Source organism: Variovorax sp. GW821-FHT09B05 (assembly GCF_059418265.1).
The window spans coordinates 221,943-448,673 of sequence record NZ_JBWKPN010000006.1 but is presented as its reverse complement, the minus strand read 5'-3'; the positions used below and the strand labels follow the sequence as shown (position 1 = coordinate 448,673).

The window sequence follows — 226,731 nt, the reverse complement described above, 5'->3', positions numbered from 1 at the left end:
CGCCGCTTCGTGATGAATTTCACGAGTCTGACACCGGAAACGCCATTCCCGAAGATGGGCACCCGCCTGACACGGGAATCCCCCGATGGGGATTCCCGCAGGTCGGTCGCCGGCTCAGCGCTTGGCGAGCTGCTGCCAGGTGTCGATCACACTGTCGGGATTGAGCGAGATCGACTCGATGCCCTGATCCGCCAGCCACAGCGCGAAGTCGGGATGGTCCGACGGGCCCTGGCCGCAGATGCCGACGTACTTGCCCTTGTCCTTGCAGGCCTTGATGGCGCGGCTCAGCATGGCTTTCACGGCCGGGTCGCGCTCGTCGAAGTCGGCCGCCAGCAGCTCGAGGCCCGAGTCGCGGTCCAGGCCCAGCGTGAGCTGGGTCAGGTCGTTCGAGCCGATCGAGAAGCCGTCGAAGTACTCGAGGAACTCGTCGGCCAGGATGGCGTTGCTCGGCACCTCGCACATCATGATCAGCTTGAGATCGTTGTCGCCGCGCTTCAGGCCGTACTTGGCCAGCAGGCCGGTCACGCGCTCGGCCTGGCCCAGCGTGCGCACGAAGGGCACCATGATCTGCACGTTGGTCAGGCCCATGTCGTTGCGCACGCGCTTGAGTGCCTCGCATTCCATGGCGAAGGCCTGGCCGAAGTCCTCGCTGAGGTAGCGCGCCGCGCCGCGGAAGCCCAGCATCGGGTTCTCTTCCTCGGGCTCGTAGCGGCTGCCGCCGATCAGCTTGCGGTACTCGTTCGACTTGAAGTCCGACAGGCGCACGATCACCTTCTTGGGCCAGAAGGCAGCGGCGATGGTGGCGATGCCCTCGGCCACCTTGTCGACGTAGAAGGCGCGCGGCGAGGCATGGCCGCGGGCCACCGACTCGACGGCCTTCTTGAGGTCGTTGTCGACGTTCGGATAGTCGAGGATCGCCTTCGGGTGCACGCCGATGTTGTTGTTGATGATGAACTCGAGCCGCGCGAGGCCCACGCCGTGGTTGGGCAGTTGCGCGAAGTCGAAGGCCAGCTGCGGGTTGCCGACGTTCATCATCAGCTGGATGTCGATCTCGGGCATCACGCCGCGCTGCACCTCGGTGACCTCGGTCTCGAGCAGGCCGTCGTAGATGTAGCCGGTGTCGCCCTCGGCGCAGCTCACGGTGACCAGGGTGCCGTCCTTCAGCAGGTCGGTGGCGTCGCCGCAGCCGACCACGGCCGGAATGCCCAGTTCGCGCGCGATGATGGCCGCGTGGCAGGTGCGCCCGCCGCGGTTGGTGACGATGGCCGCGGCGCGCTTCATCACCGGCTCCCAGTTCGGGTCGGTCATGTCGGTGACCAGCACGTCGCCGGCCTGCACCTTGTCCATCTCGCTGATGCTGTGGACCAGCCGCACCGGGCCGGTGCCGATCTTCTGGCCGATCGCGCGGCCCTCGGCCAGCACGGCGCCGCGGCCCAGCAGCTTGAAGCGCTGCTCGGCCTTGCCCTGCTGCTGGCTCTTCACCGTCTCGGGACGCGCCTGCAGGATGTAGATCTGGCCGTCGGTGCCGTCCTTGCCCCACTCGATGTCCATCGGGCGGCCGTAGTGCTGCTCGATCACCAGCGCGTACTTCGCGAGCTGCTCGACCTCGTCGTCGGTCAGCGAATAGCGGTTGCGCTGCTCGGCCTTCACGTCGGTGGTCTTGACCAGCTTGCCGGAGGCCTTCTTCTCCTCGGGCGTGGCGAATTCCATCTGGATCAGCTTGGAGCCCAGGTTGCGGCGGATCACCGCGCGCTTGCCGGCGTTGAGCGTGGGCTTGTGGACGTAGAACTCGTCGGGATTCACGGCGCCCTGCACCACGGTCTCGCCCAGGCCGTAGCTCGAGGTGATGAACACCACGTCCTCGAAGCCCGACTCGGTGTCGATGGTGAACATCACGCCGGCCGCGCCGAGGTCGGAGCGCACCATGCGCTGCACGCCGGCCGACAGCGCCACCACGTCGTGGGCGAAGCCCTTGTGCACGCGGTAGCTGATGGCGCGGTCGTTGTAGAGGGAGGCGAACACCTCCTTCATCTTGTGCAGCACGTCCTCGATGCCGACGACGTTCAGGAAGGTTTCCTGCTGGCCGGCGAAGGAGGCGTCGGGCAGGTCTTCGGCGGTGGCCGAGGAACGCACGGCGAACGAGGCCTGCGGATTGCCGGCGCTCAGGGCGGCGAAGGCGTCGCGGATGGCCTTCTCGAGGTCGGCCGGGAACGGCTGGGCCTCGACCATGGCGCGGATCTCGGCGCCGGCGGTGGCCAGCGCGCGCACGTCCTCGGTGTCGAGCGCGGCCAGGCGCTTGCTGATCTTGTCGGCCAGGCCGTCGTGGGCCAGGAACTGGCGGAAGCCATGGGCGGTGGTCGCGAAGCCCGTGGGCACGCGCACGCCCTGGGGCAGCTGCGAGATCATCTCGCCGAGGCTGGCGTTCTTGCCGCCAACCGCCTCGACGTCGGTCATTCTCAGGTTTTCAAACGGTACGACCAGGGCGGTCGCGTCGAAAAGTGCAGACATGGGAAAGCTCCAGAAGTTGAAACCTGCTGCATTCCATGCGGACGGCGCGGCACGATCGTTGTCGTTGCTTTGGGTGCGGACGCGGTGGGCATGGAAGGAAAGATACGGTGGGGGCCGAGGGGCGGAATCCCGATAATGGGGCGGATTGTAGGCGCGCCGGGGCCGCGCGCGTCGCAGGACAACACCGCCAGACCATGCACACACGAACTGTCTTCTTCGTTTCCGACGGCACGGGCATCACGGCCGAGACTTTCGGCAACGCCGTGCTCGCCCAGTTCGAGATGAAACCGCGCCACGTGCGGCTGCCCTTCACCGACACGGTCGACAAGGCCCACCAGGCGGTGCGGCAGATCAACCACACGGCCGAGCTCGAGGGCGTGCGCCCGATCGTCTTCACCACGCTGGCCAACATGGACGTGCTGGAAGTGATCGAAACCGGCTGCAAGGGCATGCTGCTGGACATGTTCGGCACCTTCGTGCGCCCGCTCGAGATCGAGCTGGCGATGAAGTCCAACCACCGCATCGGCCGCTTCAGCGACGTCAGCAAGAGCAAGGAATACAACGACCGCATCGCCGCGATCGACTTCAGCCTGCAGCACGACGACGGCCAGAGCAACCGCGACCTGCAGGGCGCCGACGTCATCCTGGTGGGCGTGAGCCGCAGCGGCAAGACGCCCACCTCGCTCTACCTGGCGATGCAGCATGGCCTGAAGGCGGCCAACTACCCGCTGATTCCGGAAGACTTCGACCGCCGCCAGCTGCCGCCGGCGCTCATGCCGCACCGCAAGAAGATCTTCGGCCTGACCATCCAGCCCGAGCGGCTCAGCGAGATCCGCAACGAGCGCCGGCCGAATTCGCGCTACGCCAGCATCGAGAACTGCCGCCACGAGGTCAGCGAGGCCGAGGCCATGATGCGGCGCGCCGGCATCCGCTGGCTCTCGACCACCACCAAGTCGATCGAGGAGATCGCGACCACGATCCTGCAGGAGCTGCGGCCGGAGCGGCTGACCTACTGACCGGCTGACCGCCCGTCCGCGGTCCTAGCCGAACAGGTACTGCACCTTCCCGTCCGCGCCGACCACGCTCTGGCACGGCATGCGCCAGACCGCTTCGATCAGCGCGGGCGCCAGCACTTCGCCGGTCGGCCCCTGGCACAACCCGCCTGGGGTATCGGGCACGCCCAGCACCACCACCTCGTCGGCATAGCGCCGTGCCAGATTCAGGTCGTGCAGCACCACCACCACGCCGACGCCCTGCCCGGCCCAGCCGCGCAGCAGCCGCATCGCGGCGTGCTGGTGGGCCAGGTCGAGCGCGGCCGTCGGCTCGTCGAGCAGCAGCCAGCGCGCGGCCCCGTCGGCGCGCGGATGCCACAGCTGCGCCAGCACCCGCGCCATGTGCACGCGCGCCTTCTCGCCGCCCGACAGCGTGTTGAGGATGCGCGGCGCGAGCGCCGACACGTCGGTCAGCGCCATCGCCGCGGCGACGATCGAGTCCTCGTCGGGCGCGGGCGCCAGCCGGTGCGGATAGCGGCCCAGCGCGACCACGTCGCGCGCGCTGAAGTCGAAGGCCACCGCGCTTTCCTGCGGCATCAGCGCGCGCCGCAGCGCGAGCGCCGGCATGCCGTGGGCGCGCAGCGGCCGGTCGTCGAGCAGCACCCGGCCCGCCGTCGGCTCGCGCTGTCCCGACAGCACCGACAGCAGGGTCGACTTGCCCGCGCCATTGGGGCCGAGGATCGCCGTCACGCGGCCGGGCGCCAGTCGCACCGAGGCCCGCGAGAGCAGCGCCTTGGCGCCGATGCTTACCTCGGCATCCTCGCAACGCAGCCCCGGGTTCAGGTCCGGCGCCTTCATATGCGCCCCCGGAAGTGCCGCAGCATCAGCAGGAACATCGGCACGCCGATGAAGGCCGTGAGCACGCCCAGCGGCAGCTCGGCCGGCGCCATCGCGGTGCGCGCCACCGTGTCGGCCACCAGCACCAGCGCCGCGCCCAGCAGCGCCGAGGCCGGCAGCACCACCCGGTGGTCGGGTCCGGCCACCATGCGCACCCAGTGCGGCGCGATCAGGCCGATGAAGCCGATGATCCCGGTGGTGGCCGTCACGGCGCCCACCGCCACCGCCGTGACGACGATGGCGCGCCGCTTGATGCGCTCCACGTCCACGCCCAGCAGCGCCGCCTGCGATTCGCCGAGCGCGATCGCGTTGAGCGGCGCGGCCAGCGAGGCGGCCGCCACGCAGGACAGCAGCACCGCCACGCCGACCAGGATCACCGCGCTCCAGCGCGCGCCACCCAGGCTGCCGAGCAGCCAGAACTGCAGGCTGCGCAGTTGCTCGTCGGTGGCCATCACGCTGAGAAAGCCGAGGCCCGCGCCCGCCAGCGCATTGACCGCGATGCCCGCGAGCAGCATCAGCGCCATGCGCGTGCCGCCCTCGCTGCGCGACAGCGCGTAGATCAGCAGGGTGACCGAGAGGCCGCCGCCGAAGGCCATCACCACCAGCGTCCAGCTGCCGAGCGTGCGCGGCAGCACCGGCATGAACCAGGCGCCCAGCACGATGGTCACGCCGGCCGCCAGCGCGGCGCCGCTGCTGATGCCCACCAGGCCGGGATCGGCCAGCGGGTTGCGGAACAGGCCCTGCATCAGCGTGCCCGCCATGCCAAGGCCCGCGCCGGCCGCCACGCCGAGCACCAGGCGCGGCAGGCGGATGTTGACGAACACCAGGTATTCGGGCGACTTCTCGGCCCCGGCGCCCTGCCCCAGCGAGGCCAGCACGTTCCACAGTTGCGGCAGGCTGATCGCGTAGGCGCCCGACACCGCGCCGAGCGCCAGCGCGAAGGCGAGGAGCAGCGCGCAGCCGGCCAGCACGGCCCGCGGCGGGAAGCGCTGGCTCATGCCACCGCGGCCAAGAACTTCGGATGCAGCTCGGCGATCGCCGCCGGCATGCGCGGGCCGAAGCCCAGCAGCAGCAAGGCGTCGAGCGTGACCAGCGAGCGCTTCCTGAACGCGGGCGTGAGCGCCAGTTCGGGCCGCTGCCAGAAGCGCTCGATGCCGCCATGGGCCTCGATGCTCTGGTCGCTGGTCATGACGATGTCGGGCGCGGCCGTGGCCATGGCCTCGGCCGTCATCGGCCGGTAGCCCTCGAAGCCGCCGAGCGCATTGACGCCGCCCGCATAGCCGATCACCGCGTGCGCCGCGGTCTTCTCGCCCGACACCTGCGGGCTCGCGCTGTGCGAGAGCACGAACAGCACGCGCGGCTTGCGCCCCTGGGCGGCCGCCACGCGCTGCTGCACCTGCGCCCATTCGGCATCGAGCTTCACCTGCAGCGCGCGCGCCTGCGCCTCGCGGGCCGCGGCGCGTCCCACCACCTGGATCTTGCGCTGCACCTCGCCCCAGCTGTGGTCGGCCTGCACGATCTCGACCTTGACGCCGGCCGAGCGCACCTGGTCGAGCACCACCGGCGGGCCCGACTCGTTGGTGGCGATCACGGCATCGGGCTTGAGCGACAGCAGCCCCTCGGCCGAGAGCTGCCGCATGTAGCCGACCTTGGGCGTGCCGCGCGCCGCGGCCGGATAGAGGCTGGTGGTGTCGGTGCCGACGAGCTGGCCCTCGGCGCCGAGCAGGTACACCACCTCGGTGATGGCGCCGCTCACGGTGATGAGCCGCGGCAGTTTCTTCGCCTCGGGCGACTGGGCGAACAGGGGCAGCGCGGCGGCGCCGAGCGAGGCCGCGGCGGCGAGGCGCAGTGCGTCGCGGCGGCGGACGAGGAAGGGGGAGATGCGTTCTTCGGTCATGGAGAAAAAACGTGGGGCAAGGAGAAAAACGTCCGCGCGATCAGGCGGCCGGTGTCGCCGCGGGCAACCGCGCGAGCCCGCGCACCAGCTTGCGCCAGTCCTCGCGCTCGGGCACGCCGGGCTTGCGCGCGCCGAAGAACATCGCCATCAGCTCGCCCTCGCCGTCGAAGGCCTCGACCGAGGTCACGTGGCCGTCGCTGGTGGGCTTCTCGACGATCCACACGCTCGCGATGCGGTCCTCGCGCAGGTGCAGGTTGAAGCCCGGGTCGAGCACGTTGAGCCAGCGCATCGGCGCGGCGTCGCCACGCGCCGGCATCTCCATCGGCTCGACGCGCACCACCGGCCCGGTGTGGATCTGGATGCAGCCGGGGCTGCCGACGAAGACCATGATCGGCGTGCCGCTGAAGGCCGCTTCCTGCAGCAGGTCGCCCACCGCATGCAGCGCGGCGCGCCGCGTGAACTCGCCCTCGGTGAGCCGGAAGCTCTGCTGGCGCTCGGCATCGAACTTCTTGAGCAGGCCGAAGAACTCGTGCGTGTCCTGCATGCCGCGCCAGGCCTCGGCCAGCGCGGCGGCGTCGATGACGGCGTCGGCGCGCGGCGCGGGCTTGGGCTCGGCCGGCTTGAACGCCACCTCAAGCTCCGGCGCCGCATGCGCATCGATCACCGCCTGCAGCGCGCCACGGTCGGTGGCCTCGCGCACGAAGATCTTGTGCACCGCCAGGCCGTGCGCGTCGAAGAACTGCAGGCTCAGCGAGGACGGCACGCCGGGATTGGCGGCCGCCTCGTCCACCGCGAAGCCCGCGTGCCAGCGGCTGAAGAACAGTCGCAGGTCGATCGCCTCGCCGAGCGCGAGCCCCATGGCTTCGCCGCCCGAGAGCTTCTCGTAGATGCCGGTCTTCTCGTGCACCGTGGTCTCGTTGCGCGTGAGCGCCAGCAGCGGCCCGCAGGCCTCGAGCGACTGCAGCAGCGCCAGCCACGGCCCGCGCAGCGGCGTGGCGCGCAGGGCCTTGTCGTGCGCGCCCGCATGGGCCGCGATCGCGGCGCCCTCGGCCAGCCCCATGGCCGCGGCGGCGTCCTTGTGGCGCATGCCCTTGGCACGCAGCTCGGCGAAACGGTGGCGGATGTCGTCGGCATTCATCGTTGGTGGTCCTTCCTGGGTTGAATTCGGTGGCTCAGAAGTCGGCCACGAGCGAGACGTTGAAGCTGCGTCCCGGCTGCGTGTAGGCGTCGCGGATCAGCGCGGTGGAGGTCAGGCCGCGCACGTCGCTCCACATCCAGTAGCGCTTGTTCGTGAGGTTCGTGATCGAGGCGTTGAGGCGCAGGTCGCGATTGATGCGCCACTGCGCGCTCAGGTCCAGCGTGGTCGCCGAGGGCGTGAGGAACTGCACGCCGCCGGTGGTGATCTCGGCGGAATCCACGTCGGAGCGCTTCTTGGCCGCATGGTGCACCGCGTCGAGCCGCACCGACCAGGCCGGCGCCTTGTAGGCCAGGCCGAGGTTGATCTTGCGCGGATCGATGGAGTTCAGCGGCCGGTTGTTGCTGCGGTCGCGCCCGCGCGTCTGGCCCCAGGCGAAGGGCACCGAGAAACCGTTGCCGTTGTCGGTGAAGTCGAGCTCGCCCTTGACCTCGAAGCCGCTGATGCGCGCGCGGCCGATGTTGACCGACTGGAAGGTGGCCGGGTTGACGCGCGAGCCGAACACGCCGCCGACCTGGCGGTCGTTCTCGATCAGGTCCTTGTAGTTGCCGCTGAAGGCGGCGACGTCGAAGTTCAGCAGGCCGGTGCGCCCGCGCACGCCGAGCTCGACGTTCTGGCTCTTCTCGGGCTTGAGGTTGGGGTTCGGGATCGTGCGGTAGCCCGAGATCGTGTTCTCGAAGAAGTTGTTGACCTGGAACGCGTTGGGCGCCTTGAAGCCCGAGGCGTAGTTGCCGTAGACGCTCCATTGCGGCGTGGCGCGGAACAGCACGCCGAGCTTGGGCGAGACCGCCGAGCCCGAGAGCGAGACCGCCTGCGCGCTGAAGCCGGCCTGCTTGGCATCGAGCGAGAAGCGGTCGAAGCGGATGCCGGGCGTGATGCTCCAGCGGTCGTGGATGAACTCGTCCTGCACGTAGAAGGCCGAGGAGGTCTCGCGCGTGTCGGGGAAGCGCTTGAGCGGGTAGCTCTCGCCCGCAGGCGGCACCAGGCCGGTCTGCAGGTTCTCGACGTTGGTGCGCGCGTAATCGAAGCCGTAGGTGATCTTCTGGGCCCAGTCCCCCGTGCGCACGAGCTTGTCGGCCTGCAGGCCGAACTGCCAGGTGCTCTCGTCGTAGGTGACGTCGCGCGAACGGTCGGCGGCGCTGAAGCGGTCCTCGAAGATGTACTCGCGCGACTTCGACTTCTGGTAGCTCACCGTGGCCTGCAGGCTGTCGGCCATCACCGAATTGAGGCGCAGCCGGCCGTCGTAGGTGAAGCGGTCGCGCTGCAGGTCGGTGCGGGCGTTGAGGCCGACCACCGAGGTCGAGGCATAGGGTGGCTTCGCGAGGCCCGACAGCAGGTCGTAGCGGCTGGTCTTCTCGATGTGCTCGAAGGTGAAGCCGTGGCGCTGGTCGGCATCGGGCGTGAGGATGACCTTGGCCAGCAGCGCCCCGCTGCGGTCGCGCTGCGGGTTGGGCGTGGTGCGGTCGGCGTTGGGCGCGTTGTAGCTGCCGCGGTTCTCGAGTTCGTGCGAGCGGCCGAGGTTGGCCGAGAGCAGCCACTGCAAGGTCTCGTTGGGCTTGCCCGCGAGCGTGACGCCGGCGCGCCGTCCGTTGTCGTCGCCGCTGTAGCCCAGGCTGGCGCTGCCGCCGAAGCTCTTGCCGTCGCGCAGGAACGAGGACGGATCGCGCGTGATGAAGTTGACCAGGCCCGCGAGGCCGTCGGAGCCATAGAGCGCGGAGGCCGGGCCCTTGAGGATCTCGATGCGCTCGATCAGGCCGATGTCGAAGTAGTCGCGGCCGAAGGCGTTGGCGCTGAAGACGTAGCTGCGCGGCGTGCGGATGCCGTCGGTCAGCAGCAGCACGCGGTTGCCGTCGAGGCCGCGGATGTTGAAGCCGGCGTTGTTGTCGCGGCCGGTGTTGCCCTGCGCGAGCCCGAAGCGCGCCGGCGAGCGCTTGACCGAGACGTTCGGCAGGTCGCGCACCGCGTCGCGGATGTCGTTGATCTGCTTCGATTCGATCGTCTCGCGGTTGAGCACTTCGACGCTGACCGGCAGCGCGTCCTTCTCCTGTTCGGAACGCGAGCCGCTGACCACGATCTCGCCGAGCGCGGCGACCTGCTGCGGGGGCGGCTGCTGGGCCCAGGCCGGCGCCGCGGCGCCGAAGCCGCTGGCGATCAGCCAGGGCAGCAGCGCGCGGCGTGCGCGCACGGGTCGGGAAGAGGAAGAAGAGGAGAACGGGCGCTCGAAGCGCGAGGAACGGGTAGAGGTGGCGGCCACGAAAAAGGTCCGGCAAGCGTTGGAATGGACAACGGCTTGCTGGACCTCGGCGCAGCGGAAGCTGCACGGCTGACCTGGCTGGCGGCGGGAGGCTCGGTTCCCTTTTCTTGGTGTTCTCGCCGCGATGCGCGGCGTGCGAGCCTCTGAAAACTATTTTATGAGAATAATTCTCATCTGACCGCCGATGTACCCACTCAAGCTGGGGCTGAAGTGCGGATCAGGTGATCGAATGCACCGAGTGCCGCCTTCGCGCCGTCGCCGGCCGCGATGATGATCTGCTTGAACGGCACCGTGGTCGCGTCGCCCGCGGCGAACACGCCGGGCACCGAGGTCTGGCCCTTGGCATCCACCACGATCTCGCCGTGCTTCGACAGTTCGATCGTGCCCTTGAGCCAATCGGTGTTGGGCACCAGGCCGATCTGGATGAACACGCCCTCGAGGTCGACGCGCTTGGCTTCGCCGGTCGCGCGGTCCTTGTAGACCAGGCCGTTGACCTTCTGGTCGCCGGTGATCTTGGTGGTCTGCGCGTTGGTGAACACGTCGACGTTCTTCAGGCTGTGCAGCTTGCGCTGCAGCACGGCATCGGCGCGCAGCTGCGTGTCGAACTCGATCAGCGTGACATGGCCCACGATGCCGGCCAGGTCGATCGCCGCCTCGACGCCCGAGTTGCCGCCGCCGATCACCGCCACGCGCTTGCCCTTGAACAGCGGGCCGTCGCAGTGCGGGCAGTAGGCCACGCCCTTGTTCTTGAACTCGTGCTCGCCGGGCACGTTGATGTTGCGCCAGCGCGCGCCGGTCGAGATGATCACGGACTTGCTCTTGAGCGACGCGCCGCTCTCGAGCTGCACCTCGATCAGGCCCTCGCCCGGAATCAGCGCCTTGGCGCGCTGCAGGTTCATGATGTCGACCTCGTAGTCGCGCACGTGCTCCTCGAGCGCATGGGCGAACTTCGGTCCCTCGGTCTCCTTGATCGAGATGAAGTTCTCGATGCCCATGGTGTCGAGCACCTGGCCGCCGAAACGCTCGGAGGCCACGCCGGTGCGGATGCCCTTGCGCGCCGCGTACACGGCCGCCGCGGCGCCCGCGGGGCCGCCGCCGACGATCAACACGTCGAACGGGTCCTTGGCGGCAATCTTCTGGGCTTCGCGCTCGACGCCGCTGTTGTCGATCTTCGCGAGGATCTCTTCGAGGCTCATGCGGCCCTGGCCGAACTCGGTGCCGTTGAGGAACACGGTGGGCACGGCCATCACCTGGCGTTCCTTCACTTCTTCCTGGAAGGTGCCGCCCTCGATCATCGTGGTACGAATGCGCGGGTTCTGCACCGCCATCAGGTTCAGCGCCTGGACCACGTCGGGGCAGTTGTGGCAGGTCAGCGAGACGTAGATCTCGAACTCGAAATCGCCATCGAGCGCCTTGATCTGGTCGAGCACGGCCTGCTCGACCTTCGGCGGGTAGCCGCCGATCTGCAGCAGAGCGAGGATCAGCGAGGTGAATTCATGGCCCATCGGCAGGCCGGCGAAGCGCGGGCCGTGGTTTTCGCTCGGGCGGTTGACCGAGAACGAGGGCTTGCGGTGGTTGTCGTCGCGGCTTTCGCTCAGGCGGACCAGCGGCGAGGCTTCGGCCACGTCCTTCAGCAGCGACAGCACTTCGTCCGAGGCCTTGCTGTCGTCGAGCGAGGCGACGATCTCGATCGGCTGCGTGGCGCGGTCGAGGTAACTCTTCAATTGGGCTTTGGTGCTGGCGTCGAGCATGAGGAACTCTCTTTCGATAACTGAAAACTATCAACTGGGGACAAGAAAGCCCGGGGGCCTCGTGAGCGCCCGGGCTTTCGCGCGGAGCGCCTTAGATCTTGCCGACGAGGTCGAACGACGGGGCGATGGTCTTGTCGCCTTCATTCCACTTGGCCGGGCAGACTTCGTTCGGGTGGGCGGCGGTATAGACCGCTGCCTTGAGCTTGCGCAGGGTTTCCTTGACGTCGCGGGCGATCTCGTTGGAGTGCACTTCGGCGGTCTTGATGATGCCTTCGGGGTTGATCACGAAGGTGCCGCGCAGTGCCAGGCCTTCTTCGGGGATGTGCACGCCGAAATTGTTGGTCAGCGTGTGGGTCGGGTCGCCCACCAGCGGGAACTTGGCCTTGCCGACGGCCGGCGACGTGTCGTGCCAGACCTTGTGCGAGAAGTGCGTGTCGGTGGTCACGATGTAGACCTCGGCACCCAGCTTCTGGAATTCGGGGTAGTTGTCGGCCGCGTCTTCGACTTCGGTCGGGCAGTTGAAGGTGAAAGCCGCCGGCATGAAGATCAGCACGGACCACTTGCCCTTGAGCGTCTCGTCGGACACATCGATGAACTTGCCGTTGAGATAGGCCTGGGTCTTGAAGGGCAGGACTTGGGTGTTGATCAGGGACATTGCTGGTTTCCTTGGTGGTGATGAAAAAAGCGAACCATGAGTATAGCTACCAAATGGCATCTTTCAATAGTTCATAGCTATTGATTGCATTGCAGCCCCCTATGTCTTGCGATGGGCGGACCGCATGCCAGGCGGCATGAATCCCCCTCCGGATACGAACGTGTATCAGCATCAAACGCATGCAGAGCGCGAATGCATGGCTTTGCTTGCGCCACCCTCCTTCGCGCTCCGACAATCGCGGCCTTTACTGCTTTCATAACAAGGAAAAACACCATGAAGGGCGATCCCAAGGTCATCGAGCATCTGCAGGCGCAGCTCAAGAACGAGCTGACTGCGATCAACCAGTATTTCCTTCACTACCGCATGCTCAAGCATTGGGGCCTCGACAAGCTGGCCAAGAAGGAATACGAAGAATCGATCGGCGAGATGAAGCATGCCGACAAGCTGATGGACCGCATCTTCATGCTCGACGGCCTGCCGAACCTGCAGGACCTGGGCAAGCTGAACATCGGCGAAGACGTGCCCGAACTGCTGCGCTGCGACCTCGGCGCCGAGACCGGCGCGCAGGCCACGATCAAGGACGGCATCGCGCATTGCGAATCGGTGCGCGACTACGTCTCGCGCGACCTGCTGCAGGAAATCCTCGACGACACCGAGGAGCACATCGACTTCCTCGAAACCCAGATCGACCTGATCGACCGCGTCGGCCTGCAGAACTACCTGCAGTCGCAGATGGGCGAACTCGAGTAAGCCTCGCCCTCGCAAGCCACACGGCACGCCATGAACAACTGCGGGACTTCGGTCCCGCTTTTTTTGGCCCGGCGTTTCGCTTTACCAAACTTCACATGCTATTGAATCGATAGCATAAGACAAAGGATTTACCTTCGATCCCGAGGGATCGACCGCCTCGGCAAGGGTCGGGCCCGATTGCCAAACGAAATCAATTCTCATTTGCGAGCCTAAAATGCCGGCCGCCAATGAATGCCGCCCCGACCGACAACCGCCGCCGCGCCTACTGGCTCAAGACCCTGCACGAATGGCACTGGGTCAGCTCCGCCATCTGCCTGATCGGCATGGTGCTGTTCAGCGTCACCGGCTTCACGCTCAATCACGCGGGCCAGATCGAGGGCAAGCCGCAGGTCACGCGGCTGCACGCGACGATCGACGAGGCGTTGCGCACCCTCCTCGAAGCGGCCATGGCCGAGGTCAAGTCCAACAAGGCGATCAAGGGCAAGGCTGCGCTGCCCGCCGAACTCCAGTCCTGGGTGCGCCAGCGCTGGGACATCGACACCGCCGGCCGCGAGGCCGAATGGTCGGACGACGAGATCTACCTGTCGCTGCCCCGCCCCGGTGGCGACGCCTGGCTGCGCCTGAGCCTGGCCGATGGCGAGGCCGAGTACGAGCGCACCGACCGCGGCTGGCTCTCCTACTTCAATGACCTGCACAAGGGCCGCAACACCGGCACCGCCTGGAGCTGGTTCATCGACATCTTTGCGGGCGCCGCACTGGTCTTCTCGATCACCGGCCTGTTCATCCTCAAGATGCATGCGGGCAACCGCCCCTTCACCTGGCCGATGGTGGGCATGGGGCTGGTGGTGCCGGTGCTGCTCGCGCTGCTTTTCATCCACTGACTTTGGTTTCGTCCGTTTCGTGAAAGAGGTTCCTCTCGTGCACATCCGCTACTCGCTCGCACCGCTCGCCATGTCGGCGCTCTTCGCCGCCCCGGCCTTCTCGGCCAGCCTCGGCGTCAACATCGAGGTGCCGCGCCTCAACGTGTCGGAGTACCACCGCCCCTACATCGCGACCTGGATCGAGCGCGCCGACAACACCGTGGCCGGCACGCTGGCGGTCTGGTACGACGTGCGCACCAAGACCAACAACCCCGAGGGCGAAGGCACCAAGTGGCTCAAGGACATGCGCCAGTGGTGGCGCCGCGGCGGCCGCGACCTGTCGGTGCCGATCGACGGCGTGACCGGCGCGACCAAGCCCGCGGGCAAGCACCAGCTGAACTTCAGCGACGGCAGCGCGCCGATGCCGCAACTGGCGCCGGGCAGCTACAAGCTGGTGGTGGAAGCTGCGCGCGAAGTCGGCGGCCGCGAGGTCGTGAGCATCCCGTTCCAATGGCCGCCGACCAGCGCCTCGCAGCCGAGCGCTTCGGGCAAGGAAGAACTGGGCGAGATCAAGCTCGAGCTCAAGCCCTGACCGCCGCACCGCCCCGCACCTTCGCCGCCCACCTTCAAGGAATCGCCATGAACACCCTCCGCCTGCGCGCCGCCGCCATTGCCGCCGCCTTCGTCGCCATCGCCCCGCTGTCCCACGCGCACAACGCCTGGCTGCTGCCCTCGGGCACCGTGTTCTCGAAGGCCGATACGGTCAGCGTCGATGCCGCGGTGTCGAACGACCTGTTCGTCGCCAACCATGCGCCGCTGCGCCTCGAGGGCCTGCAGATCACCGCGCCCGACGGCAGCGCCATCAAGCCCGAGAGCGAAGCCAAGCTCAAGCAGCGCAACGTGTTCGACGTGCCGGTCGCGCAGCCCGGCACCTACCGCATCGCCGTGATCAATGGCGGCGCCTTCGCGAGCTGGAAGGACAAGGCCACCGGCCAGAACAAGCGCGCGCGCGGCACGCCCGAGACCATCGCCAAGGAAATCCCGGCCGACGCGCAGGACGTGACCATCACCCAGTCGGCGGGCCGCATCGAGACCTTCGTCACCGTCGGCAAGCCCTCGGCGCTGAAGCCGATCGGCCAGGGCCTGGAGCTGATCGCCAGCGGCAGCCCGACCGACCTCGTGAAGGGCGAGAAGGCCAGCTTCACGCTGCAGCTCGACGGCCAGCCCGCCAAGGACCTCGAAGTGACGGTGACCGCGGGCAACACGCAGTACCGCGACAAGCTCGAGGAGCTCAAGGTCAAGACCGACGACAAGGGACAGTTCAGCGTGACCTGGCCGAGCGCCGGCATGTACTGGCTCGACGTGTCCACACGCGACAACAAGACCACCGTACCGAACGCCAAGGAGCGCCGCCTGAGCTACGCGGCCACGCTCGAAGTGATGCCCTGAACCCGAGCGACGTTTCGCGCATCGCCTTGGGCATTTCGTTCGCCTCCCGCAGTTCCTGGCACGGCGGCTACGCCAACGCGGCGGTGCCGCGCCGCGCTGATCCGGCCCGCCTGCACCAGCTGGCCGGCCGGACCATGGGCACGACCTGGTCGCTGCGCTTCGACAACCCCGGCATGCGGCCGCTGACCGAAGTGCGCGAGGCGGTCGAATCGGCACTCGCGCGCGTGATCGCGCAGATGAGCCACTGGGAGGCCGACGCCGAGATCTCGCGCTTCAACCGTGCGCCGGCGGGCACGCGGCACACGCTGTCGGCCGAGTTCGCGCGCGTGATGGCCTGCGCGCTGCAATGGGCCGAAGACAGCGGCGGCGCGATCGATCCGACGGTCGGTGCGCTGGTCGCCAGTTGGGGTTTCGGGCCCGATGCAAACGATGGCCCCATCGACACGGACGCCCTTGAAGTGGCGCGCGAGCGCACGGGCTGGCGAAAGCTCGCCTTCGACATGGCCGATGACGCAACGGCCACGCTGACCCAGCCCGGCGGCTTCGCGCTCGATCTGTCGGGCATCGCCAAGGGCTTCGCGGTCGATCACGGCGTCGAGGCGCTGCAGGCGCTCGGCCTCGAGGATTTCCTGTTCGAGATCGGCGGCGAACTGCGCGGCGTGGGCCGCCGCCCCGGCGGACAGCCATGGCGCGTGCAGGTCGACGGCGAACTGCCCGCGCCGGTGCACGTGGCGCTCGACGGCCTCGCGATCGCCACCTCGGGCGACCGCTGGCACCAGCGCGAGCACGCAGGCCGCCGCTGGTCGCACACCATCGATCCGCGCAGCGGCGAGCCCGTGCCCGTCGGGCTCGCGAGCGTCACGGTGCTGCATGCGCAGTGCATGCACGCCGACGCGCTGGCCACGGTGCTGACGGTGCTCGGGTCCGAGGAAGGCTTCGCCTTCGCCGAGGCACGCGGCATCGCGGCGCTGTTCGTCGCGCATGCGGCGGACGGCGACGGACCGCCGAGCCTGCGCGCGACCCCGGCCTGGACCGAACGGACCGCCTCCGCATGAACGACACGCTGCTGCGCGCGCTGGCCGCGGGCTCCACCGTGGCCGCCTACGGCGCGATGTGCCTGGCGATCTACACGCGCGAACGCCGCGCCGTCGCGGCCACCGCGCGCGCCGCGCAGGCACTGGCGGGCGACGGCACGGTGCCATCGACGCTGGTGCTGTTCGCCAGCCAGACCGGCCAGGCCGAGGCCATCGCCTGGCAGACCGCGCGCCGCCTGCGTGCGGCCGGCACGCCGGTGCGCGTGATGGAGCTCAATGCGCTCGACGCCACCACCCTGCGCGACACGCGGCAGGCCCTGTTCGTGGCCAGCACCTATGGCGAAGGCGATGCGCCCGACGGCGCCAGCCTGTTCGCCGAAAAGGCGATGGCCGAGCAGCCCGATCTGTCCGCGCTGCGCTATGCGGTGCTGGCCCTGGGCGACCGCCAGTACGCGAACTTCTGCGGCTTCGGGCGCCAGCTCGACGACTGGCTGCAAGGCCGGGGCGCGACGCCCTCCTTCGCGCGCGTCGAGGTCGACAACGGCGATCCCGAAGCGCTGGCCACATGGCATGCCCAGTGGGGAGATGCCGAGGTCGCGCACGACGAGGAAGAAAGCAGCGCCTTCGCTCCGTGGCGTCTCGTGCATCGCAGCCTGCTCAATCCCGGCAGCGCGGGCGCACCGGTCTTCCTGCTCGGCCTGGTGCCGCAGGCCGGCGCGATGCCGGCCTGGGACTCGGGCGACCTGGTGCAGATGGCGGTCGCGAGCGATCCCACGCGACCGCGCGACTATTCGATCGCCTCGCTGTCCGCCGACGGCGAACTGCAGCTGCTGGTGCGGCAGGAGCAGCATCCCGACGGCACGCTGGGCACGGCCTCGGGCCATCTGACCTCGACGCTGGCCATCGGCGACACGGTGGCGTTGCGCCTGCGCGCGCACCGAGGCTTCCGCCTCGAGGGCAATGCTTCGCGCCCGCTGATCCTGATCGGCAACGGCACCGGCCTCGCCGGCCTGCGCGCCCACCTGCGCGCGCGCGTCGCGGCGGGCCGGCACGAGAACTGGCTGGTGTTCGGCGAGCGCCACGCGGCGCACGACTTCCTCTGCCGCGACGAGATCGAGGCCTGGCAGCGCGAAGGCGCGCTGACGGCGCTCGACATGGTGTTCTCTCGCGACCAGGCCGAACGGCTCTACGTGCAGCACCGGCTGCTGCGGCGCGCTGATGCGCTGCGCGAATGGCTCGCGCGTGGCGCGGCGGTGTACGTGTGCGGGAGCCTGCAAGGGATGGCCGCGGGCGTGGATGCGGCGCTGCGGCAGGTGGCCGGCGAAACGCTGTGGGCCGAGCTGGTCGGCTCGGGCCGCTACAGGCGCGACGTGTACTGAGCCACGCGAGGTCCACCGGCCTCCGTGGAGGCGTGACAGCACGCCTACCAGCGACTCCGCGCTGTCAACAATTCCCTCAGAATTAGAGTTGCTTCAGTGCAACAAAGTATCTACTTTACAAAGCGCCTGCCGGCAAAAGTACTAAGCGCCGTATTGATAAACATTATCATTTGACACGGTTTTTACCTTTGCCCTCCCGCAGGTCAACTCACCCAGCCAGCCCCCGGTGCCTCCTCGGCACGCGCGCAGGGCATCGCCAGTCGAGTTCTCAGGGCCGTTTTTTCCTTCTTCGAGAACCTTCATGGCCAACTCCTATATCAAGAGCCGGAAGCACGCTGTCGCGCGCGCCGTTCCCCAGGTCTCGGGCGCCGCAGCCGCCACGCTGATCGCCCTCTCCGCCCCCGCCATCGCCCAGCAGCAGCCCTCGCGCGTGCTGCCCGAGATCCGCGTCGAGGGCTCGGTCGCCGCCGACTTCAAGGCCGACACCTCGGCCAATCCCAAGTTCACGGCACCGCTGGTGAACACGCCGCAGACCGTGCAGGTGATCAAGGAACAGGTGCTGCGCGACCAGGGCGCCACCACGCTGACCGAAGCGCTGCGCAACACCCCCGGCGTGGGCACCTTCTTCCTCGGGGAGAACGGCAACACCAACACGGGCGACGCGGTGTTCATGCGCGGCTTCGACAGCTCGAGCGCGATCTTCGTCGACGGCATCCGCGACGTCGGCTCGATCTCGCGCGACACCTTCAACATCGACCAGGTCGAAGTCGTGAAGGGCCCCTCGGGCACCGACGTGGGCCGCACCTCGCCCACCGGCTACATCAACCTCGTGACCAAGAAGCCCAAGCTCGACGACAGCTTCACGGGCTCGCTGGGCTTCGGCAGCGCCGACTTCAAGCGCGGCAGCATCGACTGGAACAAGTCGCTCAGCGGCGAGAACGGCATCGGTGCGGCCTTCCGCCTGAACGCCGTGGCCGAGGACGCCGGCGTGGCCGGCCGCGATTTCGTGAAGAACAAGCGCTGGGCGATCGCACCCTCGCTGGCCCTGGGCCTGAACAGCCCGACGCGCTTCTACTTCGATCTGGTGCACGTCAAGCAGAACAACATCCCCGACGGCGGCGTTCCCACCATCGGCCTGCCGGGCTACTCGACGCCCGATCCGAAGCGCGGCTACCTGAGCTATGCCGCGCCGGTGCGCTCGAAGAACTTCTACGGCACCAGCGCGGACTTCGACAACGTCACGACCGACATGTTCACCGCGCGCGTCGAGCACGACCTGACGCCGGACATCACGATCCGCAACACGACGCGCTATGCCAAGACGCAGCAGGACTACCTGCTGACCTCCTTCATGGGCAGCACGGCCAACCTGCTGACGCCCAATCAGTTCCTCCCCCTCGGCTGGACCGTGGCGCGCAGCTCGCCCACCAACAAGGACCAGGAAAACACGATCTTCACGAACCAGACGAACGTGAGCGCGAAGTTCAACACCGGCAGCGTGGGCCACACGCTCAATGCCGGCGTCGAGCTGATCCGCGAGAAGCAGGACTCGAACGGCTACTACGGCCAGAACGTCAAGGTCTTCAACGTGCCCGGCTTCACCAACAGCGGCGCCTGGCCGGCGGCCAACGTCTACGCACCGAACCCCTATGTGTTCGGCGGCTACAACCGCATCCAGAACGGCACCACCACCTCGGGCGAGACCACCACCGTCGGCGCCTACGTGTTCGACACGGTCAAGTTCAACGAGCAGTGGATGCTGACCGGCGGCCTGCGCTACGACCACTACTCGACCAAGTTCGACTCGACGGCGCTGAACGCCACCACCGGCGTGCTGACCCCGACCAACCTCAAGCTGTCGGACAGCCTGTGGTCGGGCAAGATCGGCTTGGTCTACAAACCGACCGAGAACGGCAGCGTCTATGCGGCCTACGGCACGGCGGCACAGCCTCCGGGCGGCGCCAACTTCCAGCTCGCAGCAGGCGGCACCGGCAACAGCGCCGCGCGCACCGACTTCCTGCCGCAGAAGGCCAAGACCTACGAACTCGGCACCAAGTGGGACGTGCTCAACAAGCACGTGGCGCTGACGGCCGCGCTCTACCGCACCGACGTCAGCAACGAAGTGGTGCAGGACTCGATCTCGCAGCAGTACTACCAGACCGGCAAGAAGCGCGTGCAGGGCATCGAACTCGGCGTGTCGGGTGCGATCACCGACAACTGGGGCGTGACCACCGGCTTCACGACGATGAACACCCGCGTGCTCAGCGGCCCTTCGGTGCTGGCCGACGGCTCGACCTCGCTGGCCTACACCCCGAAGCGCGCCTTCACGCTGTGGACCACCTACCAGTTGCCGTTCGGCCTGACGATCGGCGGCGGCGCGCGCTACAACGGCAAGCTCTACCGCGGCACCGACGGCGCGGTCGGCACGCCGGCCTACGTCGAGTCGTACTGGGTGGTCGACGCCATGGCGTCCTACCGGATCAACAAGAACGTCGATCTGCAGCTGAACGTCTACAACCTGTTCGACAAGGACTACGTGGCGGCCATCAACAAGTCGGGCTACCGCTACACGCCGGGCACGCCGCGCTCGTTCAAGGTCACCGCGAACTTCGCGTTCTGATCGTTCGCCACGGCGCGCCACCGGCCAGGGCCGGTGCGCCGCGCCGCGCCGCGGTGCGACACTCGAGCCCCGGCCCGCGCCGGGGCTTTTTTCCTTCCGGAGTTCCCGAAGATGATGCTGCATGTGCCCGAAGTGCTGAGCCCGGACCAGGTGCGCAGGATGCGCGCCACGCTCGATGCCACCCAGTGGGTCGACGGGCGTGAGACCGTCGGCGACCAGGGCGCGCAGGTCAAGCGCAACCGGCAGCTGTCCGAGCATTCGCCGGTCGGGCGCGAGCTCGCCAAGACCGTGCTGGCCGCGCTGGCGCGCAATCCACTGTTCTTTTCGGCCGCCCTGCCCGCGCGCTTCGTGCCGCCGCTGTTCAACCGCTACGAGGGCGGCGAGCACTACGGCCTGCACGTCGATGGCGCGGTGCGCGCCGTGCCCGGCAGCGAGCAGCCGCTGCGCACCGACCTGTCGTGCACCCTGTTCCTCTGCGACCCCGACGACTACGACGGCGGCGAGCTCGAGGTGGTCGACACCTACGGCTCGCACGAAGTCAAGCTGCCGGCCGGCGACCTGATCCTGTATCCGTCGAGCAGCCTGCACCGGGTGCATCCGGTGACCCGGGGCGCGCGCGTGTGCGCCTTCTTCTGGGCCCAGAGCATGGTGCGCAACGACCAGCAGCGCGCGATGCTGTTCGAACTCGACCAGAACATCCAGAAACTGCGCGCCCGGCTGGGCGAATCCGAGGAAACCGTGGCCCTGACCGGCCACTATCACAACCTGCTTCGGCTCTGGTCGGAGATATAGCCGGACCACCCCTCATAGCGAATAGCTGTCGCGTCGGGCCCTGACGAATACGATAGTTATTGCAAATGCGAGGGATTCTTATTTATAATCGCTACATCCAACAGCCAGCCAAACTGCCGCTTTCACAGCCATGATCGTTTGCATTTGCCGCCGAGTCTCCGACCGCGAAATCGCACGCCATGTGCGCGCGGGGATGACCTTCGACGAAGTGCAATTCGAGCTCGGCGTGGCCACCCAGTGTGGCCAATGTGAAGGATGTGCGCGCGATATCGTCGCGCAGTGCAGCGCTTCGCACCCGGTCGCGGCCCTGCACTGCGAATCGGAACCGAAGTCGATCCAGCTTGCCAACTCCATCAAGGAAAGCAAAGCATGGAACTCGTCTCTGCACTCGGCGGCAGCCTGATCCTGGTGGCGGGCTCCGTCTGGTGGATCCTTCGTAAATAGAAGTAGACGTCGTCGTAGCGGTTTTGCTGCAATCGGGGCACGTACCCACGTGCTCGCACTCGAATGGTTGATCGTGTCTGACCGCTTTGCCCCCCCTCCCTCCGTTTTCGGCCTCTCGCGCAACGCTGCCATCGCTGGCGGCGTGATCGTCTTCCACGCCGCCGCGCTCTGGGCGCTGCAGAGCGGCCTGCTCCGCCGGGCCGCCGAAGTGGTGATCCCGGTCGAGATCATGAGCCAGTTCGTCGAGCCGCCGAAGCCCACGCCTCCGCCGCCGCCTCCCCCACCGCCGCCGCCCCAGCCGCGCGTGAAGGCGCCGCCGCCGCCCCGGCCGCAGGCCATCCGCGAGCCCAAGCCCACGCCGGCGCCGCAAGCCCCCGTGGGCGATCCGGAACCGCCGCCGCCCGCACCGACGCCGCCCTCGCCGCCGCCCGCGCCTCCCGCGCCGCCGGCCCCTCCGCCGGCGCCGCCCGCACCGCCCAAGGTGGTCGAGGTGACGGCCGCGCAGGCGCAGTGGCTGCGTCCTCCGGCCCCGGTCTATCCGCAGTTGAGTTCGCGGCTCGGCGAGGCCGGCACGGTGACCATCGCCGTGTACTTCAACCGCAGCGGCCTCGTGCGCCGTGCCGAAATCCTCAAGTCCAGCGGCTACGACCGCCTCGACCGCGCGGCCCGCGATGCGGTGCTGAAGTCGTCCGTGACCGTGAGCAACTATCCGAACGCGAGCGACGAGACCCTCTTCATGCTGCCCGCGCCCATCGTTTTCAACCAACCTAAGTAACTGAGACCCCTATGGATTCCCAATTTGGCTTGATGAATGTCTGGCACCAAGGCGACTTCGTCACCAAGGCCGTCGCGGTGCTGTTGATCGCCATGTCGCTCGCGTCGTGGATCGTGATCATCGTCAAGGCGCTCGACGTCATCCGCTACAAGCGTCTCGCCAAGCAGTCGCAGGACTTCTGGCACAGCGAGGACTTCGCCACCGCGCTCAACAAGCTCGGCAAGGACGACAGCAACCCCTTCCGCGCCCTGGCGCTCGAGGGCCGCGAAGCCGCCGCGCATCACCGCAACACCAAGGCGCACCTGCATGACGCGCTCGACGTCAGCGACTGGATCACGCGTTCGCTGCGCAACGGCATCGACGCCTTCACCGCGCGCCTGCAAACCGGCCTGGCCGTGCTGGCGTCGGTCGGTTCGACCGCGCCCTTCATCGGCCTGTTCGGTACCGTCTGGGGCATCTACCACGCGCTGATGAGCATCGGCTCGGCCGGCCAGGCCACGATCGACAAGGTCGCGGGCCCGATCGGCGAAGCGCTGATCATGACGGCCCTGGGCCTCGCGGTCGCCATCCCCGCCGTGCTCGGCTACAACGCCCTGGTGCGCGGCAACAAGTTCGTGCTGACCAAGCTCAACGCCTTCGCGCACGACCTGCACGCCTACTTCGTGACCGGTGCCCGCGTCCAGAGCGGCGCCGAATCGATCGTGGTTCCGCTCAAGAAGGGCTGAACATCATGGCTTTCGGAACCCAAGACGAACCCGATGAGGTGATGAACGAGATCAACATGACGCCGCTGGTCGACGTCATGCTGGTGCTCCTGATCATCTTCATCATCACCGTGCCGGTGATGAAGCACGCGGTAAACATCGACCTGCCGCGCGCCACCAGCGAACCCGAGCAGCCGAAGCCCGAGAACATCCTGTTCAGCGTGACGGCCGAGGGTGACTACTACTGGAACGACCAGAAGATCTCCGACAGCGAGCTGCCCACCCGCCTCGCCGCCGAGGCCGCCAAGGAGCCGCAGCCGGAGCTGCACATCCGCGGCGACAAGGCGGTGCGCTACGAGCGCGTGGCCAAGGCGATGTCGGAAGCGCGTGAAGCCGGCGTGCGCAAGATCGGTTTCATTACCGAACCCGACGCGAAATAACTGCCCCGCGGGTCACAAAATTTTTCATCGCAGCGATTGACTTCTTGTTGAGAATTATTATCATTCAACCATCGCTTCGATAAGAGGAATTCGAGATGCCAGCCACCACCAACGCCTTTGCTGTTCTGAGCCACCCTTCGCTCGATCAATCGGGCGGCGGTCACGCCACCATCCAGGCTCAACGACCGGTTCCGATGGTCGAGAGCACCGAGCTGCTCAAGGGCAGCAAGACCGTCGGCATCATGCACAACGGTTCGCTGTACCGCCTGCAGGCCACCAAACTGGGCAAGCTGATCCTGACCAAGTAGGTCCCGGTCAGCCGCCCCTCGCGCAAGTTTCATCGTGGGGCGACTCCAGGAGATTCATTTCTCCGAAGGGTCGTTTTTTGCTAGCCAACGGTTCGCCGACTAGCCAAGCTTTTTTTCACGCTGAACGTCCAATCAAAAACGCCGACTCTCGAGTCGGCGTTTTCGTTCGTGCAGGGCGCCGAGGCGCCCGCACGGCAGCTCAGAGACCGAGTGCCGCGATGCCGGCCTTGGCGACCTGGGCATCCTCGTTCGACTTCACGCCGCTCACGCCCACGGCGCCGATCACGTGGCCGTCCTTCACGATCGGCACGCCGCCTTCGAGCAGGCCGTGCACCAGCGGTGCCGTCAGGAAAGCGGTGCGGCCGCCGTTGATGATGTCCTCGTAGACCTTGCTCTCGCGGCGGCCCAGGGCGGCCGTGTGGGCCTTGGCCGGTGCGATGTGCGAGGACAGCGCGGCCGCGCCGTCGAGGCGCTGCAGCCACAGCAGGTTGCCCGCATCGTCGGCGATGGCGATCGTCACGGCCCAGTTGTTCTTGAGCGCCTCGGCTTCGGCGGCGGCGGCGATCAGCTTGACATCGGCGAGTTCAAGGAATGATTTGGTTTGCATGATGGTGATCAAAGTCTTGTTGCGTCGAACCCCAGAGCATACCGGCCCGCCGCGCGGCCTCCCCCTGTCGGACGGCGCGCCGTCTAAGGAACACCCCCCATACGGTCTTTGCGGGCCGCGCTCTTGCAGACTTCTAGAATGCGCCCAACTGCTACGGCAGCAACCACAGGAGCTTCGGCCATGAACGACCGCGTTACAACCCTCGACACTTCCACCGGCTACGGCCAGGTGCTGCCGCAGGCTGACCGCCAACGCGTGCTGCGCAACACCTACTGGCTGCTGGCGCTGAGCCTTCTTCCCACCGTGCTGGGCGCCTGGCTGGGCGTGCAGACCGGCATCACCCGCTCGCTGACCGGCGGCCTCGGACTCATCGTCTTCCTCGGCGGTGCCTTCGGCTTCATGTTCGCGATCGAGAAGACCAAGAACTCGGCCGCCGGCGTGCCGGTGCTGCTGGCCTTCACCTTCTTCATGGGCCTGATGCTCTCGCGCCTGATCTCGATGGTGCTGGGCTTCAAGAACGGCCCCGAACTGATCATGACGGCCTTCGGCGGCACCGCCGGCGTGTTCTTCGTGATGGCCTCGCTGGCCACCGTGATCAAGCGCGACCTGTCGGGCATGGGCAAGTGGCTCTTCGTCGGCGCGATGGTGCTGATGGTCGGCGCGGTCATCAACGTGTTCGTCGGCTCGACCGCCGGCATGTTCGCGATCTCGGTCGCCGCCATCGGCATCTTCTCGGCCTACATGCTCTATGACCTGAAGCAGATCATCGACGGCGGCGAAACCAACTACATCAGCGCGACCCTCGCCCTGTACCTCGACCTGTTCAACGTGTTCCAGAGCCTGCTGGCGCTGCTGGGCCTCGCGGGCGGCGAACGCGACTGACGCTTCGTCTTTCGATGGCCCCGCGGCCATCGATCGGTGAAAAAGAAAGGGCCCTTCGGGGCCCTTTCTCATTGCGGCGTCAGGCCCGCCTCATTCGCGCTCGAACACCGCGATCGACTCCACGTGCGCCGTGTGCGGGAACATGTTGACCACGCCCGCGTGCGTGCAGCGATAGCCGGCCTGGTGCACCAGCAAACCGGCATCGCGCGCCAGCGTCGACGGATTGCAGCTCACGTAGACGATGCGCTTCGGCGGCGTCCAGCCGCCGGTGCGCAACTCGGGCTGCTGGTGCAGGTCGGCCATCGCCTTGGCGAGCGCGAAGGCGCCCTCACGCGGCGGGTCGACCAGCCACTTGTCGGCCTGCCCGTCGGCGACCAGCATCTCAGGCGTCATCTCGAACAGGTTGCGCGCCACGAACGACGCCGGCGACAGCGCGCGCCGCGCCGATGTCGCGGGCTGGTTCTTGCGGAAGTTCTCGGTGGCCCGCGCCACCAGCGTGTCACTGCCCTCGATGCCCAGCACCTCGCGCGCACGGCTCGCCAACGGCAGCGTGAAGTTGCCGAGGCCGCAGAACCAGTCGATCACGCGCTCGTCGGACTGCACGTCGAGCAGGCGCAGCGCCTTGCCCACGAGCGCGCGGTTGATGTGCGGATTGACCTGCGTGAAGTCGGTGGGCCGGAACGGCATCGTCACGCCGAACTCGGGCAGCCCGTAGGCCAGCGGCGTGCCGCCCTCCTCCAGCAGCCGCACCGTGTCGGGCCCCTTGGGCTGCAGCCACCATTGCACCTGCTCGTTCTTCGCGGCGAAGGCCTTGAGGCGACCGATGTCGGCGCCCGACAGCGGCTCGAGGTGCCGCAGCACCAGCGCGATGGTGCCGAGCGCCTGGGTGCCCGGTGCATCGCCGCAGGCCAGTTCGATCTGCGGGCAGGTGTCGCGCGCATCGAGCGAGGCGATCAGCGCGCGCAGCGGCATCAGCATCTGGCTCACCTGCTTGGGCAGCACGGGACAGACCTGCATGTCGGCCAGGTAGCGGCTCTTGCGCTCGTGAAAGCCGATCAGCACCGTGCCCTTCTTGACCACGTGGCGCACCGACAGGCGCGCGCGGTAGCGGTAGTGCCAGGCCGGGCCCTCGAGAGGACGCAGCAGGTTCTCGGGACGGACCTTGCCAAGGTGCCAGAGGTTGTCCTCGAGCGCGCGTTGCTTCACCGCCACCTGCGCCGCGGCGTCGAGGTGCTGCATCTTGCAGCCGCCGCAGGCGCCCGTGTGCAAGCCGAAGTGCGGGCAGCCGGGCCGCACACGCTGCGAGGACTCACGCCGGATCTGCGTGACCGTGCCCTGCTCCCAGTTGTTCTTGCGACGATGCACGTTGAGCTGCACCTCTTCGAAGGGCAGCGCACCTTCGATGAACACGACCATGCCGTCGGCCTTGTGCGCCACGCCCTGCGCATCGAGGTCCAGCGATTCCACGTGCAGCCATTCGCCGCCGGCGTTCGTGGGGGTGTCCGTGGGGGATTTATCTTTCTTGATGGATTCCGTCATGCCCCGATTGTCTCAGCGTGGGAAGAGGCCCTCGCGCGGAACCCGGCAGGGCTAGAACAAGGCGTCCCGACCCACGCCCGAACGCACGAGCTGGCGCCGCATCTTCGCGAGCGCTTCGTTCTGGATCTGGCGCACGCGCTCGCGCGTCAGGCCCAGCCGCACGCTGAGCACCTCGAGCGTCTCGGGCTCGCGGTCGTGCAGGCCGTAGCGGCCTTCGAGCACCTCGCGCTCGCGCGCATCGAGCGCGGCCACCCAGCCGTCGAGCAGGCGTTCGACCTCGTGCGCCTGGGTCGCGCCCGTGGGATCGCTCTCCTCGCTGTCCGCCGCGACCGAATCGGACAGCGCGTAGCTCTCTTCGCCATGCGACTCGCCCGCGTCGAGCGAGCGCGGCGCCTCGGCCAGCGCGAGCAGGTCGGCCACCGACTGCACGTCCGAGCCCAGCAGCGCCGCCACGTCTTCCACGCGCACCCCGTCGGGCCGGCGCGCCAGGAACTCGGGATCGCCCTCGAGCGTGCGGCGCGCGCGCAGCACCTGCTGCAGTTCACGCACGATGTGCACGGGCAGGCGGATCGTGCGGGACTGGGTCATCAGCGCGCGCTCGACCGACTGGCGTATCCACCAGGTCGCATAGGTCGAGAAGCGGAAGCCGCGCTCGGGCTCGAACTTGGTGATGGCGTGCATCAGGCCGAGGTTGCCCTCCTCGATGAGGTCGGAGAACGGCACGCCGCGGTTGAGGTAGGCCTTGGCGATGTTGACCACGAGCCGCAGGTTGTGCTCGATCATGGACTGGCGCGCCGCGAAGTCGCCGGCCCGCGCGGCGCAGGCAGCCGCGTATTCCTGCTCGGGGGTGAAAAGCTCGGTGCGCCGGATGCGGCGCAGGTAGACGGTGAGCGCGTCGGCCGTGTCGTCGCCGGTGCGCGCGAGCACTTCGGCGTTCGGCTCGGGCGCGATCAGGCCATCGGGGGACGAGACAGGCGGTGAGGCCTCACCGCCGGATACCGCTTCGGCCGTGCTGCCCGCCGACCGGCGCACGGGCAGCGTGCGACGGGGGCGGGAACCGGCCATGGCATCACCGGTTCGGGAGGTAGCGCGCCGGATCGACCGGCTTGCCCTGACGACGGATCTCGAAGTGCAGCTTCACGCGATCGGCATCGCTGCTGCCCATCTCCGCGATCTTCTGGCCCTTCTGGACCGACTGGTCCTCCTTCACGAGCAGCGTCTGGTTGTGCGCGTAGGCCGTGAGGTAGGTGTTGTTGTGCTTCAGGATGATCAGGTTGCCGTAGCCGCGCAGGCCCGCACCCGCATAGACCACGCGGCCGTCGGCGGCGGCCAGCACCGGGTCGCCGGCCTTGCCGCTGATGTCGAAGCCCTTGTTCTTGGCATCGTCGAAGCCCGCGATCAGCGAACCATGGGCGGGCCAGATCCAGCCGATGTCCTCATCGCCACCCGATGCAGCCGGGCTCGAGGGCGAGGCCGTGACCGGCGGCTTGGCGCCCGCAACGGCGGCACCGCTCGCGGCCGCGCCAGGCACGACCGCGGGCTGCGGCGTCACCGGCTTGGTGACGACGCCGTTCTCGTTCGGCGCCGACGGCGCGGCGGCCACGGTGGAACCCGGGCCCGAGGGCGGAATCACGCGCAGCACCTGCCCCACCTCGATCAGGTCGGGGTTGTCGAGGTTGTTCCAGCGAACGAGGTTCTGCCAGGTCTGGCCGGTGTCGTTGGCGATGCGGCGGATGGTGTCGCCGGGACGCACGGCGTAGTAGCCCGGCTTGCCGAAGTTCTCGATGCCGGCCAGCGGCTTGCCCGAGGCGTCGGTAGTGATGGTCGGACCGCCCGGAACGGGCGCGGCCGCGCCGGGAGCGCGGGTCATCGTGCCGCGGTCTTCGACCGGTGCCGGGCCGCGCGGCGTGGAACACCCCGCGATCACGAGCACGACGGCCAACGTGACGCCAGCGTACCAACTCCGATTGCCAAAACCCTGCATTTGTTATTCCTTCAAGCAACGCCCGATTTTAGGGGGACAAAGTGAACCGCCTCAAGAATGAGGCGCTCGAGACCGCGGGCCGTCTTGTCGATCACGACGAGGGCCTGGCCGCCCTTCGCCGAGTGCGTCGGCGCGACGATCCGCCCCCCCACCGCGAGCTGTTCGATCCAGGCTTCGGGCACCGCCTCGCCACCGGCGGCGGCGATGATGCCCGCATAGGGCGCGCCCTTGGCGTAGCCGACCATGCCGTCGCCGAACATCAGGTGAACCGTGGCCAGCCGGAAGTGCCGCAGATTGGTCCGTGCCCGCTCGTGCAGGCCGCGCAACCTTTCGATGCTGTAGACCTCCGTGGCCACGTGGTTCAACACCGCGGCCTGGTAGCCGCAACCGGTGCCGATCTCGAGCACGCGCCCCAGACGGTCCTGCGGCTTGCCACTCAGAGCCGGGGCCGCGAGCAAAAGTTCGATCATGCGCGCAACGACGCTGGGCTTGGAGATGGTCTGGCCCAGTCCGATCGGCAGGCTGGTGTCTTCATAGGCCTGGTTGACCAGCGCGCTGTCGACGAAGCGATGCCGCTCGACCGCGCCCATGGCGCGCAGCACGCGCGCATCCGAAATCCCCTGCGCGGCCAGCTTCTGCACCATGCGCGCGCGCACCGCGTCGGAGGCCATCGATGGCGTCGAGGGAGCCGGCGGCTTGGGCGGCACGGCGGGCTGCCGTCCGCGCAGCGCGGACGAAGCCGGCGTCGAGGCCGAGACGGTGGGCGCGAGGCGAGCCGGAAATCCAGGCCGTTGGGTCGCCATGTCAGTCGGCGAGCCGGACCACCGCGTCGCGCCACTGGCCCAGGTTGGCGTGGTCGGTCAGGTCGATCTGCAACGGCGTCAGCGCCACGTGGCCCTCGGCCGTGGCATGGAAGTCGGTGCCCTCGCCGCTGTCCTTGGCGCTGCCCGCGCCGGCGATCCAGTACATCGTGTCTCCACGCGGGCTTTCCTGCGTGATGACCTTCTCGGCCGCATGACGGCGGCCCAGTCGGCACACCTTCACCGGCTTGAGCTCATCGAACGGCCGGTTCGGCACGTTGACGTTGAGCAGGAAGGCGCCGCCGTCGAGCATGCGCTCGCGCTCGATGCGCTGCACCAGCCGGCGCGCCACCTGGGCAGCCGCATCGACATGGGCCCAGCCCTTCTCGATCTGCGAGAACGCGATCGCGGGAATGCCGAACAGGTAGGCCTCCATGGCCGCGCCGACGGTGCCCGAATAGATGGTGTCGTCGCCCATGTTGGCGCCGTTGTTGATGCCCGAGACCACGAGGTCGGGCCGGTAGCCGAGCAGGCCCTTGAGCGCGATGTGCACGCAGTCGGCCGGGGTGCCGGTCACGTAGCGGAAGCCGTTGTGCGCGGTGTGGACGTAGAGCGGTGCGGCCAGCGTCAACGCGTTCGACTTGGCGCTGTTGTTGTGCTCGGGCGCCACCACCTCGACGTCGGCCAGATCCTTGAGCGCGTCGTGCAGTGCGACGATGCCTGGCGCCTGGAAGCCATCGTCGTTGGAAATGAGTATCTTCATGATGCGGTGCGGTGCAACGGATTGTAGGCGTCGGGTGCGTCGCAGCAGGGACAAGGACACGCGAGGGCGACGCCTATCATCGCGCGCTTCATTGCCTCAACATTACTACCCGTTTCGAAGGAGACCGAGCATGCACGCATGGCTTTGCGAGAACCCCGTCGGCGTCGACGCGCTCACCTGGAAAGAGCTGCCCACGCCGACACCCGGCCCGGGCCAGGTGCTGATCGAGATCCGGGCCGCGAGCCTGAATTTCCCCGACCTGCTGATCGTGCAGAACAAGTACCAGATGAAGCCGCCGCTGCCCTTCGTGCCGGGCTCGGAGTACGCGGGGATCGTCCAGGCCGTGGGCGAAGGCGTCACGCACCTCAAGGTCGGCCAGAACGTCGCCTGCCTCTCGGGCACCGGCGGCTTCGCCACCCACACGCTGGCGCCCGCGGCACTGTGCATGCCGCTGCCCGAAGGCTTCGGCCATGTCGACGCCGCCGCCTTCATCATGATCTACGCGACCTCGTGGCATGCCCTGATGGACCGCGCGCAGCTCAAGGCCGGCGAAACCGTGCTGGTGCTCGGCGCGGCGGGCGGCGTGGGCACGGCGGCCATCCAGATCGCCAAGGCGGCCGGCGCCAAGGTGATCGCGGCGGCTTCCACCGACGAGAAATGCGAGCTGTGCCGTTCGATCGGTGCCGACGCGACGATCAACTACACCACGCATGCGCTGCCGAACGGTTTCAGGGATGCCATCAAGGCCGCGACCGACGGCAAAGGCCCGGACGTCATATACGACCCGGTCGGCGGCGATTTCGCGGAACCCGCATTTCGCTCGATCGGATGGCGCGGCCGCTATTTGGTCGTGGGTTTTGCGTCGGGCCCGATTCCCTCGCTGCCATTGAACCTCACGCTGTTGAAAGGCGCGTCGCTGGTCGGCGTGTTCTGGGGCGATTTCGCCAAGCGCGAGCCGAAGGCCAACGCGCAGATGATGGCCGAATTGGCGCAATGGTATGGCCAGGGAAAGATCAAGCCGGTGATCGACAGCACGATGCCGATGGCCGAATTGAAAGCCGCCTACGCGCACATGGGCTCGCGCGGCGTCAAGGGAAAGCTCGTGATGGTGAACTGATCGCCACGGACCTGGGCATCGCGAGATGGATGTCCATGCCCGCAATAAAAAAGCCCGCGCATGCGGGCTTTTTTATTGCGGAATCGGCCAGCGCGTGTTCGCGCACCACGCTCACTTGATCTCGAAATCCGTCAGCGACTTGCCGGCGGCCAGCGCCTCGGTCACCCAGCGCGGCTTGCGGCCACGGCCACCGGACCAGGTTTCGCCGGTCGGGCTGCGGTACTTGGCGGCGGCCTTGGGCGCCGGCGTGCTCGCGGCGCGCTTGACGGAAACGGCACGGCCGGCCGAAAGCTTCAAATCCGACGCGGTCAGACCATAGTCGGCGATCTTCTTGCGAATCTCCTCGATCACCCCGGCACGTTCATGGTTGCGCAGTTCTTCGGCCTGCTTGCGCAATTGCGCGATCTGTTCGTCGTGCTTCTGGATCTGGGAATTGATATCTGCGAGCGTCGAGGCCATTGGCGAACTCCTGTAAATGAAAACGCCCGCAGTTTAATTCAGTTTGCAATTGATTTTGAGCAAACCCGAGCAGAAAAATCCGGGCCGCTTGGCGTTTTACAACAGCCGAGGGGGTAAAACGCCCCGTTCCTGGGCAAGATCGGAGGCCGGGCCAGGGTTTTGAACGCTCGGCTGCAATGGCACAGCGAAGAATTTGAATGCCGCGGTACCGCCGTGGCCCGTTTCGGCTCGCTCGCGCCTATTCGGAAGCAGGAAAGAAATGCCCGGCCCGGCATTGCATGCAAAAGGCGCTATAGCGCGCCCCAAAAGAAAAACGGCCCTGGATCGCTCCAGGGCCGTTTCTTCGGAATTCATATGGGGTGGCTGATGGGACTCGAACCCACGACGACCAGAATCACAATCTGGGACTCTACCAGCTGAGCTACAGCCACCGTAATAGAGTCCACGATTATAGCCATAAAAGCCGCGCGCCCGACCCCGGTTTGAAAGAATGATGCGCGCGGCCCACTCAACCCGCCGCCAGCGGGCCGGAGGGCGCCACCTGCGGCGCCTCCTCGTGCGCGGCGTCCTTCTGCCGGATCGAACCGTCCGATCGCTCGAAGGTGCCGATCAGCAGGCCGCTGGCGATCGCATGTGCCTTCAGTTCGTCGACCACCTCGTCCCGCCCGGGCGCCACCGAGAACTCGTGTGCCCGGTCGAGCGCGAACAACTGGAAGGCATAGCGATGCACGCCGTGCCCGGGCGGCGGATCGGGCGGCAGCCAGGCGGCCTGCAGCCCGGAGTTTCGCCCGGCATGCACCGTGTCCTGCCCTTCGTTGCCCTGGCTCGGCAGCGCCGCCTCGACCAGCCGGGTGTCGCCGGGCGGCAGGCTGACGACGATGGCATGCACCAGCGGGTTCGGCGTGGGCGAATCCGCGTCCTCCACCACCAGCAGCAGCGAGGCGGTGCCTTGCGGCACGCCCTCCCACTGCAGGGGCGGCGACAGCCCTTCGCCATCGGCCGTGTAGCGCGGCGGAATCGGCGCGTGATCGGCAAAGGCCACGCTGGTCAGCGAAATAGTGGCCATGCCTTCGCGCAGGCCGAGCGTGTTGAAAACGATCTTGTCCAGGCCGGCACGCACGCCGTGCAGGGCCTGGCCGATGACTTCGGGCAACTTTTCGAGCATGCCAAGGGTATAGCGCCCCGTTCGCCGCAGCCCTGTAGGACGCCACAGCGGGCCGGCCACAGCCGTCGGCGCCAAATCGCGCAGCCTTGCATCCCGATTCGCCGGTGCGCGCTTTCGCAGCGCCCGCGCGGCGCATCCGGCCGCTATCATGGCCGCGCCCTGCCATGCGGGCGCCGCTTCATTCACGAACCAAAGGGATCACTCATGAGCATCGTCTGGACCATCCTGATCGGCTTCGTCGTAGGTCTGGTGGCACGCGCCGTCAAGCCGGGCGACGACTCCGCGGGCTTCATCGTCACCACGCTGATCGGCATCGCGGGCTCGCTGATCGTCACCTATGTGGGCCAGTCGCTCGGCTGGTACACCGCCGGCCAGGGCGCCGGCTTCATCGCGTCGGTGCTCGGCGCGATCGTGCTGCTGATCCTCTACGGCCTCATCAAGCGCAAGAGCTGAGCAGCCGGGCCATCGGGCGGGGCCGATGCCACGCAAACCCCGCGCGCACCACCATGTCTACGTGGTCGAGCTCGACGACCGCGTCTGGAACATCGGCCGCTTCCGGCGCGCCAATCCCGACTACCAGCTCGGCAAGCCCTTCGTCTACGTGGGCATGACCGGGCTCGATCCCGACATCCGCTTCGACAAGCACAAGGCCGGCATCCAGGCCAACAGCTTCGTGCAGGACTACGGCCTGCACCTGCTGCCCGCGCTCTACGAGCGCTACAACCCGATGAACTACGAAGACGCGCGCTCGATGGAAGTCGAGCTCGGCATCGCCCTGCGCAAGGCGGGCTACGGCGTCTGGCAGGCCTGAACGCGAAGGCGCGCTTCAGGAGTAGGTGACCCAGTCCTCGTACGCCGGCCCGTCGAGATGCGGCAGCGTGTTGTAGGTCACCAGCATGTGGCGCTTGGGCGTGAAGGCGAACTCGGTCACCGACGAATTGCGGATGCGCAGGTTGAGCTCGATCGTGGTCTCGGGACTGGTGCCCAGCACATGGCCCACCGCCGTGCTGATCGGGCCGCCGCTCGACACCACGAGCACCTTGGCCCCATGGTGCTTGTCGCGCACGTGATCGAGCGCGGTGGTCACGCCCGCGAGAAAGTCCACGTAGCTGGGCATGCCGACCGGCTTCGTGCGCCCCTGCATCCACGCGCCCAGCCCTTCGCGCAGCAGGCGGAAGTGATGCCGGTACATCTCGGGCGAATCGGGCTTCTCGAGCTTGCCTTCGTGGATCGTGGCGATCACCGCCTCGCTGTCGTACTCGTTGAGGCCGGGCCACGGCAGCACGTCGTCGCGCGTCAGACCGAGGCCCTGCGCGATGCCTTCCCAGGTCTGCCGATGCCGGCGCAAGGTGCCGGTGATCACGGCGTCGAAACGCATGCCGCGCTCGCGCCAGTACTCGCCGAGCCGCACCGACTGCCTGTGGCCCAGTTCGCTCAGGTTGTCGTAGTCGGCCGCGCCGAAGCTGGCCTGGCCATGGCGCACGAGGTAGAGAGTTCCCATGCGCGGATTCTGGCAAGAAGCGACCGCGGCGCTTGTCCCACGCGAGACGGAAAAAGCAACGGGCCGCACAAGGCGGCCCGCGAAGGGAAGAGGAAGTGCCTCGCGGCGCGACCGGTCAGCGTGCGCCGGCGAACGGCAGTCCGTCGGTCGCGGGACGCGGCACCAGGATCTCGGCCTTGTAGCGATCCTTCAGCAGGTTGTAGTAGGCGGCGTCTTCGGCGGCGGCGATCGACTGGCCGACCTGCGCGTTCTCCTGCTTCGCGACTTCCGCCGTCGGCGCGGTGCGCGGCACGGCCTTGGTCACGCGCACCACGGCATAGCCCTGCGTGCCGAGGTCGACGCCGACCAGGGTCGGCAGCTTGCTGGCGTCGGCACGCAGCGCGGCCTCGACCACCACGCCCGGCTGCGCCTTCGCATCGATGCGCGACACGGTGACGGGTGCCGCGAAGTTGGCGCCGTCGGCCTTCGTGGTCCAGGCCGCGAGCTTGGCCTCGCCCTCGGTCTTCGCAAGGGCTGCCGCGCGTTCGGTGACGAGCTGCGCACGGATCTTGTCCTTCACGTCGGCCAGCGGGATCGGATGCGCGGCCGAGTACTGGGTCACGCGGCCCGAGGCGAGCTGGTTGGTGCCGACCTCGATCGCTTCGGTGTTCTGCTTGCGGCTCAGCGAATCGGGCGAGAACAGCGCGCTCAGGAAGTTGCGGCTCGCGAGCGGCCCGGTCGCACCGGGCGCGGCCGTGCGGCCGATATTGGTCGCGGTCTGGATCGTGAGCTTGAGCTTCTCGGCGGCCGGCTTGAGGCTGTCGGGCTGCTGGTACACGGCATCGGTGAAGGTCTCGGCAGCCTTGGCGAACTCCTGCGTGGCCTGCTGGGCACGGTAGTCGTTCTCGAGGGTGGCACGCACCTGCTCGAACGGCGGTACCACGGCCGGCTTGATGTCGTCCAGGCGGATGATGTGATAGCCGAACTCGGTCTCGACGACGTTGCTGATCTCGCCCTTCTTCAACGCGAACATCGCGTCTTCGAAAGGCTTGACCATCGCGCCGCGCGTGACGAAGTCGAGGTCGCCGCCCTTCTCTGCCGAGCCCGGGTCCTGTGAGTTCTTGCGCGCGACATCGGCGAAGGTGTTGGGCGCCTTGCGCACGTCGGCCAGCAACTGCTCGGCCTTGGCCTTCGCCTTGGCGCGATCGGCTGCCGGCGCGCTGGCGGCCGCGGTGATCAGGATGTGGCTCGCACGGCGTTCTTCCTTGGTGCCGAAGCGCGAGGTGTTCTGGTCGTAATAGCTCTTGAGCTCGGCCTCGTTGACCGTCACGTTCTTCTTGGCCGCTTCGAGGTCGAGCAGCAGGTACTCGATGCTCGCCTGCTCGGGCGCCTGGAACTGCGACGTGTGGTCCTTGTAGTAGGTCTCGATGTCGGCATCGCTGACCGTGACCTTCGACGCGAAGCCCTCGGGCGCGAAGCGCGACACCTGGATCTCGCGCTGCTCGTAGAACGCGTTGATGGTGGCGGCGGCCAGCGCGGGCGGCGTGAAGGTGGTGCCCGATACGCCCAGCAGCAGTTGCTGCGTGGCGAGTTCGGCGCGCATCGACGCTTCGTACTGCTCGGGGGTGCGGCCGGTCACGCGCTGGAAGGCGTCGCGGTCGAACTTGCCCTCGGGCGTGCGGAAGGTCGCGAGGCCCGGATCCTGCGCGAAGATGCGCGAGAGGCGCTCCTCGGAGACCGTCATGTTGGCCTTGTTGGCCGCAACCGTCAGCACGCGGTCGCGAACCATCTTCTCGAGCGTGGCGTAGCGCAGCGCATCGGAGTCGAGCACCAGCGGGTCGACGTTGGGCGACTGCTGGCGGATGCGGTCGGTTTCCACGCGATGCTGCGCATCCCATTCGGGCCGCGTGATGCTGGCGCCATCGACATGCGCGACGGCCTCGTCCTTGGAAAAGCCCTGGTAGCGCTCGACGCCGAACAGCACGAACGACGGGATGATCAGCAAGAACAAGACAATCATCATGATCTTGTTGTACTTGCGGAAGAAATCAAACATGCTTGAACACTCTCATGCGGTGGCTGTCGGACGGCAATAAAAAAGGCGAACCGTTGTTCGCCTTTGCATCGGGTGGTGGTGGGTGCTGAGGGGCTCGAACCCCCGACCTACGCCTTGTAAGGGCGCCGCTCTACCAGCTGAGCTAAGCACCCCACCGGGAATACTTTTCTTCCGAGTTCTCGTCGTCGACTTAGTTCAACGCGTCCTTGAGGGCCTTGCCGGGACGGAACTTCGGAATCTTGGCGGCCTTGATTTTAATCGCGTCGCCGGTGCGGGGATTGCGACCCGTACGGGCCGCACGTTTACCAACTGCAAAAGTACCGAAACCGACGAGCGACACGGAGCCGCCCTTCTTGAGCGTTGTACGAATGGCGCCGATGGTGGATTCGAGCGCGCGCGTGGCGGCTGCTTTGGAAATATCGGCGTTCTTTGCGATGTGCTCAATCAGTTCGGTCTTGTTCACAAGGGCCCCTTGTAGAAAAAAGTTGGTCGGCTTTCGTCGGCTGGCGAGTCGGTCGCGACGTGGTGCGACGCAGAAGCTTGGCAGGCCTGACGCCCCGGCAGCGCGCTGCCATCGGGGATTACAACCACTGGCCTGCGGGGTGTCAATACGACATCAGCCCGTGCGGCGCAGCGGAGCGCGCGATTCTAGGGGCGTTTCGCGAAGACCTTTTTCCGCCGGGGCCGCAGCCGTCTCACAAGGCCTCGGCGATCGCTTTTCCGAGGTCGCTGGTGCTCGCCTTGCCACCGATATCGGGTGTGCGCGGCGCACCGCTTCCGGGCGCGAGCACCTTCTCGATGGTCGACAGGATCGCGTCGTGCGCGTCCTTGTGGCCGAGGAACTCCAGCATCATCGCGCCGCACCAGATCTGGCCGATCGGGTTGGCGATCCCCTTGCCCGCGATGTCGGGCGCCGAGCCATGCACCGGTTCGAACAGCGAGGGCGTGGTGCGCTCGGGGTTGAGGTTGGCGCTCGGCGCGATACCGATGGTGCCGGTGCAGGCCGGTCCCAGGTCGGACAGGATGTCGCCGAACAGGTTGCTCGCCACCACCACGTCGAAGAAGTCGGGCCGCTGCACGAAGTGCGCGGTGAGGATGTCGATGTGGAACTTGTCGAGCGTCACGCCCGGATAGGCCTTCGCCATCTCGGCCACGCGCTCGTCCCAGTAGGGCATGGTGATCGAGATGCCGTTCGACTTGGTGGCACTGGTCAGGTGCTTCTTCGTACGCGACTGCGCGAGCTCGAACGCGAACTTGAGCACGCGGTCCACGCCCACGCGCGACATCACGGTTTCCTGCACAACGATCTCGCGCGGCGTGCCTTCGTACATGCGCCCGCCGATGCTCGAGTACTCGCCCTCGGTGTTCTCGCGCACGATGTACATGTCGATCTCGCCGGGCTGGCGCGGCGAGCCGTCGCGGCGCACCACCGGTGCGACGATGCCGGGCATGAGGCGCGCGGGACGCAGGTTGATGTACTGGTCGAACTCGCGGCGGAACAGCAGCAGCGAGCCCCACAGCGAGATGTGGTCGGCGATCTTCTCGGGCCAGCCGACCGCGCCGAAGAAGATGGCGTCGTGGCCGCCGATCTGGTCCTTCCAGTCGTCGGGCAGCATCTTGCCGTGCTTCTCGCAGTAGTCCCAGCTCGAGAAGTCGAAGTGGTCGAACTTCAGGTCGATGCCGAACTTGCGCGCCGCCGCATCGAGCACGCGCACGCCCTCGGGCGTGGTTTCCTTGCCGATGCCGTCGCCGGCGATGACTGCGATTCTGTGGGTGGTCATGGTCTGGGTCCTTCCGATGGGATGAGCGGTGCAAAGAAGTCGAGTGCCTCGGCGAGCAGTTCGCCCGGCGCCTCCTCGGGAACGTAGTGGCCGCAGGGCAGCGCATGCCCCTCGACCCGGTCGGCGCGCTCGCGCCACAGCGCCAGCACGTCGAAGGCGCGGCCGACCACGCCGTGCGCGCCCCACAGCACGCGCAGCGGCATCGCGAGCCGCGCGCCCGCGGCGATGTCGGCGCGGTCGTGATCGAGGTCGATGCCGGCCGAAGCGCGGTAGTCCTCGCAGATGGATTCGGCGCTGCCCGGGATGGCCGCGCAGCGCTCGTACTCCGCGAGCACCTCGGGCGCGAAGGGCGCGAGCCCCGCGTGGCGTCCGCCCATCACGCTGCGCACGTAGCGCACCGGATCGGAGGCGATCAGCGCCTCGGGCAGCGGCGGCGGCTGGATCAGGAAGAACCAGTGCCAGTAGGCGCGCGCGAAGGCTTCCGAGGTGTGCTCGTACATGGCGAGCGTGGGCGCGATGTCGAGCAGCAGCATGCGCTCGACCGCCGCCGGATGGTCGGCCGCGAGCCGGTGCGCCACGCGCGCGCCGCGGTCGTGCGCGAGCACGCCGAAGCGTTCGAAGCCGTGATGGCGCATCGCCGCGAGCGCATCGAGCGCCATCGCGCGCTTGCTGTGGTTCTCGTGCGCGGCATCTGCGGCGGGCCGGCCCGAATCGCCGTAGCCGCGCAAATCGATCGCCACCACGGTGAAGCGCTCGGCCAGTGCGGGCGCGACACGGTGCCAGATGGCGTGCGTCTGCGGGTGTCCGTGCAGCAGCAGCAAGGGTGCGCCATGGCCGCCGATGCGGCCGTGCACGCGCACGCCATCGCGTTCGATGTCGAAGACGGGAAAGTCGAGGAAGGAGGCGGTCACGCGGCGATTGTGCGTTGCGCACCCGGGTCCATCAAGCAACAATCGGCCAATTCATACTTTCCGTTCTGGCATGAATTCATTGGCACTGGAGCGCGGCGACCTGCAACTGGCGCTGGCCATCCGCGAACACGGCAGCCTCGCGGGCGCGGCCGGCGCGCTCGACGTCGTGCCCTCGGTGGTCACCAAGCGGCTCGGCGCGCTCGAGGCGCGGCTGGGCCAGCGGCTGTTCGACCGCACCACGCGCCGGCTCAGCGTCACGGCCGAAGGCGAGGCCGTGTGCCGGCATGCGAAGCAGCTGCTCGAAGGCTTCGCGGCGCTCGAGGGCGAGCTCGGCGAGCGCCAGAACGAGCTCACGGGCGCGGTGCGGCTGGCCGCCACCTTCGGCTTCGGCCGGCGCTGGCTCGGTCCGGCACTGGCGGAATTCCAGGCCGGCCACCCGGCCCTGCGCATCGAACTGCAACTGACCGAGCGCCTGCCCGACCTGGGCGCCGAAGGCTACGACGGCGCGCTGTGGTTGTGGGCGGTGCAGCAGCGCCACGCCTCGGACTGGGTTTCGCGCCGCATCGCGCGCAACCAGCGCGTGCTGGCGGCCGCGCCCTCCTACCTCGCGCGCCGCGGTACGCCGGCCAGCGTCGAGGCCCTGGCCACGCACGACTGCCTGGTCGCGCGCGAGAACGGCGAGATCCACCGGCAGGAGTACGCGCTGTGGTCGCTGCGGCACGGCCGCGACGGCAGCACGGCGCGCGTGCGGGTGCAAGGGCCGCTGTCGAGCAATTCGGGCGAGATGGTGCGCGACTGGTGCCTGGCGGGCCACGGGATCATGCTGCGCAGCCTCTGGGACATCGCGCCGCAGCTGGCCTCGGGCGCGCTGGTTCGGGTGCTACCGCAGTACGCGATGCCCGATGCCGACATCCACTGGATCGCGCCCTGGCGGCCGAAAACGCCGCGGCGGGTGCGGCTGCTGGTCGACCACCTGGCCAAGCGCTTTCGTGGCGAGCCCTGGAAGCCGGCGCGCTAGGCGAAAGCCCCGAGCCTCAGCGGGCCGCGCGCACCACCAGGCTCACGCCCACCGCCGTGAGCGCCGTGCCCAGCAGCGTGGCCAGCGTGATCTGCTCGCGAAACAGCAGCCAGGCCATGAGGGCCGTGCAAGGCGGCACCAGGTAGAGCAGGCTCGTGACCGCGGTCGCGGTGCCGCGCTGGATCAGTATGTAGAGCAGCGAACTCCCACCCAGCGAGAGCGCGAGCACCGACCAGGCCATCGCGCCGATCGAATGCGCGTTCCACGCGATGGCCGCGGGCTCGAGCAGCGCGAACGGCAAGGTCACGACCACGGCCGCCGCCATCTGCACCGCGCTGGCGCTGCGCACGTCGCAGGGCGCGACGAAGCGCTTCTGATAGAGAGTGCCTGCGGTGATTGCCCCCAGCGCCATGAGTGCCAGGCTCATGGTCTCGGCATTGACCTCCGAGCCGTCGCCCAACTTGCGCCACACCACCAGCACCAGCCCGGCGAAGCCCAGCGCGAGACCCAGCCACTGCCGTGGCGACACGCGCCCGCCGTTGAAGGACATCCAGATCGCGGTCAGCACCGGCTGGATGCCGACCAGCAGCGCGACCAGCCCCGAGCCCATGCCCGCGCGCACCGCGGCCCAGACCCCGCCGAGGTAGCCGGCCTGCATCAGGATGCCCGTGACCGCGAGGTGCCCCCACTGCGCCCGCGTCGATGGCCAGGCCACGCGCGCCAGCGCGACCCACAGGCCGAAGCAGAGGAACGAGAGCACGAAGCGCACGGCCAGGAACTTGAAGGGCGGTGCATGCGGCATGCCGTAGCGCGCGACGATGAAGCCGGTGCTCCAGATCAGCACGAAGACCGCGGGCATGGCCCGCAACCAGCCCGCCTCGCGGGCTGAGGCGGCGCTCATTTGGCCCGGGCCCGGATCTCGGGAATGGCCTTTTGCAGGTAATAGACCATCGACCACACGGTGAGCACGGCCGAGACCCAGATCAGCCACTGGCCCCACAGGCCGGTGTCGATGAAGCCGAACAGCTGCCCGTCGTAGAGCAGGAACGGGATCGCGACCATCTGCACCGTCGTCTTGACCTTGCCGATCATGTGCACCGCCACGCTCTTGCTGGCGCCGATCTGGGCCATCCATTCGCGCAGCGCCGAGATCGCGATCTCGCGGCCGATGATGATCAGCGCCACGAACACGTCAGCCCGGTTCAGGTGCACCAGCACCAGCAGCGAGGCGCAGACCAGGAACTTATCGGCCACCGGGTCGAGGAAGGCGCCGAAGGCCGAGGTCTGGTTGAGCTTGCGCGCCAGGAAGCCGTCGAGCCAGTCGGTGGCCGCGAACACGATGAACATGACCGTGGCGATCACATTGCGCATCGGGTCGGCGATGGGCAGGTAGAACACGCCGACGATCAGGGGGATCGCGACGATGCGCGTCCAGGTCATGATGGTCGGCAGGGTCCAGAACATGCGCTCGATTGTGTCACGCGAAAACGATGGATTCGAGAACGGGGGCAAAGCCGTGCCGGCGGCCTCCCCCCGCGGCGTCAAGTTCAGTGCAGCGCACGGTAGATTTCCTCGGCCAGGTCGAAGGCGATGCCCTCGACCGAGGCGATGTCCTCCACGCTGGCCGCCGCCACGCCGCGGATGCCGCCGAAGCGCTGCAGCAGCCGGGCCCGGCGCTTCGGGCCGATGCCCGGGATGTCCTCGAGCTGGCTGCCGCCCACGCGCACCTTGGCGCGCTTGGCGCGCATGCCGGTGATGGCGAAGCGGTGCGCCTCGTCGCGGATCTGGGCCACCAGCATCAGCGCCGCCGAATCCTTGCCGAGGTAGACCTTCTCGCGGCCGTCGGCGAACACCAGCTCCTCGAGGCCGACCTTGCGGCCCTCGCCCTTCTCGACCCCGACGATCAGCGACAGCGGCAGGCCGAGCTCGCTGAACACCTCGCGCGCCATCGACACCTGGCCCTTGCCGCCATCGACCAGCACCAGCTCCGGCATGCGCGCGCCCCGGGCCCGGGCCGGCGCCGCGGCACCCTCGACACCCTCGGCGCCTTCGCTCTCGGCATCGCCGGGCGGCAGCGCCTCGGTCTCGGCGGCCATCGCCTCGGCCAGCTTGCCGTAGCGGCGATGGAGCACCTGGCGCATCGCCGCATAGTCGTCGCCGGGCGTGATGCCGTCGATGTTGTAGCGGCGGTATTCCTTGTTCTGCATCGCGTGGTGCTCGAACACCACGCACGAGGCCTGCGTGGCCTCGCCCGCGGTGTGCGAGATGTCGAAGCACTCGACGCGGAAGTTGTCGAGGTCCTCGCTCGCGAGTTCCAGCGCATCGGCCAGCGCGCGGGTGCGGGCCTGCTGCGAGCCCTCCTCGGCCAGCAGCCGCGCCAGTTGCAGGCTGGCGTTCTTCTCGGCCATCTCGAGCCAGTGGCGGCGCTGCTCGCGCGGCTGGAACACGGCCGTCACGCGCGTGCCCGACTGCAGCGACACCGCCTCGATCAGCTCGCGGCCCACGGTTTCGCTGAGCACCAAAGTGGCCGGCACCGGCACGTCGATGTAGTGCTGCGCGATGAAGGCCTCGAGCACCTGCACCTCGACCGAATCGGTGACGGCGGGGGCTCCCTCGCCCTCGTCGTTGTCGAGCTCGCCGTGCTGCATCAGCGAGGCATCCTCGACGTGCACCGGGAAATAGGGCCGGTCGCCCAGGTGACGGCCGCCGCGCACCATGGCCAGGTTCACGCAGGCCTTGCCGCCCTGCACCTTGACCGCGAGGATGTCCACGTCCTTGTCGGAGGCGATCTCGATCGACTGCTGGTGCAGCACGCGCGAGATCGCCGACATCTGGTTGCGCAGCTCGGCCGCCTGCTCGAACTCCAGCTTCTCGGCATGCGAGGTCATGCGCTGCTCGAGCGTGGTGAGCACCAGTTGCGTGTCGCCGCGCAGGAAGGCCTCGGCGCTCGCCACGTCCTGCGCGTAAGCCTCGGTCGAGATGTGGCCCACGCAGGGACCGGTGCAGCGCTTGATCTGGTAGAGCAGGCAGGGCCGGGTGCGGTTGGCGTAGACCGTGTCCTCGCAGGTGCGCAGCTTGAACACCTTCTGCAGCAGCTGGATCGACTCCTTGACGGCCCAGGCGCTCGGGTACGGCCCGAAGTAGCGGTGCTTCTTGTCGACCGCGCCGCGGTAGTAGGCCAGCCGTGGAAACTGGTGCGAGGCGATCTTCAGGTAGGGGTAGCTCTTGTCGTCGCGAAACAGGATGTTGTAGCGCGGCTTGAGCGTCTTGATGAGGTTGTTCTCGAGCAGCAGCGCCTCGGCCTCGGAGCGCACCACGGTGGTTTCCATGCGCGCGATCTTCGAGATCATGTGGCCGATGCGCGTGCCGCCGTGGCTCTTCTGGAAGTAGTTGGCGACCCGTTTCTTGAGGTTGCGCGCCTTGCCCACGTAGAGCACGGCGCCACCGGCGTCGAAGTAGCGGTAGACGCCCGGCAGCTGCGGCAGGGCCGCCACTTCGCTGAGCAGTTGATCGGAATGCACGTCTGACATGGCGGCTATTGTGGCGCGCGGCGCGCGGCCCCATGGCGCGCCTGCGCGCAAACCCCGTGGTGGGTGGAATGAAATGTGCTGATGATGGATGCGGGCGCGAGGAGCGCCCGTCTCGTTTCAACACAACTACTCGGGAAACTCTCTCCATGACGAAGAAGATCCAGTCGCGCGCCTGGTGGGCGCTCTCGCCCCTGGCGGTGGCATTGACGGTGGCCGGTTGCGGCGGCGGCGGTGGCGGCCAGGACAACGCCGCGCTGATCGCGACGATCGCCGCCATCAACGCAGCCAACACTCCGCCGCCACCGCCCGCAGCCGACAAGGGCTGCCTGATCGGCGACAGCGGCACGCAGGTGGTGGTGGGCTCGGGCGACCCCGGCGATCCGGCCGCGCCCGAACCGGCCTCGGGCTACGTGGTCGGCCACAAACTGGTCTACGCGAAGAACTACATGGTGGTGGCCAACCACCCGCTGGCCACGCGCGCGGGTTGCGACGTCCTCAAGGCCGGCGGTAGCGCTGTCGACGCAGCCGTCGCGGTGCAGGCGGTGCTGGGGCTGGTCGAACCGCAGTCCAGCGGCCTGGGTGGCGGCGCCTTCATGCTGCACTACGACGCGAAGACCAAGAAGGTGCAGGCCTACGACGGACGCGAGATGGCGCCCGCCGCGGCCACCGAGAACTACCTGCGCTACGCGGTGCAGACCGATCCCGCCAGCGGACTGCCCAAGCCCAACGCGCGCGCCAGTGGCCGCGCGGTCGGCACGCCGGGCGCCGTGCGCATGCTCGACGTCGCTTATAAGGACCACGGCAAGCTGCCATGGAAGGACCTTTTCAGCTACGGCATCACGCTGGCCTCCGATGGTTTCCCGATCGGTGGCCGCATGGCCGCAGCGATCTCCTCGTCGGCCTCCAACCTCAAGCGCGACGCCGACGCGACGGCTTATTTCTTCAACGACGACGGCACGCCGAAGGCATTGGGCACCAAGCTCAAGAATCCGGCCTACGCCAAGACGCTGACCACGCTCGCCAACGAGGGCGCCAACGCGTTCTATACCGGCCCCATCGCTCAGGCGATCGTCGACAAGATCGGCATCACCACCGCGGCCAACGACGGCTCGGCCATCACGCCCGGCGTGACGACCATGGCCGACATGGCCAACTACGTGGCCAAGCGTCGCGACCCGGTCTGCGGCACCTACCGTGACTACTACGTCTGCAGCATGTCGCCGCCCTCGTCCGGCGGCATCGCGGTGGTGCAGGCGCTCGGCATCCTCGAGACCTTCAACCTGGGCCTGTACAAGCCCAGCGCGATCGACATCGAAGGCGGCAAGCCCAGCGTGATGGGCGTGCACCTGGTGAGCGAGGCCGAACGCCTGGCCTACGCCGACCGCGACAAGTACGTGGCCGACACCGACTTCATCCCGCTGCCCGGCGGCTCGGCCGACACGATGCTCAACAAGCCGTACCTGCAGAAGCGGGCCAGCCTGATCAGCCTGTCCAAGAGCATGGGCGTGGCCGCGGCCGGCGACCTCGGCAGCGTGCCGCTGGGCATCGACAAAACCGAGGAGCATGGCACGACCCACTTCACCGTGGTCGACAAGCAGGGCAACGTGGTGACGATGACGACCACGGTCGAGAGCACGCTGGGCTCGTTCCACATGACGCAGGGCTTCATGCTGAACAACCAGCTGACCGACTTCTCGGCCAACCCGAACGACACCACCGACCCGAGCATCAAGGTCGCCAACCGGGTCGCCCCGGGCAAGCGTCCGCGCAGCACGATGGCGCCGACCCTGGTGTTCAAGAAGAACACCGACGGCAGCATGGGCGAGTTCGTGATGGGCACCGGCTCGCCGGGCGGCGGCACGATCATCCAGTACGTGGTGAAGACCGTGGTCGGCGCGCTCGACTGGGGCCTCGATGCGCAACAGGCGACCTCGCTGGTCGACTTCGGCGCCACCAACAGCGTGACCACCAACGTGGGCGGCGAGCACCCAGCCATCGACACCTCGAACTCGGGCAACAACGATCCGCTGATCGCCGGCCTGCGCGCGCTGGGCCACACGGTGAACTTCGGCGCCCAGTCCAGCGGCATCAGCACCATCATCCGCACCAACGTCGGTGGCCAGCCGGTGCTCACGGGCGGTGCCGATCCGCGGCGCGAAGGCATCGTGCTCGGCGATACCTTCACGCCCTGATCCGGGCCCGAAGCCCGGCGACGCCTACTTCGCGAGTTCGCTCACCAGCCGGTAGAGGAACTCGCGCCCGTCGTAGAGCCGCTGGATCTCGATGCGTTCGTCCAGCCCGTGGGCGCGCGCATCCGAGGGCTCGAGGAACATGCCGGTCACGCCGTACATCGGAATGCCGGCATTGCGCAGGAAGCGGCTGTCGGTGGCGCCCGTGCTCATCGCGGGAATCACCGGCACGCCCGGCCACATCTGCTCGGTCAGTCGCTCCACCGTCTTCACCAGGTCGCCCTGCAGCGGCGACGCCGGGCTGCGCAGCGGCTTGCCGAGGTTGCGCACCACGATCTTGTCGTTGCCCACGGCCTGGGTCAGCAGGCGCTCGACCTCGTCCGGATCGTCGTGCGGCAGGATGCGGCAGTTGACCGTGGCCTTGGCCGACTGCGGCAGCGCGTTCTCGGCATGGCCGGCCTGCACCATGGTCGCCACGCAGGTGGTGCGCAGCTGGGCGTTGTAGGCCGGGTTGGCCGTCATGCGCTCGAGCACGCCGGCGTCGGGGTTGCCGGTGCCGATGGCGCGCATGTCCTCGGCCAGCTGGCCGGTGGCGAAGGGCGCGCTGCGCGCGAAATAGGTCTTCGTCACGTCGGCGAGCTTGATCGGGAAGGCGTAGTTGCCCAGCCGCTCCAGGCCGGCCGACAGCGCGTAGATCGGGTTGTTCTTCGTCGGCACCGAGCTGTGGCCGCCGACGTCGCGCGCCTCGAGCATGTAGGTGGTGTACATCTTCTCGGCCACCTGCAGCCGATGCAGGTTCGGCTTGCCGTTGCGCAGTTCGCCGCCGCCGCCCTCGTTGATGCCGAACTCGGCCTGCAGCAGCTCGGGCTTGTTGTTGATGAGCCAGAAGGCGCCGTTGCTCAGCGCATCGCCGCGCTCCTCGTCCGCGGTCAGCGCGAGGATGATGTCGCGGCTGGGCTTGAAGCCCTCCTGCTTCAGTTGCCCGAGCACGGACACCAGCGCCGAGGCCATGGCCTTGTCGTCGATGGAACCGCGCGCCGTGAAGTAGCCGCCCGACTCCTGCAGCTTGAACGGGTCGGTCTTCCAGTCCTCGCGCCGGGCCTCGACCACGTCGATATGGGCCAAGAGCAGCAACGGCTTCTTCGAGCCGTCGCCCTTGAAGCGCATCACGAGGTTGCCCTTCTTGGGGAAGGGCTCGAGGATCTGGATGTCCGCGGGCGCGAAACCCGCTTCGACCAGGCGTTTTTCCATCGCGCGCGCGGCCTGCGTGTTGTCGCCCACCGAGTGGGTGGTGTTGATCTCGATGAGCTCCTTGTAGATCTCGCGGAAGCGCTGCTGCTGCGGCGTGAGCGTCTGGGCCGCCGCCGTGGCGAGGCCGCCGAGCGCGAGGGACAGGGCCAGCGCGCTGCGCAACGTGCGCAGTCGCGAGGTCGCGGGCAAGGCGGCGCCGGGGTGGCGGGCGCGGATCTTCTTCAGGCTCATTCGCTCTCTCCGTTGTGGTTGTGGTGTGCGGCCAGCATAGCGACGGCCCCGCGCGAGGGCCATTCAGAAGAAAGGCGCAAGGTGCACACTCGCGGCCATGCAACGCGACTGGGACATCTTCTGCAAGGTCATCGACAACCATGGCGACCTCGGCGTCTGCTGGCGGCTCGCACGCCAGCTCGCCGGCCTCGGCGAACAGGTACGGCTCTGGGTCGACGACGCCAGCGCGCTGGCCTGGATGGCGCCCGAAGGCTGCGCGGGCGTGCGCGTGATCGACTGGAGCGATCCGGCCGCGGTGAGCGCGGCCGCGGCCGAGCCGGCGCCCCAGGTGCTGATCGAGGCCTTCGGCTGCGACCCGGCGCCCGCGCTGATCGCGCGCTTCGCCGCAGCCTCGGCCGCCGACGGTGCCCCGCGCGCCTGGATCAACCTCGAATACCTTTCGGCCGAACCCTATGTGGAGCGGCTGCATGGCCTGCCCTCGCCGGTCTTCAGGGAACCGGGCGCCGGGCTCACCAAGCGCTTCTTCTATCCAGGCTTCACCCCGGCCACCGGCGGCCTGCTGCGCGAACCGGACCTGGCCCGGCGGCGCGCGGCCTTCGATCGCGCTGCCTGGCTCGCGCAACGGCAATTGCCCTGGCGCGAAGGCGAACGCCTGGTGTCGTTGTTCTGCTACGAGCCGCCGGCCCTGGCCGCGCTGCTGGCGCAACTGGCCGATGACGGCACGCCGACCCGGCTGCTGGTGACGCCGGGCCGGGCGACCGAAGCTGTCAGGGCCTGCCTTTCGAGCACGGAATGGCTCGAACGCTCGCCCCGCCGTGCGAGTGCGCTATCGATTTCATACCTGCCGCACCTCGACCAGCCCGATTTCGACCACCTGCTCTGGGCCTGCGACCTGAACTTCGTGCGCGGCGAGGATTCGCTGGTGCGCGCCCTCTGGGCCGGCGCGCCGCTGGTCTGGCAGATCTATGCGCAGGACGACGACGCGCACCACGTGAAGCTGAACGCCTGGCTCGACTGGCTGGCAGCGCCGGCCTCGATGCGGCGCGTCCACCACGCCTGGAACGGCTTCGGCAACGCGGCCCTGTCGCTCGCCGACATCGGCGAAGAATGGCGTCTTGCCGTGACCCGAGGGCGCGAGCGCCTGCTCGCGCAGGACGATCTCGTGACCCAACTGCAGCATTTCGTCGCCGGAAAAAGCTAAAATAGCGGGCTTTGCGGATTTCGGCCCGGATCCTGGGAAATTCCTGGGGGTTCGAGATGCACTCCGCTGAACCTGCCGCGGGACATGTACCGCGGGGCTTTTTCCAACCGGCACTCCTGCCCGGATTCTGGAAGTCCTGCGCACCGAGCGGCTTACATCCAGAGACCCTGATATGAAAATCGCTCAAGAAATCCGCGCCGGCAACGTCATCATGCACGGCAAGGATCCGATGGTCGTGCTCAAGACCGAATACAGCCGCGGCGGCCGCAACAGCGCCACCGTGCGCATGAAGATGAAGAGCCTGATCGCCAACTTCAACACCGAAGTGGTCTTCAAGGCCGACGACAAGATCGACCAGATCGTGCTCGAGAAGAAGGACTGCACCTACTCCTACTTCGCCGACCCGATGTATGTCTGCATGGACGCCGACTACAACCAGTACGAAGTCGAAGCCGAGAACATGGGCGACGCCCTGAACTACCTCGAAGACGGCATGGCCGTCGAAGTGGTGTTCTACGACGGCAAGGCCATCTCGGTCGAACTGCCGACCAGCGTCGAGCGCGAAATCACCTGGACCGAGCCGGCCGTCAAGGGCGACACCTCGGGCAAGGTCCTGAAGCCCGCCAAGATCGCCACCGGCTTCGAAGTGCCCGTGCCGCTGTTCGTCTCGCAAGGCGACAAGATCGAAATCGACACGCGCACCGGCGAATACCGCAAGCGCGTCTGAGCGCCGCCTTCCCCGGCTGACCACCACCCGCAAGAGGCTCCGCAAGGAGCCTTTTGTCTTTGCGGCCCGTCCGCACGCAACGAATCCCGCGCTGCACAATCCCATCCTTATGACCAACAGCACGCACGACCTTCACGACAAGCGCCTCGCCGACGCCTGGGCCACGCTCCAGTCCCATGCCGACAAGGGGCTGCCGCTCGATCCCGATCCCTCGCGCATCGCCTTCGCCGATCCCGAGTTCCTGCTGCGCCGCGAAACCCGCGGCGTGCGCATGCAGCTCGAGCTGATGAAGCCCGACATCGAGCAGCGCGCCCACGGCATCGAGAACACCATCGTGGTCTTCGGCAGCGCGCGCTTCCGCAGCGAGGAAGAAGCCGCCGCGCTGATCGTCGAGGCCGACAAGGCCGGCGACACCGCCGCGGCCGAGCGCTGGCGCCGGCTGGCGCGCAGCTCGCACTACTACGAGAAGGCGCGCACCTTCGGCAAGCTGGTCGCGCGCCACAGCGAGAACAAGGAGCCGCAGGACAAGCTCTTCATCTGCACCGGCGGCGGCCCCGGCATCATGCAGGCGGCCAACCGCGGCGCGCACGAGGCCGGCGGCCTGTCGGTCGGCCTGGCCATCGCGCTGCCGATGGAGGAAGCGGCCAATCCCTACGTCACGCCAGCGCTGAGCTTCAAGTTCCACTACTTCGCGATCCGCAAGATGCATTTCATGATGCGTGCGAAGGCGCTGGTGGCGTTCCCGGGCGGCTTCGGCACGCTCGACGAACTGTTCGAGGTGATCACGCTGGTGCAGACGCGCAAGTCGAAGCCGGTGCCGATCGTGCTGTTCGGTTCGGACTACTGGAAGCGCCTGATCGACTTCGACTTCCTGGTCGACGAAGGCGTGATCTCGCCCGGCGACGTCAAGCTCTTCGAGTACGTGGACGCGCCCGAAGACGCGTGGGAAGCGATCAAGCGCTTCTACAAGCTCTGATCCGGCACGGGCTCACCGACTAGGCGGCCTCGTCGTCGCCATCGTCGTCATCGGGCCGCAGCGCGTGCTCGAAGAAGCGCGTGAGCGCCTTGGCACGCCGGCGCCGCTCGGGCCCCGGCCCGGTCGCGAGGCCCATGGCCACGGCATCGTCGGCCACGCCGTGCAGCGCATTGAACAGGATCACGGCCGTGAGCGTCGGGTCCTCGACCTCCCACACGCCGGCCGCGTCGCCATGCTTGAGCAGGCCGACCAGCTGCGTGATGACCGCGTTGTCGTTGCGCATGCGCCGGTCCTCGGGCCGGTACTCGTGGAACACCACGTCGTGCAGCGCGACGTTGTCGAGGTAGGTCTCGAGCCCCGTCTCGACCCAGGCCTTGATGCGGCCATGGTGGTCCTCGGGACGGTGGCGGTCCATCGCCTCCTGCAGCCGCGCGCAGAAGCTGTCGACGAAGCGCTGCTGCAGCGCGCCGAGCAACGCCTCCTTCGACGGGAAGTACAGATAGAAGGTGCCCTTGGCCACCTGCGCGCCGGCCGCGATGTCGTCGATGCTGGTGGTGGCGATGCCCTTCTCGATGAACAGCCGCTCGGCCGCGTCCATCAGCGCCGCGGCGCGGGTTTCGGGCGCCTTGACGCGGCGGCGCGGTTCGGACGCCTCCGAAGGCGGTGACGGGTCCGCCGCATCGGGCGTGGAAGAAGTGATGGTGCGGCGCCCCGTCGTCATTCGGTTCCCTCAGGTTGTGGCTGCGGCGGCACGTGCCGCCGCGATGGCCGCGTTCACCGCGGCCGCGTCGAGCGCCAGGCCGCGCGGCGCCAGCACGCGCTCGCCGAGCCAGGCGATGGCCTCGTCGGTGCGCGCGAAGGTGTCGGCCGGCACGCCGAAGAGCTTCTCGACATTCATCTTGCGGATTTTCTCGTATTGATCGGGCGGCACCACGCTGGCCATGCCCATCATATGGCGCCGGATGTCGGCGCCGCGCGCCTGCAGCCACTGCTTCGCGCTCTGCGCGCTGCCCTCGGGATGCACCAGCGCGTCGGCGTCGGCGAACACGCGCAGCGAAGCAAAAGGCTCGCCACGGTCGAGCCAGCGGTTCCAGTCCTCGGTGAAGACCTGCATGTCCTCGAGGGTCTGCAACCCCGAAGACACGCTGATGACCAGCGGCCACTGGCCGAGTTCGTGATGGATCATGGACAACTCCTTGATGACGGTCCGGGAACGAAGAACGGGAAGGCGACGCGCGGACAGGCGCAGCGGCACGCGCGCGGCGGGCATGGAGAGAAGCTCCTCAGGCGCGGGCCGGCAGCGCGGCGGTGCGCGGCCTGACGCCGAGCAGCAGCCCGGCCGCCAGCAGGCCGGCCAGCCCGGCACAGGCCACGGCCGCATGGAAGCCGCCGGCCAGCGCACCCGACACCAGGCCATGGGCCAGCGAAGGATCGAGCGCGCCCAGCGCGGCGGTGTCGTGCCGCGCCACGGCGGCCACCGCCATCTCCTGCGCGCGCGCCGCCGGCAGGCCGCTGCGCTCGAGTGCCGCCGCCAGCAGCGCGGTGGCGCGGCCGCTCATCAATGTGCCGAGCAGCGCGATGCCGATCAGCATGCCGGCCTGGCGCAGCGCGTTCATCGTGGCCGAGGCCATGCCCGAGCGCTGCGCCGGCACCGAGGCGATCACCGCCGTGCTGGTGGCCGGCACCGCGAGCCCCGTGCCGGCGCCGAGCACCACGAACAGCAGTGCGAGCACCACGTAGGGCGTGTCGGCCGCCAGCAGCGTCATCGCGAGCATCGCGGCGCCGATCAGGCCGTAGCCCGCCACCATCAGCGCGTGGACGCCGTGGCGCCGCGACAGCCGGCCGAACTGCGAGGACACGATGCCGGTCGCGACGAACTGCGGCACCATGCGCCAGCCGGTGTCGGTGGCCGACCAGCCCTGCACCTGCTGCAGGAACAGCGAGAAGAAGAACAGGCTCGCGTAGGCCGAGAAGCCCAGCACGAAGGACGCGAAGTTGGTGACCGAGAAGCGCGCGTCGCGAAACAGGCCCAGCGGCAGCAGAGGCCGCTGCACGCGCGCCTCCACCGCCAGGAACAGCACGAGCCCGAGCGCGGCCAACGCGAGCGATACCGTGGTGCGCCCCGACAGCCAGCCGTGCTCGCCGGCCGCGATCAGCCCGAAGGTCAGCGCGCCGAGCCACAGCACGCTGAGCACCTGCCCCGCCGGATCGAGCGCCGCATGCTCGGGGTGCGAGGTCTCGCGGATGCCCCAGAGCCCCAGGCCCACGGTCAGCAGGGCGATCGGCAGGTTGATCAGGAAGATGCTCTGCCAGCCGGTGTGGTCCACCAGCAGGCCGCCGAGCATCGGCCCGAGGATCAGCGAGATCGCGGTGAAAGAGGACCAGCCGCCGATCACGCGCGCGCGGCTCGCCGGCTCGGGAAAGGCATGGGCGAGGATCGACAGCGCGCCCGGGATCAGCAGCGCGCCCGCGATGCCCTGCACCGCGCGGCCGGCCAGCAGCGTGCTCAGGGTGCCGGCCATGGCGCACATCGCCGAGCCGATGGTGAACACCACCACGCCGGCCAGCCAGGCGCGCTTGCGGCCGTAGCGATCACCCAGCGGCCCGGCCGAGAGCATGAAGGCCGACAGGCACAGCGCGTAGATGTCGATCACCCACTGCAGGCCCGCGAGGTCGGTGGCGAGCGCGCGCTGCAGGGTGGGCAGCGCGACGTTGACGATGCTCACGTCGAGCGTGGCGATGAAGCTGCCGAGATAGACCGCGGCGACGAGCGCGAGCCGGCGGCGCGGATCGTCGATCGCCGCCCGGGATGGGGAGTCCATGGGACCGCCTTCGGGATTCGTTGAAGAGGCGGCGATACTGACTTCAAGTCACTATCTTGTCAATCAGATGAGAATTGATCTTATTTGGATCAGGGTCTCCCGGGAGGCGGCAGTGGCTTCGGCGCCGTTCAGTGCCCCTCCTCCCTTACCTTCAAGCCCCAGGTGGCGCGCGCGCCGAGCGCCACCACCCCGCCCACGACCCAGAACACGCCGCCGATGCCGATCAGCGCACCCAGCGAGCCGAACAGCATCGGCATCGCCACGCTCGAGGCATTGATGGTCATCAGCCGCAGCCCCAGCGCCTCGCCGTGGCGGCTGTGCGGCGTGATCTGGTGCAGCATGCTCATCACCATCGGCTGCACCGCGCCGAGCGCGAAGCCCAGCACCACCGAGCACACGCCCATGCTCAGGGCCGTCGGCAGCAGCGGATAGACCAGGAAGACGCCGACCGTGACCAGGGTCGAGACGAAGATCACGCTGCGCTCGGAGGCGCGCGAGGCGATCGCCGGCAGCACGATGCGGATCACGGCCGCCGCGATCGCGAAGGCGCCGAGGATCGAGCCGATCACCGAGGCGCTGATGCCGCGCTCGTGCCCCAGCACCGGCAGCACGAAGGCATGCACGTCCCAGCTCGAGGACTGGAGCCAGTTCACGAACAGCAGGCGACGGAACATGGGTTCGCGCAGCAGGTCCCAGGCGCGCGTGGGCACGGCCCCGGGCAACGGCGGCGTGGGCGGCGGCTCGTGGGCGCCGCGCGCCATCAGCCAGCACAGGATCGGCAGCAGCGCCATGGCGGCGAAGCAGACGCGGAAGGCCAGCATGTCGGCCGCCGCGCGGCCCGCGTGGTCGATCAGCAGGCCGGCCAGGAACGGGCCGACGAAGTTCGCCACCGCGGGCGCGATCGCGAGCCAGCTGAACACCCGCTTGAGCTCGGTCGGCGTGGTGGCCGAGCGGCCCACGTGACGCTGCAGCGCGATCACGGTCGCGCCGGTGGCGCCGCCGGTCAGCAGCGCCGCCACGCACATGGCCGGAAAGACCGGGAACGCCCAGACCAGCCCCGCGCCGAGCGAGGCCGCGATCACCGACAGCAGCAGCGGCCGCTTGAAGCCGTGGCGGTCGGCGAAGCGCCCGGCGGGCAGCGCGAGGAAGACCTGGGTCAGCGCGAACAGCGCGATCAGCACGCCGACGGCCGCCGCGCTGTAGCCCTGCTGCAGCGCCAGCAGCGGCGTGGCCAGCCGCATGCCGGCCATGGTGGCGTGGAGGCAGACCTGCGCGCCGATGACGCGCAGCAGTTCGCTGCCCTTCACGGCTTGCCGCCGCTGTCGGGATCGGCGTCGAGGCCTTCGGCGCCCGCGGCCAGCGGCGGCAGCAGCGCCTGCGCCTGGCCCTCGGGCAGCGCCTCCACCTTGCGCAGCGCCAGGCGCATCTGCCTGGCGCGCGTATCGGCCTTGTCGAGCGTGTCGGAGGCCTTGGCCACCTGCTCCTTTACGCGCTCGACCCATTCGCCGTAGCGCTCGAACTCGGTCTTGACCGCGCCCAGCACCTTCCAGACCTCGGAGGCCTGGCGCTCGAGCGCCAGCGTGCGAAAGCCCATGTGCAGGCTGTTGAGCATCGCGAGCAAGGTGGTCGGGCCAGCCAGCGTCACGCGATGCTGGCGCTGGATCGCGTCCATCAGGCCCGGACGCCGCAGCACCTCGGCATAGAGGCTCTCGACCGGCAGGAAGAGGATCGCGAAATCGGTGGTGTGCGGCGCCGCGAGGTAGCTCTCGGCGATGGACTTGGCCTCGGTGCGGATGCGCGCCTCGAGCGCCTTGGCGGCGAGCTCGGCGGCCACCGCGTCGGCCTGCTCGTGGGCCTCGATCAGGCGCTCGTAGTCGTCGCGCGGAAACTTGGCGTCGATCGGCAGCCAGACCGGCGTGCCCTCGTCGCCGCGACCCGGGAAGCGGATCGCGAAGTCCACCCGCTGCCCGCTGCGCGGCTTGGTCTCGACCTGCCGCGCGTACTGCTCGGGCGTGAGCACCTGCTCGAGCAGCGCCTCGAGCTGCACCTCGCCGAAGATGCCGCGCGTCTTCACGTTGGTCAGCACGCGCTGCAGGCTGCCGACACCAACGGCCAGCGTCTGCATCTCGCCCAGCCCCTTGTGCACCTGCTCGAGCCGCTCGGCCACCTGCCGGAAGCTTTCGCCGAGGCGCGCCTCGAGCGTGCTCTGCAGCTTCTCGTCGACGGTCTTGCGCATCTCGTCGAGCTTGGCGGCGTTGCCCTGCTGCAGTTGCGTGAGCTGGCTTTCCATCGTGGCGCGCACCTCGGCGAGACGGCGCGCATTCGATTCCGACAGGCCCTGCAGCTGCGAAGCCAGCGTGTCGGCCAGCGTCTTCTGCAGCGCGGCGAGCTGCAGCGCGAAGGCATCGAGCTGGGCGTTCTGCGTGCGCGTGGCCTCGGCGCCCTGCATCACCAGCGATTGCTGGAAGGTGGCGAAGGCCTGCGCGGTTTCCTGCCGTCCGCCGCGCGAACTCTCCGCGATCTCGCGGCGCAGTTCGCGCTCGGTGCGCTCGTTGGCGGCGAGCAGTTCGCCATGGTCGGGCGGCGGCGGCCGGCGGGCCAGCAGCCAGACGAGGAGCACGAGCTGGATGACGGCGACGACCGCCAGGGCCAGAAGAATCAAGTCGATGAGTTCCAAGGGGATCGCGGGGCGCTTTCTTTTCTTTTTTGTTCGGCGGAGATGGCTTACTTGGCGGCCACCGGCGTGACGGGGGTCAGCGGACCCTTGCCCGTGAAGAAGGCGATCAGGTTGTCGGCCGCGAGCCCGGCCATGGCCTTGCGCGTGGGCACCGTGGCGCTCGCGATGTGCGGCGTGAGCACGACGTTGGGCACGGTCAGCAGGTCGGGATGGACCTTGGGCTCGCCCTCGAACACGTCGAGCCCCGCGGCGGCGATGCGCTTCTCGCGCAGCGCCACGGCCAGCGCCGCGTCGTCGACGATGCCGCCGCGCGCGATGTTCACCAGGGTCGCGGTGGGCTTCATCAGCGCGAGTTCGGCCGCGCCGATGGTGTGGTGCGAGGCGGCCGAGTACGGCACCACCAGCACCACATGGTCGGCGGTCCTGAGCAGCTCTTCCTTGCTCGCGTAGGTGGCCTTGCACTCGGCCTCGAGCGAGGCGTCGAGCCGCGAGCGGTTGTGATAGATCACCTTCATGCCGAAGCCGTGCGCGCCGCGCTTGGCGATGCCCTGCCCGATGCGGCCCATGCCGATGATGCCCAGCGTGGCGCCGTGGATGTCGGAGCCCGCGAACATGTCGAAGCTCCACTTCTGCCACTTGCCGGCGCGCAGGAAATGCTCGCTCTCGGCGATGCGGCGCGCGGTAGCCATCAGCAGCGCGAAACCGAAGTCGGCGGTGGTCTCGGTCAGCACGTCGGGCGCGTTGGTGCCGACCACGCCGCGCGCGGCCATCGCGTCGACGTCGAAGTTGTTGTAGCCCACGGCCATGTTGGCGCAGATCTTCAGGTCGGGGCAGGCGTCGAGCAGCGCCGCGTCGATGCGTTCGCTACCGGTGGTGAAGGCGCCCTGCTTGCCCTGCAGCTTCGCGGCGAGCTGCTCCCTGGTCCAGCTCTCGTCGGACTGGTTCGACTCGATCTCGAAATGCTGCGCCAGGCGCTCGAGGGTCTCGGGGAAGATCGTGCGGGCGACCAGGATCTTGGGCTTGCTCATGGGCTTTGTCTCGCTAGCGGAAGAAAAGGAAGGTGGAGAGGACGAACAGCGGCAGCAGGATGGCCATCGACCAGGCCATGTAGCCGAAGAAGCTCGGCATGCGCACGCCGCGGCTCTCGGCGATGGCCTTGACCATCAGGTTGGGCGCGTTGCCGATGTAGGTGTTGGCGCCCATGAAGACCGCGCCGGCCGAGATGGCCGCGAGCGTCGCCGCATGGGTGGTCATGAGCGTCAGCGGATCGCCGCCCGCGGTGTTGAAGAACACCAGGTAGGTCGGCGCGTTGTCGAGGAAGGAGCTGAGGATGCCGGTGGCCCAGAAGTACATCGCCGGGTCGGGCTGGCCGTCGGGCCGCGTGACCGCCGCGACGACGGCGCCGAACGGTCCCTGCGTGCCGGCCTTGAGCATCGCGATCACCGGGATGATGGTCAGGAAGATGCCCGCGAACAGCTTGGCGACCTCGGCCATCGGACCCCATTCGAACTGGTTGGCCGCATGCACCGCCTTCGGCGTGATCGCGAGCGAGACCAGCGTGAGCACGATCAGCCCCGCGTCGCGCACCAGCCCCGGCAGGCCGACCTCGGTGCCGAAGACGTCGAAGCGCAGCGGCGACTTCCAGAAGCCGCTGAGCAGCACCAGCGCCACCACGCCCGCGAGCAGCCAGAAGTTGAGCGCGCCGTCGAAGCCCAGGCGCCGCGTGTCGGGCGTGGGATCGACCGGCAGCACGCCCTCCTTGCGGAAGTAGTGGCGGTCGATGAAATAGAACAGCCCCAGCAGTGCAGCCAGCACGAACAGCGTGTCAAGCAGGATGTGCTGCGCGGTCCAGAAGAAGCTCACGCCCTTGAGGAAGCCGAGGAACAGCGGCGGATCGCCGAGCGGCGTGAGCGAGCCGCCCACGTTCGAGACGATGAAGATGAAAAACACGATCACGTGCACCCGGTGCACGCGGTCGTCGTTGGCGCGGATCAGCGGGCGGATCAGCAGCATCGACGCGCCCGTGGTGCCCATGAAGCTCGCGAGCACCGCGCCGATCGCGAGGATGGCGGTATTGAGCCCCGGCGAGCCGCGCAGGTTGCCGCGGATGTGGATGCCGCCGGCCACCGTGAACAGCGCGGTCAGCAGCAGGATGAACGGGATGTACTCGGCCACCAGCGCATGCACCAGTTGCCCGCCCGCGAGCGCTGCGCCGAAGGTGGCGGCGAAGGGCAGCAGGAAGGCCAGCGCCCAGGCGGCCGCGACCTTGCCGTAGTGGTGATGCCAGAAGGCCGGCGCCAGCAGCGGCAGCAAGGCGATCGACAGCAGGATGCCCGCGAAGGGCACGCCCCACAGCGGCGAGATCGTGCTGCCGTCGAAGTCCGCCGCCAAGACCAGGCCGGGAGCGAGCAACGCCAGCGTCGCCAGCGCCATCGACACCGCGGGGCGCATCGTGGTCTTCATGGGGCCGTACCGTACCAGAGCCCCCGGTTCCGTCGCCGGAATCCGCATCAGGCGGCAGGCTGCTCGATCTCGAACACCTGGCGCAGGTAGGCCAGGTATTTCTCGTCCTCGCACATGTTCTTCGACGGGGTGTCCGAGAGCTTGGCCACCGGCTGGTCGTTGCAGCGGATCATCTTGATCACGATCTGCAGCGGCTCGTAGCCCAGGTCGTTGGTGAGATTGGTGCCGATGCCGAAGGCCAGCTGGCAGCGCCCGCGGAACTGCTGGTAGAGCTCGATGGTGCGCGGCACCGTGAGGCCGTCGCTGAAGATCAGCGTCTTGGTGCGCGGGTCGACGCGGTTCGCGAGGTAGTGCGCGATCATGCGTTCGCCCCACTGGAACGGATCGCCGCTGTCGTGGCGCGCGCCGTCGAACAGCTTGCAGAAGTACAGGTCGAAGTCGCGCAGGAAGGCGCTCATGCCGTAGACGTCGGACAGCGCGATGCCCAGGTCGCCGCGGTACTCGCGCGCCCAGCTCTCGAAGCCGAAGATCTGGCTGTCGCGCAGCCGCGGGCCCAGCGCCTGGCAGGCCTGCAGGTATTCGTGCGCCATGGTGCCCAGCGGAATCAGCCCGAGCTTCATCGCGTAGAGCACGTTGCTGGTGCCCGCGAGCTGCGGCAGCCGGCCGCCGGGCTGCGAACTCGAGGGCGGCGAGGTCACCGCGCCGAGCCGCGCGTTGAGAGTGCGCAGCACCTCCTCGTGCCAGTCCTTCGAGAAGCGGCGCCGCGTGCCGTAGTCGGCGATCTTGAGGTCGCCGAGGCCGGCCTCCTGCAGCTGCGCGATCTTGATCTCGAGCCGGCGGCGGCCCTCGTCGAGGTCGGGGCGCTTCTGCGTGTTGCGGAAGTAGACCTCGTTGACGATCGCCAGCACCGGGATCTCGAACAGGATGGTGTGCAGCCACGGGCCCTGGATGCGGATCTCGAGCTCGCCCGAGGGCTGGGGAATGATGTTGATGTACTTCTCGTTGAGCCGGAACAGCCCGAGGAAGTCGATGAAGTCGCTCTTGATGAAGCGCATCGAGCGCAGGTAGGCCAGCTCGGCATCGCGGAACTGCAGCGAGCAGAGGCTGCGCACCTCCTCGCGGATCTGGCTGGCGAATTGCGCGAGGTCGACGCCGGGATTGCGGCACTTGAAGCGGTACTCGACGCGTGCCCCCGGGAAGTGATGCAGCACGACCTGCATCATGGTGAACTTGTAGAGGTCGGTGTCGAGCAGGCTGTGAATGATCATGGTGCGGCGCGCGTTGTCTCTCTGTCGTCCCGGCCCGAAGTTTTTCGGGCGCCGCTCGATTATCACGGCCCCCGTCGGCCTGTGCCTACGGACCCTGCACTGCACGTCCTACCGCAGGGGTGAATGCACCTGTAGACAGTGTTTTTCACGGCGGCGAAATGGCCCGCCGAATCAACCTCTCAAGGAGATTCGCATGAACAAGGACACCATCGAAGGCAACTGGAAGCAGCTCAAGGGCAAGGTCAAGGAGCAATGGGGCAAGCTGACCGACGACGACTTCGACGTCATCGCCGGCAAGCGCGACCAGCTGCTGGGCCGCATCCAGGAACGCCACGGCATCAGCCGCGACGAGGCCGAGAAGCAGGTCAAGGACTGGGAATCGCGCGACGGCCGCACGCCCGACGCGCTCTGGTTCGAACGCTACTGAGGTCCTGACTTCCGCTTTCCCTCATCCATCGACTAGGAGAACTCCAAAATGAAAAAACACCTGCTCATGCTCGCGCTCGCCTCCACCTGCTTCGTCGCCACCCAGGCCGGCGCCCAGATGAACAAGGACGAGCACAAGGTCGCCAAGGAAAAGATCGAGGCCGACTACAAGGTCGCCAAGACCCAGTGCGACACGCTGAAGGACAACGCCAAGGACGTCTGCCAGAAGGAAGCCAAGGGCAAGGAGAACGTTGCCAAGGCCGAGCTCGAGCAGCAGTTCAAGCCCAGCGACAGCAACGCCCGCAAGGTCGCCGAGGAAAAGGTGAAGGCCACCTATGAAGTGGCGAAGGAAAAGTGCGACGACCAGACCGGTGACGCCAAGTCCGCCTGCGTGAAGCAGGCCAAGGCCGACGAGGACAAGGGCAAGGCCGACATCAAGGCGATGGCCAAGAAGTAAGCCGCTTCTCTTACCTCGCAACGACAACGGCGCCTCGAGGGGCGCCGTTTCTCTTGGGGGTCAGGCCCGCAGCGAATCGACCACGCGCTGCAACGCCTCGGGCAGCGGCACCGGTCGCTGGGTCGTGCGGTCGACGTAGACATGCACGAAATGCCCCTGGGCCGCCGCGGTGTCGGCGCCCTGCGCGAACAGGCCGACCTCGTAGCGCACGCTGGAACGGCCGGCCTGCGCCACGCGGATGCCGGCCTCGACGGTCTGCGGGAAGGCCAGCGGCGCGAAGTAGTTGCACTGCGTCTCGACCACGAAGCCGATGGTCGAGCCCTGGTGGATGTCGAGGGCGCCGCGCTCGATCAGCAGCGCGTTCACCGCCGTGTCGAACCAACTGTAGTAGACGACGTTGTTGACGTGGCCGTACATGTCGTTGTCCATCCAGCGCGTGGGAATGCTGCGGAAGACGGGGTAGCTGGCGCGCGATTGCGGCACGGGCTTGGGGCTGGGAGAGGCAGGCGTCGTCATCGCGCGAGATTCTGCCAGCGGCCCTCGCCGGCTCCAGGCGACTGCGCGACACCCGCGGCCGCCATCGCGTTTCAAGGCCGGCCGGCCCGGTTTAGAAAGCCGCTTCTAAATTGCTGCAAAGCAACAAAAACCCCTTGCCCGGAGATTTCAGCTGCCTATACTTGAGGCCATGCTGCACCGCAACAAAGACGACGAGGCGCAGCGCAACGTGAATAGACCAACCATCATCCCTTTCGGAGATTCCAAATGGCCCTGACCGCTGACCAGATCCTCGCCGCCCAAAAAGCCAACCTCGAAACCCTGTTCGGCCTGACCACCAAGGCATTCGAAGGCGTCGAGAAGCTCGTCGAACTCAACGTGACCGCCTCCAAGGCCGCCCTGTCCGAAGCCGCCACCACCGCCCAGGCCGCCCTGAGCGTGAAGGACGCGCAAGAACTGCTGACGCTGCAAGCCAGCCTGTTCCAGCCCCTGGCCGAGAAGACCGCCGCCTACAGCCGTCACCTGTACGAAATCGCCCAAGGCACCGGCGCCGAATTCACCAAGGCCTTCGAATCGAAGGCCAGCGAAGCCCAGCAAGCCTTCGTCGGCCTGGTCGACAGCGCTTCGAAGAATGCTCCCGCCGGTTCGGAAACCGCCGTCGCCGTGCTGAAGAGCGCCGTCGCTGCCGCCAACAACGCTTTCGAATCGGTGCAAAAGGCCGTCAAGCAAGCGTCGGACGTCGCCGAAGCCAACTTCAACGCCGTGTCCACGCAAGCCGTCGCCGCTGCCAAGACCGCGACCGCTTCGTCGCGCAAGCGCTAAGCCGCCGACCACCACCAGTTGTCTCCTTGGGTCCTCACGGATCCAATTCAGGGCCTCGTCTTCGGACGGGGCCTTTTTTTATGCGCGCGCCGAAACGGTCGCGCACCGGGCCGTCTTCGATAATGCAAGGCTTTTCTTCCTCAGGAGACTCCTACATGCAGATCGACGGCAAGGTTTTCATCGTGACCGGTGGCGCTTCGGGCCTCGGCGAAGGCGCGGCACGCATGCTGGCCGGCAACGGCGCCAAGGTCGTCATTGCCGACATGCAGGCCGACAAGGGCGAAGCCGTCGCGCGCGACATCGGCGGCGTGTTCGTGAAGTGCGACGTGAGCCAGGAAGCCGACGGCCAGGCCGCGGTGGCGGCCGCGCTGCAGCTCGGCAAGCTGGTCGGCCTGATCAACTGCGCGGGCATCGCGCCGGCCGAGAAGACCGTGGGCAAGAACGGCCCGCACGCGCTGGCGGTGTTCAGCAAGACCGTCACGGTCAACCTGATCGGCAGCTTCAACATGATCCGGCTGGCCGCCGACGCGATGAGCAAGAACGAGCCCGAAGCCACGGGCGAGCGCGGCGTGCTGATCTCGACCGCCTCGGTCGCGGCCTACGACGGCCAGATCGGCCAGGCCGCCTACAGCGCCTCGAAGGGCGGCGTGGTCGGCATGACGCTGCCGATCGCGCGCGACCTGGCGCGCAACGGCATCCGCAACATGACGATCGCCCCCGGCATCTTCGGCACGCCCATGCTGTTCGGCATGCCGCAGGAGGTGCAGGACGCACTGGCCGCCAGCGTGCCCTTCCCCTCGCGCCTGGGCACCCCGGCCGACTACGCGAAGCTCGCCAAGCACATCATCGAGAACGACATGCTCAACGGCGAGGTGATTCGGCTGGACGGAGCGATTCGACTCCCGCCCCGCTGAGCGGCGCACGCGGCGGCTTGGCGCTGCCGGTGCGGTCCAGGCGCTCGTAGTTCGCGATCACCTGGGCGCCCAGCAGCACCAGCGTGGCCGCGATCTCCAGGCTCAGCAGCACCACGATCGCCGTGGTCAGCGAGCCGTAGACGACGTTCACCTGCGACAGCGTCGAGAAGTACCAGATCAGGATCCGCCGCGTGGCCTCCCACAGCAGCGCGGCGGTGATGCCGCCCAGCAGCGCATGGCGCAGCGACATGCGCCCGGCCGGCATCACGAGGTAGAGCGAGGTCAGCATGAAGATCTCGCCGCCCAGCCCCAGCAGGTACAGCAGCAGCCCCGACACGCCCGACAGCGACCAGCTGCGCCCGAGCAGGTCGACGCTCTCCTGCCCCACGAGCTGCAGCGCGCCCGACACCAGCGTGACCAGCAGCAGCCCCACGCACAGGCACAGGATGTAGACGTAGGGCATGGCCACCGACACCAGGAAATGGCGTTTGTGGTCGGCCTTGCGGTGGTGGAAGATCACCGCCATCGCGCTCTCGAGCACGCTGAAGGCCAGCGAGCTGAAGAACACCATGGTCACCAGCAGCACCGGCCCGAGCACGTCGCGGTGATCGAGGAAGCTCGAGAGCTCGGCCACGATGGCCTTCGACTGCCCCGGCAGCAGCCATTCGAGATACCGGCCGATGGTGCGCAGCAGCTCGGCCTGGTCGATCACGTGCGACAGCGCGATCACGCTGACGATCAAGAGCGGCACGATCGACAGCAGCGCGTAATAGGCCACGGCACCGGCCAGCAGCAGCCCCTGGTTGGCGCGGAACTCCTTCAGGGCGTCCCAGCCGAAGCGAAGCGGGTGGCGCAGCAGCGGGGCGGCGTGTTTCAGCGGATTGATCGTCGTCATGCGGGCGGGTGGTCGGTCGCCGCCAGTATGCCGTCGGGTCGCGGGGGACCCGCGGCTTGCGTATGATTTGCCGCTCCCCGCCTACATGACCATCCCCGCTTCATTCATCCAGGAACTCATCGCGCGCGCCGACGTGGTGGAAATCGTCGGCCGCTACGTGCAGCTCAAGAAGGCCGGCGCCAATTTCATGGGGCTGTGCCCCTTCCACGGCGAGAAATCGCCCTCCTTCTCGGTCAGCCCGACCAAGCAGTTCTATCACTGCTTCGGCTGCGGCGCCCACGGCAACGCCATCGGTTTCCTCATGGAGCATGCCGGCATGGGCTTCGTGGAGGCCGTGCACGACCTCGCGGGCCAGTACGGCCTGCAGGTGCCGGAAGACGACGCCTCGCCGGCCGAACGCGCGCGCGCCGCCAGCCAGCGCCAGAAGCAGGCCACGCTGACCGACGTGCTCGAGAAGGCCGGCGACGCCTTCCGCAAGCACCTGCGCCAGGCGCCCGGCGCCATCGACTACCTGAAGGGCCGCGGCGTCTCGGGCGAGATCGCCAAGCAGTTCGGCATCGGCTACGCGCCGCCGGGCTGGCGCACGCTCGCGGGTGTGTTCCCCGACTACGAGGACCCGCTGCTGGCCGAAAGCGGCCTGGTGATCGTCAACACCGAGGACGGCCAGGTCGAGGCCAGCGAGGCCAAGCGCTACGACCGCTTCCGCGACCGGGTGATGTTCCCGATCCGCAACGTCAAGGGCGAATGCATCGGCTTCGGCGGCCGGGTGCTCGGCGACGAGAAGCCCAAGTACCTGAATTCGCCCGAAACCCCGGTCTTCAGCAAGGGCCGCGAGCTCTATGGCCTCTACGAGGCTCGCGCGGCGTTCCGTGACCGCGGCTACGCGCTGGTGACCGAGGGCTACATGGACGTGGTGGCGCTGGCCCAGCTCGGCTTCCCGAACGCGGTGGCCACGCTGGGCACGGCCTGCACCACCGAGCACGTGCAGAAGCTGTTCCGCTTCACCGAGTCGGTGGTGTTCAGCTTCGACGGCGACGCCGCCGGCCGCCGCGCGGCGCGCAAGGCGCTCGACGGCGCCATGCCCTATGCCACCGACACGCGCAGCATCAAGTTCCTGTTCCTGCCGGCCGAGCACGATCCCGACAGCTTCATCCGCGAGTTCGGCGCCGAGGCCTTCGCGCGCTTCGTGCAGGAGGCCACCCCGCTGTCGCGCTTCATGATCGAGGCCGCGCGCGAGGGCTGCGACCTCGGCACCGCCGAGGGCCGCGCCCACATGAGCAGCAACGTGCGCCCGCTGTGGAGCGCGCTGCCCGACGGCGCCCTCAAGCGCCAGCTGCTGAGCGAGATCGCCACGCTGGTGCAGCTCGACGCGGCCGCGCTGTCGGACCTCTGGGCCACGGCGGCGGCACCGCGCGGCGGCGGGGCCTCGCGCCAGGCCGAGCGCAGCCAGGAGCGCCCGCCCGACGACGACGGCTACTTCCCCGAACCGCCGGTCTACGAAGAGCGCGAGCGATACTACGAAAACGATAGCAAGAAACGACCGTTCAACAAGCGCTTCGGCCGCAAGGAACCGCCGCGCGAACCGATGCGCGGGCGCAGCCAGCCGCTGAGCCGGCCCGACATCGCGGTGCGCCTGCTGCTCGCCAACATGGCGCAATGGGAGCCGCTGTCGCACGAGGTGCACCTGATGCTGTGCGAACTGCCGGGGCCGCACGGCGCGCTGTTCACCTGGCTCGACAGCCAGCTGCACGAGCACGGCGCCCAGCCGTGGGCGGCGCTGCGCGAAGGCATGCGCGGCCAGGAGTTCGAGGCGCTGGCCGACAAGCTGATGACGGCCTCGGAAGGCGGCGCCCCCGTCGATCCGGAAGCGAGCGAGAACGATCTGCTGGCCGAGGCCGCGCGCGAGCTGGGCAGCGTGCTCGATTTCATGCTCGACGACCGCCTCAAGTTCCAGCAGAGCGAGGCCATCGCGGCCGTCGGCAAGGACCCGAAGGCGCTCGAGCGCTACAAGGCGCTCGAGGCGCGGCGGCTCGAATTGCGCGCCCGCATGCGTCCCAAGACGGTGTAATTGCTTGAAATTTGCGCAAGACGCTATAATGTAGGGCTTCGCAACTGGCGAAATCGGCAAGAGCGACAGCAGCACCTCCGGACCGGCCCCTCGCGCAACGCACTCCACGGCAACCCCGCTGGAAAGGGCCAATAACCGCAAGGACTGCACACCAAATGATCGCCCGACATCTTGCCTATTGAGGATTTATTCCTCTTTTGCCCAATTGTTCCTGTCCGGCTGTGCCGGGCTGGCGGCGCTGTCTTCGCGGACCGCGCCCGTGTGATTTCGTGTGATCCCGCTTGTCCATTCTTGTTGTAACGAGGTCGTATGCCCAGTTCAAAGAAGCCTGCTCCTTCACCCGCCAAAAGCGCCGCCGCCAAGCCTGCAGCCGAAAAACCGTTGAAAGCAGCCGCTTTGCCGGCAACTAAGACGGGTGCAGCCGCGTCAAAGGCGGCAGCCGCAACGAAAGTGAAAACCGTGCCCACGAAATCGACGACCACCACCGACGACACCAAGAAGACAGCCGCCAAGACGGCTGCGGCAGGCGCTGCCGCCCCCGCCGCCAAGAAGGTCGGCCGCCCGCCCAAGGCCGCCAGCACCGCTGCCGCCGCGCCCGCCACCGGCGCCAAGCGCGGCCGCAAGCCCAAGGCCGACAAGGATGCGCCCGAGAGCGACGTCGACCTGTCGGACATCGAGGACGACCTGGCCGGTGACGAGCCGGTGGCGGCCGTGGCGACGACCGAAGAGAAGGTCAAGCCGCTGCGCATGAAGATCAGCAAGGCGAAGGAACGCGCCTTGATGAAGGAATTCGGCCTCGACGAGACCGTGCTGTCCGAGGAAGACCTCGCCAAGCGCCGCTCGCGCCTGAAGACCCTGATCACGCTGGGCAAGACCCGCGGCTACCTGACGCACGGCGAAATCTCCGACCACCTGCCCGACAAGCTGGTCGACGCCGAGACCATGGAAGTCGTGGTCACCATGCTCAACGACATGGGCGTGGCCGTCTACGAGCAGACCCCCGACGCCGAAACCCTGCTGCTGAACAACACCGCCCCCACCGCGACCACGGTGGAGGAAGCCGAGGAAGAAGCCGAAGCGGCGCTGTCCACGGTGGACAGCGAATTCGGCCGCACCACCGACCCGGTTCGCATGTACATGCGCGAAATGGGCACGGTCGAACTGCTGACCCGCGAAGGCGAAATCGAGATCGCCAAGCGCATCGAAGGCGGCCTGATGGCGATGATGGAGGCCATCTCGGCCTCCCCCGCCACCATCGCCGAGATCCTGCGCCTGGCCGCCGAGATCCGCGAAGGCAAGGTCGTCATCTCGACCATCGTCGACGGCTTCTCGAACCCGAACGAGGCCGACGACTACGTGGCCGAGGAAGACTTCGACGAATTCGACGAGGAAGACGACGACGACGGCAAGGGCGGCTCCAAGGCCCTGACCAAGAAGCTCGAGGAACTCAAGAACGAGGCCCTCTCGCGCTTCGACCGCATCGCCGAGATGTTCGAGAAGGTGCACAAGGTCTACGACAAGGAAGGCTACGGCACGCCCTCGTACACCAAGGCCCAGCAGTCCCTGTCGGACGAGCTGATGACCATCCGCTTCACCGCGCGCACCATCGAGCGCCTGTGCGACCTCGTGCGCACCCAGGTCGACGACGTGCGCAAGAAGGAACGCGAGCTGCGCCGCATCATCGTGGACAAGTGCGGCTTCCCGCAGGACGAGTTCATCCGCGACTTCAGCGGCTTCGACAAGAACGGCAACCGCATCGCCTCCAACCTGCTGAACCTCAAGTGGGTCGAGAAGCAGGCCGCCGCCGGCAAGCCCTGGAGCGCCGTGCTCGCGCGCAACATCCCGCCGGTGCAGGAACTGCAGCAGAAGCTGGCCGACATCCAGTCGCGCGTGGTGGTGCCGCTGACCGAGCTCAAGGACATCAACAAGCGCATGAACGAGGGCGAATCGTCCTCGCGCGATGCCAAGAAGGAAATGATCGAGGCCAACCTGCGCCTCGTGATCTCGATCGCCAAGAAGTACACCAACCGCGGCCTGCAGTTCCTCGACCTGATCCAGGAAGGCAACATCGGCCTGATGAAGGCGGTGGACAAGTTCGAATACCGCCGCGGCTACAAGTTCTCGACCTACGCCACGTGGTGGATCCGCCAGGCCATCACGCGCTCGATCGCCGACCAGGCGCGCACCATCCGCATCCCGGTGCACATGATCGAGACCATCAACAAGATGAACCGCATCTCGCGCCAGCACTTGCAGGAGTTCGGCTTCGAGCCCGACGCCGGCATCCTGGCCGCCAAGATGGAGATCCCGGAAGACAAGATCCGCAAGATCATGAAGATCGCGAAGGAGCCGATCTCGATGGAAACCCCCATCGGCGACGACGACGATTCGCACCTGGGCGACTTCATCGAGGACAGCAGCAACACGGCCCCGATCGAGGCCGCGATGCAGGCGGGCCTGCGCGACGTGGTCAAGGACATCCTCGACTCGCTGACGCCGCGCGAAGCCAAGGTGCTGCGCATGCGCTTCGGCATCGAGATGTCGACCGACCACACGCTCGAAGAAGTGGGCAAGCAGTTCGACGTGACGCGCGAGCGCATCCGCCAGATCGAGGCGAAGGCCCTGCGCAAGCTCAAGCATCCGTCGCGTTCGGACAAGCTGCGCAGCTTTATTGATACGCTCTGATCCGGTCTCCCGGTATTTCCCCGACAAGGAGGCGCCCGCAAGGGCGCTTTCTTTTTTGGGCCCCTCTGCGACAGATGCAAAGATAAGAAGAATGGAGCAATCCTCATCATGAATCCCGATGCAGACAAACTCTGGCAAGCCCCGCGCTGGGCGCTGGCCGTGCTGCTCGCGGTGCTCGGCATGCTCGGGCCCTTCTCCATCGACACCTACATCCCCGCCTTCTCGGGCATCGCGCGCTCGATCGGCGCGACGCCGGCCGAGATGCAGCAGACGCTCTCGGCCTACCTGTTCGGCTTCGCGTTCATGAACCTGTTCCATGGCGCGCTGTCCGACAGCTTCGGGCGCCGGCCGGTGGTGCTGTGGGGCCTCGCGGTGTTCACGCTGGCCTCGCTGGGCTGTGCGCTGTCGCAGACGATCACGCAGCTGGTGCTGTTCCGCGGCCTGCAGGGCCTGTCGACCGGCGCGGGCATCGTGGTCTCGCGCGCGGTGATCCGCGACATGTTCCCGCCCGCCGAAGCCCAGCGCGTGATGAGCCAGGTCACGATCTACTTCGGCGTGGCACCGGCCATCGCGCCGATCGTCGGCGGCTTCCTGTTCGTGCACGCGGGCTGGCACGCGGTGTTCTGGTTCCTGGTGGCCGTGGGCGTGGTGCTGTTCGCGGCCAACTACAAGCTGCTGCCCGAGACGCTGCATCCCTCGCACCGCCAATCCTTCCACGTGCGCCACCTGCTGCGCGGCTACTGGGACCTGTGCTCCGACCCGCGCTTCCTGCTGCTGGCCTTCGCCAGCGGCGTGCCCTTCAACGGCATGTTCCTCTACGTGCTGGCCGCGCCGGCCTTCCTCGGCGACCACCTCGCGCTGCAGCCGCAGCAGTTCTTCTGGTTCTTCCTGCTGACCATCGGCGGCATCATGCTCGGCGCGCGCGCCAGCGGACGCATGGCCGGCAAGGTGGCGCCCAAGCGCCAGATCCGCGACGGCTTCCTGATCATGCTGGTCACCTCGGTGGTCAACGTGATCGCCAACACCTTCTTCCAGGCCCACGTGGCCTGGGCGCTGTGGCCGCTCGCGGTGTTCGCCTTCGGCTGGGCGCTGATGGTGCCAGTGGTCACGCTGCTGGTGCTCGACCTGCATCCCGAACGCCGCGGCATGGCCTCCTCGCTGCAGGCGGTGATCGGCTCCACCGCCAACGGCATCGTGGCCGGCGCGGTGGCGCCGCTGGTGATGCATTCCACGCTGGCGCTCGCGCTGACCTCGACCCTGATGCTGGCCATCGGCCTGGTGGCCTGGGTCTGGCTGCACGGCCGCTGGCCCGACATCGGACGGCGCGTCGCCCACGAGGGCTGAAGCGGCGGCAGGCGAACGAACAAGAACAACACAGAGACACTCTTCGATCCGCATGTCCTCCGCCAACAAGCTCCTCGTCTATCTGCGCGCCTGGCTGCCGGGCCGCACCACCGTCGATGCGCGCGAGCGCCTGCGCGCCATGGGCGGCGCGGCGCTCGGGCTGCTGATCACGGCGCTGATCTGCCGCTGGATCGCGCAGACCCTCGGCGGCAATGCCGTGTGGCTGATCGCGCCGCTGGGCGCCAGCGCGGTGCTGGTGTTCGCGGTGCCGGCCAGCCCGCTCGCGCAGCCCTGGTCGGTGGTGGGCGGCAACACGCTATCGGCCATCGTGGGCATCGCCAGCGTCAACTGGATTCCCGACCCGGCCGTGGCCGCCGCGGTCGCGGTGGGCGGCGCCATCGGCCTGATGTTCGTCGCACGCTGCCTGCATCCGCCGGGCGGCGCCGCGGCGCTGCTCGCGGTGCTCACCCACACCACGCACCTGTCGTCGGCCTTCTTCCCCTTCTTCGTCAACTCGCTGCTGCTGGTGCTCGCCGGCGCGGCCTACAACAGCTTCACCGGCCGCCGCTATCCGCATGTGCAGGTGGCGCAGCCGCCGCGCGCCGACGCGCGCTTCAGCCAGGCCGACATCGATGCCGTGCTGGCGCGCTACAACCAGGTGCTCGACATCAGCCGCGACGACCTCGAGTCGCTGATCCAGCAGACCGAGCTCGAGAGCTACAAGCGGCGGCTCGGCACGCTGCACTGCGACGACATCATGTCGCGCACGCCGATCACGGTGGAGTTCGGCACGTCGCTGCAGGAGGCCTGGGCGCTGATGCACGAGCGCCGCATCAAGGCGCTGCCGGTGGTCGACCGCACGCGCCGCGTGGTGGGCATCGTCACGCAGGCCGACTTCTTCCGCCAGCTCGACCTGGCGCACCACGAAGGCATCGCGGGCCGGCTGCGCGACTTCATCCGCGCCACCCGCACCGTGGTGTCGAACAAGCCCGAGGTGGTGGGCCAGATCATGACGCGCCAGGTGCGCGTGGCCAGCGCCGACCGCCCCGTGGTCGAACTGGTGCCGCTGTTCTCCGAGGGCGGCCACCACCACATCCCGATCATCGACGCCGAGAAGCGCCTGGCCGGCATGATCACCCAGTCGGATTTCGTGCGCGCGCTCTACAGCGCGGTGCGGCCCGGGAACTGACTCCCCTTTTTCTTCAAGGAGGCATGCGCATGGCCTGGATCGTGTTGTTCTTCGCCGGCCTGCTCGAGGTGGGCTGGGCCATCGGCCTCAAGTACACCGAGGGCTTCAGCCGCTTCTGGCCCTCGGTGGGCACCATCGCGTCGATGGCGCTCAGCGTGGTGCTGCTCGGCTGGGCGATGCGCACCTTGCCGGTGGGCACGGCCTACGCGGTGTGGACCGGCATCGGCGCGGTCGGCACCGTGGTGCTGGGCATCGTGCTGTTCCAGGAACCCTCGAATGCCGCGCGGCTGGTCTGCGTCGGGCTGATCGTCGCGGGCATCCTGGGCCTGAAGCTCACGAGCGCGCACTGAGCGCCCGCGCGTTCACTCCAGCACCACGTTGGCCTTCTTCACCAGCGCCGCGTAGCGCGCCGCCTCGCTGCGGAAATAGGCCGCGGCCTGCTCGGGCGTGGTGGGCTTGATGAGGTTGCCCTGCTTGTCCATGGCCTCGCGCACCTCGGCGCTCGCGAAGGCCGCGGCCACGGCGTCGTGCACGCGCTGCACGTCGGCCGCCTGCATCTTCGCGGGCCCGATCACCGCGAACCAGCCCTCGACCACGTAGTTCGGCAGCCCCTGCTCGGCGATGGTCGGCATCTCGGGCGCGGCCGGCGAGCGCGCCGGGCCGCACAGGCCGATGGCGCGCAGCGCGCCGCTCTTCAGGTGCGGCTGCACGGCCGGCAGCGCGACCACGCCCATCTCGACCTGGCCCGCGATCATGTCGGTGACCATCGGGCCCGTGCCCTTGTACGGAATGTGCCGCGCCTTCACGCCGGCCTCGTCCATGAACATCTCGCCGGCCAGGTGGATGATGGTGCCGTTGCCCGAGGAAGCGTAGTTGTAGCCCTCGGGCTTGGCGCGCAGCAGCGCCACCAGCTCCTTCACGTTCTTCGCCGGCAGCTTCGGGTTCACCGCCAGCACCAGCGGCGTGGCGCCCACCACGCTGATCGGCGTCACGTCGGCGATCGGGTCGAAGGGCATCTTCCTGAACACCGCCGGGTTGATGACGTGGTTGTTCGACACCATGCCCAAGGTGAAGCCGTCGGGCACGGCCTTGACCACGGTCGAGGTGCCCGTGATGCCGCCCGCGCCCGGCTGGTTCTCGACCACCACCGGCTGGCCGAAGGCCTTGCCGAGCGCGACCGTGGCGGCGCGCACGATGGCGTCCACGCCCGAGCCCGCGCTGATCGGCAGGATGAAGCGCACGGGCCGGTCGCCCTGCGCCCAGGCGGGCCAGGCGGCGAGCGCGGCCGCGCCGGCACCCAGGCCCAGCAGCGCGCGGCGGTTGATGAAGGAAGGCAGTGGGTTGCGCATCGTCTTGTCTCTCGTTGTAGTGGGGGAAAAGAAAACCGGCCTAGGCCACGGCCGCGTCGTCGAGCAACGCCTGCATCTGCGCCTCGCCATAGCCGAGCTCGGCCAGCAGCTCGCGCGTGTGCTGGCCCAGCGTCGGCGGATCGAGGCGCACGCCCAGGCGCTCGCCGCCCAGCGTGATCGGGAACAGCGTGGTCTGCGCGGTCTGGCCCGCGCGCTCGCCGTCGGGCAGGCGGATGTCGGCCAGGCCGCCGGTGGCCAGCAGGTGCGGATCGGCGTAGAGGTCCTCGGGCCGCACGATCGGCGCGAACGGCAGGCCGCGCGCCTCGAAGAGCGCCGACAGCTCGGCGGCCGGGCGCGAAGCCAGCCGCGCGCGCAGGTCCGCCAGCAGGGTCGGGCGCAGCCGCACGCGGTCGTTGTTGGTGCGCAGCGCCGGGTCGGCCTTGAGGTCGTCGAAGCCCAGGGCATCGCAGAAGCTCTGCCACTGCGCGTCGCTGACCGCGGCCAGGAAGATCTGCTCGCCGTCCTTCACGGTGAACACGTCGTACAGCGCCCAGGCCGAGATGCGCTCGGGCATCGGCGCCGCGGCCTGGCCCGTGATCGCGTACTGCAGCATGTGCTGGCCGACCAGGAACACGTTGTTCTCGAACAGCGCCGAATGCACCTCCTGGCCCTCGCCGGTCTGGCCGCGCTGCATCAGCGCGGCCATCGCGCCGATGGCGCCGAACATGCCGCCCATGATGTCGTTGACGCTGGTGCCCGCGCGCAGCGGGTCGCCGGGCCGGCCGGTCATGTAGGCCAGCCCGCCCATCATCTGCACCACCTCGTCGAGCGCGGTGCGGTGCTCGTAGGGGCCGGGCAGGAAGCCCGTGTGGTTGACGTACACCAGCCGCGGGTTGAGCCGGCGCAGCGCGGCGTAGTCGAGGCCGTACTTCCCCATGGTGCCGGGCTTGAAGTTCTGCGCCACCACGTCGGCGCCGGCGCACAGGCGCAGCGCGGCCTCGAGCCCCTGCGGATGGCGCAGGTCGAGCGCGATGCTCTTCTTGTTGCGGTTGAACATCGGGAAGAAGCCCGCGCCCGCGCCCAGCAGCTGGCGCGTGCGGTCGCCCTCGATCGGCTCGACCTTGATGACCTCGGCGCCGAGGTCGGCCAGCACCATGCCGCAGGTCGGGCCCATCACCATGTGGGTGAACTCGACCACGCGGATGCCGGCCAGCGGCAGGCGTTTTTCCTGCGCCGCGCTCATGCCGCCACCTCTTCCTGCGCGAAGGTCTTCGGGAAGCCGGCACGCCACAGCGTGCCCTGCAGCGTCTCGCCATCCAGCCATTGCGCCACGCGCCCGCGCAGCGCGAGCAGCTGTCGCAGGTCGACGCCCGTGGCCACGCCCATGCTCTGCAGCATGAACAGCAGGTCCTCGGTGTCGACGTTGCCGCTGGCGCCCGGCGCATGCGGGCAGCCGCCGATGCCGGCCAGGCAGGCGTCGAAGCGCGCGATGCCGACCTCGAGCGCCGCATAGACGTTGGCCAGCCCCAGCCCGCGCGTGTCGTGGAAATGGCCGCACCACAGCCGCTCGCCCGCGATCGCCCGCGCGCGCTCGAACAGGCTGCGCACCATCGCCGGATCGGCATAGCCGACGGTGTCGGCCAGGCTCACGCGGTCGGCGCCCGCATCGAGCAGTGCCTGCATCAGCCGCAGCACCTCCTCCGGCGCCACGGGGCCCTGCAGCGTGCAGCCGAAGGCGGTGCCCACGCCGCCCTCGATCAGCGTCCTCGAGCCCGCGGCATCGCGCGCGGCGCGGATGCGGCCGACCTCGGCCACCACCTCGTCGGGCGTCTTGCGCAGGTTGGCGAGGCTGTGCGCATGGCTGGCCGACAGCGGCACCACCAGCAGGTCGGCCTCGCCCTCGATGGCGCGCTCCGCACCCTTCAGGTTGGGCACCAGCACCGAGGCGAACAGGCCCGGCAGCGTCTTCGCGAAGGCCAGCAACTCGGCCGTGTCGGCCAGCTGCGGCAGCAGCCGCGCGGGCACGAAGGAGCCGACCTCGATCTCGCGCTGGCCGGCCGCGTGGGCGGCGCGGATCCATTCGCGCTTGTGCGCGGTGGGCAGGGTGCGGGCGATGCTCTGCAGGCCGTCGCGCAGGCCCACTTCGCGCACGGTGGCGCGCGGCGGCAGGAAGGCGTGCAGGCGCGCCGGGGCGGAAGGTTCGGTCAAGGCGGTGTCTCCGTGGGATGAGGGTCTGGAATCGGCGTCATTCTTAGACTTTCCGATTCGATGCAGAAGCTATATTTCGGAAGCCGATCCATTCCGAATCGGAACACCACAAAAGCCACGGAGCCGACGCCATGCGCGACCTCGACCTCACCACCCTGCGCCTGTTCGTCTCGGTCTGCGAGACCCGCAGCATCGCCCGCGCCGGCGCCCAGGCCAGCATCGTCGGCTCGGCGATCAGCAAGCGGCTGGCCCAGCTCGAGGACACACTGGGCACGCCGCTGTTCGTGCGGCGCCGCCGCGGCGTGGTGCCCACGGCGGCCGGCGAAACCCTGCTCGAGCATGCGCGCGCCATGCTCGGCAGCGTGAACCGCATCGAGCGCGACATGGCGGCCTACGCGGGCGGCATGCGCGGCCATGTGCGCATGCTGGCCTCGGCCTCGGTGATGGCCGAGTCGCTGGCCGAGGACGTGGCCGACTTCCTGCAGGACCCGGCGCACCGCAACATCCGCGTCGACATGGAAGAGCGCGTGAGCCCCGAGATCGTGCGCGGCATCCGCGAGGGCGTAGCCTCGATCGGCCTGTGCTGGGACGCGGCCGACCTTGAGGGCCTGCAGCGGCGCGACTACCGCAGCGACCACCTCGCAGTGGTGGCGCATCGCTCGCACCCGGTGGCGCGGATGCGCGAGGTGCGCTTCGAGCAGCTGCTCGACCACGAGTTCGTCGGCATGCCCGCACTCAGCGCGGTGCAGCTGCTGCTCGCGCGCGAGGCCACGGCCGCGGGCAAGCCGCTGGTGCACCGCGTGCTGGTGTCGAACTTCGACGCCGCGTTGCGCGTGGTGCGCGCCGGCCTCGCGATCAGCGTGGTGCCGGCCGAGGTGGCGCAGCCCTTCACCGCGGCCTACGGCCTGCGCCTGATGCCGCTGGCCGACCCGTGGGCGAAGCGCCGCTTCGCGATCTGCTTTCGCGACGAGGCCTCGCTCTCGCCCGCGGCGCAGCTGCTGGTGGCGCACCTCGAGAAGCTGGCGCGGCGCGACTGAGCCGGCTCATTCGTCCGGATTTCGAAACGATCCTTTGCGCGGGAGCCGGTTTTTGTTTCGTTCGGCGCAATCCACACTGCGGGCTTCACCTGTCACACCCTCCTCCGCAGAAAGAATCATCGCCATGTTCCGCCGCAGCATCCTCGCCGCCACCGCGCTCGCCGCCCTCTCGACCTTCCCCACCTTCGGCATCGCCGCATCCGCCGCGCCCCTGACGCTCGAGGTCTACAACCCGGGCGCGGCCTCGCTGTTTCCCGTCTCCTCGAGCATCGTCTCGGGCGAGAAGGAGGCCGTGCTGATCGACGCCCAGTTCCAGCGCAACGACGCCCAGGCGCTGGTGAAGAAGATCCAGGCCGGCGGCCGCAGGCTCGCCACCGTCTACATCAGCCACAGCGACCCCGACTACTACTTCGGCCTCGACGTGATCCGTGCCGCCTTCCCCGACGCGAAGATCGTCGCCACGCCGCAGACCGTGGCCGCGATCCAGGCCTCGAAGGACGGCAAGCTGGCCCACTGGGGCCCGATCCTCAAGGACAACGCGCCGCAGTCGCTGGTGGTGCCCGAGCCGCTCGCGGGCGACACGATCGAGCTCGAGGGCCGCAAGATCCAGGTCGTCGGCCCAACGCCCGCGCGCACCGTCGCCTGGATTCCCTCGCTCAAGACCGTGGTCGGCGGCGTGCCGGTGTCGGCCAACATCCACCTCTGGGTGGCCGACACGCAGACGCCCGAGTCGCGCCGCGACTGGCGCCGCACCCTCGACCGCATCGCGGCGCTCAAGCCGAAGACCGTGGTGCCCGGCCACTACCTGCCGAACGCCGACGGCTCGGCGCCCTCCACGCTCGCCTCGGTGAACTTCACGCGCGCCTACCTGCAGGCCTTCGAGACCGAGGCCGCCAGGGCCAAGGACTCGGCCGCGCTGATCGCCGCGATGAAGAAGCGCTACCCCAAGCTGGAAGACGCCTCCTCGCTCGAACTGAGCGCGAAGGTCATCAAGGGAGAGATGAAATGGCCGCAATGAACCCGGGCAGCCACGACGGCGCCACCCTGCACTGCATCTTCGACCCGCTGTGCGGCTGGTGCTATGCCGCCGCACCCTTGGTCGAGGCGGCGCGCGAAGTGCAAGGCCTGCGGGTCGAACTGCATGGCGGCGGCATGATGACCGGCGCCAACCGCCGGGCCATCACGCCGCAGTGGCGCGACTACGTGCTCCCACACGACCGCCGCATCGCCGAGCTCACGGGCCAGCCCTTCGGCGAGGCCTACTTCGATGGCCTGCTGCGCGACGGCACGGCCGTGATGGACTCCGAACCGCCGACCACCGCGATCCTCGCGGCCGAGTCGCTGCGCGCGGGCGGCGCGCTCGACATGGCGCATCGCGTGCAGCGCGCGCACTACGCCGAGGGCCGGCGCATCGCCGATGCCGAAGTGCTGCAGGGGCTGGCCTTGGAACTGGGCTTCGATGGCGAAGCCTTCGCCGCGGCCTTCGCGCGGCTGTCGGGCGAGGCGACCGCGCAGCACATCGAGGCCAGCCGCGCGCTGCTGCGCCGCGTGGGCGGCCAGGGCTTTCCGACCTTCGTGCTCGCGCGGCCCGATGGCGGCGCGAGCCGGGTCGACATCGGCCCGTGGCTGGGCCGGCCGGACGCGTGGAAGGCCCAGCTCGCGAGCTTCGCGACGCCGTCCGCGCCGGGACATCCGGCCACGGGCAGCTGCGGCCCCGACGGCTGCGCGATCTGAAAACCGCCCGCCGGCCTGGACAGCCGACGGCCGTGTTTCGTCGCGGAAGCGCTGAATTCGGAGGCTTCGCGGACAAATGAGAACTATTCTCGACAATAATCCGCCGGCGATCCGCGCGCCATCCCCCTTCCCATGTCCGCCCAACTCTCCCCCAGCCCGCTGCTGAAAGCCTTCCAGGACAGCTACCAGGAGCTGGTGCGGTTCATCGCGCGCCGCACCGGCAGCACGCACGATGCACGCGAGCTGGCGCACGACACCTGGGTCCGGCTGGCCGAGCGCGCCGAGACGCGCGAAACCGAGCCCGCGCCGCACGAAGGCGCCGCGCGCGCCTACGTCTACGCCGTGGCCGAGAACATCGCCATCGACCACCTGCGCCGCCGCCAGCGCAGCGCGGAGCGCTTCAGCCCGGTGGCCGTCGACATCGAGGCGGAACCGCCGTCCCACGGCCCCAGCGCGCGCGACGTGGCCGACGGCGTCGCCCACCGGCAGGCGCTCGACGCGGTGGATGCCGCGCTGCGCGCGCTGCCGCCGCGCAGCCGCGACATCTTCCTGGCCGACCGGCTCGACGGCGCCTGCCATGCCGAACTGGCGCTGCGCCATGGCGTATCGGTCAAAACCGTCGAGCGCGAAGTGATGCGGGCGCTCGACAGCGTCGAGGCCGCGCTGCACCGCTGGCGCGGCGAGGCGGCGCCCGCGCGCACCGGCCGGCGCCGCGCGCTGTCGGCGCTGCTCGGCGTCTGCGGCCTGGGTGTCGGCAGCGCCGCGCTCTGGCAGGCATGGCGCCAGTGGGTGCCGGGCTACAGCGCCCTGCTGTCGACCCCGATCGCCCGCATCCGGACCCAGGCGCTGCCCGACGGCAGCAAGCTCACGCTCGATGCCGCGAGCCGCGCCGAGGTCGTCTACTACGCCACGCGCCGCACGGTGCAACTGCTGGCCGGCAGCGCCTTCTTCGAGGTGGCGCGCGACGAGGCGCGGCCCTTCGTGGTCCATGCGCTGGGCCACGAGATCACGGTGCTCGGCACGCGCTTCGAGGTCGCGCTGCAGGACGGCGGCGTGCGCGTGGCGGTCGAATCGGGCCAGGTGCGGGTGCGCAGCGCAGGCGGCGAGGAACGCACCCTGGGCGCGGGCGACCGTGCCTTCATCGATCCGGTGCGGCCGCTCGCCACCTCGCATCCGGCCGGCGCGGCGGCGGTCGCGCCGTGGCGCGAAGGCTGGCTCGACTTCGACCGCCAGCCGCTGGCCGAGGTGGTGGAGCGTCTCGCGCGCTACAGCCCGCGCCCGCTGCGCGTGGCGCCCGATGCCGCGCAGCTCCCGGTGTTCGGCCGGGTGCGCATCGGCGAGGCCGGCGCCTGGCTGCGGCTGCTGCCGCGCAGCCTGCCGGTGCGCGTGCGCGAAGACGACGGGGCCGACCGCGCCCTGGTCATCGAACGCCGGCCCTCCTGAAGGCCGGCTTCGCTCGCCGCGTTTTTTTTGGCGCCGCGCGTGAGGGATCGCCGCCGCTCGCTCGTATCAGTCCATGGAGCCCGGAACTTCCGCCACGCGGAAGCCCAGGGAATTCATGAACCCGACCCGAAGCCAGAGAACCGCATGCCTTCCCGCCACCGTCCCGCCCCCACCCTTCGACGCCATCTGGTCGCCGCCGCCGCGCTGTCCCTGGTCGCCCAGGCCGGCACGGGCGCCTGGGCTCAGAACAGCCCGGCCGCCGTCGACGCCCAAGCCATGGCGGGCGCCGCCGTCGTGGCGTTCTCGATCCCCGCCCAGCCGCTGGACCAGGCGCTGAACCAGTTCGCGCGCCAGGCCGGCCTGCAGTTGCTGGCGGCCCCGGCGCTGCTGCAGGGGCTGCGCGGACAGCCGGTCCAGGGCAGCCTGGCGGTCCACGCCGCGGCCGCCCAGTTGCTCCAGGGCAGCGGGCTGGCCGGCCGCGTGACGGGCAGCACGCTGGTGATCGAGAAGGCGCGCGATGCCACCGGCGCCGCGCTGCCGACCGTGACCGTGAACGCCGCCGCCGAGCGCGAGACCGGCCTCGGCCCGGTGCCGGGCTATGTCGCGCGACGCAGCCAGACCGCGACCAAGACCGACACGCCGATCATCGAGGTGCCGCAGTCGCTGTCCGTCATCGGGCGCGAGGAACTCGAGGCCCGCGGCGTGCAGACCATCATGGAAGCCGTGCGCTACGCGCCGGGCGTGGTGGCCGGCAACTGGGGCTACGACGCCCGCGGCATCGACTGGCTGCTGCTGCGCGGCTTCGATGCCACGGCCGGCAATGCCATGTACCGCGACGGCATGCTGCTGCCCGCCTACTCGCTGACCGAGCCCTACGGCCTCGAGCGCGTCGAGGTGCTGCGCGGCCCCTCGTCGGTGATGTTCGGCCCGGGCGACGCCGGCGGCATCATCAACCGCGTCAGCAAGATGCCCGGCACCACGACCACGCGCGAGATCGAGGTCCAGTACGGCAGCTTCCAGCGCAAGCAGCTCGCGGTCGACCTCGGCGGCGCCCTGAGCGACACGCTGAGCTACCGGCTGGTGGGCGTCGAGCTCGACAGCGACAGCCAGCAGCGCTACCCCAACGGCGCGCCCGCCGAGGTCAAGCGCAGCTACCTCGCACCCTCGCTGCGCTGGCAGCCCTCGGCCGCCACCTCGTTCACACTGCTCGGCGAGTTCCTGAAGAGCAACGCCAGCGACGACACCTTCAACGTGACTGACGCACGCGGCCGCGACACCGGCCTGATCCAGGGCGAGCCGAACTACAGCCGCATCAAGCAGCAGCAATCCTCGCTCGGCTACCTGTTCGAACACCATCTGGACGACAACTGGACGGTGCGCCAGAACATGCGCTACTTCGGCTTCGACACCGACAAGCACCACGTGGTGGTGAACCTCGCGCCCGATGGCTACACGCTGCGGCGCACGGCCCGCTTCGCCCCCGAGTGGGTCAACCAGTGGACCGCCGACACGCAGTTGCAGGGCCGCGTGCGCACCGGCGATGTCGAGCACACGCTGCTGTTCGGCGTCGACTGGTCGCGCGTGCGGTACACGGCCAAGCAGTTCTCGGGGCCGGCCCCCAGCCTCGATCTGCGCTTCCCGGTCAACGGCCTGCCGATCGCCGAGCCCGTGCAGCCCGACAGCAACTTCACCCAGACCACCGAGCAGCTCGGCGTCTACGCGCAGGACCAGGTCAAGTTCGGCCCGCACTGGCTGCTCACGCTCGGCGGCCGGCAGGACCACGTGAAGTCCACCACCTTCGACCGCCTGAAGAGCGGCCGCACCACCCAGACCGACGACCGGTTCAGCGGCCGCGCCGCGCTGAGCTATCTGGTCGGCAACGGCTGGGCGCCCTACCTCAGCTATTCGGAATCCTTCATGCCGACCAGCGGCGTCGACCTGAACGGCGAGCCCTTCCGCCCGAGCCGCGGCAAGCAGGTGGAGGCCGGCCTCAAGTTCCAGCCCGAGGGCGCGCGCTCGCTGTTCACCGCGGCCCTGTTCGACGTGCGCAAGTCCAACGTCGTGACCTACGACCAGAACACCTTCGAGGCGCGCCAGATCGGCCGCATCCGCTCGCGCGGCCTCGAGCTCGAGGCCAAGGCCGAGCTGGCGCGCGACCTGAACCTCACGGCCTCCTACACCTGGCTCGACACCAAGGTGCGCGAGAGCGCCAACGCCACCGAGCGCGGCAAGACGCCGATCCAGGTGCCGCGCAACACGGCCTCGCTGTGGCTCGACTACACGCTGGGCAACGGCTTCGGTTTCGGCGGCGGCCTGCGCTACATCGGCAAGCGCTGGAACGACGTGGGCAACACCTCGTCGGAAGGCGGCGTGGCGCTGATCGATGCCACCGTGCACTACAAGCGCGGCCCGTGGCGCTTCGCGCTGAGCGCCACCAACCTCGCCAACCGGCAGTACGCCGCCTCGCGGGCCTACGGCAAGTACTACCCCGGCAGCGACCGCGCGGTGGTCGCGAGCGCGAAGTACCAGTTCTGAACGCCCGAACGCGCGCGGGCGTGCAACTCAGCGCGCCACGCCCAGCAAGCGATCGAGCACCTGCGGCTGCGCGCGCAGCGCGGCCGCGCTGTCGGCATGCACGATGGCCCCGTGGTCGAGCACCACGGCCTCGTCGGAGATCGCGAGGATCGCCTGCGGATGCTGCTCGACCACGATCGCGGCCAGGCCCTCGTCGCGCGTGATGCGGCGGATGGCGCGCAGCAGCTCCTCCACGATGATCGGCGCCAAGCCCTCGAGCGGCTCGTCGAGCAGCAGCAGCTTCGGGTTCAGCACCAGCGCGCGGCCCACGGCCAGCATCTGCTGCTCGCCGCCCGAGAGCTGGGTGCCGAGGTTGGTCTTGCGCTCGGCCAGGCGCGGGAACATCTCGTAGACGCGGCGCGGATTCCACGGCCCGGGCCGCTCCACCGCGGTGAGGTTCTCGTGCACGGTGAGCGACTTGAAGATGTTGCGCTCCTGCGGCACCCAGCCGATGCCGGCCGCCGCGCGCTGGTGCGGCGCGAGCCGGTGCAGCGCCTGGCCGCCGAGCGCGATGCTGCCGCCGTGCTGGCGCGTGGCGCCCGCCAGGGTGTTGATCAGCGTGGTCTTGCCGGTGCCGTTGCGGCCCAGCAGCGCGAGCGTGCGGCCCTCGCCGAGCGCGAAGGACACGTCGTGCAGCACCACGGCCTCGCCGTAGCCGGCGCTGAGCTTCTCGATGCGCAGCAGCTCAGACATGGGCGGCCTCCGCGGACTGGCCATGGCCGAGGTAGACCTCCTTGACCCGCGGGTCGTTGGCGATGGCCTCGGGATCGCCCTCGGTCAGCAGGGTGCCGTTGACCAGCACCGTCATGCGGTCGGCGAAGCTGAACACCAGGTCCATGTCGTGCTCGATCAGCAGCACCGACACGTCGGCCGGCAGCGCGGCCACGGTCTGCAGCAACTCCTCGCGCTCGCCCGCGGGCACGCCGGCCACGGGTTCGTCGAGCAGCAGCACGCGCGGCTCGCAGGCCAGCGCGATCGCGATCTCGAGCAGCCGGCGCTTGCCGTAGGCCAGATGCTTCGTCTGCTGGTGCGCCACGTCGGCCAGGTGGAACTGCTCGAGCAACTGCCCCGCGCGCTCGGCCACCGCCTGGGTCGCGCCGAGCGGGCGCCACCATTGCGCGCCGATACCCTGGTGCTGCGACACGACCAGCGCCAGCGTCTCCAGCGGCGTCATCGAGTCGAACAGCTGGTTGATCTGAAAGGTGCGCACCAGCCCGCGCGCCACGCGCTTGTGCGGCGCGAGGCGCGTGATGTCCTCGCCGAGCAGCGTGATGCGGCCCTCGGAGGGCGTGAGCACGCCCGTGAGCTGGTTGATCAGGGTGGTCTTGCCGGCGCCGTTCGGGCCGATCAGCGCATGGCGCGCGCCACGCTTGAGCTCCATCGAGACGTTGTTGGTGGCGGTGATGCCGCCGAAGCGCATCACCAGGCCGAGGGTGGAAAGCACGGTGTCGGTCATGCCGCACCGCCCTTCTTGCCGGCACCGAACCAGGTCCAGGGCTTGAGCAGACGATCGCGGCCCACGAGCACCAGCAACACCAGGATCAGGCCGATCCAGAACATCCAGTACTGCGGCGTCACCGACGACAGCCAGGTCTGCAGCAACTTGAAGACGATGGCGCCCGCGACGCCGCCGTAGAGCCAGCCCACGCCGCCGATCACCAGCATCAGCAGCACGTCGGCCGAGCGGTCGAAGGCCAGCACGTCGAGCGAGGCGAAGCCGGTGGTCTGCGCGAGCAGCGCGCCCGCGGCACCGGCCACGCCGGCAGCCACGGTGTAGATCACGGCCAGCCGCGACACCACCGGGATGCCGATCGCCATGGCGCGCAGCCGGTTGTCCCGGATCGCCTTGAGCGTGGCGCCGAAGGGCGAATGCACGAGCCGGCGCATGACGAGGAACAGCACCAGCATCACGGCGAGTGAATACCAGGCGGCCGTGCGGCCGTAGAGATCGAACTCGAACAGGCCGAGCACCGGCCCCATCACCACGCCCTGCAGGCCGTCGGCGCCGCCGGTCAGCCAGTCGAGCTTGTTGGCGAGTTCGAGCAGCAAGAGCGCGGTGCCGAGCGTGACCATCAGCCGCGTGAGGTCGCTGCCGCGCAGGATGGTGACGCTGGCCACCAGCCCGAGCAGCGCCGACACGACGATGGCGAACAGCAGGCCCACGGTCGGGTCGGGCATCACCAGCTTGGCGAACAGCGCCGCGGCATAGGCGCCGAAGCCGAAGAAGGCCGCATGGCCCAGCGAGACGATGCCGGTGTAGCCGAGGATCAGGTCGAGCGACATCGCGAACAGCGCGACGATGGCGATCTCGTTGACCAGCAGCGAGTGCGAGGGCGTGACCAGCGGCAGCGCGAAGGCGATGGCCCACGCCACGAACTCGACCGGGTGCCAGCGCGCCTTGCGCAGCAGCGGCGACTGGAAGTCGGAGGAAGAAGAAGGCGCGCCCATCAGCGGCCTCCCTTGCGCGTGAACAGGCCCTGCGGGCGCCACATCAGGATCAGGATCATCAGCAGGTAGACGGTGAAGGCGCCCATCTTCGGAATGAAGTACTTGCCGGCCACGTCGGCGATGCCCAGCAGCAGCGCGGCCGCGAGCGGACCGGTGATCGACGAGGTGCCGCCGACCGAGACCACGATCAGGAAATAGATCATGTACTTGAGCGGGAAGGTCGGATCGAGGCCGAGGATCTCGGCGCCGAGCGCGCCGCCCAACCCCGCGAGCCCCGAGCCGACCGCGAAGGTCAGCAGGAACACCACGTTGACGTTGATGCCGAGGCCCGCGGCCACGCGCGGGTCGTCGACCGCTGCGCGCAGCCGGCTGCCGAAGCGGGTCTTCGAGAGGATCAGCTGCAGCACCACGGTGAGCACCGCGCAGACCGCGATGATGAACAGCCGGTAGTGGCCCATGCCCAGCATCAGCGCGCCGTCGCCGAGCTCGGTGCGCCCGCGCAGCCACTCGGGCAGCTGCACGTTCTGCTGCGAGGAGCCCACGAAGTAGTCGATGGCCGCCACCGCCATGAAGGCCAGCCCGATCGAGAACAGCACCTGGTCGAGGTGCGGCTTGCCGTACATGGGCCGGTAGAGCGTGCGCTCGAGCAGCGCGCCGGCCAGCGCCACGACCACGAAGGCCAGCGGCAGGCACAGCATGAACGGCACGCCGAACTTCTGCATCGCGAACACGGTGAGATAACCGCCCGCCATCGCGAAGGCGCCGTGCGCGAGGTTGATGAAGTTCATCAGCCCCAGCGTCACGGCCAGCCCCACGGCGAGCACGAACAGCAGCATGCCGTAGGCGATGCCGTCGAAAAGAATGGTGAGCATGCAGCTTCTGTGGGATGCGGTCTCGAACGCGGACAGCCGAACGCAGAAGTCGCGAAGGTCACGCAGAAGTCGCCGAAGGAATCAACAAGGATTCTTCCGCGACTTCTGCGTGATTCTGGTATTCCTTCCGCGTTCGGCTGTCCGAACCCGCATTGCTATTACTTGGCTTTACCCGGGTCCTTGACGCCCTTGATGACGTCGAACTCCACGTTGTAGAGCTGCCCGTCCTTCTTCTCGACCTTGCGCAGGTACACGTCCTGCACCACGTCGCGGGTCTGGGCGTCGATCAGCACCTGGCCGCGCGGGCTCTCGAAGACCTGGCCCTTCATGCCGGCCAGCAGCGCCTCGCCGCCGCCCTGGCCCTTGCTGGTCTTGAGCGCCTCGTAGATCACGCGCATGCCGTCGTAGCCGCCCACGGCCATGAAGTTGGGGCGCAGCTTGGGGTTGGCCTTCTCGAAGGCTTCGACGAACTTCTTGTTCGCGGCCGAGGGATGGGCGGCCGAGTAGTGGTGCGAGGTGACCACGCCGAGCGCGCCGTCGCCCATGTCGTTGAGCTGGTCGTCGTCGGTCACGTCGCCGGTGGCGATCAGCTTGATGCCGGCCTTGTCCATGCCGCGCTCGAGGAACTGCTTCATCACGGCCGCGCCCGCGCCCGAGGGCACGAAGACGAACAGCGCGTCGGGCTTGGCGTCGCGCACCTTCTGCAGGAAGGGGGCGAAGTCGGGATTGCGCAGCGGCACGCGCAGCTTGTCGATCACCTTGCCGCCGTTGAGCGCGAAGCGCTCGCTGAAGAACTTCTCGGCGTCGTTGCCGGGACCGTAGTCGCTCACCAGCGTGACCACCGTCTTGATGCCGTTCTTCGGCGCCCAGTCGCCCATCGGCACCGACACCTGCGGCAGCGTGAAGCCGCTGCGCACGATGAAAGGCGAGGCCTCGGTGATGCTCGAGGTGGCCGCGGCCATCACGACCTGCGGCGTCTTCGACTGGGTGGCGATCGGCGCCACCGCGAGCGCCAGCGGCGTCAGGCCGAAGCCCGCGAGCACGTTGACCTTGTCGTTCACCACCAGCTCCTGCGCCAGGCGCTTGGTGACGTCGGGCAGGCCGGTGTCGTCCTTGACGATCAGCTCGATCTTCTTGCCGGCCACGGTGTCGCCGTTCTGCGCCATGTACAGGCGCGCGGCGGCCTCGATCTGGCGGCCGGTCGACGCCGACTGGCCGGTCATCGGCAGGATCAGGCCGATCTTGAACTTGTTGTCCTGGGCCTGGACGGCCGTCACGGACAGCGCGCCGGAAAGCGCGAGCGCGGCGAGGCTCGCGGACTGGATGAGTTGACGCCTTTGCATGAGTTCTCCTTTGGGGGCGACGAGCGGAATCGGCCTATTTTTCAACACTTTGCAACACTCCTTGTCGCGGACCTTCACCTAGGCGCGGGCCCGCGCGGCGCTTTGTTGCGCGATAGACAAATGAACTGCGCGATGATCGCGCAACGGGGTGGATCGGTGCCGGTCAGGCGTCCGCGCGGTACGCGGAATCGAGCGTGAGCGTACCCACCGCGCGTGACACGCAGGCGCAGATGCGGGTGGTGGCCTGCTTCTCGTGCGCGCTGAGGAACACGTCGCGGTGGTCGATCTCGCCGTCCACCGCCAGCACGTCCATCGCGCACAGCCCGCATTCGCCGCGCCGGCAGTCCCACAGGGTCTGCACGCCGGCCGCGTCGAGCGCATCGAGCAGCGAGCAGTCGGCCGGCACGGTGATCGCGAGGTCGTGCCGCGGCACGCGCACGGTGAAGGCCTGCGCGGCCAGCCGGCCGCTGCTGCCGAAGGTCTCGAAGCGCAGGTCGGCCGCGGGACGGCCGGCCGCCGCCCAGGCGCGCTGCACGGCCTCGAGCATGGGTGCCGGGCCGCAGGTGTAGAGCTGGCCGCCCGCGGGCAGCGCGGCGATGGCCGCCGCGAGGTCGATGGCCGCGGCGCCTTCGTGCGTCTGCAGCTTCTCGTCGCCGAGCGATGCGCGCAGCTCGTCGAGGTAGGCGAACTCGCCCGCATGGCGCGCGCCGTAATGCATGGCCAGCGGCACGCCGCTGCGCCGCGCATGCGCGCCCAGCCGCTGCGCCATGCCCACCAGCGGCGTGATGCCGATGCCGCCCGCCACCAGCAGGTAGCCCGGCGCCGACAGGTCGAGCGCGAAGTGGTTCTGCGGCGCGCTGACCTGCAGGCGGTCGCCCACGGCCAGCCGCCACATCGCGAGCGATCCGCCGCGGCCGTCGTCGAGCCGCTTGACGGCGATGCGCCAGCCGCCGTGCTCGCCCTGTCCCACGAGCGAATACGAGCGCGTCTGCAACCGGCCCTGCGCGCTCGTCACCTGCACCTGCAGATGGGCACCGGGCTCGTGGCCGCCGGCCGAGCCCGCCTCGGGCCGCAGCTCGAATTCGCGCACGGTGGGCGTGAGGTCGCGCAGCGCCACCACCTGCGCCTGCATCCATTGGAGATCGCTTTTCATCGGGGAACCAGGACCGGAAAAAAGAAGGAAGCCGCTCAGCCGCGGCGGCGGATCAATTGCACGCCGGGCAGCGAACGCTGCTGCTCGGTGGGCGCGCCATGCAGCGCCTCGCGCAGGTTGCGCCGCGCGATGCGGCTGTGCTCGCGCATCAGCGCCTCGGCGCGCGAACCCTCGCCGGACTCGATGGCATCGAGCACCTGCAGGTGCTGGTCCTGCGCGATCACCAGCATGTCGCGCGCGGCCGGCGAATTGGCCTGCACGATCACGAAGCCCGAGGGCGAGGCGAACGGCAGGTTGATCACGCGCTCGAGCTGCTGCGCGATGACCGGGCTGCCGGCCATCTCGCACAGCAGCGCATGGAAGCGCTCGTTGTGCGTCACGTAGCGCGAGAAGGCGGCGTCGTCGAGCGCGGGCTCGCGCAACAGCTCGTCGATGCGCTGCAGGCAGCCGCGCGCCTCGCGCAGCACCACGGGCGCCGCGCCGCGTTCGGCCGCGAGCCGCGCGACCAGCCCCTCGAGCGTGCCGCGCAGCTCGATCGCATCGGCCACGTCGCGTTCGGAAAAGGTGCGCACCGCATAGCCGCCGTTGGGCAGGGCCTCGAGCAGGCCTTCCTGCTCGAGCCGCATCAGCGCGGTGCGCACCGGCGTGCGCGAGACGCCGAGCTGCTCGGAGATCGCGACCTCGGCGATGCGCGCGCCGCCCGGCAGCTCGCCGGCCAGGATCATCTCGCGCAGCCGCAGCTGCGCCTTCACGGCCTGCGAGGCGCCGCTGTCGCCGGGCTCGCCGGCGCTGCTGCTGGCGGCGACCTTCATGCGGCCTGCCGCTGGTCGACGCGGATCGGGATCGCGGCGCGCGCGGGCCGTTCCTTGTCGACCATGCGGTCGATCAGCCGCCGCGCCCACATCGAGCCGGCGTCGATGTTGAGGTTGTAGAAGCGGTGGTCGGGATGCTCGTCGATCGCCTTCTGCTGCGCCTCGAGCACCAGCTCGTCCTCGCGGAAGATGCCCGAGACGCCCTCGCGCAGCTCGTGCGTGAGGCGCTGCTCGCCCAGGCAGTAGTTGCGCGCGAAGGCCCAGAAGTAGAGGCAGGTCTTGTCGGTCTCGGGCGTGATGGTGTTGAGCACGTAGCCGTTGACGCCCTTGCCGCGGTCGCCCGGGCTGCCGCCCTTGGGCACCGCGCCGCTGCCGGCCTCGGCCACGCCGACGTCGATGTTGACGGTGCACGGCGCCTCGAAGCGGATGATCTGCCAGCGGTCGACCTTGCCCGCGTAGCCGCGCGCATGGCGGATCTGGCCGCCCCAGAACGGCGGCGCCTCGATGTTCTCCATCCAGCGCGTGACGGTGGCCGAGCGGTCGCCGTGGGTGGCGACGAAGGGCGCCTCGGCCACCTCGCGGTTGCCGATCGAGGAGCCGTGCACGAAGGTCTCGTGCGTCAGGTCCATGAGGTTGTCGACCACCAGCCGGTAGTCGCAGTTCACGCGGATCATCTTGCCGTCGCCGGCCCAGGCCGGGTCGTCGTTCCAGTGCATGTCGGGCACCAGCGCGGGGTCGGCCAGCGCCGGGTCGCCGGGCCAGATCCAGATGAAGCGGTGCTTCTCGGCCACCGGGAAGCTGCGCACGCAGGCGGAAGGATTGAGCGTTTCCTGGCTCGGCATGTGGGTGCAGCGGCCCTGGCTGTTGTAGACCAGGCCGTGGTAGCCGCAGACCAGCTCGTCGCCCTCGAGCCGCCCCATCGACAGCGGCAGCAGCCGGTGCCAGCAGGCGTCCTCGAGCGCGGCCACCTGCCCGTCGGTGCGGCGGAACAGCACCAGCTTCTGGTTGCAGACCGTGCGCGGCAGCAGCGCATGCCGCACCTCCACGTCGTAGGCGGCGGCATACCAGGCGTTGAGCGGGAAATGGGGCGATCGCGTGTCCATGGATACTCAATGTATACAGAAATACGAGAATTTCCAGCATATTCGGCCGAATCAAGGGAAAACACCGATCCCTCTGTACACATCGACGTCGCCACACAAGGCGATACGATGTTCCGTTCCACCTCTTTCGTTCAGACAAGCCGGAGTTCCATCCTCATGTCACAGCACGCCACCCTGCCCGCCCGCTACGACCACGTGGGCAGCTTCCTGCGTCCCCAATACCTGCTCGAAGCCCGCGAGCAGAAGGCCAGGGGCGAGATCACGCCCGAGCAACTGCGCACGGTCGAGGACAAGGCCATCGCCGAGATCGTCAAGTTCCAGGAAGACATCGGCCTCAAGAGCATCACCGACGGCGAATTCCGCCGCACCTACTTCCACATCGACTTCCTCGACCAGCTCGGCGGCGTGAAGACCGACATCCCGGTCACGATCCGCAAGCCCGACGGCAGCGAGGAACTCGCGCCGCCCGCGATGCGCGTCATCGACAAGGTGCGCCACGTCAAGAACATCCAGCTGGCCGACTTCGAGTACCTCAGGAGCCAGGTCTCGGCCGGCCGCACGCCCAAGGTCACGATCCCCTCGCCCACCATGCTGCACTTCCGCGGCGGCCGCGCCGGCATCAGCAAGGAGGCCTATCCCGAGCTCGACCCGGCGTTCTACGACGACGTGGCCCAGGCCTATGGCGACGAGCTGCGCTCGCTGGCCGCGGCCGGCTGCACCTACGTGCAGATGGACGACACCAACCTTGCCTACCTCTGCGACGAGCACATGCGCGAGGCGGCCCGCAAGCGCGGCGACGACCCGAACGAGCTGCCGCACCGCTACGCCGCCTTCATCAACAAGGTGGTGGCGCAGAAGCCGCCGGGCATGCTGCTGGCCATGCACCTGTGTCGCGGCAACTTCAAGAGCACCCATGCCGCGGCCGGCAACTACGAGCCGGTGGCCGAGGCGCTGCTCCAGGAGATGGACCTCGACGCCTACTTCATGGAGTACGACGACGCGCGCTCGGGCGACTTCAAGCCGCTGCGCTTCCTGCCCAAGGGCAAGACCGTGGTGCTGGGCCTGGTGACCACCAAGTTCGGCCAGATGGAGGACAAGGACGAGCTCAAGCGCCGCATCGAGAACGCCGCCATGTACGCGCCGCTCGAGCAGCTCGCGCTGTCGCCGCAGTGCGGCTTCTCGAGCACGGTGCACGGCAACAACATCGCGGTCGAGGCGCAGCGCGCCAAGCTGCGGCTGGTGGTCGAGACCGCGCAGGAAGTCTGGGGATCGACCTGAGCCGCGCTTTCTGCTGAACTCGGGGCCATGACGACCCACATCTTCTCCGGCCCCCTTAGCATGTTCGGCGCCAAGGTCCAGATCGCGGCGCTCGAGAAGGGCATCGCCTTCGAGCTCGTGATGGTGCCCTTCGACCGCGACGACAACTACAGCCCCAGGCATCCCGAGGTGCTGCGCATCAACCCCAAGGGCCAGGTGCCGGTGCTGATCGACGACGCGGTCGAGCTGTTCGACTCGACCCAGATCTTCGAGTACCTCGAGGACCGGCATCCGCAGCCCGCGCTGTGGCCCGTCGAAGCGGCCGCGCGGGCCCGCGCGCGCCAGCTCGAGCACCGTTCCGACGAGGTCTTCTTCCCGCAGGTGGTCAAGCTCTTCGGCCTGCAGGAGGCGATGCAGAGCCCGCCCGCGGTGGAGGCCTGCGCCGCCTGCGCGCGCTTCTACGGCCAGCTCGACACCCTGCTGGCCGACGGCCGCGCGTTCCTGGCCGGCGACTACGGCTATGCCGACATCGCCTTCTACATGGCCCATGTGTTCGCCGACCGCAAGGGCGCGGGCATGACCGACGAGACGCCGCGGCTCGTGGCCTGGCGCGACCGCGTCGGCGAGCGGCCCGCGGTGCGCGCGGTGGTCGATCCGATGATGGACTTCCTGGCCTCGCAGGGCCGAGGCGTGCCGGCCTTCCTTCGGCGCTGAGGGGGCAAGCGCGGCGGCGCGCGGCGGGCTCAGGCATCATCGGTCCATGCCGAAAAACGGGTTCGACTGGCTTCCCTCTCCGTCCCAGCATTTCCTCGTCGTCACCTTCGCGCTGCTGGTCTACGTGCTGACCACCCGCGCGCGCCGCGAGCAGCGCGCGCCCACCACCGCCATCGCGTGGGTCATGGGCCTGGTGCTGCTGCCCTACCTGATCCTGCCGATGTACCTGCTGTTCGGCCAGCGCAAGCTGCGCCCCGCGGGCTCGGCGCGGCCGCCGCGCTCGGCGCCGGCCGGCCACTGGGCCGCCGACCTGATCGAGAGCTTCGGCCTGGCGCCGCCCGGGCGCAGCGCGATCCGGCTGCATGCCGACGGCGAGCATGCGCGGCTCGCGCTGTTCGAGGTGATCGATGGCGCGCGCGAACGGCTCGACGTCTGCACCTTCATCATCGGCAACGACGAACTCGGCCGCTCGGTGATCGAGCGGCTCGCGCGGCGCGCGCGCGAGGGCATCAAGGTGCGGGTGCTGCTCGACGGCTTCGGCGCGCTCACGCTGCCGCGCCACCACTTCGACCCGCTGCGCGCGGCCGGCGGCGAGGTGGCGGTGTTCCGGCCCTTCTTCAGCCTGCGCCGCATCGGCCCGCGCAACCTGCGCAACCACCGCAAGTTCACCATCGCCGACGACGGCTGGCTCTGGTCGGGCGGGCGCAACCTCGCCTGCGAATACTTCAACGGCGACGCCGCCCATCCCGAGGCCTGGCACGACCTGTCCTTCGACCTGCGCGGCAGCGTGGCGGCCGCCGCGGCGCGCCAGTTCGACCACGACTGGGCCTCGGTGCGCAGCCGCAAGCCGCGCGCGATCACGGCCGAGGACGTGCCCGAGGGCCCCGGTGCCGCGATGGCGCAGTTCCTGCCGAGCGGCCCCGACCAGACCGAGGACACCGCGCATGCGCTGCTGATCGACGCCTGCTTCCGTGCCGAGCACCGGCTGCTCGCGATCACGCCCTACTTCGTGCCCGGCGACGGCCTGCGCGACGCGCTGCGGCTGGCCGCGCGGCGCGGCGTGCAGGTCACGATCGCGATCCCCGCGCAGTCGAACCACCGGCTGGCCGACTTCGTGCGCGCGCGTGCCATGCGCGACCTGGCGCGCGCCGGCGTGAGCTTTCGCATGCTGCCGTTCATGGCCCATGCCAAGGCGGTGGTGGTCGACGACCAGCTCGCGATGTGCGGCTCGATCAACCTCGACCTGCGCAGCCTGCTGCTGAACCACGAGGCCAATGTCGTGTTCTACGGCGAGCACGAGATCGAATGGCTGGCCGAGTGGATCGAGACCACGGCCTCGGCCGGCGAGGCCTACCGCGCGCGGCGCCCGGGCCTGCTGCGCGACGTGGCCGAGGGGCTGCTGCTCACCGTCGCCTTCCAGCTTTGACGGGCGCGGCGGCGGCCTGGCCGCCCGCTTCCCGCGCCACCGCGTCGAGACCCGCGAGCACGTAGCGCATCAGGTCGTCGACCAGCGCCTCGGTGTCGCGCACCGCGGGCAGCACGCGCTGGCCCAGCTCCTTGGGCGCGACCATCATCACGATGCACGGCAGCACCGTGAACATCACGCTGCGCTGCACCGAGGGATGGTCGTCGGCCAAACCCATGATCTCGCCGATCAGCCCGCGCACCACCTTGGCCTTGGGCAGCACCGCCTTCTGGATCAGCACCGGCATCGCGCTCGACGGCGACAGCGCCTCGCGCAGCATCACGCGAAAGCCCCAGGGCGCCTGCGGCTGGTGGCCCATCTCGACCAGGTGGCCGAGGAAGGCGCGCAGCCGCTGGCGCGGATCGGCGCCGCTGCCGGCCTGCGCCACCAGTTCGTCCACGCTGACGATCTGGCGGTGCGCCTCGACCAGCACCGCCTCGTAGAGGCCGTCGCGGCCGCCGAAGTGGTAGTTGACCGCCGCCATGTTGGTGCCGGCGCGGGTGCAGATCTCCTTGCTGGTGCTGGCCGCGAAGCCGCGTTCGGCGAACAGCCGGCCCGCGGTCTCGAGGATGTGGGCGCGGGTCGCGCTGCCGTCGGTGCGCGGCGCGCGCGCGGCCGGTTCGGCCTCGGCGGCGGGCGGTGCGGAGGAAGCGGTCGGACGAGGGGAACGGGAGCGGCTGGCCATGGCGCGAGCCTACCCCAACTTCCGGCCTACTTCAAATTCAAATTTGAATTTGATACGATCCAGGCGCTCCTTCCGCTTTCGCCAAAAAACGCCATGACCAAGAAACCCCTGATCGCCCTCGCCGTCGTCGTGCTGGCCGCCGCGGCCGCCGGTGCCTGGTACTTCGGCCGCTCGCCGGCACCGTCCGACCGCATCGTGCTCCACGGCAACGTCGACCTGCGCCAGGTGTCGCTGGCCTTCAGCGGCAGCGAGCGCGTGGCCGAGCTCGCGGTGCGCGAGGGCGACCGGGTGCGCGCGGGCCAGGTCATCGGCCGCCTCGACACGCGCACCCTGGCGCTGCGCGTGGCGCAGTCGCAGGCGCGCATCGGCGTGCAGGAACAGGCGCTGCTGCGGTTGAAGACCGGCAGCCGGCCCGAGGAGATCGCGCAGGCCGAGGCCCAGGTGAGCGCCGCCCAGGCCGATGCCGAGCTCGCGGCGCAGCAGCTCGCGCGGCTGCAGGCCATCGGCCAGTCGACCGCGGGCCGCGCGGTGAGCCAGCAGGACCTCGAGAGCGCCCAGGCGCGGCGCAAGGTCGCGCAGGCCCAGCTCGACAACGCGCGCAAGGCGCGGCAACTGGTGGTGAGCGGGCCGCGCAAGGAGGACATCGGCCAGGCCCAGGCCCAGCTCGAGGCGGCGCGCGCCGAACTCGCGCTGATGAAGCACGAGCTCGAGGAGGCCGAGCTCAAGGCACCGATCGACGCCGTGGTGCGCGCGCGGCTGCTCGAGCCCGGCGACATGGCCTCGCCGCAGCGCCCGGCCTTCACGCTCGCGATCACCGATCCCAAGTGGGTGCGGGCCTACGTGGCCGAGCCCGACCTCGGCCGCATCCAGGCCGGGCAGGAGGCCAGCGTGACCACCGACAGCCAGCCCGATCATGCGATCGCGGGCAAGGTGGGCTACATCGCCTCGGTGGCGGAGTTCACGCCCAAGACCGTGCAGACCGAGGAGCTGCGCAGCAGCCTCGTCTACGAGATCCGCGTGATGGTCGACGACAGGGAGGACCGGCTGCGGCTGGGCATGCCGGCCACCGTCACGCTGCGGCTCGCGTCCTCCGGAACGGCCGGCAAGTGAACGCCCCTGCCGTCCTCGCGCGCGGCCTGCACAAGCGCTTCGTCGTCAAGCCCGCGAAGAAGACCGTGCACGCGCTCGACGACATCGCGCTCGAGGTGCCGCCCGGCACGCTGACCGCGCTGGTCGGCCCCGATGGCGCCGGCAAGACCACGCTGCTGCGGCTGATGGCCGGCCTGTTGCGCGTCGATGCCGGCGAGCTGCGCGTGCTCGGCATCGACGTGGCCGCCGACCCGCAGGCGGTGCAGGACCGCATCAGCTACATGCCGCAGCGCTTCGGCCTCTACGACGACCTCAGCGTGCAGGAGAACCTCGACCTCTATGCCGACCTGCACGGCGTGCCGCGCGAGGAGCGGCGCGCGCGCTACGGCCGGCTGATGGAGATGACCGACCTCGGCCGCTTCACCGACCGGCCCGCGGGCAAGCTCTCGGGCGGCATGAAGCAGAAGCTCGGGCTGGCCTGCACGCTGGTGCGTTCGCCCGAGCTGCTGCTGCTCGACGAGCCCACGGTGGGCGTCGATCCGCTGTCGCGGCGCGAGCTGTGGCAGATCGTGCAGCAGCTGGTGGACGACGAGAAGCTCTCGGTCATCGTGAGCACCGCCTACCTCGACGAGGCCGAACGTTGCGCGCGCGTGTTCGTGCTGCGCGAGGGACGGCTCGTGGCGCAGGGCGCGCCCGAGGAGATCCGCGACCGCGCGCAGGGCCTGTGCTTCGTGGCGGCGCCGCCGGCCGGCGAGCCGCCGCGGCGGCTGCAGGCGCGGCTGCTCGATGCGCGCGCCGAGATCGTGGACGCGGTGCCGCAGGGCGGCGAGGTGCGCTTCGTGCGGCGCGACAACGCGGACGAGGCAGGCATCGAAGCGCTGCTCGAGGGCGCGGCCGCCGAGCCCGTGGCGCCGCGGCTCGAGGACGGCTTCATGACGCTGCTGCGCACGCAGGAAGACCCGACGCCGAAGCCCGCCGAGCCGATCGCGCGGCAGCCGGCGCCCTCCTCCTCCACGCCCGGCGACACCGTCATCGAGGTCAAGGACCTGGTGCGCCGCTTCGGCGATTTCATCGCCGTCGCCAGCACCAGCTTCAGCGTGCGGCGCGGCGAGATCTTCGGCCTGCTGGGCCCCAACGGCGCGGGCAAGACCACCACCTTCCGCATGCTCTGCGGCCTGCTGCCGGCCAGCGGCGGGCAACTGCGCGTGGCCGGCGTCGACCTGCGCCATGCGCGCGCGCAGGCGCGCCGGCGCATCGGCTACGTCTCGCAGAAGTTCGCGCTCTACGGCAACCTCAGCGTGCGCGAGAACCTCGAATTCTTCGGCGGCGCCTACGGCCTGCGCGGCCAGCGGCTGCGCGAGCGCATGGACGCGGTGCTGCGCCAGTTCGACCTGGCGCGCGAGATCGACGCGCCCAGCGGCCAGCTGCCCGGCGGCTACCGCCAGCGCCTGGCGATGGCCACCGGCCTGCTGCACGAGCCCGAGATCCTGTTCCTCGACGAGCCCACCAGCGGCGCCGACCCGCTCGCGCGGCGCGAGTTCTGGCGCCGCATCACGGCGCTGGCCGAGGCCGGCACCACGGTCGTGATCACCACCCACTTCATGGAAGAGGCCGAGTACTGCGACCGCATCGTGATCCAGGACGCGGGCCGGCTGCTGGCCATCGGCACGCCGCGCGAGGTGCGCGCCCAGGCGCTGGGCGACGCACACAGCGAGCACGATGCGCGCCGCATCGACATGGAGCAGGCCTTCATCGGCATCGTCGAGAAGGCACGGAAGGAGAAGGTGCAGTCATGAGCGGCTTCTGGTCCCGCCTGGTCTCGCTCACGCGCAAGGAGTTCCGGCAGCTGCTGCGCGACCGCAGCAACCTCGCGATCGGCATCCTGCTGCCGATGGTGCTGATCCTGATCTTCGGCTACGGCATGTCGCTCGACGTCAAGCATGCGCCGGTGGCGATCGTGTTCGAGGACGCCTCGCCCGGCGCCCACGAGGCGATGGCCGGGCTGCAGCTCTCGCCCACGCTCGCGCCGATACCGCTGGCCTCGATGCACGAGGCGGAGCAGTTGATGCGCGAGCGCCGCATCGACGCCATCGTGCGCGTGCCCTCGGATTTCTCGCGCACGCTCGCGGCCGGCCAGGCGCGCGTGCAGGTGATCGTGCACGGCGCCGACGCGGGCCGCGCGACCATCGTGCTGCAGTACCTCAACGCGGCCATCGGCCAGTCGGCGTTGCGACAGGCCGACCGCGGCGGCAACGCCAGTGCCGCGCCCGCCATCGGCAGCGTGACGGTCGAGCAGCGCATGTGGTTCAACGCCGCCAACACCAGCACCTGGTACCTGGTGCCGGGGCTGATCGTGCTGATCATGACGCTGGTCGGCGCCTTCCTCACCGCGCTGGTGATGGCGCGCGAATGGGAGCGCGGCACGCTCGAGGCGCTGTTCGTCACGCCGGTGCGGCCGGTCGAGATCCTGCTGGCGAAGATCGTGCCCTACTTCGCGGTCGGCATGCTGGGGCTGGCGCTGTGCCTGCTGGCCGCGCGCTTCCTGTTCGCGGTGCCGATGTACGGCTCGCTGGTCGTGGTGGTGCTGAGCTCGATGCTCTACCTGGTCGTGGCGGTGAGCCTGGGCCTGGTGATCTCCTCGGTCACGCGCAACCAGTTCCTCGCCAGCCAGGTGGCGCTGATCGCCACCTTCCTGCCCTCGATGATGCTGTCGGGCTTCCTGTTCGACCTGCGCAACACGCCGCTGGCGGTGCAGGTGATCGGGCATGCACTGCCGGCCACCTACTTCATGGAGCTGGTCAAGACGCTGTTCCTCGCGGGCGACGTCTGGCCGCTGATCTGGCGCGACTGCGCCATCCTCGCCGCCTATGCGGTGGGCCTGCTGGCGCTGGCGCGCGCGGTCACGCGCAAGCGCCTGGACTGAAAGGACCCGCACCATGCTCGACTTCCTGCTGCGCATCGCCAACCTCTGCCGCAAGGAGCTGCTCGCGATCCTCAAGGACCCCGCGAGCCGCGTGATCCTGGTCGTGCCGGCGCTGATGCAGAGCCTGATCTTCGGCTACGCCGCCACCTACGACCTCAGCAACGTGCCCTATGCGCTGCTCGACCAGAGCCATGGCGGCGCGGCCACCGAGCTGGTCGCGCGGCTCGACGGCACCGGCGTGTTCCACCGCGTCGCCACGCTGCGCACCCAGGCCGACATCCGCGAGGTCATCGACACGCAGAAGGCGCTGCTGGTGGTGCAGCTCGGCCCCGACTTCGAGCAGCGGCTCGCGGCCGGCCAGCGCGCGCCGGTGCAGCTGATCCTCGATGCGCGCAACTCCAATACCGCGGGCTCGGCCGCGGGCTACGTGGGCGCGGTGGTGGAGCGCTACAACGCCGAGCTGCGCAGCCGCGCGGGCCTGGCGCCGGCGCCGCTGGCCGTGGAGTCGCGCGCCTGGTTCAACCCCAACCTCGAGACGCGCTGGAACCTGCTGCCCGGCATGATCGCCGCGCTCAGCATGGTGCAGACGCTGCTCCTGACCGCGCTGTCGGTGGCGCGCGAGCGCGAACAGGGCACCTTCGACCAGCTGCTGGTGACGCCGATGTCGCCGCTCGAGATCATGGTCGGCAAGGCGCTGCCGCCGGTGCTGGTCGGACTGGTGCAGTCCTCGCTGGTGCTGCTGGTGGCGCGCTTCTGGTTCGGCATCCCGATGGCGGGCTCGCTGTTCACGCTCTACACCGGGCTGGTGTTCTTCACCGTCGCGAGCGTGGGCATCGGGCTGTCGATCTCGGCGGTGTCGGCCAACATGCAGCAGGCCATGCTCTACACCTTCGTGCTGCTGATGCCGATGATGCTGCTGTCGGGCCTGACCACGCCGGTGCGCAACATGCCCGAGCTGCTGCAGATAGCCACGCTGGCCAATCCGCTGCGCTTCGCGATCGACCTGGTGCAGCGCGTCTACCTCGAGGGTGTCGGGCTCTCGACGGTGGCGGCCAATCTCATTCCGCTCTCGGTCATCGCCGTGGTCACGCTGCCGCTGGCGGCCTGGCTGTTCCGGCACAAGCTCGCCTGAACGCGCGCCATCCCACGTCTGGAGAAGAAGACATGTCCATCCCTCATGCCCTCGCACCGCTGGTGCTCGCCCTCGCGCTGTCGGGCTGCGCGGTCGGCCCCGACCATCGCCCCGCCGAGGCGTCGGCCCCCGCCGACTGGTCGGCCTGGCACGGCGGCGCCGATGCGCTGCTCGGCGCCGAGCGGCGCGCCGGCGCCTCGGCCGCCCCCAGCGACTGGAAGGCCTTCGGCGATCCGCTGCTCGAGCGCCTGCAGGCGCGCGCGCTCGCGGCCAACCACGACCTCCAGACGGCCGCCTTGCGCTTCGCACAGAGCCGCGCCCAGCGCAGCGCGACCGCGGCACAACGGGGGCCGCAGCTCGAGGCGAGCGCGGGCGTCAACCGCCAGCGGCAGAGCGAGAGCGGCGCGGCCACGCGCATGATCGATGCGCTCGGTTCGTCGGCCAGCAACCGCGAGCAGCTGATCCGCTCGCTGTCGCAGCCCTTCGATCTCTACCAGGCCGGCTTCGACGCCTCGTGGGAGATCGACCTCTGGGGCCGCGTGCGGCGCGCGGTCGAGGCCGCCGATGCCGACAGCGCCGCCTCGGCCGCGCTGCTGCGGCAGGCACAGCTCAGCGTGCAGGCCGAGGTCGCGCGCAACTACGTCGAGTTGCGCGGCAGCCAGCGCGAGCTGCAGCTGGCGCGCGCCGACCTCGCAGCCGCCGGCGAGTCGCTCGAGCTGGTGCAGGCCCGCGCGCGCGGCGGCCTCGTGACCGAGCTCGACCCGGTGCGCCAGCGCGGCCTGCTGGCCGAGCTGCGCGGCCGCATTCCGGCGCTGCTTCAGCAGGAGGCGCAGGCGATGAACCAGATCACGCTGCTGCTCGGCGCCGCGCCGGGCGCGCTCAATGCCGAGCTCGCGGCGCCGGCCGATGCCACCACGCAAGACCGCGTCCTGCCCGAACTCGCGCTGGGCCTGCCGGCCGAACTCGCGCGGCGCCGGCCCGATATCGCCGCGGCCGAGGCCCAGCTGCATGCGGCCACCGCGCGCGTGGGCGTGGCGGTGGCCGAGCTCTATCCGCGCGTGACGCTGGGCGCGAGCTTCGGCAACGAATCGGTGGGCCACGAGCGCTTCGGCGACTGGGGCAGCCGGCAGTGGCAGGTCGGCCCCTCGCTGAGCCTGCCGATCTTCGACATGGGAAGGCGCCGCAGCACCGTGACCCTGCGCGAGCTGCAGCAGCAGGAAGTGGCGGTGGCCTTCCAGCAGACGGTGCTCAAGGCCTGGCACGAGATCGACGGCGCGCTCAGCGCCTATGCGGCCGAGCGCCGCCGCCAGGCCGAGCTGGCCGAGCGCGAGCGCGAGAGCGCCGATGCGCTGGCGCTCGCGCAGGCGCGCTACGCAGGCGGTCTCACCGATTTCGGCGTGGCGCTCGATGCCCGCCGCACCCTGCTGCAGGCCCAGCGCGACCGGGCCCAGAGCCGCAGCCGGCTGGCCGTGGACTGGGTCGCGGTCTGCAAGGCGCTGGGCAGCGCGCCGCCCGAGGAAGCGGTCGCCGCGGCGGCATCGGGGCCGCCAATTTGATACATTGCAACAACGTTTGAAACACAAACACACAATCCATCTAGAATTACTACCGGTTTCGGTAGTTGACGGATGGGTTTTGTCCGCGCGCCCCTGAGGCGCGGCCCGATCGGCACTCCCGGCACCCCCTGCATCGCAGGGCCGCCCGACGGGGGTCGCGCACGGCGAACGGCCGGCTCCCGGCGCCGACCGTTCGCGCTTTGCGCCCCCGCCGCGGGGAAGACCGATGCGAGCCTTCTCCTCGCTGCAAGCCGGCGTACGCCGGCTGTGCGCCGCCCTGCTGGGGGCGGTGGCCCTGCTGGTCGCATCGCCCTCGGGCGCGGTCGTGCTCGACGAGATCGGCCGTGGCACCGCCAGCGTCCACCGCCTGAAGTTCTTCGTCGATCCGCAACTCGCGGCCGAGATCGGCGGCACCGAGGCCGGCCGCCGGCTCGCGCAGTACGTGGCCGACGTGAACACCGTCTTCACGCGCGAATCGGTGCGCGGCTTCGGCTTCGACCCCGCCGCCGACCTGCAATGGATCGCGCCGGCCCAGGCACCGCAGTGCAGCCTCAACGGCCTGGTCAACGGCGAGATCGCGGTCTGCATCAACAAGTCGACGCGCGGCTACAGCCATGGCGGCCTGACGATGAGCTGGACCTTTCCGGCGCGCGGCGCGACCTGGAACCTCAACTGGACCGCGATCCACGACCCGCTGCGCCTGTCGCGCGCCATCGCGCCCGGCGCCGTCGAGTCGACCGAGAAGGACTACCTCGGGCGCCAGCTCAAGACCCTGCTGCACGAGCTCGAGCACGTGTTCGGCGCCGGCTCGGGCGAGTACTACAACGCGATCGCGGTGGCCGACACCACGGACGTCGCGCCCAAGGCCGACCTCGACCTCACCAAGCCCGCCGACCGCTACTGGTGGCCGCGCCAGCACTGGCGGCTCGATCCGCTGCTGGGCACGGTGTTCGAGGAGCGCTTCGACCCCGCGGCCAACCGCGTCGCCACGCTCGAGATGATCCGCTTCACCGAGGGCACGAAGGCCAACCTCGACACCGACTGGAGCAACTGGCCCAAGCTCGGCAGCTCGAAGTTCATGGCCGGCACCACCGCCACCCAGGTGCGCGTGAGCGAGCGCGAAGGCGGCGCGGCGCTGCCCGGCGCGCAGGTCTGGGTGTGGCGCGATCCGGGCGCGGGCAAGCCGCTGGAGCCGATCGCGCAGGGCGTGTCGGACGCGGGCGGGCGCTTCGTCTTCGACTGGCGCTGCGGCTTCACCTGCTTCGCGGTCGGCAAGACCAACCTGCTGGTGAAGGCGCAGGCACCGGGCCGCGCGCCGGGCGCGAGCTGGTTCACCATCTTCGATGCCTTCGAGCAGAAGGCGGTGCGCGGCCAGGCCATGTTCTCCATCGACCTGCCGCTGGGCCTGCCCGACGAGCACAAGCCCGTGGTCTCGCTGGCCGCCCCGGCCATGGCCACCGTGGGCCAGCCGGTGACGCTGGCGCCGGTGGCGGTCGACAACGTGGGCGTGTGGGGCCTCAAGGTGATGGGCGCGCAGAGCCTGCCGATCTGCAGCTTCACCGCGCCGCCCTACACCTGCAGCTGGACGCCGACCGCGCCGGGCATGCAGACCATCCGCGTGATCGCGATGGACGCGGCCGGCAACACGGCGGTGGCCTCGGCCAACGTGATGGTCAACCCGCCGGCCGACACGCTGCCGCCCGCCGTGGCCTTCGTGGCGCCGCCGACCGCCGCGGCCGGCCTGCCGCTGCGCCTGGCCGCGAGCGCGGCCGACAACGTGGCGGTGGCCGAGCTCAAGTTCATCGCCGACGGCCGCACCGTCTGCACGCTGCGCGCCGCGCCCTACGTCTGCAACTGGACGCCGACGCGTGCCGGCCATGCGGTGATCGAGGTGCGTGCCTCGGACGCGGCCGGCAACATCGCGGCCGTGTCGGGCGGCGTGCGCGTCGAGGGCGGCTTGCGGCCCGAGGACTTGTAGGGCGGCCTGCGGCCCGAGGACCTGTAGCGCAACCCTACATGCCCCGGTCGCTGCGCTGCCGCTGCGCCGTCATCAGCGCCGTGTGCATGGCCTCGCGCATCGCGGCCAGCGTGCGGCTGTCGTCGTCGGTCTTGCGCGTGACCAGCGACAGCTGCAGCATCGGCGCGCCGCGGCCGAGCCGCACGATGCGCACCGGGTAGGTCGCCACCAGCCCCGGGTCCGCGATCTGCACCACCGAGATGCCCAGGCCGCCGCTGACCATGGCCACGATGGCGGGCGTGCTGTCGAACTCCAGCGTGCCGCGCTTCTCGCGCACCTGCGTGCTCACGAAGCGCGCGGCCAGCGTGCCGGTGACGGTGGAGCGGTCATAGCGGATCCAGTCGTACTGCTTGAACAGCGCGGCCACCGAGCTCTCGGTGGCCGTGGGCGGCGCCACCAGCACCAGCTCGCGCCGCAGCATCGGCTGCCAGCGCAGCCGCGCCGAACCGCCGCTCTCGGGCTGCGCCACCAGCGCCGCATCGAGGTCACCGGCCTTCACCGCCGCGATCAGCGACGCGCTGCGGCCGCGCGCCGGACGCAGTTCCAGGCGCGGATAGCGCTCGCGCAGCAGCCGCATCGTGGCGGGCAGCACGATGGGCTGCATCGACTCGATCACGCCGAGCCGCACGCTGCCCTCGATGCTCACGGTCGCGCGCTTGCGCAGCGACTCGAGCTGCTGCAGCGCATCGCGCATGACCGAGGAGACCTCGTGCGCCAGCTTCATCGGCCTGACCTGCAGGCCCGAGCGGTCGAACAGCGGCTGGCCCAGGTAGGCCTCGAGCTGCTTCATCTGCATGCTGATGGCGCTGGGCGTGAGGTTCATCTCGTGCGCGGCGGCCGCCAGGGTGCCGCCGCGCAGCACGGCGTCGAGCGTGGAGAAGGCATCGATCTTCATCAAATTTCCTTATCTAAGACTTGAAATAGTGTCGCTTTTTCTTTGCATCGCGCGGTCCTAGACTTTTTCGAACGACACCCGAGGACCCGATCGAATGAAAGACACGCAACCCGCCGCCCCCCTCGCCTGGACCGCCGAAGAGGTGCGCCAGGACAGTTCCTGGATCCAGCGCCTCAGCGAGACGGAGGTCGACGGCTTCCGCTCGGCGCTGCGGCATGCGGCCGCGCTCGGCAAGCCGCTGCTCTCGATGACGCAGGCCGATTTCCCGCTGCCCGCGGCCTCGCGCGAAGCGCTGGCCCGCGCCATCGCGACCACGCAGGGCCGCTGGGGCATGTGCCTGCTCAAGGGCTTTCCGGTCGACGAATGGAGCGAGGACGAGACGCGCACCGCCTACTGGGGCATGAGCCTGCACATGGGCGTCGGCCGCACGCAGAACCGCGCCAGCCAGGTCATGAACGACGTGCGTGACGAAGGCGGCGACTACAAGGTCAAGGGCGGCCGCGGCTACAACACCAGCGCCGGCCTCGATTTCCACCAGGACTCGTGCGACGTGGTGGGCCTGCTGTGCCGGCGCACGGCCAAGAGCGGCGGCACCAGCAAGGTCATCAGCTCGATCCGGCTGCGCGACGAGGTGCAGCGCCTGCGCCCCGACCTGATCCCGGTGCTGCAGCAGCCCTTCTTCCACAGCTACCAGGGCACGCAGGATCCGTCGCAGCCGCCGTACTACCGCTGCCCGATCTTCGGCAGCGACCCGGTGCATTTCGCCGCGCGCACCAACCGCAAGAACACCGATGCGGCACAGCGCGACTTCCCCGAGGTGCCGCGCCTCACGCCGCAGCAGGTGGAGGCTCTCGACCTGCTCGACGAGCTGATGCCGAGCCCGCTGCTGTGCTACTCCATGACCCTGGAGCGCGGCGACATGCAGCTGCTCAACAACTACGTGACCCTGCATTCGCGCACGCCCTTCGAGGACTTCGAGGCTCCCGACGACAAGCGCCACCTGCTGCGCCTGTGGCTCGCGATCCCCTCGTCGCAACCGCTGCCCGCCGCCTTCGAGGAGTACTACGGCGACGTGCGTGCCGGCGCGGTGCGCGGCGGCGTTCGCGGCAGCGCGATCACGTCCGAGTTCCTGGCCTACGAGCAGCGGCAGGCCCGGGCCCTGAACATGCGGCTCGAGCCCTGGCGGCCGAAGCGGCTGGCGGCGGACGCCCTGGCCTGAACCGCGCGCCGGCACCGGCCGGCCCGGCCCCCGATGACAACGAAAGAGAGACAAGCATGCTTCGACGCAGATTCATCGCCGCGGGCGCCAGCGCCTCGGCCCTCGCGAGCTTCGGCGTTCGCGCGCAGCAGGTCACGCGCCTGCTCGTGGGCGCGACGCCCGGCGGCGGCACCGACATCGTGGCGCGCGCGTTGGCGCAGGAGCTCACCACGCGCCTGGGCCACCAGTTCATCGTCGAGAACCGCCCGGGCGCGGCCGGCAACATCGCGGCACTGGCCGTGGCCAAGGCGCCCACCGACGGCAGCACGCTGCTGCTGAGCTACACCAGCCACGCCATCAATGCCTCGCTGTACTCGAACCTCCCCTTCGATCCGCTGAAGGACTTCACGCCGCTCGCGGGCATCGCCAGCCTGCCGGCCATCCTGATCGCGCGGCCCACGCTCAAGGCCAACGACGTGCGCGAGCTGATCGCGCTGGCCAGGCGCGAACCGGGCAAGCTCAACGTGGCGATCGCGGGCATGGGCAGCGCCAACCACCTCGCGGGCGAGATGCTCAAGCGCGACGCGGGCATCGACATCGTGGGCGTGCCCTACAAGGGCACCGGGCCGGCCATCGCCGACGTGGTGGCGGGACAGATCGACCTGGCCTTCGCGGGCGTGGCCACGGTGCAGCAGCTCGTGAAGGCGAAGCGCCTCAAGGCCCTGGGCGTGACGAGCGAGAAGCGCCTCGCGGCCTTTCCCGACGTGCCGGCCGTGGCCGAAGTGCTGCCCGGCTATGCGTACAGCTCGTGGTATGGCCTGTTCGGGCCGGCGCAGATGCCCGCGCCGCTGGTGGCGCGCATCGCCGACGCCGCGCGCGCCGCGCTGGGCTCCGAGCTCATGCGCGCGCGCTTCAGGGACGAAGGCCTGGTGCCGATGGGCACCGGCCCCGACGAGTTCGGCGCCTTCGTGCGCAGCGAGATCACGCGCTGGGGCAAGGTGGTGGCGGCCACGGGCGCCAAACCCGAGTGAGCGGCGGGCGGGCGCCGCGGGCCCGCGACGCGCTTCTCCGAGCGCCTGCAAGGGTTTCCCCTTAAGACTAGCCTTCGCGTCCTCCCACGGCGTCGCCGGACGCCGCAGCCCTCTTCTTTCCGCGAGCGATGGCCTCCCTGTTTTCCCGTCAAGAGATCCATGCGGTCGGCCCGGGCCTGCCGGCCCACGAACGCTTCGGTTCGCTGCTCGCCGTCATGCTGGGCGTGTGCGTGGCCAGCCTCGACACCGCGATCGCCAACACCGCCCTGCCCACCATCGCCAACGAACTGCGCGTGAGCGAGGCCGCCTCGACCTGGGTCGTCAGCGGCTACCAGCTCGCGATGGTGGCCGCGCTGTTGCCGGCCGCCGCGCTCGGCGACGTGCTCGGCCACCGGCGCGTGTTCCTCTGGGGCCTGGTGCTGTTCACCGTGTCCTCGCTGGGCTGCGGCCTGGCCGATTCGCTGCCCGCGCTGGTCGGCTGGCGCGTGGTGCAGGGCCTGGGCGCCGCCGGCGTGATGGGCGTGAACGGCGCGCTGGTGCGCGTCATCTACCCGTCGGGCATGCTGGGGCGCGGCCTGGGCGTGAACGCGCTCGTCGTGGGGCTGGCCTTCGCGGGCGGACCCACGGCGGCATCGCTGGTGCTGCTGCTGGGCTCGTGGCACTGGCTGTTCCTGATCAACGTGCCGATCTGCGCGGTGGCGGTGTTCTACGGCCTGCGCTTCCTGCCGGCCACCGAGCGCCACGGCCACGGCTTCGACGGCCTGGCCGCGCTGCTGTGCGCCGCCGCGCTCGCGCTGCTGGCCTCCACGCTCACCGAGGCCGCGCACCAAGCCACCGTCGAGTCGGTGATCGTGCAGGCGGTGCTGGGCTTCGGGCTGCTGGCCTGGCTGCTCAAACGCCAGTCCGGGCACCCGGCGCCGATCCTGGCCGTGGACCTGCTGCGCAATCCCGTGTTCGCGCTGTCGGCCGCCACGGCCGTGTGCTCGTTCGCGGCGCAGGCGCTGGCCTTCATCTCGCTGCCCTTCCTGTTCCAGGCGCTGCTGGGCTACTCGCAGGTCGAGACCGGCTTCCTCATCACGCCGTGGCCGCTGGTGGTGGCCGCGATGGCGCCCGTGGCCGGGCGCCTGTCGGACCGCTACGAGTCGGGCATGCTCTGCGGCGTCGGGCTGGCGCTGCTCGCGCTGGGCCTGCTGTCGCTGGCGCTGCTGCCGCCGCATCCCACGGTGGCCGGCATCGTCTGGCGCATGGCGCTGTGCGGCGCGGGCTTCGGCTTCTTCCAGTCGCCGAACCTGCGCGCCATCATGGGGTCGGCACCGGCCTCGCGCAGCGGCGGTGCCAGCGGCATGGTCGGCACGGTGCGCCTCCTGGGCCAGTCTTCGGGCGCGGCGCTGGTGGCGGCCTGCTTCCATGTGTCGAGCACGAATGGCGCGGTGTACGCGCTGTGGCTGGGCACCGCGTGCGCTGCGAGCGCCGCCGTGTTCAGCTTCATGCGGCTACGGCGGCGGGCGCTGGCGGTCTAGCTGGCGCATCGCTGTGGCCCGGAGGATTTCCGGCGCGCCGTTCGAACGATCTCCGGGCGCTCTCGCCCATCAGTCAACGCGCGATCCGCTCAATTTCATCCTTCCGAGCCGTCCCGCCGCGGAGACGATCCGCAGGCTCGCGGAACGCCACTCCGAAAGACACCGGATCCGCTCCTGTCGCGCATCCGCCAGCGCCTTCTGGGTGGCGAGCATCTCCAGCACATCGGCCGCTCCCTTCTCGTACTTGCGCTGGGAGCTCGCCAGCGATGACTGGGCCGCCGAGAGCAGGGCTTGCAACGCATCGAGATTCCTGAGCGAGGCGTCCGCGTCCGAATACGCCTGGATCACCTCCATCGCCACGCGGTGCTCGACGTCGTGCAGTTCCGCATCGCGCTGCTCGATCGAGGCCTCGGCGCCCTGGATCTTGTAGCCCCGCGCGAACCCCTCGAAGATCGGCACGTTCAGCGTCAGGCCCATGATCCGCTCGCGCGTCTGCGTTGTGCTCAAGCCCTGGCCGGGCCGACCGTTCTGGTAGAACGATGCGGAGAGATCGAGCGAAGGCAGTCCTTCCGAACGCACGGCCTCGGCATGCGCCCGGGCCGCCTCGACCTGGGCCCGCGCGGCCTCGATCGCGGGGTGAAACCGTTGCGCCTGCGCGAGCCAGTCCGAGAGCGAGGACGAGAGCTCCTCGACCCGCGGCTCCTCCAGCGGCGCCAGGTCGATGGCCGTGCCCGACGGCAAGCCGACCGCATAGGCCATGACCGCCCTCGCCTTGTTCAGTTCGCCCTCGGCGCGGCTCGCGTCGAGCCTCGCTCGCGCCAGCGTGGTCTCGGCCTGCAGGGTTTCCCCGCTCGATCCCGCGCCGCGCAGCTCGCGCCGGCGGGCCGTCTGCAGGGTACTGTCGGCGATCGACTGCGCCTCCTGCTTGGCTGCTACGGCCGCCTGCGCGGTCTGCATGTCGAAGTAGGCCTGGATCACCGCCGCCAGGGTCTTCTGCAAGGTTGCGCCATGGGTCGCCGACGCGGCCGCCAGCAAGCTCCTTGCCGCGCCCAGGTTCGCCTCGCGCCCGCCGAAGTCGAGCAGGCGCCAGGTCAGCGCCGCATAGACGGTGTTGCCCGACACATGCATCGCATCGTTCTTCCCTTCGGGGAACCATGTCTTGTCGATCAACCGGCTCAACGAGCCCGTCAGCGTCGGCAGGTACGCCGCCTTCGCCTCGCCGACCGCGCCCGCCTGCACCTTCACGGCGGCCCATGCCGCACGGACCTGCGGGTTGCCGCACATCGCGAGGTCGATCGCGGCTTCCAGCGTCATCGGCCCGGGATTCGCGGGATCGTCGGCGCACGCGACCGGCGCCTCGTCGCCGGGCAACACCGTGCCGTCGCGCAGCACCGGGGGCATGACCTGCAAGGGATCGCGCGGGAGGGCCGGATGCAGGAACTCGTCCAGGTCGAACGCCTGGGCCTCGAGCACCACACTGCCAAAGATCAGGGCGAGGGACATGGCGAGCACGCGCGAACGACGAGCGCCGCGCTGCCCGCCGCCAACGGCACGGTGCGGATCAACGCTCACCCAGGCTCTCATGCGCTTCCTGCAATAGCGGGCTCAGCACGTACTCGATGACCCGGCGCGTGCCTGTCTTCACCTCGACATTCACCGACATGCCAGGGCTCGGCGGCACGGCCTTTCCGTCGACCTGCAAAGCGGGGGCGTCGAGCTGGACCTTGACCGAGTAGGTCAGCCTCTTCTTCTCGTCCTGCTGCTTCTCGTCCTCGATGGCGTCGTGCGAGACGTGAGTCACCCTGCCGGCGAGGGTGCCGTACTTCGTGTAGTCGAACGCATCAACCTTGACCTGCGCCTCCTGACCTTCGCGCACGAAGCCAATGTCCTTGTTCTCCAGAAACGCCTCGACCTCCACCGTGTCCTGCTGCGGAACGATCAGCATCAATGGCTGCGCGGCCGGCACGACACCGCCGACCGTATGGACCGCGAGCTGCTGCACCGTGCCGTCGACCGGCGCCGTGAGCCTGAGCAGCCGGCTGTGCGAGGCGGCGCGCACGGCGTCCTGCCGCGCGCCGTGCTCCACGCGGCCGCCTTCCGTGAGCGCATCCAGCGCATCCTTGCGGGTCTGCGCGATCAGCCCCGCGCGCTGGTTGCGCGCATCCGCCAACTGGCCCTGCAGATCAACGCGGGCATGCTCCTTGTCGAGGTAGGCGTGCATGGAGACATCGTGAGCCTGCGCCAGCTCCTTGTAGTCCTCGGCCTGCCGGGCGGCCAGGGCCAATGCATGCGTGAAGCGCTGGATGTCGCCGTCGATGCGCTCGAGCTTACTGCGAAAGTCCCTGTACTGCCCCTGCAGATGGTTCTGCTCCACCTGCCATTGCTCCGACGCCACGCCTTCGACGGCCGGAAGTCGCGGTGCGCTCAGCGTTTCCACGCCTCGGACCAGGGCCCTGGAGCGGGCCGCCTGCAAGGCGGCCACGACGGCGTCGCCCGAGGCCTTGTCGTGCTCGGCGTCGGATGCGCTGGTGTCCAGTTCCAGCAGTGGCTCGCCCGCCTTCACGAACTGGCCTTCGACCACGTGCAGCGCACGCACGCTCGCGGTATCGACCGAGGCGATGCTCTTGGTGCGCCCGCTGGGGATCACCTTGCCCGTCGCGTTCACGACGATGTCGATCTTTCCAAGGATCGACCATGCGAGCGCCAGGACGATCAAGGCCATCAAGGCCCGCCCTGTCCATCGGACGGTGGATGACACCGGGCGCTCCTGGAGCGACAGGGCTGCGGGCATAAACGCCGCCTCGTCTTCATTGAAGACGCCGTGTCGGTGGTCGTGCCGTCGTTCCCAGTGGAAACCGAACACGCGACGGTAGTGCGCCAGCAGGCCTCCATAGGCCTGCGCTCGCTGGCGAATGCTCATCTGGCGGCCACTCCCGCCGACTGAATCGAGGCCTGCTGAGTCGGCGGTACCCGGAGTCCGGCTGCTTGCCCCGCATTGCCCGACTGCAGGTCGTGGAGATGCCGATAGATGCCGTCGCGGATGCCCAGCAACTGAACATGCGAGCCCTGCTCGGCGATCTGGCCGCGCTCCATCACGATGATCCGGCTCGCCTCGCGGACCGCCGAGAGCCGGTGGGCGATGATCAGCACCGTGCGGCCCCTGCAGATCAGGCGCATGTTGTCCTGGATGATCTTCTCCGACTCGTAGTCCAAGGCACTCGTGGCCTCGTCGAAGATCAGGACGCGCGGGTTGCCGATCAATGCGCGCGCGATGGCCACGCGCTGGCGCTGCCCGCCCGACAACCCTGTGCCGTGCTCCCCCACCATCGTGTCGTAGCCTTCTGGCAGCTCGCTGATGAAGTCGTGCGCGCCAGCCAGTTTCGCCGCGGCGATGATGGCCTCGATGGGAAGGGCCGGGTTCGACAGCGCGATGTTGTCGCGGATGCTGCGGTTGAACAGCATGTTCTCCTGCAGCACAACCCCGATCTGCTGGCGCAGCGAAGCGGTGTCGATCAGCGCGAGATCCTGCCCGTCGACCAGCACGCGGCCTCGATCGGGCACGTAGAGGCGCTGCACCAGCTTCGTCAGTGTGCTCTTGCCCGACCCGGAGCGACCGACGATGCCGATCACCTCGCCGGGCTGCACCTTGAGATTCACCGCGCGCAGCACGTCGGGCGCATCCGGGCGGTAGCGAAACGACACTTGGTCGAACTCGAGCTCGCCCGAGATCCGCGGAATCCGCGTCTTCTGCCCGACCACCTCGGTACGCGCGTTGAGGATGTCGCCCAGCCGCTGCATTGAGATCCCAACCTGCTGGAAGTCGTTCCAGAGCTGGGCGAGCCGGATGATCGGAGAGGACACCTGGCCGGCAAGCATGTTGAACGCGACCAGTTGCCCGACGGTCATCTTGTTGTCGACCACGAGCGAGGCGCCGATCCACATGATCGCCGCAGTCACCAGCTTGCTCACGAGCGTCACGCCTCCGCCCGCCACCATCGACACGTTGGTGGCCGAGAGCCCGGCGGAGACATAGGAGGCGAGCTGCTTGTCCCACTTCTGGCTCCAGCGCGGCTCGACGGCCATCGCCTTGACGGTGTCGATGCCGCCGATGGTCTCGACCAGGAACGACTGGTTCTCGGCGCTGCGGTTGAACTTCTCGTTCAGTCGTGCGCGCAGGATAGGCGTGAAGACGACCGAGAGACCGGCGTAGATCGGGATGGACGCCAACACGACCAGAGTGAGCCAGACGCTGTACCAGAGCATCACTGCCAGGAAGACGAAGGAGAACAACAGGTCCATCACTAGCGTGATCGCGTTGCCGGTCAGGAAGGAACGGATGTTCTCCAGTTCCCGGATGCGCGCGACCGAGTCGCCCACGCGTCGCGCCTGGAAGTAGCCGATGGGCAGGGACAGGAGGTGCCTGAACAGCCGGGCGCCGAGCTCCACGTCGATCTTGCTGCTGGTGTGCGCGAACACATAGGTGCGGATACCGATGAGCAGGCCCTCGAAGAGCGTAGCGCCCACCAGACCGATCGCGATGACGTTGAGTGTCTTCATCGCGTGATTGACCAGCACCTTGTCCATCACGACCTGGAAGAACATCGGCGTGACCAGGCCGATGACCTGCAGCACGAGCGAGATCAGGACCACTTCGCCCAGGAGCTTGCGGTACTTGATGACCGCGGGGATGAACCAGCTGAAGTCGAACTTGGCGATGTCGCCGGCGTAGCTGGCCTTCGAGGTGAAGAAGATCAGGTCGCCGGACCATTGGGCCAGGAAGGTATCGAGGGCCAATACCTGCGGTGCCTCGCCCGCGCGCTGGATCAGGACACGCGCCGCCGCTGTGGCCAGTTGGTTCTCCGCCGGGCTGCCTGCGTCGTATCGGCCGACGATCAGGAAGCGGCCCTCGCGATCGAGCGCTATCGCGGGGAAAGGCGCGCGGTCCAGGCGCTCAGGAGCCTGGCGGACCAATTTGGCGGTCAGCCCGAGTTTCCTGGCCGCCAGGATGATCGTCCGTGCGGTGAACGGCTCATGACCACACTCGTGGCGGAGCTGGGCCTCGTCGACGGGCACGCCGTGGTAGCCCGCCATCATCACGAGCGCGAGGAGTCCGGTGTCCATGCCATCCCTGGTTTCGTTTTGCTTCGTCCTCGAGCGGACGTTTGTTTTTGTTCTTGCGAAACCCCGCGTGCCGTGGCAGACGGGGCTATGCCCGGACGGATCGAACTACACCGACCTCATCCGGGCACGTCGCACGCTCAGTGCGCAGTCCCCATCAACGGAGATGCCTGCAGTCGCGGGTCACCGCTTCCGAGCATGGCCGACTGCGCGCCGGCGGTGGGCGCGAAGTTAGCCATGGCTGCGATCAGTTGGTTCAACTGGGTGGCAGCCCGAGTCTGCAGGTCGCTCGCGTTCGGGATGGAGTCGGCGGCCCCGGACACTGGGGCGGCGTCATAGCGGAAGGCGGCATCGCCGGCCAATCCCGTCGACCCATCGGTGCGGGTGAACAGACTCGTGCCGTTGATCGACGATCCGTCCGAAAATTGGATCGCCTCCCCTTGCGGGTTCAGGCCGATGGAGGCGATTCCCAATTGGGTGGGCGTTTGCGCCTTGCCGTCGACGAGCACGCGGAAATCACTCCAGCGCGCATCCGCGGCATCGAGCTTTCCATCGTGGTTGGTATCGAATACATCCCTCAGCACCTGCATGTCGCTGGTGGCGCCCGATTCCCACTCGGTGAAAACCACATCCTTCTTCTGATCGAGCCGGCCCGATCCGTCCGCGTCGATGGCAAGGACACCCTCGCCCGAGGAAGCCCATGCAGTACGGTGTTGTTGGCCATCGCCCGCCATGTCGAAGGTCGGGCCCGACGACAACGGGTCCATGGACAGCGGATCCAGCATGCCGCGGACGCCTTTGCCAGCCAGATCCAGCACAACGGGTGCCTCTATCGGAGCGAGCCCTGGGAATGCACCTGCATACTGCTCTACGGGTCGCAGCGTCCCGGGATAGCCGACCAGATACTTGGTGGCCAACCCGAACTGGTTGTAGTACTGATAGACGACGGTTGAGTAACCCATGAATGGGACGCCATGGAGAACATCGATGTGGGTGCCGTCTACGAGGTTGTCCCGTTCCGACACCAGGGTCCCTTGTGCATTGAAGTTCTGTTGGCTCCAGACCGCGATGCCGGGAACGGAGGTTCCGTTGCTGACATACGTCGCGGTCTGCGAAATCTCCGTGCGCGTGCCATCATGGCGCACGATGGTTTGATGCGTCGACTGGCCTTGGGCGTTGTACGTATTGGTAACGTCAGCGCCGGTGCCGTCGTCATTGTTGATCACCTGCCGCGTCTGTTGACCCTGGGCATTGAACCATGTGCTCACCGAAGACCAGGACTGGGTGCCCGCCGTGTCCCACAGGCTCTCCATGCGCGAGCCATCCGCAAAGTTGTTGCGCTCCCCGACTTGCCGCCCGTTGGCATCGAAGGTCTGTTGCGTCAGAACCGCCGCAGGATCGCCACCGCCTGTTGCCGCATGGATGCCCAGGGGGTAGTAGTCCGCACGTGTCCCGTCATCGTAGATGACCTCCTGCTTGATCAGAGTTCCCTGGCTGTTTTCCCAGTTCGCAAGACTGGCCCAGGTTTCGGAACCATCGACGTCAAACTGTACGTCACGATGCGAGCCGTCCGCGTAGGCATCTCTCTGCCCCACCAACCGTCCCTGCGCGTCAAAATGCTGCTGCGTATTCGCGGCAGCAGGTCCGCCTGGGTCTGCATGGTTGAAAACGGTGCTCGTACCATCATCATTGAAGGTCTCTTGCCGCGTGAGTTGACCCTTTGCGTCAAGCCAAGTCTTGATCTTCGACCACGATTGGCTACCGTCGATGTCGTACAGCTCTTGAATCGACGTACCGTCCTGAAAAGTAGCACGGGCCTGCTTCAAATGCCCGGCGCCGTCGTAGTCGACCTGAGACCCTACCTGCTTCTCGGCTGGCGCCCCACCATCCAGGCCCACGATCGCGCCACCGCCCGACAGGATGTCGGTGACAGAGCCGTCGTTACGCACAGTGTGCTGATGATGTCCTGTGGCATCGACCGTCGTGACCGAACTCGACTGCAATGTTCCATCCGCGTTGAGATCCGTCACCGTTTCCGTGATCGAGCCGTCAATGCCGATCACCGAAACATCGGTATGGTCGATTCGACCGGTATTGTGAGTATCTTCCTTCAAGGTCGTGGTGCGTCCATCGGCACTGATCGTCTCCGTCCCGGTCGCTACAACGATGAAATCCTCATTCTTCTCAGTGATCGTACCCACCCACGATCCGCCGAATTGCTCGAGCCAGTTTTCCTCATGCGCATAGTTGCCTTCGCCGATGTAGTCCGAACTGATGGTTTTCGACAATCCATCAGCACTGATTGAAATATTCGACGAAATTGGAGCATCGAGCGGATCCGGTGCGATCGCCGATCTCCATTGAACAGAACCGACCGCGGACCCGACAAGAGGATCCAACGCTCGCATTGAGCCAGGGTTCCAGACTAACATCGTGTTCGACCCATCGAAATTCGTTGTGTTGGTCGTCCCCCCATCGGAGGCGCCATCACCGTCGAGGTCAATGTCGGTCATGCTCTCGCGCCCGTTCGCGCTGACAGTGGTTTTCGAGCTTTTCCGCAGGACTGCGGTAGTTGAAACGGGAATTCCGTTGGGACCTATCTGGCTGATCCCGAAGTCCTGTGTCATAACGGTAGTCGCGCCACCCGCCTCGATCGATCGGGTAATGACGCGCATCTGATCGTCTACGCCATCGCCGTCATCATCCCACTTGATCGTCGTCGTTCTCCCGTCGTAGCCGGTGGACGAGGTGACTTGGCCGATCTTCGCGTTGTTTGCCGCAAGGTCGGTCACGACGTCACTGGAACTTCCATCCGCCAACTGGGCGACCGTCTCCAGCTGATCGACGATCCCATCGCCATTGGTGTCGCGCGCAATAGTGACCAGTTTCCCGTCACCGCTGGTATTGGTTCGAGTCTTGTTCTTCAGATGAGCTTGCGCATCGAGTTCACTGACATCGACGATCGTGGATCCATCGGCCAGAACCTGCTTCTCGATGACTTCCGTCTGGTCGAAGCTGCCCGATCCGGTCGTATCGTGTTGTACGGTCACTTTGAGACCGTCCGCCTGTGTCGTCGTAACGGTGCGTCCGGCAAGAATGCCAGATCTTGTCCCCGTAATCGTCTCGGTGGTTGATCCATCTGCGTTAAGCACCGTAACGTCATCGTCAACCGCATCGATGGAACTAGTCTCGCCAATGTTTGAAAAGGTTTCCGTTCTCTTTACCAAACCATCGGCGCTCGCGGACACAATGACTTGATCCGTCAGCGCATGGGTCGCGGAGTAGTTTGAGGTCGTAGTGATCCTGGATCCATCCGATCTAACTTCGACATGCACGGTCTGATTCTTGATCATGTCGGCATACATACCGGTTCCATCGTAGGGAATGAACTTCTTGTTGATCGTCATTCCATCCGCGCTGATCGTATCGACTTCCTGGCTATCTATGAATTTCAGAAGAATCTCTTTTGACCCATCCGCGTTAATCGTTGTCTGTTGCCTATCGAACGCATCGACATGCCCCGCATTCGACACTTCCGCGATCGTAACCAGCAATCCATCAGCGTTGGCCAAGTAACTCCACTGATCCTTTACCGTATGACCGTCCGGCTGCAGATCAGAAACATCCGTATTACTGTCTCCGTAGAAATCCAGCCAGCTTTTGCTGGTCTGATCGAGCACGCCATCTCCATTGATATCCTTATTGACCGTCGTGGTCAATTTGTCGGCACTGATGATCGTCGTGACCCGGTCATGAAGCGAACCATCCGCGTTGATGTTCGACACAGTCTCGGTAGTAGATCCGTCGGCATTGGTGGTCTTGATATCCGTGCGGGTCCGGTTGTAGACGCCCGTTCCGGTCGCATCCATCTGAACAGTGACAGAAAGTCCATTGGCGCTGGTTGTGGTGGCCACCCTATCCTTGAGCGCACCGCCAGGTTTGAATTCGGACATCGTTACGGTCTTGGAGCCGTCAGCGTTGAGGGTCGTTATCGAACTCGAAGATCGATCGACGGTCCCATTTTCGTCAAGGTCCGTGCTTGTCGTCGTCGTCAGGCCATTGGCGCTGGTGCGGATCGTGGTCGACGAAAGCTTTTGACTTCCATCGACTGTGTACGTTGATATCACTTCGGTCCGGCCACCATCGGCGTCGATAGTAGTGACATCGGTCGTTCTTTCACCGTTGCCACTGAAGTCGAAAGACGTTTCGTTGATTGTCCTGCCATCGGCGCTCGTGCTGCGAGTCGTCTGACTCAGGATGCTGCCGTTCGCGCTCTTTACCGAGGTTGTCTCTACGCTGCTGCCATTGCTATTCAGCACGGAGGTATCAGTGCTTATTCTCTCGGCCGTGCCATCACCATTCGAGTCAATTGACACCATGGTGGACAATCCGTCAGCGCCTGCTGTAGTGACTGCCCGGTCGATCAGCTTCGAATCGGAACCAGCGTAATGCGAAACGGTATCGGTCTTCGAACCATCGACATTCAGTACCAGAACGTCGGTTTCCTTATTCTCGTAGATTCCATCCCCATCGGAATCCGTCTGAGTCGTCGTCGACAATCCGTTGCCGCTGGTGTTGATGACAACCCTATCGAGCAGAGTCTGGTCGCCGCTCATCCTTGTTCTTGTCTCCGTCTTCGATCCGTCGGCGTTCAACACTGTGACGTCGCTCGTCGACCAGTCGGTAGTTCCAAGCCCCACCGTTTCGTTCTGAGTTGTAGTGCTGAGGCCATTCGCGCTCGTGGTTGTCGTCGAGATGGCCTTCTCGGTCGTGTCGCCGTTTGGGTCGGCGACGGTTCGAGTGATCGATCCGTCCGCATTCAACACGCTCTCTATGATCTCTTCAGGAGCACCGTCCCCATTGCTGTCGATGGTCGTGGTCGTAGTCCTGTGATCGGCGCTCGTGACGATCACCGTTTGCGCCAGCAGCGCGCCGGTCTTGCTCGTTGTCGATACGGTTTCCGTGCGAGTACCGTCGACACCCAAGGCAATGACATCGGTCTCGGTCTGGTCGATGATTCCGTTGCCATCGAGGTCGACGGTCTTGGCTTGACTTTCCCCGTCGGCGCTGGTCGTGGTGACGGAGCTGTCTATCAAGGATCCATTCGAACTCAGGTCTTTCCTGGTTTCGGTGCGCGACCCATTTGCATTGACTACGATGGTGTCCGATGTGACAGACTCATAGATGCCATCCCCGTTGGCATCGGTCTTTACCGTTGTCGCCAATCCACCTGCGAGAACGGTAGTCAAGGTCCGTTGGACGATGGTTCCGTTCGGCGCGAACGTTGAAACTGTCGTCGTCGTGGACCCGTCGGCGTTGACGATGATGGATCTCGTTTGCTCGTTCGTGCCATCGCCGTTAGCGTCAATGACCGTATTGATGGTCTTCTGATCGGAACTGGTGGTGGTCACCGTCTTGCTCAACAAGGTGCCATTGCCGCTCTTCGTTGAGACGGTCTCGGTCTTGACACCTCCAGTTGCCGTGACGGTCACATCCGAGAACACTCGATCAACCGCCGCATCGCCATTCGCATCCGTCGAAACAGTTTTCGACAAACCGTCGGCAGTCATGACCGTCACATTGGAATTCCTCAACGTTCCATTCGCGTTCTTTTCTTGCACCGTGGTCGTCACCGACTTGTCGGTACCCACCACGATCGTTGATGTCGTAACAAGGTCAAAAGTACCGGTGCCGCTGTGATCCATCTGCACGGTCTTCGACCGGCCATCCGCGCTTGTCGTTACGACCTGCTTGTCGATCAAGAAGCCACTGCTTCCCGTGTCCGATACCGTCTCGACCCGACTGCCATCCGTCTTTACCACCGTCGAATCGATCTTGATCTGATCGAATACGCCGGATCCACTGTTGTCGGTCTTCGTGGTCTTGGTCAATCCGTCGGTGCTGGTAGTAACGAGGGTCTGGTTGATCACCTTGCCATTGGCGGCGAGATTCTTCGTCGTTGTCGATGCCGAGCCATTGACATTGCTCACATAGATCTGTGATTGATCCCAGATGCCGTCCCCGTTGGTATCGATCTGGGTCGTGACCGTCCTGGTATCTGCGCTGGTCGTTGAAGCGGTTCGGTCCTTGAGCGAGCTATCGACGTTGAAGTCGCTCGTGGTCTGCGTTGTCGACCCGTCGGAGTTGACGACCGAGACAACCGTCTGCGATCGGTCAAACACGCCATCGCCGTTGTCGTCGTACTTGATTGTCTTGCTCAAGCCATTCGCGCTAAGCGTGACGACGTTCTCGAACGCCTTGGAGCCGTCGGCGTTGGACCCGACGATATCGGTGGTGACCGAGCCGCCCGCGTTGGTCGTCTGGGTCTGGCGGATGAGATAGCCGTTGCTGTCGACTGCCAGGATGGCGTCACCCACCTGACCTTTTGTTCCATCGGACTTCGTGTAAGTCGTCGTGCCGGTAATGGCGGAACCATCTCCAAAGGTCTGGCCACTGCCTGTCGGCGTCAAATCAATCGATGCAACGCCAAGCGAGGCCAGAGACACCATCTGGCCGTTGACCACCACCTTGAACTGAGACCAGTTTGCATCCCCTGCGTCAATCTTGCCGTTGTGGTTCGTGTCGAATACGTCTTTCAACGCCTGCAGGTCGGATGTTGCCGTGGGATCCCACTCCGTGAAGGCGTACTGGTTCTTCTGATGGAGCTTGCCGTCGCCGTAGAGGTCCAACGCCAGCACTCCGTTGCCGGCTGCGGCCCAAGCAGTTCGGTGCTCGTATCCGCTGCCATCGGTATCGACGAACTGTGTCGATGAGGACGAGCTATCGAGCTTCAAACCCTTACCGTCTAGATTGAGGACGACGGGGCCGAAATCACCAAAATCCCAAAAACCACTATCGTCCCCAAACTCTGAAGGGGAGAATCCAAAATTCAATTCAGGAAACCCTGGATCAGAGAATACTGGAAGCGAGAACTCCGGCAGCGGCAGATCATATGTAGGAAGTGGAAAATTAAGACCCGGAAATCCATCCGACCCCAGTGGCTCCAAACTGAAACTCGGATACGCCCAACTGAGATCGGGCGGCGTGAAATTCAATCCCAGCGAAGAATTTGGGAAAAATGTTGATTCACCGAACTGAGGATACGCAGGGCCAATATCTGTCAGCCCAGGCAAGAAAAAACCGTTAGTGCCAGCAGAGGCGTATGCACTTCCATTTCCTTCATAAACAGGTGGATTTCCATTGGTGTATCCCAGGGTCGTTTGAGCAACAGCAGTAAAAAGCCGAGACCCCCCCGCAGCGCCGAGCCCCGCAAACATTGATCCCAATCCTATCGAAATAGGATTAGGAAACCCACCGCCGAGAAAATCACCCAAAGCCCCCCCGAGATCACCAAAAATTATTCCGCCATCGATCGAGGCTGCATTAACAATGGCCTCGCTGTAATTTCCATTTATTACATTGCCAATTCCTTTTGCGCCATCAACGGCAGAGCCCACAAACATCCCTATCCTTGGTATCGCGCTCGAGTTCTCGGCTCCATATGACAGGGCTTGATAAAAGGACCCTGTTCCGATGGTATAGGCATCAAACGCCGCATTTGACGGGCCAGCCTGCCCGGCGTATCCCGCACTGATCAAGTTTCCCCAGAAGCTCCCGAGAATGCTCGGTACTTGTGTAGCAAAAGCTTGCACCTGTGCTGCGTATGCTTGCATCCGCAATGCATATGCGCCTGCATTGGCGCCCGCAACATTTGCTTGCCCCTGCACTCCAATACTGCCATCAAACAAGCCATCCATTAAAATCTCCTTTTTTAGTTTGCCCTATTTCGATCTGATTTTCAGAATTCCGATGAAGAGCCCCACCGCAAAAATGCAACCAGCCATCTGCCCAACCGTCAGGCAGATGACAATAAAACTGCCACTCAGCTCGTCAAACCAAAACCTAGAGCCCCCGCCAGGGAAAACAAAAACAAATGCAAACAAAACCGCCAGAAATCCGCCGAAAAGTAAGACTTTTGATCGTGGCTGTTTTTTGTAAAATTCCGTGTATTTTTCACTCATTGAATTCGTTGAAATAAATCCAAGAACCAGAAATATTGGCGAAATTATCCAGAATATGGAATAAAAAACACCCCAGTATGCCTTGTAGTTATTCCACTTACTCAAATATCGAAGCATCGGGACCACGGTGCCGACTTTTTCCACCAAGACAGTCGCCAACGATGAGTACTCCCATCCCTCTTGAAATAAAAACCTCATGAACACAATATGGCAAAAGGAGATAATGAGCATTAAGTAAAAATAATGCTCGGGGCGCTTGGGTTTTTTTGCAATCATTTATATCAAGATTTTCTCTCACGCCCCAAAATCACAAAATTCCGACATCGACAAACTCTCCATCGAGGGAAATTCTTCGAATTTGAGCGAAATGTATCTGTTTTTTCGATGACAGATTTGTGACTTTATTAGAATGGAATTAGGTTAATCGCCGGAGTGAACATCAAGCGATTTCTGACTGGCGCCTGACCAATTTATTTTTATTCTTGTTGCCTTGCTGAGAGAACAAGGTTCATATACAGCAGGCACTATTGGAAACTGGGCGACGCGTTGCGCTCAGTGGGCATGCCCAAGCCGAAAGACGGAAACGATCGGCGCAGTCGTTCGAACAAACCGCGGAGTCCAAACACTCTGCGCGGATCACCTAGTAGACTGCTTCTTGAAAACGCGGATCCTGGCCCGCATGAGGTGGGGCAAGATGGAATGTTGGGGTCCAGAGACCGGAACCGATCCCCGCACTAAACTAATAGAGGCAAGCTATCCTGCGGCAAACGACCAGCTCATGCCAAAAGTAGCGGGCTCGGTGAACTGCGCAGACATGTTCGAGCCTTGCATGCCTTGACGGATAACGTCGACGAGCTCTGTTGCCTCCCGTCAATAAGGCGACCGATCGCTACCCACGATTGGTAAAACTCGCATTCCCCAACCCCGTGCCGATCGTCAGCACCGCCCAATGCCCGACATCGCGCATGAACGGCAGCTCGCTCAAGCCCTGCACCACCGCGTCGTTGTGCATCAGCACCAGCGTCGGGCCCGAGCCGATCATCGGCATGCGGCGCCACAGCGCGCTCGGCAGGTGGAAGTTCTCGCTCTCCCAGTCGCCCGGCAGGTTCTGCGCGCCGCGCGCGATCGAGCCGTCCTTGCGGATCAGGCCCGGGCAGGCGATGCCGATGAAGGGCGCGAGCCGGATCTTCTTGCGTTCCGCATAGCGCACCATGTCCTCCAGCATGCCGGCCACGTGCTCGACGAAGTTGGTGCGGCTGGGCTTCTCGTCGGCATGACGCCACTTCTCGCGCCGCACCACCTTCGCGAGCGAGAAGTCGCGCGCCTTGCGATGGCGCGTCTTCACGATGCCGCAGCGCACGTTGGTGCCGCCGATGTCGATCGCGAGGATCGCGTCGTGCTTCTTGAGCATCTCGGGCGGCGTCAGGTGTACCCAGCCGATCAGCCCGCCGTCGTCGACCTCGTGCGAGAGCCGGCCGAGCTGCACGTGCACGCCCATCTCCTCGAGGATCGCGCCGGCCTCGAGGATCGCGCGCTCGCCGGCCTCGCTCTCGGGAAAGCCGCCGCCCACCACGATGCGCTCGACCTTCTCCCACGAGGGCTGATGCAGGAAGCGCTGGATCACGGCCGCGAGCTCCTGCGCGAACTCGCCGATCGCGCTGTGCATCACGTTGGCCGCATCGCTGACCTTCTGGCCGCGCAGCAGCCGATCGAGCTCCTTCTTGCTCATGTCGCGCGAATGCCGCAGGCCCAGCGGATCGGTGCCGTCGCTGCGGTGCTTGCGGCGCCAGCGCTCGAGCAGCACGCGAAACGCGGTCTGGCTCGCCTGGTCGCCGACGAAGCCCTCGTTGTCGCGCAACTGCAGGCTGTAGCCGTCGACCTGCAGCTTGGGCAGTTCGCGCAGGCCGTGGACGTCGGGGCCGGGGAGGTCGATGCGCGACGCGGACGGATCGCCGGCCTTGCGCTTGCTCTTCGGCGTAGCCGGTTCGGACTTCGGCTTCTTCTTCGCGGTCGTCGCGGTCGTGGACTTCTTCATGGACCCAGTGTGGCCGCGCCCAGGGCCGCGCCGCATCGGCGCCGCGCACAGCAGGCTGTAGGACGCCGACGGGTACGCCGCGCGCGGGCTTGTCTATACACTGGCCGCGATGCACCCGCCCCACTCCCTCCGGCGCGTCGCGCTGCCCCTCGTGCTCGTGCTGCTGGCGGCCATCGCCTGCCTGTGGTTGGCGGCACCGGCCCGCGCGGCCACCGACGACGGCACGCTGCGCGTCGGCTCCAAGCGCTTCACCGAGTCCTACATCCTGGCCGAGCTGCTCGCGCAGACCGCCGCGCCGCACCTGGCGAACAAGCCGGTGGTGCGCCAGGGCCTGGGCAACACGGCCATCGTCTACGAGGCGCTGCGCTCGGGCGCGATCGACCTCTATGCCGAATACACCGGCACCATCGCGCTCGAGATCCTCAAGGGCTCGCCCGCGGCCACGCGCGAGCAGATGAACGCCTCGCTCGCGCCGCTGGGCCTGGGCGTGGCGATATCGCTGGGCTTCAACGACGGCTATGCGCTCGCGGTGCGCGCGGCCGATGCCGACCGGCTCGGGCTGCGCAGCCTCGGCGACCTCGCGAAGCATCCCGAGCTGAAGCTCGGCCTGTCGAACGAATTCATCGGCCGCGCCGACGGCTGGAAGGGCCTGGCCGCGCGCTACGGCTTCACGCAGACGCCCACCGGCCTCGACCACGGCCTGGCCTACGACGCGATCGGCGCCAGGCAGGTCGACGTGATCGACATCTACACCACCGACGCCAAGATCGACCACCTGGGCCTGCGCGTGCTCGAGGACGACCGTCAGTACTTCCCGCGCTACGACGCGGTGGTGCTCTACAAGCTCGACCTGCCGCAGCGCCTCCCGAAGGCCTGGGCCGCGCTGCAGAAGCTCGAGGGCCGCGTCGACGAGCACGCGATGATCGCGATGAACGCGCGCGCCGAGCTGCAGAGCGTGCCCTTCGACACCATCGCGCGCGACTTCCTCGCGAGCGCCGGCAAGGACGGCGCGGCGCCGCAGGACACGCGACGCGGCTTCACGGCCAAACTCTTCGGCCCCGACCTCTGGCAGCTCGCGCGCCAGCACCTGCTGCTGGTGGCGCTGTCGGTGGGCGTGGCGATCCTCGTCGGCGTGCCGATCGCGATCCTGGTGTTTCCGCACCTGCGGCTGCGCGCCCTGGTGCTGGGCGTCGCGAGCCTGATGCAGACCGTGCCCTCGCTGGCGCTGCTCGCGGTGCTGATCTCGATGCTCGGCGCCATCGGCACCCTGCCCGCGCTGATCGCGCTCACGCTCTATTCGCTGCTGCCGATCATGCGCAACACCGTGACCGGCCTGGCCGAGGTGCCCAACGGCCTGCGGCTGGCCGGCACCGCGCTCGGCATGACCTCGAAGCAGAGCCTGCGGCTGGTGCTGCTGCCGCTGGCGCTGCCCACGCTGCTCGCGGGCGTGCGCACCGCCACCGCGATCGCCATCGGCACCGCGACCATCGCCGCCTTCATCGGCGCGGGCGGCTTCGGCGAACGCATCGTGACCGGGCTCGCGCTCAACGACCGCGAGCTGCTCGTGGCGGGCGCGCTGCCGGCGGCGGCGCTGGCGCTGCTGAGCGAGGGCGTGTTCGAGCTGGTGGAGTTCTGGCTGCGCCGGCGCCGCCGCGCGCCGCCGGCATCGACAGTGCCTTGAGGCCCTCGCGCAGCAGCCGCGCGCCCACGCCCAGCGGCTTGTCGGCGCGGTGGCAGAAGTAGGCGCGGTGGCCGGTCTCGCCGTCCACGCCGAGGCGGCCCACCGGTAACTGCACTAGCGTGCCCGCGGCGATGTCGGCCGCCACCAGCCATGACGGCATCTTTCCCCAGCCGAGGCCTGCGCGCAGCAACGCGAGCTTGATCTGCATGTCGCCCGCGCGCCAGGTGGTGGGCGAGAGCACGTCGAAGTCCTGGCCCGCGCTGAGCGCGCTCGCATCCTCCACCACGATCTGCAGATGCCGCGCGGCCGCGTCGTCGAGCGAGCCGCGGGCCTTCTTCTTCGCGAGCATCGCCAGCGGATGCGCGGCGGCCGCCACCGCCACCATCGACAGCGGCATCAGGAACTCTCGCGCGATGCGCTCGTCGAGCTGCGAGAAGGCCGAGATCGCGATGTCGCAGCGGCCGCTGTGCAGCGCCTCGACCGGCGCGCCCATCGAGCCGTACTCGATGCGCATCGCGATGCCCGGATGCACCGCGTGAACGCCGCGGATGGCGGCGGCCACGAGCTCAATCGGGAACAGCGTGTCGACCGCGATCGAGAGGCCGAGCTCGATGCCCTGCTCGATCCCCTGCGCGCGGGCGCGCAAGGCATCGACCTTCGCGAGGATCTGCCGCACGTCGCCCAGCAGCGCCTGGCCCGCGGGCGTGAGCACGGGCTTGTGGCCCGAGCGGTCGAACAGCAGCACCTGCAGCTGCTGCTCGAGGTTGGCGACGGCCTGGCTCACGGCCGACTGCACGCGGTGCAGCCGGTCCGCGCCCGCGCGAAAGCTGCCGGCCTCGGCCACCACCACGAACATCTGCATCTGGGACAGCGTGAGCGCATCCAGCATGGGCTTCTCCTCTTTCGGGCAATGCGAGTCGATCGGTTCGATCGATGAAGTCGACCGATATTATTTGCTTTCATCGATGGGCCTCCACGGCCAGACTGGCGCCCATGCACTCCACGTCCGCGCCGCTGCCCTCCTCCACCGCCACCACCGCCTGGACCGGCGTCGCCCTGGTCGTCGCCGCGGGCGTGATCGCCGCGCTGCAGGTCGGCAAGGTCGCGATCGCGGTGCCGCAATTGCGCGAGGACTTCGGGCTCGGCCTGTCGGCGATCGGCTGGCTGATGGCGGTGTTCTCGCTGCTCGGCGTGCTCGGCGCCATTCCGGTCGGCGCCTGGATCGCGCGCGCGGGCGACCGTCGGCTGCTCGCGGCCGGCCTGCTGGCGCTGGCCGTCGGCAGCACCATCGGCGCCCTGGCTGGAAGCCTGGCCGCGCTGTTGTTCGCGCGCGTGGTCGAGGGCCTGGGCTTCCTGCTGATCGTGATCGCCGGGCCCGCGCTGCTGCAACGCATCGTCGCGCCCGCCGCGAAGGACCTGGCCTTCGCGATCTGGAGCTGCTTCATGCCGGTCGGCATCGCGATCGCCTTCTTCGTCGGCTCGGTGCTCGAGGGCTGGCGCGGCTTCTGGCTCGCGAACGGCCTGCTCGCGCTGGTGCTGCTGGCGCTGGTGCTGGCGGCCGTGCCCCGCGGGGAGCGCGACGCGCGCCGGCTGTCGTGGCGCGACATCGCGGGCGACACGACCCGCACGCTCGCGGCGCCCGCGCCGCTGCGGCTCGCGCTGTCCTTCGCGATCTACAGCCTGCAGTTCTTCGCGCTGTTCAACTTCCTGCCGGTGCTGCTGATCGAGCGCATGGGCGCGAGCGTGGCCACGGCCGGGCTGCTGAGCGCGCTGGCCTGCCTCGCGAACGTGGGCGGCAACCTCGCGGCCGGCCTGCTGCTGGCGCGCGGCACGCCGCGCTGGCTGCTGGTGGCGATCGCGACCGCCACCATGGGCATCGCCGCGCTCGGCATCTTCCTGCCGCTGCTGGCGGCGCTGCCGACCTTCGTGCTGTGCCTGCTGTTCTCGGGCGCCGGCGGGCTGCTGCCAGCGACCCTCCTGGCCTCGGCCGAACGGGCCGCGCCGGAATCGCGACTCGCGCCGCTCACGGTCGGCCTGCTGATGACCGGCAACAACGTCGGCCAGATGATTGGACCGGTACTGGTCGGCGGCGCGGTCGAGGCGCTGGGCTGGCCGGCCGCCGCCGCGATCGTGGCGCTCGCGAGCGTGGCGGGGCTGTGGGTGGCGATGGGGTTGCGCGGCTTGCGCTGAGAGCGGAAGCGATCACCGAGCCCGGGGGCCCGCCTGAACTCGCGTCACGGCGCGACCGGCGCTTCCTCCTGGAAAGCCTTGTGCAGCAATGCCACGAACTCCGGGGCAGCCGGAACCGGCACGCTGCCGATCCGTCGCACGGCGATGCCCGGTGTCCACGAGTTCATGACCACCGCGCCGGACAGCGTCGGCAGATTGGCGACGGTCACCTCCTGGGACCGTTGCGGCACGTTCATGCGCGCCAGTTGCCGCCGCAGGATGCCCATCGTGGTTCCCCCAAGCACCTCGGCCTCGGGCCAGACGACCGCCCGGCCGTCCCAGAAGGCCAGGTTCCAGATCGTTGCCTCGCTGAGCCGACCGTGGCGATCGACGAAGGCCGCATCGTCGAAGCCCTGGCTGACAGCCTGGCGCAGGTAGTAGGTCTTGGCCACCTCGCCCACGTGCTTGATCCCTGGCAACACCCGCTCGTACTCGACGACCGCCAGGGACAACGGCCCCGCCGGGCCCGACGATGGCGCACCGGTGCGCACCAGCACCTGCGGTGTCGCCTCGGGACCGGCCACGGTGAATTCGCCCGCGGGCGAATACACGGTGGCCATCAGCGACAGATCGGGCGGGCCCGCGTCCAGTGCGGCGCGCAGGGCGGACCTCAGCTGCTCCTGCGGCAAGGCCTGGCCGAACAGCTCGATCGACGCAACACGCAGACGCTCCAGGTGCAGGTCGAGCCCACGGACCTTCTTCCGCCGAACCTGCATGGCGGTGAAATGCGCAAAGCCCGCGAAGGCGAGCGGCACCAGCGCCTCGGCGCTCACGGGCCGACCGTTGCGCTGCGCCACGAAGCCACCGTCCGGCGCGGCAACTCCGCCCGCGGCGTGGGCGTCGACGGAGGAAAACGCCGCCGCGACGGTGCCCGCCCCGAAGATTCCGGCCGCCCGAACCAGGCGCCGCCTGTTCGCCGAGATCAGTGTCGTCGGATTGCGCTCCATGCCGATGCCGGCGATACCTGCGGTGGCGTCGTTGCCCATGTCGAGTTCCTTGAAATGGAAGGGTTCCGCGCGTCGGTCTCCGTGCGACGGATCGCGACGCGGCGTGTCTCGGCATTGTTGGGATCGGCGCCCATGCGCGCTATCCATCGACCGCCGCGCTATCCATTTCCCGCAGGCCGGAGCCCCGGGGTTTTCACGGAGCGCGGCGCGCTGGCTCGACCGCCGCCACCGAAGCCTTCACGGCCGGCGCGGCGGGCAACGGCGATTCAGGCCAAGGTGTAGGCCGTCTTCACCGTGGTGAAGAACTCCTGCGCATAACGCCCCTGCTCGCGCGGACCGTAGCTCGATCCCTTGCGACCGCCGAAGGGCACGTGGTAGTCCACGCCCGCGGTCGGCAGGTTCACCATCACCATGCCGGCCTGGCTGTGGCGCTTGAAGTGCGTGGCGTACTTCAGCGACGTGGTCGCGATGCCCGCCGACAGGCCGAACTCGGTGTCGTTGGCCGTGGCCAGCGCCTCCTCGTAGTTCTTCACGCGAATCACGCTCGCCACCGGGCCGAAGATCTCTTCCTTGTTGATGCGCATCGCCGCGGCCGATTCGCTGAACAGCGCGGGCGACATGTAGTAGCCGTCGGTGTCGAGCTTCAGGCGTTCGCCGCCGGCGGCCAGCACCGCGCCCTCGGCCTTGCCGATGTCGACGTACTCCAGGTCCTGCTCGAGCTGCGACTTCGAGGACACCGGGCCCACATCGGTGCCCTGCGCGAGCGCGTCGCCGACCTTGATCTTGGCCATGCGTTCCTTCATCGCCGCGATGAACTTCGGGTAGATGCCCTCGGTGACGATCAGCCGGCTCGAGGCCGTGCAGCGCTGGCCGGTCGAATAGAAGGCGCTCTGCGTGCTCAGTTCCACCGCCTGCGCGAGGTCGGCATCGTCGAGCACCACCTGCGGGTTCTTGCCGCCCATCTCGAGCTGCACCTTCTTGCCGTTCTTCACGCACTGCACCGCGATGTTGCGGCCCACGCCCACCGAGCCGGTGAAGCTGATCGCATGGATGCCCGGGTGGTTGACCAGCGCATCGCCGATCACGCTGCCGCGGCCCATCACGAGGTTGAACACACCGGCCGGAATGCCCGAGCGGCTGATGATCTCGGCCAGCGCCCAGGCGCAGCCCGGCACCAGGTCGGCGGGCTTGAGCACCACGCAGTTGCCGAACGCCAGCGCGGGCGCGATCTTCCAGGCGGGAATGGCGATCGGGAAGTTCCACGGCGTGATCAGGCCGACCACGCCCACGGGCTCGCGCGTGATCTCCACGCCGATGTTGGGGCGCACCGAGGGCAGCAGCTCGCCCGACAGGCGCAGGCACTCGCCCGCGAAGAACTTGAAGATCTGGCCGGCGCGCGTGGCCTCGCCGATGCCCTCGGCCTTGGTCTTGCCTTCCTCGCGCGCGAGCAGCGTGCCGAGCTCCTCCTTGCGCGCGAGGATCTCGTTGCCGATCTTGTCGAGCGCGTCGGAGCGTGCCTGCACGCTGCCCGTGGCCCAGGCCGGGAAGGCGGCGGTGGCGGCCGCCACGGCCGCTTCGACATGGCTCGCATCGCCCTGGGTGTAGTGGCCCAGCACGTCGCCGAGGTTGCTGGGGTTGACGTTGGGGCTGTAGCTCGCGCCGGCGCGCCATTCGCCGCCGATCAGGTTGTCGTGGTTCTGCATGGAATGCATCCTTGTTGCTGCGTAAAGAACGGAATGAGGGGTGAGGCCGGCGGTCTCAGCGGACCATGCAGGGCCGTTTGTTGTCGAAGCGCCAGCCGGGAATCAGGTACTGCATCGCCTGCGCATCATCGCGCGCGCCCAGGCCATGCTTCAAGTAGAGCGCGTGAGCTTTTTTGACTTCGTCCATGTCGAGCTCCACGCCGAGGCCGCCGCGCGTGGGCACCTTCACGAAGCCGCCCTCGATGCGCAGCGGCTCCCTGGTCAGGCGCTGGCCGTCCTGCCAGATCCAGTGCGTGTCGATGGCCGTGACCTTGCCCGGCGCGGCCGCCGCCACGTGCGTGAACATGGCCAGCGAAACGTCGAAGTGGTTGTTCGAATGCGAGCCCCAGGTCAGGCCCCAGGCCTGGCACAGCTGGGCCACGCGCACCGAACCGGCCAGGGTCCAGAAATGCGGGTCGGCCAGCGGGATGTCGACCGACTGCAGCGACAGGCTGTGCACCATCTCGCGCCAGTCGGTGGCGACCATGTTGGTGGCCGTGGGCAGGCCGGTGGCGCGGCGGAACTCGGCCATCACCTCGCGGCCCGAGAACACGCCCTCGGCGCCGCACGGGTCCTCGGCATAGGCCATCACGCCATGCAGGTCGCGGCACAGCCGCACCGCGTCGGCCAGCAGCCAGCCGCCGTTGGGATCGAGCGTGACGCGCGCTTGCGGAAAGCGCTCGTGCAGCGCGCGGATCGCCTCCACCTCCTCCTCGCCGCGCAGCACGCCGCCCTTGAGCTTGAAGTCGGTGAAGCCGTAGCGCGCATGCGCGGCCTCGGCCAGGCGCACGATGGCCTCGGGGGTCATGGCCTCCTCGTGGCGCAGGCGGAACCAGTCGTTATCGGCGCCTGGGTCGCTGTCGTAGGGCAGGTCGGTCTTCGCGCGGTCGCCCACGTAGAACAGGTAGCCGAGCATCTGCACCGCGTCGCGCTGCTGGCCCTCGCCGAGCAGCGCCGCCACCGGCACCTCGAGGAACTGGCCCAGCAGGTCGAGCAGCGCGGCCTCGACGGCCGTGACCGCATGGATGGTCACGCGCAGGTCGAAGGTCTGCAGGCCGCGCCCGCCGCTGTCGCGCGCGGCGAACTCGCGGCGCATGGCGTTGAGCACCGCGTTGTGGTTGCCGATGGGCTGGCCCACGACCAGCGCGCGCGCGTCCTCGAGCGTCTGGCGGATCTTCTCGCCGCCGGGCACCTCGCCCACGCCGGTGCGCCCGGTGCTGTCGGTGAGGATCAGCAGGTTGCGCGTGAAGAAGGGACCGTGCGCGCCGCTGAGGTTCATCAGCATGCTGTCGCGGCCCGCGACCGGGATCACCTGCATCTCGGTGACGACGGGGGTGGAGGAACGGGAGTCCGGGAGCGTCATGGCTTTGGCGTCGGTTCTGAAGGCTGCGGGCCCGCGGGGCCCTTGTCAATCGGCGTGATCAATCGGCGGTGATGTGCCGGGTTTCGATCAGGGTCTTCCAGCGCGTCCATTCGCGCGCCTGGAAGGCGGTGAATTCCTCGGGCGTGCTCGCGACGATCTCGAGGCCCTGCTCGAGCATGCGCTTCCTGGTCTCGGGATCCTGCATCGCGGCCACCACGGCATCGGCCAGCTTCTTCTTCGTGGCCGGCGGCAGCCCGCGTGGCGCGGCCACGCCCTGCCACGAATAGACGTCGGCGCCCTTCACGCCGGCCTCGGCCAGCGTTGGCACCTCGGGCAGCACGGGCGAGCGCTTGTCGCCGGTGACGGCGATGGCGCGCAGCTTGCCGGCACGGATGTGCGGCAGCACGGCATTGACGTTCTGGAACGAGAAGTCGACCTGGTTGCCGAGCAGGTCGTTGACCGCCGGCGCACCGCCCTTGTAGGGCACGTGCACGCCCTCGGTCTTCGTCTGTTGCCAGAACAGTTCGGCCGACAGGTGATCGGAGGAGCCGTTGCCCGAGCTCGCGAACGAGACCTTGCCCGGTGTCTTGCGCAGCAGCGCGAGCACCTCGGCTACCGTCTTCTCGGGCCGCGCGACATTGGCCACCAGCACGTTGGGCGCCTGCACCGGCACGCTGATGTAGTCGAAGTCTTTCGTCGCGTCGTAGGGCACGCTCTTCTGCAGGTGCGGCGTGACGACGAAGGCGCCGAGCGAGGACACCAGCAGGGTGTAGCCGTCGGGTGCCGCGCGCTTGACGAAGCCGGTGCCGATGGTGCCGGTGGCACCGGGCCGGTTGTCGACCACGAAGCTGCCGCCGAGCTTCGTCTGCAACTGCAACGCCAGCGCGCGCGCCACCATGTCGGTGGAGCCGCCCGCGGGGAACGGCACGATGATGGTCACGGGCTTCTGCAGCGGCCAGTCGCCCTGTGCGGACGCGGCCATCGGCAGCCAGGCCGCACCGGCCAGGCCGACCAGGCCGGCCGCGAGCAATGCTCTGCGCTTCATGCGTGCCTTCCGCAAATCAGGAAGCGCGCACGGCCTGGCGCGCGAGCAGCTTCCAGTCGCCGCCCTGCTTCTGCCACACGCCGAGGATCTTCAGCGCCACCTTGCCGGGCTTGCCCGAGTCGTTGGTGTCGGCGGCCAGCGCATGGCGCACGATGGCGGTGCGGGCATCGACCACCTTCACGGTCTGCTCGGTGATGGTGATGGTCACGAAGTCGGACTTGCCGTCGAGCAGGTCGGCGATGAAGCTTTCCTTGGTGTCGACCTTGCCGCCCGAGTGGCCGTAGCTGAGCTCGTCGGCCACCAGCGCCGACAGCGCGGGACGGGTCGGGTCGACCATCGCGATGCGCAGCCGCTCGGCGGCCGCGGCCACGTCGGCCGCATCGGAGGCGCTGCCACCGCCCGTGGGCATGACGTTGGCGCAGCCCGAGAACAGTGCCGCGGCGGCGGCAACGAGGAACAGTTTCTTCAGCATGTCGTCATCTCCGGTGTTGTGTGTGTTTCTTGTTCGACAGCCGCGCCGCTTACTGCGGGCCCAGCTTCTCGATCAGCGCGGCGAGCTGCGCGACCTCGTCGGGCTTGAGGTCGGTCAGCGGCGCGCGCACCGGGCCGGCGTCGTGGCCGACGATCTTGGCGCCGGCCTTCACGATGCTCACCGCGTAGCCCGGCACGCGGTTGCGCAGCTCGAGGTAGGGCATGAAGAAGTCCTTCAGCAGGCGGTGCTGGGTCGGCAGATCGTCGTTGGCGACGGCCTTGTAGAAGTCCATCGCGGTCTTCGGGATGAAGTTGAAGACGGCCGACGAATACACCGGCGTGCCCATGGCCTTGTAGGCCGCGGCATAGACCTCGGCCGTGGGCAGGCCGCCCAGGTAGGCGAAGCGGTCGCCCATCTTCTGGTAGATGGCGACCATCGCCTCGATGTCGCCCACGCCGTCCTTGAAGCCCACCAGGTTCGGGTTGCGTTCGGCCAGGCGCGCCAGCGTGTCGGGCTTGAGGCGGCTGGTGGCGCGGTTGTAGACGATCACGCCGAACTTCACGCTCTTGCACACGGCCTCGACGTGCGCGGCGATGCCGTCCTGGCCGGCTTCGGTCAGGTAGTGCGGCAGCAGCAGGATGCCGTGCGCGCCGGCCTTCTCGGCCGCCTGCGCGCACTGGATCGCGAAGCGCGTGGGACCGCCGGCGCCCGCGATGATCGGCACCTTGCCGCGGCAGGTGTCGACCGCGGTCTGGATGATGCCGGGGTACTCCTCGCCGGTCAGCGAGAAGAACTCTCCCGTGCCGCCGGCCGCGAACAGCGCGCTGGCGCCGTAGGGCGCGAGCCATTCGAGGCGCTCGATGTAGCCCTTCCTGTCGAAGTCGCCGTTGGCATCGAAGTCGGTCAGCGGGAACGAGAGCAGGCCGGAGCCCATGATGTTTTTGAGTTCTTGCGGGTTCATCGAAGAAAACGTCCAGTGAAAGAAATGAAGAAAGGGTTCGAAGCGGCGAGCGCGTTCAGTCGAGCTTGATGCTGGCGTCGGCCACCACCTTGGCCCAGCGCGCGCGTTCCTTGTCGAAGAAGCGCTCCTCCTCGGCCGGGGTCATGGTCACCACCTCGGCGCCCTGCCCCGCGAGCCGCGAGCGGATGTCGGCCGTGCGGATGACGGCGATCAGTTCCTTGTTGAGGCGCTGCACGATCGCCTCGGGCGTGCCGCGCGCGACGCGCACGCCCTGCCAGGTGCCCGATTCGTAGCCGGGCACGCCCTGCTCGGCGATGGTCGGCACGTCTCCGATCAGCGGCATGCGCGTGGCCTTGGACACGCCCAGCACCTTGAGGCGGCCGCCCTGCACCTGCGGCAGGGTGGCGAGCATGCCGTTCATCAGCACCTGGGTCTGGCCCGAGACGGTGTCCTGCACCGCCTGCACGCCGCCCTTGTAGGGCACGTAGGTCCACTTCGCGCCGCTGGCGCGCTCGAGCGCCACGCCGGCCAGGTGCGGCGCGCTGCCGGTGGCGGTCACGGCGAAATTGAGCTCGGAGGTCTTCGAGAGCGCGACCAGTTCCTTGAGGTTGTTGGCCTTCACCGATGGATGCACCACCAGCAGGTGCGGCGAATAGGCCAGCATGGTCACGCCGCGCAGGTCCTTCGACGGATCGAAGGACAGCCTGGTGTAGACCGAGGGGCTGATCGCCAGCGCGCCCACGTCGCACAACAGCAGCGTGTAGCCGTCGGGCGCGGACTTGGCGACGAAGTCGGCGCCCAGGTTGCCGTTGGCGCCGGGCTTGTTCTCGACGATCACCGGCTGCTTCAGCGCTTCCGACAAGGGCTGGCTGATGGCGCGCGCGATGATGTCCGACGAACCGCCGGGCGGGTACGGCACCACGATGCGCAGCGGCTTCGCGGGCCAGCCGGCGGTGCCGGCTTGCGCCAGGGCGAACCCCGGCAGGCTTGCGGCCAACGTCGTGGCCAGTGCGGCGCTGAGCGCGCCGCGGCGTTTGATGGTCATCCTCTGCCTCCAGTTGTCTCGATGGTCGATGCCTCGCTCGTTGGTCTTGCGAGTTATCAGTCATCGTACAACTAGAAAAACAAGTTGTCCAGCATCACGAACCCCAAAAGGGGTTCAATGGACTAGTTATCGGAGGACTTGGCCGCTTCGGCCTTCTTCTGCGCCGCTTCCTGCGCCATGCGCAGCCGTTCGCGGCTGTTGGTCAGGTGGATGCGCATCGCGGCGCGGGCCGACTCGGGGTCGCGCCGCGCGATCGCCGCATAGATCTCTTCGTGCTCGCGGTTGACGCGGCTGAGGTAGGCCCCGCCCTCCTGGTGGCGGATCGCGCTGATGCGGGTGCGCGGAATGATCGTCGTGCCCAGGTGCCGCATGATGTCGGCGAAATAGGGGTTGCCGGTCGACTGGGCGATCTGCAGGTGGAAGCGGAAGTCGGGCGCCACGGTGTCGCCCGAGACCGTCACGTTGTGCTCGAAATCGTCGAGCGCCTGGCGCATCGCGACCAGCTGCTCCTCGGTGCGGCGGCTCGCGGCCAGCCCGGCCGATTCGGTCTCGAGGCTGATGCGCAGCTCGAGCACGGCCAGCACGTCGACCGAGGTCGCGATCTCGCCCGGCTCGAGCCGGAACACCCCGCCCGGGCGCGGCTGCAGCACGAAGGTGCCGACGCCGTGCAGGGTCTCCACCAGCCCGCCGGCCTGCAGCTTGGACAGCGCCTCGCGCACCACGGTGCGGCTCACGCCATAGGCCTGCATGATGGCCGACTCGGTCGGCAGCTTGTCGCCCGGCCGCAGCACCTGGCTGCGGATCTTCTCGCCCAGGTCTTCCACCAGCCCGTGCGCCAGTCCGCGCGCGCGCTGGCGCGGCCGCCCCACGAAGGCGCTGCCGCCCTTCGGGGCGGAAACACCGGCTTCCGGCGCATCGGAAACCAAGGGATTACCCGCAGTCGTCTGGTCCATACCCACGATCATAATCTCCCATTAGTTGTACGACAACAGATAACCTATCACTCAAAACCTGCCAGATCGCCGCCTTCGCACCTCTGCGGGTGTTCTCGTCGAAGCGGCATTCACATGAAGTATTCGCTCGATTTCTCTCCGCTGGCATCGTACTGGCCCGTGTTCGTCAACGGGGCATGGCTGACCCTGAAGATGACCGCGCTGGCCGTGCTGATCGGCGTCTGCGTGGGCACGCTGGTGGCTTTCGCCAAGCGCAGCCGCATCCGGCCCCTGTCGCGCGCCTGCTCGATCTACATCGAGGTGGTGCGCAACACGCCGTTCCTGGTCCAGATCTTCCTGCTGTACTTCGGCCTCGCGAGCTTCGGCCTGCGCATGCCGACCTTCGCGGCCGCGGTGCTGGCGATGGTGATCAACATCGCGGCCTACGCGGCCGAGATCATCCGCGCCGGCCTCGAGTCGGTGCCGCGCGGGCAGATCGAGGCCGCCGAGTGCCTGGGCCTGTCGAAGTGGCGCATCGGCTGGCACGTGATGCTGCAGCCTTCGATCGAGAAGGTCTACCCCGCCCTCACGAGCCAGTTCCTGCTGATGATGCAGGCCTCGGCGATGGCCTCGCAGATCTCGGCCGAGGAGCTCACGGCGATCGCCAACACCGTGCAGTCCGACACCTTCCGCTCGCTCGAGACCTACATCGTGGTCGCTGCCCTCTACCTGGTGCTGTCGCTGTTCATCAAGCTCGTGACCTGGGCACTCGGCGAATACATGTTCCGCCGCCGTCGCGTGGTGCGCCGCGCGGCCGCGCAGGCCGGCAAGGCGCAGCCGGCCGCAGCGGCCGCCGTCGCAATCCACGGAGGCGCGGCATGAGCATTGGAAACTTCACCTTCACGCACCTGATGTACCTGGTGCAGTCCATCGGCTGGACCCTGGTGCTCTCGGCCATCGCCTTCGCGCTCGGCGCCATCGGCGGCTTCGGCCTGATGCTCGCGCGCATCTCGCCACGGCCCTGGCTGCGCTGGCTCGCGCTGGTCTACATCGAGTGCATCCAGGGCATCCCGCTGCTGATCCTGCTGTTCATCGTCTACTTCGGCCTCTCGGTCTACGGCCTCGCGCTGCCCTCGCTGATCGCGGCCGGCATCGCGATGATGATCTACGTCAGCGCCTACCTCGGCGACATCTGGCGCGGCTGCGTCGAGGCCATGCCCAAGCCACAGTGGGAAGCCTCCGAATGCCTGGCCTTCACACGCTGGCAGACCTTGCGCCTGGTGATCATCCCGCAGGCGGTGCGCCTGTCGCTGCCACCCACGGTCGGCTTCCTGGTGCAGATCATCAAGATGACCTCGCTGGCCTCGGTGATCGGCTTCGTCGAGCTCACGCGCGCCGGCCAGATCATCAACAACACCATCTTCCAGCCCTTCCTGGTCTTCCTCCTGGTCGGCGCTTTCTATTTCGCCCTGTGTTATCCGCTGTCGCGCTGGAGCGAAGCGATGGAGAAGAAGCTCAATGTCGCCAATCGTTGAATCCCTGCGCACCCCCCACATGGACGCCAGCGTCGGCACGGCCGGCGGCGGTGCCGCGCAGGTCCCGGGCTCCTCGCCCATCGTGCGCCTGGACCAGGTCTACAAGAGCTTCGGCGCGAACCAGGTGCTCAAGGGCGTCTCGTTCGAGGTCGCCAAGGGCGAGATGATCGCCATCATCGGCGCCAGCGGCTCGGGCAAGAGCACGGCGCTGCGCTGCATCGACCGCCTCGAGGTGATCGACCGCGGCAGCATCGAGGTCTGCGGCATCCGCGTCGACGATCCCGCGGTCGACCTCAAGCGCCTGCGGCTCGAGGTCGGCATCGTGTTCCAGAGCTACAACCTGTTCCCCCACCTCACGGTGCAGGAGAACATCATGCTGGCGCTGCGCCACGTGAAGAAGCTCTCGCGCGGCGAGGCCGCCGAGGTGGCGATCCGCGTGCTCGACCAGGTGGGCCTCAAGCAGAAGGCCGACGCCTATCCCGAGCAGCTCTCGGGCGGCCAGCAGCAGCGCGTGGCCATCGCGCGCTCGCTCGCGATGTCGCCCAAGGTCATGCTGTTCGACGAGGTGACCTCGGCGCTCGACCCCCAGCTCACCGGCGAGGTGCTGCGCGTGATGGAGGACCTCGCGGCCGGCGGCATGACCATGCTGCTGGTGACGCATGAGATGGCCTTCGCCAAGCGCGTGGCCGACCGGATCATCTACATGCACCAGGGCACCGTGTGGGAAACCGGCCCCGGCGAGATGCTCGACGCGCCCCGCACGCCGGAGCTGCATGCCTTCCTGAACAACGGGCTGTAAACAGGCAGCCCGGGTTCTTCTCTTTACTCCCATACCAAACCACACCAGGAGATATTCATGAAACTCGGCAAAGCCTTCACCCGCAGCTGCATCGCGCTGGCCCTCGTGGCCGGCGTGGCACAGGCCGCCATGGCCGACCAGCTCGACGACATCAAGAAGGCCGGCAAGATCCGCGTCGCGATCGCCATGGGCACGCCGCTGTTCAGCTTCGCCGACGCCAACCTGCAGCCCACCGGCTCCGACGTCGACACCGCCACGCAACTGGCCAAGGACCTGGGCGTGAAGCTCGAGATCGTCTCGGTCACCAACGCCGCGCGCGTGCCCACGCTGCAGGCGCAGCGCGCCGACATCGTGGTGGCCGACCTGTCGATCACGCCCGAGCGCGAGAAGGTGGTCGACTTCTCGACGCCCTACGCCGTCATCAGCATCATCGTGGGCGGCCCCAAGAGCATCAAGGTCGCCGACTACGCCGACCTCAACGGCAAGCGCATCGGCCTGACGCGCGCCACCGTCAACGACACGCTGACCACGCAACAGGCCAAGGGCGCAGAGATCGTGCGCTACGAGGACGACGCCACGCTGATCACCTCGATGGTCACGGGCCAGATCGACCTGTTCTCGAGCACGCCCTCGAACCTCAGCGAAATGATCAAGCAGGCCCCGGCCAAGAACCTCGAGCTGAAGTTCTCCCAGAAGGACTTCGACCTGGGCATCGCGCTCAACAAGGAGCAGCCCAAGCTCAAGGAGTGGATCAACAACTGGGTCGTGACGAACCAGAAGAACGGCAAGCTCAACGCGATCTACAAGAAGTACCACGGCCGCGACCTGCCCGAGCGCATCACCAAGCTGTAAGGACGAGCGACGGATGGAATCGAACAAGAAACTCGACCGGCTGCTCCTGACCGGCGCGGCCGGCGGCCTCGGCAAGGTGCTGCGCGAACGGCTCAAGCCCTATGCGGGCGTGCTGCGCGTGTCCGACATCGCGGCGCTCGCGCCGGCCGCCGACGCGAGCGAGGAAGTGGTGCCCTGCGACCTCGCGGACAAGGCCGCGGTGCATGCGCTGGTCGAGGGCTGCGATGCCATCGTCCACCTGGGTGGCGTGTCGGTCGAGCGGCCGTTCGAGGAGATCCTCGAGGCGAACATCAAGGGCATCTTCAACGTCTACGAGGCCGCGCGCCGCCACGGCGTGAAGCGCGTGGTGTTCGCGAGCTCGAACCACGTGATCGGCTTCTACCGGCAGGACGAGCACATCGACGCCCATGCCGCGCGCCGGCCCGACGGCTACTACGGCCTGTCGAAGTCCTTCGGCGAGGACATGGCGCAGTTCTACTTCGACCGCTGGGGCATCGAGACCGTGAGCATCCGCATCGGCTCCTCGTTCCCCGAGCCGGCGAACCGCCGCATGATGAGCACCTGGCTCAGCTACCGCGACCTCACCACGCTGATCGAGAAGTCGCTGTTCACGCCCGGCGTGAAGCACACGGTGGTCTACGGCATGTCGGCCAACCGCGACGTGTGGTGGGACAACTCGGCGGCCGCGCACCTGGGCTTCGTGCCGCAGGACGGCTCCGAGGTGTTCCGCGACAAGATCGAGCAGCAGGCGCCGGTGGCCCCCACCGATCCCAACGCGATCTACCAGGGCGGCGCCTTCACGGCGCAGGGCCCGTTCGGCGATTGAGCGGCACGCCCAGCATGCAGGCCGAACTCGTTCTCGACGCGCGCAACGGCACCGGCGAAAGTCCGGTCTGGCAGGCGGCCGAACAGGCGCTCTACTGGGTCGACATCCCGGCGCGCGCGCTGCACCGCTGGCATGCCATCGAGGGCCATGCCAGCTGGACCGCGCCCGAGATGATCGCCTGCATCGCGCCGCGCGCCGACCGGCCCGGCACCTGGATCGCGGGCCTGGAGAGCGGCCTGTTCTCGCTCGAGCCACGGGCCGACGGCACGCTGGCCGCCACGTCGGTCGCACCGGTCGAGCACGCGGCTCCCGCGATGCGTTTCAACGACGGCCGCTGCGACCGCCAGGGCCGCTTCTGGGCCGGCACCATGCTGCTGGACATGGCCGCCGGCGCGCGCGTCGGCCGCCTCTACAGCCATGGCCAAGGCGATGCGAACGCCGCCCTGCGCCTCGACGACCTGATCGTGCCCAACGGCCTGGCCTGGAGCCCCGACGGCCGCACGATGTACCTCTCCGATTCGCACCCGAGCGTGCAGGCCGTCTGGGCCTTCGACTACGACACCGCCAGCGGCACGCCGTCGAACCGCCGCCTGTTCGTCGACATGAAGCCCCTGCCCGGCCGCCCCGATGGCGCCGCGATCGATGCCGAGGGCTGCTACTGGATCTGCGGCAACGATGCCGGCCTGGTCCACCGATTCACGCCCGGGGGCCGGCTCGACCGCTCGCTCGCGGTGCCGGTGAAGAAGCCCGCGATGTGCGCCTTCGGCGGCGCGGGCCTCGACACCCTGTTCGTCACCTCGATCCGGCCGGGCAACACCGACCTGTCGGATCAGCCGCTGGCCGGCGGGGTGTTCGCGCTGCGGCCGGGCGTCACGGGGTTTCCCGAGCCGATGTACGGCACTTGATTGGGTACCTGAGTCTTTGCGCTTTCATTTTCACGACAACCAACGATCAGAGGACGAGACAGACATGAAACTCCAGAAGACACTCATCGCACTTGCAGTCGGCGCCGCGGCCATGCTGACCACCCTGGCCGCCAGCGCCACCGAGTTCCGCTCGGCCGACATCCATCCCGACGACTACCCCACCGTCACCGCCGTCAAGTTCATGAGCGAGCGCCTCAAGGCGCTGTCGGGCGGCAAGCACAGCATCAAGGTCTTCAACAACAGCGCGCTCGGCAGCGAGAAGGACACCATCGAGCAGACCAAGATCGGCGCGCTGCAGATGGTGCGCGTGAACATCGCGCCGATGAACAACATCTGCGCCGAGACGCAGGTGCCCACCATGCCCTTCCTGTTCCGCTCGGTCGACCACCTGCACAAGGTGCTCGACGGCCCGATCGGCGAGGAGATCCTCAAGTCCTGCGAGAAGCAGGGCTTCGTCGGCCTGGCCTACTACGACAGCGGCGCGCGCTCGATGTTCACGGCCAAGAAGCCGGTGCGCAGCTTCGCCGACATGAAGGGCCTGAAGGTGCGCGTGCAGCAGTCGGACCTGTGGGTCTCGATGCTCGAGGCGATGGGTGCCAACGCCACGCCGATGCCCATGGGCGAGGTCTACACCGGCCTGAAGACCGGCCTGATCGACGCCGCCGAGAACAACTACCCCACCTACGAGAGCGCGCGCGCCTTCGAGGTGGCCAAGTACTACAGCAAGACCGAGCACTCGATGGCGCCCGAGATGCTGCTGTTCTCCAAGCGCGTGTGGGACAAGCTCTCGGCCGAGGAGCAGGGCTGGATCCGCCAGGCCGCGAAGGAGTCGGTGCCCTACATGCGCAAGCAGTGGGAAGAGCGCGAGGTGAAGTCGCTGGCCACCGTGAAGGCTGGCGGCGCCGAGATCATCGAGGTCGACAAGGCCCCGTTCCAGGCCGCGATGAAGCCGGTCTACGACAAGTTCATCACCGACGCGAAGCTCAAGGACCTCGTGAAGCGCGTGCAGGACACGAAGTAACCGGCCTCGCGGCATCGGCCTGTTGATCGGCTCCTTCCTCCGCTGGGGGAAGGCCGGGATGGGGGCACGGCGGCGCCCGACGCAAGCGCCGCCTGCCCCCTCCCCTGCCCTCCCCCAGAGGGGGAGGGAGAAAGAAGGAAGACCTCATGTACACCAAACTCTGCCGCACGCTCGCGCGTGCCTGCATGTGGCTGGGCATCCTCGGACTCGTCGCGGTGATCTGCGCGGTGAGCTGGCAGGTGTTCGGCCGCTACGTGCTCAACAACACGCCGACCTGGGCCGAGAGCCTGGCGCTGCTGCTGGTGCTCTACGTCACCATGCTCGGCGTGGCCGTGGGCGTGCGCGACGCCGGCCACATCGGCCTCGAATCCTTCCTCGTGCTCGCGCCCGACTGGCTGCGGCTGAAGATGGAATACCTGATCCATGCGCTGATCCTGATCTTCGGCGCCGCCATGGCCTGGAACTGCGCCGAGCTGGCCGCCTCGGTCTGGGACTACCGCCTGCCCACGCTGTGGATCTCCGAAGGCTGGAAGTACGTTCCCGCCACCGTCTCGGGCGTGCTGATCGTCCTGTTTTCCATCGAACACCTCATCGCGCTCGCACAGGGCCGCGAAGTCGAACCCGCCTGGGGATAAGCCGCCATCATGACGATCCCGCTCCTCATCCTCTGCCTCTCGTTCACGCTGTTCCTGCTGCTCGGCGTGCCGGTGGCCTTCTCCATCGGCCTGTCCGCGCTCGCCACCCTGCTCTACGAAGGCCTGCCGCTGGCGGTCGGCTTCCAGCAGATGACCTCGGGCATGGGCATCTTCTCGTTCCTCGCGATCCCCTTCTTCATCTTCGCGGGCGAACTCATGCTGTACGGCGGCATCGCCGACCGCATCGTCAACTTCGCGCGCGCGCTGGTGGGCCACGTGCGCGGCGGCCTCGGCATGTCGAACGTGGTGGCCTGCACGCTGTTCGGCGGCGTCTCGGGCTCGCCCGTGGCCGACGTCTCGGCCATGGGCGCCGTGATGATCCCGATGATGAAGAAGGAGGGCTACCACGCCGACTACGCGGTCAACGTGACGACCCATGCGGCCCTGGTCGGCGCGCTGATGCCCACCAGCCACAACCTGATCATCTATTCGCTGGCCGCGGGCGGCAAGGTGTCGATCGCGGCGCTGATCCTCGCGGCGCTGCTGCCGGCCGCGGTGCTCACGCTCAGCAACCTCGCGGCCGCCTACCTGGTGGCGGTCAAGCGCGGCTATCCCGCGGGCACCTTCCCGGGCTGGGACATCGTCTGGCGCTCGCTCGCCGCGGCGCTGCCGGGCCTGTTCATCGTGGTGCTGATCCTGGGCGGCATCCTCTCGGGCGTTTTCACCGCGACCGAGTCGGCCGCCGTGGCGGTGCTCTATGCGCTGGCGCTCACGATCTTCGTCTACCGCACGCTGAAGTGGGAGCACTTCATCAAGGCGGCCTCGAAGGCGGTGCGCACCACCGGCGTGATCCTGCTGCTGATCGGCATCTCGAGCACCTTCGGCTACCTGATCAGCCTCTACGGCGTGGCCGAGCTCACGGGCCAGATGCTGTCGCAGGTCACGACCACGCCGTGGATGATCTTCCTGCTGATCAACATCATCCTGTTCGTGCTCGGCACCTTCCTCGACATGGCGGCCACCATCCTGCTGTGCACGCCGATCTTCCTGCCGATCGCGCAGCACTACGGCATGAGCTCGGTGCAGTTCGGCGTGGTGATGCTGATCAACTGCGCGCTCGGCCTCAACACCCCGCCCGTGGGCACCACCCAGTTCGTGGGCTGCGCGATCGGCGGCGTGTCGGTGGGCCAGGTGATGCGCACCATCTGGCCGTTCTACGGCGCGCTGATCTTCGCGCTCGGTGTCGTGACCTTCGTGCCGGCCTTCTCGACCTGGCTGCCCAGCATGTTCATGGTCGTGCGCTGATGACCGAGCCCGTGCGTCCGCCGCTGTACATCCGCATCCATCCGGCGGACAACGTCGCCATCGTCGCCAACGACGGCGGCCTGAAGGCCGGCGCGGTGTTCGCCGACGGCCTCGCGCTGGTGGACAACGTGCCGCAGGGCCACAAGGTGGCGCTGGCCGACCTCGCCGAGGGCGATGCGATCCGGCGCTACGACGTGGTGATCGGCTATGCGCAGAAGGCGCTGCCGCGCGGCAGTTGGGTGCACGAGCGCGTGATGCGCATGCCGACCGCGCCCGAGCTCGACGGCCTGCCGATCGCCACCGTCAAGCCGCCGCCGATGGCGCCGCTCGAGGGCTTCAGCTTCGAGGGCTACCGCAATGCCGACGGCTCGGTGGGCACGCGCAACATCCTCGCGATCACGCAGACGGTGCAGTGCGTGGCCGGCGTCACCGAATTCGCGCTGCAGCGCATCAAGCGCGAGCTGCTGCCCAAGTACCCGAACGTCGACGACGTGGTCGCGCTCGCGCACGGCTACGGCTGCGGCGTGGCGATCGACGCGCCCGACGCGATCGTGCCGATCCGCACCCTGCGCAACATCAGCCTCAATCCGAACTTCGGCGGCGAGGTGATGGTGGTGAGCCTGGGCTGCGAGAAGCTGCAGCCCGAGCGCCTGCTGCCGCCTGGCAGCATCCCGATCGCCGATGGCCGCGATGCGGACCTCGACGTGGTCTGCCTGCAGGACGACGAACACGTGGGCTTCATGTCGATGATCGACTCGGTCATGCGGCAGGCCGAGCAGCACCTCGCGCGGCTGAACGCGCGCCGGCGCGAGACCGTGCCCGCGAGCGAGCTCGTGGTGGGCGTGCAGTGCGGCGGCAGCGACGCCTTCTCGGGCGTCACCGCCAACCCGGCCGTGGGCTTCTGCACCGACCTGCTGGTGCGCGCGGGCGCCACCGTGATGTTCTCCGAGACCACCGAGGTGCGCGACGGCATCGACCAGCTCACCGCGCGCGCCAGCACGCCCGCGGTGGCCGAGGCCATGATCCGCGAGATGGCCTGGTACGACGACTACCTGCGCAAGGGCCGCGTCGACCGCAGCGCCAACACCACGCCCGGCAACAAGAAGGGCGGCCTGTCGAACATCGTCGAGAAGGCGATGGGTTCGATCGTGAAGTCGGGCTCGGCGCCGATCTCGGGCGTGCTCGCGCCCGGCGAGAAGGCCACGCACAAGGGCCTGATCTACACCGCCACGCCGGCCAGCGACTTCATCTGCGGCACCTTGCAGCTCGCGGCCGGCATCAACCTGCACGTGTTCACCACGGGCCGCGGCACGCCCTACGGGCTGGCCGAGGTGCCAGTCATCAAGGTCGCCACGCGCAGCGACCTCGCGCGCCGCTGGCACGACCTGATGGACGTGAACGCGGGCCGCATCGCCGATGGCGACGCCACGATCGAGGAGGTGGGCTGGGAGCTGTTCCGCCTGATGCTCGACGTCGCCAGCGGCCGGAAGAAAACCTGGGCCGAGCACTGGCAGCTGCACAACGCGCTGGTGCTCTTCAACCCGGCTCCCGTGACCTGAAAAAAAAGAGGCAGGCGCGGGTATTCCGGACGACCCGGCAAAGGGGGCCGGGCGTCCTTCTTTCAACCGAGAGAGGAGACCGAGGATGCAAAGAACCCGTTTGGTGGCGAGCATGATCGCAGGCGCCGCCCTGCTGGCCGCGTGTGGCGGCGGCGGTGGTGGTGGCGCGAGCTTCGTGCCGCTGCCGTCCGCGGCGAACAACCCGCCGCCCGAAACACCCGTGCCGCCCGAGGTGCAGGCAGCCCAGCCGAAGCTGTCGAACACGCCGATGGACGAGATCGTGAGCAGCCACCTGCTGCCCACCATCGAGCGCCTGTTCGCGCAGGTGCGCACGCAGAAGCTCGACACCGTGCTGCTGGGGCAGAAGGTGTTCGCGCCCGGCAGCAAGGACAAGTTCCTGCCCGGCAAGGTGGCGATCGGCTTTTCGTACATCCTGCTGAACACGCCCAGCTCCGACCCCAAGTACCGCGAGTACATCGACGGCTACCGCGAGATCGCCGACGCGACCATCGACGTGACCAACGACAGCTGGGGCATCTACTACTACATGTCGGCGCTGTGGAAGCTCAAGAAGGCCGGGCTGCTCGAGGGCAGTGGCGCCGCGATCTCGCCGGCCACGCTCGACAAGCTCAAGACCAAGCTCAACTGGACCGCCTTCGTCAACCCGGCCGACTATTCGCTGATCGGGCTGCCGACCAACTACTACGGCGTGGCCTTCAGCATCGCGCGCCTGCGCCACCTCATGGGCTGGGAAGGTCCCGAGGCCAGCGAGGCGCTGCTGCAGAAGATGATCAACCACTACAAGACCTTCTCGGCCTTCGGCTTCTCCGACGAGACCGACGGCAGCGGCCGCTTCGACCGCTACAGCGTGCTGCTGATCGGCGAGATCATGCAGCGGCTGATCGAGACCGGCATGACGGTGTCGACCGAGGACGAGGCCTCGCTCAAGGGCTGGCTGCGCCAGTCGGTGGACGTGATCAAGGTGCGGCTGAACCCGGCCGGCAACGGCGTGGACTACGGCCGCAGCCTCGCGGGCTATGCCGACACGGCCTTCGCCGAGGTGCTGTCGGCGGCCGAGCACATGAACGTGCTGAACGAGGAGGAGAAGCAGATCGCCTATGCCTTCGCCACGCGCGTCACGGCCAAGTACGTGGAGTTCTGGTACGACGCCGAGCTCGGCTCGCTCAACATGTGGCAGAAGGGCCGGCGCGTCGACAGCTACCGCGGCATCGACCGCGTGCTCGGCGAGAACCTGAGCCTGTCGCACCAGCTGATCTACACCAACAACCTCTGGAAGTCGGCCGGCTACGCGCAGAAGGCGCCGGTGTCGACGCAGACCTTCCTGGCCTACCTCGACAAGCAGCCGCGCGCCACGCTCACGAAGTTCGCGGGCTTCGACGGCGGTGCCTCGACCTACGACCGCGGCCTGGTGACCTACCGCGACGGCCTGCGCGTGATCAGCCTGCCGGTGGTCAACGGTGCGAAGACCTACCACCACACCAACCCCTACTTCGCGATCCCCCACTCCTACAACATGCTCTCGGGCGTGGCCGACACGCAGTGGCCGCAGCTGCAGCCGCGCTTTACCGTGGCTGCGGGTTCGCAGCCGCTGATTCCCGCGGCCTACCAGAAGAACCTGAAGATCGCCGAGGCCGGCCAGGTGCTCACGGTGAGCTACGACCAGGATGCGATGGACCGCGCCACCTCGGGCAACGACCCGATCAAGGACACGCGCATCACCTCGCGCACGCGCTACACCTTCGAGCCCGGCCGGATCACGCGCGTCGACACCTACACGCCCGCGGCCGCGCTCGACATCGCGAAGCTCGAGCTCGAGTTCGGCAGCTACTCCGACGGTGCCAGCGCGCTCGGCGGCAACCGCTTCGCCTTCGCGAACGGCGACGTGCAGGGCTTCGAGGTCGAGGGCCTGCAGGACTGCGCGGCGGTCGACGTGCGCGAGAACGTCGACTACAACACGCCGACCGGCGCGCTGAAGACCAGCATCCGCTGCAGCACGCCGGCCTTCAGCCTGGCCGCGCCGCTCACGATCAAGTGGGTGCTCGAGTACCGCTCGCCGAGCGTGGCGGGCATCGCACCCAAGTGACCCACCGCCCGGCCGCCGCGAGACGGCCGGGCTTTTTTTTCTCCAACGACGACAAGCCCCATGGAAGACCTCAGGAACAAGACCGCCCTCGTGACCGGCGCCAGCACCGGCATCGGTGCCGCGGTGGCCATCGCCTTCGCCGCGCGCGGCATGCGCGTGGCGGTGCACTACAACAGTTCGGCCGACGCCGCGAACCAGGTGGTCGAGACCATCCGCGCCGCCGGCGGCAGCGCCTTCGCGGTGCAGGCCGACGTGCGCGACACGGCCGCGATCCGCGACTGCGTGCAGCGCACCGCCGGCGAGTTCGGCCGCATCGACGTGCTGGTGAACAACGCCGGCAGCCTGGTCAAGCGGGTGCCGATCGCCGAGTTCGACGACGCGCTGTTCGACGAGGTGCTGCATGTCAACGCGCGCTCGGTGCTCGCCTTCTGCCGCGAGACGGTGCCGCTGATGCGCCAGCAGGGCGGCGGCAACATCATCAACGTGACCTCGGTCGCGGCGCGCACCGGCGGCGGCCCCGCCGCCTACCTCTACGCGGGCGCCAAGGGCTTCGTGAGCACGGCCACCCACGGGCTGGCCAAGGAACTGGTGGGCGACCGCATCCGCGTCAACGCGGTGGCGCCCGGCGTGATCCAGACGCCGTTCCAGGACCGCTTCTCCACCCCCGCGATGCTCGAGAACTTCAAGGCCGGCATCCCGATGGGACGCCTCGGCGAGCCCGAAGAGTGCGTGGGCGCCTTTCTCTTCCTCGCCTCCGAACAGCTCTCGGGCTATGTCACGGGGCAGGTCATCGAGGTGAACGGCGGGCAGTACATGCCCTGAGTTTTTTGAGACAACAACCACTGGAGACAACATGAACAGAAACGACTTCCTCCGCGGCCTCGCCGCCCTCTCGGCGACGGCCGCGCTCTCGCTGGGCCTGGCCGCCACGGCCTCGGCGCAGGCCAGCGACTATCCGAACCGCACCATCGAGCTGCTGGTGCCCTACCAGCCCGGCGGCGGCACCGACGGCCTGGCGCGCGCCTTCGCGGACGCGAGCCGCAAGCACATCTCGCAGCCCATCGTGATCGTCAACCGCCCCGGCGCGGGCGGCGCCATCGGCTGGACCGAGGTGATCAATTCCAAGCCCGACGGCTACAAGCTCGCGGTGCTCACGGTCGAGCTGCTCACGCTGCCGCACCTGGGCCTGGCGAAGTTCAACTACGACGACTTCCAGCCGATCGCGCAGCTCAATGCCGACCCGGCCGCGATCACGGTGAAGGCCGACTCGCCCTGGAACACGATCGAGGACTTCCTCGCGGCCGCGAAGAAGGACCCGGGCAAGGTGAACGTCGGCAACTCGGGCAATGGCTCGATCTGGCACCTGGCGGCAGCCGCGCTCGAGGACAAGACCGGCACGAAGTTCGGCCACATCCCGTTCCAGGGCGCCGCGCCCGCGGTGCTCGCGCTGCTCGGCGGCCACATCGACGCCGTGGCCGTGAGCCCGGCCGAGGTGACGACCCACGTGCAGGGCGGCAAGCTCAAGGTGCTGATGGTGATGGCCGACCAGCGCGTGAAGGGTTTCGAGAAGGTGCCGACCGCGAAGGAGCGCGGCATCGACCTCACGATCGGCACTTGGCGCGGTCTGGGCGCGCCGAAGAACACGCCGCCCGAGGTGATGGCGCGGCTGCGCGAGATCACGGCCAAGACCGCGGCCGAGCCGCTGATGCACGAGGTGATGGACAAGCAGAACCTCGGCTACGTCTACACCGACGGCGCGGCCTTCAAGGAGACGCTGGCCAAGGACAACGCCTATTTCAAGGCGTTGATCACCAAGCTCAACATCAAGCCATGAGCTTCGCGACGCATCTCGCGCGGCGCGTCGCGGCGGCCGCGCTGCTGTCGGCGGCCGCGTGGCAGGCCCAGGCCGCGACCTGGGTCTACGTGGCGAACGCCGACAGCCAGGAGATCTCGGTGCTCACGCTCGACCGCGACAAGGGCACGCTGGCGCCGGTGCAGACGCTCGCCGTCGGCGGCACGGTGATGCCGATGGCGGTGAGCCACGACAAGCGCCTGCTCTACGCAGCGCTGCGCTCGCAGCCGTTCCGCGTGGCCACGCTGGCGATCGACGCCGCCACCGGCCGGCTGCAGAAGCTCGGCGAGGCGCCGCTGGCCGACAGCATGGCCAACATCGATCTCGACGCCAGCGGCCGCTGGCTGTTCGCGGCCTCCTACCAGGGCGGCAAGATCTCGGTCAACGCGATCGGCAAGGACGGCACGGTGGGCGCGATCCAGCAGCTGGTGCAGACCGCGCCGAACGCGCACGCGATCCATGCCGACGCCAACAACCGCTTCGTGCTCGCGACCAGCCTGGGCGGCGACAACCTCTCGGCCTGGCGCTTCGATGCCGAGCGGGGCCTGCTCTCGCCGAACGACCCGCCGCTCACGCGCACCGCGGCGCAGGCCGGGCCGCGCCACTTCGTTTGGGACAAGGCGCAGCGCCACCTGTACCTGCTCGACGAGCTCGATGCGGCGCTGCACGTGTACGCCTGGGATGCCGAGCGCGGCACGCTGAAGCTCGAGCAGAGCACGACGACGCTGCCCGCGGGTTTCGCCGGCAAGCCATGGGCCGCCGACCTGCACCTCACGCCCGACGGCCGCCATCTCTACGCCTCGGAGCGCACCTCGAGCACGCTGTCGGCGTTCCGGGTCGATGCGGCCAGCGGCCGGCTGCAGCCGCTGGGCCAGACGCCGACCGAGAAGACGCCGCGCGGCTTCGCGATCGACGCGAGCGGACGCTACCTGATCGCGGCCGGGCAGGAATCGCACGGCCTGACCTTGCACACCATCGATCCCGCGACCGGCGCGCTCGGCACCGCGCAGCGGCTCGCGGTGGGCAAGAACCCGAACTGGATCGAGATCGTCGATCTGCCCTGACCTTCGCCACGACTTCGCCACAACCATAAGGAGACATCGCCATGCAACGCCGCACCCTGATCCGCAGCGCCTTCGCCACGCCGCTGCTCGCCGCCCTGCCCCACGCCTTCGCCCAGGGCAACTGGCCGACGGGCAAGGCCATCACCTACCTCGTGCCCTTCCCGGCCGGCGGCACCACCGACGTGCTGGGCCGGCTGATCGGCCAGAAGCTCGGCCCGGTGCTCAACACCAGCGTCATCATCGACAACAAGGGCGGCGCCGGCGGCAGCGTGGGCTCGGAGATCGGCGCGCGCGCCGCGCCCGACGGCTACACGCTGGTGGGCGGCACCATCAGCTCGCATGCGATCAACGTGAGCCTCTATCCGAAGCTCGGCTACGACCCGCAGAAGTCCTTCGCGCCGGTCACGCTGATCGGCACCAACCCGGTGGTGCTGGTGGTGAACCAGGCGAGCCCGCACAAGACGCTCAAGGACGTGCTCGAAGCGAGCAAGGCCAAGGCGGGCGGGCTCTCGTCGGCCTCGGCCGGCACCGGCACCTCGCAGCACCTGGCGCTGGAACTGCTGGCCTACAAGTCGGGCGTGAAGTTCACGCACATCCCCTACAAGGGCAGCGGCCCGGCGATCCAGGACGTGATCGGCGGCCAGGTCGACATGATGTTCGACACCACGGTGGTGGCCGGCCCGCACATCCAGAGCGGCAAGCTGCGCGCGATCGCCGTCACCTCGGCGAAGCGGCTGGCCTCGATGCCCGACGTACCGACGGTGGCCGAGTCGGGCATCGCGGGACTGCAGGACTTCGAGGTGGTGTCGTGGCAGGCGATCTTCATGCCCGCGGGCACGCCCGCGCCGGTGGTGCAGCGGCTGCACACGGAGATCCGCACCATCCTCGCGACCCCGGAGATGCAGGACAAGCTCAAGGGCTTCGGCATGGAGCCCACCGACCTGGGCACGGCGCAGATCGCGGCCTTCCAGAAGGCCGAGGTCGAGAAATGGGCGCAGGTGATCAAGGCGGCGGGGATCAAGGCCGAGTAGCGGAAAAACGCCCAGCGGCCGCGCGGCCGGGAAATTCCGCGCAATTCGCCCCCGCGAAATCCCGAGGGAAGTTTCCTACGCCCCGGGCCGGGCCCGCTTTATAGAATGCCCCTCCCATCCAAGAACCAAGCTCCGCACGTGTCTGATCGCTCCGCTGTCCTGCCCCAATACCTGTTCCCCAAGCAGGCACTGACCAATTTCGCCGGCTGGGTCGCGGGCAAGGAGCGGGGAGCGGTCACCACCTGGATCATCCGGCGCTTCGTCGACAAATACGGCGTCGACATGAACGAGGCGCTCGAGCCCGATATCGCGCACTACAAGAGCTTCAACCAGTTCTTCACGCGCGAGCTCAAGCCCGGCGTGCGCCCGCTCGCCGACGCCGACCTGATCTGTCCCGTCGATGGTGCGATCAGCCAGTTCGGTGCGATCGAGGGCGACCAGATCTTCCAGGCCAAGGGCCACAACTACAGCACCACGGCCCTGGTCGGCGGCGACGCGGCGCTCGCGGCGCAGTTCGCGCACGGCAGCTTCGCCACGCTGTACCTGAGCCCGCGCGACTACCACCGCATCCACATGCCCTGCGACGGGCGGCTGCTGCGCATGATCCACGTGCCGGGCGAGCTGTTTTCGGTCAACCCGACCACCGCGCGCGGCGTGCCGGGCCTGTTCGCGCGCAACGAGCGCGTGGTCTGCGTCTTCGAATCGGCCCACGGCCCCTTCGTGCTGGTGCTGGTCGGCGCCACCATCGTCGGCAGCATGGCGACCGTGTGGCACGGCGTGGTCAACCCGCCGCGCGGGGGCGAGCTGCGCGAATGGCGCTACGACGACCGTCGGATCGAACTGCGCAAGGGCGAGGAGATGGGCCGTTTCTTGCTGGGTTCGACCGTCGTCATGCTATTCCCCGCACCCGCGGTGGCCTTCAATTCCGAATGGGCGCCCACGCGCCCCATCCGGCTGGGCGAAGCCATGGCGAATTTTTCAAAGATGTGACGCTTTGTCTCTGGAGCCGCATGCAGCGTACGCCCACAGCTATAAAACTAGTAGCATCGTAATCATTTGAGCTATAGTCCCCGGCCGGAGCGAAGGCCGGACAGCGGTCCGCCAACCATCAAAAAAGAGCGAGGCCGAGGCACTGCCCACGGGCCGGCCTCCCGCGCAGCACAGATCGCAGAGGAGATGATGACGATGAGTTCCAAGGAAAACGCAGCCATCAGCCAGTTGCTCGCGCTGCTCGAGGCCCGCTATGCGCTGCGTGTGCTCTGGGCCCTGCGCGACGGCCATGCCCAGACCTTCCGGCTGCTGCAGGACAGCGTCGGCGGCATCACTCCCAACACCCTCAACACCCGGATCAAGGAACTGCGCGAAGCCGGCGTGGTGAGCCACGGCGGTGACGGCTACAGCCTCACGCTCAGCGGCCAGGACCTGCTCAAGCGGCTGTCCGACCTGCAGGCCTTCGCGAGCAAGTGGCAGCTCGGCCAGGCCAAGAAGGCGGCGGCGCAACCGGCCGCCGCGGTGCCGCCTGCGGCATCCGCCTCGGCGCCATCGGTCGCGCCCGCGCCGCAGCCGGCCTCGCCACCGCTGCCTGCGCCCGCCTCGCCGCCGCCCTCCCCGCCTTCCTCGCCGATCCCTCCGCCGATCTCGGACTGAACCCGGCGGCGCCCCGTCCGGCAAACGCCGTCCGCCGGCCTCGGTAAACTCCGCGCCTTCGATCCCCGGATCGATGCCCTTCTTTCATCTCGCGAACATACCGACGCAAGGAGCGTTCACCATGCCCACCACCCCCTCCGGCCTGCAATACGAAGACACCGTCGTCGGCGACGGCGCGGAAGCCAAGCCCGGCCACCACGTGCACGTGCACTACACCGGCTGGCTCTACAACGACGGCGTGCAGGGCGCCAAGTTCGACTCGAGCCGCGACCGCAACGACCCGTTCGCGTTCTCGCTCGGCGCCGGCCAGGTCATCAAGGGCTGGGACGAAGGCGTGGCCGGCATGAAGATCGGCGGCCAGCGCACGCTGATCATCCCGGCCTCGCTGGGCTACGGTGCCCGCGGCGCCGGCGGCGTGATCCCGCCGAACGCCACCCTGAAGTTCGACGTCGAGCTGCTCGACACCCACTGATCGAGCGCGGGCCCTCGGCTCGAAGGCCCTGCGAAGGGCCTTTTTCATCGCCGGGCCGCCCCAAGATGGAAAACGCCCCCCATGGGGGCAGCGACCTCACGGAGTGAGGGAGCTCGGGAGCCATCTTTCATGCCCGTGCGGCCTTTTCGGCCGCATTTTTTCGCTTGAAAAGCCTCCGGAGGGCCCCAACTGGCCCGCAATCGTTTGTTTCCAGCCCATCGATCAATCCGCTTCAAAAGATGTCCGATCCGCAACAATCCGCCCCGAATTCGCAAACCCTGCACGGCGAACCCAGCCCTGAAGAGCTGGAGGCCGCGCAAGCCGCCAACGAGGCGGACGCGCTGGCCGCGGCCCAGGGCGAGCTCGCCGCCCTGCAGGCCAAGAACGCCGAACTGGCCGACCAGTACCTGCGCGCGCAGGCCGACGTGCAGAACGCCCGCCGCCGCGCCGACGACGAGATTTCCAAGGCCCGCAAGTTCGCGGTCGAAGCCTTCGCCGAGAGCCTGCTGCCGGTGACCGACAGCCTCGAGGCCGGTCTCGCCATCAAGGACGCCACCCCCGAGCAGATCCGCGAAGGCGCCGAAGCCACGCTGCGCCAGCTCAAGAGCGCGCTCGAGCGCAACAAGGTGATCGAGATCGCGCCGGCTCCCGGCAGCAAGTTCGATCCGCACCAGCACCAGGCGATCTCGGTGGTGCCCGCCGACCAGGAACCGAACACCGTGGTGGGCGTGCTGCAGAAGGGCTACACCATCGCCGAGCGCGTGCTGCGCCCCGCGCTGGTCACCGTCAGCGCCCCGAAGTAAGCCGCTGCGCCCTTCTCCCCGTCCACACGAATTCCACAGGAAAACCCCGTCTCTTCCCTTGAATAGACCCGGGTTATCCACAAGTTCATAACAACATATTTTTCAGGTTTCAGGAGTACAGAACATGGCAAAGATCATCGGCATCGACCTCGGCACCACCAACTCGTGCGTGTCGATCATGGAAGGCAACACCACGCGCGTGATCGAGAACTCGGAAGGCGCGCGCACCACGCCTTCGATCGTCGCGTACCAGGAAGACGGTGAAGTGCTGGTCGGTGCCTCGGCCAAGCGCCAGGCCGTCACCAACCCCAAGAACACGCTGTACGCGATCAAGCGCCTGATCGGCCGCAAGTTCGAGGAAAAGGAAGTGCAGAAGGACATCGACCTGATGCCCTACACCATCGCCAAGGCCGACAACGGCGACGCATGGGTGGAAGTGCGCGGCAAGAAGATGGCGCCGCAGCAGGTCAGCGCCGACATCCTGCGCAAGATGAAGAAGACCGCCGAAGACTACCTCGGCGAAGCCGTGACCGAAGCCGTGATCACGGTGCCGGCTTACTTCAACGACGCCCAGCGCCAGGCCACCAAGGACGCCGGCCGCATCGCGGGCCTCGACGTCAAGCGCATCATCAACGAACCCACCGCCGCGGCGCTGGCCTTCGGCCTCGACAAGCAGGACAAGGGCGACCGCAAGATCGCCGTGTACGACCTCGGCGGCGGCACCTTCGACGTCTCGATCATCGAGATCGCCGACGTGGACGGCGAGAAGCAGTTCGAAGTGCTGTCGACCAACGGCGACACCTTCCTCGGCGGCGAGGACTTCGACCAGCGCATCATCGACTACATCATCGGCGAGTTCAAAAAGGAACAGGGCGTCGACCTCAGCAAGGACGTGCTCGCGCTGCAGCGCCTGAAGGAAGCGGCCGAGAAGGCCAAGATCGAGCTGTCGAACAGCGCCCAGACCGACGTCAACCTGCCCTACATCACGGCCGATGCCACCGGTCCGAAGCACCTGAACATCAAGCTCACGCGCGCCAAGCTCGAGAGCCTGGTCGACGAGCTGATCGAGCGCACCATCGCGCCCTGCCGCCTGGCCATCAAGGATGCCGGCATCAGCGTGAGCGACATCAACGACGTGATCCTGGTCGGCGGCATGACCCGCATGCCCAAGGTGCAGGACAAGGTCAAGGCCTTCTTCGGCAAGGACCCGCGCAAGGACGTGAACCCCGACGAGGCCGTGGCCGTCGGCGCCGCCATCCAGGGCCAGGTGCTCTCGGGCGACCGCAAGGACGTGCTGCTGCTCGACGTGACCCCGCTGTCGCTGGGCATCGAGACCATGGGTGGCGTGATGACCAAGATGATCACGAAGAACACCACGATCCCGACCAAGTTCGCGCAGACCTTCTCGACCGCCGAGGACAACCAGCCGGCCGTGACGATCAAGGTGTTCCAGGGCGAACGCGAAGTGGCCGCGGGCAACAAGCTGCTCGGCGAGTTCAACCTCGAGGGCATCCCGCCGGCATCGCGCGGCACGCCGCAGATCGAGGTGAGCTTCGACATCGACGCCAACGGCATCCTGCACGTCGGCGCCAAGGACAAGGGCACCGGCAAGGAAAACAAGATCACCATCAAGGCGAACTCGGGCCTGTCGGAGGACGAGATCCAGAACATGGTGAAGGACGCCGAGCTCAACGCGGCCGAAGACAAGAAGAAGGTCGAGCTGGTGCAGGCCCGCAACCAGGGCGAGGCCATGGTCCACAGCGTGCGCAAGTCGCTGGGCGAGCACGGCGACAGCCTGGACGCCGGCGAGAAGGAAAAGATCGAGACCGCGATCAAGGAACTCGAGGACGTGGTCAAGGGCGAAGACAAGGCCGCGATCGAAGAGAAGACCAACACGCTGATGACCGCGAGCCAGAAGCTCGGCGAGAAGATGTACGCCGACGCGCAGGCCGCGGCCGGTGCCGCCGGCGGCCCGGGTGCCTCGGCTGGCGCGGAAGCTGCGAGCAGCGCCCCGGCCGACGACAACGTGGTCGATGCCGAGGTCAAGGAAGTCAAGAAGAAGGACTGAGCGTCCGCTCGGTCGAACGGGGCTGGAACACCTGAAAGGGTGCTCCAGCCTTTCTCGCTTCGATCGATCCCCGTTCCCGAAGAGACCTGAAGACCGCCCCGCCGCCCGATCGAACCTGCCATGGCCACCAAACGCGACTACTACGAAACCCTCGGCGTTCCCAAGAACGCGAGCGACGACGAAATCAAGAAGGCTTATCGCAAGCTCGCGATGAAGCACCACCCGGACCGCAACCACGGCGACACCAGCAAGGACGCCGAGGCCAAGTTCAAGGAGGTGAAGGAAGCCTATGAAATGCTGTCGGACGGCCAGAAACGCGCGGCCTACGACCAGTACGGCCACGCCGGCGTCGATCCCAACATGCGCGGCGGCCCGGGCGCGGAAGGCTTCGGCGGCTTCGCGGAAGCCTTCGGCGACATCTTCGGCGACGTGTTCGGCGGCGGTGGCCGCGGCCGTGCCGGCGGTGGCCGCCAGGTGTTCCGCGGCAGCGACCTGAGCTACGCGATGGAGATCACGCTCGAGGAAGCGGCCGAGGGCAAGGAAGCCCAGATCCGCATTCCGAGCTGGGACGACTGCGGCACCTGCAAGGGCACCGGCGCCAAGCCGGGCACCAAGCCGATCACCTGCACCACCTGCCACGGCGCGGGCGCGGTGCAGATGCGCCAGGGCTTCTTCAGCGTGCAGCAGACCTGCCCGACCTGCCACGGCAGCGGCAAGATCATTCCCGAGCCCTGCGCGACCTGCCACGGCCAGGGCAAGATCAAGAACAACAAGACGCTGGAAGTGAAGATCCCGGCCGGCATCGACGACGGCATGCGCATCCGCAGCACCGGCAACGGCGAACCCGGCACCAACGGCGGGCCGCCCGGCGACCTCTACATCGAGATCCGGCTCAAGAAGCACGAGCTGTTCGAGCGCGACGGCGACGACCTGCACTGCGTGGTGCCGGTCAGCGTCACCACCGCGGCGCTCGGCGGCGAGATCAACGTGCCCACGCTCAAGGGCAACGCGGCCATCGACATTCCCGACGGCACGCAGAGCGGCAAGCAGTTCCGCCTGCGCGGCAAGGGCATCAAGGGCGTGCGCTCGAGCTACCCGGGCGACCTGTACTGCCACGTGCGCGTCGAGACGCCGGTCAAGCTCACCGAGCACCAGCGCAAGCTGCTGAAGGAACTCGACGAGTCGCTCAAGAAGGGCGGCGAGAAGCACAGCCCCACCGACAAGGGCTGGTTCGACAAGGCCAAGGAATTCTTCAGCTGAGGGCGCGCGGCGCGCGTTCCGATCCATGGCCCTGTTCGACGAACTCGCGGCCTGGCGCGGCGCCACCGCGGCGCAGCGTGAAGCCGCCGCGCGCGACCTCGCGCTACGCCTGCCCACGGGCTTCGCCTTCGACGGCATCCGGCGCTTCGCGCTCGGCGGCGTCGCGCACGAGGTGGCGCAGTACACGGCCGGCTACGCCCTCTTCTCCCTGATTCCGGGTGGACCGGCCACGCTGGGCTTCGATGTCGGCGGCTGGCGGCCCACGCCCGCGATGCACGAGAGCTGGCAGGGCATGGCGGAGGAATACGGCCTCGAGGAAAGCCTGGCCGACTACGTGGCCGCGCGCAGCACCCGTGTGCGCGAGGTGGCGCTGCCGCCGCTGCTGGCCGAGACGCGCCATGCCGAGGTCGGCTGGCAGCCCATCGATCCCGCGAGTGAGAAGGTACGGGCGCTGCTCGCCGAGCACCCGCGCGGCGTGATCGAGCATGCGGACATCGTGACCCGGGTCGAGGTCGCGCCCGATGGCCGCGTCAGCGCCTGGCAAGCCGACGAGGAGGCGCTCGGCCATGCGCTCATCGCCGACGGCTTCGCCGCGCAGGGCTTGCGCCTGCCGAGCCCCGACGAATGGGAGCACCTGTGCGCGGCCGGCGCGCGCGGCTTCTTCCGCTGGGGTGACGAGGCGCCGATGGACCGCTACCCCACCGACATCAGCCCCGAGGAAGCCGAATGGCGCCGCCAATGGGTGCGGGCCGCGGGCCAGCTCGAGAAACCGGCGGCGGGCTTCGCCAGCGACTGGGAATTCCACCGCCTGCCCAACGCCTGGGGCCTGCAGATCGCGGCCGACCCCTACAAGTACGAGCTGACCGCGCAACGCGGCCTCACCCGCGGCGGCGATGGCGGCTGCGCCATCTGCGGCGGCGCCGGTTTTCTCTCGGGCTGGCTGCCGCTCGCGAGCGCCTGGCACGACCCCGACTTCTGCGAGCACGCGCCCGGCGAGGAGATTTCGCTGGGCTACACCGTGGCGCGCCGCGTCCTGCCGCTGGCCTGAGCCTCGTAACCCTTTGGTTTGCGGCCGCGCACGCAAACGGTGCTCCTCGAACGCCTTCGGTGCCACGCACCACAACGGCGCCTTCTCCCGCTTCCCTCCGACTCGCAACTGGCGCGCTTTCCCACGCCGCGGCGCGCGCGCCGCTCATCAAAAGATGGCGCGTAGATTGCTTTTAGATATTTTTTGAATGTGCAATAAACCCAAACGGGAGCTGCCGCGTTATTGAAGGACAGCGTTGTTTTTTTGAGTCAGTGGGCTCAATAGGAGGTGCTTGCCGTTAAAACACGCAAAGGACGCATATGTCGATTGCCATAGGTATTTTCACTGGCAAACTGGTTTACCCGAACCCGTTTGCGGAACCTGGGAATTTAGCTGGAATTCGCAAACTCGTGCACGAATTTTTTGTTGAACTTTACTCGTGACTGTGGTTCTGAATTAACAACTATTTCCTGGGTGCACTCTTTGCTTTATGCTGATTGTGCAGATTGTGTTTAAGGGAGTTTTCCAAGGCATGCAGCCCTGGGCGGCCACACCTTTTTCAAAAGATGCGACGCTTTCGGACTGCAGGATTTCGGGCTTTAAAGGCCCGCTGACTTGACGGAGGCGTGACCATGGATGTGATCAGCAACTTTGCAGCGCGTTACGAGCGCACTCGCGAAGAGGTCCTTTCACTGCAGGACTACCTGGAACTCTGCAAACGGGATCCGATGGCCTACGCCACGGCTTCCGAGCGCATGCTCAAGGCCATCGGCGACCCCGAACTGGTCGACACCCGCAACGACTCCCGCCTTTCGCGCATCTTCGCCAACAAGGTCATCAAGATCTACCCGGCGTTCAAGGAGTTCTACGGGATGGAGGAGGCCATCGAGCAGGTGGTGTCCTATTTCCGCCACGCCGCGCAGGGCCTGGAGGAAAAGAAGCAGATCCTCTACCTGCTGGGCCCGGTCGGCGGCGGCAAGAGCTCGATCGCCGAGCGCCTCAAGCAGCTCATGGAGCACGTGCCCTTCTACGCGATCCACGGCTCGCCCGTGAACGAATCGCCGCTGGGCCTGTTCGACGCGGCCGAGGACGGCGAGATCCTCGAGAAGGAATTCAACATCCCGCGCCGCTACCTGCAGCGCATCCTGTCGCCCTGGGCCGTCAAGCGGCTCGAGGAGTACGGCGGCGACATCCGCCAGTTCAAGGTGGTGAAGCGCTACCCGTCGGTGCTGCGCCAGATCGCGGTGGCCAAGACCGAACCGGGCGACGAGAACAACCAGGACATCTCCTCGCTGGTCGGCAAGGTCGACATCCGCAAGCTCGAGACCTATGCCCAGGACGACCCGGACGCCTACGCCTACTCGGGCGGCCTGTGCCTCGCGAACCAGGGCCTGCTCGAGTTCGTGGAAATGTTCAAGGCGCCGATCAAGGTGTTGCACCCGCTCTTGACCGCCACGCAGGAAAGCAACTTCAAGGGCACCGAGGGCTTCGGCGCGATCCCCTTCGACGGCATCGTGCTGGCCCACAGCAACGAGAGCGAGTGGAAGGCCTTCCGCAACAACAAGAACAACGAGGCTTTCCTCGACCGGATCTACATCGTCAAGGTGCCCTACTGCCTGCGGGTGTCCGAGGAGATCAAGATTTACGAGAAGCTGGTGCGCAACTCCTCGCTGGCCCAGGCGCCCTGCGCACCCGGAACCTTGCGCATGATGGCGCAGCTGTCGGTGCTCACGCGGCTCAAGGAACCCGAGAACTCGAGCATCTTCAGCAAGTCGCAGGTCTACGACGGCGACAACCTCAAGGACACCGATCCCAAGGCCAAGTCGATCCAGGAGTACCGCGACTACGCGGGCGTCGACGAGGGCATGAGCGGCGTCTCCACACGCTTCGCCTTCAAGATCATCTCCAAGGTCTTCAACTTCGACAGCTCCGAGGTGGCCGCCAACCCGGTGCACCTGATGTACGTGCTCGAGCAGCAGATCGAGCGCGAGCAGTTCCCGCAGGAGGTCGAGCAGAAGTACATCAGCTACATCAAGGAGCTGCTGGCGCCGCGCTATGCCGAGTTCATCGGCAAGGAGATCCAGACCGCCTACCTCGAGAGCTACAGCGAGTACGGCCAGAACATCTTCGACCGCTACGTGACCTATGCCGACTACTGGATCCAGGACCAGGAGTTCCGCGACGTCGACACCGGCGAGGTCTTCGACCGCGCCTCGCTCAACGGCGAGCTCGAGAAGATCGAGCGGCCGGCCGGCATCGGCAACCCGAAGGACTTCCGCAACGAGATCGTCAACTTCGTGCTGCGCGCGCGAGCCGGCAACAACGGCCGCAACCCGGCATGGACCAGCTACGAGAAGCTGCGCGCGGTGATCGAGAAGAAGATGTTCTCCAACACCGAGGAGCTGCTGCCGGTGATCAGCTTCAACACCAAGAGCAGCGCCGACGAGCAGAAGAAGCACGAGGACTTCGTCACGCGCATGGTCGAGAAGGGCTACACCGCCAAGCAGGTGCGCCTGCTGTGCGAGTGGTACCTGCGCGTGCGCAAGAGCTCGTAGCGCGCACCATCAACGGAGCACGCCAACGCCCATCGTTTTGCAAGGAGCTTTGAAACCATCGTGGCCATCCTGCAGCAGATCATCGACCGCCGGCTCTCGGGCAAGAACAAGTCCATCGGCAACCGCGAGCGCTTTCTCCGGCGCTACCGCGGCCAGATCCAGGAGGCGGTGCGGCGGGCCGTGAGCGGCCGCAACATCCGCGAACTGGAACAGGGCGAGGATGTGACGCTGCCGCGCCACGATGTGTCGGAGCCGGTGTTCGGCCATGCGCGCGGCGGCGACCGCGAGTACGTGCACCCGGGCAACCAGGAGTACGTGCGCGGCGACCGCATCAAGCGCCCCGAGGGCGGCCAGGGCGGCGGCTCGGGCAGCGGAGAGGCCAGCGACAGCGGCGAGGGCAACGACGACTTCGTGTTCCACCTCACGCGCGAGGAGTTCATGCGCGTGTTCTTCGACGATCTCGCGCTGCCGCACCTGATCCGCACGCAGATCGCCGACGTGCCCGAATGGAAGAGCCACCGCGCGGGCTTCACCAGCGACGGCACGCCCAACAACCTGCACGTGGTGCGTTCGATGCGCGGCGCGCTGGCCCGGCGCATCGCGCTCGGCGGCGAACCGCGCAAGGAACTGCGCCGGCTCGAGGCGCACCTGCTGCACCTGAGGGCGCATCCGCAGGCCACGCAGCCCTTCATCCAGAACGAGATCGCCGAGACCGAGGCACGCATCGAGGAACTGCGCCGCACCGCGCGCCACGTGCCCTACATCGATCCGATCGACCTGCGCTACCGCAACCGCGTGAAGACGCCGGTGCCCAGCGCCAAGGCCGTGATGTTCTGCCTGATGGACGTCTCGGGCTCGATGGACGAGGCGCGCAAGGACATGGCCAAGCGCTTCTTCATGCTTCTGTACATGTTCCTCACGCGGCACTACGAGACCATCGACCTGGTGTTCCTGCGCCATCACACGCAGGCGCAGGAGGTCAGCGAGGACGAGTTCTTCCACGCCACCGAGACCGGCGGCACCGTGGTGTCGAGCGCGCTGGTGCTGATGGACGAGATCGTGCGCGCGCGCTACCCCAGCGGCGAATGGAACATCTACGGCGCGCAGGCCAGCGACGGCGACAACTGGCACCAGGACAGCGGGCGCTGCCGCCAGCTGCTCGAGGAGAACATCCTGCCGAAGGTGCGCTACTACGCCTATGTGCAGGTGGCCGAGACCGAGCAGAACCTGTGGCAGGAATACGCGCAGCTCGAGGGCATCGAGCCCAACTTCGCGATGCGCAAGGTGTCCGAGGCCAGCGACATCTACCCCGTGTTCCGCGACCTGTTCAAGAAGGAAGGAGCCAGCGCATGACCCCCGCCGACCGCCCTCCTTCGGCACCTCCGCTGCCGACCGCCGCCACCATCCCGCAAGGCAAGCTCGAGCGCTTGCCCAGCCCCTCGGACTGGACCTTCGACCTGATCGAGCGCTACCACACCGAGATCGCGCGCACCGCGCGCGGCTACGGCCTCGACGTCTACCCGAACCAGCTCGAGATCATCACGGCCGAACAGATGATGGATGCCTACGCCAGCGTGGGCATGCCGATGATCTACAGGCACTGGTCGTACGGCAAGCAGTTCATCGCCACCGAGAAGAACTACCGCCGCGGCCACATGGGGCTGGCCTACGAGATCGTGATCAACTCCGATCCCTGCATCGCCTACCTGATGGAGGAGAACACCATGGCCATGCAGGCCCTGGTGATCGCGCACGCGGCCTACGGCCACAACAGCTTCTTCAAGGGCAACTACCTGTTCCGGATGTGGACCGATGCGTCCTCGATCATCGACTACCTGGTCTATGCGCGGCACTACATCGCCGAATGCGAGGAGCGCCATGGCGTCGATGAAGTCGAGAAGCTGCTCGACTCCTGCCATGCGCTGATGAACTACGGCGTGGACCGCTATCGCCGGCCGCAGAAGCGCTCGCTGGCGCAGGAGAGCGCCCAGCGCGCCGAGCGCGAGCGCCACATGCAGCAGCAGGTCAACGACCTCTGGCGCACCCTGCCGCGGCGCAGCGAGCAGAACGCCGGCTCGGAATCGGCGCCGCGCTTTCCGCTCGAGCCACAGGAGAACCTGCTCTACTTCATCGAGAAGAACGCCGCGCTGCTCGAACCCTGGCAGCGCGAGGTGGTGCGCATCGTGCGCAAGATCGCGCAGTACTTCTATCCGCAGCGCCAGACCCAGGTCATGAACGAGGGCTGGGCCACCTTCTGGCACTACACGCTGCTCAACACCATGTACGACCGCGGCCAGCTCGACGACGGCTTCATGATGGAGTGGCTGAGTTCGCACACCGGCGTGATCTTCCAGCCGCCCGTGGGCCACCGCGCCTACAGCGGCATCAATCCCTACGCGCTCGGCTTCGCGATGTACACCGAGCTGCGCCGCATCTGCGAGAAGCCCACCGACGAGGACCGGCGCTGGTTCCCCGACTTCGCGGGCAGCGACTGGGTGGCCACGCTCGACTACGCGATGCGCAACTTCAAGGACGAGAGCTTCGTGGGCCAGTTCCTGAGCCCGAAGACCATGCGCGACTTCCGCCTGTTCGCGATCCGCGACCACCAGAGCGAGTCCGAGCTCGAGGTCTCGGCGATCCACGACGACAGCGGCTACCAGGCGTTGCGCGAATCACTGTCGCGCCAGTACGACCTCGGCAGCCGCGAGCCCGACATCCAGGTCTGGAACGTCAACATGCGCGGCGACCGCTCGCTGACGCTGCGCCACACCCAGCGCAACAGCCTGCCGCTGCACGACGATGCCGAGGAGGTGCTCAAGCACGTGGCGCGGCTGTGGGGCTTCGACGTGCACCTCGAGAGCGTCGATGCGCAGGGCCGCATCAGCCGCAGCTGGAAGGCCTCGGCGCCGCGGGCGCTGTACTAGCCGAGGTTCAGGGCACGAGCGCGGCGATCGCCAGCGTGTAGCCCTTCACGCCCAGCCCCACGATGATCCCGCGCGCCGCCGGCGAGATGTACGAGCGGTGGCGGAATTCCTCGCGCGCGTGCACGTTCGAGATGTGCAGCTCGATCAGCGGCACGCTCGCGCCCTTGATGGCGTCGTGCAGCGCGATCGAGGTGTGGGTGTAGGCCCCCGGGTTCATCACCACGCCGAGCATGGTGCCGGCCGCCACCTCGCGGCCCGCTTCCTGGATCCAGTCGACCAGCACGCCTTCGTGGTTGGTCTGGCGGCACTCGATCGCCACGCCGAGCTTTGCGCCCGTTTCATGGCACAGGCGCTCCACGTCGGCCAGCGTGTCGCGGCCGTACTGTTCGGGCTCGCGCGTGCCCAGGAGGTTGAGGTTGGGGCCGTTGAGGACGAGGATTTTCTTCATGATGGATCGGGCTGGCAGCACGCGTCGGACGGGCCGCCATTATGGTCTGGCACCCGCCCTGCCCCGCCGGGCCGCCGACGAGCCGACGTAGTAGTTGTACGAGTCGATGTCGACCACGCAGCGCGCCATCAGGTCGACGAAGGCGCGCAGCTTCTGCCCCATGTAGCGCTGCCGCTGGTAGGCGCAGTAGATGCGCCGCGGCTGCGGCTGCCACTGCGGCAGCACCGGCACCAGCACGCCCTGCGCCAGCTCGGGCCGCACGAAGAAGGCCGGCAGCAGCGCGATGCCCAGGCCGTCGATGCAGAAGGTCTTCATCACCCAATGGTCGTTGGTCTCGAAGGCGGGTTCGGGCCGGTAGGCATGGCGGCCCGACGCGCCCGACACCAGCAGCACCTGCGACGGCCCCGCGGCCTCCTTCATCACGATCGCGCGGTGCGCCGCCAGGTCGTCGGGCGAGCGCGGCGTGCCCTGGCGCTCGAGGTACTGCGGGCTCGCATAGAGGCCATAGTTGAGCTGGCCCAGCAGCTTGGCGACGAGGTTCGGCGCGTCGGGCGGCTCCGAGCACACGTAGCAGTCCACGTCGCCGATGCCCGGCGCGTTCGGCCGGCTCGCCACGTCGAGCTGGCAGCGCACGTTGGGATGCGACTCCAGGAACAGCTTCACCACGTGGCAGACGAAGGAGGTGCCGAACTGGGTGTCCGACAGCAGCGAGAGGCTGCCCGACACGCCGGTGGTGATCTCCTGGATCTCGGTGCGCGCCGTCTCGAGCCGGCCCGTGACCTCGCCGAGCAGGTCCTCGCAGCGCACGAAGAAGGCGCGGCCCGCCTCGGTCGCGGTGATGCGGCGCGAGCTGCGCATCAGCAGCTGCGCGCCCAGCAGTTCCTCCAGCCGCGTGAGCTGCCGGCTCAGCGTGGCCTTCGAAACCCCCGACAGGCTCTCGGCCCGCGTGAGGCTGCCGCTTTGCACGACGAGCACGAAGGCCTGCACCAGCGCCAGGTCGATGCCGGTCACGCGCGCTCCCTGTCGGCGAGGGTCGGCCGTTTCAGAAATGAAAAGTTGCGTCTCGGCATGTGGCTTTCATCGGAGGGCGGGAAACGGTACGGTCTGCGCGGGCGTAGCGAATGCTATGCCATGCCCCGCCGAGACCTCGAGCCTTCGAGCCCTGGAGGCCCGAGCCCCACTCCCCACGACAGGAGAACCCCCGATGCACAGCCCTGCCCGCCGCACCCTGCTTTCCGCCGGCGTTGCCGCCTCCCTGCTGCCGTTGCGCAGCGCCTGGGCCGCCGGCCCGCTCAAGATCGGCTTTGTCTTCCTGGGCCCGGTCGGCGACACGGGCTGGACCTACCAGCACGACCTCGGCCGGCGCGAGCTCGAGAAGAACCTCGGCGCCCAGGTCAGCGTGCGCACCGTGCCCGACACCAACGAAGGCCCGGACTCCGAACGCGTGGCGCGCGAGCTGTCGGCCGACGGCTGCCAGCTGATCTTCGGCGCCTCCTTCGGCTACATGAAGCCGATGCTCACGGTCGCCAACGACAACCCCGGCGTCCAGTACCTGATCGCGAGCGGCTACCAGACCGCGAAGAACTTCGGCGGCTACAACGCGCGCTGGCACGAGGGCGGCTACCTCGCGGGCATCGTGGCGGGCCGGACCACGCGCTCGAACATCATCGGCCTCGTCGGCGCCCACCCGGTGCCCGACGTGATGTGGTATCTCAACGCCTTCGCGCTCGGCGCGCGCAGCGTCAATCCGAAGGCGATGGTGCACGTGGTGTTCGTCAATTCGTGGTTCGACCCGCCGAAGGAGCGCGACGCCGCGGTCGCGCTGATGAACCAGGGCGCCGACGTGCTCACGCATTTCACCGACACGCCCGCCGTCGCCACCGCCACCGAGGCGCGCGGCGTGGGCGCCATCTCGTTCCACTCCGACATGCGCAGCCACGCGCCCAGGAACTACCTCACCGGCGTCACCCACCACTGGGGCGGCTTCTACACCCGGGTGGCGCGCGAGGTGATGGCCGGCAGCTGGAAGCCCGGCCTCTACCTCGGCGGCATCGGCGACGGCGTGGTGAAGATGGCGCCGATGGGCCCGCGGGTGCCGAAGGACGTCGCCGAACTCGTGCAGGCGAAGGAACGCGACATCGCCAGCGGCAAGCTGCAGGTGTTCGCCGGCCCCATCAAGGACCAGAAGGGCGCGGTCCGCGTGGCGGCGGGCGCCCGCGTCGCCGACGCGGACCTCGGCCGGATGGACTGGTTCGCCGAGGGCGTGGTGGGCGGCTCGCGTTGAAGGCCATGGAGAACCCCATGACGCATCCTGCTACCGCCCCCTGGCATCCCGTCGCCCCTTCGGCCGGGCTGCGCCCCGGCGCCAACATCGTCGCCGGCTTCGCCGAGGGCCAGGAGCTCGCGCTCTGGCGCTCGGCCGACGGCGCGGCCCAGGCCTGGGAGAACCGCTGCCCGCACCGCAGCGTGCGCTTCACGCTGGGCCAGGTGGTCGAGAACCGCCTCTCCTGCGCCTACCACGGCTGGCAGTACGCCGCGGGCAACGGGCAGTGCGTCGGCATTCCCGCCCACCCGGCGATGCCCGCGCCGCGCAACGTCTGCGCCAGGGTGTTCGGCGCGGTCGACGCGGCGGGCATGCTGTGGGTGAACCTGGCGCACGAGGGCGGCGCGCCGCCGCCCACGCCGCAGGCACTGGCCGATGCCGTGCCGGCCGGCTGGCACTTCTGCCGCACGCTGACCTTGCGCGCCGGTGCGCAACTGGTGCGCGAGGCACTCCCACGGCTGGGCTTCGCGGCCGACGCCGCCCCGGGCGCCTGGCGCGGCACGCTCGGCGGCACGCCGACCGTCGCGCTGCTGCTCGACGCGCAAGCGCAACTGGCTTTCGTCCACCTGTGGACCGAGGCCGCCCCGGGCGCCGAGGCCATGAAGACCCTGCACGCGGCCGCGCGAACCCTGCGCGGCGACATCGAACAACCCAACGCCTGAAGGAAGGACGCACGATGCCCTTCGTCACCGACGATCCCAACATGCTCGACGACTGGCTGGTCGTCGGCCCCGCGAGCGCGCTCGACGGCCGCTCGCAGCGGCAGCCCTACGGCACCTGCCTGCTCGGCGCCACGCTCTCGCTGTGGGCCGAGGCCGACGGCACGCCGCAATGCCGGCTCGGCACGCAGCCGCTTTCCGTGCAATCGCGCCACGGCTACCTCTGGGTCTGCCCCAGCGGCCGGCCCGCGCGCCCGCTGTTCGAGTTTCCGGAATACACCGAGCCCGGGCGCCGCCTCGTCGACTGCGGCGGCATCGGCGTCGCGGTGTCGGGGCTGCGCGTGATCGAGAACTTCCTCGACATGGCGCACTTTCCCTTCGTGCATGCCGACTACCTCGGCAAGGTGCCGCACACCGAGGTCGCCCGGTACGAGGTGGCGATCGAGCCCGCCACCGGCGAGATCTGGGCCACCGACTGCCGCTTCTGGCAGCCGCGTGCCTCGGCCGCGCACGACAGCGGCGCCGACGTGCGCTACACCTACCGCGTGATGCAGCCCTTCTCGGCCATGCTCTACAAGTCGAGCCTGCGGCCCGAGGCGCAGGACGCCATCGGCCTGTTCCTGCAGCCGCTCGACGACGAGCACGTGATCGCCCACACGGTGCTGGCCTACTTCGACGATGTGTCGAGCGACGCCGAGCTCATCGCGTTCCAGCACACCATCTTCGGCCAGGACAAGCCGATCCTCGAGAACCATGCCTTCAAGCGCATGCCGCTCGAAGGCCGCGCCGAGACGCCGACGCGCGGCGACACCACCTCCGTCACCTACCGCCGCTGGCTGCGCGAGCGCGGCATGCGCTTCGGCACGAGGGCCGCCGCATGACGACGCTGCTCAGGCTCCACGACTACCCGCTCTCGGGCAACTGCTTCAAGGTACGGCAGCTGCTGGCCTGGCTGGCCGTTCCCTACGAGGCCGTGCCGGTCGACTTCTACCCCGGGCGCGCGCACAAGTCGGCCGCGTTCCTCGCGCAGCTCAACCCGCTCGGCCAGATCCCGGTGCTCGAGGACGAGGGCTTCGTGCTGCGCGACGCGCAGGCCATCCTGGTCTACCTCGCGAGCCGCCACGACGCCCGGCGGCGCTGGTACCCCGACGAGCCGAAGCTGCGCGGCCAGGTCGCGATGTGGCTCGCCACGGCCGACGAGATCACGCGCACCGCCTCGGCCGCGCGGCTGCACGACGCGCTGGGCTACCGCCACCTCGACATCGAGGCCTGCCGCGCCGGTGCGCGCGCCGTGTTCCGCGTGCTCGACGACCACCTGGCCGAGCAGGCCAGCGCCGGCCTGCGCTGGCTGGCCGCGGCGGCCGAGCCGACGATCGCCGACCTGGCCTGCTTCCCCTACGTGGCGCTGGCCGGCGAAGGCGGCATTTCGCTCGACGAGTTTCCCGCCCTGCGACACTGGGTCTGGGATTTCCGACACCTGCCCGGGTTCATCGGCATGTCGGGTATCTTCCCCGCTGGCCCCGCCTGAGTATCCTTGAGGCCTCGCGCCGTCTTCCGGCCCCCATTCCCTCCCTCCTCCCCCCTTTCCCCCCGAACACGCCATGAAAACCAAAGCCGCCGTCGCCTGGAAATCCGGAGCCCCCCTGACCATCGAAACCGTGGACCTCGACGGCCCCCGGTTCGGCGAAGTGCTCGTCGAGATCAAGGCCACCGGCATCTGCCACACCGACTACTACACCCTGTCGGGCGCCGACCCCGAAGGCATCTTCCCCGCCATCCTCGGCCATGAAGGCGCGGGCATCGTGGTCGACGTCGGCCCCGGCGTCACCACCCTCAAGAAGGGAGACCACGTCATCCCGCTCTACACGCCCGAATGCCGCCAGTGCAAGTTCTGCCTGTCGCGCAAGACCAACCTGTGCCAGCTGATCCGCGGCACGCAGGGCAAGGGCCTGATGCCCGACGGCACCAGCCGCTTCAGCCTCGACGGCAAGCCCATCGCCCACTACATGGGCACCTCCACCTTCAGCAACTACACGGTCGCACCCGAGATCTCGCTGGCCAAGATCCGCGAGGACGCGCCCTTCGACAAGGTCTGCTACATCGGCTGCGGCGTCACCACCGGCATCGGCGCGGTGATCTTCACGGCCAAGGTGGAAGCCGGCGCCAACGTGGTGGTGTTCGGCCTCGGCGGCATCGGCCTGAACGTGATCCAGGGCGCGAAGATGGTGGGCGCCGACAAGATCATCGGCGTCGACCTGAACCCCGAGCGCGAAGCCATGGCGCGCAAGTTCGGCATGACGCACTTCATCAACCCCAAGGACACCGAGAACGTGGTCGACGCCATCGTGCAGCTGACCGACGGCGGCGCCGACTACAGCTTCGAGTGCATCGGCAACACCAAGGTGATGCGCCAGGCGCTCGAGTGCACGCACAAGGGCTGGGGCCGCAGCATCATCATCGGCGTGGCCGAGGCCGGCGCCGAGATCAGCACGCGCCCGTTCCAGCTGGTCACCGGCCGCAAGTGGGAAGGCTCGGCCTTCGGCGGCGCGCGCGGCCGCACCGACGTGCCGAAGATCGTCGACTGGTACATGGAAGGCAAGATCAACATCGACGACCTGATCACCCACACCATGCCGCTCGAGAAGATCAACGACGGCTTCGACCTCATGAAGCGCGGCGAGTCGATCCGCGGCGTGGTGCTCTACTGACGCCGCGGGTGCCGACCATGGAACGCATGGAGCCCCTGCGCCGCATCGAAGCCGGCGTGCTCGAGGTCGCCTACCACGAGAGCGGCCCGGCCGACGGGCCGCCCGTGCTGCTGATGCACGGCTTCCCCTACGACATCCACACCTACGCCGAGGTCGCGCCGCTGCTCGCGGCCGAGGGCTGCCGCACCATCGTGCCGTACATGCGCGGCTACGGCGGCACGCGCTTCCTGAGCGCCGACACGCCGCGCTCGGGCGAACAGGCGGCCTTCGGCGCCGACCTGCTGGCGCTGCTCGATGCGCTCGAGATCGATCGCGCCGTGCTCGCCGGCTACGACTGGGGCGGCCGCGCCGCCTGCGTGGTGGCGGCCCTGTGGCCCGAGCGCTGCGCGGGGCTGGTATCGCTCAACAGCTACAACATCCAGAACATCGCCAAGGCGATGGAGCCCGACACGCCCGAGAACGAACACAGCCTCTGGTACCAGTACTACTTCCACAGCGAACGCGGCCACGCCGGCCTGCAGAAGGACCGCAAGGCCATCGCCAAGCTGCTGTGGAAGCTGTGGTCGCCGACCTGGCGCTTCGGCGACGCCACCTTCGAGCGCAGCGCCGCGGCCTTCGACCATCCCGACTTCGTGGAGGTGGTGATCCACTCGTACCGCCACCGCTTCGGCCTGGTGGCGGGTGATCCGGCCTATGCCGACATCGATCGCCAGCTGGCCGCGCAGCCGGTCATCCGCGTGCCCGCGATCACCTTCGACGGCATCGACGATGGCGTGCGGCCACCGGCCGATGCATCGGCGCATGCGCCGCGCTTCAGCGGACCGCGCTCGCACCGGCTGGTGCCGGGCGTGGGCCACAACCTGCCGCAGGAGGCGCCGCGCGCCTTCGCCGACGCGGTGCTCGAACTGGTGCGGGGCGCCGCATGACCGATCTGCTCAAGACCTTGTCCGAGCACCACTGCTTCGGCGGCGTGCAGGGCTTCTACGAACAGGCCTCGCACGAGATCGGCCTGCCGATGCGCTTCTCGGTCTACCTGCCGCCGCAGGCCGCGAACGAGCGCGTGCCGGCGCTGCTGTACCTCGCGGGCCTGACCTGCAACGAGGAGACCTTCGCGATCAAGGCCGGCGCGCAGCGCATGGCCGCCAGCCTCGGCCTCGCGCTGATCGCGCCCGACACCAGCCCGCGCGGCGCGGCCGTGGAAGCGCTGCCGGGCGCCACCGCGAGCTGGGACTTCGGCATCGGCGCCGGCTTCTACCTCGACGCCACCGAGGCGCCCTGGGCCGCCCACTGGCGCATGGAGAGCTGGATCGTGCAGGAGCTGCTGCCGCTGGTGGGCCGCCAGTTCGCGATCGACACCGCGCGCCTGGGCATCTTCGGCCACTCGATGGGCGGCCACGGCGCGCTCACGCTGGCGCTGCGCCATCCGGGGCGCTTCCTTTCGCTGTCGGCCTTCGCGCCGATCTGCGCGCCCACCCAGTGCCCCTGGGGCGACAAGGCGCTGCGCGGCTACCTCGGCGAACCCGGCGACGACCGCGCGGCCTGGCTCGCGCACGATGCCAGCGCGCTGATGCAGTCGCAGGTCGCGGCGCCCTATCCGCACGGCATCCTGGTCGACCAGGGCCTGGCCGACAAATTCCTCGCCGAGCAGCTGCATCCCGAAGCCTTCGAGGCCGCCTGCTTCGCCGCCGGCCAGCCGCTCACGCTGCGGCGCCACGCGGGCTACGACCACGGCTACTACTTCATCCAGAGCTTCATGGCCGACCACCTGGCGCACCACGCGCAGGTGCTGCGCGGCTGAACGAACGGCCATGTCCGACGCCCAGACGCCCGCCTTCCACCTGCGACTGCGCGATGGCGCGGCGGAGGAGAACATGGTGCTCGCCGGCATCTGGCGCCGGGCCTGGGCGGCCTCGCATCCGGGCACGCCGGTGATCGAGCCGATCTCTCACTGGCTGCAGCGCGTGCGCACCGAGTTCGTGGCGCCGGCCGAGGTGGTGATCGCCGAGCGCGATGCGCAGGCACTGGCCTTCATGGTGCTGCACGACCGGCGCGAGTACGTGGCGCAGCTGTTCGTCGATCCGCACCTGCGCAACCAGGGCCTGGGGCAGGCGCTGCTCGACGAGGCCTGCGTGCGCATGCCCACCGGCTGGCGGCTGCACGTGGCGCTCACCAACACCGCGGCCCAGCGCTTCTACGAGCGCTACGGCCTCGCGCGCGGCACGGTCGACCGCCATCCGACCAGCGGGCGCGAACGCATCAGCTACCACTGGTATCCGGCGCGCGCGCCCTGGCGCAAGGCCTGAACCCATTCGCCGTCTTCTTCACCATGCGCATCGACCACATCGCCCTCTGGACCACCGACCTCGAACGCTGCAAGCGCTTCTACGTCGACTACTTCGGCGCCGCCGCGGGCGAGGGCTACGTCAATCCCGCGAAGGGCTTCGCCTCCTGCTTCCTGAGCCTGGGCGACGGCGCCCGCATCGAGGCCATGACCACCAGCACGCTCTCTCCGGTGACGGCCGAGCCCGGCGCGCAGCGCATGGGCTGGACCCATCTCGCGATCAGCGTGGGCTCGGAGGAAGCGGTCGACGCGCTGAGCCGCCGGCTGCAGGCCGACGGCTACCCGCTGCTCGACGGCCCGCGCCGCACCGGCGACGGCTACTACGAGAGCGTGGTGCTCGACCCCGACGGCAACCGCATCGAGATCACGGCCTGAACCCCACGAACACCCCATGCACTACCTGCTGATCTACGACACCGCGCCCGACTACCTCGAGCGCCGCGGCGAATTCCGCGATGCGCACCTCGCGCTGGCCTGGCAGGCGGTGGAGCGCGGCGAGCTGCTGCTCGGCGGCGCCACCGGCAACCCGCCCGACGGCGCGCTGCTGCTGTTCGAGGCCACCTCGCCCGCGGTGCCCGAAGCCTTCGCCAAGGCCGATCCCTACGTGACGAACGGCATCGTGACCGGCTGGCGCGTGAAGGCCTGGAACACGGTGGTCGGTGCGCAGGCCTCGACGCCGGTGCGGCCGGCCGCGGGCGGCACGCCATGAAGAACGCCTTCGCCGACAGCCTGCACGAGACCTTCGAGCGCTTCGGCCGCATCGACATCCGCCGCATGTTCAGCGGCTTCGGCATCTACCACGAGGGCCGCATGTTCGCGCTTGTGATACGCGACACCCTCTACCTGAAATCCGACGCCGAGAGCGCCGCGCATTTCGACCGCCTGAACCTCGCCCCCTTCACCTACGAACGGCAGGGCCAGCAGATGCCGATGTCCTACCGCGAGGCGCCGCCCGAGCTGTTCGAGGACCGCGAGGAAGCGGCCCTGTGGGGCCGGCGCGCCTACGAGGCCGCGCTGCGCTCGGGCACGGTGCCGAAGGCGATGCGCAAGGCGGCCGCCGCGAAGAAGGCGGCGGCGAAGAAGGCGCCCGCCAGGAAGGTGGCGGCGAAGAAAACCGCCGCGAAGAAGGCAGCACCGGCCAGGAAGACCGCCGCGAAGAAGACCGCCCCGGCGAAGACGGCCCGGAAGGCGGCCCCCCGTTGAACGCACCGCGCACACCCCTGCCCCCTCTGCCCGAACGCGAGGAGATCGCGCTGCTCGAACCCTTCGAGGGCCTGGGCCTGAACGACATCGTGCTGGTCGCCACGCGCGACGATGCCGAACGCGCGGCCGCCGCGCTGCTGGCCGCGGGCGTGGTCGGCTTCGACACCGAGTCCAAGCCCACCTTCGCCAAGAACGAGGTCTCGACCGGCCCGCACCTGGTGCAGTTCGCCACGCGCGAGACCGCGTGGCTGTTCCAGCTGCATCGCAGCGACTGCAACGAGGTGCTGGGCGCGCTGATCGGCTCCGAGGCGCTGCGGAAGGTGGGCTTCGGCCTCTCGAGCGATCTCTCGCTGATCCGCCAGAAGCTCAAGGTGGAGCCGCGCGCGGTCTACGACATCGACGACGAGTTCCGCCGCCGCGGCTACCGCCGCTCGGTCGGCGTGAAGACCGCCGTGGCGCTGGTCTTCGGCCAGCGCTTCACCAAGTCGCGCAAGGCCACGACCTCGAACTGGGCCAGCCACCGGCTCAGCGAGGCGCAGCTGCGCTATGCGGCCAACGATGCCTATGCGTCGATCCGCGTGTTCGACGCGCTGCTGCCGCGCGACTGATCAGTCGCGCCCCGCCTCGAGGATCGCCTGCGCGAGCCGCTTCGGGTTCGAGAAGAACATCTCGTGGCTGCCCGGGCATTCGACCAGCCTGAAGAGCCCCAGTCGCTCCGACAGCCGCGGATGCCACGGCAGGCTGTGCGGCAGCGCGATGTCCTGCTGGCAGTTGACGTAGGACTTGCCCACCTGCAGCGCGGCCATCGGCTGGCTCAGCACGATCTTGTCGGTGAAGGTGCGGTACGGGTGCGGGTTGAGCTGCTCGTAGGCCGAGCGCGCGAGCGCCATGTCGGCGTCGTTGATGAAGGCATCGCGCCAGATCTCGAACGGCAAGGTCACGGCCTGGTCGTTGGCGGCCGCCACCGCGTCGAACAGCGCCACGTAGTGCGGCGGCACCATGTCGTTGAGCGACTCGCCGGGCTGCGGCACGAAGGCGTTCACGTAGACCAGCCGCGCGATCCGGCCCGGCTGCTGCGCGAGGCGGTCGGCCACGCCCGTGATCACCATGCCGCCATAGCTGTGGCCCACGAGCCGCAGCTGCGAGAGATTCTTCTCCTCGATGTACTGCAGCGCCGAATCGATCGCGTCGGCCAGGCCGATCTTCGCGCGGTCGTCGCCGGGCCGGTTGCCCGCGAGCGTGGGGCAGTGCACGGTGTGGCCGGCCTCGCGCAGGCCGTTCGCGACGGCCTCCATTTCGGCACCGGTGTGCCAGGCGCCGTGGATCAGGACATAGGTGTCGGACATGGGGGTCTCCTCGTTGGGTGGATGCGGGTTGCTGGCGATCGAACGCAGCGACTGTAGAAATCCCGCTGCGCCGCCGCTGGCCGCTAGCCGCCAGCGCGATGGCCGATTCGCGCCAGCCGCAGCGCGCCCGGCGTGGCGCCCAGCTGCTGGCGGCACAGGCGCACGAAGTGCGAGGCATCGCGCAGGCCGACGCGAAAGCCGATCTCCGCCACGGCGAGCCGGTCGAAGCGCGCGTCGCCCAGCATGCGGCGCGCGGCCTGCATGCGAAAGCCCAGCAGCGCGGTGGCGAAGGTGGTGCCGCCCTCGCCACCTTCAGCGAGGCAGCGGTGCAGGCTGCGCTGCGAGATGCCGAGCTCGCGCGCCACCGCCTCGGCCGTGAGGCCGGGCTCGACATGGCGCTCGCGCGTGGCCTCGAGCACGCGCCGGCGCAGCGCGGCGCGCGCGCCCGGTTCCACCGCCGCGGCCACGCCCGGCCCGGTGGCCAGCGCGAGCAGCCCGCCGAGCTGGTCGGCCAGCAGGCGCGGCGGCAGCGGCGGCGCGCTCGCGGCCTCGGGCGTGAGCTGCTGCACGAAGCGGCTCAGCACGCTGCCCCAGCCCGCGCTGCCGTCGATGCGGCAGGCGAGCTGGCCCGGCGCGTCGGGCAGCCAGGATTCGACCCAGGCCGTGGGCAGCTCGAGCGAGACGGTGTCGGCCGACTGCACGAAGTGGAAGGCATAGCTGCGCCGCGAATCGACCAGCACCGCGTCGCCCGGCAGCATGCGCGCGCTGCGCCCTTCCTGCTCGACGCTCCAGGCGGTGTCGGTCTTGCACAGCAGGTAGTAGAAGTTGCTGCGGCTGCGCTCGATCGCGCGGCGCGTGCGGTAGACGTCCTGCGCACTGCCGCGCACGCGGTTGACGCCGATGCCGAGCTCCGGCGTGCCCAGCGGGGCCGATTCGAGCGTGGCGTCGAAATGCCGCGCCTGCGGGCTGGTCACCTCCATCTCGAGGAAGCCCTCGCAGACCGCGCCGACCCAGTAGTCGAGCCGCTGCGCGGGCGGCACCGCGTCGGTGGACCAGCGCTCGATCGCGGCCGGCGAACGGTGGGCTTCGGCGAGGGGCTGGGTGGGCATGGAGGGGTCTCCCCGTGGATGGGTCGGCTGCAACATACCGAAGCCGGCCGGGCTTGCCAAGCGGGCTCGCCCGGGAAGGCGGTCCGGTTATAGGCGGCCGCTGACGGCGCAGCCGGCGGGCGGTCGGCACAATGGCCTGCTGCATCAACCCCGCGCACCGGCCGCCGCCGGCGTGCGCACCAGGAAGGAAACACCCAGGCCATGACCACCACCAACAAAAGCGACTTCGGACTGATCGGCCTGGCCGTGATGGGCCAGAACCTCGTGCTGAACGTGGAAAGCCGCGGCTTCCAGGTCAGCGTCTACAACCGCACCGAAGCCACCACCGAGGCCTTCATCGCCGCCAACCCCGGCAAGAAGCTGGTGGGCGCGAAGACGCTCGAGGAATTCGTTCAGAGCCTCGCCAAGCCGCGCAAGATCCAGATCATGGTCAAGGCCGGCGCGCCGGTCGACCAGGTGATCGAGCAGCTCATCCCGCTGCTCGACAAGGACGACATCGTCATCGACGGCGGCAACAGCCTCTACACCGACACCGAGCGCCGCGACGCCTACCTCTCGAGCAAGGGCCTGCGCTTCATCGGCGCGGGCGTCTCGGGCGGCGAGGAAGGCGCGCGCAAGGGGCCGTCGATCATGCCGGGCGGCCCGGCCTCGACCTGGGAGGTGATGAAGCCGATCTTCGAGAGCATCGCGGCCAAGGTCGACGGCGAGCCCTGCGTGATCCACATCGGCCCGGGCGGCGCCGGCCACTACGTGAAGATGGTGCACAACGGCATCGAGTACGGCGACATGCAGCTGATCTGCGAGGCCTACAGCCTGTTCAAGGCCGCCGGCTTCACGACCGACGAGATGGCCGCGATCTTCAACGAATGGAACGACGGCGAGCTGCAGAGCTACCTGATCCAGATCACCGCCAAGGCGCTCGAGCAGAAGGACCCGGAAACGGGCAAGCCGATCGTCGACGTGATCCTCGACAAGGCCGGCCAGAAGGGCACGGGCCAGTGGACGCTGATCAACGCGGCCGAGAACGCGGTGGTCATCAGCACCATCAACGCCGCCGTCGAGGCGCGCGTGCTGTCGTCGCAGAAGAAGGCGCGCGTGGGCGCGAGCAAGCTGCTGCAGGGCCCGAAGGTCGAGCTCTCGCTCGAGAAGAAGGCACTGGTGGCCAAGGTGCACGACGCGCTCTATGCCTCCAAGGTCATCAGCTACACCCAGGGCTTCGACCTCATCAAGACCATGGGCGACAAGAAGGGCTGGGGCCTCGACCTCGGCCGCATCGCGGCGATCTGGCGTGGCGGCTGCATCATCCGCGCGCGCTTCCTCAACCGCATCACCGACGCCTTCCGCACCGATCCGGCGCTGGCCAACCTGATGCTCGATCCCTTCTTCAAGGACCTGCTTAACCGCACCCAGCAGAACTGGCGCGAAGTGGTGGCGCTGGCAGTGAGCAACGGCATCCCGGTGCCGGCCTTCAGCGCCTCGCTGGCCTACTACGACAGCTACCGCACCGAGCGCCTCAGCGCCAACCTGCTGCAGGCCCAGCGCGACTTCTTCGGCGCCCACACCTACGAACGCGTGGACAAGCCCGAGGGGCAGTTCTTCCACACGGAGTGGCCGGAAGTCATCGGCTGAACCCGGATTGACCCATGGCCCGCCGGCATGGCACAACGCCGGCCATGGCAGCACCGCCCGAACCCGGCGCCTACCCGGCGCACCTCGTCGAAGACTGGCGGCTTCGCGATGGCCGCGCGGTGCGCATCCGGCCGATCCATGCGGACGACCTGGCGATGCACACGGCCTTCGTCGCGGGCCTGTCGGACCGCACCGGCTACCACCGCCTGCTCTCGCCGCGCAAGCCGCAGCCCGACGAGCTCTGGCGCATGACCCACATCGACTACGCGCGCGAGCTCGCGCTGATCGCCACCACCGAGGTCGATGGCGCCGAGCAGCAGATGGGGGTGGTGCGCTACGTGCGCGGCGACACGCCCGAAACGGCCGAGGTGGCCGAGTTCGCGGTGGTGATCGCCGATGCCTGGCAGCGCCACGGCCTGGCCGAGAAATTGATGCGCGTGCTGATCGCGGCGGCGCGCGACGCGGGCGTGCGCCAGCTGGCCGACATCACGCTCTACGACAACCTCGCGATGATCGCGCTGGCGCGCAGGCTGGGCTTCAAGGTGCAGCGCGATCCCGGCAATCCGAACGTCAGCCGGCTGCGTCTCACACTCGACGCCGCCGTGTGAAGCTCGCCTACTGCCCGAGCAGCCCCAGCTTCGACACCACCTTGCCCAGCGGCTTGCGCTCGCCGACGAAGCCGACCGCCACGTAGCGCAGCGCCTCGGCCGGCACGCTCGCCACCGCCTCGCGGAAGGCCGCGTAGTTGGTGGTCTGCTGGCCCTGCACCGGGAAGTCGATCACGTCGCACTCGGTGTTGGCGAGCGCCTTCTGCCGTACCGCCACGAGTTCGTCCTGCGAGGCACCGAGCACCGCGATGCCGATCGGGATCAGGCCCGGATGCGAGCGGCCCGAGGCATCGACCAGCGGCGCGCCGACCAGCCCCGGGTGGCGCTGGCCGACGGTCAGCGCGACCACGGCCGCGGCATTGGCGGCCAGGCCCGGCGGCAAGGCGGCGTCGACGACGATGACGCAGCGCTCGGGCAGCGCGGCAGCGGCGGGAGAAGGATCGGTCTGGCTCATGGCGAGTGAAAGAAGCAAAAATTGAGTATCACTTAATCATAAACCAGCCATAAATCAGCTATCAACCGCCACCAACTCGACCTTTCAATTCTATTTTATGAGTACAACTCAATCACAGATGCAGGCACGACACCCCCATCCGGCACGCTCCATGCGTCGCCCGTCCCACCCCGAAAATCGCACCGAAGAGGGCCAAGTAACTAAGTTAAACAAACTTAAAACTACTTCCTTATGATGCGAAACCTTTTTTCGCCGGAAGCAGAGAGACCCGTCCATGGTTCAGCTCGCGTTGCGTCGTCCGTACACCTTCATCGTCATGGCGATGCTGATCGTGCTGGCCACGCCCTTCGTCCTCTTGCGGATGGCCACCGACATCTTTCCGGAGATCAATATCCCGGTGGTGTCGGTCATCTGGAACTACACCGGCCTGCCGGCCCAGGAGATGGGCCAGCGCATCTCGGGCCAGGTGGAGCGCGGCCTGACCACCACCGTCAGCGACATCGAGCACATCGAATCGCAGTCGCTGGCGGGCGTGTCGATCATCAAGGTGTTCTTCCAGCCCACCGCCAACATCGAGATGGCGATCTCGCAGGTGGTGGCCTCGATGCAGGCCCAGGTGCGGCAGTTGCCGCCGGGCATCACGCCGCCGCTGGTGATCAAGTACTCGGCCTCGAGCGTGCCCGTGATCCAGCTCGCGCTGTCGAGCCCGACGCGCTCTGAGAACTCCCTGTTCGACGCCACCGTGAACCAGCTGCGCCCGCAGCTCATCACGGTGCCCGGCGCGGCGATCCCCTTTCCCTACGGCGGCAAGAACCGGCTGATCTCGGTCGACCTCGACACCCAGGCGCTGCAGGCACGCGGCCTGTCGCCGTCGGACGTGGTGAACGCGATCAACACGCAGAACCTGATCCTGCCCTCGGGCACCGCCAAGTTCGGCGCCACCGAGTACGGCGTGCGCATGAACGGCTCGCCCGATGCGATCGCGGGCCTCAACGACCTGCCGATCCGCACCGTGAACGGCGCCACCGTCTACGTGCGCGACGTGGCCTACGTGCGCGACGGCTTCTCGCCGCAGACCAACGTGGTGCGCCAGGACGGCGTGCGCGGCGTGCTGCTGTCGGTGCTCAAGAACGGCGGCGCCTCCACGCTGGACATCGTGGCCAACCTGCGCGCGATGCTGCCGGTGGCGGCGCAGACCATGCCGCAGGACATCAAGATCACGCCGCTGTTCGACCAGTCGGTGTTCGTGAAGGCGGCCGTCAAGGGCGTGGTGTTCGAAGCCATCCTGGCCGCCGCGCTGACCGCCGCGATGGTGCTGCTGTTCCTCGGCAACTGGCGCAGCACGCTGATCATCGGCCTGACCATCCCGCTGTCGATCCTGGCCTCGATCCTGGTGCTCTACGGCCTCGGCGAAACGCTCAACCTGATGACCCTGGGCGGGCTCGCGCTCTCGGTCGGCATATTGGTCGACCAGGCGATCGTGACCATCGAGAACATCGAGCGCCATCTGCACATGGGCACGCCGCTCAAGGAGGCGATCGAGGTCGGCGCCGGCGAGATCGGCAACGCGGCCTTCATCTCCACGCTGTGCATCTGCATCGTGTTCGTGCCGATGTTCTTCCTCTCGGGCGTGGCGCGCTTCCTGTTCGTGCCGCTGGCCGAGGCCGTGGTGTTCGCGATGCTGGCCTCCTACCTGCTGTCGCGCACGCTGGTGCCCACGCTGGTGATGCTGCTGATGGGCGGCGTGCACGGCCAGCAGGCCGACGAGAACGCCAAACCGAGCGCGCTGCAGCGCGTGTACCGCGCCTTCGACCGCCGCTTCGAGCGCGTGCGCCGCGCCTACACGCTGCTGCTGTCGGCCCTGCTGTCGCGCCGCGGCGGCTTCATCGCGGTATTCCTCGGCTTCTGCCTGCTGTCCTGCCTGCTCTATCCGGCGCTGGGCCGCGACTTCTTCCCGACCGTGGACGCCGGCCAGATCCGGCTGCACATGCGCGCGCCCACCGGCACCCGCATCGAGGAGACCGCGCGCCTCACCGACCAGGTGGAGGCCGCGATCCGCGAGCTGGTGCCGCCCGACCAGCTCGAGACCATCCTCGACAACCTCGGCGTGCCGAACAGCGGTATCAACCTGTCGTACAGCAACGCCGGCACCATCGGCACCTTCGACGCCGAGATCCTGATGTCGCTGAAGGACGGCCACCGGCCGACCGAAGAGTTCGTGAGCACGCTGCGCGCCGAGCTGCCCAAGCGCTTCCCGGGCATCGAGTTCTTCTTCCAGCCGGCCGACATCGTCACGCAGATCCTCAACTTCGGCCTGCCGGCGGCCATCGACGTGCAGTTCAGCGGCAATGACATCGCGGGCAACGCGGCGCGCGCAGCCGAGCTCACCAAGGCGATCCGGCAGATCCCCGGAGCGGTCGACGCCCACGTGCACCAGCGCCTCGACGGGCCCTCGGTGGACCTGACGATGGACCGCTCGCGGCTGCAGCAGTACGGCCTGACCGCCTCCAACGTGGGGCAGAACGTGCTGATCGCGCTGTCGGGCAGCTCGCAGACCGCGCCGGCCTACTGGCTCAATCCGCAGAACGGCGTGGTCTACAGCATCGCGGTGCAGACGCCGCAGTACAACGTCGACTCGCTCGATTCGCTGCTCAACATCCCGGTGGGCGCGGGCGGCGCGGCCGCGGCCGGCGGGGCGCAGCAGCTGCTGGGCAACCTGGTCGACGCGCGCGCGGCGCGCCAGCCGGCGATCCAGTCGCGCTACAACATCGCGCCGGTGATCGACGTCTACGTCAGCGTGCAGGGCACCGACCTCGCGAGCGTGGCGAGCAAGGTGCAGGCGCTGGTCGACGAGATGCGGCCCAAGCTCTCGCGCGGCAGCCGCGTCGACATCCGCGGCCAGGTGCAGACCATGCAGTCCTCGTTCATCGGCCTGGGCGTGGGCCTGGCGATGGCGATCGTGCTGGTCTACCTGCTGATCGTCGTGACCTTCCAGTCCTGGCTCGACGCCGCGATCATCATCACCGCCCTGCCCGCCGCGCTGGCCGGCATCGCCTGGATGCTGTTCATCACCGGCACCACGCTGAGCGTGCCGGCGCTCACGGGCGCGATCATGACCATGGGCGTGGCCACGGCCAACTCGATCCTGATGGTGTCCTTCGCGCGCGAACGGCTGGCCGCGGGCATTCCGCCGCTGTCGGCCGCGCTCGAGGCCGGCGCCACCCGCATCCGCCCGGTGCTGATGACGGCGCTGGCGATGATCATCGGCATGATCCCGATGGCGCTGGGCCTGGGCGAAGGCGCCGAGCAGAACGCGCCGCTGGGCCGCGCCGTGATCGGCGGCCTGCTGTTCGCGACGGTGTCGACGCTGTTCTTCGTGCCCGCGGTCTATGCGGGCGTGCACAGCTGGCTCGCGCACCGGCGCGCCGCGCACGGCGGCGGCGCCCATCCGCCGGCCGGCGCCACCGCGCAGGAGCACTGAGCGATGCCTGCGCCATCCGACCGTTTCGAGACCATGTTCGACTTGTTGTACCTGCCGCGCACCCAGCCTTCCCACGGCCGCGCGGCCCGCCACGGAAACGGCCCCGCGCCGTATAGCGCATGACAGAGCAACGCCATTCGGCATTGGCCATCCACCCCATCGCCGCCGACGACGGCGACGGCCCCGAGCTGCTGCGGCGGCGCCAGATCGTGCGGCGCACCCGCTGGCTGGTGCTGATCGTGCTCGTGCTGCTGGCGCTCGGCGCGGCGCGCACGGTGTTCGTGCGCATCGCCAACGCGCGCGAACTGCAGGCCAGCACGGTCGAGCATGCCAAGCAATATGTGCAGACCGCGCTGCCGCGCACGCCCACCGCGGGCCAGAAGCTGGCGCTGCCGGGCACGCTGCAGGGCTACGTGCAGTCGCCGATCTCGGCGCGCGCCAGCGGCTACCTCAAGCGCTGGACCAAGGACATCGGCAGCCGCGTCGAGAAGGGCGAGCTGCTGGCCGAGATCGAGACGCCCGAGATCGACCAGCAGCTGTCGCAGGCCATCGCCGCGCGCAACCAGGCGGCCTCGGGCCTCGAGCTCGCGCAGAGCACGGCCGCGCGCTGGGAGAACCTGCGCAAGAAGGACGTGGTCTCGCAGCAGGACCTCGACGAGCGCCGCAGCGCCGTCGCGCAGGCCACCGCCAACGTGGCGGCCGCCGATGCCAACGTGCAGCGGCTCAGGCAGACCGAGGGCTTCAAGCGCGTGGTCGCGCCCTTCGCCGGCGTGATCACGCGGCGCAACGTCGATACCGGCGACCTGATCGATGCCGGCGCCGGCGGCGGCGCGGGCCGCGCGCTGTTCGTGCTGGCGCAGACCGATCCGCTGCGCGTGTACATCAACGTGCCGCAGGCCTATGCCCAGCTCGTGAAGGCCGGCCAGCCGGTGGTGGTGACGCAGGCCGAGCTGCGCGGCCAGAAGTTCAGCGGCCAGGTCGCGCGCACCGCGGGTGCCATCGACACCACCACGCGCATGATGCAGGTCGAGGTCTCGCTGCCCAACCGCGACGGCGCGCTGCTGCCGGGCGCCTACGTGCAGGTCGAGCTGCCGCTGGCCGCGAGCGGTACGCTCACGGTGCCGGCCAACGCGCTGCTGTTCCGTGCCGAGGGCACGCGGCTGGCGATCGTCGACGCGCAGGGCCGCGTCGGCCTGCGCCCCGTGACCTTGGGCCGCAACTACGGCGAGAACGTCGAGGTGGTCGACGGGCTCGCGGGCACCGACCGCATGGTGCTCAATCCCTCCGACTCGCTGGCCGATGGCGACGTGGTCGCGGTGGCGCCCGATGCGCCGGCCGATGGCGCCAAGCCCGGCGCGGCACCGGCTGCAGCACCGGCGGCGGCCAAGAAGGAACCCGCGTGAGCATGCGCCGTCCCGCCTTCGCGGCGATCGCGCTCGCCGCCGTGATGCTGGCCGCGGGCTGTGCGGTCGGCCCCGACTACAAGGCGCCCGAAACCCCGCTGCCCGTGAGCTGGAAGCTCGAGGCGCCGTGGCGCGAAGGCACGCCCAACGACATCGCCGACAAGGGCCCGTGGTGGAAGCGCTACGGCGACGCGCAGCTCGACGCGCTGCAGGACCGCGCCGTGGCCGGCAGCCCCACGCTCGCCATCGCCGGCGCGCGGCTCGCGCAGGCGCGCGCCACGCTGGCCTCGAGCTCGGCCGCGCAGTATCCGCAGCTCGGCCTGGGCACGCGTGCCTCGCGGCTCAAGATCTCGGCCAACCGGCCGCTGACCAACTACAACACCGCCAATGCCTCGACGGTGCAGAACGACTTCGCGCTCTCGCTCAACGCCAGCTACGAGCTCGACCTCGCGGGCCGCGTGCAGCGCAGCGTGGAAGGCGCGAGCGCCTCGGCCGAGCAGTCGGCGGCCGACCTCGCCAACACGCGGCTGCTGCTGTCGGCCGACGTGGCGAGCAGCTATTTCAACCTGCGCTCCACCGACATCGAGCTCGATGTGCTGACGCGCTCGATCGCGCTGCAGCGGCGCGCGCTCGAGCTGGTGACGGCGCGGCACGACCTGGGCGCCGTCTCGGGCCTCGACGTGGCGCAGCAGCAGGCGCTGCTCGAGACCACGCTGACGCAGGTCGACGTGCTCAAGAAGCAGCGCGCGCAGTACGAGCACGCGCTCGCCACCCTGACCGGCACCCCCGCGCCCTCGTTCGCGCTGGCGACCGACCTGCGCGAGATCCGCCCGCCCGCGGTGCCGCTGGGCGTGCCCTCCGACGTGCTCGAGCGCCGGCCCGACGTGGCCTCGGCCGAGCGCGCGATGGCCGCGGCCAATGCGCAGATCGGCGTGGCGACCGCGGCCTTCTATCCGAGCATCCTGATCGCGCCCACGGTCGGCGTCGACAGCCGGCTGATCGAGTCGCTGTTCGATGCGCCCAGCCTGTTGTGGTCGGTCGGCGTGTCGGCCACGCAGGTGCTGTTCGACGGCGGCCGCGTGCGCGCGGGCGTGGACTTCGCGAAGGCCGGCTACGACGCCACCGTCGGCAACTACCGCCGCGTGGTGCTGACAGCGATGCAGGAGGTGCAGGACGGCATCGACGGCCTCGCGGCGCTCGAGCGCGCCACCGCCCAGGCGCAGTCGGCCGTGGCGGCCGCGCGGCGCGTGCTCGACATGGCCAACAGCCGCTACGAGGGCGGTGCCTCGACCTACCTCGACGTGATCACCGCGCAGCAGTCGCTGCTGACGGTGGAACGCCAGGCCGCGCAGCTGCAGGGGCAGCGCCTGCTGACCTCGGTGTTCCTCGTGAAGGCGCTGGGCGGCGACTGGTGCGGCGACGGCAACGCGGACGCCGCGCTCGCCGCTAGAACAGGCTGCCCTGCCCCGGCGCGCCAGGTGGCCGAAAAGCGCTGAGGTCGAGCGCGATGCGCTCGCGGTTGAAGCCGATGCGCGCGGTCGCCTTCTCGAAGCGCTGGCGCAGCAGGTCGGCCCACAGGCCGGTGCCCTTCATGCGCGTGGCGAAGTCGGCGTCGTAGTCCTTGCCGCCGCGCACGTCGTGGATGCGCGCCATGATGCGGTCCGCGCGCTGCGGGTAGTGCAGCGCCAGCCACTGCTTGAACAGCGGCGCCACCTCCCAGGGCAGCCGGATCATGGTGTAGAAGGCGCTGCGCGCGCCGGCCTCCCAGGCCGCCTCGAGCACCTGCTCCATGTCTTCCGTCACGAACGGAATCTGCGGCGCCACGCTCACGCCCACCGGCACGCCGGCCTCGGCCAGCGTGCGGATGGTGCGCAGCCGCCGGTGCGGCGCCGCGGCGCGCGGCTCGAGCTTGCGCGCGAGTTCGCCGTCGAGCGTGGTCACGGTCACGTACACCGCCGCCAGGCCGCGCGCGGCGGCCGGCGCGATCAGGTCGAGGTCGCGTTCGATCGCGCTGGACTTGGTCACCAGCCCGAAGGGGTGGTTGACCTCCGACAGCAGCTCGATCAGCGAGCGCGTGATGCGCAGCTCGCGCTCGATCGGCTGGTAGCAGTCGGTGGCCGTGCCGATCGCGATGTGGCTGGGCCGGTAGCTCTTGCGGCCCAGCTCGCGGCGCAGCACCTCGACCAGGTTGCGCTTGGCGATCAGCTTGGTCTCGAAGTCCAGCCCCGGCGAGAGGTTGAGGTAGCTGTGCGTGGGCCGCGCGAAGCAGTAGATGCAGCCGTGCTCGCAGCCACGGTAGGGGTTGATCGAGCGGTCGAAGTAGATGTCGGGCGAGTCGTTCTCGTTCATGGCCGACTTCACGTCCTCGAAGCGCACCTCGGTGGCCAGGGGCTCGAGCTCGTCGGCCTCGGCGGCGTTCTCCTCGAGCGTGCCCCAGCCGTCGTCGAAGGCATCGCGCTCGTCCTTCGAGAAGCGGTGCGCGAGCCGCGTGGCAGCGCCGCGGCCCTTGATGGCCTGGATGGGGATGTAGGCGGCGGGTGGCATGGCGCAACTCCTTCGCGGGTCGGTTAACTGTTTAAACATACAGTATTTCACCATTCCGCCGGGCCGCTGAGATTTTTCTATTTCTTTCTTGACAGAAATTTCGGAAGTCCTAGACTCCAGCGCATGGAACTCACCGACATCCAACGCAAGTTCGTCCTCCACTGGGGCGAGATGGGCTCCATGTGGGGCGTCAACCGCACCGTCTCGCAGATCCATGCGCTGCTGTTCGTGCACGGCAAGCCGATCCATGCCGAGGAGCTGTCCGACACCCTGGGCGTGGCGCGCTCCAACGTGAGCAACAGCCTGAAGGAACTGCAGGCCTGGAACCTGGTGCGCGTCACCCACATGCTGGGCGACCGGCGCGACTACTTCGAGACCAGCGTCGACGTCTGGGAACTGTTCCGCACCGTGGTGCGCGAGCGCAAGGAACGCGAGTTCGACCCCACCATCCGCGTGCTGCGCGAGATCGTCGCGAGCCCCGACTTCCAGAAGGAATCGGCCGATGCGCAGGACCGCATCCGCTCCACCATGGACCTGATGGCCAAGCTCGCCACCTGGGCCGACGAGATGCTGCGGCTGTCGCCCGGCACGCTCGACAAGGTGCTGACGCTGGGCGCGAGCGTGCAGAAGTTCGTTCGCGGCGATGCGCCCGCCACCGGCAAGGACGATCCCGACGCCCACCATGCGAGCCTGCCGATGATCTGAGGCCGGCTCTTTTTTTGCCCATTAATTTCTGTTTTGACAGAAATATCGAGAACAAAGAACACCATGCCCCGTCCCACCGCCATCACCTACCCGCTGACCGTCTACTACGACGCCACCTGCCGCCTGTGCAGCGCCGAAATGGGCGCGATGAAGGCGCGCGACGCGGCCGCGCGGCTCGTTCTGGTCGACTGCTCGCCGCCCGACTTCGAGGCCGGCCCGGCGCCGCGCGAGGCGCTGATGACCGCGATCCACGTGGTCGATGCCGCCGGCCGCGTGCAGGTCGGCGTGCCCGCGATCCGCGCCTGCCGCGAGGCGGTCGGCCTGCCCAACGGCGGCGCCCTGCTCGACCTGCCGCTGGTCGCGCCGCTGGCCGATCGCGCCTATGCCGCGCTGGCGCGCAACCGCCAGCGCCTGCCCGGCTGGTTCGTGACCCTGCTCGCCGGCCCGGCCGCGAAGGCCTCGCGCACCTGCGCCGACGGCCAGTGCCGGCTCTGACATCCGCACCGCCTTCCCCACGAGGAGTTCACCGCATGCCCAGCGTCTTCCAGCCCGATTTCCGCCTGCCGCACACCGCCGAGGCCTCGGCCCCGGTCAGCCGTGCCGACACGCAGGACTACTTCACCGAGGTCGCCACCGACTACGGCGCCTGGAGCCCCAGCTACAACATGCACTTCGGCTACTGGCGCGCGGGCCTGAATCCACTGCGCCGCGAAGGCATGCTGGTCGAGATGAACCGCGAGGTCGGCCGCGCGTTGCGACTCGACGAGCGCCCCACGGACGACGGCCGCCACTGCGTGCTCGACCTGGGCTGCGGCGCCGGCGCCACCGCGCGCACGCTGGTGGGCGACGACCGCCGCCTCTACGCCGTGACCGTCACCAACGTGCCGGTGCAGAACCGCATCGCCGCGCGCCTCGACGCCCAGGCCGGCGTGACCGACCGCATGGCGCACCTCGAGGCCGACTACACGCGCACCGGCCTGCCGGCCGCGCAGGCCGACGGCGCCTGGGCGCTCGAGAGCGCCTGCTATGCCGAGGGCACCGCCAAGGCCGACTTCGTGCGCGAGGCCGCGCGCCTGCTCAAGCCCGGCGCGCGGTTGGTGGTGGTCGACGGCTTCCTGCTGCGCCGCGAGCCCGGCCGCCTCGCGCGCTGGCTGCACCGCCTGTGGGCCGACAGCTGGGCCGTGCCGACGCTGGCCGTGCGCGCGGACTTCGTGGCCGCGCTGCGCGAACACGGCTTCGAGGAGATCGAGGTGCGCTCGCTGCGCTGGCGCGTCGCGCCGAGCGCGCTGCACATCCCCGCGCTCGCCACCCGCTTCACGCTGGCCGAGCTCTGGAAGGCGCGCGGACGCCTGAGCCCGTGGCGCCGCAAGCACATCGTCGCCAGCTACTGCGCGCTCGCGCTGGGCCTGTTCTGGCGCGACTTCGACTACTGCATGGTCAGCGCCACGCGGCGCGCCGACTGAACACACGAACAAGCACACCGAGGAGAAGAGGATTTCCATGCACACCGATCCCGAAGACAGCCGGCTGGCCGAGCTGGCGCCCATCGAGCCGGCCGCGAGCGACGAGCCGCCGGCGAGGAAGCCCGTGCACGGCATGCCCTTCGGCTGGTTCTGGCCGATGGGGATCGGCGCCGCGATGGCGCTGGTGCTGCGCCTGATCTTCAGCGGCGGCCCCGGCCAGCTCTACTCGGCCATGCTGGGCTCCTTCGTCTACCTGACGCCCGCGCTGTGCGGCGCGGTCACGGTCTACATGGCTGAGCGCATCGAGCGGCGCAGCTGGGGCTACTACCTCTGGGCGCCCTGGGTGGCGACCGCGCTGTTCGTCGGCGGCACGCTGGCGGTGTTCATCGAGGGCCTGATCTGCGCCGCCTTCATCGTGCCGCTGTTCGCGGTGATGGGCAGCATCGGCGGACTGGCCATGGGCATCGTGTGCCGCATCACCCACTGGCCGAAGCAGACCCTCTACGGCTTCGCGCTGCTGCCGCTGGTGCTCGGTGCCATCGAGCCGAACCTGCCCAACCCCGACCGGTTCTCGAACACCTCGCGCACGCTCTTCATCGCCGCGCCGGCCGAGCGCGTGTGGCACGAGCTCAACGCCGCGCGCGACATCCGCCCCGCCGAGGTCGATGGCGCCTGGGCCTACCAGGTCGGCGTGCCGATGCCGGTGTCGGGCGTCACGGTCGACACGCCCGAGGGCCGCGTGCGCCAGGTGCAGTGGCAGAAGAACGTGCACTTCGAGGAAGTCATCACCGACTGGCAGCCCAACCGCCGGCTGCAATGGCGCTTCCGTTTCTCGCCCGACTCCTTTCCGGCTGGCGCGCTCGACGATCACGTGATGATCGGCGGCCAGTACTTCGACCTGCGCGACGCCACCTACACGCTGACGCCGCGCGACGGCGGCACCGAGCTGCGCGTCGAGGTCTCGTGGCGGCTGAGCACCAGCTTCAACTGGTATGCCGACCGCGTCATGCACCTGCTGCTGGACGACGCGTCCGAGAACATCCTGCGCTTCTACAAGGCCCGCAGCGAAGGCACGGCCACGGCAGGCGCCATGATCCGTCCATGAACAAGGACACCCGCCCGGTCTTCCAGCAAGCGCTCGGCCCCGCCTGGGACCGGCTGGGCGACGCGATCCGCCGCCACTACACGATGGCCCCGCATTCGAACGACCACGTCTGCGTGCGCGGCACCATGCACGAGGTCCACCATGCGCCCTGGGCCGCGCTGCTGATGCCCTTCGGCCGGCTGTTCGGCGCCCTCGTGCCCTACACCGGGCGCGAGGTGCCGATCGAGGTCCACTACCGCTGCCGGCCCGACGACCCGCACCTCTACTGGGACCGCATCTTCCGCTTCGCGGGCCGCGCGCCCTTCCACTTCCGCTCGCACATGGAGCACGACGCGGCCGACGGCGCGCTGGTGATCGAGTACGTGCGCTTCGGCATCGGCATGCGCCTCGCGGTGAGCGCCGAGGACGGTGCGCTGGTGTTCCGCGACCGCGGCTACATCTGGCGCGTGGCCGGCCTGCGCATCCCGCTGCCGCTGGGCCTGCTGATGGGCACGGCCTATGTCGAGGAACGGCCCGACCCGCGCGACCCCGACGCCTTCAGCATGCGGATGCTGCTGCGCCACCGCTGGTTCGGCGACGTGTTCCGCTACAGCGGCAGCTTCCGCCTGCCCGACGACCTTCCCTGCGACAGGTGATCCGCGCCGGCGCCACAATCGCCCCACCATGCCGCGCCGCCCCGAGAACCTCTACCCGCAGTACCACGCCCACGTCTATTTCGGCCCCACCACCGTGGCCCAGGCCCGCGCGCTGTGCGAGCGGGCGGGCCGCGAGCTGATGGTGGTGGTGGGCCGGGTGCACGAGCGCCCGGTCGGCCCGCATCCGCACTGGAGCTGCCAGCTCGCCTTCGATGCGGCCGAGTTCGACGCGGTCATCGGCTGGCTCGACAGCCACCGCGACGGCCTCGACGTGTTCGTGCACGGCGTGACCGGCAACGACCTCGCCGACCACACCGATCACGCGATGTGGCTGGGCAACGAGAGCGCGCTCGACCTAAGGATGTTCCGGCACTGACCGGGACGGCGCGTCCTCCGCCGCGCCGTCGGCGGCCGCGCCGTGCACCTTGAAGAAGCGCGCCCCCTCCACCTTCTGCCCGATCGCCTGCTCGTAGGCCGCGCGCACCGCCTCGGGCTGCCCGGCCTGGCCGAAGAAATCCTTGAGATAGGGGCCGAGCAACGGATGCGCCGCGAGCTCCCGGCGCGGCAGGCCCTTGGCCATCTCCTCGCGACAGGCCGAGGGCAGGAACACGTCGCGGTTCTTCTGCGGATCGCGGATCAGCCCCTTGGGCTCGTGCGCCGGGTCGGCCTGCATCGCCTCCAGTTCCTCGAAGAAGCGACGCCGCATCATCACGATGCCCTTGTCGCTCTGGCCGAGCTTCTCGCGCGTGCGATCGGTGACGGTACCCTGCCCCACCCACACGGCGAAATCCTGGTTGGCGACATGGCTGGTGATCCAGCGGCCCGTGACCGGATCCCGGGTGGGCCCGTACCACGACGGAATGCGTTCCTGCACATAGGGCTCCTGCTCGGTCGGCACGCGGCTCAGCACCCACAGCACGCTCAGCGTGTGGTGGTCGTCGATCGGCACGCGCCATTCGAAGTGATGGCCGAGGAAGAAGCCATTGGGCCACAGCGTGACGCGCCCCGCGGTCCACATCGGGTTGTCCTCGCGCTCGCCGCCGCGCAGCCGCCGGTAGACGAAGCCGTGCTCGAACTCCTCGAACGCGAGCTTCAGGTGCGTGGGCACGTACGGACCTTCCTCGCCCTGCAGCCGCGTGGTCCAGTTGTTGTGCGTCCACTCGAAGTGCACCGGGTCGATCGAGTTCTCCTGGCACTGGAACCAGTTGCACGGGATCTCGGCGAACACCGCCTGCGCGAAGCCGTTGGCGCAGTTGAACAGCTCCCAGTCGGGCAGCAGCGGCGCGGGCTGTGGCCCCATGTAGGCCCACAGCAGGCCGGCCTTCTCCTGCACCGGGTAGGCCTTGATCCGCGTGCTGCGGCGCATGCGCGCGCCCGGGTCCAGCGTCTCTTCGAAGGGCTGGTGCACGCACTGCCCGCCCGCGTCGTACTGCCAGCCGTGGTAGCTGCAGCGCAGCCCGCACTGCTCGACGTAGCCGTAGGCCATGTCGGCATTGCGGTGCGGGCAGCGCCGGTCGACCAGCCCGTAGCGGCCGCCGAGGTCCTTGTAGAGCACCAGGTCCTCGCCGAGGATGCGCAGCGGCTTGACCGCCTGCGCATCGAACTCGCTCGCACCGGCGACCGGGTGCCAGTAGCGGCGCAGGTAGTCGCCCATCGGCGTGCCGGGGCCCACTTCGGTCAGCAGGCGGTTCTTCTCTTCGCTCAACATCGTCGTCTCCTGGTTCCTGATCAATCCGCACGGATGCCGAACTCGCGCACGAGCCGGCCGAAGCGCTGGTCGTCCTGCGCGATCTGCCGCGCCAGCACGGCGGGCGCGCCGCCCACCGGCTCGATGCCCAGCGTGGCCATGCGCGCCTGCACCTCGGGCATGCGGAGGATCTCGTTGAAGTGCGCGTTGAGCGCCTGCACGATCGCCTCGGGCAGCGCGCGCGGCCCGAGCAGGCCCATCCAGGCGTTCAGGTCCACGTCGCGCCAGCCGAGCTCGTACAGCGTGGGCACCGTGGGCAGCAGCGCCGCGCGCTTGCGCTGCGCCACCGCGAGCGGCAGCAGCTTGCCGGCCGCGATGTGGCTGGCCACGGCACCGGGCGTGATCCAGCCCACGCTCACATGGCCGCCCAGGGCGTCGTTGACCACCGGCGCCACGCCGCGATACGGCGCATGCACGAGCGCGATGCCGGCGTCGCGGTTGAACAGCTCGCCCGCGATATGCATCGGCGAGCCCGCGCCCGGCGTGCCGTAGGTCAGCGCGCGCCCGGCCTTCGCGGCGGCCACGAGCTGGGTCGCGCTCTGCAGGCCGGTCGCGGGCGCCGTCACCAGCAGCAGCGGGATGTCGCCGGTCTTCACGATCGGCGTGAAGTCCCTGACCACGTCGTGCGCCACGCCGGGGCCGGCCTTGAGCACGTGCTGCGCGATCGGGAAGGTGCTGGGCGTGAACAGCAGCGTGTAGCCGTCGGCCGGCGCCTTCGCCACCCAGGCGTTGCCGATCATGCCGCTCGCGCCGGGCCGGTTGTCGATCAGCACCGGCTGACCGACGCGCTGCGACAGCTTCTCGGCATAGGTGCGCGCGATGGCGTCGGTGTCGCCGCCGGCCGGGTAGGCCACGACGATGGTGATCGGCCGCGCGGGCCAGGTCTCGGCGGTGGCGGTGGCGGCGAACGCGCTCAGCGCCGAGAACAGCGTCGCGGCGGCCATCGTCCGGCGCCGGAGTGGATTCATCATGGGCTTTCCTTTCTTGCCTGTGCGTGGAGCCACGGGATCGGGGCCAGTGCAATGTAGGAAGCCGGGCGCGGGGCCAGAAGATATAGTTTCACTGAGTGAACCACTTCGGAGGCCGCGGCATGTCGGACACCCAGGGCGCGCAGGGCGTGAAATCCATCGACGCGCTGCGCCGCGGGCTCGAGGTGATGCTCGCGATCCAGCGCTCCTCGGCCGCCACGCTGTCGGAACTCAGCCGCCAGACCGGGCTGTCGAAGGCCACGCTGCTGCGCATCCTCAAGACGCTGCAGCAGGCCGGCTGGGTGGAGCGCAACGAACTCGAGAAGCGCTACGTGCCGACCTCGGCCGCCGGTGCCCCGGGCCCGCTCGTCGAGTGGCGCGCGCGACTGTCGGCGCTGGCGGCGCAACCGCGCGCCACGCTGCAGCGCAAGGTGCCCTGGCCCACCGACCTCGGCGTGCGCGACGGCAGCGCGATGCTGATCCTCGATGCGCACCGCCCGATCAACGGGCTGGCCGTGAACTACCGGGTGCTGGGCTTTCGCCCGCCGATGCTGATGTCATCGCTCGGGCGCTGCTACCTCGCCTTCTGCCCCGAGGACGAACGGCGCCAGCTCCTCGCGGCGCTCGCACGTTCGCCGCACCAGGTCGACCGCGACGCGCGGCGGCCCGAGAACGTGCGCCGCATGGTGGCGAACGCGCGCGCCCAGGGCTACGTGTCGCGCGACCCCACCGCCACCAGCATGGATTCGCCCGACCGCTTCGGCGCCATCTCGGTGCCGGTACGACTCGACGAGCGCGTGGTCGGCTGCATCAGCTGCGCCTGGCTGCCCGCGGTGCGCAGCGAGCGCGAGATGGTGGCGCAGCACCTGGCCGACCTGCAGGCCGCCGCGCAGGGCATCGAGCGCAAGCTGCGGCAGGCCGGCTTCGAGCCGGCGCCGCCCACGGGCTGAATCAGAACTCCGCGTCGAGCTCGTCGATCTCGTCGGGCTCCTGCTTCGCCGCCGCCACCCATTCCTTCATCGCGGGCAGCTCCATCACGCGCTTGCAGTAGGCCGTGCAGGCGCTGTCGAGCGCCACGTCGTAGCTCAGGAAGCGCGTGACCACGGGCGCGTACATCGCATCGGCAATGCCCGGCTGCTCGCCGAACAGGTAGGGGCCGCCGTAGGCCTTGAGGCATTCGCGCCAGATCGCCACGATGCGGTCGATGTCGGCCTGCGCGCGCGACCACACCTTGAAGTTCTTGAACCGGGCCTTGATGTTCATCGGCAGCGCGCCGCGCATGGCCGCGAAGCCCGAATGCATCTCGCCGCAGATCGCGCGGCAGTGGGCCCGGGCCGCCACGTCGGCGGGCAGCAGGCCGGCCTTGGGCTTGATCTCGTTGAGGTACTCGCCGATCGCCAGCGTGTCCCACACCTTCACCGAGCCATGCTGCAGCGAGGGCACCAGCATCGAGGACGACAGCAGCAGCATCTCGGCCTTCATGGCCGGATCGTCGGGCGGGATGATCTTCTCGCTGAAGTCCAGGCCCGCCAGCCTGCACATCAGCCAGCCGCGCAGCGACCACGCGCCGTAGTTCTTGCTGCTGATGGTGAGAACGGGTTTGGCCATCGGGTGTGCTCCTTGGTGCCGGCAAGCGCCGCCGGTGGCCAGCGACGTGCAAGCCCTGTGCCACCCGTTCCATCCCGGTGCGCCCGGCCTTGGCCCGCAACTTGCCTCTGCCACTGCAACGCACCACAACCATGCTCTACCGCGTCTACCAGAACCAGGCCGACCTGCTCTCCCCGCTGCGGCTCGCCTCCCAGTACATGGCGCGCGCGCTCTGGCAGGACGGCAGCGAGCGCACCATGCAGCGGCGGCTGGCGGCGCAGTGCGAGGTGTTCTCGCGCATGCGGCTCACCCACAGCCGGCCGCCCTACGGCATCGCCAGCGTGCCGGTCGACGGCGACGAGGTCGCGGTGCACGAGGAGGTGGCGCTGAGCGCGCCCTTCGGCACCCTGCTGCATTTCAGGAAGGACGGCGACCATCCCACGCACCCGCCCGTGCTGCTGGTTGCACCGTTGTCGGGCCATTTCGCCACCTTGTTGCGCGAAACCGTGCGCACCCTGCTGCGCGACCACGACGTCTACCTGACCGACTGGCACAACGCGCGCGACGTGCCGCTGTGGCAAGGCCGCTTCGGCCTCGACGACTACACGCTGCAGCTCATGGCCTTCCTCGAGGCCGTCGGCCCCGGCGTCCACATGGTCGCGGTGTGCCAGCCCTGCGTGGCCGCGCTGGCCGCCACCGCGCTCATGGCCGAGGACGACAACCCCGCCACCCCGCGCAGCCTCACGCTGATGGCCGGGCCGGTCGACTGCCGCATCAACCCGACCGCGGTGAATCGCCTCGCGACCGACCGGCCCATCGACTGGTTCCGCCGCAACCTCATCAGCCACGTGCCCTGGCCGCACGCGGGCGCGATGCGGCGCGTGTACCCGGGCTTCCTGCAGCTCGCGGCCTTCATGAGCATGAACCCCGAGCGCCACAAGAAGCAGTTCGAGGACATGTACCGCCACCTGGTCGAGGGCGAGCTCGAGAAGGCGCACACCATCGGCAACTTCTACGACGAGTACCTGGCGGTCAACGACCTGCCCGCGGAGTTCTACCTCGAGACCGTGGAGCGCGTGTTCCAGACCTACGACCTGCCGCGCGGCCAGCTCACCGTGGGCGATCGCACCGTGAACCCGGCCGCGATCCGCCGCACCGCGCTGCTCACGGTCGAGGGCGAGCGCGACGACATCTGCGCGGTGGGCCAGACCGTGGCGGCGCAGGACCTCTGCACCGGCGTGCGGCCCTACCTCAAGGCCCACCACCTGCAGGCCGGCGTGGGGCACTACGGCGTGTTCAGCGGCAGCAAGTGGAACGCCCAGATCTATCCGCGCGTGCGCGAAACCATCCACGCGGCCGCCGAGCTGCACTGAGCTACGGCTGCGGCAGCGCGGCCTCCACCGCGGCCGGCTGCGCCGGTCGCCCTCCCGCCTCCAGGTATTTCCAGTACGCCACGTACCCCGAGAGGTAGTGCTCCACGTCGTCGATGCGCACACGGAAGCTGTGGTGGCGGATGAAGAAGCTGCCCACGATGCGCTGCGGATTGCGGAAGAACATCGCGAGCTCGGGCCAGAAGTGCCCGCTCAGCAGGTAGCGCGCGCGCTGCTCGAGCGCGCGGTAGAACTTCTCGATGTCGAAGCCCTCGAGCAGGTGCGCATGCGCGGGGTCGGCCTGCAGCCGCGTCACCATCTTCTGCGCCGCCATCATCAGCTCGAGCAGGGTCGGGAAGGTGGTGATGCGGTTGAGCACGAACTCGAGGTGGTCGCGCACGTTGTCCAGGCCGAAGCGGAAGTAGCGCTCTTCCGGCCGGTACAGCGTGAGCTCGTTGACGCAGTAGCTGAGCCAGTGGTCGTGCGCCTCCCAGTGGCGCGCCTCGATGAAGTGCGCGAAGGCCTTCTCGACCGCGCGCAGCCAGCGCTCGTCGCGCGTCAGGCCGTAGAGGCGCATCAGTCCGAAGGCGGCCTCGCCGTCGTAGTAGATGATGCGGTTCTCCTCCTTCACGCGCAGGTCGGGATGGTGGAGCACGTGCACGAAGCGGCCGCTGGCCGGGTCCTGCATGTGCAGGATGCCGAGCGCGAGCTGCTCCATCAGCGGCAGGTACTTCCGGTCGCCCGTGAGCTCGGTGTACTTGACCATCGCGAGCAGGCACACGGCATTGCCGCCGAGCTTGATCTCGTCCTCGATGTCGACCAGGAACGCGGCCTGCGCCCCATCGGGCAAGGTGGCGGGCCGGATCAGCTCGCCCGTCAGGTGGCCCAGCGCGCGGTCGATCGCCGCCTTGTGCTCGGGCTTGCGCGTCAGCTCCCAGCCCTCGATCAGCGCATAGGTCGAGCTCGCATGGCGCAGCGCGTTGTAGGTGGGAATGGCGCGGTCGAAGCAGGGGAACCAGCCGTAGTGGTAGGCGCCCGAGCTCTTGACCTGGCGCGCGAGGTAGGCGGTGCTGGTCTCGACGATCTGGCGCACGCGCGCCGCGTCCCAGGCCGGCAGCCGGCGGTAGCCGCGGCCCACGCCCTCGTGCTCGATGCGGTGCGCCTCCTTGCCGTCCGTGAACACGGCGCGCGTGTCGAACACCCACACCGGCTGCTGCGGATCGGTGGGCCAGCTCAGTTCGCGCCCGTAGCGGTGCTGGCCGAACAACCGGAGGTTCGCCGCGTTGGGCGTGGCCTCGTCGAACTTGCCGTCGTAGAGCACGGCATGGGCGCCGATGTCCTGCTCGAGCATGGCCACCGACAGGTCGGCGTCGAAGGCGATGCCGCTGCGGAAGTAGTTGCGCTTGGTGGCCAGCAAGGCCTGCTGCAGCCCCTTCCAGTGCATCGCCTGCACCGTGTGGACCACGTCCGCGCGCAGCCAGATCGGCGCCGTGCTCTGCTTGCGCAGCCAGGTCTGCAGCAGTTGCGCGCCGCGGCGCCACACCTCGTCGAAGTTCCTGCCGCGCACCGTCACCACGTGCGCGCGCTCCTTGCCGTTGCAGGCCGACAGGAACAGCACGCCCGCGCCTTCCGGCGCCGCGGCCTCCATGCACTCGGCCCACGTCGCGGCCACCGCGGGCTTCGCGCACGCGAGCAGTTCACCCAGACTCATCGAAGATTCCTCACATGGCTTCCATCGGCTGGCGATGCGATGGCTGCGCGCATTGTCCCTCGTCCCGGCGTCATTCCCAGGGCCGCGCGGCCGCGGCTTCGTACTCCTGCGGCGTGCCGCAGAAGACGATCTGCTCCTGCCCGACCAGCTCGTAGGCCACGCGCGCGCCGCGCGCGATCAGCGCGTTGTAGCAGGGCGCGATGTAGTACTCGCCGCGGATCAGCAACTGATGCTGCTGCTGGTGCGCGAAGGCTTCGTCGAAGACCCGCGCATCGGCGAAGTGGTAGAGGCCGTCGCTGCACAGGCTGGAGATGCGCTCCTTCTCGGTGGTGCGCAGCACCGAGCGATCGGGCCCGGGCTCGACGAAGGACCAGTGCTCGCCCTCGCCCTCGAACACCTCGAGGTAGCCCGCGGCGCCGTCGGCCAGCGCCGACTTGCGGAAGCCGGGCCGGATGGTGTCGATGTTGAAGACGTAGAGCGCCTCCTCGCTGCGCAGCGCCTGCAGCCCGCGGTGCACCGAGTCGGCCTGCCCCAGCGTGTCGCCGTCGAGCTCGACGATGTGGAAGGACTTCACGCCCAGCGCCTTGAGCTCGCGCACCAGGAACTCGACCACGTCGTGGTCGCGCCGCACCACGAACAGGAACAGGTCGTCCTGGAAGTAGCGCTCGAAGGACTTCACCACATGGAAGAACACCGTGCGCCCGTGCAGCGGCAGCCGGTACTTCGGCAATGCATAGCCGGCCTCGGTGAAGCGGCGGCTCCTGCCCATCATCGGTATCACGAACATCGCTCAGTGCTCCATCTGTTCGTACAGGCGCAGCGCATTGGCCAGCATCGCGCGCTGGCGGCGCGGCGCGTCCTGGTGCAGCGGCAGCATCGACAGGAACAGGAGCACCGTGATCGGCGCCACGTGGCGCGCGGTCATGCCGTTGAGCAGCGGCAGCGCCGCGAACAGCTTCTGGATCGCGGCCACGTCCTCGTCGGCATGGATGCGCAGGCGGAAATCCAGCCCCGTCCCGTCGTCGATCTCGAAGGCATCGGCCACGATGTAGTCGTACAGCCCCAGCACCGAATGCGCGAGCTTCGCGAGGTCGTAGCGCAGGTCGCCGACGAGCCGCGGCTCATCGCGGAAATTGAGGCCGCGCGGGTCGATCAGCTTGATGCAGTCCGAGCGGGTGTCGAACAGGATGTTGCTGAAGCACAGATCGCCGTGCATCACGCCCGGCACCAGCGGCACGCGCGCCGCGGCCTCGAGGCAGCGCTCGAGGATCTCGGCCAGCGAGGGCAGCGCGCGCCCGTTGAGCCGCGTGGGCGCCGACAGGCTCGTGCCGCTCGCCGTGGCATAGGCATCGAGCCGCGCGCGCGTCTTGTCGCCCAGCATGCCGCGGCTGTCCTGCGCCACCGCCTGGCGCTCGCGCTCGCCCAGCGGTACCGCCGTCTGGCAGGCCGCGAGCCAGTCGGCCAGGTGCCGGAACACGCGCGACCAGAAGGCGGTGGAGTTGCGGCCGTGCACGTAGAGCTCGTTGAGCGGCGCCATGCACAGGTACTCGAGCTCGTAGCCATAGCCACCGTCCCCGTCCTCGACCGCGCCGCGGTCGAGCAGTTGCGGGACGTACACGCGCAGCCGCGGCGGCAGCGCCTCGAACCAGCGCGCCTCGGCCTCGAGCTTGCGTGGCTGGCTGCCGGTCTTGCGCACGCGCCGGTCGCCGATGGCGAGGTCGTTGAAGGCGCGCTGCGTGGTGATGCGCGCGCGCGAGCGGTAGAAGGTGTTGACGTGGCCGAAGTCCGACCACTGCGCGGTCTGCACGCGCTGCAGGTAGCAGGCCTCGTCGTAGGCCGAGACCGCGCGCTCGAACGAGCCGCGCGCGGCCACCAGGCATTTGGCGAGCCGGCTGACCGACTGGAACGCGAAGTAGCCGCACCACACGCGCACCGCGGTCTCCGAGCCGTGGTCCACCTGCCAGTCGTAGTCGTCGGCCGACTCGGCCACGCTGAGGCAGTCCCAGCCGGTCGGCAGGTCGTTGATCAGCGTGTCGCCCAGCAGCAGCCGCATGCCGTCGTCGTAGCGGCCCACCGTGTTGATCGAGAACAGCAGCGAGTCGGCCAGCGTGAGCCCGTCGGGCACGCGCAGCACCTGGATCGCAAGGGCCTCGAGCGCCTGCGCGTCGCGGTGCGAGACGGCATGGCTCTCGGGCAGCGAGAGGTAGATGGGCTCGCCCGGGAAGTGCCTTGCCAGCAGCGCGGCCTGGTGCACGAACAACCGGTGGTTGGCCACCGGCAGGAAGGCCGGCGGCAGGCGGCCGAACTCCGACTGCAGCTCGGAGTCGACGTAGGCCGCCGAGGTGACGACGATCACTTCTCGTGCTCCAGCAGCCGGTCGATCTCCTCGCGGCTGTACTTGAGGAACTCCGAGGGCCGGATCGCGCGGTCGTCGACGTAGAAGCCCTCCTCGCCGCACCAGGGCTTGCCGACGTGGATCTCGTCGTAGGGCACGTCGTGGCGGGCCAGCCAGTCGATGATGATCGGCAGCGTGTGGGCGTTGATGCGGCCGACGTTGCCGCCGAAGCTGTTGACGTTGCGGCTGGTGTAGATCGAGATCGCGAAGCCCTGCTCGCGGTAGCTGCGCAGCCGCTCGATCATGTCCTCGCGCGGACGGGCATTGGGGTAGTCCTTCTGTTCCGCCACGCACAGCGTGTGGTCCAGGTCGAAGATCAGGCGTTTCAAGTGGGGCTCCTCTAATTCTGGTTCGCGGCGGCCGGGTCGATGGCCAGGAAGCGCGCGATTTCGTCGTTGTTGCGTACGCCCGAGGCGGCCACCGCGCGCTGCACCACGCGCATCAGCCGCGGGTTGTGCGCCGTGTCGCGCTGGTCGGCGTCGGGCCATTGGTAGGGCGGCAGGCCGCGCTCGCGCGCGACGGCCTCGGTCTCCTCGCCGAAGGCCTGCAGGATGCGCAGCATCAGCGCATGGCCGCGCCAGATCTCGTCGCGCACCACCGGGCTGCCGTCGGCGAAGCGGCGCGCGCGCAGCTCGTCGGGCATGGCCATCGGCGGCTCGCCGGCCTTGGCCAGCTCGGACAGCCGGTTCCAGAAATGGCGCACGTCGTAGGGATTGGGATTGGCGAACACGCGCGCGCGCAGCTCGGTGGGCGTGGCCGGCAGCGGCGTGCTCCACAAGGTGGGGTTGCGCCGGTTCTCGGCCAGCGTCACCCACTCGGCCCACTTCGCCATGCCCTCGAGGTACCAGCTGGCGCGGAACATCGCGTGGCCGTACTGGAACAGGTGGAACAGCTCGTGCGGGATCAGGTAGTCCTTCACCCGCTCGTGGTTGCCCGCGAGCGCGGCATTGATGGCGATCGAAAGCGTGCAGCGGTCGGCGCGCGCGCGGCTGCCTGGGTAGCGGATCACGGCCGAGAACGAGAGCCCGCGCTTGTCCGCGACGCCGGGGCTGTAGGCATCGAAGTTCAGCAGGTCGATGTCGATCGTCTCGGCCTGCCTGAAGCGCGGACTGCGCAGCGGATCGCGAAAGCCGTTGGCCAGGTAGATGCGGCGCACGGTGTCCAGGTGCAGCGCGGCGTCCTCGACCATGTCGGGCACGCCGTTGCCGTTGAGGTCGACGCCGGTGTAGAGCGCATGCGGCCCGTCGAGCGCATAGAAGACGCGGATGCCGTTGAACTCGTGGCGCTGCGTCAGCGCCAGCCGGTGCGCGTTCTTCGAGATGCGGCAGCCCGCGCCTTCGGGCCCCTGCTGCAGGCCCGGCTCGCGGTCGGCCTGGTCCTGCGCGCGCGCCGCGCCCGGCAGCAGGCCCAGGAACAAGGCCCACAGAACCGACAGGGCCAGCACGGCCTGCATGCGACGCACCCGTGTCACCGCGGCGCCGCGCCGGCCAGGGCGTTCCACAGCAGGCGGTCCATCTCGCTGGCCGGGCCCGCGGGCAGGTCGGCCGACAGCATCGCGCGCAGCTCGCCGCGGCCATAGGCGGCGGCGGGCACGGCCTCGACGGCATGGATGTTTTCGAGCGGCCGCCGCCGCACGCCCTGGAACAGCAGCGCATGCGCGAGCGAACAGTGCGAACGCAGCCGCTTCGGAAAGCCGAACCAGTTCTCGCGGATCGCCTGGGTCTGCAGCCCCAGCGTGTTGGCATAGCAGCCCATGGCTTCGGGCGAGCCGACCGCGAACTGGTCGCCGGCATACAGCGTCTTGGTCACCGCGAGGTGGTTGAAGAACAGCACGCGCTGGCGGCGGCAGGCCTCGGCCATGCCGGCCCAGTCGGGCGCGGCCGTGCCGGCGCGGAAGGCGCGGTCGGGCCGGATCCGGATCACCAGGTCGTAGTCGCCGCCGTCCTGCAGCATCAGGCGGTGCGCTTCCTGGATCTTGTAGAACATCTTGAGCTGGTTGTTCGTGTCGTGCTCGAACTCGGGCCGCCGGTGGTTCTCGATCGCCACCACCGCGTCGGCGCCGTACACCGCGCGCAGGTCCGCTTCGCCGAGCGTCGACGACACCTCGAGCCGGGCGAAGAAGTTCGGATAGGCCTTCTTCATCGCGGCCAGCCCGTAGCGGAAGCCGGCCTGCCGGTAGGCGTCGGCGAAGGGCGCGAACTTGAAGATCCGGTCCACGCCGTTGCCCGACATCGGATCGGGAAAGCGCCAGCCCGTGTCCTCCCAGGTATGGACGAAGTACTTCACCTGGTGGCCGTCCAGCCCCAGGTGCTTCCAGGTCTGGAAGGCGGCCGCATAGCCGCGCATCTGGCCCGACACGCAGACGGCGATGCGCAGCGGCGCGCCGGCGGCCGGCGCAGTTGCATCGGAGCGCGCCGCGCCGGATTCGAAGGCGCGCGCGATCCTCGCGCTGGCGCGTGCCTGCCTCGCCTGCTTGCCTCCCTCGGCCGGCGGCAGGCTGCGCACCTGCGCGAGGATGCGCTCGTACAGCGCCTCGTCGAACAGGCCGTAGCCGAGGATCAGCAGCCGGCAGATCGCCGCGTCGCTCAGGCCGCGCAGGCCCTGCGCGTCCTCCAGCAGGTCGTTCGCGAAGGCGCGCAGCAGCGCGCCGTTCGCGGGCAGCACGCTCTGGAAGAAGCGGCACAGCGTCTCGTGGTCGCAGCGCTGGAACAGCTCGACCAGCATCTCGCGCCGCAGGTCGTCGCCATAGCCGCGGAAGCCCTCGACCGCGAGCATCAGCGCGGTGCGGTCGCGCGGGTCGGCGAACTCCCGGTGCTCGAACAGCGGCCGTGCCACGCCAGCCAGGCTGCGGTAGCTCGCGCCCTGGTGCCGCTTCAGGCCCGCGAGGAAGCTCGCGAAGGCGAAGGGAAAGGCCTCGAGGGCCTGGGCCAGCCGGGCCGCATGGCCATCGATCTGGCCCGCGATCATCTGCACCGCGCCCGCGTCCATCTCGCCCTGGGCGGGAAAGTGGCGCGCCCAGATCTCGCCGCCGCGCAGCTCGAGCGCCGCCGCGACGTTGCCCGACAGCACCAGCGCCTCGTGGTAGCGCAGCACGATCTCCTTCTCGAACGCATGGCCCTCGCCGAGCGCGCGGCGCAGCCGGTACAGGCTCAGCTCATGCTGGTCGGCGCGCGCGAAGGCCGCCAGCGCGGCCTCCATGTCGGCGACCGAGGTCCAGGCCCCGGAAGCGATCGCTTCGAGCGGTGCGTCTTCCCGCCACATCGCTCAGGCCGCCAGCGCGACGGCTTCGGCCTCGCGCACCACCGGCAGCCAGGGGGCGGCCAGCATGCCGATCGGCGGCGGCGTCTCGAGGCTCATCAGCAGGTGGGCACGGCTCGACGGCTGGTTGCTGCGGTTGACGGCACGGTGGTGCACGTCCACGCGCACCAGCCAGGCCGAACCGTCGGCCGGCAGGTGCACGCTCTCGATGCTGCCGTCGGCGCGCTGCCATTCGAAGAAGCAGTTGGGGTTGGTGACGATCGGCACGTGCAGGCGCCAGGCCTCGCGCACGGCGTCGGTGTGCAGCGGCATCTCGTCGCCTTCGCTCTCGAGCTGCATGATGCGCGCGCGAAAGGGCTTGAGACCGCGCGCCGACAGCGCGTCCATCACCTCGGCCAGGCAGCCCGAGCAGGCATCGGTGGGCTGCGTGCCGCGGCTGGGCATGGAGGCATTGGGATTGATGCGGCGGATGCCGTCGATCAGCGTGCCGTCGCGGCTGGTGACGGCCCAGCCGATGTAGTCGACGCGGTTGTCGCGGTACTGCGTCGACGGCAGCTGGCGCACGTGCTGTTCGAAGTGGACGCGCAGCGCGTCGATGTCGATCTTGAAGTTCGCCAGCCGGGCGAACATGACGTCCTTGGATTGGTTCACGGCTCTCTCTCCTCGGTTCCTCTGGATGAATGGCCATCGCGGACGATGGCGCCGGCCCGCGCGCGGCGGGCGATGCGCAATGGCTGCGCAGGCGCTGCACGCCGAAGCGGCAGCGCGGTCCGGGCACGGGGCCGGACCTAGGCGAGGAAGGCGGAAATCCGTGGCGGCCGCTTGGGCGGCGCGAGGAAGGTCGAGGAGGAGAAGGAGGCGAAGGAGCGCGGCAGCGCGCTGGACAGCACGATCAGTTCGAGCGCGTAGCTCTCGAACGGGACCTCGATGCCGTGGCCGATGTCCGTGTCGTCGCTGGACACCGAGGCGGAGACGGAGGTGCCCGCGCCGCGCGGAAAGTCATCGCTGGAGGCCGAGGCATCCGACCACAGCGTCTGCGCGACGAGGTCGTGATGCAGGCCGGCTTCGACGAGGATCTGCGCGAACACCACCACGGCCTGACAGCACAGAAGGACCGCGAGGACGAGCGCGATGAGCGGGCGAGACATGACCGCGAAATCTTAGCGGCAGATACCCTGTCTAAGAAACAATTCGTTGACCTTTACGCAGGTATTCGGCGCACTGAGAACTACGGTTTACGGTGGGTTCTCGCACCCTTGGCGACCCGCCGCACCGGCCGTTCGCCGGCCTGCGGCAGGCGCTCGCGCAGGAAGTCGATCAGCGCCTGCGCCGCCACGTTGCGCATCGGCCCCGGCAGGTAGGCCAGCACCACGCGGCGCTCGATGCGCGGCTTCGACAGCGCCAGCACCACCAGTTCGGGATCGCGCAGCGAGGCCGTGTACAGGCGCGGCATCAGTCCCAGCGCCTGCCCGCCGCGCACCAGCGCATAGAGGGTTTCGGAATAGCTCACGCGCAAGGGCTCGAGCCCCTGCGCGAACTGGGCGCGCGCGGGATTGCCGAGGGCCGGCATGCTGCCGCTCTCGAACAGCACCAGCCGCTCGCGGCCGATGCGCTCCCAGTCCGTTTCGCCGGCCGCGGCCAGCGCATGGTCGCGCCGCACCACCAGCACCAGCGGGTCGCGGAACAGGTCCACGCATTCGAGCCCGCCCGGCGGCTCGGTGATGGCGGCCACCGCCATGTCGAGCTGGCCGCTGCGCAGTTCGGCCAGCAGCGCGGTCGAGGGCGCGTCGCGCCACGACAGCTCGACCTCGCCGAGGCGCTCGGCGTGCGCCGCCGCGAACTCGCTCGCGGCCGCGGCCACGCGCGCGGCGGCCGAGGGGATCACGCCGATGCGCACGAAGGCCCGGCCGCGCCGCACCGTGCTCTCGATGTCGCGCAGCGCCACCTCGACCGTGTGGACCAGGAAGTCGGTGCGCGCCAGCACCTCGGCGCCCAGCGGCGTGAGCTCGACGCGGTGCGTGGAGCGCGTGAGCAGCTGCGCGCCCAGCAGCTTCTCGACCTGCTTGATCGCATTGCTGAGCGCGGGCTGGGTGATGGCCAGCCGGCGCGCGGCGCGGCCGAAGTGCGCCTCCTCGACCAGCACCGAGAAGCACTGCAGCTGGCGCAGCGTGAGCGCGCGCAGCGGCAGCGAGGACGCGGCCGGTTCGGGCGCCGGCAAGGGCTTGGGAGCGCGCGGGGAGGTGGCCATGCTTATAGATCGGGCGAATCAAATTATAGAAATTCAAAATTTTCCTTATCGCCTCGCCCTCACTAGACTGGCCCGCATGACCGCCAGCCCCTCCGCCAGCCCGTCTTCCGCCGCCCACGGCTTCGACCTCGAAGCCCTGCTGCGCGCCATCCCCAAGGTCGAGCTGCACTGCCACCTGTTCGGCACCGTGCGCCACGACACCTTCAAGCAGCTCAACCTGCGCGCCGGTTCGCCGCTGGCCGCCGACGAGATCGAGGGCTTCTACACGCGCGGCGAGAAGCCAGTGGGCGTGCTGCGCGTGCTGCGCGCGCTCGACGCCGAGCTGGTGCGCGGCCCCGACGACCTGCACCAGCTCACGCTCGAATACCTGCAGGACGCCGCGCAGCACAACGTGCGCCATGCCGAGTTCTCGTGGAACCCGACCGGCACCGTGCAGGTATCGGGCATCCCCTATGCGCTCGCGCAGGGCGCGATCGTGCGCGCGATCCGCGATGCGAAGCAGCAGTTCGGCATCGACGGCCGGCTGATCGGCGCCATCGACCGCGAGGCCTCGCCCGCGGCCGCGCTCGAGATGGTCGAGTGGATGGCCGCGAACCGCTGCGACGAAGCGATCGGCATCGGCATCGACTACCGCGAGGTCGACCGCCCGCCCGAGCTCTTCACCGAGGCCTATGCGCGCGCGCGGCAGGTCGGCCTGCGCACCACCGCGCATGCCGGCGAGTTCGGCATGCCCTGGACCAACGTGCGCACCGCGCTCGACGTGCTGCGCGTGGAACGCATCGACCATGGCTACACCGTGGTCGACGCACCGGAGTTCGCGCGCGAATGCGCCGAGCGCGGCGTGCTGTTCACCGTGGTGCCGACCAACTCCTACTACCTGCGCACCCTGCCGCCCGAGCGCTGGGCGCTCGACCATCCGATCCGCCGCATGCCGGGCCTGGGCCTGCGCATCCATCCCAACACCGACGACCCGACCCTGCACAAGGTCACGCCCACGCAGGCCTGGCTGATGATGGTGCGCGACTTCGGCTTCGGCCTCGACGACCTGCGCGGCTTCATGCTCAACGGCCTCGACGGCGCCTGGATCGACGAGACGCAGCGCCGCGACTGGCGCGCGCAATGGAGCGACGCCTTCGACCACCTGCGCAGCCGCCTCGGCGATGCGCCGCCCTCTTCCCAAGCCCACGCCTGAAGCCCGCCATGAACCACCTCCGCCGTCCCCTGCTCGTGGCCGCGACGCTCTGCGCCGCGTTGCCCGCCCTGCTGCCCACCATGGCCTCGGCCCAGCCGGCCTGGCCCGCGGCCAAGCCGATCACGCTGATCGTTCCCTACACCGCGGGCGGCAGCGTCGACGTCAACGCGCGGCTGGTCGCCACGCGGCTGGCCGAACGGCTCAAGCAGTCGGTGGTGATCGACAACGTGGCCGGTGCCGGCGGCGCCATCGGCGTGGCCAAGGCCGTGGCCGCCGCGCCCGACGGCTACACGCTGGTGGTCGGTCCCGACAGCGCGATCGCCATCGGCCGGCTGGTCAACCCCTCGGCCTTCCGCTTCGATCCGCTCAAGGACCTGGCGCCGGTCGGCCTGCTCAACACCGCGCCGATGGTGCTGGTGGCGCGCCCCGGCCTGCCCGCGAAGAGCTACGCCGACTTCGTGCAGCTCGCCAAGGCCGCGCCCGGCAAGTACAACTACGCCACCTCGGGCGTGGGCACCGTGCTGCAGCTCGCGATGGAACTGCTCAAGCAGCGCAGCGGCATCTTCGTGACCCACGTGCCCTACCGCGGCGGCGCGCAGATCGCCACCGACGTGATCGGCGACCAGGTCGACCTCGCGATGCTCGTGAGCACCAGCGCCATCCCGCACGTCAACGGCAAGCGGCTGCAGGCCCTGGGCATCACCGGCGCCAAGCGCCTGCCCGCGCTGCCCGGCGTGCCCACCTTCGACGAGATGCCCGGCCTCAAGGGCTTCGACATGGTGAGCTGGTCCGGCATCTTCGCGCCCGCGAAGACGCCACCCGCCATCGTCGCGCGCCTCAACCAGGAACTCGAGGCCGTGCTGCAGGAAGAAGGCGTGCGCAGCAAGCTCGCCGAGCAGGGCGCATTGCCGGGCAGCGGCACGCCCGAAGCCTTCGGCCGCTTCGTGCAGGCCGAGTACGCGCGCAACCAGAAGATCGTGCAGACCGCCAACATCAAGGAATGAGCGCGGCGCAGCCGCCATGGCGCATGATCGATCGCCGCACCGTCACCGGCCTTCGGAGATCGACCCCATGCCGACCGCGTCCTCGCTCCCGCGCCTTCGCCTGCTGCTCGCGGCCCTGCTGCTGCCGGCCCTGCTCGGCGCCTGCGCCAGCCTGCCGCCGCCCGTGGCGCAGGCGCCCGTCGCCGCGATCGCCGACTACGCCACCACGCCGCTGAACGCCATCGCGCAGCGGGCACTGGCACCGGGCACCCAGTCCGGCTTTCGCCTGCTGCCCTACGGCCCGACCTCCTTCGCCAGCCGCATCGAGCTCGCGAAGCTCGCCACCCGCAGCCTCGACGTGCAGTACTACCTGCTGGCCGGCGACAACACCGGCCGCGCGTTGATGCGCGCGCTGCGCGATGCCGCCGCGCGCGGCGTGCGCGTGCGCCTGCTGGTGGACGACCTCTACACCACCGGCGAGGACGAACTGCTGCTCGGGCTGGCCAGCCATCCGAACGTGGAGGTGCGCCTGTTCAATCCCTTCCCGGCGGGCCGCGGCAGCGACCTCACGCGCTTCGCCGCCTCGGCCATGGATTTCGAGCGCATCAACCGGCGCATGCACAACAAGCTGTTCGTGGCCGACAACGCCGCCGCCGTGGCCGGCGGGCGCAACATGGCCGACGAGTACGTGATGAACGCCAGTGCCAGCAACTTCATCGACATGGACGTGTTCGCCGCGGGCCCGGTGGTGCGCGAACTCTCCGACGCCTTCGACCACTACTGGAACAGCGAGGCCGTCTATCCCGTGCAGCGCATCGCGCGCAGCAGCCTGTCGCCGGCGCAGCTGCGGCAGGCCTTCGAGGAGCGCACCGCCACCGCCAGGCCGCCGCAGGCACCGCGCATTCCCGACGACGGCATCATCCCCAACGCGACCGAGGGCGAGCCGGCCTCGATCCCGCTCGAGATGGTGCCGATGATGAACCTGCCCTTCGAGCTGGCCGAGCGCAGGCTGAGCCCGCTGCTCATGGCCGACGCGCGCGTGCTGTTCGATCCGCTGACCAAGACCCAAGGCTGGAACGAGCGCGAGAACTCGAACAAGGGCACCGTCACCGAATCCGTGGTGCGCTGGTTCCGGACCGCGCGCCACACCATCAAGATGGTGTCGCCCTACTTCGTGCCTTCCGACGCCGCCGTCGTCAGCCTCGCGGAAGCGCGCGCCGAGGGCCTGCAGGTCGAGCTCATCACCAACTCGCTGGCCTCCACCGACGAGCCCTGGGTCTATGTCGGCTACTGGCCGCACATCCACCGGCTGCTCGAGGCCGGCGTCGATATCTACGAGCTGAGCCCCTCGCTGAGCGTGCACCGCGGCAAGCTCGGCCTGTTCGGCCACGGCACCGGCGCGCTGCACATGAAGAACGGCATCGTCGACCATCGCCAGGTCTTCCTCGGCTCGATGAACCTCGACCCGCGCTCGGCGCGGCTGAACACCGAGCTCGGCCTGATCATCGACAGCCCCGACATGGCGCGCCAGCTCGAGAGCTTTGCCGACACGCGCAGCTTCTACCGGCTGCGGCTCGACGCCAAGGGCCGGAACGTCGAATGGGTGGACCAGGACGACGACACGCGCGTGTTCGACGTGCCGCCCGAGACGACGGCATGGCAGCGCTTCAAGCTGAGGCTGCTGGGGCCGTTGATTCCGCAGAGCCAGTTGTAGCCGGCGCGCGCCGCACCCGGGCAGCGGGCCACTACCATGCCCGCATGTCCCGCTCCGAACGCCTGCTCGCACTGCTCCAGACCCTGCGCCGCCATCGCCGGCCCATCAGCGGCCAGGCCCTGGCCGAGCAGCTCGGCGTCAGCCTGCGCACGCTGTACCGCGACATCGCGAGCCTGCAGTCCCAGGGCGCGCTGATCGAAGGCTCGCCCGGCCTCGGCTATGTGCTCAAGCCGGGCTATGTGCTGCCGCCGCTGATGTTCGGCCCCGAGGAGATCGAGGCGCTCGCGCTGGGCCTGCGCTGGGTGGCGGACCGCGGCGACAAGGCCTTGTCCGGCGGCGCGCACGATGCGCTGGCGAAGATCGCCGCCGTGCTGCCGCCCGAACTGAAGCGCGAGCTCGAGGCCTCCGCGCTGCTCGTGGCCGCGGGTGCGAAGCGCGCACCGGCCGCGGTCGAACCCGACCTGCTGCGCGCCGCCATCCGTGCCGAGCACAAGCTGCGCATCGGCTACAGCGATCCCGGCGGAACCGCGTCGCAACGCGTCATCTGGCCCTTCGCGCTCGTGTACTTCGAACAGTCGCGCGTGCTCAGCGCCTGGTGCGAACTGCGCAACGACTTCCGCAACTTCCGCGCCGACCGCATCGTCGCCGCCGAGATGCTCGATGCGCGCTACCCCCAGCGTCGCCAGGCGCTGCTCAAGGCCTGGCAGCAGCGCGTGAAGGAAAGCGGCCGCACGATACTGCCGGAATCTGACATACCCTCTTCCTAAGCTCGCGCCATCGTTCATTCATCAGGAGATCGGCGTGAAGTTTGCATCCGTGCGTCTAGTCACTCAACAATTCGAAGCCCTCGTTGCGTTCTACGCGCGCCTGTCGGGCACCGAGGCCACCCGGCTGGCCGATGGCTTCGCGGAGATCCGGCTGGAGGGCGCGACGCTGGCCATCTCCGAAGAGCATCTCGTGCAGCGCTTCAACGCCGGGGCCGCCACGGCCGCATCGAACCGCTCGGCAATCCTCGAGTTCGAGGTCGCCGATGTCGAGGGCACGCTGGCGCGCATGGCGGAAGCGGCCGAGGTCGTGATGCGGCCGACCACGATGCCGTGGGGCAACCGGTCGCTGCTGCTTCGCGATCCGGATGGGAGCCTGGTGAATGTGTTTTCGCGGCCGGCGAACTAGCGAGGGCCCGTCGGCGTTACACGCGTTACGGCCGAGACGTCCCTCGCTTGCCAGTCGGAGGACACGAACGCCGGTCTTTTCTACGATGGCGACCCATTCCCCGTCCCTTCCATGAAAAGTCCGCTTCGCCTCCTGCCCATCGCCCTGTTCGCCCTGCTCACCACCCTCGCAGCCACCACCCACGCCCGCACCCTCTGCACCGCCATCGCCGACGCAACTACCGGTCAGTTCATCGTGAAGCAAGGCCGCTGCGACGAACGCGTCACCCCCGCCTCCACCTTCAAGATCGCGATCGCGCTGATGGGCTTCGACGCGGGCTTCCTCAAGAACGAGCACGATCCCGTGCTGCCCTTCAAGGAAGGCTATCCGGCCTGGGTCGAAGGCTGGAAGCAGCCGACCGATCCGCAGCGCTGGCTCAAGCTTTCGGTCTTCTGGTTCTCGCAGCGGGTGACCGAATCGCTGGGCGCCGAGCGCTTCGCGCGTTATGCGAAGGACTTCGGCTACGGCAACGCCGACGTGTCGGGCGACCCGGGCAAAAACAACGGGCTCGAGCGTTCATGGGTCGCGTCCTCGCTGCGCATCTCGCCGCGCGAGCAGGTCGAGTTCCTGCGCAAGCTGTTGTCGAACCGGCTGCCGGTATCGCCGCACGCGATCGAGATGACGCGGCGTTCGATGGAGACGACCGAGCTGCCCGAGGGCTGGACGGTGCAGGGCAAGACCGGCGCCGCCTACCCGAAGAAGGCCGACGGCTCGCTCGATGAAGCCCATGGCTATGGCTGGTATGTCGGCTGGGCCACGCGCGGCGAGCGCACCGTGGTGTTCGCGCGGCTGACACAGGACGACCGGAAGCAGGCGACGACACCGGGCGTCCGCACGCGCGACGTACTGCTGCCGGCCCTGCCCGCGCTGATCGGTCCCGCCGCGAGATGACGACGGCACCGAGCCTCGGGCCGCGCAGCATGCGCATCGACGTGCTGCGCGGCGTCGCGATCCTGCTGGTGCTGTTCCACCACTTCAACATCGCCTACCGTCTCGACGGCACCGTGCTGTCGCAACTCTTCGGCTGGGAAGCGGTGCGCGCGGTGGCGCGCAACGGCAACTACGGCGTCACGATGTTCTTCGTGATCTCGGGCTTCCTGATCACCTCGAACGCGCGGCACCGCTGGGGCGCGCTGCAGGACGTGAAGGCGCGCGCCTTCTACGGCCTGCGCGTGGCGCGCATCGTGCCGTGCCTGCTGCTCCTGCTGGTCGCGGTCAACCTGCTGGCCTGGGCGGGCGTGGCCATCTTCCAGAACCGGGCGCCGGCAGGCGCGACCCCGTTGCCGCTGTGGCTGGTCAACCTCGCCTCGCTGACCTTCTGGATGAACGTGGTGGTCGACAAGTACGGCTGGACCAACTACGCGCTCGGCGTGCTGTGGTCGCTGTCGGTCGAGGAGGTCTTCTATTTCTTCTTCCCGATCCTGTGCACGCTGCTGCGCCGGGAGCGCCGGCTGATCGCCTTCTGGCTCGCGATCGCGGTGCTGGCACCGGTCTACCGCTTCCATCGCCAGGACGATGAAGGCGGCTACCTCTATGCCTACTTCGCGGCCTTCGACGGCATCGCGATCGGCTGCTGCACGGCGTTGCTCGCGGACTCGGTCGTTCTCTCCACGCGACTCAAGACGCTGCTGTCGTGGACCGTGGCGATCGCCATGGCGTTCCTCTACCTGCGATGGCCGATCGCGCAGAGCCACGTGCTCGGCGTCACGGCGATGGCGCTGGGCACGGCCGTGCTGCTGGCGACGATGAGCGATCGATCCACGCACGGCACGGCGCCCGCACGCCTTCGCAGGCTCTCCACCGCCTTCGGATGGTTCGGCCGGCGCAGCTACGAGCTCTACCTGTTCCACCTGATCGTGCTCGGCCTGCTGCGGACCCTGTTCCCGCCCGCGCTCGCGGGCGGCGGCGACAGGATGTGGCTGCTCGGTGGCTACATGCTGCTGTCGATGGCGCTGTGCGACGCGATCGCGCGCTGCTACAGCGAGCCGCTGAACCGCTGGCTGCGAGGCCGCTTGTCCGCTTCACGCGCCTGAACCCCGCGGGTTTTTTGGTGCGCCGCAGCTAAGGGAAATTCCCCGAACCACCCTCCTCGGTCGCTCCAAATAATCGCGCCAGTCAACCAGGGTACTTTCGAGTAACCCCCGGTTTTCCTGGCGCCACGCGGCCTCCGCGCGGCATCGGTCCCTGGTCGTCGCCGCAGGAGTCGAATGTCTACCGAGCTGGTCGAATCGCCTTGGCAAAGCCGCGGAGAGCGGCAGCAGGACCGCCATGCCAAGAAGGACGCGGTGCTGCTGGCGGCGGCGCGGCTGTTCACGACCAAGGGCTTCCAGGGCACCTCGCTCGACGACATCGCGCGCAGCCTGCGCGTGACCAAGCCCACCGTCTACCACTACGTCGAGAACAAGGAACAGATCCTGTTCGAGTGCGTGCAGCGCGGGCTCGAGGCGCTGCGCGCGGGCATCCTCGAGGCGGCGCGGCGCGGGCTGCCGCCACGCGAGCGGCTGCGCGTGGCGATGGAGAACTACGCGGGCATCGTGACCAGCGACTTCGGCCTGTGCGTGATCCGCGTCGGCGAGGACCCGCTGGCCGAGCCCAGGCGGCGCGAGCTGCGCGCGCTCAAGGGCGAGATCGACACCGAGTTCCGCGCGCTGATCGAGGCCGGCATGGCCGAGGGCTGGATCGCACGCGGCGACGCGGCGATGGCCTCCTACACGGTGGTCGGCGCGCTCAGCGGCATCGGCCGCTGGTACCGGCCCGACAGCCACCCGGCGCGCAGCCTGCAGGATGCCGTGCGGCACTGCATCGAGATGCTCATGCACGGCGTGCTCAGCGCCCCGACGGAGCTGCGGCCCTCGCAGAGCTCCGCGTCCTCGTGGTCCCAGTGGGGAGATTCCATGCCCAAGATGCGACGTGAAGTGCACTTCAACGAGCGCGTGGTGCGCTGCTTCGCCGAGCGGCCCGCCAACGTGGCCCGGATGCTGGCCGACGCGGTGCGGCTCTCGCCCGAGGGCGAGGCGCTGGTCTGCGACACGCTGCGCCTGAGCTGGCGCGAGCTGCACCACGCCACCACCAAGTGCGCGGGCGGCCTCGCGCGGCGAGGCGTGCGGCCGGGCGACCGGGTGGCGCTCTACCTCTCGAACGGGCCCGAGTTCGCGATCGCGGTGTTCGCCTGCGCCTGGCTCGGCGCGGTGGCGATGCCGGTGAGCGCGCGGGCGCGCACGGCCGAGCTCGAGTTCTCGCTGGCCGACGCCGAGGCGGTGGCCATCGTCTGCTCGCAGGAGCTGCAGGCGCTGGTGCCTTCGCCCGAGGCGCTGCCGCTGCTGCGCCTGCGCTTCGGCACCGGCGCCGCGCAGCCTGGCTTCGAATCCTTCACGGCGCTGATGCAGGCCGAGCCGCTGGCCACCGCGCACGCGGCCGCCGAGGAAGACCTCGCGGTGCTGCTCTACACCTCGGGCACCACGGGCAAGCCCAAGGGCGCGATGCTCACGCACCTGAACATCGCGCACTCGGTGATGCACTTCGTGCACGCGATGAGCCTGGGCGAATCGGACCGCAGCATCGTGGCGGTGCCGCTGAGCCACGTCACCGGGCTGGTGGCGCAGCTCTACACGATGCTGCACGCGCGCGGCTGCGCGGTGCTGATGACGCAGTTCAAGGCCGCCGAGTTCGCGCGGCTGGCGGCGGCCGAGCGCATCACGCACACGATCATGGTGCCGGCCATGTACAACCTGTGCCTGCTGCTGCCGGACCTGCAGGCGCACGACCTCTCGGCCTGGCGCATCGGCGCCTATGGCGGCGCCTCGATGCCCACCGCCACCATCGAGGGCATCGCGGCGCGGCTGCCGGGCCTCACCCTGATGAACGCCTACGGCGCCACCGAGACCTGCTCGCCCGCAACCATCATGCCGCCCGGCATGACGGCCGAGCACCGCGACAGCGTGGGCCTGGCCGTGCCCTGCGGCGAGATCTGCGTGGTCGACGAGAACGGCAACGAGGTGGCGCGCGGCGAGGTCGGCGAGATCTGGATCGCGGGCCCGATGGTGGTGCCCGGCTACTGGCGCAACCCGCAGGCCACGGCCAGCGAGTTCCGCGGCGGCTACTGGCGCTCGGGCGACATCGGCAGCATGGACGCCGACGGCTACGTACGCATCCTCGACCGCAAGAAGGACGTGATCAACCGCGGCGGCTACAAGATCTTCTGCGCCACGGTCGAGAACACGCTGATGGAGCATCCGCGGATCGTCGAGGCCGCGCTGGTGGGCGTGCCCTGCGCGGTGCTCGGCGAGCGCGTGCATGCCTTCGTCTGCGTGAGCGAGCTCGACGAGCGCACCCAGGCCGCGGCCCTGCAGGCCTTCTGCGCCGAGCGGCTGTCGGACTACGCGGTGCCCGAGACCTGGACCATCGGCACCGAGGCGCTGCCGCGCAACCTCAACGGCAAGGTCATGAAGCGCGAGCTGCGCCAGTCGCTGCACGCGGCATTGAGCTGAAGCGGGGCGCCACACCATGACGACGAAGAAATTCAAGGCCACGCAGCAGGGCATCGTGTCCGCGCTGTTCGCGCTGCTGTTCGCGGGCTTCGCGGCGTTCCTGCCGGGCTTCGCGCAGATCGACAACCTGCTCACGCTGGTGCAGAACGTGGCCTTCCTCGGCATCCTGGGGCTGGGCATGGCGGTGGTGGTGATCGGCCGCGGCATCGACATCTCGATGATCGCCGCGCTGGCCGTACCCTCGGGCCTGCTCTTGCAGCTGGTGCAGAACGGCCATTCGCTCGGCTCGGCCTTCCCGATCGCGCTGGGCCTGGCGCTGGCCTTCGGGCTGGTCAACGGCTGGCTGATCGCCTATGCCGAGGTGCCGTCGCTGTTCACCACGCTGGCCTCGGGCCTCTTTCTCGCGGGGCTGGGGCAGGCCTATTTCTTCCAGCTCGAGGTGGTGCAGTGGCCGGCCGCGCTCGACCCCGCGGCCTGGCTGGGCCGCGGCACCCTGGCCGGGGTGCCGACACCGGTCGTGATGTTCGGCGTGGCGGCCGCGGCCATGGCCTTCTTCCTGCGCCGCATGCGCGCGGGCGCCTTCGTCTACGCGATCGGCGACAACCCCTTCGCCGCGCGCGCCACCGGCCTGCCGACGCGGCCGATGGTGCTGCTGCAGTACGTGCTGGCGGCGCTGATCGGGCTGTTCGCGGGCGTGGTGATGGCGGCCTCGGTCAGCAGCATGCCGACGCGGATCTTCAACTCCACCATGATCTACGACGTGGTGCTGGTGGTCGTGCTCGGCGGCATCGGCCTGTCGGGCGGCCGCGGCGGCGTGTTCAACGTCGTGATCGGCACGCTGCTGATCGGCACCATGCTCAACGGCATGACGATCATGGACCTCTCCTATTCCGTGCAGAACATCGTCAAGGGCGTGGTGCTGCTGGCCGCGATCCTGATCGACTCCATGCTCAACCCGCGCAACGAAGAGACCGCGCAGCAGGGCGACATCTGATCCCCGGGTCCGCGAGCGGACCCACCTGTTTTCCGAAGCCGGGCGCCAGGCGATTTTGGCGTCATCCGAGACCACCGAAAAAAGGAGACATGCAATGCACTTCGTTCGCACACTCGCCGCATCCGCGAAGCTCGCGGGCATCGCGCTGGCGCTGGCCGCCTCGCAACACGCGGCCGCCCAGGGCAAGGGCCTCGACGAGCCCTTCCGCGACGGCTACAAGAAGGCGCTGGCCGGCAAGACCGTGGGCTACATCCCGGTGGCCATGGGCTTCGACCTCGCGCAGGGCTGGTACAACGGCCTCAAGAAGGAGCTCGAGCCCGCCGGCATGAAGGTGGTGGCGCGCGATCCCAACTGGAACACCAACGCCGGCGCGCAGGCCTTCACCGCGCTGATGGCCGAGAAGCCCGCGGTGATCGTGATCCACAACCCCGACGTGCAGACCTACGCCAAGCTGATCAAGAAGGCCGAGGAAGACGGCATCTACGTGGTGCAGATCAACATGCGCTCGGTGCAGCCCTCGACCGTGTTCGTGGGCGCCGACTGGGTCGACGTGGGCGAGCGCAATGCCGAGGCCGTGGTGCAGGCCTGCAAGGGCAAGTCGAACAAGATCGCCATCGTGCAGGGCGCGCCGACCGCGGCCACCAGCGCCTACACGCTCAAGGGCGTGGAGAACGTGCTGGCGAAGAACCCGCAGATCAAGGTGGTGTCGAACCAGGCCGCCGACTGGGACGCGGCCAAGGCCAAGGGCCTGACGCAGACGGTGCTCAAGCAGAACCCCGACCTGTGTGGCATCGTCGGCTTCTGGGACGGCATGGACATCGGCACCGCGGCCGCCATCAAGGAAGCGGGCCTGACCGGCAAGGTCTACCTCGCGACCTCGGGCGGCGGCGAGCAGAAAGGCGCCTGCGACCAGGTCAAGTCGGGCGCCTTCGACCTCGACGTGAGCTACGACGTGCCGACGCAGGCCGCCAACATGGCCGCGATGATCAAGTGGCTGGTGCAGGGCGGCATGAAGCCCGGCGCGGCCAAGCAGAACATCTACACCACGCTGATCCCGATCACGAAGGAGAACGCGGGTGCCGACGGCACCTGCTGGAAGCTCACCGCCGCCAAGTGACCGCCCCGCCGGAGCCGCACCGATGAACGAGACCCTGACGCGCCTGCGCTACCGCTGGTGGCCCGACCACTGGGTCGGCGAGATCCTGTCCAAGCGCTGGACCGAGACCGCGATCCCGGTGCTGCTGCTGGTGGCGGTGCTGCTGGCCTCGGGCCAGCTCATCGGCAACTTCTGGTCGCCGGTGGTGCTGGCCGACACGCTGCGGCAGGCCGGCGAGATCGGCTTCATCGTGCTCGGCCTGGCGCTGGTGATGATCGTGGGCGGCATCGACCTGTCGGTGGGTTCCATCTTCGCGCTCACCAACTTCTGCGCGCTGATGTGCATGCACGTGCTGAAGTGGCCGGTGGGCGCGTCGGTGCTGGCCACGCTGGCCTTCGGCGCGCTGCTGGGCACGGTCAACGGCGTGCTGATCGGCTACCTGCGGCTGCGCGCCTTCCTCACCACGCTCATCACGCTGATCATCTTCCGCTCGTTCTACGAGATCCTGAGCCTGCAGTACTCGACCGCGATCGCGGGCTCGCTGCCCGATTCGCCGGCCTGGGACTTCCTGGGCAACGGCACCTTGCTGGGCCTGCCGACGGTGGCCTGGGCCTACGCGGCGGTGGCGATCGCGGGCCATGTGCTGCTCACGCGGCTGCGCGCGGGCTGGCACATCATGGCCATCGGCGGCTCGCGCCGCTCGGCCTACAACAGCGGCATCGCGGTGCGGCGCACGGTGGCGCTGTGCTACGTGGCCTCGGGCACGCTGTGCGGCGCGGCCGGCTGCTTCTTCGCCTCGCGGCTGGCCACGGCCGGTGCCGACATCGGCGTGGGCATGGAGGTGCTGGTGCTCACGGCCGCGGTGCTCGGCGGCATCAGCCTGGGCGGCGGGCGCGGCTCGGTCGCCAAGGCGCTGGTGGGCACGCTGCTGGTGCTGCTGATCACCAACGGCCTGACCTCGATGTCGGCGCCCGGCGGCGTGATCCGCATGGTGCTGGCCGCGATCCTGGTGCTGGCGGCCGTGATCGACGTGCGCTGGCTCAAGAACCGCCAGCGCATCATCAGCAAGGTCTACGTGAGCCCGACCTACTTCGCGCTGCCGCCGGCCCCGGCCAGCAGCGGCGATGGCGCGGGCGTCTACGCGGTCAACAACAAGCTGCGCGACGTCACGCTGATCGGCCTGGGCCGCATCGAATCGCCCGAGGACGTGATCCTCGACCGCGACGACAACCTCTATGCCGGCTCGCGCCATGGCGACGTGATCCGCTTCCTCGCGCCCGACTACGAGCGCATGGAGGTCTATGCCCACATCGGCGGCCAGCCGCTGGGCCTGGCCTTCGACCGCGAGGACAACCTGCACGTGTGCGTGGGCGGCATGGGCCTGTACCGCGTCACGCCCGAGCGCAAGGTCGAGCGCGTGACCGACGAGACCAACCGCAGCTGGACCTCGATCAACGACGACAGCCGGCTGCGGCTGGCCGACGACCTCGACATCGCCGACGACGGCCGCATCTTCTTCAGCGAGGCCACGGTGCGCTACGAGATGCACGAGTGGCCGGTCGACGGGCTGGAGGCGCGCGGCAACGGACGCATCGTCTGCTTCGATCCGCGCGACGGCTCGACGCGCACCGTGCTGCGCGGGCTGCGCTTTCCGAACGGCATCGCGATCGCGAGCGACGGCCAGTCGATCCTGTTCGCCGAGACCTGGGGCTGCTGCATCAAGCGCTACTGGTTCGACGGGCCGAAGGCCGGCCAGGTGCAGATGGTGATCGACAACCTGCCGGGCTATCCCGACAACATCAACCTCGCCTCCGACGGCCACTACTGGCTCGCGCTGGTGGGCATGCGCTGCCCGGCCTACGACCTCGCGATGCGCATGCCGGGCTTTCGCCGCCGCATGGCCACGCGCGTGCCGGTGGACGAATGGCTGTTCCCCAACATCAACACCGGCTGCGTGCTCAAGTTCAGCGAGGCCGGCGAGATCCTCGAGACGCTGTGGGACCTGGGCGGCGAGAACCACCCGATGATCACCTCGATGCGCGAGCACCGCGGCCACCTCTACCTGGGCGGCATCTCGAACAACCGCATCGGCCGCTACAAGCTCGAGGGCGCCGACCCCGACTTCGTGCAGTACGAACGGCGCTGGAGGACAGCCTGATGCTCGACACCCTTCGCGGTTTCACCGACCGCCTGCTCGGGCGCGGCAGCGCCGCCATCACGGTGCCGGTGATGGACGGCGTGCTCAAGCCCAACCGTGCGCTCGACAACGCCGAGGTGGTGGCCGAGCTCGCCGACATCGATGACCTCGCGGTGGCCGACGGCGTGCTGTGGATCGCGGCCGGACACGCGCTGTACCGGCTCGACGGTGGCGCGCCCGCCGAGGTGCGGCGCTTCGAACGCCCGATCACCGCACTGGCGGCGGCGCCCGGCGGACGGCTCGCGCTGGCGCTCGGCGGCGCGCAGGTGCTGCTGCTCGCGCCCGACGGCGCCACCGCCCACACGCTCGCGGAGGCCGGCGGCCGCGCGCTGCGCTGCGTCAATGCGCTGGCCTGGGACGAAGCCGGACGGCGCTGGCTGCTGACCGAGGGCTCGGCCGAGCATGCGCCCGAACGCTGGTGCCACGACCTGATGGCGCACGGCGCAAGCGGCCGCGCCTGCGCCTGGGCGCCGGGCGGCGGTGCCGCGCAGCAGCTCGCGGCCGGGCTGCGCCATGCCTTCGGCGTGCTGCCGCAGGCCGGCGGCACGGTGCTGGTCGGCGAGAGCTGGGCGCACCGCGTGCTCGCGCTGGGGCCGAACGGCAGCGCGCCGCGCGTGGCCGACCTGCCCGGCTATCCCTCGCGCATGGCTGCGGCGGCCGGCGGCGGCTTCTGGCTCAGCTGCTTCGTCTGCCGCACGCAGCTGGTTGAATTCGTGCTGCGCGAGGAGGCCTACCGGCGCCGCATGGTGGCCGAGATCGATCCGCGCTACTGGATCGCGCCGGCGCTCTCGTCGGGCCACAGCTTCCTCGAGCCGCTGCAGGGCGCGGGCGTCAAGCAGATGGGCGTGCTCAAGCCCTGGGCGCCGCCGCGCTCCTACGGGCTGGTGGTGCGCGTGAATGCGCAGGGCCAGGTCGTGTCTTCGCTGCACAGCCAGGTCGACGGCCGGCACCACGGCATCACCGCGGTGGCCGAGCATGGGGGCGCGCTGTTCGCGGCCTCGAAGGGCGGCGGCCGGCTGCTGCGGGTGCGCATGACCGCCGAGGAACAGGGAGCCGCGCGATGAATGCCCGCGATACCACCGCCGACACCGTGGCCGCCGAGCCGGGCGCGCCGGCCGCGGTCGAGACCATGCTCGAACTGCGCCAGGCGACCAAGAAATACGCGGGCGTGCCCGCCATCGAGGCGGTCGACTTCACGCTGCGCCGCGGCGAGATCCATGCGCTGCTCGGCGAGAACGGCGCCGGCAAGTCGACGCTGACCAAGGTGATGGCCGGCGTGGTGCCGCTGAGCGCGGGCCAGATGCTGGTGGAAGGCCGGCCGGTGCAGCTGCGCACGCCGCTGGAGGCGCGCCACGAGGGCATCGCGATGGTGTTCCAGGAAACCAGCCTGGTGCCGACGATGACGGTGGCGCAGAACCTGTTCCTGGGGCAGGAGTCCTTCTTCAACCGGCTGCGCGGCGTCTACATCTCGGCGCAGCAGTTCCTGCAGTCGCTGAACTTCGACGTCGACCCGACCGCCACCGTGGGCATGCTCGGCGCGGCCAAGAAGCAGATGGTGGAGATCGCGCGCGCGGTGCTGCACAAGGCGCGCATCATCATCTTCGACGAGCCCACGGCCAGCCTCACGCCCGAGGAGAAGAAGTACTTCTTCGACCTGGTGTTCGACCTCAAGGCGCGCGGCGTGTCGGTGATCTTCATCTCGCACGCGCTCGAGGAGGCGCTGCTGCTGGCCGACCGCATCACGGTGCTGCGCGACGGCCGCCACGTGGTGACCGACGACAAGGCCAACTTCGACCGCGAGCGCATCGTGCAGGCGATGGTGGGACGCGATCTCTCGCAGACGCTCTACGGGCAGAAGAAGACCCACGTGCGGCCGCAGGGCGAGTGCCTGCTGTCGGTGCGCAACCTGCGCATGGCGGCGATGGTCAAGAACAACTCGCTGTCGGTGTTCGCGGGCCAGATCACGGGCGTGTTCGGCCTGGTGGGCGCGGGCCGCACCGAGACCTTCAAGGTGGTGGCCGGGCTGATCAAGCGCGACTTCTTCCATGGCGGCGAGATCCTGCTGCGCGGCAGGCCGGTTCGCTACCGGGTGGCGCGCCAGGCGGTGCGCGACGGCATCGCCTACATCACCGAGGACCGCAAGTTCGAGGGCTTCTTCGAGACCATGTCGATCGCGCAGAACATCTACATGGGGCTGCAGGGCAAGCTGGCCGGCGCGCGCGGGCTGGTGTCGGGCGCGAAGGCACGTTCGGTGGGCGAACACTGGAGCCGGCTGCTCAATGTGCGCGCGATCGGCAAGGACGTGAAGGTGATCGAGCTGTCGGGCGGCAACCAGCAGAAGGTGGTGATCGCCAAGTCGCTGGTGCAGGAACCCGACATCGTGATCTTCGACGAGCCCACGCGCGGGGTCGACGTGGGCGCCATCGCCGAGATCCACGCCGAGATCAACCGGCTGGCCGACGCCGGCAAGGCGGTGGTGGTGATTTCTTCCTACCTGCCCGAGGTGATGGCGCTGTCGGACCGCATCCTCGTGGCCAAGCAGGGCAAGGTGGTGACGGAGTTTTCCGCCACCGAGGCGACGCAGGAGGCGATCATGTACGCGGCCATCCACTGACCGCGCCGATCGCCGCGTTGCGGCGGCTTCAGTTCTTCTCGTCTTCCGCCGGCCAGTCGCGGATGTAGGCCTTGAGCATCTTGTTCTCGAAGTTCTGCGCATCGACCACGGCCTTGGCCACGTCGTAGAAGCTGATCACGCCCATCAGCATGCGCCGGTCCATCACCGGCATGTAGCGGGCATGGCGCTCGAGCATGATGCGGCGGATCTCATCGAGGTCGGTTTCGAGGGTGCAGGTGACGGGGGCGTCGTCCATGGCCTTGCGCACCAGCGTGCCGCCGACCTGGCCGCCGTTGGCGACGATGGCCACGATCACTTCCCGGAAGGTCAGCATGCCGACCAGGTCGCCATGCTCCATGACGACGAGGGAACCGATGTCTTTGTCCGCCATCGTCTTGACTGCTTCGGCCAGCAGATCGTCTGGCGTGATGGTGAAGAGCGTGTTGCCCTTGACGCGAAGGATGTCGGTGACTTTCATCGTGTGCTCCTCTCGGACTCTGTCTTTCCTGGCGGCCTGCCTTTTTTGAATATAGCCCACAATCGGCGCCGACCTCCACGGCCCGGTTTAGCGCTGTCACGCAGCGGACGCAACCGGCCCCTAGCGCCGCTTCAGAAAGGACCCCATGCCCGGCTATTCCGACCCCGGTTTCGACACCCTCGCGCTGCACGCGGGCGCCTCGCCCGACCCCACGACCGGCGCGCGCGCGGTGCCGATCCACCTGACCACCTCCTTCGTCTTCGAGTCGAGCGACCATGCGGCCGCCCTGTTCAACCTCGAGCGCTCGGGCCACGTCTATTCGCGCATCAGCAACCCGACCAACGCGGTGCTCGAGCAGCGGGTGTCGGCGCTCGAGGGCGGCATCGGCGCGATCACCACCGCCAGCGGCCAGGCGGCGCTGCACCTTTCCATCGCCACGCTGATGGGCGCGGGCTCGCACATCGTGGCCAGCACCGCGCTGTACGGCGGCTCGCAGAACCTGCTGCACTACACGATGCGCCGCTTCGGCATCGAGACCACCTTCGTCAAGCCCGGCGACCTCGACGGCTGGCGCGCCGCGGCGCGACCCGAGACCAAGCTGTTCTTCGGCGAAACCGTGGGCAACCCCGGCCTCGACGTGCTCGACATCCCGGCCGTGGCCGAGATCGCGCACGAGGCCGGCGTGCCGCTGCTGGTCGACTCCACCCTGACCTCGCCCTACCTGATCAAGCCGCTGGACTTCGGCGCCGACCTGGTCTACCACTCGGCCACCAAGTTCCTCTCGGGCCACGGCACGGTGATCGGCGGCGTGGTGGTCGACGGCGGCAGCTTCGACTGGGAGAAATCGGGCAAATTCGCCGAGCTGACCCAGGCCTACGACGGCTTCCACAACATGGTGTTCAGCGAGGAGAGCACGGTCGGCGCCTTCCTGCTGCGCGCGCGCCGCGAGGGCCTGCGCGACTTCGGCGCCGCGATGAGCCCGCACACCGCCTGGCTGATCCTGCAGGGCATCGAGACCCTGCCGCTGCGCATGGAGCGCCACATCGACAACACGCAGAAGATCGTCGAGTTCCTCGCCACCCATCCCTTCGTCTCGCGCGTGGGCCATCCGCTGATCGAGTCGCATCCGAGCCATGCCCTGGCGCAGAAGCTGCTGCGCCACGGCGCGCGCGGCGCGGGCGCCGTGTTCAGCTTCGACATCAAGGGCAGCCGCGCCCAGGGCAAGGCCTTCATCGAATCGCTCAAGCTCTTCAGCCACCTGGCCAACGTGGGCGACTGCCGCAGCCTGGTGATCCACCCGGCCAGCACCACCCACTTCCGCATGACCGACGAGGCGCTCGCGGGCGCGGGCATCTCGCAGGGCACGATCCGGCTGTCGATCGGCCTCGAGGATCCGGCCGACCTGATCGACGACCTGAAGCGCGCGCTGAAGGCGGCCGAGAAAGCGGGGGCCTGAGACCATGCACTACACCGTCAACGGCCACGCCACCTACTGCTACACGGGCGGCAAGCCCTTCGATGCCGCCAGGCCCACCGTGGTCTTCGTCCACGGCGTGCTCAACGACCACAGCGTCTGGATCCTGCAGAGCCGCTGGTTCGCCAACCACGGCTGGAACGTGCTCGCGGTCGACCTGCCGGGCCACTGCAAGAGCGAGGGCCCGCCGCCAGCCAGCGTCGAGGAGGCCGCGCAGTTCGTGCTCGCGCTGCTCGACGCGGCGGGCGTGCGGAAGGCGGCGCTGATCGGCCACAGCTTCGGCTCGCTGATCGCGCTGGAGGCGGCCGCGCGCGCGCCCGAGCGCGTGACGCACCTGGCGATGGTCGGCAGCGCCTACCCGATGGTGGTGTCGCCGGCGCTGCTCGAGAGTTCGCTCAACGACCCGCAGCGCGCGATCGCGATGGTCAACACCTTCTCGCATGCGCTGCTGGCGCCGCCGCCCTCGGCACTCGGCCCGGGCACTTGGCTCTACGGCAGCTCGCGCGCGCTGATGCGCCGCGTGCTCGCGAGCAACCGCGAGGTCAACGTGTTCCACGTCGGCTTCAAGGCCTGCAACGACTATGCGGGCGGCGAGGCGGCGATGGAGAAGCTGCAGTGCCCGGTGCTGTTCCTGCTCGGCGACGCCGACCAGATGACGCCGCCGCGCGCCGTGAAGGCGCTGGCCGCCAAGGCACGCGACGGGCGGACGGTGACGGTGCACGCGGGCCACGCGCTGATGAGCGAGGCGCCCGACGCGGTGCTGTTCGCGCTGCGGGATTTCGTCTCGCGCTGAAGCGAAGCCGCGCTAGCCGCGCGCGGCCAGGTCGTTGATGTCGACCGGGTCGAGCACCTGCTTGGGCGCCCCGTGCCGCGCCACCGCCAGCATCGCGAGCCCCATGTTCTCGGTGGTGGTCACCAGGTGCGGCCACAGCCGCCGCGCGAGCCCGAACACCGGCGTCAGCAGCACGATGCCCGCCTTGTACATCGGCGTCTTCGTGCTGGCGCCGTGCAGCGGCTGGATCGCGCCGGGCCTGAACATGTAGGCGGCCCTGAACGGCAGCTTCAGCAGCGCGTTCTCGGTCGCGCCCTTCACGCGCGCCCACATGCTGCGGCCGCGCTCGCTGCTGTCGGTGCCCGAGCCGGTCACGTAGGCGAAGGTCATCTGCGGGTTGAGCCGCGCGAGCACGGTGGCGGCGGCCAGCGTGAGGTCGTAGGTCACGCGCCGGTACGCGTCCTCCTTCATGCCGACCGAGGACACGCCGAGGCAGAAGAAGCAGGCGTCGAAGCCCGTGAGTTGCGGCTCGACCGCCGTGTAGTCGTACATGTCGCTCAGCACGAGATCGCGCAGCTTGGGATGCTGCTGGCCGCTGGGCCGGCGGCCGACGGCCACGACCTCCGCCACGTCGGGAGCGAGCAGGCATTCGCGCAGCACGCCGAAACCGACCATGCCGGTGGCGCCGAAGACGAGGACTTTCATGGGAGGGCCGGCCCCGCGGGCCGCGTGTGTGGACAGGCCGAGTAGATCAGGCCGCCCGCGGCACTGTAAAGAGCGCGGGCTTCTTCTCGAGCACCGCCACCATCAGCTCGGCATGCAGGCTCGAGGGCTGGGGCGCCGGCAGCGCGGTCAGCATGCGCGACAGCGTCTCGGCATGCGGCAGCAGCGGACCGAGGAAGCGCGTGCCCGCGGCATCGGCCACCAGGAGGGTCGGGAAGGTCTCGACGTCGAACTCGTCGGCGATGTCGGCATGGTCCTCGATGTCGACCCAGGCGAAGCGCAGCCCGGGATGCGCGCGCGCCACCTGCTCGAACAGCGGCCGGTAGTCGCGGCAGGTGCCGCACCACTCGGCGCACAGGCACACGACCCAGGGCGCGCCGCCGGCCGGCACGGCGGAATCGGGGGTGGAAGGCAGGGCGCTCAAGGCTCGTACGTGGGCAGAAGGGGGAAGAAAGACCCGGGTGGTGCGCCCGGAAGGTCGTGGCTATTATGGACAAAGCCCCTCCGGGGCGCAGGAGACGCACGATGAACACCTCCACCGCCACCACCCCTGGCAGCGCCGCGCCCGCGAGCGTCGATCCGCGCCAGTTCAAGAGCTTCGCGGAGTTCTATCCCTTCTACCTGACCGAACACGCCAACCGCACCTGCCGGCGGCTGCATTTCGCGGGCTCCACGCTGTCGCTGGCCTGCCTCGCGATGCTGGTGCTGACGCTCAATCCGCTGTGGCTGCTGGCCGGACTGCTGGTCGGCTACGGCTTCGCCTGGGTCGGGCATTTCGGCTTCGAGAAGAACAAGCCGGCCTCGTTCAAGCGGCCGCTCTACAGCTTCATGGGCGACTGGGCGATGTACCGCGACATCTGGCTGGGGCGGGTCAAGATCTGAGCCTTCCTGCCCCGGATTGCTCCTAGATCAATAGCACGTCACCCAGCCGCAGCGAGCGCAGCGGCCCCTTCTGCCACAGGTCCTCGAGCGGCTCGGCCTTGGGCATCAGGAGCGCCTCGAGCAGCGGCTCGATCGGCGTCGACGGATCGGCCAGCAGCACGTAGCGCGGATCGCCGCCATCGCCGTCCTCGGCCAGCGGCGCGATCCAGTCGAGCGCCACCAGGGTCTCGAGCACCGGCACCAGCTGCAGCGCATCGACCCGCATCGAGGCCACCAGACGCGCCGCGCCCACGCCCTTCTCGGGCGTCGCGCGGGCCCTGGCGAGCTGCTGCAGCACCTCCATCGCGAGCTGCAGCGGCCAGCCGGCGCCGCCGCCGCGCCGGGCCACGCCGGTCAGGATGCTCGGCAGGTAGGCCGCGATCACCGCGCCCAGCAGCACGATGACCCAGGCCACGTAGATCCACACCAGCAGGATCGGGAAGGTGGCGAAGGCGCCATAGAGCACCGAGTAGGTCGGCACCAGGCTCAGGTAGTAACCCAGCACCCGCTTGGCGATCTCGATCGCCGCCGCCACGAACACGCCGCCGGCCCAGGCATGCGACCAGCGCACGTTGGTGTTGGGCACGTAGTGGTAGAGCGAGGCCATGCCGGCGGCCAGCAGCACGAACTCGAAGGCGTCGAAGAACAGCTTGACCACGCTCACGCCGACCACGTCGCGCGAGGCCGCGAACACGTAGGAGGTGGTGGACAGGCTCACCGCCAGGATCAGCGGGCCGAGCGTGATCGTGGCCCAGTAGATCAGCACCCGCTGCGCGAAGGGCCGCGGCGAGCGCACGCGCCAGACGTTGTTGAGCGTCTTGTCGATGGTGAGGATCAGCGCGATGGCGGTGATCAGCAGCACGATCAGGCCCGCGATCCCCAGGCCGCTGGCCTTGCTCGCGAACTGGTTGAGGTAGCCCAGCACCTGGCGCGCGATGTTCTCGGGGATCAGGCTCTCGATCAGCCAGCGCTGCAGGCGGCCCTGCATCTTGGCGAACATCGGGAACACGGTGAACAGCGCGAGCGCCACCGTGAAGAACGGCACCATCGCGATGGTGGTGGTGAAGGTCAGGCTGCTGGCCGTGAGCCCGAGGCGGTCTTCGCGAAAACGCTCGCTGAGCACCGCGGCGGTGTTTCGCCAGGGGAAACGGGAGAGATCCCTCCAGAGCTGACGACGATTCATGGCCGGTATCATGCCATCCGCCTTTTCCGTTTCGCCACGCGGCGCCCCCGGGATCGCATCCCCTGTCCTTCTTCACCGTCGCCCGCCCGTGCCCATCGCCTCGCCCCCGCCCTCCTCCGTCGCCGCCACCCGCTGGCTCGCGGTCGGCAGCCTCGTCGGCCTGATCGTGCTGGGCCTGGCCTGGGAACTCTGGCTGGCGCCGCTGCGCCCCGGCGGTTCGCTGATGGCGCTCAAGGTATTGCCGCTCGCGATCCCGCTGGCCGGCCTGCTGAAGAACCGCATGTACACCTACCGCTGGGTCAGCCTGATGGTCTGGCTCTATTTCACCGAGGGCGTGGTGCGCGCCTGGAGCGACACCAACGGCATCAGCCAGCTGCTCGCGCTGGTCGAGGTGCTGCTGTGCCTCGTGCTCTTCGTCGCCTGCGCCTGGCACGTCCGCCTGCGGCTGCGCCACGCCAAGGCCGCCGCCCGTCCCCTGGAGGCTTCCACCCCATGACCACTTCCGCTTCTTCCGCCGCCCTGCTCGAGCGGCTGCGCGCCATCGTCGGCGCCAACCACCTGCTCAACGAGGGCGACCTCACGGCCTACGAACAGGACTGGCGCAAGCGCTCGCGCGGCAAGGCGCTGGCCGTGGTGCGCCCGGCCGACACACAGCAGGTGGCCGAGGTGGTCAAGGCCTGCGCCGAGGCCGGCACCGCCGTGATCCCGCAAGGCGGCAACACCGGCCTGGCGGTCGGCTCCATTCCCGACGACAGCGGCACGCAGGTGGTGCTGAGCCTGCAGCGGCTCAACGCCATCCGCGAGATCGACGCGGCCAACCTCACGATGACGGTGGAGTCGGGCTGCATCCTGCAGACCCTGCAGGAGACCGCCGAGAAGGCCGGCTACCTGTTCCCGCTGAGCCTCGCGGCCGAGGGCAGCTGCACCATCGGC

At 68.6% G+C, this 226,731-nt stretch carries 202 protein-coding genes, 2 tRNA genes and 3 pseudogenes (1 of these 207 cut by a window edge); 119 read left to right on the top strand and 88 right to left on the bottom strand.

All coding sequences use genetic code 11. The annotated features are described in order from the left end of the window. Positions 1–114: 114 nt before the first annotated feature. Positions 115–2,508 carry a phosphoenolpyruvate synthase gene (gene ppsA, locus AC07RM_RS18820; RefSeq protein ID WP_495335479.1) on the bottom strand — a complete coding sequence of 798 codons (2,394 nt, stop codon included), beginning with the start codon at positions 2,506–2,508 and terminating at the stop codon, positions 115–117. Positions 2,509–2,702: 194 nt separating this feature from the next. Between ppsA and ppsR the strand changes: the two genes are divergently transcribed. Continuing rightward, a complete protein-coding gene (ppsR, locus tag AC07RM_RS18815; protein WP_057595986.1) occupies positions 2,703–3,524 on the top strand; it encodes a posphoenolpyruvate synthetase regulatory kinase/phosphorylase PpsR in 822 nt (273 codons plus the stop codon). A 24-nt stretch (positions 3,525–3,548) separates the two neighbouring features. Here ppsR and AC07RM_RS18810 read toward each other — a convergent pair whose 3' ends face one another. From AC07RM_RS18810 to ahpC, 7 genes are all read right to left on the bottom strand, one after another. Beyond that, a complete protein-coding gene (locus AC07RM_RS18810) occupies positions 3,549–4,358 on the bottom strand; it encodes a heme ABC transporter ATP-binding protein (RefSeq protein WP_495335478.1) in 810 nt (269 codons plus the stop codon). Continuing rightward, positions 4,355–5,395 (bottom strand): FecCD family ABC transporter permease, encoded by a 1,041-nt coding sequence (locus AC07RM_RS18805; RefSeq protein ID WP_296778065.1) that lies wholly within the window; start codon positions 5,393–5,395, stop codon positions 4,355–4,357. Before AC07RM_RS18805 ends, AC07RM_RS18810 begins: the two co-directional genes overlap by 4 nt. Beyond that, positions 5,392–6,294: a heme/hemin ABC transporter substrate-binding protein gene (locus AC07RM_RS18800; protein ID WP_495335477.1), complete on the bottom strand. Its 903-nt coding sequence runs from the start codon at positions 6,292–6,294 to the stop codon at positions 5,392–5,394. Before AC07RM_RS18800 ends, AC07RM_RS18805 begins: the two co-directional genes overlap by 4 nt. Before the next feature lie 40 nt (positions 6,295–6,334). Further along, the gene (locus AC07RM_RS18795; RefSeq protein WP_495335476.1) at positions 6,335–7,432 is read right to left on the bottom strand and encodes a hemin-degrading factor; all 1,098 of its coding nucleotides are present in this window, start codon (positions 7,430–7,432) and stop codon (positions 6,335–6,337) included. Positions 7,433–7,466: 34 nt separating this feature from the next. After that, a complete protein-coding gene (locus tag AC07RM_RS18790; RefSeq protein ID WP_495335475.1) occupies positions 7,467–9,743 on the bottom strand; it encodes a TonB-dependent hemoglobin/transferrin/lactoferrin family receptor in 2,277 nt (758 codons plus the stop codon). 194 nt (positions 9,744–9,937) lie between these two features. After that, complete coding sequence (ahpF, locus tag AC07RM_RS18785; protein WP_495335474.1) at positions 9,938–11,494, bottom strand: alkyl hydroperoxide reductase subunit F; 1,557 nt, start codon at positions 11,492–11,494, stop codon at positions 9,938–9,940. A gap of 91 nt (positions 11,495–11,585) precedes the next feature. Then, positions 11,586–12,149 carry an alkyl hydroperoxide reductase subunit C gene (gene ahpC, locus AC07RM_RS18780; protein ID WP_057595992.1) on the bottom strand — a complete coding sequence of 188 codons (564 nt, stop codon included), beginning with the start codon at positions 12,147–12,149 and terminating at the stop codon, positions 11,586–11,588. A gap of 273 nt (positions 12,150–12,422) precedes the next feature. Here ahpC and bfr point away from each other — a divergent pair, with 273 nt between their 5' ends. The 6 genes from bfr (at position 12,423) to AC07RM_RS18750 (ending at position 17,621) form a co-directional block, all read left to right on the top strand. Then, complete coding sequence (gene bfr, locus AC07RM_RS18775) at positions 12,423–12,899, top strand: bacterioferritin (RefSeq protein ID WP_056583098.1); 477 nt, start codon at positions 12,423–12,425, stop codon at positions 12,897–12,899. A 227-nt stretch (positions 12,900–13,126) separates the two neighbouring features. Next, positions 13,127–13,780 carry a PepSY-associated TM helix domain-containing protein gene (locus tag AC07RM_RS18770; protein WP_495335473.1) on the top strand — a complete coding sequence of 218 codons (654 nt, stop codon included), beginning with the start codon at positions 13,127–13,129 and terminating at the stop codon, positions 13,778–13,780. Positions 13,781–13,850: 70 nt separating this feature from the next. Further along, positions 13,851–14,351, top strand: coding sequence for a DUF2271 domain-containing protein (locus AC07RM_RS18765; RefSeq protein ID WP_177239332.1), 501 nt, complete (start codon positions 13,851–13,853; stop codon positions 14,349–14,351). A 47-nt stretch (positions 14,352–14,398) separates the two neighbouring features. Beyond that, complete coding sequence (locus AC07RM_RS18760; RefSeq protein ID WP_431512256.1) at positions 14,399–15,208, top strand: DUF4198 domain-containing protein; 810 nt, start codon at positions 14,399–14,401, stop codon at positions 15,206–15,208. 26 nt (positions 15,209–15,234) lie between these two features. Then, on the top strand, positions 15,235–16,263 hold the full coding sequence (locus AC07RM_RS18755) for an FAD:protein FMN transferase (RefSeq protein ID WP_495335472.1): 1,029 nt from the start codon (positions 15,235–15,237) through the stop codon (positions 16,261–16,263). Next, on the top strand, positions 16,260–17,621 hold the full coding sequence (locus AC07RM_RS18750; RefSeq protein WP_495335471.1) for a sulfite reductase subunit alpha: 1,362 nt from the start codon (positions 16,260–16,262) through the stop codon (positions 17,619–17,621). The genes AC07RM_RS18755 and AC07RM_RS18750 overlap by 4 nt, the downstream gene beginning before the upstream one ends. Positions 17,622–17,762: 141 nt before the next feature. Here AC07RM_RS18750 and AC07RM_RS18745 read toward each other — a convergent pair whose 3' ends face one another. Continuing rightward, the gene (locus AC07RM_RS18745) at positions 17,763–17,924 is read right to left on the bottom strand and encodes a hypothetical protein (protein ID WP_490876701.1); all 162 of its coding nucleotides are present in this window, start codon (positions 17,922–17,924) and stop codon (positions 17,763–17,765) included. Between AC07RM_RS18745 and AC07RM_RS18740 the strand changes: the two genes are divergently transcribed. The 7 genes from AC07RM_RS18740 (at position 17,923) to hemP (ending at position 23,704) form a co-directional block, all read left to right on the top strand. Beyond that, entirely contained in the window at positions 17,923–20,241 is a 2,319-nt protein-coding gene (locus AC07RM_RS18740; protein WP_495335470.1) for a catecholate siderophore receptor Fiu, read from the top strand. The two genes, AC07RM_RS18745 and AC07RM_RS18740, sit on opposite strands and share 2 nt — an antisense overlap. Positions 20,242–20,352: 111 nt before the next feature. Continuing rightward, positions 20,353–21,033 carry a Fe2+-dependent dioxygenase gene (locus tag AC07RM_RS18735; protein ID WP_208512141.1) on the top strand — a complete coding sequence of 227 codons (681 nt, stop codon included), beginning with the start codon at positions 20,353–20,355 and terminating at the stop codon, positions 21,031–21,033. 130 nt (positions 21,034–21,163) lie between these two features. After that, a complete protein-coding gene (locus AC07RM_RS18730; RefSeq protein WP_082322199.1) occupies positions 21,164–21,436 on the top strand; it encodes a (2Fe-2S)-binding protein in 273 nt (90 codons plus the stop codon). A 108-nt stretch (positions 21,437–21,544) separates the two neighbouring features. Continuing rightward, positions 21,545–22,252, top strand: a complete 708-nt coding sequence (locus AC07RM_RS18725; RefSeq protein ID WP_472922543.1) for a TonB family protein — start codon at positions 21,545–21,547, stop codon at positions 22,250–22,252. Positions 22,253–22,263: 11 nt separating this feature from the next. Then, positions 22,264–22,977, top strand: coding sequence for a MotA/TolQ/ExbB proton channel family protein (locus AC07RM_RS18720; RefSeq protein WP_057590302.1), 714 nt, complete (start codon positions 22,264–22,266; stop codon positions 22,975–22,977). Between the two features lie 5 nt (positions 22,978–22,982). Next, positions 22,983–23,396 (top strand): ExbD/TolR family protein, encoded by a 414-nt coding sequence (locus AC07RM_RS18715; RefSeq protein ID WP_093343007.1) that lies wholly within the window; start codon positions 22,983–22,985, stop codon positions 23,394–23,396. Positions 23,397–23,491: 95 nt separating this feature from the next. Next, complete coding sequence (gene hemP, locus AC07RM_RS18710) at positions 23,492–23,704, top strand: hemin uptake protein HemP (RefSeq protein ID WP_093343008.1); 213 nt, start codon at positions 23,492–23,494, stop codon at positions 23,702–23,704. A 199-nt stretch (positions 23,705–23,903) separates the two neighbouring features. On the opposite strand, the gene AC07RM_RS18705 is transcribed toward hemP, so the two are convergent. Beyond that, on the bottom strand, positions 23,904–24,311 hold the full coding sequence (locus AC07RM_RS18705) for a GlcG/HbpS family heme-binding protein (protein ID WP_093343471.1): 408 nt from the start codon (positions 24,309–24,311) through the stop codon (positions 23,904–23,906). A gap of 180 nt (positions 24,312–24,491) precedes the next feature. On the opposite strand from AC07RM_RS18705, the gene AC07RM_RS18700 reads away from it, so the two are divergent. Beyond that, positions 24,492–25,193 (top strand): Bax inhibitor-1/YccA family protein, encoded by a 702-nt coding sequence (locus AC07RM_RS18700; RefSeq protein WP_093343010.1) that lies wholly within the window; start codon positions 24,492–24,494, stop codon positions 25,191–25,193. 90 nt (positions 25,194–25,283) lie between these two features. On the opposite strand, the gene rlmD is transcribed toward AC07RM_RS18700, so the two are convergent. The 5 genes from rlmD to surE are packed head-to-tail and all read right to left on the bottom strand — an operon-like array spanning position 25,284 to position 30,279. Next, entirely contained in the window at positions 25,284–26,732 is a 1,449-nt protein-coding gene (gene rlmD / locus AC07RM_RS18695) for a 23S rRNA (uracil(1939)-C(5))-methyltransferase RlmD (RefSeq protein ID WP_495335469.1), read from the bottom strand. Between the two features lie 51 nt (positions 26,733–26,783). After that, positions 26,784–27,797 (bottom strand): sigma-70 family RNA polymerase sigma factor, encoded by a 1,014-nt coding sequence (locus tag AC07RM_RS18690; RefSeq protein ID WP_495335468.1) that lies wholly within the window; start codon positions 27,795–27,797, stop codon positions 26,784–26,786. Positions 27,798–27,801: 4 nt separating this feature from the next. Continuing rightward, positions 27,802–28,716, bottom strand: coding sequence for a peptidoglycan DD-metalloendopeptidase family protein (locus AC07RM_RS18685; protein WP_495316644.1), 915 nt, complete (start codon positions 28,714–28,716; stop codon positions 27,802–27,804). An 11-nt stretch (positions 28,717–28,727) separates the two neighbouring features. After that, positions 28,728–29,519, bottom strand: coding sequence for a protein-L-isoaspartate(D-aspartate) O-methyltransferase (locus AC07RM_RS18680; RefSeq protein ID WP_495335467.1), 792 nt, complete (start codon positions 29,517–29,519; stop codon positions 28,728–28,730). Between the two features lies 1 nt (position 29,520). After that, positions 29,521–30,279 carry a 5'/3'-nucleotidase SurE gene (surE, locus tag AC07RM_RS18675; RefSeq protein ID WP_495335466.1) on the bottom strand — a complete coding sequence of 253 codons (759 nt, stop codon included), beginning with the start codon at positions 30,277–30,279 and terminating at the stop codon, positions 29,521–29,523. A 130-nt stretch (positions 30,280–30,409) separates the two neighbouring features. On the opposite strand from surE, the gene AC07RM_RS18670 reads away from it, so the two are divergent. Further along, positions 30,410–31,396 carry an NADPH:quinone oxidoreductase family protein gene (locus AC07RM_RS18670; RefSeq protein ID WP_057590318.1) on the top strand — a complete coding sequence of 329 codons (987 nt, stop codon included), beginning with the start codon at positions 30,410–30,412 and terminating at the stop codon, positions 31,394–31,396. A 111-nt stretch (positions 31,397–31,507) separates the two neighbouring features. Here AC07RM_RS18670 and AC07RM_RS18665 read toward each other — a convergent pair whose 3' ends face one another. The 3 genes from AC07RM_RS18665 to AC07RM_RS18655 all read right to left on the bottom strand — a co-directional run bounded on the left by AC07RM_RS18665 (position 31,508) and on the right by AC07RM_RS18655 (position 33,020). Next, entirely contained in the window at positions 31,508–31,855 is a 348-nt protein-coding gene (locus AC07RM_RS18665) for an H-NS histone family protein (RefSeq protein ID WP_093343020.1), read from the bottom strand. Positions 31,856–32,210: 355 nt separating this feature from the next. Beyond that, positions 32,211–32,286, bottom strand: a tRNA-His gene (locus AC07RM_RS18660). Between the two features lie 77 nt (positions 32,287–32,363). Next, positions 32,364–33,020: a YbhB/YbcL family Raf kinase inhibitor-like protein gene (locus tag AC07RM_RS18655; protein ID WP_495335465.1), complete on the bottom strand. Its 657-nt coding sequence runs from the start codon at positions 33,018–33,020 to the stop codon at positions 32,364–32,366. Positions 33,021–33,224: 204 nt separating this feature from the next. Here AC07RM_RS18655 and AC07RM_RS18650 point away from each other — a divergent pair, with 204 nt between their 5' ends. Together AC07RM_RS18650 and AC07RM_RS18645 are read left to right on the top strand one after the other, a co-directional pair. Further along, entirely contained in the window at positions 33,225–33,473 is a 249-nt protein-coding gene (locus tag AC07RM_RS18650) for a GlsB/YeaQ/YmgE family stress response membrane protein (RefSeq protein WP_093343024.1), read from the top strand. A 25-nt stretch (positions 33,474–33,498) separates the two neighbouring features. Further along, entirely contained in the window at positions 33,499–33,831 is a 333-nt protein-coding gene (locus AC07RM_RS18645; RefSeq protein WP_093343026.1) for a hypothetical protein, read from the top strand. Positions 33,832–33,846: 15 nt separating this feature from the next. Here AC07RM_RS18645 and AC07RM_RS18640 read toward each other — a convergent pair whose 3' ends face one another. The 6 genes from AC07RM_RS18640 to AC07RM_RS18615 form a co-directional block, all read right to left on the bottom strand. Then, on the bottom strand, positions 33,847–34,521 hold the full coding sequence (locus AC07RM_RS18640; protein WP_208512135.1) for a histidine phosphatase family protein: 675 nt from the start codon (positions 34,519–34,521) through the stop codon (positions 33,847–33,849). 115 nt (positions 34,522–34,636) lie between these two features. Beyond that, a complete protein-coding gene (locus AC07RM_RS18635) occupies positions 34,637–36,556 on the bottom strand; it encodes a SurA N-terminal domain-containing protein (RefSeq protein ID WP_296801306.1) in 1,920 nt (639 codons plus the stop codon). A 76-nt stretch (positions 36,557–36,632) separates the two neighbouring features. After that, positions 36,633–36,708, bottom strand: a tRNA-Val gene (locus AC07RM_RS18630). A 38-nt stretch (positions 36,709–36,746) separates the two neighbouring features. Next, positions 36,747–37,019 carry an HU family DNA-binding protein gene (locus AC07RM_RS18625; protein WP_007830705.1) on the bottom strand — a complete coding sequence of 91 codons (273 nt, stop codon included), beginning with the start codon at positions 37,017–37,019 and terminating at the stop codon, positions 36,747–36,749. Positions 37,020–37,251: 232 nt separating this feature from the next. Then, a complete protein-coding gene (locus AC07RM_RS18620) occupies positions 37,252–38,337 on the bottom strand; it encodes a tartrate dehydrogenase (RefSeq protein WP_495335464.1) in 1,086 nt (361 codons plus the stop codon). Beyond that, positions 38,334–39,248: an alpha/beta fold hydrolase gene (locus AC07RM_RS18615; protein WP_495335463.1), complete on the bottom strand. Its 915-nt coding sequence runs from the start codon at positions 39,246–39,248 to the stop codon at positions 38,334–38,336. The genes AC07RM_RS18620 and AC07RM_RS18615 overlap by 4 nt, the downstream gene beginning before the upstream one ends. A gap of 70 nt (positions 39,249–39,318) precedes the next feature. Between AC07RM_RS18615 and AC07RM_RS18610 the strand changes: the two genes are divergently transcribed. Further along, the gene (locus AC07RM_RS18610) at positions 39,319–40,266 is read left to right on the top strand and encodes a LysR family transcriptional regulator (RefSeq protein ID WP_495335462.1); all 948 of its coding nucleotides are present in this window, start codon (positions 39,319–39,321) and stop codon (positions 40,264–40,266) included. A gap of 16 nt (positions 40,267–40,282) precedes the next feature. On the opposite strand, the gene AC07RM_RS18605 is transcribed toward AC07RM_RS18610, so the two are convergent. From AC07RM_RS18605 to uvrC, 3 genes are all read right to left on the bottom strand, one after another. Further along, positions 40,283–41,167 (bottom strand): DMT family transporter, encoded by an 885-nt coding sequence (locus AC07RM_RS18605; protein WP_495335461.1) that lies wholly within the window; start codon positions 41,165–41,167, stop codon positions 40,283–40,285. Beyond that, positions 41,164–41,730, bottom strand: coding sequence for a CDP-diacylglycerol--glycerol-3-phosphate 3-phosphatidyltransferase (gene pgsA, locus AC07RM_RS18600; protein ID WP_057590401.1), 567 nt, complete (start codon positions 41,728–41,730; stop codon positions 41,164–41,166). The genes AC07RM_RS18605 and pgsA overlap by 4 nt, the downstream gene beginning before the upstream one ends. Before the next feature lie 83 nt (positions 41,731–41,813). Next, the gene (uvrC, locus tag AC07RM_RS18595; RefSeq protein ID WP_490876155.1) at positions 41,814–43,796 is read right to left on the bottom strand and encodes an excinuclease ABC subunit UvrC; all 1,983 of its coding nucleotides are present in this window, start codon (positions 43,794–43,796) and stop codon (positions 41,814–41,816) included. A gap of 146 nt (positions 43,797–43,942) precedes the next feature. Here uvrC and ggt point away from each other — a divergent pair, with 146 nt between their 5' ends. Beyond that, positions 43,943–45,988, top strand: a complete 2,046-nt coding sequence (ggt, locus tag AC07RM_RS18590) for a gamma-glutamyltransferase (protein ID WP_495335460.1) — start codon at positions 43,943–43,945, stop codon at positions 45,986–45,988. Positions 45,989–46,012: 24 nt separating this feature from the next. Here ggt and AC07RM_RS18585 read toward each other — a convergent pair whose 3' ends face one another. Then, positions 46,013–47,467, bottom strand: coding sequence for a M20/M25/M40 family metallo-hydrolase (locus AC07RM_RS18585; protein ID WP_495335459.1), 1,455 nt, complete (start codon positions 47,465–47,467; stop codon positions 46,013–46,015). A gap of 97 nt (positions 47,468–47,564) precedes the next feature. Here AC07RM_RS18585 and earP point away from each other — a divergent pair, with 97 nt between their 5' ends. From earP to AC07RM_RS18570, 3 genes are all read left to right on the top strand, one after another. Next, a complete protein-coding gene (earP, locus tag AC07RM_RS18580; RefSeq protein WP_495335458.1) occupies positions 47,565–48,668 on the top strand; it encodes an elongation factor P maturation arginine rhamnosyltransferase EarP in 1,104 nt (367 codons plus the stop codon). Between the two features lie 172 nt (positions 48,669–48,840). Beyond that, positions 48,841–49,395, top strand: coding sequence for an elongation factor P (efp, locus tag AC07RM_RS18575; protein ID WP_007830687.1), 555 nt, complete (start codon positions 48,841–48,843; stop codon positions 49,393–49,395). 109 nt (positions 49,396–49,504) lie between these two features. Beyond that, on the top strand, positions 49,505–50,371 hold the full coding sequence (locus AC07RM_RS18570; protein ID WP_093343045.1) for an LOG family protein: 867 nt from the start codon (positions 49,505–49,507) through the stop codon (positions 50,369–50,371). Positions 50,372–50,390: 19 nt separating this feature from the next. Here AC07RM_RS18570 and AC07RM_RS18565 read toward each other — a convergent pair whose 3' ends face one another. The 8 genes from AC07RM_RS18565 to pncB form a co-directional block, all read right to left on the bottom strand. Beyond that, on the bottom strand, positions 50,391–51,092 hold the full coding sequence (locus AC07RM_RS18565; protein WP_208512127.1) for a TetR/AcrR family transcriptional regulator: 702 nt from the start codon (positions 51,090–51,092) through the stop codon (positions 50,391–50,393). A gap of 9 nt (positions 51,093–51,101) precedes the next feature. Then, positions 51,102–51,557 (bottom strand): hypothetical protein, encoded by a 456-nt coding sequence (locus AC07RM_RS18560; protein WP_093343048.1) that lies wholly within the window; start codon positions 51,555–51,557, stop codon positions 51,102–51,104. Between the two features lie 97 nt (positions 51,558–51,654). Then, a complete protein-coding gene (locus tag AC07RM_RS18555) occupies positions 51,655–53,193 on the bottom strand; it encodes an MFS transporter (RefSeq protein ID WP_495335457.1) in 1,539 nt (512 codons plus the stop codon). A 128-nt stretch (positions 53,194–53,321) separates the two neighbouring features. Next, a complete protein-coding gene (locus AC07RM_RS18550; RefSeq protein WP_296778148.1) occupies positions 53,322–54,500 on the bottom strand; it encodes an MFS transporter in 1,179 nt (392 codons plus the stop codon). Then, positions 54,497–55,855 (bottom strand): DNA recombination protein RmuC, encoded by a 1,359-nt coding sequence (locus AC07RM_RS18545; RefSeq protein ID WP_495335456.1) that lies wholly within the window; start codon positions 55,853–55,855, stop codon positions 54,497–54,499. The genes AC07RM_RS18550 and AC07RM_RS18545 overlap by 4 nt, the downstream gene beginning before the upstream one ends. Positions 55,856–55,917: 62 nt before the next feature. Beyond that, the gene (locus AC07RM_RS18540; protein WP_495335455.1) at positions 55,918–56,898 is read right to left on the bottom strand and encodes a 2-hydroxyacid dehydrogenase; all 981 of its coding nucleotides are present in this window, start codon (positions 56,896–56,898) and stop codon (positions 55,918–55,920) included. A gap of 13 nt (positions 56,899–56,911) precedes the next feature. After that, positions 56,912–58,333, bottom strand: a complete 1,422-nt coding sequence (locus AC07RM_RS18535; protein ID WP_495335454.1) for a sodium:proton antiporter — start codon at positions 58,331–58,333, stop codon at positions 56,912–56,914. A gap of 47 nt (positions 58,334–58,380) precedes the next feature. Then, positions 58,381–59,601: a nicotinate phosphoribosyltransferase gene (gene pncB, locus AC07RM_RS18530; RefSeq protein ID WP_093343057.1), complete on the bottom strand. Its 1,221-nt coding sequence runs from the start codon at positions 59,599–59,601 to the stop codon at positions 58,381–58,383. 193 nt (positions 59,602–59,794) lie between these two features. Between pncB and AC07RM_RS18525 the strand changes: the two genes are divergently transcribed. Both AC07RM_RS18525 and AC07RM_RS18520 read left to right on the top strand, forming a co-directional pair. After that, the gene (locus tag AC07RM_RS18525) at positions 59,795–60,028 is read left to right on the top strand and encodes a CsbD family protein (RefSeq protein WP_057590415.1); all 234 of its coding nucleotides are present in this window, start codon (positions 59,795–59,797) and stop codon (positions 60,026–60,028) included. 48 nt (positions 60,029–60,076) lie between these two features. Continuing rightward, positions 60,077–60,484, top strand: coding sequence for a hypothetical protein (locus AC07RM_RS18520; protein WP_057590416.1), 408 nt, complete (start codon positions 60,077–60,079; stop codon positions 60,482–60,484). A 60-nt stretch (positions 60,485–60,544) separates the two neighbouring features. Here AC07RM_RS18520 and AC07RM_RS18515 read toward each other — a convergent pair whose 3' ends face one another. Further along, positions 60,545–61,000 (bottom strand): acyl-CoA thioesterase, encoded by a 456-nt coding sequence (locus AC07RM_RS18515; protein WP_296792798.1) that lies wholly within the window; start codon positions 60,998–61,000, stop codon positions 60,545–60,547. A 246-nt stretch (positions 61,001–61,246) separates the two neighbouring features. On the opposite strand from AC07RM_RS18515, the gene AC07RM_RS18510 reads away from it, so the two are divergent. Together AC07RM_RS18510 and AC07RM_RS18505 are read left to right on the top strand one after the other, a co-directional pair. Continuing rightward, positions 61,247–61,801 (top strand): phasin family protein, encoded by a 555-nt coding sequence (locus AC07RM_RS18510; RefSeq protein ID WP_057590418.1) that lies wholly within the window; start codon positions 61,247–61,249, stop codon positions 61,799–61,801. A gap of 155 nt (positions 61,802–61,956) precedes the next feature. Then, a complete protein-coding gene (locus AC07RM_RS18505) occupies positions 61,957–62,715 on the top strand; it encodes a 3-hydroxyacyl-CoA dehydrogenase (RefSeq protein ID WP_057590419.1) in 759 nt (252 codons plus the stop codon). On the opposite strand, the gene AC07RM_RS18500 is transcribed toward AC07RM_RS18505, so the two are convergent. Further along, a complete protein-coding gene (locus tag AC07RM_RS18500; RefSeq protein ID WP_093343060.1) occupies positions 62,663–63,610 on the bottom strand; it encodes a YihY/virulence factor BrkB family protein in 948 nt (315 codons plus the stop codon). The genes AC07RM_RS18505 and AC07RM_RS18500 overlap by 53 nt on opposite strands. An 85-nt stretch (positions 63,611–63,695) precedes the next feature. Between AC07RM_RS18500 and dnaG the strand changes: the two genes are divergently transcribed. The 5 genes from dnaG (at position 63,696) to sugE (ending at position 71,246) form a co-directional block, all read left to right on the top strand. After that, positions 63,696–65,678 carry a DNA primase gene (dnaG, locus tag AC07RM_RS18495; protein ID WP_296792800.1) on the top strand — a complete coding sequence of 661 codons (1,983 nt, stop codon included), beginning with the start codon at positions 63,696–63,698 and terminating at the stop codon, positions 65,676–65,678. A gap of 309 nt (positions 65,679–65,987) precedes the next feature. Beyond that, complete coding sequence (gene rpoD / locus AC07RM_RS18490; RefSeq protein ID WP_093343063.1) at positions 65,988–68,363, top strand: RNA polymerase sigma factor RpoD; 2,376 nt, start codon at positions 65,988–65,990, stop codon at positions 68,361–68,363. A 108-nt stretch (positions 68,364–68,471) separates the two neighbouring features. Continuing rightward, complete coding sequence (locus AC07RM_RS18485) at positions 68,472–69,707, top strand: multidrug effflux MFS transporter (protein WP_093343064.1); 1,236 nt, start codon at positions 68,472–68,474, stop codon at positions 69,705–69,707. Between the two features lie 52 nt (positions 69,708–69,759). After that, entirely contained in the window at positions 69,760–70,896 is a 1,137-nt protein-coding gene (locus AC07RM_RS18480) for an HPP family protein (protein ID WP_495335453.1), read from the top strand. Between the two features lie 29 nt (positions 70,897–70,925). Further along, positions 70,926–71,246, top strand: a complete 321-nt coding sequence (gene sugE / locus AC07RM_RS18475; protein ID WP_093343472.1) for a quaternary ammonium compound efflux SMR transporter SugE — start codon at positions 70,926–70,928, stop codon at positions 71,244–71,246. A 12-nt stretch (positions 71,247–71,258) separates the two neighbouring features. Here sugE and AC07RM_RS18470 read toward each other — a convergent pair whose 3' ends face one another. The 3 genes from AC07RM_RS18470 to AC07RM_RS18460 are packed head-to-tail and all read right to left on the bottom strand — an operon-like array spanning position 71,259 to position 74,453. Continuing rightward, positions 71,259–72,245: a tripartite tricarboxylate transporter substrate binding protein gene (locus tag AC07RM_RS18470; RefSeq protein ID WP_495335452.1), complete on the bottom strand. Its 987-nt coding sequence runs from the start codon at positions 72,243–72,245 to the stop codon at positions 71,259–71,261. A 40-nt stretch (positions 72,246–72,285) separates the two neighbouring features. After that, positions 72,286–73,488 (bottom strand): CaiB/BaiF CoA transferase family protein, encoded by a 1,203-nt coding sequence (locus AC07RM_RS18465; protein WP_495335451.1) that lies wholly within the window; start codon positions 73,486–73,488, stop codon positions 72,286–72,288. Beyond that, positions 73,485–74,453, bottom strand: coding sequence for a hydroxymethylglutaryl-CoA lyase (locus tag AC07RM_RS18460; protein ID WP_495335450.1), 969 nt, complete (start codon positions 74,451–74,453; stop codon positions 73,485–73,487). The genes AC07RM_RS18465 and AC07RM_RS18460 overlap by 4 nt, the downstream gene beginning before the upstream one ends. Before the next feature lie 131 nt (positions 74,454–74,584). Here AC07RM_RS18460 and AC07RM_RS18455 point away from each other — a divergent pair, with 131 nt between their 5' ends. From AC07RM_RS18455 to AC07RM_RS18435, 5 genes and pseudogenes are all read left to right on the top strand, one after another. Continuing rightward, the gene (locus tag AC07RM_RS18455; protein ID WP_495335449.1) at positions 74,585–75,490 is read left to right on the top strand and encodes a LysR family transcriptional regulator; all 906 of its coding nucleotides are present in this window, start codon (positions 74,585–74,587) and stop codon (positions 75,488–75,490) included. Positions 75,491–75,614: 124 nt separating this feature from the next. After that, positions 75,615–76,502 (top strand): annotated as a pseudogene (locus AC07RM_RS18450) (MBL fold metallo-hydrolase); the annotation flags it as partial. Beyond that, positions 76,496–77,224: a DsbA family protein gene (locus AC07RM_RS18445; RefSeq protein WP_495335448.1), complete on the top strand. Its 729-nt coding sequence runs from the start codon at positions 76,496–76,498 to the stop codon at positions 77,222–77,224. The pseudogene AC07RM_RS18450 and the gene AC07RM_RS18445, both read left to right, overlap by 7 nt. Before the next feature lie 132 nt (positions 77,225–77,356). Next, a complete protein-coding gene (locus AC07RM_RS18440; RefSeq protein WP_495335447.1) occupies positions 77,357–78,667 on the top strand; it encodes a sigma-70 family RNA polymerase sigma factor in 1,311 nt (436 codons plus the stop codon). A gap of 144 nt (positions 78,668–78,811) precedes the next feature. Next, positions 78,812–81,202, top strand: a complete 2,391-nt coding sequence (locus AC07RM_RS18435; RefSeq protein ID WP_495335446.1) for a TonB-dependent siderophore receptor — start codon at positions 78,812–78,814, stop codon at positions 81,200–81,202. Positions 81,203–81,229: 27 nt separating this feature from the next. On the opposite strand, the gene AC07RM_RS18430 is transcribed toward AC07RM_RS18435, so the two are convergent. From AC07RM_RS18430 to AC07RM_RS18395, 8 genes are all read right to left on the bottom strand, one after another. Beyond that, complete coding sequence (locus AC07RM_RS18430; RefSeq protein WP_495335445.1) at positions 81,230–81,934, bottom strand: ABC transporter ATP-binding protein; 705 nt, start codon at positions 81,932–81,934, stop codon at positions 81,230–81,232. After that, positions 81,927–82,697 carry an ABC transporter ATP-binding protein gene (locus AC07RM_RS18425; RefSeq protein WP_495335444.1) on the bottom strand — a complete coding sequence of 257 codons (771 nt, stop codon included), beginning with the start codon at positions 82,695–82,697 and terminating at the stop codon, positions 81,927–81,929. Before AC07RM_RS18425 ends, AC07RM_RS18430 begins: the two co-directional genes overlap by 8 nt. Next, a complete protein-coding gene (locus AC07RM_RS18420) occupies positions 82,694–83,689 on the bottom strand; it encodes a branched-chain amino acid ABC transporter permease (RefSeq protein ID WP_495335443.1) in 996 nt (331 codons plus the stop codon). Before AC07RM_RS18420 ends, AC07RM_RS18425 begins: the two co-directional genes overlap by 4 nt. Then, a complete protein-coding gene (locus AC07RM_RS18415; protein ID WP_057595671.1) occupies positions 83,689–84,561 on the bottom strand; it encodes a branched-chain amino acid ABC transporter permease in 873 nt (290 codons plus the stop codon). The genes AC07RM_RS18420 and AC07RM_RS18415 overlap by 1 nt, the downstream gene beginning before the upstream one ends. Positions 84,562–84,719: 158 nt before the next feature. Next, positions 84,720–85,904, bottom strand: coding sequence for an ABC transporter substrate-binding protein (locus AC07RM_RS18410; protein WP_203205252.1), 1,185 nt, complete (start codon positions 85,902–85,904; stop codon positions 84,720–84,722). A gap of 163 nt (positions 85,905–86,067) precedes the next feature. Then, positions 86,068–87,057 (bottom strand): PDR/VanB family oxidoreductase, encoded by a 990-nt coding sequence (locus tag AC07RM_RS18405; protein WP_495335442.1) that lies wholly within the window; start codon positions 87,055–87,057, stop codon positions 86,068–86,070. Between the two features lie 35 nt (positions 87,058–87,092). Next, entirely contained in the window at positions 87,093–87,869 is a 777-nt protein-coding gene (locus AC07RM_RS18400; RefSeq protein ID WP_495335441.1) for a GntR family transcriptional regulator, read from the bottom strand. Beyond that, positions 87,866–88,972: an aromatic ring-hydroxylating dioxygenase subunit alpha gene (locus AC07RM_RS18395; RefSeq protein WP_495335440.1), complete on the bottom strand. Its 1,107-nt coding sequence runs from the start codon at positions 88,970–88,972 to the stop codon at positions 87,866–87,868. Before AC07RM_RS18395 ends, AC07RM_RS18400 begins: the two co-directional genes overlap by 4 nt. A 156-nt stretch (positions 88,973–89,128) precedes the next feature. Here AC07RM_RS18395 and AC07RM_RS18390 point away from each other — a divergent pair, with 156 nt between their 5' ends. From AC07RM_RS18390 to AC07RM_RS18380, 3 genes are read left to right on the top strand one after another with little or no spacing between them, the layout of a single operon-like run. Continuing rightward, positions 89,129–90,250 carry a 5-methyltetrahydropteroyltriglutamate--homocysteine S-methyltransferase gene (locus AC07RM_RS18390; protein ID WP_209540965.1) on the top strand — a complete coding sequence of 374 codons (1,122 nt, stop codon included), beginning with the start codon at positions 89,129–89,131 and terminating at the stop codon, positions 90,248–90,250. A gap of 27 nt (positions 90,251–90,277) precedes the next feature. Then, entirely contained in the window at positions 90,278–90,943 is a 666-nt protein-coding gene (locus AC07RM_RS18385; protein WP_495335439.1) for a glutathione S-transferase family protein, read from the top strand. A 46-nt stretch (positions 90,944–90,989) separates the two neighbouring features. After that, positions 90,990–92,369, top strand: a complete 1,380-nt coding sequence (locus AC07RM_RS18380) for a phospholipase D-like domain-containing protein (RefSeq protein ID WP_431512220.1) — start codon at positions 90,990–90,992, stop codon at positions 92,367–92,369. Here the strand turns inward: AC07RM_RS18380 and AC07RM_RS18375 are convergent. Continuing rightward, positions 92,347–93,093: a TetR/AcrR family transcriptional regulator gene (locus AC07RM_RS18375; protein WP_495335438.1), complete on the bottom strand. Its 747-nt coding sequence runs from the start codon at positions 93,091–93,093 to the stop codon at positions 92,347–92,349. The genes AC07RM_RS18380 and AC07RM_RS18375 overlap by 23 nt on opposite strands. A 93-nt stretch (positions 93,094–93,186) precedes the next feature. On the opposite strand from AC07RM_RS18375, the gene AC07RM_RS18370 reads away from it, so the two are divergent. From AC07RM_RS18370 to AC07RM_RS18345, 6 genes are all read left to right on the top strand, one after another. Next, positions 93,187–94,203 carry an HlyD family secretion protein gene (locus AC07RM_RS18370; RefSeq protein ID WP_495335437.1) on the top strand — a complete coding sequence of 339 codons (1,017 nt, stop codon included), beginning with the start codon at positions 93,187–93,189 and terminating at the stop codon, positions 94,201–94,203. Further along, positions 94,200–95,978 (top strand): ATP-binding cassette domain-containing protein, encoded by a 1,779-nt coding sequence (locus AC07RM_RS18365; RefSeq protein ID WP_495335436.1) that lies wholly within the window; start codon positions 94,200–94,202, stop codon positions 95,976–95,978. Before AC07RM_RS18370 ends, AC07RM_RS18365 begins: the two co-directional genes overlap by 4 nt. Beyond that, a complete protein-coding gene (locus AC07RM_RS18360) occupies positions 95,975–97,105 on the top strand; it encodes an ABC transporter permease (RefSeq protein ID WP_495335435.1) in 1,131 nt (376 codons plus the stop codon). The genes AC07RM_RS18365 and AC07RM_RS18360 overlap by 4 nt, the downstream gene beginning before the upstream one ends. Positions 97,106–97,118: 13 nt before the next feature. Continuing rightward, positions 97,119–98,237, top strand: a complete 1,119-nt coding sequence (locus tag AC07RM_RS18355; RefSeq protein ID WP_495335434.1) for an ABC transporter permease — start codon at positions 97,119–97,121, stop codon at positions 98,235–98,237. A 32-nt stretch (positions 98,238–98,269) separates the two neighbouring features. Continuing rightward, positions 98,270–99,793: an efflux transporter outer membrane subunit gene (locus AC07RM_RS18350; RefSeq protein ID WP_495335433.1), complete on the top strand. Its 1,524-nt coding sequence runs from the start codon at positions 98,270–98,272 to the stop codon at positions 99,791–99,793. Positions 99,794–100,019: 226 nt separating this feature from the next. Beyond that, complete coding sequence (locus AC07RM_RS18345; RefSeq protein WP_495335432.1) at positions 100,020–101,771, top strand: Ig-like domain-containing protein; 1,752 nt, start codon at positions 100,020–100,022, stop codon at positions 101,769–101,771. Positions 101,772–101,805: 34 nt separating this feature from the next. On the opposite strand, the gene AC07RM_RS18340 is transcribed toward AC07RM_RS18345, so the two are convergent. Beyond that, positions 101,806–102,705, bottom strand: coding sequence for a LysR family transcriptional regulator (locus AC07RM_RS18340; RefSeq protein ID WP_495335431.1), 900 nt, complete (start codon positions 102,703–102,705; stop codon positions 101,806–101,808). A 94-nt stretch (positions 102,706–102,799) separates the two neighbouring features. Between AC07RM_RS18340 and AC07RM_RS18335 the strand changes: the two genes are divergently transcribed. From AC07RM_RS18335 to AC07RM_RS18325, 3 genes are all read left to right on the top strand, one after another. Beyond that, complete coding sequence (locus tag AC07RM_RS18335; RefSeq protein WP_495335430.1) at positions 102,800–103,924, top strand: TauD/TfdA family dioxygenase; 1,125 nt, start codon at positions 102,800–102,802, stop codon at positions 103,922–103,924. Between the two features lie 56 nt (positions 103,925–103,980). Further along, positions 103,981–104,934 (top strand): tripartite tricarboxylate transporter substrate binding protein, encoded by a 954-nt coding sequence (locus AC07RM_RS18330; protein ID WP_495335429.1) that lies wholly within the window; start codon positions 103,981–103,983, stop codon positions 104,932–104,934. A 128-nt stretch (positions 104,935–105,062) separates the two neighbouring features. Continuing rightward, positions 105,063–106,454 carry an MFS transporter gene (locus AC07RM_RS18325; protein ID WP_495335428.1) on the top strand — a complete coding sequence of 464 codons (1,392 nt, stop codon included), beginning with the start codon at positions 105,063–105,065 and terminating at the stop codon, positions 106,452–106,454. A gap of 69 nt (positions 106,455–106,523) precedes the next feature. Here the strand turns inward: AC07RM_RS18325 and AC07RM_RS18320 are convergent, their stop codons facing one another. The 6 genes from AC07RM_RS18320 to AC07RM_RS18295 all read right to left on the bottom strand — a co-directional run bounded on the left by AC07RM_RS18320 (position 106,524) and on the right by AC07RM_RS18295 (position 121,628). After that, positions 106,524–107,957, bottom strand: coding sequence for a TolC family protein (locus tag AC07RM_RS18320; protein ID WP_495335427.1), 1,434 nt, complete (start codon positions 107,955–107,957; stop codon positions 106,524–106,526). Between the two features lie 58 nt (positions 107,958–108,015). Next, positions 108,016–109,374, bottom strand: coding sequence for an HlyD family type I secretion periplasmic adaptor subunit (locus AC07RM_RS18315; RefSeq protein WP_495335426.1), 1,359 nt, complete (start codon positions 109,372–109,374; stop codon positions 108,016–108,018). Beyond that, complete coding sequence (locus tag AC07RM_RS18310) at positions 109,371–111,575, bottom strand: type I secretion system permease/ATPase (protein ID WP_495335425.1); 2,205 nt, start codon at positions 111,573–111,575, stop codon at positions 109,371–109,373. Before AC07RM_RS18310 ends, AC07RM_RS18315 begins: the two co-directional genes overlap by 4 nt. A 137-nt stretch (positions 111,576–111,712) precedes the next feature. Next, a complete protein-coding gene (locus AC07RM_RS18305; protein ID WP_495335424.1) occupies positions 111,713–119,329 on the bottom strand; it encodes a beta strand repeat-containing protein in 7,617 nt (2,538 codons plus the stop codon). A 24-nt stretch (positions 119,330–119,353) separates the two neighbouring features. Then, positions 119,354–119,869 carry a hypothetical protein gene (locus AC07RM_RS18300; RefSeq protein WP_495335423.1) on the bottom strand — a complete coding sequence of 172 codons (516 nt, stop codon included), beginning with the start codon at positions 119,867–119,869 and terminating at the stop codon, positions 119,354–119,356. A 613-nt stretch (positions 119,870–120,482) separates the two neighbouring features. Beyond that, entirely contained in the window at positions 120,483–121,628 is a 1,146-nt protein-coding gene (locus tag AC07RM_RS18295) for an ROK family protein (protein ID WP_495335422.1), read from the bottom strand. A 109-nt stretch (positions 121,629–121,737) separates the two neighbouring features. Between AC07RM_RS18295 and AC07RM_RS18290 the strand changes: the two genes are divergently transcribed. Next, the gene (locus AC07RM_RS18290; RefSeq protein WP_495335421.1) at positions 121,738–123,309 is read left to right on the top strand and encodes a glycine betaine ABC transporter substrate-binding protein; all 1,572 of its coding nucleotides are present in this window, start codon (positions 121,738–121,740) and stop codon (positions 123,307–123,309) included. Between the two features lie 55 nt (positions 123,310–123,364). On the opposite strand, the pseudogene AC07RM_RS18285 reads toward AC07RM_RS18290, so the two are convergent. After that, positions 123,365–124,171, bottom strand: a pseudogene (locus AC07RM_RS18285) (LysR family transcriptional regulator); the annotation flags it as partial. A gap of 131 nt (positions 124,172–124,302) precedes the next feature. On the opposite strand from AC07RM_RS18285, the gene AC07RM_RS18280 reads away from it, so the two are divergent. After that, positions 124,303–125,499, top strand: a complete 1,197-nt coding sequence (locus tag AC07RM_RS18280; protein WP_495335420.1) for an MFS transporter — start codon at positions 124,303–124,305, stop codon at positions 125,497–125,499. A gap of 44 nt (positions 125,500–125,543) precedes the next feature. On the opposite strand, the gene AC07RM_RS18275 is transcribed toward AC07RM_RS18280, so the two are convergent. The 8 genes from AC07RM_RS18275 to AC07RM_RS18240 form a co-directional block, all read right to left on the bottom strand. Continuing rightward, entirely contained in the window at positions 125,544–126,524 is a 981-nt protein-coding gene (locus AC07RM_RS18275) for an aminotransferase class IV family protein (RefSeq protein WP_495335419.1), read from the bottom strand. Positions 126,525–126,751: 227 nt separating this feature from the next. Further along, positions 126,752–128,188 (bottom strand): aldehyde dehydrogenase family protein, encoded by a 1,437-nt coding sequence (locus AC07RM_RS18270; protein ID WP_209542307.1) that lies wholly within the window; start codon positions 128,186–128,188, stop codon positions 126,752–126,754. A 55-nt stretch (positions 128,189–128,243) separates the two neighbouring features. After that, positions 128,244–129,590 (bottom strand): glucarate dehydratase, encoded by a 1,347-nt coding sequence (gene gudD, locus AC07RM_RS18265; protein WP_495335418.1) that lies wholly within the window; start codon positions 129,588–129,590, stop codon positions 128,244–128,246. 58 nt (positions 129,591–129,648) lie between these two features. Further along, positions 129,649–130,635, bottom strand: a complete 987-nt coding sequence (locus AC07RM_RS18260) for a Bug family tripartite tricarboxylate transporter substrate binding protein (RefSeq protein ID WP_495335417.1) — start codon at positions 130,633–130,635, stop codon at positions 129,649–129,651. A 16-nt stretch (positions 130,636–130,651) separates the two neighbouring features. Further along, the gene (locus AC07RM_RS18255; protein WP_093343115.1) at positions 130,652–131,107 is read right to left on the bottom strand and encodes a nuclear transport factor 2 family protein; all 456 of its coding nucleotides are present in this window, start codon (positions 131,105–131,107) and stop codon (positions 130,652–130,654) included. 49 nt (positions 131,108–131,156) lie between these two features. Further along, positions 131,157–132,068, bottom strand: coding sequence for a 5-dehydro-4-deoxyglucarate dehydratase (kdgD, locus tag AC07RM_RS18250; RefSeq protein ID WP_495335416.1), 912 nt, complete (start codon positions 132,066–132,068; stop codon positions 131,157–131,159). A 55-nt stretch (positions 132,069–132,123) separates the two neighbouring features. Beyond that, entirely contained in the window at positions 132,124–133,113 is a 990-nt protein-coding gene (locus AC07RM_RS18245; protein ID WP_057594498.1) for a Bug family tripartite tricarboxylate transporter substrate binding protein, read from the bottom strand. A gap of 122 nt (positions 133,114–133,235) precedes the next feature. Next, positions 133,236–134,066: a FadR/GntR family transcriptional regulator gene (locus tag AC07RM_RS18240; RefSeq protein ID WP_495335415.1), complete on the bottom strand. Its 831-nt coding sequence runs from the start codon at positions 134,064–134,066 to the stop codon at positions 133,236–133,238. Positions 134,067–134,180: 114 nt separating this feature from the next. On the opposite strand from AC07RM_RS18240, the gene AC07RM_RS18235 reads away from it, so the two are divergent. The 25 genes and pseudogenes from AC07RM_RS18235 (at position 134,181) to AC07RM_RS18115 (ending at position 162,310) form a co-directional block, all read left to right on the top strand. Then, on the top strand, positions 134,181–134,927 hold the full coding sequence (locus AC07RM_RS18235) for an amino acid ABC transporter permease (RefSeq protein WP_495335414.1): 747 nt from the start codon (positions 134,181–134,183) through the stop codon (positions 134,925–134,927). Beyond that, positions 134,924–135,580 (top strand): amino acid ABC transporter permease, encoded by a 657-nt coding sequence (locus AC07RM_RS18230; RefSeq protein WP_398500917.1) that lies wholly within the window; start codon positions 134,924–134,926, stop codon positions 135,578–135,580. Before AC07RM_RS18235 ends, AC07RM_RS18230 begins: the two co-directional genes overlap by 4 nt. Before the next feature lie 19 nt (positions 135,581–135,599). Further along, on the top strand, positions 135,600–136,379 hold the full coding sequence (locus AC07RM_RS18225) for an amino acid ABC transporter ATP-binding protein (protein ID WP_281081344.1): 780 nt from the start codon (positions 135,600–135,602) through the stop codon (positions 136,377–136,379). Positions 136,380–136,436: 57 nt separating this feature from the next. Continuing rightward, entirely contained in the window at positions 136,437–137,231 is a 795-nt protein-coding gene (locus AC07RM_RS18220; RefSeq protein ID WP_093343126.1) for a transporter substrate-binding domain-containing protein, read from the top strand. A gap of 13 nt (positions 137,232–137,244) precedes the next feature. Continuing rightward, positions 137,245–138,057, top strand: coding sequence for an NAD-dependent epimerase/dehydratase family protein (locus AC07RM_RS18215; RefSeq protein WP_495335413.1), 813 nt, complete (start codon positions 137,245–137,247; stop codon positions 138,055–138,057). A 14-nt stretch (positions 138,058–138,071) separates the two neighbouring features. Then, the gene (locus AC07RM_RS18210) at positions 138,072–138,962 is read left to right on the top strand and encodes an SMP-30/gluconolactonase/LRE family protein (RefSeq protein ID WP_495335412.1); all 891 of its coding nucleotides are present in this window, start codon (positions 138,072–138,074) and stop codon (positions 138,960–138,962) included. Between the two features lie 64 nt (positions 138,963–139,026). Next, complete coding sequence (locus tag AC07RM_RS18205; protein ID WP_209540988.1) at positions 139,027–140,004, top strand: TRAP transporter substrate-binding protein; 978 nt, start codon at positions 139,027–139,029, stop codon at positions 140,002–140,004. Positions 140,005–140,150: 146 nt separating this feature from the next. Continuing rightward, positions 140,151–140,639 carry a TRAP transporter small permease gene (locus AC07RM_RS18200; protein WP_093343131.1) on the top strand — a complete coding sequence of 163 codons (489 nt, stop codon included), beginning with the start codon at positions 140,151–140,153 and terminating at the stop codon, positions 140,637–140,639. 9 nt (positions 140,640–140,648) lie between these two features. Then, on the top strand, positions 140,649–141,944 hold the full coding sequence (locus tag AC07RM_RS18195; protein WP_208508791.1) for a TRAP transporter large permease: 1,296 nt from the start codon (positions 140,649–140,651) through the stop codon (positions 141,942–141,944). After that, complete coding sequence (gene garD, locus AC07RM_RS18190) at positions 141,944–143,503, top strand: galactarate dehydratase (protein ID WP_495335411.1); 1,560 nt, start codon at positions 141,944–141,946, stop codon at positions 143,501–143,503. The genes AC07RM_RS18195 and garD overlap by 1 nt, the downstream gene beginning before the upstream one ends. Before the next feature lie 85 nt (positions 143,504–143,588). Next, positions 143,589–145,607 carry a lipocalin/fatty-acid binding family protein gene (locus AC07RM_RS18185; protein ID WP_495335410.1) on the top strand — a complete coding sequence of 673 codons (2,019 nt, stop codon included), beginning with the start codon at positions 143,589–143,591 and terminating at the stop codon, positions 145,605–145,607. A 60-nt stretch (positions 145,608–145,667) separates the two neighbouring features. After that, complete coding sequence (locus AC07RM_RS18180; RefSeq protein ID WP_495335409.1) at positions 145,668–146,429, top strand: SDR family NAD(P)-dependent oxidoreductase; 762 nt, start codon at positions 145,668–145,670, stop codon at positions 146,427–146,429. 31 nt (positions 146,430–146,460) lie between these two features. Then, on the top strand, positions 146,461–147,441 hold the full coding sequence (locus AC07RM_RS18175; RefSeq protein ID WP_208508787.1) for a Bug family tripartite tricarboxylate transporter substrate binding protein: 981 nt from the start codon (positions 146,461–146,463) through the stop codon (positions 147,439–147,441). Then, positions 147,438–148,523, top strand: a complete 1,086-nt coding sequence (locus tag AC07RM_RS18170; RefSeq protein WP_495335408.1) for a lactonase family protein — start codon at positions 147,438–147,440, stop codon at positions 148,521–148,523. The genes AC07RM_RS18175 and AC07RM_RS18170 overlap by 4 nt, the downstream gene beginning before the upstream one ends. A gap of 41 nt (positions 148,524–148,564) precedes the next feature. Beyond that, positions 148,565–149,554, top strand: coding sequence for a Bug family tripartite tricarboxylate transporter substrate binding protein (locus AC07RM_RS18165; protein WP_495335407.1), 990 nt, complete (start codon positions 148,565–148,567; stop codon positions 149,552–149,554). Positions 149,555–149,692: 138 nt separating this feature from the next. Further along, a complete protein-coding gene (gene asd, locus AC07RM_RS18160) occupies positions 149,693–150,544 on the top strand; it encodes an archaetidylserine decarboxylase (protein WP_261210494.1) in 852 nt (283 codons plus the stop codon). Positions 150,545–150,739: 195 nt separating this feature from the next. Next, positions 150,740–151,042 (top strand): annotated as a pseudogene (locus tag AC07RM_RS18155) (winged helix-turn-helix transcriptional regulator); the annotation flags it as partial. 280 nt (positions 151,043–151,322) lie between these two features. Continuing rightward, on the top strand, positions 151,323–151,673 hold the full coding sequence (locus tag AC07RM_RS18150; RefSeq protein ID WP_057594512.1) for an FKBP-type peptidyl-prolyl cis-trans isomerase: 351 nt from the start codon (positions 151,323–151,325) through the stop codon (positions 151,671–151,673). 239 nt (positions 151,674–151,912) lie between these two features. Then, positions 151,913–152,476, top strand: a complete 564-nt coding sequence (gene grpE / locus AC07RM_RS18145; protein ID WP_093343144.1) for a nucleotide exchange factor GrpE — start codon at positions 151,913–151,915, stop codon at positions 152,474–152,476. A gap of 124 nt (positions 152,477–152,600) precedes the next feature. Next, a complete protein-coding gene (dnaK, locus tag AC07RM_RS18140) occupies positions 152,601–154,544 on the top strand; it encodes a molecular chaperone DnaK (protein WP_057594514.1) in 1,944 nt (647 codons plus the stop codon). 120 nt (positions 154,545–154,664) lie between these two features. Next, positions 154,665–155,804: a molecular chaperone DnaJ gene (dnaJ, locus tag AC07RM_RS18135; RefSeq protein WP_057594515.1), complete on the top strand. Its 1,140-nt coding sequence runs from the start codon at positions 154,665–154,667 to the stop codon at positions 155,802–155,804. A gap of 25 nt (positions 155,805–155,829) precedes the next feature. Next, positions 155,830–156,852 (top strand): hypothetical protein, encoded by a 1,023-nt coding sequence (locus AC07RM_RS18130; protein WP_495335406.1) that lies wholly within the window; start codon positions 155,830–155,832, stop codon positions 156,850–156,852. Positions 156,853–157,463: 611 nt separating this feature from the next. Further along, positions 157,464–159,386, top strand: coding sequence for a PrkA family serine protein kinase (locus tag AC07RM_RS18125; RefSeq protein WP_093343147.1), 1,923 nt, complete (start codon positions 157,464–157,466; stop codon positions 159,384–159,386). Between the two features lie 60 nt (positions 159,387–159,446). Further along, the gene (locus AC07RM_RS18120; protein ID WP_093343149.1) at positions 159,447–160,739 is read left to right on the top strand and encodes a YeaH/YhbH family protein; all 1,293 of its coding nucleotides are present in this window, start codon (positions 159,447–159,449) and stop codon (positions 160,737–160,739) included. Continuing rightward, complete coding sequence (locus tag AC07RM_RS18115) at positions 160,736–162,310, top strand: SpoVR family protein (protein ID WP_057594518.1); 1,575 nt, start codon at positions 160,736–160,738, stop codon at positions 162,308–162,310. The genes AC07RM_RS18120 and AC07RM_RS18115 overlap by 4 nt, the downstream gene beginning before the upstream one ends. Positions 162,311–162,317: 7 nt before the next feature. On the opposite strand, the gene aroQ is transcribed toward AC07RM_RS18115, so the two are convergent. Together aroQ and AC07RM_RS18105 are read right to left on the bottom strand one after the other, a co-directional pair. Next, complete coding sequence (gene aroQ, locus AC07RM_RS18110; RefSeq protein ID WP_057594519.1) at positions 162,318–162,758, bottom strand: type II 3-dehydroquinate dehydratase; 441 nt, start codon at positions 162,756–162,758, stop codon at positions 162,318–162,320. Between the two features lie 39 nt (positions 162,759–162,797). Further along, complete coding sequence (locus tag AC07RM_RS18105; RefSeq protein ID WP_208508497.1) at positions 162,798–163,769, bottom strand: LysR family transcriptional regulator; 972 nt, start codon at positions 163,767–163,769, stop codon at positions 162,798–162,800. A gap of 193 nt (positions 163,770–163,962) precedes the next feature. On the opposite strand from AC07RM_RS18105, the gene AC07RM_RS18100 reads away from it, so the two are divergent. From AC07RM_RS18100 to AC07RM_RS18045, 12 genes are all read left to right on the top strand, one after another. Then, positions 163,963–165,042: a BMP family ABC transporter substrate-binding protein gene (locus AC07RM_RS18100; RefSeq protein ID WP_495335405.1), complete on the top strand. Its 1,080-nt coding sequence runs from the start codon at positions 163,963–163,965 to the stop codon at positions 165,040–165,042. Positions 165,043–165,059: 17 nt separating this feature from the next. After that, positions 165,060–165,743, top strand: a complete 684-nt coding sequence (locus AC07RM_RS18095; RefSeq protein ID WP_495335404.1) for a Rieske 2Fe-2S domain-containing protein — start codon at positions 165,060–165,062, stop codon at positions 165,741–165,743. A gap of 14 nt (positions 165,744–165,757) precedes the next feature. Next, positions 165,758–166,621: an aromatic ring-hydroxylating dioxygenase subunit alpha gene (locus tag AC07RM_RS18090; protein WP_495335403.1), complete on the top strand. Its 864-nt coding sequence runs from the start codon at positions 165,758–165,760 to the stop codon at positions 166,619–166,621. Then, complete coding sequence (locus AC07RM_RS18085) at positions 166,618–167,268, top strand: glutathione S-transferase family protein (protein ID WP_495335402.1); 651 nt, start codon at positions 166,618–166,620, stop codon at positions 167,266–167,268. Before AC07RM_RS18090 ends, AC07RM_RS18085 begins: the two co-directional genes overlap by 4 nt. A 73-nt stretch (positions 167,269–167,341) precedes the next feature. After that, entirely contained in the window at positions 167,342–168,448 is a 1,107-nt protein-coding gene (locus AC07RM_RS18080; RefSeq protein WP_057594524.1) for an S-(hydroxymethyl)glutathione dehydrogenase/class III alcohol dehydrogenase, read from the top strand. A 17-nt stretch (positions 168,449–168,465) separates the two neighbouring features. Further along, positions 168,466–169,374, top strand: coding sequence for an alpha/beta fold hydrolase (locus tag AC07RM_RS18075; RefSeq protein ID WP_495335401.1), 909 nt, complete (start codon positions 168,466–168,468; stop codon positions 169,372–169,374). Further along, a complete protein-coding gene (gene fghA, locus AC07RM_RS18070) occupies positions 169,371–170,246 on the top strand; it encodes an S-formylglutathione hydrolase (protein ID WP_495335400.1) in 876 nt (291 codons plus the stop codon). The genes AC07RM_RS18075 and fghA overlap by 4 nt, the downstream gene beginning before the upstream one ends. Positions 170,247–170,256: 10 nt before the next feature. Further along, positions 170,257–170,751 carry a GNAT family N-acetyltransferase gene (locus AC07RM_RS18065; protein ID WP_490878334.1) on the top strand — a complete coding sequence of 165 codons (495 nt, stop codon included), beginning with the start codon at positions 170,257–170,259 and terminating at the stop codon, positions 170,749–170,751. Positions 170,752–170,774: 23 nt separating this feature from the next. Next, on the top strand, positions 170,775–171,164 hold the full coding sequence (locus AC07RM_RS18060; RefSeq protein WP_261210488.1) for a VOC family protein: 390 nt from the start codon (positions 170,775–170,777) through the stop codon (positions 171,162–171,164). Between the two features lie 16 nt (positions 171,165–171,180). Beyond that, positions 171,181–171,498 (top strand): YciI-like protein, encoded by a 318-nt coding sequence (locus AC07RM_RS18055; RefSeq protein ID WP_296801378.1) that lies wholly within the window; start codon positions 171,181–171,183, stop codon positions 171,496–171,498. Next, entirely contained in the window at positions 171,495–171,992 is a 498-nt protein-coding gene (locus tag AC07RM_RS18050) for a TfoX/Sxy family protein (protein ID WP_495335399.1), read from the top strand. Before AC07RM_RS18055 ends, AC07RM_RS18050 begins: the two co-directional genes overlap by 4 nt. Further along, positions 171,989–172,600, top strand: a complete 612-nt coding sequence (locus AC07RM_RS18045; RefSeq protein WP_093343165.1) for a 3'-5' exonuclease — start codon at positions 171,989–171,991, stop codon at positions 172,598–172,600. Before AC07RM_RS18050 ends, AC07RM_RS18045 begins: the two co-directional genes overlap by 4 nt. On the opposite strand, the gene AC07RM_RS18040 is transcribed toward AC07RM_RS18045, so the two are convergent. Next, complete coding sequence (locus AC07RM_RS18040; protein WP_057594530.1) at positions 172,601–173,338, bottom strand: alpha/beta fold hydrolase; 738 nt, start codon at positions 173,336–173,338, stop codon at positions 172,601–172,603. 83 nt (positions 173,339–173,421) lie between these two features. Beyond that, positions 173,422–174,447 carry an AraC-like ligand-binding domain-containing protein gene (locus tag AC07RM_RS18035; RefSeq protein ID WP_495335397.1) on the bottom strand — a complete coding sequence of 342 codons (1,026 nt, stop codon included), beginning with the start codon at positions 174,445–174,447 and terminating at the stop codon, positions 173,422–173,424. Positions 174,448–174,648: 201 nt separating this feature from the next. On the opposite strand from AC07RM_RS18035, the gene gnd reads away from it, so the two are divergent. Both gnd and AC07RM_RS18025 read left to right on the top strand, forming a co-directional pair. Beyond that, entirely contained in the window at positions 174,649–176,076 is a 1,428-nt protein-coding gene (gene gnd / locus AC07RM_RS18030; protein ID WP_203205196.1) for a decarboxylating NADP(+)-dependent phosphogluconate dehydrogenase, read from the top strand. 44 nt (positions 176,077–176,120) lie between these two features. Continuing rightward, entirely contained in the window at positions 176,121–176,684 is a 564-nt protein-coding gene (locus AC07RM_RS18025) for a GNAT family N-acetyltransferase (RefSeq protein WP_495335396.1), read from the top strand. A gap of 7 nt (positions 176,685–176,691) precedes the next feature. On the opposite strand, the gene AC07RM_RS18020 is transcribed toward AC07RM_RS18025, so the two are convergent. Then, positions 176,692–177,138 (bottom strand): DUF2000 domain-containing protein, encoded by a 447-nt coding sequence (locus AC07RM_RS18020; protein ID WP_398500199.1) that lies wholly within the window; start codon positions 177,136–177,138, stop codon positions 176,692–176,694. A 274-nt stretch (positions 177,139–177,412) separates the two neighbouring features. On the opposite strand from AC07RM_RS18020, the gene AC07RM_RS18015 reads away from it, so the two are divergent. From AC07RM_RS18015 to AC07RM_RS18005, 3 genes are all read left to right on the top strand, one after another. Next, complete coding sequence (locus AC07RM_RS18015; protein WP_495335395.1) at positions 177,413–180,619, top strand: efflux RND transporter permease subunit; 3,207 nt, start codon at positions 177,413–177,415, stop codon at positions 180,617–180,619. A gap of 119 nt (positions 180,620–180,738) precedes the next feature. Then, positions 180,739–182,022 (top strand): efflux RND transporter periplasmic adaptor subunit, encoded by a 1,284-nt coding sequence (locus tag AC07RM_RS18010; protein WP_093343184.1) that lies wholly within the window; start codon positions 180,739–180,741, stop codon positions 182,020–182,022. A gap of 2 nt (positions 182,023–182,024) precedes the next feature. Then, positions 182,025–183,518 carry an efflux transporter outer membrane subunit gene (locus AC07RM_RS18005; protein WP_495317257.1) on the top strand — a complete coding sequence of 498 codons (1,494 nt, stop codon included), beginning with the start codon at positions 182,025–182,027 and terminating at the stop codon, positions 183,516–183,518. Here the strand turns inward: AC07RM_RS18005 and AC07RM_RS18000 are convergent. Further along, the gene (locus tag AC07RM_RS18000) at positions 183,469–184,566 is read right to left on the bottom strand and encodes a PA0069 family radical SAM protein (RefSeq protein ID WP_093343187.1); all 1,098 of its coding nucleotides are present in this window, start codon (positions 184,564–184,566) and stop codon (positions 183,469–183,471) included. The two genes, AC07RM_RS18005 and AC07RM_RS18000, sit on opposite strands and share 50 nt — an antisense overlap. Positions 184,567–184,689: 123 nt before the next feature. Here AC07RM_RS18000 and AC07RM_RS17995 point away from each other — a divergent pair, with 123 nt between their 5' ends. The 6 genes from AC07RM_RS17995 to AC07RM_RS17970 all read left to right on the top strand — a co-directional run bounded on the left by AC07RM_RS17995 (position 184,690) and on the right by AC07RM_RS17970 (position 188,850). Then, positions 184,690–185,271, top strand: coding sequence for a GbsR/MarR family transcriptional regulator (locus AC07RM_RS17995; protein WP_495335394.1), 582 nt, complete (start codon positions 184,690–184,692; stop codon positions 185,269–185,271). 63 nt (positions 185,272–185,334) lie between these two features. Continuing rightward, positions 185,335–185,766 (top strand): thiol-disulfide oxidoreductase DCC family protein, encoded by a 432-nt coding sequence (locus AC07RM_RS17990; RefSeq protein WP_495335393.1) that lies wholly within the window; start codon positions 185,335–185,337, stop codon positions 185,764–185,766. A 35-nt stretch (positions 185,767–185,801) separates the two neighbouring features. Further along, positions 185,802–186,734 (top strand): SAM-dependent methyltransferase, encoded by a 933-nt coding sequence (locus tag AC07RM_RS17985; RefSeq protein WP_495335392.1) that lies wholly within the window; start codon positions 185,802–185,804, stop codon positions 186,732–186,734. A gap of 37 nt (positions 186,735–186,771) precedes the next feature. Beyond that, complete coding sequence (locus AC07RM_RS17980) at positions 186,772–187,839, top strand: SRPBCC family protein (RefSeq protein ID WP_208507680.1); 1,068 nt, start codon at positions 186,772–186,774, stop codon at positions 187,837–187,839. Then, positions 187,836–188,474, top strand: coding sequence for a DUF4166 domain-containing protein (locus tag AC07RM_RS17975; protein ID WP_495335391.1), 639 nt, complete (start codon positions 187,836–187,838; stop codon positions 188,472–188,474). Before AC07RM_RS17980 ends, AC07RM_RS17975 begins: the two co-directional genes overlap by 4 nt. A 28-nt stretch (positions 188,475–188,502) precedes the next feature. Continuing rightward, positions 188,503–188,850: a DOPA 4,5-dioxygenase family protein gene (locus tag AC07RM_RS17970; RefSeq protein WP_495335390.1), complete on the top strand. Its 348-nt coding sequence runs from the start codon at positions 188,503–188,505 to the stop codon at positions 188,848–188,850. Here the strand turns inward: AC07RM_RS17970 and AC07RM_RS17965 are convergent. Together AC07RM_RS17965 and AC07RM_RS17960 are read right to left on the bottom strand one after the other, a co-directional pair. Further along, complete coding sequence (locus tag AC07RM_RS17965; RefSeq protein WP_495335389.1) at positions 188,830–190,182, bottom strand: Rieske 2Fe-2S domain-containing protein; 1,353 nt, start codon at positions 190,180–190,182, stop codon at positions 188,830–188,832. The two genes, AC07RM_RS17970 and AC07RM_RS17965, sit on opposite strands and share 21 nt — an antisense overlap. 20 nt (positions 190,183–190,202) lie before the next feature. Next, the gene (locus AC07RM_RS17960; RefSeq protein ID WP_495335495.1) at positions 190,203–191,189 is read right to left on the bottom strand and encodes a tripartite tricarboxylate transporter substrate-binding protein; all 987 of its coding nucleotides are present in this window, start codon (positions 191,187–191,189) and stop codon (positions 190,203–190,205) included. A gap of 122 nt (positions 191,190–191,311) precedes the next feature. On the opposite strand from AC07RM_RS17960, the gene AC07RM_RS17955 reads away from it, so the two are divergent. Continuing rightward, entirely contained in the window at positions 191,312–192,139 is an 828-nt protein-coding gene (locus AC07RM_RS17955; protein WP_422097602.1) for a helix-turn-helix domain-containing protein, read from the top strand. A 1-nt stretch (position 192,140) separates the two neighbouring features. On the opposite strand, the gene AC07RM_RS17950 is transcribed toward AC07RM_RS17955, so the two are convergent. Next, complete coding sequence (locus AC07RM_RS17950; protein ID WP_057592442.1) at positions 192,141–192,797, bottom strand: glutathione S-transferase; 657 nt, start codon at positions 192,795–192,797, stop codon at positions 192,141–192,143. Positions 192,798–192,928: 131 nt separating this feature from the next. Between AC07RM_RS17950 and AC07RM_RS17945 the strand changes: the two genes are divergently transcribed. Then, positions 192,929–194,149 carry a polyhydroxyalkanoate depolymerase gene (locus AC07RM_RS17945; protein WP_495335388.1) on the top strand — a complete coding sequence of 407 codons (1,221 nt, stop codon included), beginning with the start codon at positions 192,929–192,931 and terminating at the stop codon, positions 194,147–194,149. A gap of 1 nt (position 194,150) precedes the next feature. On the opposite strand, the gene AC07RM_RS17940 is transcribed toward AC07RM_RS17945, so the two are convergent. The 9 genes from AC07RM_RS17940 to AC07RM_RS17900 all read right to left on the bottom strand — a co-directional run bounded on the left by AC07RM_RS17940 (position 194,151) and on the right by AC07RM_RS17900 (position 203,758). Continuing rightward, positions 194,151–195,857: a Mur ligase gene (locus AC07RM_RS17940; RefSeq protein ID WP_398496417.1), complete on the bottom strand. Its 1,707-nt coding sequence runs from the start codon at positions 195,855–195,857 to the stop codon at positions 194,151–194,153. Between the two features lie 70 nt (positions 195,858–195,927). Further along, complete coding sequence (locus AC07RM_RS17935) at positions 195,928–196,644, bottom strand: glycosyltransferase family 2 protein (RefSeq protein WP_495335387.1); 717 nt, start codon at positions 196,642–196,644, stop codon at positions 195,928–195,930. A gap of 3 nt (positions 196,645–196,647) precedes the next feature. Then, positions 196,648–198,213, bottom strand: a complete 1,566-nt coding sequence (locus tag AC07RM_RS17930; RefSeq protein ID WP_495335386.1) for a phosphotransferase — start codon at positions 198,211–198,213, stop codon at positions 196,648–196,650. Further along, positions 198,210–198,581 carry an HAD family hydrolase gene (locus AC07RM_RS17925; protein ID WP_093343206.1) on the bottom strand — a complete coding sequence of 124 codons (372 nt, stop codon included), beginning with the start codon at positions 198,579–198,581 and terminating at the stop codon, positions 198,210–198,212. Before AC07RM_RS17925 ends, AC07RM_RS17930 begins: the two co-directional genes overlap by 4 nt. Before the next feature lie 11 nt (positions 198,582–198,592). After that, positions 198,593–199,705 carry a hypothetical protein gene (locus tag AC07RM_RS17920; protein ID WP_495335385.1) on the bottom strand — a complete coding sequence of 371 codons (1,113 nt, stop codon included), beginning with the start codon at positions 199,703–199,705 and terminating at the stop codon, positions 198,593–198,595. 14 nt (positions 199,706–199,719) lie between these two features. After that, positions 199,720–201,513, bottom strand: coding sequence for a hypothetical protein (locus AC07RM_RS17915; RefSeq protein WP_495335384.1), 1,794 nt, complete (start codon positions 201,511–201,513; stop codon positions 199,720–199,722). 3 nt (positions 201,514–201,516) lie between these two features. Next, positions 201,517–202,161 (bottom strand): aspartyl/asparaginyl beta-hydroxylase domain-containing protein, encoded by a 645-nt coding sequence (locus tag AC07RM_RS17910; protein WP_495335383.1) that lies wholly within the window; start codon positions 202,159–202,161, stop codon positions 201,517–201,519. Positions 202,162–202,298: 137 nt separating this feature from the next. Next, positions 202,299–202,658, bottom strand: a complete 360-nt coding sequence (locus AC07RM_RS17905) for a hypothetical protein (RefSeq protein ID WP_495335382.1) — start codon at positions 202,656–202,658, stop codon at positions 202,299–202,301. Between the two features lie 80 nt (positions 202,659–202,738). Continuing rightward, positions 202,739–203,758, bottom strand: a complete 1,020-nt coding sequence (locus AC07RM_RS17900; RefSeq protein ID WP_490877088.1) for a LysR family transcriptional regulator — start codon at positions 203,756–203,758, stop codon at positions 202,739–202,741. Between the two features lie 76 nt (positions 203,759–203,834). Here AC07RM_RS17900 and AC07RM_RS17895 point away from each other — a divergent pair, with 76 nt between their 5' ends. The 13 genes from AC07RM_RS17895 to AC07RM_RS17835 all read left to right on the top strand — a co-directional run bounded on the left by AC07RM_RS17895 (position 203,835) and on the right by AC07RM_RS17835 (position 220,247). Next, entirely contained in the window at positions 203,835–204,950 is a 1,116-nt protein-coding gene (locus AC07RM_RS17895; RefSeq protein WP_495335381.1) for an adenosine deaminase family protein, read from the top strand. Positions 204,951–204,958: 8 nt separating this feature from the next. Further along, the gene (locus AC07RM_RS17890) at positions 204,959–205,954 is read left to right on the top strand and encodes a Bug family tripartite tricarboxylate transporter substrate binding protein (protein WP_495335380.1); all 996 of its coding nucleotides are present in this window, start codon (positions 204,959–204,961) and stop codon (positions 205,952–205,954) included. A gap of 67 nt (positions 205,955–206,021) precedes the next feature. Further along, complete coding sequence (locus tag AC07RM_RS17885; protein ID WP_495335379.1) at positions 206,022–207,647, top strand: phospholipase D family protein; 1,626 nt, start codon at positions 206,022–206,024, stop codon at positions 207,645–207,647. 44 nt (positions 207,648–207,691) lie between these two features. Next, positions 207,692–208,414, top strand: coding sequence for a helix-turn-helix transcriptional regulator (locus AC07RM_RS17880; RefSeq protein WP_495335378.1), 723 nt, complete (start codon positions 207,692–207,694; stop codon positions 208,412–208,414). Between the two features lie 34 nt (positions 208,415–208,448). Beyond that, a complete protein-coding gene (locus tag AC07RM_RS17875; RefSeq protein ID WP_490877515.1) occupies positions 208,449–208,820 on the top strand; it encodes a VOC family protein in 372 nt (123 codons plus the stop codon). Between the two features lie 111 nt (positions 208,821–208,931). Then, on the top strand, positions 208,932–209,750 hold the full coding sequence (gene blaOXA / locus AC07RM_RS17870) for a class D beta-lactamase (protein WP_495335377.1): 819 nt from the start codon (positions 208,932–208,934) through the stop codon (positions 209,748–209,750). After that, a complete protein-coding gene (locus tag AC07RM_RS17865; protein WP_495335376.1) occupies positions 209,747–210,892 on the top strand; it encodes an acyltransferase family protein in 1,146 nt (381 codons plus the stop codon). The genes blaOXA and AC07RM_RS17865 overlap by 4 nt, the downstream gene beginning before the upstream one ends. A gap of 174 nt (positions 210,893–211,066) precedes the next feature. Further along, positions 211,067–213,346, top strand: a complete 2,280-nt coding sequence (locus tag AC07RM_RS17860; RefSeq protein WP_495335375.1) for an AMP-binding protein — start codon at positions 211,067–211,069, stop codon at positions 213,344–213,346. A 16-nt stretch (positions 213,347–213,362) separates the two neighbouring features. Continuing rightward, positions 213,363–214,340 (top strand): ABC transporter permease, encoded by a 978-nt coding sequence (locus AC07RM_RS17855; protein ID WP_203205166.1) that lies wholly within the window; start codon positions 213,363–213,365, stop codon positions 214,338–214,340. Between the two features lie 94 nt (positions 214,341–214,434). Next, entirely contained in the window at positions 214,435–215,457 is a 1,023-nt protein-coding gene (locus AC07RM_RS17850) for a sugar ABC transporter substrate-binding protein (RefSeq protein WP_296778460.1), read from the top strand. Positions 215,458–215,479: 22 nt separating this feature from the next. Continuing rightward, positions 215,480–217,594 (top strand): ABC transporter permease, encoded by a 2,115-nt coding sequence (locus AC07RM_RS17845; RefSeq protein ID WP_495335374.1) that lies wholly within the window; start codon positions 215,480–215,482, stop codon positions 217,592–217,594. Then, on the top strand, positions 217,594–218,697 hold the full coding sequence (locus AC07RM_RS17840) for an SMP-30/gluconolactonase/LRE family protein (RefSeq protein WP_495335373.1): 1,104 nt from the start codon (positions 217,594–217,596) through the stop codon (positions 218,695–218,697). The genes AC07RM_RS17845 and AC07RM_RS17840 overlap by 1 nt, the downstream gene beginning before the upstream one ends. After that, the gene (locus tag AC07RM_RS17835; protein ID WP_208507655.1) at positions 218,694–220,247 is read left to right on the top strand and encodes a sugar ABC transporter ATP-binding protein; all 1,554 of its coding nucleotides are present in this window, start codon (positions 218,694–218,696) and stop codon (positions 220,245–220,247) included. Before AC07RM_RS17840 ends, AC07RM_RS17835 begins: the two co-directional genes overlap by 4 nt. Before the next feature lie 28 nt (positions 220,248–220,275). Here AC07RM_RS17835 and AC07RM_RS17830 read toward each other — a convergent pair whose 3' ends face one another. Then, the gene (locus AC07RM_RS17830) at positions 220,276–220,725 is read right to left on the bottom strand and encodes a CBS domain-containing protein (RefSeq protein WP_093343237.1); all 450 of its coding nucleotides are present in this window, start codon (positions 220,723–220,725) and stop codon (positions 220,276–220,278) included. 145 nt (positions 220,726–220,870) lie between these two features. On the opposite strand from AC07RM_RS17830, the gene AC07RM_RS17825 reads away from it, so the two are divergent. Together AC07RM_RS17825 and AC07RM_RS17820 are read left to right on the top strand one after the other, a co-directional pair. Then, positions 220,871–222,181, top strand: a complete 1,311-nt coding sequence (locus AC07RM_RS17825; protein WP_296778469.1) for an O-acetylhomoserine aminocarboxypropyltransferase — start codon at positions 220,871–220,873, stop codon at positions 222,179–222,181. Between the two features lie 4 nt (positions 222,182–222,185). Next, the gene (locus tag AC07RM_RS17820) at positions 222,186–222,992 is read left to right on the top strand and encodes an alpha/beta fold hydrolase (RefSeq protein WP_495335372.1); all 807 of its coding nucleotides are present in this window, start codon (positions 222,186–222,188) and stop codon (positions 222,990–222,992) included. A gap of 12 nt (positions 222,993–223,004) precedes the next feature. On the opposite strand, the gene AC07RM_RS17815 is transcribed toward AC07RM_RS17820, so the two are convergent. Together AC07RM_RS17815 and AC07RM_RS17810 are read right to left on the bottom strand one after the other, a co-directional pair. Beyond that, positions 223,005–223,676 carry an NAD-dependent epimerase/dehydratase family protein gene (locus tag AC07RM_RS17815; protein ID WP_495335371.1) on the bottom strand — a complete coding sequence of 224 codons (672 nt, stop codon included), beginning with the start codon at positions 223,674–223,676 and terminating at the stop codon, positions 223,005–223,007. Positions 223,677–223,722: 46 nt separating this feature from the next. After that, positions 223,723–224,118, bottom strand: coding sequence for a thioredoxin family protein (locus tag AC07RM_RS17810; protein WP_093343242.1), 396 nt, complete (start codon positions 224,116–224,118; stop codon positions 223,723–223,725). A 101-nt stretch (positions 224,119–224,219) separates the two neighbouring features. Between AC07RM_RS17810 and AC07RM_RS17805 the strand changes: the two genes are divergently transcribed. Beyond that, the gene (locus tag AC07RM_RS17805; RefSeq protein ID WP_398498111.1) at positions 224,220–224,576 is read left to right on the top strand and encodes an Mpo1-like protein; all 357 of its coding nucleotides are present in this window, start codon (positions 224,220–224,222) and stop codon (positions 224,574–224,576) included. Positions 224,577–224,598: 22 nt separating this feature from the next. On the opposite strand, the gene AC07RM_RS17800 is transcribed toward AC07RM_RS17805, so the two are convergent. Next, positions 224,599–225,810 (bottom strand): YihY family inner membrane protein, encoded by a 1,212-nt coding sequence (locus tag AC07RM_RS17800; RefSeq protein WP_093343245.1) that lies wholly within the window; start codon positions 225,808–225,810, stop codon positions 224,599–224,601. A gap of 76 nt (positions 225,811–225,886) precedes the next feature. Between AC07RM_RS17800 and AC07RM_RS17795 the strand changes: the two genes are divergently transcribed. Next, positions 225,887–226,294: a DUF2069 domain-containing protein gene (locus AC07RM_RS17795; RefSeq protein ID WP_093343246.1), complete on the top strand. Its 408-nt coding sequence runs from the start codon at positions 225,887–225,889 to the stop codon at positions 226,292–226,294. Beyond that, positions 226,291–226,731, top strand: partial view of an FAD-binding oxidoreductase gene (locus AC07RM_RS17790; protein WP_495335370.1) — the 5' portion only. It continues 996 nt past the right edge of the window; the window shows 441 of its 1,437 coding nt (coding positions 1–441); its start codon is at positions 226,291–226,293; its stop codon lies beyond the right edge, outside the window. Before AC07RM_RS17795 ends, AC07RM_RS17790 begins: the two co-directional genes overlap by 4 nt.

Bases quoted from the DNA above. Each gene is read 5' to 3' on its own strand.
- AC07RM_RS18585 (WP_495335459.1), bottom strand. From the start codon at position 47,467: ATGAGCCTGAAGAAGATCCGCGCCCGCCACCCCGGCGCCGCCTTGCCC.
- AC07RM_RS18385 (WP_495335439.1), top strand. From the start codon at position 90,278: ATGACGACCCACATCTTCTCCGGCCCCCTTAGCATGTTCGGCGCCAAG.
- AC07RM_RS18360 (WP_495335435.1), top strand. From the start codon at position 95,975: ATGAGCGGCTTCTGGTCCCGCCTGGTCTCGCTCACGCGCAAGGAGTTC.
- AC07RM_RS18800 (WP_495335477.1), bottom strand. From the start codon at position 6,294: ATGACCGAAGAACGCATCTCCCCCTTCCTCGTCCGCCGCCGCGACGCA.
- AC07RM_RS17895 (WP_495335381.1), top strand. From the start codon at position 203,835: ATGACCGCCAGCCCCTCCGCCAGCCCGTCTTCCGCCGCCCACGGCTTC.
- AC07RM_RS17800 (WP_093343245.1), bottom strand. From the start codon at position 225,810: ATGATACCGGCCATGAATCGTCGTCAGCTCTGGAGGGATCTCTCCCGT.
- AC07RM_RS17905 (WP_495335382.1), bottom strand. From the start codon at position 202,658: ATGTCTCGCCCGCTCATCGCGCTCGTCCTCGCGGTCCTTCTGTGCTGT.
- AC07RM_RS18405 (WP_495335442.1), bottom strand. From the start codon at position 87,057: ATGAAAAGCGATCTCCAATGGATGCAGGCGCAGGTGGTGGCGCTGCGC.
- AC07RM_RS18015 (WP_495335395.1), top strand. From the start codon at position 177,413: ATGGTTCAGCTCGCGTTGCGTCGTCCGTACACCTTCATCGTCATGGCG.
- AC07RM_RS18500 (WP_093343060.1), bottom strand. From the start codon at position 63,610: ATGACGACGATCAATCCGCTGAAACACGCCGCCCCGCTGCTGCGCCAC.
- AC07RM_RS18165 (WP_495335407.1), top strand. From the start codon at position 148,565: ATGCAACGCCGCACCCTGATCCGCAGCGCCTTCGCCACGCCGCTGCTC.
- AC07RM_RS18255 (WP_093343115.1), bottom strand. From the start codon at position 131,107: ATGCTGAAGAAACTGTTCCTCGTTGCCGCCGCCGCGGCACTGTTCTCG.
- AC07RM_RS18505 (WP_057590419.1), top strand. From the start codon at position 61,957: ATGCAGATCGACGGCAAGGTTTTCATCGTGACCGGTGGCGCTTCGGGC.
- sugE (WP_093343472.1), top strand. From the start codon at position 70,926: ATGGCCTGGATCGTGTTGTTCTTCGCCGGCCTGCTCGAGGTGGGCTGG.
- fghA (WP_495335400.1), top strand. From the start codon at position 169,371: ATGACCGATCTGCTCAAGACCTTGTCCGAGCACCACTGCTTCGGCGGC.
- AC07RM_RS18020 (WP_398500199.1), bottom strand. From the start codon at position 177,138: ATGAGCCAGACCGATCCTTCTCCCGCCGCTGCCGCGCTGCCCGAGCGC.
- AC07RM_RS18010 (WP_093343184.1), top strand. From the start codon at position 180,739: ATGACAGAGCAACGCCATTCGGCATTGGCCATCCACCCCATCGCCGCC.
- AC07RM_RS18295 (WP_495335422.1), bottom strand. From the start codon at position 121,628: ATGAAGAAGTCCACGACCGCGACGACCGCGAAGAAGAAGCCGAAGTCC.
- AC07RM_RS18185 (WP_495335410.1), top strand. From the start codon at position 143,589: ATGCAAAGAACCCGTTTGGTGGCGAGCATGATCGCAGGCGCCGCCCTG.
- AC07RM_RS18380 (WP_431512220.1), top strand. From the start codon at position 90,990: ATGCCGAAAAACGGGTTCGACTGGCTTCCCTCTCCGTCCCAGCATTTC.
- AC07RM_RS18270 (WP_209542307.1), bottom strand. From the start codon at position 128,188: ATGCAGAACCACGACAACCTGATCGGCGGCGAATGGCGCGCCGGCGCG.
- AC07RM_RS18645 (WP_093343026.1), top strand. From the start codon at position 33,499: ATGCCACGCAAACCCCGCGCGCACCACCATGTCTACGTGGTCGAGCTC.
- ggt (WP_495335460.1), top strand. From the start codon at position 43,943: ATGACGAAGAAGATCCAGTCGCGCGCCTGGTGGGCGCTCTCGCCCCTG.
- hemP (WP_093343008.1), top strand. From the start codon at position 23,492: ATGCCAGCCACCACCAACGCCTTTGCTGTTCTGAGCCACCCTTCGCTC.
- AC07RM_RS18205 (WP_209540988.1), top strand. From the start codon at position 139,027: ATGAAACTCCAGAAGACACTCATCGCACTTGCAGTCGGCGCCGCGGCC.
- AC07RM_RS17835 (WP_208507655.1), top strand. From the start codon at position 218,694: ATGAATGCCCGCGATACCACCGCCGACACCGTGGCCGCCGAGCCGGGC.
- AC07RM_RS17920 (WP_495335385.1), bottom strand. From the start codon at position 199,705: ATGCAGGCCGTGCTGGCCCTGTCGGTTCTGTGGGCCTTGTTCCTGGGC.
- bfr (WP_056583098.1), top strand. From the start codon at position 12,423: ATGAAGGGCGATCCCAAGGTCATCGAGCATCTGCAGGCGCAGCTCAAG.
- AC07RM_RS18055 (WP_296801378.1), top strand. From the start codon at position 171,181: ATGCACTACCTGCTGATCTACGACACCGCGCCCGACTACCTCGAGCGC.
- AC07RM_RS17850 (WP_296778460.1), top strand. From the start codon at position 214,435: ATGCACTTCGTTCGCACACTCGCCGCATCCGCGAAGCTCGCGGGCATC.
- AC07RM_RS18260 (WP_495335417.1), bottom strand. From the start codon at position 130,635: ATGAAGCGCAGAGCATTGCTCGCGGCCGGCCTGGTCGGCCTGGCCGGT.
- blaOXA (WP_495335377.1), top strand. From the start codon at position 208,932: ATGAAAAGTCCGCTTCGCCTCCTGCCCATCGCCCTGTTCGCCCTGCTC.
- AC07RM_RS18245 (WP_057594498.1), bottom strand. From the start codon at position 133,113: ATGACCATCAAACGCCGCGGCGCGCTCAGCGCCGCACTGGCCACGACG.
- AC07RM_RS18315 (WP_495335426.1), bottom strand. From the start codon at position 109,374: ATGAGCATTCGCCAGCGAGCGCAGGCCTATGGAGGCCTGCTGGCGCAC.
- AC07RM_RS18720 (WP_057590302.1), top strand. From the start codon at position 22,264: ATGGATTCCCAATTTGGCTTGATGAATGTCTGGCACCAAGGCGACTTC.
- AC07RM_RS17815 (WP_495335371.1), bottom strand. From the start codon at position 223,676: ATGAAAGTCCTCGTCTTCGGCGCCACCGGCATGGTCGGTTTCGGCGTG.
- AC07RM_RS18130 (WP_495335406.1), top strand. From the start codon at position 155,830: ATGGCCCTGTTCGACGAACTCGCGGCCTGGCGCGGCGCCACCGCGGCG.
- AC07RM_RS18095 (WP_495335404.1), top strand. From the start codon at position 165,060: ATGACGCATCCTGCTACCGCCCCCTGGCATCCCGTCGCCCCTTCGGCC.
- ahpF (WP_495335474.1), bottom strand. From the start codon at position 11,494: ATGCTCGACGCCAGCACCAAAGCCCAATTGAAGAGTTACCTCGACCGC.
- AC07RM_RS18150 (WP_057594512.1), top strand. From the start codon at position 151,323: ATGCCCACCACCCCCTCCGGCCTGCAATACGAAGACACCGTCGTCGGC.
- AC07RM_RS18655 (WP_495335465.1), bottom strand. From the start codon at position 33,020: ATGCTCGAAAAGTTGCCCGAAGTCATCGGCCAGGCCCTGCACGGCGTG.
- AC07RM_RS18330 (WP_495335429.1), top strand. From the start codon at position 103,981: ATGCTTCGACGCAGATTCATCGCCGCGGGCGCCAGCGCCTCGGCCCTC.
- AC07RM_RS17830 (WP_093343237.1), bottom strand. From the start codon at position 220,725: ATGAAAGTCACCGACATCCTTCGCGTCAAGGGCAACACGCTCTTCACC.
- AC07RM_RS18700 (WP_093343010.1), top strand. From the start codon at position 24,492: ATGAACGACCGCGTTACAACCCTCGACACTTCCACCGGCTACGGCCAG.
- AC07RM_RS18520 (WP_057590416.1), top strand. From the start codon at position 60,077: ATGAAAAAACACCTGCTCATGCTCGCGCTCGCCTCCACCTGCTTCGTC.
- AC07RM_RS18235 (WP_495335414.1), top strand. From the start codon at position 134,181: ATGAAGTATTCGCTCGATTTCTCTCCGCTGGCATCGTACTGGCCCGTG.
- AC07RM_RS17975 (WP_495335391.1), top strand. From the start codon at position 187,836: ATGAACAAGGACACCCGCCCGGTCTTCCAGCAAGCGCTCGGCCCCGCC.
- AC07RM_RS18740 (WP_495335470.1), top strand. From the start codon at position 17,923: ATGGCCAACTCCTATATCAAGAGCCGGAAGCACGCTGTCGCGCGCGCC.
- AC07RM_RS18225 (WP_281081344.1), top strand. From the start codon at position 135,600: ATGGACGCCAGCGTCGGCACGGCCGGCGGCGGTGCCGCGCAGGTCCCG.
- AC07RM_RS18000 (WP_093343187.1), bottom strand. From the start codon at position 184,566: ATGCCACCCGCCGCCTACATCCCCATCCAGGCCATCAAGGGCCGCGGC.
- AC07RM_RS18525 (WP_057590415.1), top strand. From the start codon at position 59,795: ATGAACAAGGACACCATCGAAGGCAACTGGAAGCAGCTCAAGGGCAAG.
- AC07RM_RS17940 (WP_398496417.1), bottom strand. From the start codon at position 195,857: ATGAGTCTGGGTGAACTGCTCGCGTGCGCGAAGCCCGCGGTGGCCGCG.
- AC07RM_RS18040 (WP_057594530.1), bottom strand. From the start codon at position 173,338: ATGTCCGACACCTATGTCCTGATCCACGGCGCCTGGCACACCGGTGCC.
- AC07RM_RS18435 (WP_495335446.1), top strand. From the start codon at position 78,812: ATGCCTTCCCGCCACCGTCCCGCCCCCACCCTTCGACGCCATCTGGTC.
- AC07RM_RS18730 (WP_082322199.1), top strand. From the start codon at position 21,164: ATGATCGTTTGCATTTGCCGCCGAGTCTCCGACCGCGAAATCGCACGC.
- AC07RM_RS18125 (WP_093343147.1), top strand. From the start codon at position 157,464: ATGGATGTGATCAGCAACTTTGCAGCGCGTTACGAGCGCACTCGCGAA.
- ppsR (WP_057595986.1), top strand. From the start codon at position 2,703: ATGCACACACGAACTGTCTTCTTCGTTTCCGACGGCACGGGCATCACG.
- ppsA (WP_495335479.1), bottom strand. From the start codon at position 2,508: ATGTCTGCACTTTTCGACGCGACCGCCCTGGTCGTACCGTTTGAAAAC.
- AC07RM_RS18610 (WP_495335462.1), top strand. From the start codon at position 39,319: ATGAATTCATTGGCACTGGAGCGCGGCGACCTGCAACTGGCGCTGGCC.
- kdgD (WP_495335416.1), bottom strand. From the start codon at position 132,068: ATGAACCCGCAAGAACTCAAAAACATCATGGGCTCCGGCCTGCTCTCG.
- AC07RM_RS18100 (WP_495335405.1), top strand. From the start codon at position 163,963: ATGCACAGCCCTGCCCGCCGCACCCTGCTTTCCGCCGGCGTTGCCGCC.
- dnaK (WP_057594514.1), top strand. From the start codon at position 152,601: ATGGCAAAGATCATCGGCATCGACCTCGGCACCACCAACTCGTGCGTG.
- efp (WP_007830687.1), top strand. From the start codon at position 48,841: ATGAAAATCGCTCAAGAAATCCGCGCCGGCAACGTCATCATGCACGGC.
- AC07RM_RS17865 (WP_495335376.1), top strand. From the start codon at position 209,747: ATGACGACGGCACCGAGCCTCGGGCCGCGCAGCATGCGCATCGACGTG.
- AC07RM_RS18115 (WP_057594518.1), top strand. From the start codon at position 160,736: ATGACCCCCGCCGACCGCCCTCCTTCGGCACCTCCGCTGCCGACCGCC.
- AC07RM_RS18050 (WP_495335399.1), top strand. From the start codon at position 171,495: ATGAAGAACGCCTTCGCCGACAGCCTGCACGAGACCTTCGAGCGCTTC.
- AC07RM_RS18060 (WP_261210488.1), top strand. From the start codon at position 170,775: ATGCGCATCGACCACATCGCCCTCTGGACCACCGACCTCGAACGCTGC.
- AC07RM_RS18470 (WP_495335452.1), bottom strand. From the start codon at position 72,245: ATGCGCAACCCACTGCCTTCCTTCATCAACCGCCGCGCGCTGCTGGGC.
- AC07RM_RS17970 (WP_495335390.1), top strand. From the start codon at position 188,503: ATGCCGCGCCGCCCCGAGAACCTCTACCCGCAGTACCACGCCCACGTC.
- AC07RM_RS18375 (WP_495335438.1), bottom strand. From the start codon at position 93,093: ATGGCCAGCCGCTCCCGTTCCCCTCGTCCGACCGCTTCCTCCGCACCG.
- AC07RM_RS18640 (WP_208512135.1), bottom strand. From the start codon at position 34,521: ATGGGAACTCTCTACCTCGTGCGCCATGGCCAGGCCAGCTTCGGCGCG.
- garD (WP_495335411.1), top strand. From the start codon at position 141,944: ATGACCGAGCCCGTGCGTCCGCCGCTGTACATCCGCATCCATCCGGCG.
- grpE (WP_093343144.1), top strand. From the start codon at position 151,913: ATGTCCGATCCGCAACAATCCGCCCCGAATTCGCAAACCCTGCACGGC.
- AC07RM_RS18355 (WP_495335434.1), top strand. From the start codon at position 97,119: ATGCTCGACTTCCTGCTGCGCATCGCCAACCTCTGCCGCAAGGAGCTG.
- AC07RM_RS18280 (WP_495335420.1), top strand. From the start codon at position 124,303: ATGCACTCCACGTCCGCGCCGCTGCCCTCCTCCACCGCCACCACCGCC.
- gnd (WP_203205196.1), top strand. From the start codon at position 174,649: ATGACCACCACCAACAAAAGCGACTTCGGACTGATCGGCCTGGCCGTG.
- rlmD (WP_495335469.1), bottom strand. From the start codon at position 26,732: ATGACGGAATCCATCAAGAAAGATAAATCCCCCACGGACACCCCCACG.
- AC07RM_RS18395 (WP_495335440.1), bottom strand. From the start codon at position 88,972: ATGGACACGCGATCGCCCCATTTCCCGCTCAACGCCTGGTATGCCGCC.
- AC07RM_RS17805 (WP_398498111.1), top strand. From the start codon at position 224,220: ATGAACACCTCCACCGCCACCACCCCTGGCAGCGCCGCGCCCGCGAGC.
- rpoD (WP_093343063.1), top strand. From the start codon at position 65,988: ATGCCCAGTTCAAAGAAGCCTGCTCCTTCACCCGCCAAAAGCGCCGCC.
- AC07RM_RS18400 (WP_495335441.1), bottom strand. From the start codon at position 87,869: ATGAAGGTCGCCGCCAGCAGCAGCGCCGGCGAGCCCGGCGACAGCGGC.
- AC07RM_RS18310 (WP_495335425.1), bottom strand. From the start codon at position 111,575: ATGGACACCGGACTCCTCGCGCTCGTGATGATGGCGGGCTACCACGGC.
- AC07RM_RS18705 (WP_093343471.1), bottom strand. From the start codon at position 24,311: ATGCAAACCAAATCATTCCTTGAACTCGCCGATGTCAAGCTGATCGCC.
- pncB (WP_093343057.1), bottom strand. From the start codon at position 59,601: ATGATCATTCACAGCCTGCTCGACACCGACCTCTACAAGTTCACCATG.
- AC07RM_RS18230 (WP_398500917.1), top strand. From the start codon at position 134,924: ATGAGCATTGGAAACTTCACCTTCACGCACCTGATGTACCTGGTGCAG.
- AC07RM_RS18080 (WP_057594524.1), top strand. From the start codon at position 167,342: ATGAAAACCAAAGCCGCCGTCGCCTGGAAATCCGGAGCCCCCCTGACC.
- AC07RM_RS18440 (WP_495335447.1), top strand. From the start codon at position 77,357: ATGTCCGCCCAACTCTCCCCCAGCCCGCTGCTGAAAGCCTTCCAGGAC.
- earP (WP_495335458.1), top strand. From the start codon at position 47,565: ATGCAACGCGACTGGGACATCTTCTGCAAGGTCATCGACAACCATGGC.
- AC07RM_RS17955 (WP_422097602.1), top strand. From the start codon at position 191,312: ATGTCGGACACCCAGGGCGCGCAGGGCGTGAAATCCATCGACGCGCTG.
- AC07RM_RS17950 (WP_057592442.1), bottom strand. From the start codon at position 192,797: ATGGCCAAACCCGTTCTCACCATCAGCAGCAAGAACTACGGCGCGTGG.
- AC07RM_RS18565 (WP_208512127.1), bottom strand. From the start codon at position 51,092: ATGACGACGGGGCGCCGCACCATCACTTCTTCCACGCCCGATGCGGCG.
- AC07RM_RS18195 (WP_208508791.1), top strand. From the start codon at position 140,649: ATGACGATCCCGCTCCTCATCCTCTGCCTCTCGTTCACGCTGTTCCTG.
- AC07RM_RS17945 (WP_495335388.1), top strand. From the start codon at position 192,929: ATGCTCTACCGCGTCTACCAGAACCAGGCCGACCTGCTCTCCCCGCTG.
- AC07RM_RS17980 (WP_208507680.1), top strand. From the start codon at position 186,772: ATGCACACCGATCCCGAAGACAGCCGGCTGGCCGAGCTGGCGCCCATC.
- AC07RM_RS18690 (WP_495335468.1), bottom strand. From the start codon at position 27,797: ATGGCCGGTTCCCGCCCCCGTCGCACGCTGCCCGTGCGCCGGTCGGCG.
- AC07RM_RS17985 (WP_495335392.1), top strand. From the start codon at position 185,802: ATGCCCAGCGTCTTCCAGCCCGATTTCCGCCTGCCGCACACCGCCGAG.
- AC07RM_RS18455 (WP_495335449.1), top strand. From the start codon at position 74,585: ATGCGCGACCTCGACCTCACCACCCTGCGCCTGTTCGTCTCGGTCTGC.
- AC07RM_RS17880 (WP_495335378.1), top strand. From the start codon at position 207,692: ATGTCCCGCTCCGAACGCCTGCTCGCACTGCTCCAGACCCTGCGCCGC.
- AC07RM_RS17860 (WP_495335375.1), top strand. From the start codon at position 211,067: ATGTCTACCGAGCTGGTCGAATCGCCTTGGCAAAGCCGCGGAGAGCGG.
- AC07RM_RS18410 (WP_203205252.1), bottom strand. From the start codon at position 85,904: ATGCAAAGGCGTCAACTCATCCAGTCCGCGAGCCTCGCCGCGCTCGCG.
- AC07RM_RS18770 (WP_495335473.1), top strand. From the start codon at position 13,127: ATGAATGCCGCCCCGACCGACAACCGCCGCCGCGCCTACTGGCTCAAG.
- dnaJ (WP_057594515.1), top strand. From the start codon at position 154,665: ATGGCCACCAAACGCGACTACTACGAAACCCTCGGCGTTCCCAAGAAC.
- AC07RM_RS18090 (WP_495335403.1), top strand. From the start codon at position 165,758: ATGCCCTTCGTCACCGACGATCCCAACATGCTCGACGACTGGCTGGTC.
- AC07RM_RS18180 (WP_495335409.1), top strand. From the start codon at position 145,668: ATGGAAGACCTCAGGAACAAGACCGCCCTCGTGACCGGCGCCAGCACC.
- AC07RM_RS18275 (WP_495335419.1), bottom strand. From the start codon at position 126,524: ATGGGCAACGACGCCACCGCAGGTATCGCCGGCATCGGCATGGAGCGC.
- gudD (WP_495335418.1), bottom strand. From the start codon at position 129,590: ATGACGCTCCCGGACTCCCGTTCCTCCACCCCCGTCGTCACCGAGATG.
- AC07RM_RS18170 (WP_495335408.1), top strand. From the start codon at position 147,438: ATGAGCTTCGCGACGCATCTCGCGCGGCGCGTCGCGGCGGCCGCGCTG.
- AC07RM_RS17960 (WP_495335495.1), bottom strand. From the start codon at position 191,189: ATGAATCCACTCCGGCGCCGGACGATGGCCGCCGCGACGCTGTTCTCG.
- AC07RM_RS18430 (WP_495335445.1), bottom strand. From the start codon at position 81,934: ATGTCTGAGCTGCTGCGCATCGAGAAGCTCAGCGCCGGCTACGGCGAG.
- AC07RM_RS18735 (WP_208512141.1), top strand. From the start codon at position 20,353: ATGATGCTGCATGTGCCCGAAGTGCTGAGCCCGGACCAGGTGCGCAGG.
- AC07RM_RS18075 (WP_495335401.1), top strand. From the start codon at position 168,466: ATGGAACGCATGGAGCCCCTGCGCCGCATCGAAGCCGGCGTGCTCGAG.
- AC07RM_RS18415 (WP_057595671.1), bottom strand. From the start codon at position 84,561: ATGCTCACCATTCTTTTCGACGGCATCGCCTACGGCATGCTGCTGTTC.
- AC07RM_RS18025 (WP_495335396.1), top strand. From the start codon at position 176,121: ATGGCAGCACCGCCCGAACCCGGCGCCTACCCGGCGCACCTCGTCGAA.
- AC07RM_RS18810 (WP_495335478.1), bottom strand. From the start codon at position 4,358: ATGAAGGCGCCGGACCTGAACCCGGGGCTGCGTTGCGAGGATGCCGAG.
- AC07RM_RS17890 (WP_495335380.1), top strand. From the start codon at position 204,959: ATGAACCACCTCCGCCGTCCCCTGCTCGTGGCCGCGACGCTCTGCGCC.
- AC07RM_RS17965 (WP_495335389.1), bottom strand. From the start codon at position 190,182: ATGTTGAGCGAAGAGAAGAACCGCCTGCTGACCGAAGTGGGCCCCGGC.
- AC07RM_RS18620 (WP_495335464.1), bottom strand. From the start codon at position 38,337: ATGACCACCCACAGAATCGCAGTCATCGCCGGCGACGGCATCGGCAAG.
- dnaG (WP_296792800.1), top strand. From the start codon at position 63,696: ATGACCATCCCCGCTTCATTCATCCAGGAACTCATCGCGCGCGCCGAC.
- AC07RM_RS18680 (WP_495335467.1), bottom strand. From the start codon at position 29,519: ATGGCGACCCAACGGCCTGGATTTCCGGCTCGCCTCGCGCCCACCGTC.
- AC07RM_RS18540 (WP_495335455.1), bottom strand. From the start codon at position 56,898: ATGAGCAAGCCCAAGATCCTGGTCGCCCGCACGATCTTCCCCGAGACC.
- AC07RM_RS18650 (WP_093343024.1), top strand. From the start codon at position 33,225: ATGAGCATCGTCTGGACCATCCTGATCGGCTTCGTCGTAGGTCTGGTG.
- AC07RM_RS18685 (WP_495316644.1), bottom strand. From the start codon at position 28,716: ATGCAGGGTTTTGGCAATCGGAGTTGGTACGCTGGCGTCACGTTGGCC.
- AC07RM_RS17845 (WP_495335374.1), top strand. From the start codon at position 215,480: ATGAACGAGACCCTGACGCGCCTGCGCTACCGCTGGTGGCCCGACCAC.
- surE (WP_495335466.1), bottom strand. From the start codon at position 30,279: ATGAAGATACTCATTTCCAACGACGATGGCTTCCAGGCGCCAGGCATC.
- AC07RM_RS17825 (WP_296778469.1), top strand. From the start codon at position 220,871: ATGCCCGGCTATTCCGACCCCGGTTTCGACACCCTCGCGCTGCACGCG.
- AC07RM_RS18750 (WP_495335471.1), top strand. From the start codon at position 16,260: ATGAACGACACGCTGCTGCGCGCGCTGGCCGCGGGCTCCACCGTGGCC.
- AC07RM_RS18670 (WP_057590318.1), top strand. From the start codon at position 30,410: ATGCACGCATGGCTTTGCGAGAACCCCGTCGGCGTCGACGCGCTCACC.
- AC07RM_RS18240 (WP_495335415.1), bottom strand. From the start codon at position 134,066: ATGGACCAGACGACTGCGGGTAATCCCTTGGTTTCCGATGCGCCGGAA.
- AC07RM_RS18570 (WP_093343045.1), top strand. From the start codon at position 49,505: ATGACCAACAGCACGCACGACCTTCACGACAAGCGCCTCGCCGACGCC.
- AC07RM_RS18795 (WP_495335476.1), bottom strand. From the start codon at position 7,432: ATGAATGCCGACGACATCCGCCACCGTTTCGCCGAGCTGCGTGCCAAG.
- AC07RM_RS17995 (WP_495335394.1), top strand. From the start codon at position 184,690: ATGGAACTCACCGACATCCAACGCAAGTTCGTCCTCCACTGGGGCGAG.
- AC07RM_RS18485 (WP_093343064.1), top strand. From the start codon at position 68,472: ATGAATCCCGATGCAGACAAACTCTGGCAAGCCCCGCGCTGGGCGCTG.
- AC07RM_RS17820 (WP_495335372.1), top strand. From the start codon at position 222,186: ATGCACTACACCGTCAACGGCCACGCCACCTACTGCTACACGGGCGGC.
- AC07RM_RS17990 (WP_495335393.1), top strand. From the start codon at position 185,335: ATGCCCCGTCCCACCGCCATCACCTACCCGCTGACCGTCTACTACGAC.
- AC07RM_RS18510 (WP_057590418.1), top strand. From the start codon at position 61,247: ATGGCCCTGACCGCTGACCAGATCCTCGCCGCCCAAAAAGCCAACCTC.
- AC07RM_RS18325 (WP_495335428.1), top strand. From the start codon at position 105,063: ATGGCCTCCCTGTTTTCCCGTCAAGAGATCCATGCGGTCGGCCCGGGC.
- AC07RM_RS17900 (WP_490877088.1), bottom strand. From the start codon at position 203,758: ATGGCCACCTCCCCGCGCGCTCCCAAGCCCTTGCCGGCGCCCGAACCG.
- AC07RM_RS18635 (WP_296801306.1), bottom strand. From the start codon at position 36,556: ATGTTTGATTTCTTCCGCAAGTACAACAAGATCATGATGATTGTCTTG.
- AC07RM_RS18320 (WP_495335427.1), bottom strand. From the start codon at position 107,957: ATGTCCCTCGCCCTGATCTTTGGCAGTGTGGTGCTCGAGGCCCAGGCG.
- AC07RM_RS18665 (WP_093343020.1), bottom strand. From the start codon at position 31,855: ATGGCCTCGACGCTCGCAGATATCAATTCCCAGATCCAGAAGCACGAC.
- AC07RM_RS17915 (WP_495335384.1), bottom strand. From the start codon at position 201,513: ATGTGGCGGGAAGACGCACCGCTCGAAGCGATCGCTTCCGGGGCCTGG.
- AC07RM_RS18085 (WP_495335402.1), top strand. From the start codon at position 166,618: ATGACGACGCTGCTCAGGCTCCACGACTACCCGCTCTCGGGCAACTGC.
- AC07RM_RS18555 (WP_495335457.1), bottom strand. From the start codon at position 53,193: ATGGACTCCCCATCCCGGGCGGCGATCGACGATCCGCGCCGCCGGCTC.
- AC07RM_RS18765 (WP_177239332.1), top strand. From the start codon at position 13,851: ATGTCGGCGCTCTTCGCCGCCCCGGCCTTCTCGGCCAGCCTCGGCGTC.
- AC07RM_RS18480 (WP_495335453.1), top strand. From the start codon at position 69,760: ATGTCCTCCGCCAACAAGCTCCTCGTCTATCTGCGCGCCTGGCTGCCG.
- AC07RM_RS17840 (WP_495335373.1), top strand. From the start codon at position 217,594: ATGCTCGACACCCTTCGCGGTTTCACCGACCGCCTGCTCGGGCGCGGC.
- AC07RM_RS18200 (WP_093343131.1), top strand. From the start codon at position 140,151: ATGTACACCAAACTCTGCCGCACGCTCGCGCGTGCCTGCATGTGGCTG.
- AC07RM_RS18175 (WP_208508787.1), top strand. From the start codon at position 146,461: ATGAACAGAAACGACTTCCTCCGCGGCCTCGCCGCCCTCTCGGCGACG.
- AC07RM_RS18515 (WP_296792798.1), bottom strand. From the start codon at position 61,000: ATGACGACGCCTGCCTCTCCCAGCCCCAAGCCCGTGCCGCAATCGCGC.
- AC07RM_RS17885 (WP_495335379.1), top strand. From the start codon at position 206,022: ATGCCGACCGCGTCCTCGCTCCCGCGCCTTCGCCTGCTGCTCGCGGCC.
- AC07RM_RS18290 (WP_495335421.1), top strand. From the start codon at position 121,738: ATGCACCCGCCCCACTCCCTCCGGCGCGTCGCGCTGCCCCTCGTGCTC.
- ahpC (WP_057595992.1), bottom strand. From the start codon at position 12,149: ATGTCCCTGATCAACACCCAAGTCCTGCCCTTCAAGACCCAGGCCTAT.
- AC07RM_RS18370 (WP_495335437.1), top strand. From the start codon at position 93,187: ATGACCAAGAAACCCCTGATCGCCCTCGCCGTCGTCGTGCTGGCCGCC.
- AC07RM_RS18340 (WP_495335431.1), bottom strand. From the start codon at position 102,705: ATGAAGATCGATGCCTTCTCCACGCTCGACGCCGTGCTGCGCGGCGGC.
- AC07RM_RS18535 (WP_495335454.1), bottom strand. From the start codon at position 58,333: ATGAAGACCACGATGCGCCCCGCGGTGTCGATGGCGCTGGCGACGCTG.
- AC07RM_RS18445 (WP_495335448.1), top strand. From the start codon at position 76,496: ATGGCCGCAATGAACCCGGGCAGCCACGACGGCGCCACCCTGCACTGC.
- AC07RM_RS18760 (WP_431512256.1), top strand. From the start codon at position 14,399: ATGAACACCCTCCGCCTGCGCGCCGCCGCCATTGCCGCCGCCTTCGTC.
- AC07RM_RS18420 (WP_495335443.1), bottom strand. From the start codon at position 83,689: ATGGGCGCGCCTTCTTCTTCCTCCGACTTCCAGTCGCCGCTGCTGCGC.
- aroQ (WP_057594519.1), bottom strand. From the start codon at position 162,758: ATGAAGAAAATCCTCGTCCTCAACGGCCCCAACCTCAACCTCCTGGGC.
- AC07RM_RS18805 (WP_296778065.1), bottom strand. From the start codon at position 5,395: ATGAGCCAGCGCTTCCCGCCGCGGGCCGTGCTGGCCGGCTGCGCGCTG.
- AC07RM_RS18220 (WP_093343126.1), top strand. From the start codon at position 136,437: ATGAAACTCGGCAAAGCCTTCACCCGCAGCTGCATCGCGCTGGCCCTC.
- AC07RM_RS18390 (WP_209540965.1), top strand. From the start codon at position 89,129: ATGTCACAGCACGCCACCCTGCCCGCCCGCTACGACCACGTGGGCAGC.
- AC07RM_RS18715 (WP_093343007.1), top strand. From the start codon at position 22,983: ATGGCTTTCGGAACCCAAGACGAACCCGATGAGGTGATGAACGAGATC.
- AC07RM_RS17855 (WP_203205166.1), top strand. From the start codon at position 213,363: ATGACGACGAAGAAATTCAAGGCCACGCAGCAGGGCATCGTGTCCGCG.
- AC07RM_RS18465 (WP_495335451.1), bottom strand. From the start codon at position 73,488: ATGAGCGCGGCGCAGGAAAAACGCCTGCCGCTGGCCGGCATCCGCGTG.
- AC07RM_RS18005 (WP_495317257.1), top strand. From the start codon at position 182,025: ATGCGCCGTCCCGCCTTCGCGGCGATCGCGCTCGCCGCCGTGATGCTG.
- AC07RM_RS18745 (WP_490876701.1), bottom strand. From the start codon at position 17,924: ATGAAGGTTCTCGAAGAAGGAAAAAACGGCCCTGAGAACTCGACTGGC.
- AC07RM_RS18305 (WP_495335424.1), bottom strand. From the start codon at position 119,329: ATGGATGGCTTGTTTGATGGCAGTATTGGAGTGCAGGGGCAAGCAAAT.
- AC07RM_RS18350 (WP_495335433.1), top strand. From the start codon at position 98,270: ATGTCCATCCCTCATGCCCTCGCACCGCTGGTGCTCGCCCTCGCGCTG.
- AC07RM_RS18065 (WP_490878334.1), top strand. From the start codon at position 170,257: ATGTCCGACGCCCAGACGCCCGCCTTCCACCTGCGACTGCGCGATGGC.
- AC07RM_RS18560 (WP_093343048.1), bottom strand. From the start codon at position 51,557: ATGATCCATCACGAACTCGGCCAGTGGCCGCTGGTCATCAGCGTGTCT.
- AC07RM_RS18300 (WP_495335423.1), bottom strand. From the start codon at position 119,869: ATGATTGCAAAAAAACCCAAGCGCCCCGAGCATTATTTTTACTTAATG.
- AC07RM_RS18035 (WP_495335397.1), bottom strand. From the start codon at position 174,447: ATGCCCACCCAGCCCCTCGCCGAAGCCCACCGTTCGCCGGCCGCGATC.
- AC07RM_RS18605 (WP_495335461.1), bottom strand. From the start codon at position 41,167: ATGAGCGCCGCCTCAGCCCGCGAGGCGGGCTGGTTGCGGGCCATGCCC.
- AC07RM_RS18335 (WP_495335430.1), top strand. From the start codon at position 102,800: ATGAAAGACACGCAACCCGCCGCCCCCCTCGCCTGGACCGCCGAAGAG.
- uvrC (WP_490876155.1), bottom strand. From the start codon at position 43,796: ATGTCAGACGTGCATTCCGATCAACTGCTCAGCGAAGTGGCGGCCCTG.
- AC07RM_RS18210 (WP_495335412.1), top strand. From the start codon at position 138,072: ATGCAGGCCGAACTCGTTCTCGACGCGCGCAACGGCACCGGCGAAAGT.
- AC07RM_RS18425 (WP_495335444.1), bottom strand. From the start codon at position 82,697: ATGACCGACACCGTGCTTTCCACCCTCGGCCTGGTGATGCGCTTCGGC.
- pgsA (WP_057590401.1), bottom strand. From the start codon at position 41,730: ATGTTCTGGACCCTGCCGACCATCATGACCTGGACGCGCATCGTCGCG.
- AC07RM_RS18345 (WP_495335432.1), top strand. From the start codon at position 100,020: ATGCGAGCCTTCTCCTCGCTGCAAGCCGGCGTACGCCGGCTGTGCGCC.
- AC07RM_RS17935 (WP_495335387.1), bottom strand. From the start codon at position 196,644: ATGTTCGTGATACCGATGATGGGCAGGAGCCGCCGCTTCACCGAGGCC.
- AC07RM_RS18215 (WP_495335413.1), top strand. From the start codon at position 137,245: ATGGAATCGAACAAGAAACTCGACCGGCTGCTCCTGACCGGCGCGGCC.